This window comes from Bacillus sp. RC240 (genome assembly GCF_044907945.1).
GTDB classification, from domain to species: Bacteria; Bacillota; Bacilli; order Bacillales; family Bacillaceae_G; genus Bacillus_A; species Bacillus_A mycoides.
In genome coordinates, this window is record NZ_JBIYCT010000002.1 from 57,672 (window position 1) to 288,357 (window position 230,686).

The following is a 230,686-nucleotide window of genomic DNA, read 5'->3' on the forward strand; positions in this document are numbered from 1 at the left end:
CTTGTATATTAACTTCATTACTAAAATCGCTGTCACCTTTGTAAATGCCCACTAGCTTTTCAGAAATAACAGCCTGTACTTCTTTCGGATCTTGAATGTTACGACGTTGCACTTCTTCTTTCAACTGATCAATTAATTCCATCACTGTCGAAACTCCGACATCCGCACTAATTAAAATTTCTTCTAATTCTTCAAAGAAATCTTCGTCTATTTTGCGGTAACGGTACACTAAGTCATTTACTTTATCAGCAAATGAATTTCTCGTTTTTTCTAATCCTTGTTTAAACTTCTCTGTTACCGTATCCGTTTGTTTTGAAATTTTTTCTTTTAATTTTTTTAAAAAGCTCATACTTCCCATCCTTCCTATCTACTTGCAACAAGTTCTTCGCCATCATCTAAACGAACAGAAACAAGCTTCGACACCCCTGATTCTTGCATTGTTACACCGTACAATACATCAGACTCTTCCATTGTACCTTTTCGGTGTGTAATTACAATAAACTGCGTTTCATCACTAAATTTCTTTAAATACTGCGCAAAACGAGCAACGTTTGCCTCATCAAGAGCTGCTTCCACTTCATCTAGAACACAGAATGGAACTGGGCGTACTTTTAAAATACCAAATAAGAGCGCAATTGCAGTTAAAGCACGCTCTCCCCCTGAAAGTAAACCTAAATTTTGTAGTTTCTTCCCTGGTGGTTGCGCTACAATATCAATACCCGTATTTAGTAAATCTTCTGGGTTTGTCATTACTAAATCCGCTCTTCCACCTCCGAATAATTCAGAGAATACAGATTGAAACTCTGTTCGAATCCCTTCGAACGTAGTAGAAAAGCGTTTTTTCATCTCTTCATCCATTTCCGTAATAAGTTGATGCAATGTCGATTTCGCTTCTTCTAGGTCATCTCTTTGCTCTAATAAGAATGTATGGCGCTCTGCTACACGTTCATACTCATCAATTGCCCCTAAATTTACTGCGCCTAACTCTTCAATGGATAGTTTAATTAGTTTCACCTTTTTACGTGCATCTTCTGCAGGCATCATCATTGTATACTTAAGTTTTGCTGCTTCAAATGAAATAGTATATGTTTCACGTAAATGTTGCAATCTATTTTCCAGCTCTACATCAAGTCGGTTAATTTTCACTTCTTGATCTTTCAGCATCTCAAGAATATATTTATGTTTACCTATTGTTTCTTTCACACCGCGCTCTAAATGCTCGACTCTTTCTTGCAATGATACGCGTTGTTCACGACGAGAACGAATTAACTCCGAAGTTTGATTACGATCATACGCTTTCTTCTCAATCATATTCGTAATTTGTTCTTCGCCACTTGAATTAGATGTCATCTCTTGCTTTAAGAACGCTAAATCTTCTTTCGTTTTTACAAGCGTCGCATCAGTCTCTTCTTTTTCCTTCGTCAATCGTTCGACTTTTTCTTTTTGATTAGACAATCGTTGTTGTTGTTCAGCAGCTTGTACTTTTAGCTCCGTCATTTCCTTCTGAACTTTTTCTTTTGAAGAATATTGTTCACTTTTTTGTTTCGTTAAAACGACGATTTTACTATCTAATTCCCCAATCTCAGCTTGAAGAGTCGCTAAAATCTTTTCTAACTCTTCTTTGCGCCCTTGCATTTTTACTTGATCTTGTAAAAATCCTTCAATCTCTAAATCGTAAATCGATAAACGATCATTAATACGATGTTCATCTAATTCTAAACGATTAATTTCTTCTCTTAGCTTCTGTTCATCTACACGTTCGGTCTCTACACCTTGGCGTAGCTCTCGTATTTGTACTTCTTTTTCTTGAATCTCTTGCTTTACTGCTTTAACAAAGTTTTCTAGCTTTGTTGTTTTTTCTTCCATGTCAGTTAGTTTTTTAGTCCACTCTTCAAGTTCACGTTGACGTCCCAATAAAGAGGATTTCGCCTGTTTTACAGCTCCACCCGTCATAGAACCACCCGGGTTCACTACGTCACCTTCGAGTGTTACAATACGATAGCGGTATTGCAGTTGTTTCGCTAACTCATTTGCTCCGCGTAAATCTTTCGCAACAACAACGGTACCTAATAAACTTGAAACTACATTCTCATATTTATTATTGTACTGCACAAGTTCTGCCGCTACACCGACAAACGATGGATGCTGATTCACAATGCGTAATTGATCAAATGATAGCGATCGGCTTTTAATAACAGCTTGAGGTAAAAACGTTGCACGGCCATGTTTATTTTGCTTTAAAAATGCAATTGCATTACGAGCATGCTCTTCTGTTTGTACTACGATATGTTGCATCGCTGCCCCAAGGGCGATTTCCATTGCGATTTCATATTCTTTCGGCACAGTCAGAAGTTCTGCAACAGCTCCCTCAATACCTTGTAGTCTATTTTCTCTAGCCTTTAATACTTCACGTACCCCTTGATAGAAGCCAGAGTAGTCCTCTTGCATCTCTTCTAACATTTCTTTCCGAGAGCGCGCCTGTTGCACAAATTGATACGCTTGATACAGTTTCGTTTCATTTTCACTATACTGTGACTTACATTTCCCAAGTGCCGTTTCTGTCTTCTGTATGTTAGAAATAATGTCAGCTATTTTCTCCCTCGCTTGCTCATAACTGTCTACAAGTTTCGCCTTTTTCGCTGTAATTTCCACACGCATCTGTACATACTTTTCATTTTCTTCATCAAGTCGTTCGTTTTTAGAGTTTTGCTGTTTTGATTGTTCTTCAATCATAGATAATTCATTACGAAGACTTGCTTGTTGATTTAAAAGTTCAATATAGTCACCTTTTAAATTCTCAATTTGTTCCTCTAAATTCTCAGCAAAAGTCGCAAGTAATTGCTCGTTATCATGCAATTTCTTCTCCAATTCTTTTACTTGATTCACAAATTGCATTAAAGCTTCTGTACTTGTTTCAATTTCGCCATCATAACTTGTAGTTTTCTCTGTTAACTCAACAATTAGCTTTTCAAGCTGCGCACAATGTGTCGTTGCATTTTGCTTTCTTTCCTTTAACAGCTCGCGTTGCCCTTCTAGTTTTTCTAGTTCTTTACTAGACAGAAGTAGAACTTCTTGTAAGGAATTTACAGATTCATCAACGGCTTGTAATTGCCCGCGTAATTCCTCAAGCTCTTCTTCACTTTTTTGTAAGTTCGCCGACATTTTAGCTTCTTCATCTTTATTATGCCCAAATTGATTTCGAAGCGCTTCCCACTTTTCATGTAATTCTTCAATTTCATGTACAATAAGCGCAGCTTCTACTTTCTCTAATTCTTCTTTTTTCTCAAGATAATCTTTCGCAATAGAAGCTTGTCTTTCTAGTGGTTCTACTTGACTACTTAATTCGTGAATAATATCTTGTACACGATTTAAGTTTTCTTGTGTTTCCGCCAATTTCCCTTCAGCTTTCTTTTTACGAAGTTTGTATTTCAGCACACCCGCAGCTTCTTCAAATACACCTCGACGTTCTTCTGATTTACTACTCAAAATCTCTTCGACTTTCCCCTGGCTAATAATCGAAAAAGCTTCCCTTCCCATACCAGAGTCCATAAATAAATCAATAATATCTTTTAATCTACAAGACTGTTTATTAATATAAAAATCACTATCACCCGAACGAGATACACGACGCGTTACACACACCTCGTTATACTCAATCGGTAAGCGTTGGTCTTCATTATTTAAAGTTAATGTAACTTCAGCAACATTAACCGCTCTTCTCGTATCACTGCCGGCAAAAATAATATCCTCCATCTTTGCACCGCGTAATGACTTTGCAGATTGTTCACCAAGTACCCAGCGAATTGCATCAGTAATATTACTTTTCCCGCTCCCGTTAGGTCCTACTACAGAAGTTACACCTGGAACAAAATCGACAGATACCCGCTCAGCAAAAGACTTAAATCCTGCTATTTCTAATCTTTTTAAAAACACGAAAGGCCTTCCTCCTATTCTCCGTTGTTGTAAACGTTGTCTGTACGAAAACAACCTACTATACGGATTTCCCACTCCTTTTATTTATAAATAAAAGGAAAGTTTCATTCTATGCATAAGGAATCCCCCTCATTCAAAGGGGGATTCCTCATGATTGTTCTTTTAATTTTTTCAATGCTTCTGCAGCAGCTTGTTGCTCTGCCTCTTTTTTTGACTTACCACTACCAAGACCTAATGCCTCATTATTTAAAGTTACACGGGACACAAATTCTCGGTTGTGGGCCGGTCCTTTTTCTTGCAAAATTTGATACTCAATATTGCCACTACCATCACGCTGAATCAATTCTTGCAATTGACTCTTATAATCCATCACATGAGAAAAAGCACCTTCATTAATTTTTGGATATACAACTTCTTTTAAGTATCCCCAAACTGTTTCTAGCCCTTGATCAAGATAAAGGGCACCAATAAACGCTTCAAAGACATCCGCTAATAAAGCTGGTCGTTCACGTCCACCCGTCATTTCCTCACCTTTCCCTAATAAAACAAGGCTACCAAATGACATTTCGTTTGCAAAACGAACAAGAGATGGCTCACATACAATAGCTGCACGTAGTTTTGTTAACTCTCCTTCGCTCATTGTCGGATATTTTTGAAACAGATACTGTGATACAGTGAGTTCCAATACAGCATCGCCAAGAAACTCCAGACGCTCATTGTCCTCATGCGGTTTTTTTCGATGCTCATTCACATACGATGAATGCGTAAATGCTTGAATCAATAATTTTTCATCTGTAAACGTAATACCTATCTTTTCTTGAAATACTTTAAAAGCTTCACGATATTTTGCTTCGTATTTTTTTTCTTTATGTTTTCGGTACGGCATAGGTCCCTCCAGATATAAGCCGAGAAGCCCCGTTAAAAAACGGGACTTCACTTAAGCATTATAGATGACTCTCTATGTAAGTCACAGCATCGCCAACAGTAGCAATCTTTTCAGCATCTTCATCAGAAATTTCCATTTCAAATTCATCTTCTAATTGCATTACAAGTTCTACTACATCTAGGGAGTCTGCGCCTAAATCTTCTTTGAAGCTTGCAGCTGGTACTACTTCAGTTTCTTCTACTCCTAAACGATCAACGACAATTTTGGTTACACGCTCTAAAACATCTGCCATTCTATTCACCTCCCCTCAAATATTATATAAAATATTGTCCAAAAAAACTAGGTGAAATCGATTCTTTTATTACATTACCATACCGCCATCAACATTTAACGTTTGACCTGTAACATATTTACTTTGATCAGAAGCAAAAAACGTTACAGTATTTGCGATATCTTGTGCTTCTCCAAACTGAGCTGCAGGAATTAATTTTAACATTTCGGCCTTTATATTTTCATCTAATACATCCGTCATATCAGTCGCAATAAACCCTGGAGCAATTGCATTTACAGTAATATTTCGGCTCGCTAATTCTTTTGCTGATGTTTTTGTTAATCCAATTACACCAGCTTTAGCAGCAACATAATTTGCTTGTCCTGGGTTTCCTGTTACACCAACAACAGAAGCGATATTAATAATACGTCCATGACGTTGACGCATCATATAGCGCGATACTGCTTTCGTACATAAGAAAACACCTTTTAAGTTTGTATTAATAACTGTATCCCATTCTTCTTCTTTCATACGCATTAATAAATTATCTTTTGTTACACCAGCGTTATTTACAAGAATATCAACTTGTCCAAACGTATCTACAGTTTGTTTCACCATTGCAGTAACATCATCAGCATTTGCAACATCTGCTCTTACTGCAATGGCATCTGAACCTAATTTCTTTATTTCATCAACTACTTCATTCGCCTTTTGCTCATTACCAGCATAATTTACTACAACATTTGCCCCTTGTTTCGCTAAATCAATAGCAATCGCACGACCAATCCCACGTGAAGCACCAGTTACTAATGCTACTTTCCCTTTTAACATCAGCTTTCTCCTCTCAAATTTGAAATGGTATCTTTTAATGTCTCTTCATCATATACCGCATATGCTTTCACTGAAGAATCAATCGACTTCATAAGACCAGCAAGTACTTTTCCAGGTCCGATTTCAATAAATGTATCTACCCCTTGATTCACCATATACTCAATAGATGGGTACCATAATACAGGCGAATAGAGCTGTTCAATTAGCTTTTCTTGAATATCTGTACCACGCGTAATAACATCTGCCGTAACATTTGCAATAACAGGAATATTCGTGTCTTGAATTGTAATTTCATTTAAAACACTTTGGAATTTCTCAGCAGCTGGTTTCATAAGCGAGGAATGAAACGGTCCACTTACTTTGAGCGGAATTGCTCTTTTAGCACCATTTTCTTTCGCTCTTTGAGAAGCAAGTTCTACTCCTTGCTTTGTTCCAGAAATAACAATTTGCTTCGTACTATTCATATTAGCAATTTGTACTGCGTATCCTTCACTTGTTACTTCTTCTGTAACTCGTTTCAGCATATCCGGATCCGCACCTAAAATAGCTGCCATTGCACCTTCCCCGCCTGGAACAGCTTCTTCCATATATTCCCCGCGTTTCCTTACAGCATATACAGCGTCTTCGAATGTTAATGCACCAGCAGCTACAAGAGCGCTATATTCACCTAAACTATGTCCTGCGACAAAATCAGGTGTAATATCATACTCCTTCAAAGCTGTTAAAATTGCAAAGCTCGTTGTTAATAGTGCCGGCTGCGCATTTGTCGTTAATGTTAAATTTTCTTGCGGTCCTTCAAAAATCACTTCTGAAAGAGAATCATGCAAAACCTCATCCGCTTTTGCAAACACTTTCGCAACCTCTTTATTATTCTCCGCTAACTGTCTACCCATTCCAACTGCCTGTGAACCTTGGCCCGGAAAAAGAAATGCTATTTTTCCCATTTCAAATCCTCCTCTTATTGAAGCGGCTCCTTCTCCATTACACTTGAAATTGTAGGAATTACTTCTTTCGCTACCATTTCTCTCGTTTGACGGATCGCACTAAATATCGATTGGTCATTAGAAGAACCGTGAGCCTTAATGACAGGAGCTTTCAATCCAAACAACGCCGCTCCTCCATACTCCGAATAATCCATTTTATCTTTCAATACCATAAGTTTTGGTTTTAATACCGCTGCTGCTAATTTGCTCGTAAACGAACTCATTAATTGTTCTTTTAACATAGAAAATAACGCAAGTGCTGTTCCTTCTAATGATTTTAGCGCTACATTACCCGTAAAACCATCACATACAACAACGTCTGCTACACCTTGCAATAAATCTCTTGATTCAACGTTTCCAACGAAATTAATTGGTGCATCCTTGAGCATAGCAAAGACTTGTTTTGAAAGCTCGTTTCCTTTACCATCCTCTGTTCCAACGTTTAAAAGTCCAACGCGTGGATTTTTAATTCCTCTTACCTTCTCTGCGTAAACAGAGCCCATTACTGCATATTGATATAAATGAATTGGTTTTGCATCAACGTTGGCTCCAACATCTAACATAACAAAACCTTCTCCATCAACAGTTGGCATTGTAGGCGATAAAGCTGGTCGTTCAATTCCTTCCATACGGCCAACAACAAACAATCCAGCTGCCATCAAAGCTCCTGTACTACCTGCTGATATACAAGCATCCGCTACGCCGTCTTTTACTTGCTGCGCCGCTAGTACCATTGAAGCTTGTTTTTTTCGACGAACCGCTCTTACTGGTTCGTCTGTCGATTCGATTTTTTCGTCCGTATGAAGTATAGTAATTCGCTCTTCACTCGTTAAATATTGACGAATCCCCTCTTCTTTCCCTACTAACGTAATATGTAAATCTGAGTATTCCTTAATAGCTTTCATTGCTCCTAATACTACAGCCTTTGGTGCATGATCGCCGCCCATTGCATCTATTGCGATTTTCATAAGTTGTTACCTTCCTCACTATAATTACTAGATCGATACATTTCAAAAGTGCCTGTAAAGACAAGTTCTTCTCCAACAAAGCTACGCACTTTGACAACCGTCCGTCCTTTATCATTCTCTACATCTTCAACACGTACTTTTGCAACAACACGCTCTCCTAATTTTACAGGACGAATATATCGAATGGTGGACTTTGCAGTTAAAGCTAATTCTTCATCAATAACCGCAACAGCTAGTGAGTTTGCTTGTGCAAACAAATGATGCCCACGAGCAATTTGATTTCTTTTAAATACATGTTCCACCTTTACTTCAAAGATAGAAATCGCATGTCTATCTAATTCTATATCAATAATTTCTCCGACAACCTCTTCTAACGGTAAAGATTTCACATCTTCTTCATGTTGTTTTGTAGCCACATGCTTAATTCGTTCTCTTAATTCAGGAATAGATAATTCCATACGATCAAGACGAACAGTTTGTATGCTCACTTGAAATTTTTCCGCTAAATCTTCATCCGTTATAAAAGGATTCGTTTCTATTGTTTGTTGTAATAATTCTTGTCTTTCTTTTTTACTTCTTCTTTTTTTCATACCGCACCATCCATTTTTATGACTAGGTACTAAAAGTAGTATATAATCATTAAAAGTAGAATGCAACAAAAACTTTTGCAGACTACTTTTAATCGAGCTTCTCTCCCTGGAACACACCTGTCCCATCAAGATAAGTACGCAGCGAAGCATACTGATCATTATGCCAAAACGCTTCTGAATCAACTAGTATCGCTGCATCTTGTCTTGCTGTTTCTAACGCCCGATAATCATGTACCATATCAGCAACCTTAAATTCTGGTAGACCACTTTGCTTACTTCCAAAGAAATCCCCAGGACCTCGTAACTCTAAATCTTTTTCTGACAATACAAATCCATCATTTGTTTCAGTCATAATGCGCATTCTTTCTTTTCCCGTTTCTGATTTCGGGTCCGCAATTAATAAACAATATGATTGTTCACTACCACGCCCAACACGCCCCCTCAGCTGATGGAGCTGCGATAAACCGAAACGTTCCGCGTCATAAATAACCATAACAGTCGCATTTGGTACATTCACGCCTACTTCAACAACTGTTGTCGACACAAGAATTTGCACTTTATTTTCACTAAACTGTCCCATTATCTCTTCTTTTTCTTGAGATGATAGTCTCCCATGCATTAATCCAACTTGGCATTTCCCTTGATAACGATGAGTCAGCATACTATGTAAGTCGATAGCATTTTGTACATCAAGCTTCTCAGACTCTTCAATAAGAGGGCAAATAACATATGCCTGTCTTCCTTTTTTTATCTCTTTCTCCACAAAGCCGAGGACACGATCTAACATATCATGTTTTGCCCAGTACGTTTCGATTACCTTTCTACCAGCTGGCATTTCGTCAATAATAGAAACGTCCATCTCTCCAAATGCAGTGATAGCTAACGTACGCGGGATTGGGGTCGCCGTCATAAACAATACATCTGGACTTTCACCTTTCTCACGTAAAACCCGGCGCTGCCCCACACCAAATCGATGCTGTTCATCGGTAATAACGAGACCTAACCTATGAAATATAACTTCGTCTTGAATTAAAGCGTGCGTTCCAACAAGGATGTCTACTTCTCCCTGTTCTAATCTCGACAAAATTTCTCGACGTCTCGCACCTTTAACAGAACTTGTTAGCAATTCAACCTTCATACCGAAATGTGAAAACGTCTCCGCGAGCGACTGATAATGTTGCTCGGCTAAAATTTCTGTAGGAACCATCAAAGCACCTTGATAATGAGCCAATTTCGCCGCATAAAGAGCAATCGCAGCCACAACTGTTTTCCCAGAACCTACATCCCCTTGCAATAATCGATTCATTCGGTACGGAGATATCATATCTTTCATTATTTCATCTACAACCCGGCGTTGTGCGCCAGTTAATGGAAACGGAAGCGCATCAGTAAAATCTTGCAATTCTACTAATGAAATTTCCTTTTTCGTCCCTTTCGAGTTTTCCCTTTCCATTTTCCGTAATGTTTGCATTTTCAACTGAAACAAGAAAAACTCCTCATATACAAAACGGCGACGCGCTTGCTTTAAGTCTTCCTGTCCCACTGGAAAATGTAACCCTCTGAGCGCTTCATAGCGTGATAATAATTTATATCGATTTAACAAACCATCTGGTAACACTTCGACTATAGAATCTCCATACTCCTTAAATGCTTGTGCAACAAACCGGCGCATCTGTTTTACTGTCAGTTTTCCTTTCACTGAATATACAGGTTCTACTTCTTGTTGTCGTACAACCGGTCCGAAATTCAGTTCTGATACAGCAATTGTTTGGCGATGCTGATCCCATTTACCAGTAATCGTTACCGTTTCATCTAAATTTAACTTTTGTTTATAGTATGGTCTATTAAAACATACAGCTGTAATTAAATAACGACCGACGAGAACACGAACTGTAAGACGTGACTTCTTCTTCCCATAATATTGCAGTAAAGGAGCACTATGAACTTTCCCCTCAACCGTTACACGCTCGTCATGCTTTACTTCAGCAAGATCTTTCATCGCATAGTCTTCATAGCGGTACGGAAAATGTTCTAATAGATGAGAAACTGTATAAATTCCCATCTCGTGTAACAACTCAGATGTTTCTCCTCCGATTCCCTTTACATCCGTAACAGGAACTTGTACAACTTCATTCAAGATTCTCACGCTCCGTCACATTATTTTCTTTGATTCATTCTATTGATTATCCATTAATATCATTGACATCTGTAATCGCTCTCTTTCACCTTATATATTCTATCATAGGCATTCTAAGAGAAACTACTCTAATCCCTCTATATAAAGTGAAACTATAATCATTGGGGGGTTACGGGCAGTTATTCTCCCACTTAACTTCTTTGCTCCAGCCGAATATAGGAGGTGGAAGTTTTACCACCCACAAATAGCGGGATAAAACAAAGTTGTACAATACGTAAGAAAAGAGCCTCACTATTAGCAGCAAGGCTCTTTTCTATCATCAATATGCTAGCCTTTTGAATAAAAACTAGTAATAAACTTCATATCACTATTTCTTATCCATTAGCAAGTAAGTAACCCATTTATTTTCAAATCGAATCTTTTCTTATTCTACAGAGAAGATGAAAGAATACACCGGTTGGTTCCCTGCATGTACTTCTACTTCTGCATCTTCAAAGTTCTCTTCTACAAACGCAACTAATTTAGCCACTTCTTCATCTGTTGCATCTTCACCTTGTAGAATCGTTACGATTTCAGAATCCTCATCAATTAGCGCTTCTAGTAATTGCTTTGCAGCTCCTACTTTCTCAGCATTTGTAGATACAATTTTTCCATCTGCAATACACATGAAATCATCTTTTTGAATCGCTACACCGTCAATTTCCGTATCACGAACAGCATACGTAATCTGACCTGTTTTCACATGAGCTAAAGCTTCTTTCATGTTTTCTTCATTCTCTTCTAGCGTTCCAACTGGATTAAATGCTAACATTGCAGCCATACCTTGAGGAACTGTTTTTGAACGAATAACAATAACTTCTTGTTCTACAACTGACGCTGCTTGTTCTGCTGCCATCACGATATTCCCGTTATTTGGTAAGATGATGATTTTTTCAGCATTCGCCTCTTCAATCGCCTTCACAATATCCTCCGTACTCGGATTCATCGTTTGGCCACCTTCGATAACTTTCGTTGCACCAATGCTCTCAAATAGAGTTTTAATACCCGATCCCATAGCTACAGTTACAATACCATACGGTTGTTTCTCTATTGGCTGATTCGTTTGTTCAGGTACCATGGTAGGTTCATCTAATAAAGCAGTATGCTGTTCACGCATATTTTCTACTTTGATCTTAATTAGACTACCGTAACGTTGTCCATAGTTCATAGGATCTCCAGGATGTTCCGCATGAATATGAACCTTTACAACCTCATCATCCGATACAACAAGTAGTGAATCTCCGTACACACTAATATCTTCACGGAATTTTTGTTCAGAGAAATTATGTTCCTTCATTTTTTCAGGCTCTAATTTCACCATGAATTCCGTACAATATCCATACTTAATATCTTCTGTACTCAATTGGCTTTGTACACTACGGTGATGTTCTGCACGTACCATGTCATTCATAGATGATTGGGCAGGCATATTAGAAGAAATCGTTTCTCCTTTTAAGTCAGCTAAAAACCCTTCATATACAACAACAAGACCTTTACCACCGCTATCTACAACGCCAACTTGTTTTAATACAGGTAATAAATCTGGCGTACGATTTAACGATGCGTTCGCTTCTTTTACAACGTCTTCCATAAACAAAACAAAGTCGCGCTGTTTTTTCGCAACTGTCACTGCATATTTACCCGTTTCTCTTGCAACCGTTAAAATCGTTCCTTCAATTGGTTTCATAACCGCTTTGTAAGCTGCCTCTACTCCAGCTTCTAAAGCTGCAGCAAAATCAACTGTCGTTAATTCTTCTTTTTGTTCAATGGATTTAGAGAAACCACGGAATAACTGAGATAAAATAACCCCAGAGTTACCACGAGCTCCCATTAATAATCCTTTGGCTAAACTTACACCAACTTTACCAGCATGCTGTGAAGGATTTGCTTTCACTTCACGCGCGCCTGAAGTCATTGATAAGTTCATGTTTGTACCGGTATCGCCATCTGGAACTGGGAATACGTTTAATGCATCAACAAGCTGAACATTATTTGTTAAATTATTGGCTCCTTGAATGATCATTTGTGATAAACGTTTTCCATCAATTTTTTGAATTGACACAGATTTTCCTCCTTAATGCACATTACAAGTTTATTACTTTAACTCCTTGTACGTAGATGTTTACAGAATCTACTGCTAGTCCTACAGTTTGATCTAATGTATATTTCACTTTAGTCTGCACGTTATGTGCTACTTCTGAAATTTTCGTACCATAGCTCACAATAATATACATATCAATATGTACTTCATCTTCATTTTTACGAACAATAACGCCTCTAGTGAAGTTTTCTTTTCGTAAAATTTCTGTTAATCCATCTTTTAACTGATTTTTTGATGCCATACCTACGATACCGTAGCAATCTACTGCGGCACCTCCAGCAATTGTTGCAATTACATCTGTACTAATATCAATTTGACCGTACTTCGTTTTAATTTCAATTGACATCTCGTTTCCCCCTTCATAAATGGTGAAAGTGAGCTAGACTACTTTAGTTACTATCATATAATCTTTTTAAAGAAAATTCCATCGTTCTTTCTTTTTCACTCTCATATTTTATGTTTTAAATTACATTTTTTTATGATGAGCAAAATAGTCCATTGTTATTATACAACATGTACCACTATAATATGTCAAGCAATTTTTCTTGATTTCACCTTTTCTTCATTGACATATAGTGTCAAGTATTTTTTCTTGATTTCTTTTTCCTACGGTGTTGCATTCTCTTTTTAGTTGTGTTAAATTATAGTAGTGTTTTTAGCATCGCATAAAAGGCTAACATTGAAAAATTACGTATGTTACGGTAGTTAAGGGAGGGAAATATAAATGGCTCGTGTTTGTGCTATCACTGGAAGAAAAGCTCGTTCTGGTAACTCTCGTTCTCACGCAATGAACGCTACAAAACGTAAATGGGGCGCTAACCTTCAAAAAGTTCGCGTACGCATCGACGGAAAAGTTCAACGTGTTTACGTTTCTGCTAGAGCATTAAAATCTGGCAAAATCGAACGTGTTTAATAATAAAAAAAAGAGCCGCTAGGCTCTTTTTTTATTATACCATTGGAAAAAGCACCGGTAATAGGTGCTTTTTTTAGTCTTTTTTGAAGGTATTTAACATCGCACGAACAATTCCACCAAGAAATTTAGGTAACTTAATTGTATAAAATCTCATGGTTTCCCTCCTAATCCCCATTACTCCACTTGTTCACTATATGATGCAAGGAGCAAAATTGTTTCTTCAATCAGTGCTTCTTATCATCATTAATATGCCAGAAGTAAATGAAAAATTACCTTTTTCCTCAATGAGTTCATTACTAATACAAAGTGTCGATCCCCACTCTATTGTTTTATTAGTAAGAGGGTACTTAAAACCGTGAAGTGTAATACCTTCTACCCTTTCAGTAACTGGTACAAATGATACGTATGGAAAATGTTCGTTTCCTTCAATTATATACATACCAAACTTTTTCACCATTATTTCATTTTTATTGTCCACAATACACATTTCTATGTTTACTTCTAATCCCTTTAAAAGCATCTGAATATTTGCTAAACCATGATCAAGTCTTCCACCAGTAGCACCAAAAATACGAATTAACTTTGGTTTCTGTTCTAAAGCCCAGCTAATTGCAATTTCTAAATCTGTTTGATCTTTTTCTCGCGGGACAATATGTAATTCATTTGTTTGCTGCCTCATCCATGCTAATTCCTCATCAGTAACTGAATCATAATCTCCAAACGCAACAGCCGGAGTGATCCCTCTTTTCAACAAACGGTACACTCCTCTATCAACGGCCGCCCAAACTACTTCTTCATTTTCATACCGAGAAAAATCTGCGCAGTATTCTGCAGGTCCTCCCGCTAAAATATGAATAATCATTTTTCCTTCCCCTTCTATTGTAAAAAGGCAATCTGCCATTCGGTAGATTGCCTTTCTCCTTATTTGTCACTCTAACATGTATAAATAGTGAAGTCTTAATGAACTAGAAGCTTCACTAGGATAAAGGTTCGTTCTTTATCCGCGAATTACACGAATTGCTTCACCGCGGTCTTTTTGATTGTATACTGCTGATCCCGCTACAAGAACATTCGCTCCTGCTTCAATACAAAGTCTTGCCGTTTCAGCGTTGACACCACCATCAACCTCAATTTCCACTTCTAGATTTCGCTCTTTAACCATTTCTGCAACTTGTTTGATTTTCGGTAATACAGAATGAATAAACTTCTGTCCGCCAAATCCAGGGTTTACTGTCATAAGTAATACCATGTCTATATCTTCTAATACATGCTCAATCGTTGAAACTGGAGTATGCGGATTTAATACAACCCCTGCTTTAATGTCATGAGATTTAATTAACTGAATTGTACGATGTAAATGAGGACACGCTTCTACGTGAACAGTAATAATATCCGCTCCCGCTTTTGCGAAAGTTGGGATATAGTTATCAGGATTTTCAATCATTAAATGTACATCTAACGGTAATGATGTAATCGGACGGATTGCTTCTACAATTAATGGTCCAATCGTAATATTTGGTACGAAATGCCCATCCATTACATCGACGTGAATGTAGTCAGCTCCGCCTTTTTCTACATCTTTAATCTCTTCCCCTAATCTTGAAAAATCTGCTGATAAAATCGATGGTGCAATTTTAATCATGACTAATACCTCGGCTTTCTCTCTCTAATTTCTTCTACGAATTGTTTGTAATTCTTATAACGATATTCGGTAATCTTTCCTTCTTCAACCGCAGCTTTCACCGCACATTTCGGTTCAGCAAGGTGTGTACACCCTCTAAATTTACAGTATTGGCTCGCTTCTTTCAACTCTGGAAAACAATATGTAAGATCTTCTACCTCTATATCTATGAAATCAAGCGAACTAAAACCAGGTGTATCCGCAACAAGTCCGCTTCCAACTGTAATTAATTCTACGTGTCTTGTCGTATGCTTTCCACGTCCTAAATGTGAAGAAATATCATTAGTTTTCAATTCTAAATCTGGACGTAATACATTTAGCATTGAAGATTTCCCAACACCAGATTGGCCTGCAACGACGGAAATACAACCTTCTAAGAATGGTTTCAGAATATCAATACTTTTCGATGTATTTATAGAAGTAAACAACACATCATAACCCATTTCACGATAATCATTTGCATAAGATTCAACAGTTTCTCTCATTTTTTCATCTACTAAATCCATCTTACTAATACAAATAATTGGTTTGATGTTATGATATTCAATTAATACTAAAAATCGATCTAACAGTCCTGGATTAAAATCTGGTTCTACCGCTGAGAAAACAAGAATAGCTTGATCAACATTAGCAATAGGAGGTCTAACAAGTTCATTTTTCCGATCAAATACTTCTAACACATAACCCTCACTCGGATTATCCGCTTGAAAAACAACTTGGTCTCCTACAAGTGGCGTAATTTTATTCTTTCTAAATACACCACGCCCACGACATTGTGTAATCCCTTCCTCATTCTGCACATAATAAAACCCACTTAGAGCTTTTACAATTTTTCCTTCTGGCATATAATTCTCCTTTATTTTGTATAAAATGAAACTGCAATTAAATATGAATAGACTAGCGTTCTTTAAACAATTATTTCAAAGCCCACCAAATATATATCCAGATTCATATATTTAATCTACCATCAAATTTGAAATATTATTTACAACAGTATCACTTTTACAGCTTTTTGAATCATATATTTTTGCCTGTTATACAGTCCACGATGTAGACAGCATAACAGGCAAGAGTAATAAATTCCATCTTCTATATAAGGACGATGGAATTCACTATTATTGAGCTGGATATGGTACTTCCTTGTCCATAATCGTTACTCCATCTCGGACAATTTTATAGTGTCCCTTTGCACCTTCTTGAATTACAAATTCTAAAGAAATAATCGCTGACTCAGTAATTGTTCTCGTTTCAACTGGTTTATCCATTTTTTGCTGCATATCTTCTTTATAAATTTCTATTGTTTGCGGCTTTTTTTCACCTGTTGCAGAAGCTTCATATGGGATAGAAATGTTATCCACTTTTATCGTTTTCGTCACTTTAGGCTTCGGACCATCGGAGATAACAATCGATACTTTATCTCCTTCTTTTAAAGGTGTCCCAGGCTTTGGTAACTGTGAAATAACAAGACCTTTATCAACCGTATCTGAATACTCTCTTTTTATATCAGAAACAAGCTTTCTTTCATTTAAATAACCTTTTACACTATTTTCAGTCCATCCTGAAAAATCACCTGGTCTTATTTGATAAGGTCCTTTACTTACCCAAATTTTCAGTTCTTGTTCTGCCTCTATAACCATTTGATCAGGCGTTGGTATTTGCTCTACAATTTCACCTTTCGGCTTATCATTTTCAATATAATTTATTGTAACTTGTTTATATTTTTCTTCTAACTCAGCTCTTATACTCTCGAAATCTTTTCCTGTCAAATCACGCATCTTATTTTTCTTTTTCCCACCTGATTGATAGATAGTAATTTTAGAGTTTTCTTTCACTACTCTTCCTGCTATAGGATCTGTTTTTATCACTTTTCCGGCTTCAACATCATCTGTATATACAAGATTAGGTTCAGTAACTTCAAAACCTTTTTCAACTAATGTATTTACAGCTGTCGTATATTTCATACCAGCCACATCAGGAACCTTCACATCTTTCGGAATAAAGAAGCCTGGAATAACAGTAAGTGCTAAGGTTATCCCTATCACTAAAAGTAAAAATGTTGTAATTAAAACTTTCAGCCATTTATTATTTCGCTTTTTCTTCTTACCTGATTTGGTCTCTTCTTTTCTTACTTGTTCATCCACTTTACTTCCTTTTAATACAATCGTTTCATCACTTACATTTTGAAATAGTTGTTCTTGTTGAATAATTGGAATCGCTTTCGTTGCTTCCATATCTTCTGGTATGTAAAATGGTTGTTCATTTATTCGTTCTGGGTATAGTGCTGTTTCAATATCTCGTTTCATCGCGTTAGCAGATTGATATCGATGGAACGGATCTTTCGCAGTTGCCTTTAATATAATATTTTCAACACTTTGTGGAATATTTTCATTCCATCTTTTTGGAGATGGCATTTCATTTTGTAAATGTTTTAACGCAATTGCAACAGCAGATTCACCAGAAAACGGTTGTCTTCCTGTTAACAATTCAAACATAACAATCCCAAGTGAATAAATATCTGATTGTTTATTCGCTATACCACCGCGCGCTTGTTCTGGTGATAAATAATGCACCGAACCGAGCACCGAATTTGTATGTGTAATCGTTGCTGCACTTGTAGCTGTCGCAATTCCAAAGTCTGTTACTTTGACCACTCCGTCATCTCGAATCAAAATATTGTGCGGTTTAATATCACGATGTACAATCTCAAAATGATGGGCGTGTGCCATAGCGGACGTTAACTGCTCCATTATATCAAGAGCCTCTCCTATCGGTAACATCCCTCGATCAATTATGTATTGCTTCAATGTTCGCCCAGGTACATATTCCATTACAAGATAATATATATCATCCTCTTCCCCAACATCATACATATTCACAATATTTGGATGCGACAACGTTGTAACAGATTGCGCTTCTCGATGGAAACGTTTAATAAACTCTTCATTATTTGAATAGTCGAGTCTTAATATTTTTACCGCTACATCTCGACCAAGTATATCATCATGAGCTAAATATACATTGGCCATTCCTCCACCGCCAATCATTTTCAGCAGCTTATAACGGTCATTTAAGCGTTTTCCAATCAGCACGTTGCACTTCACCTACTTTCGTTTGTCGAATCCGTATAATCAATAATAACGAGGGTAATATTATCTTCTCCACCACGATCATTTGCTAATTGAATGAGATGCTCTCCCTTCGCCTCGAGCTGTTCATTCAATTGTAAAATTTGTTGCATATCAGCCATAGGGACTTTGTTAGACAATCCATCAGAGCAAAGAAGCAATTGATCGTCTTCTTCGAGCACCAATGTTTTAACATCTAGTCCGACTTTTTCTTCTGTTCCTAACGCTCTTAACAGAACATTCTTTTTCGGGTGATATTCTGCATCTTCTTTTGAAATTTCACCGTGCCTAACAAGTTCATTTACAAGTGAGTGGTCTTCCGTTACAAGCGATATTTCTCCCTCTGATACCATATAACAACGACTATCTCCTATATGACCTATTGTTACAAAACTAGGTGTACAAATCGCCACGATAACCGTTGTTCCCATGCCATTACATTCTACATGTTGCTGAGAGTAAGCATATATGCGCTCATTAATAATTCCAACGTTAGTATGTAACCACTTTTCTACCTTTTTAGGCTCATTCATATTATGCGTTTGCTTCCAATAATCATGGAATAATTGAATAGCCATCGAGCTAGCTACATCGCCAGCTCGATGACCTCCCATTCCATCTGCTACTACCGCTAAAATATTTCCATCTAAATTGCGAAAAACTCCTGCACTATCTTCATTATGTTGACGAACTTTTCCTTTATCCGATAGAAACACGGCTTTCATCTAGTCACCTCGTCTCTTCTTTGCGCTCCTTTGCACGCAACTGACCGCAGGCTGCATCAATATCATGACCTTGTTCACGGCGAATGGTTACATTCACTCCACGATCTTTTAGCGTCTTTTCAAATAAGAAAATTTGCTCTCGTGGCGTACGTACATAATCACGTTCTGGCACGTAGTTTACCGGAATTAAGTTTACATGACATTTTACACCTTTTAAGAGCGCAGCAAGTTCTTCCGCGTGCTCAACTTGGTCATTTTCTCCTCCAAATAAGCCATATTCAAATGTAATACGACGCCCTGTTCTATTTACATAGTATTTAACAGCTTCCATTAAATCAGGTAGCTTATAAGCACGGTTGATCGGCATTAATTTTGAACGTATCTCTGTATTTGCAGCATGCAATGAAATCGCAAAATTAATTTGCATATCTTCTTCAGCGAACTTATAAATTTTTGGAACAATTCCACTTGTTGAAACTGTCATATGTCTTGCACCAATATGAATTCCTTTTTCATGATTTACAATGCGTAAGAATGACATTAAGTTATCATAATTATCAAATGGTTCTCCAATTCCCATAACAACAAGAGAACTTACACGTTCTTCTGTTTCATCAAGCGCACGCTGAACTTCTACTACTTGCGCTACAATTTCTCCAGCCTCTAAGTTTCGTTTTAACCCACCAAGTGTAGAAGCACAGAACGTACAGCCAATGCGGCAACCCACCTGTGTTGTTACACAAATGGAATTTCCATATTCATGTCGCATTAGTACAGTTTCAATAGAGTATCCATCGTATAACTGGAATAGGAATTTAATCGTTCCATCCGAAGACGTTTGTTTTACTAAAGTGTTTAAAGTAGTAATATCAAAGGAATTCGACAATTTATCGCGCAATCCTTTAGCAAGGTTTGACATATCCTCATAATTTTTTACACGTTTTTTATATAGCCAATCAAAAATTTGTCCTGCACGGAACTTAGGTTCTCCTTGTTCCTTTAACCAATCTTGCATTTCATGAAGTTGTAAAGAATAAATTGATGGTTTCTTTGTTTCTAGATTTTTCTTTTGTTTTTTTACAGTCGTTTCCATGATGCTACACCTTCTTTCTTAAACAAGCAATATAAAAGCCATCTGTTGCAAAATAATGCGGTAAAATTCGTACTTGACCTTCATCAATATACGGATTTAACTTTTCTGGCATGCGATCTTTTATCGTAGTATCCCATTCAAATTCAGGATGCTCTTGTAAAAATTGCTTTATTACTTGTTCATTTTCTATTTTTTCAATTGTGCACGTACTATAAACAAGGCGACCACCTTGTTTTAACAATGGTGCTATTTTTTCTAGTATCGCAAGTTGAATCGTTGATAACCTTTCACTATCGCCCTTATCTTTACCTAACTTAATATCAGGTTTACGTCTAATAACACCAAATCCAGAACATGGTGCATCTACTAATATTTTGTCAAAAGATTCATTTGCAAAATGCTCTTGAACTTTTCTAGCATCTAAAGCCATCGTTTCTATATTTTCTAAACCGAGTCTCTTCGCCTGTTGTTCAATTAAACGTACTTTATGTGCGTGTAAATCAAGCGACATTACCTTACCAGTTCCGTCCAAACGCTCTGCAATATGAGTTGTTTTTCCGCCAGGAGCAGCACAACTATCTAGAACTGTATCTCCTTTTTTCGGTTCTAAAGCACGTGCTACAAGCATTGAGCTTTCATCTTGAATAGAAAGGAAACCTTTTTTGAACGCTTCTGTATGTGCGACATTTCCTCTTTCAATTTGAATTGCATCCTCTGACAATTCGCCACGTTTTGCTTCTATACCCTCATCAGCTAATAACGCAACCGCTTCTTCTACCGTTACTTTATCAACATTTACACGTGCTGTTGGTACAGGTGGCAACATATTTACTTCACACATTTTCTCTGCTGTCTCTAAACCATATTCGGATGCCCATTCTTGTACAAGCCACATTGGATGGCTCGTTGCAATCGCAAGTCGTTCTACTGGATTTTCAATTTCTTCTAACGAAGGTACACCTTCTCGCTGAATTGAACGCAATACTCCATTCACCATGCCTGAAATCCCTTTATGCCCACGACGCTTTGCAATCTCAACTGCTTCATGAATAGCCGCTCTTTCTGGAACTCGGTCTAAATATAGCATTTGATATAGAGATAGGCGAAGCAACACTCTTACCCACGCTTCAACCTTTTTTCTTAAAAATGGTTGTAAATAATAATCTAGTGTGTCACGACGTTGAATTGTTCCATATACCATTTCAGTTAATAAACCAATATCTTTTCTGTCAATTGTATTTTTTTCAATCAAATTATTTAAAAGTAAGTTGCTATATGCACCACTTTTTTCTACTTGAATTAAGCCATCCAGAGCTAACTCACGAACATTTTGTCTCATGCATTTTCTCCTAACTTCGTACCAATTTCAGGTTTTGTTCCACGTAAAAATTGTGAACAACTCATACGCTTTTTACCAGATGGTTGCAATTCAGTGATTTTAACGCCTGCCTCGTTCCCTGTTGCAACAACAAATCCATCTTCTTCAAGAGCTACTATTGTACCTGGTTCAGCTTTCTCTGTAATAGAGACCTTCTCTCCCCACCATACTTTAATAACTTGTCCTGCCAAAGTCGTATAAGCAACTGGCCATGGATTCAATCCGCGAATGTGATTGTATACTTCTTCACCTGTTTTTGTCCAATCAATTATCTCTTGCTCACGTTTTATATTATATGCAAACGTCACTTCAGCTTCACTTTGTTTAATTGGTTCTAGTTTACCCTGAATTAGTAAAGGAACCGTTTTAGATAAAAGGTGTGCTCCTGCTTCGCTTAACTTATCAAATAATGAACCTGTTGTTTCACGCTCTTCAATTTCTACTTCTACTTGCGTTAATATATCGCCAGCATCTAATTTTTCTACCATATACATAATTGTAATACCTGTTTTCTCTTTACCTTCCATGATCGCATAATGAATTGGTGCACCACCGCGAAGTTCTGGAAGTAATGATGCGTGGACATTAATACATCCATACTTTGGCGCTTCTAAAATTTCATTCGGTACGATTTGTCCAAATGCTGCTGTTACAATTAAGTCTGGCTCTAGTGCTAATACTTTTTCATATTCGTCTTTTTCACGAATTTTTAACGGCTGTACTACTGGAATACCATGTTTCTCCGCTTCTACTTTAACAGGAGTAGGTGTTAAAACCTTTTTTCTACCAACTGGACGATCAGGTTGCGTTACAACACCAACTACGTCATATCCGTCCTCGATAAGACGACGAAGCACCGGCACAGAAAAGTCCGGTGTCCCCATAAATACTACTTTCATCATTCAAAAACCGCTCCTTTTAAACCTATTCTAATTCGCCTGCTTCATAATATCTTTTCACTTTAGATGTAAATAAAACACCGTGTAAATGATCGATTTCATGCTGAATTGCACGCGCTAAGAAGTCATCCGCTTCTAATAAAAATATTTTACCGCGACGATTTTGTGCACGTACTTTAATGTAATCTGCGCGCTCCACTTCACCATAAAGTCCCGGAAAGCTTAAGCAGCCTTCGGGACCTACTTGTTCACCACGTTTTTCTAAAATAACAGGATTAATTAATTCAATTTTACCCGTATCATCACCTATATCAACAACAGCAACTTGTAAGCTTACACCCACTTGTGGCGCAGCTAGACCAACTCCGTCTGCAATTAACATTGTTTCATGCATATCTTTTAACAATTTCACTAACTTTTTATCAAAGTTAATTACTCTTTCGCATGGTGTTTCTAACACTTCATTTGGATGCTTTACAATTTCTAAAACTGCCATATTTCCCTCCGCTACATTAACATTGTTGGATTAAAATCAATTGAGATTTGTAGCTCTTTTTGCATTTCTGCTTGATAATGTTCATTTACCATTTTGAGCACGTTCTTTAAGTTTGGTTCCCGTTTGTATTTTATCATGCATTGGTAACGATATCTATCTTTTATCCTTGGAATTGCTGAAGCAACCGGCCCTAACACCATCGTTTGCCTTGAACAATGCGTTCGTAAATGACCGACAATTTTTTCCGTCACTTGGACTGCCTTTAATAATTCCGGATGAGATACAGTTACAAGTACAACGTAGTAATATGGCGGATATTGTCTCATTTGCCTCATTTGCATTTCGTGCTCATAAAATACATCATATTGTTGATTCTTTGCTAATTCTACACTGTAATGTTCCGGCGTATACGTTTGAATTACAACTTCCCCTGGCAATTCATGTCTTCCTGCACGTCCACTCACTTGTGTCAATAGCTGATACGTCTTTTCACTCGCCCGAAAATCAGGTAGATGAAGCATCGTATCCGCCGTTAAAACGCCAACAAGCGTCACCTTCGGAAAATCAAGCCCTTTTGCAATCATTTGTGTTCCAAGTAATATATCTGCTTTCTCTTCACCAAACGCCTTTAATAATTTTTCATGCATTCCTTTACGGCTTGTTGTATCCACATCCATTCGAATGACCCGCGCCTCAGGGAATAGTTTTGTGATTTCTTCTTCAACCTTTTGCGTCCCTGTACCAAAGAAACGAATATACGTACTATTACAAGCAGGACACTCCGTTGGCATATTTTCCTCATGACTACAATAATGACATTTTAAACGATGGTTCATTTTGTGATATGTCAACGAAATATCACAATGCGGACATTGTACGACATACCCACAATCACGGCACATCACAAACGTAGAATGACCCCTTCTATTTAAAAAGAGAACCATTTGTTCTTTCTTTTCTAATCGATCTGCTATTTTTTCATGCAGTGCCTTTGAAAACATTGAGCGATTTCCATCACGAAGCTCTTCACGCATATCAACAATTTCTACAGTCGGCAAAGCTTGTTTGTTCATACGTTTTTCCATTGTAAGCAACCCATAGACACCTTTTTTCGCTCTAGCAAACGATTCAAGTGTCGGCGTTGCACTTCCGAGAACGATTGGACACTTATGGTATTGTCCTCTCCACACTGCTACATCTCTTGCATGATACTTTGGGTTATCCTCTTGCTTATAACTTGATTCATGCTCTTCATCAATAATAATGATTCCTAAATTTTCGAATGGAGCAAAAATAGCTGAACGCGCACCAACTACAACTTTCACTTCTTTTCTTAATATCTTTCGCCATTCATCATATTTCTCGCCAACAGAAAGCGCACTGTGAAGAACTGCAACTTGCGAACCGAACCTACCTTTAAAGCGATCTACCATCTGGGGCGTTAGCGCAATTTCAGGAACAAGCACAATTGCTTCTTTTCCTTTCTCGAGCACCGCTGCTATAGATTGTAAATACACTTCAGTCTTACCACTTCCTGTAACACCATATAGTAAAAATGGATTGTAAGTTTCATTTGTAATTGATGACAAAATCGGTGTAATTACTTGTTTTTGTTCCTCAGTAAGCGGAAATGGTTTCGTTTGTTCAAAATCATCATCGTCATACGGACTCCGGTATACTTCTACATACTTTTCTGAGATTAGACCCTTTTTAACAAGTGCTTTTATTGGAGCATCTGTTATTTGTAATTCTTCTGTTAAATTTTTTAACGGTACACTTTTGTAGTTTTCTACAAAATAATAGAGTACATCTTGTTGTTTTTTACTTTTCAGTTCAAATGCTGCTAATTCCAATTTATCTGCCGGCAACTCCGGTTGAACTACTCTTTGTTTCTTCTTCTGCACTTTATCCTTTACTTGATAAACCACTTCAGTCGTACCATTTTTAATTTCTTGTTGAATAGTGCGATATAGGTGTGGCTGTGCTTCGATAGCTTCCCAATCTATCGTTTCCTTCCCTTGAAATAAAGAAAGAATTTCTGGTGCTACTTCTTCTCGGTTACGAAGTTGCAGACGCTTTTTATATGTTGCTTTGATCGCCGTCGGAAGCATCACCTGAAAAGCTGAAATCATATAACATAACGTTTCACTTGTAAGCCAATACCCAAGTTTTAATAATTCATCATTTAAAACCGGAGTGACATCTAATATTTCATACAACGCTTTTAACTTTTTACTTTCTAGTTCAACCGAATCCTTTATGCCAATAATAAAACCTTGCAATTTCCTCGGACCGAATGGGACTACTACACGCATTCCTGTTTGCACGATATCTTCCCATTTTTTAGGGATAATATAATCAAACGGTCGATCTGTTTGACGTGCAGGTACATCAACAATTACACTTGCAAACTTCATACATAATCATCTTCTAACATCATTTCTATTTGCTTTAATATTTCACGAGCCACTTCTTTCTTCGTTAAAAGTGGCAGCTCAATGATTTCTCCATCTTTTCTATACATTGTCACAATATTTGTATCCGTACCAAACCCAGCTCCTTGCGCTTTCACGTCATTCGCAACAATCATATTTGCATTTTTCTCACGTAATTTTCTCGTTGCGTATTCCTCTATGTTTGTCGTTTCAGCTGCAAAACCGATAAGTAACTGTCGGTCCTTCTTCTCACCTAACGTTTTTAAAATATCCACTGTTCTTTCTAATTCAATTACAGCATCGCCATTTTTCTTTTTCATTTTATTATCATGAACATATTTCGGACGGTAATCTGCAACGGCTGCTGTTTTGATGACAACATCCACACTCTGATAATGCTGAAGGACTGCCTCTAACATATCTTGTGCAGATTCTACTTGTATTGTTGTGACATGTAATGGTGACTCTAATGCTGTCGGTCCTGAAACAAGTATGACATCAGCACCTAAGCTTGCTGCAACTTCTGCGATCGCATACCCCATCTTTCCAGAAGAAAAATTCGTCATAAAACGGACTGGGTCAATCTTTTCACGTGTCGGGCCAGCCGTTATTAATATTCGCTTTCCTTGCAATGGTTTTTGTTCTGAGAAAACCTCTTCTAACCTTCTAATAATCACTTCAGGTTCTTCCAGTCTTCCCTTAGCTACATAACCACATGCTAAAAAGCCTTCGCCAGGCTCAATAAATGTATATCCTAACGCTTTTAACGTCATCATATTTTTTTGAACAATTTTATTTTCATACATATGCACATTCATAGCAGGCGCAATCCAAACTGGAGCTGTAGTAGCCAACAAAGTAGTTGTAATCATATCATCAGCAATACCGCCAGCTAACTTTCCAATGCAATTCGCTGTAGCAGGTGCCACAAGTACAACATCTGCCCAATCCGCTAAATCAATGTGAGCGATAACTGCTGAGTCTTTTTCATCAAACGTATCCGTATATACATCGTGGCGAGAAAGCGCTTGAAATGTAAGAGGTGTAACAAACTTCATTGCCGATTCACTCATCATTACTTTTACAGTAGCACCCGCTTGTGTCAATTTACTCGTTAACGCAGCTGCTTTAAAAACTGCAATGCCTCCTGTTACACATAGAAGTATCTTTTTCCCTTTTAGCATATGACTCGTCCTCTTTCTTTTTCAAACTTATTCTACTGAAATAGAATTTTCAGCTCGTCAGTACCAATATGTTGTTCCACCTTTTTACGATTATTTCTTCCCTATCATAAAAAAATAACAACCTACTTGTAAATAGGTTGTTACCGTTACATAGAAAATTATAAAGTCTATGTTTTAATTTGTCGAAAAGAATGTCTTAATCAATTATTGTGTCATCGCTTGGTACATATTTTAATACTTCTAAATCGATTTCTTCTAATGCTTTACCTACACATTTATAAGAAACAGGCTTTTCAATAACACAATTGTCAGCAATTTGCATTTCACGTGCACGCTTTGCAGCTACTGTTACAAGTGTATATTTAGAATCGATTTTTGTTAATAATGAGTCAATTGATGGATTTAACATAATTATAGACCCTCCGTCATTTCTTTATAGTATTTTGCCACTCTTTCGCGGCGGCAATGTTCACCAACCACAATTGCTTTAATTCGGTCGCAAGCTAATTCAACTTGATCGTTTTCTACAACATAGTCATAAGCGTCCATCATTTCGATTTCTTCTTTCGCTACAGTTAAACGATTTTCAATAACATCTTCAGTTTCTGTACCACGGCCGACAATTCGGTTCTTTAGTTCAGATAAACTTGGAGGTGCTAAGAAAATAAATACACCTGCTGGGAAGGCTTTCTTAACTTGAATTGCTCCTTGCACTTCAATTTCTAAGAACACATCTTTTCCTTCTTGTAACGTTTTTTCAACATAATCAATCGGTGTTCCGTAATAATTACCAACGAACTCAGCCCATTCAAGTAACTTTTCATTACGGATCATTTCTTCAAATTCTTCTCTCTCTTTAAAGAAATAATCCACACCATCTACTTCACCTTCACGCGGTTTACGTGTCGTTACTGAAATAGAGTACTGAAAACGTGTGTCTTCATGGCTAAACAGCTCTTTTCGAACCGTTCCTTTCCCGACACCAGAAGGTCCCGAAAGAACGATGAGCAATCCTCTTCTACTTCTCATAAATATGTAAAACCTACCCTTCCTCACTTAAATCTTCTTTATTATTCAAACGATGTGCAATCGTCTCTGGCTGAATTGGACTTAATACTACATGCCCATCATCCATAACAATAACCGCCCTTGTTTTTCTCCCATACGTAGCATCAAGCAAAGCATTATGTTCACGCGCTTCCTGTACTGTCCGTTTAATAGGAGCTGACTCCGGACTTACAATAGCAATAATTCGATGAGCAGATACAATATTTCCGTATCCAATATTTAAAAACCGCATGGCCATAGTTTGCGCCTCCTAGTAAGTCTATCCGATTTCTCCACCACGTATAACTTTATATATTTTTTGAAAGCTACTCAATATTTTGTACTTGTTCACGAATTTTTTCAAGGTTATTTTTCATTTCTACGACATATTTTGAAATTGTTAAGTCATTTGCCTTAGAACCTATCGTATTAACTTCCCTATGCATCTCTTGCACGATGAAGTCCATTTTCCTTCCAACAGGCTCTGTAATTTGCAGTGCTTCACGAAATTGATCTAAATGACTTTGTAATCGAACTAATTCTTCGTGAATATCTGAACGCTCTGCAAATATTGCTACTTCTGTCAACAATCGTTGTTCATCTAAATCTTGATTATGTAATTCTTTTAAGCGATTTTCTAATCGTTCACGATATTTTTGTGTAACAATTGGTGCATGTGGAATAATTGCATTTACACAATTATGAATCTCTTGCAAACGATATGCTATATCTTTATGTAATCGTTCTCCTTCGCCATCTCTCATCGTTTTCAACATATGAGCAGCTTGGCGAACAGCCTCATATAAACCGGTTTCAAATTGTTCATTTACATTTTCTATTTCTTCAACTGCCGTTACTTCTGGCATTCCCATTAGTTGCCCGAGTGTAATAGAATCTTGTAATTGAAATTTCCCTTTTATATCTTCCATAATGGATTGGTACTGCTTGAGAAGTTCCCAATTCACAGTTAATTTTCTTTCAACAAGCCCTTCACCTGTTATACTAATAGACACTTCAATACGTCCACGGCGAACTTGCTTTGCAATTATTTTACGAATCTTGTCTTCAAACGCCATCATTTGCTTCGGAAGCCGAATACTCATTTCTAAAAAACGATGGTTCACCGACTTCATTTCTACTGTTATTTGAAAAGTATCGTTTTCTACCTTCGATCTTCCAAATCCTGTCATACTACAAATCATCTTTATCACATCCAAGCCATGAAATAACTCAATGAAAAAGGTAATAGAGATGCAACTCTACTACCTTCTGTAAATTATATCATATTTTCATATCATTGACTATTTCAAGTTTAATCCCTTCTTATATAACAGCGGCTTTTTCTTTTTCTCCTTTTTTCTTGTTAATAAGGACCCTACTAATAAGAAGGTCGGAATAGATGATAATCCGCCAATTAACAACCAATCTCGTGCTTGTATCGGCATTGTGCTAAAAATCGGCTGTAATGGTGGATAATATATAACTACAAGCATTAACAGTAAAGAAATAATAACCGCCCCTACTAGATATATATTTCCAAACGGGTTGCGGTGAAATATAGAATGTTCACTACGACAATCAAATACATGAATAAGCTGAGCCAGTACTAATGTTGCGAAGGCTACCGTTTGTGCATACTTCAATTCATTCGGATGCTGGTTAAATGCAATGATAAACGCTACTAATGTCACTGCTCCGATTAGAAAACCACGACTTATAATTTTCCACGCAAGCCCTCTAGCGAACACCCCTTCTTTCGGATGGCGTGGTGTTCTCTTCATCACATCTCCTTCAGCCTTATCCAAACCTAATGCCATCGCTGGTAAACCGTCAGTAACTAAGTTCACCCATAAAATTTGAATTGGAACCATCGGCAATGGCAGTGCAAGTAACATCGCAAATAACATAACTAAAATTTCACCAACGTTAGATGCTAACAAATACCGAATAAACTTCCGAATATTTTCATATATGTTTCTACCTTCTTTAATCGCCGATTTAATCGTAGCAAAGTTATCATCTAACAACACAAGTGACGAAGCTTCTTTTGCAACATCTGTCCCTGTAATTCCCATTGCAATCCCTATATCAGCTGTTTTAATAGCTGGAGCATCGTTCACTCCATCACCTGTCATAGCTACTATATGTCCCTTATTTTGCAGCGCCTTAACGATTTTTAATTTATGCTCAGGAGACACACGAGCGAATACATACGTATCTTCTACAATATCTTCTAATGCCTCTACATCCATATTCGCAAGTTCTACACCTTCAACAACGCGTCCACCCGCCGGTAAAACCCCTAACTGTTCCGCAATTGCCATTGCCGTCACTTTATGATCTCCCGTAATCATTACCGTTCTAATACCAGCTTCCTTACACTCTTTCACCGCTTGCGCCACTTCTAGTCTTGGTGGATCTATCATTCCTTGTATTCCAACAAGCATAAAATCCTGCTCGACTTCTCTTTCATGTTCAATTGAATCTGTAGCTTTTAACGGTTTAAATGCCACCGCAATCGTTCGTAAAGCTTGACTTCCTAAACTATGAATCGCTGCCTGCACTTCTTTTCGATACATTTCACTTAAAGGCTGCTGCTTATTTCCCCACAAAATTGTTTGACTCATTTGCAAAAGAACATCTGGTGCTCCTTTTGTAATAACAAATTTTTTGCCTTCACGATCCCGAACGATAACGCTCATCATTTTTCTAGTTGAATCAAAAGGAAATTCACGAATGACTTCAAACTTTCCTTTAAGAGCTTCACGTGATATTCCCGCCTTCATTGCAGCAGCAACGAGAGCTCCCTCTGTTGGATCTCCATCTAACACATACGTCTTTTTCTTTTGAATAACATTCGCATTATTACATAAACAGCCAAATGTAAGTAGTTGATACAGTGATTTCGTCTTAGTAGGGTCAATTACTGCTTCACCTTTCATAAACGAACCTGTTGGCTCATAGCCTTGACCTGTTACTTTCCACAATTCTCCGCCTGACCACATATGTGTTACCATCATTTTATTTTGTGTCATTGTTCCTGTTTTATCTGAGCAAATAACAGAAGCACAGCCTAACGTTTCTACAGCTGGCAACTTTCGCACAATTGCCCTCTTTTTAATCATACGCTGTACGCCAAGTGATAGCGCAACCGTAACGATAGCTGGCAATCCTTCTGGAATAGCTGCAACAGCAAGCGAAACCCCAGCCAAAAACATGTGATACACTTCATTCCCTTGATATACACCAGCTAGTACAACAAGAGCCGTCAAAATAAGAGCAACAATAATTAAAATTTTTCCAAGCTGTTCTAATCTTCTTTGTAATGGCGTTTCCATTTGCTCAGCATTTTGCAACATATTTGCAATTTGCCCCATAGCTGTATTCATTCCAGTTGCTACGACTACCCCTGTTCCAGCACCTCTCGTTATCATCGTCCCCATAAATGCCATGTTTTTTTGATCACCAATTGAAACATCTTGGCCTTGTAACGCCTCTACCTTCTTTTGTACAGGCAATGACTCTCCTGTAAGAGCCGATTCTTCAATATATAAACTTGAAGATTCCACAAGGCGAACATCCGCGCCAATACGGTCACCACTAGAAAATTTAATAATATCACCTAGTACAAGCGCCTTTGACGGCGCTTTTATCCACTTCCCATTTCTTAGTACAGTAACTTGAGGAGCTGCCAATTCTTTTAAAGCTTCCAACGATTTTTCAGCTTTCCTCTCTTGAAAGAAACCGAGGACACCATTAATAATAACAATTGCAACAATTGCAATCGAATCAATATACTCTCCTAAAAAAGCTGAAATAATTGTAGCACCAAATAAAACAAGTACCATAAAATCTTTAAATTGCGCTAAAAACACCATAAGCGCAGAAGGCCGCTTTGCTTCTTGCAATTCATTTGTACCAAATTTCTTTAATCGGCCCTCTGCTTCTTGCTCTGTAAGACCTACCTCCACATTCGTATTCGTTCTTTCCTCCACTTCATGTGCTCGCATTTCATACCAGTTCATCCTGCCATCGACCTCCTGATTCCAGACATACTCTAATGAAAGCTTATTCAGCCTCGTCCAAAAAAATGCTATAATTAACTTTTAGTTAGAAAGGAGTGTTCATTCATGGCATTCGATGGATTATTTACAAGAGCAATTACACATGAAATTGCAAATTCTCTTCAAACAGGAAGAATTTCAAAAATATATCAACCCTCAAAATATGAAGTTTTATTACATATTCGAGCAAACGGAAAAAACCAAAAGCTAATTCTTTCATCTCACCCTACATATGCGCGTATGCACTTAACAAATCAAAACTACAATTCACCAGCGCTACCGCCGATGTTTTGTATGCTTCTTCGCAAACATTTAGAAGGTGGATTTATTGAAAAAATTGAACAAATTGACTTAGAACGTATTATTCAAATTACAGTCCGCAGTCGCAATGAAATCGGTGACGAATCAGTAAAAACATTAGTAATCGAAATAATGGGACGACACAGTAATATTATCTTAGTAGATACGAAAACAAATGTTATTTTAGATAGCTTAAAACACGTTTCTTTAGCGGTAAACCGACATCGTACTGTATATGCTGGAGCTGAATATGTTGCCCCACCGGCACAACATAAAATTAATCCGCTTCTTATCGAAACAGAAAATGATTTTATTAAACCGCTAGACTTTTTATCTGGCAACATGGACAAACAACTTGTCGGAGCATTCATGGGAATTTCCCCATTATTTGCAAAAGAAGTTGTAAAAAAAGCAGGTATGGCAAATGAAAAAGCATTATCTGAAGCTTTCTTCAGCTTGCAAAAACCTTTGCTAACACATCAGTACGTGCCAGCAATGATAACAGCAAATGGAAAAGAGTTCTTTTACCTATTCCCTCTTTCTCACTTACAAGGAAACGAAAAAACATTTTCATCTGTTAGTGAATTATTAGATCGTTTCTTCTTTGGTAAAGCAGAGCGCGATCGTGTAAAACAACAAGCTCACGATTTAGAACGCTTTATGCAAAATGAAAAAACAAAAAACGAAAAGAAGCTAATTAAACTAGAAAAAACATTACAAGATGCCGGAAAAGCAGATAAATACCAACTATTTGGAGAGCTACTTACAGCCAATATGTACGCTTTGAAAAAAGGTGATAAAGAGATAGAAGTCGTTAACTATTACGACGAAAATGGTGGGACTGTAAAAATCACATTAGATCCTTTAAGAACACCATCCGACAATGCACAACGCTATTTCCAAAAATATCAAAAAGCAAAAAATTCAGTTGTTGTTGTAGAAGAACAAATCGAAAAAACAAATGAAGAAATTCTTTATTTTGATAGCTTACTTCAACAAATGGAGGTTGCTTCTTCAAAAGATATTGAAGAGATTCGTGAAGAACTGGCCGAAGAAGGTTATGTACGTAATCGTAAGAAGAACAACACAAAGAAAAAACCGACAAAACCGGTATTGGACAAATATTTAGCTAGTGATGGAACAGAAATTTTCGTCGGTAAAAACAATAAGCAAAATGATTATTTAACAACGAAATTCTCCCGTCGTGATGAAATTTGGTTACATACGAAAGACATACCTGGGTCCCACGTTGTCATTCGTTCTCTTGAACCTACGGAAGAGACTTTACACGAGGCCGCTAAAATCGCTGCTTATTACAGTAAAGCAAAAGATTCTAGTTCTGTTCCTGTAGATTTCACAAAGGTACGCCATGTCAAAAAACCGAGCGGTGCAAAACTTGGATTTGTTACATATGACAATCAACAAACATTATATGTAACACCAGATGCTGATACAGTAATGAAATTAAAAGCGTAAATATTAAAAAATGCGTTGCTTGCTAGCGACGCATTTTTTATATGGTTTCAATTCAGTTCATATATCCATTCACTCATTCATAACATCTTTCTTCCCTTCAATATTGTCAAAAAAATTGACAGTGTCATTTCACATCTGTATAAATTTTTTTACAGTATGTATATAAAGTGCACCTCCAATCAATATTTTTTCATCCCCCCACTGATTATTGAAGTAATCTTGATTTTATGAACAAACCGCCTCTCACAAATAGCGGGCTAATTTTTCATCTCCCCTAAAACATATGTAGTTCCTACTATCTTTTTTCCTCAAATATATATTTTGGCACGCTATTTGCTTTATTCAATACTGTGAAAAGGGGGAAATTAACATGACTTTAAGAATTAATAAAATCCAAAATCAACTACAAAAATATGAAATTGACGGATTACTTATTACAAAAAAAGAAAATCGCCAATATGCAACAGGCTTTACAGGCAGCGCTGGCGTCGTCTTAATCTCTGCGGATAAAGCGGTTTTTATAACTGATTTTCGCTACGTAGATCAAGCGAAATCACAAATAAAAGACGCTGAAATTGTTATGCATAAAGGAAATTTAGAGAAAGAAGTTGCAAATCAAGTATCGAAATTAAACATTCAAAAACTTGGAATTGAAGAAAATAACATGACATTACAACAATATAAAAACTTACAAAAATACGTACATGCGGAAATGGTTCAAGTGTGCGAAATCATCGAAAATATTCGTATTATTAAAGACATGCCTGAAATAGAAACAATGAAAATCGCAGCTAATATTGCTGACGAAGCATTTCACCACATCCTTACGTTTCTAAAACCAGGAATAAGTGAAAATGATGTACGAGATGAGTTAGAATTTTTCATGCGAAAAAAAGGGGCTACATCCTCTTCATTTCAAATCATTGTAGCTTCTGGTGTTCGTTCTTCACTTCCTCATGGAGTTGCATCAAATAAAATAATCGAACGAGGCGACGTCGTTACATTAGATTTCGGTGCACTTTACGATGGATATTGTTCCGATATAACACGTACTGTAGCAATTGGGGAACCATCAGAAGAATTCAAAAAGATATACAATGTTGTACGAGAAGCGTTAAAACGTGGGACGGAAGCAATTAAACCTGGGGAAACTGCGAAAAGTATCGATGATATAACGAGAGATTACATTACAGAACATGGATACGGTCAATATTTTGGACACTCTACCGGTCATGGTCTTGGGTTAGAAATACATGAACCTCTTCGCCTATCCCAAGAAAGTAAGGCTACTTTAGAAGAAGGTATGGTTGTTACCGTTGAACCTGGTATTTACATACCGAACTGGGGCGGTTGTAGAATTGAAGATGATATCGTCATTACAAAAGACGGATATGAAGTTATTACAAAATCAAATCGGGAACTAATTGTTATCCCTTGTTAAAATCATAGAAAAAAATGCCACCGAATAAGGTGGCATTTTCTTTTATTCATCAGCGAATAGCTTTTCGTTTACTTTTTTAGCGATTACCGCTACCGACATTAATATACATATTAAATATAGCAATTTCGCAATAAATAACCACCCTTGAAACATTACAATTCCATCTATTATCTCATTTCCTTTCAATAACAAAAACGGAATTGTGCTAATTATAATGACAAACTCGATGCTGAAAACAATTTTCTTTTTTCGGCTATATGCTTTCCATTCCTTCCAGCGATACATAGGTGCAAAAATCAATACTCCTATACATAATATAACTGGCACCCATTCACTTTTAAGAAATTGCCCTGAAATAACTGATAATAGTAAACAAACGAGCACACCATAATACCGATACGATAAACTTAACTAAATCTATGCAATTCAATCAAATTTACACAAGTTAGTGCTTCATCGTGTTCTCGCAACCCCGAAGGGACGAGGGGTATAACACTCCACACGAGGCAGTATCGTTACCTCCTATTATCAAGCTTTTATTTTACCCATCTTGATAAATTTATCGAAGCATTTAAATCTCTATCATGATGGCTATTGCACCCAACACAACGCCACTCACGTATTTTTAAACTCCACTGTCCTTCTGGTTGAACTGAATGGTCGTATTTTACTCCGCAACATGAGCAAATCTTGCTTGAGGCGAACCATTTATCAGCTTTTACATACTCAATGCCATACTTCTCGCACTTGTATGACAAACATTGAAAGAAGAAGTTTAATTTTTGAAATAAAAATGCTTTCGATAGTTTTTTGTTTTTTAACAGGTTTGAGATAGGTAAGTCTTCCACAACAATTCTCATTGGTTTGGTTTTCACCAATTTAGCTGTTGCTTGATGGATATGGTTATTTCGGATATTCGTAATTTTCCTAGATAACCGCAGGTGCTCAGTTTTAGCTTTTTCATATCCGGCAGATTGAATTTTTACACCTTTTTTAAATCTCCTAGACATATCTCTTTGCGCTGACTTTTTCCTTTTCAAAAGTTTTTTAACCTTAGCATCTTTGTTTATATTTCGTTCTTTCGTACCATTAGAAGCTACAAACAACTCTTTTAAACCAACGTCCACACCAATCGACTCATTGGTTAGTTCTTGTGGTTCGAATTCTTCTTTGAACCCTACACTAATCCACCAGTGACGACCATCAAATGTAACTCTTGGATTTGATGTTTTTTTGTTTCTTGGTAGTTGTTGGCTTGTTTTCACTTCTCCAATAGACTGAATATGAACTACTTTCTTTCCTATAATCAGTCTTTCATAATTGGCATAAAATCCTTGGATTAAATCTTTTTTGGTTTTATAAGAAGTGTGATAGACATTTTTGTACTTTTTGAACGAATTTTTTCGCGCCTTGTCAAAATCTTTTGAAGCCTGTTTGGGAACTTGTGCGTTGATGTCATTTAACCACTCATATCGCTTTCGCTTCTTGATCTTTGTAAATCGTTTCTGTAAAGCTAACTGTGAAACAGATTTTCCGAATAGCTTATAGTATCTATCACTCATTCTTTTACAATAGTTATAAGCAAACCTTGAAGCTCCAGCATGGTTTCTAAGCACTTTTTCTTGTTCAGGCGTTGGAATCAGTCTGACTTTCTTCGCCAATATCATCAGAATTTAACTCCTTTACTGTGCGATTATTCGGGCACTCACCTTTCGGATAATGAAAGATTTATTCTTCTGAATAGTAGCGTGTTCCACCAGCATTCTCCTGAGACTACTCGGATGCAAACCTGTTAATTCCGATACTTGACTAACTCGTGAAAATTTCATTATTATTCTCACCTCATTGAACCTAACGTGGCACATACGTTCGATAAATTCAATGAAGTTTGATAGATTCAATAAAATTTATCTTGTTCAACTAAGGGCGCAATTCCTTAGCCAGTTCTCTTATGAACTTCTCATGTTTTCACATGAGCGCAGACTATATGTTTATCTACTTAAAGATAGAGGATTTTTCCACCACCATAGGCTTGTGATGTACTCTCGTCAGTTATACGAGATAGTCGTTGAACGTTCATCTTATCAATTTTGACTTAGATGATTCGAGGCGGAAGACCCATTGTTCTAGTGTTTAGGATTTAACCTTGCACGATCTGATTGATTTTTTCTGCTTTCGCGACATTCACGCTCGCCATTTCTAGCCACGTTGTAGTTCAATCAGCTTTAGGGATTGCCCGCAGTTAACCCTCACTACTAGCCAATCACTTGACTAGCAGGGCTTACTGATATATTTAATTAACTTTGGTTATAATTGGTTAAATAAATCGTAACAGTTAGTTACCCTATTTTCTCTCTCATTCGTACTCCCCCATTCTACTTCTCCTTTAATATGTAACTTGCTATTCTTATCATGACTCTTAGAAAAATAACGACTACAATTACAAGATAAAGACCTTTCGCAGAAGACATCCAATCTTGAAAAATAGACATTTTCTCCATTTGCTTTTGGCCCTCTATTAAAATAACCCCTACGACAAATGAACAAACAACAATGATACCTATCATAATTCCAATACTTTTCTTACCATGTTGTTTCATGTCATCCCAACGATATAACAGTATAAAAACAAACCCGAGAACAGGTATGATACTTATCCATTCATTGTTTGTAAGCAGATTTAAAATGATTAATAGACTACAAGATATGATAAATCCCCAAAATCCAATTTCTTTGCGCATAAGACCTCCTTTAATTCCATTTTTAGGATTAATTGTATTTTAACATCCATTTCTACTCCTTACCATTACGATACATGAAATTTCACTTTTTTCTTTTTCCTATACTCACATACCTTCACCGCTTTCATACAATGAACTACACGAACGCCTAAAGGATGTGAATGTTATGGGAGTTGAATTAACGCTTTTACATGCTCTCTATGTTCTTTGTTTACTCACTATTATTACCTTTTTTATTTTTAGAAAAGATACGACGATCATTTGTATCGTTTTTATCTTTTTATTAGCATTAACCGCTACAAGTTCTATCCCTCTTGCCATTAGTGGTATCTTTCAAAGTTTCATTTACGCCATTACCGAACTATTACCAACTATATTAATCATCTCCATTATCGTATCAATGAGCAATCTACTCGTTCATACCGGCATAAATGATACGATGATTTCACCATTTACAAAGATGATTCGTACACCTGCACATGCCTACTGGATTATCGGTCTTTTAATGATGACAATTTCCTTTTTCTTTTGGCCTTCTCCAGCTGTCGCCTTAATGGGGGCCATTTTATTACCAGTCGCTGTACGCGTCGGCCTTCCGCCAATTGGAGTCGCAATCGCTATGAACTTATTCGGACACGGCATCGCCTTATCTGGTGACTTCGTAATTCAAGGTGCACCGAAATTAACTGCAGACGCTGCTGGTCTTCCTGTTTCCAGCGTTGTTTCAGCCAGTGTTCCCCTCGTTATTGTTATGGGTATTGTGACAACTTCCGTCGCATTTTTCTTCTTACGAAAAGAATTTCATACAGGCTTATCTATACAAGAATCTATTCCATCAACTGAGTCTTCTAAAACGCTCACTTCATTATCTTCTCGGACAAAAAAATGGCTCGCTATTGGTATTCCGATCGTATATGCCATAGATATTCTTTGCATGATTCAATTTAAACTACAAGGAAGCGACGCCACTGCACTTATCGGCGGGACGACTGTTATTATGATTATCATCATTTCTCTCATCGCCTACAAAGGTAATGGACTGAATAAAACGACCGATTATTTTATAGAAGGGCTCCAATTTGGATTTAAAATCTTTGGTCCAGTTATCCCAATTGCTGCACTCTTTTATTTAGGAGATAGCGGCTTTGTGAAAATTATCGGGGACTATTTACCGAAAGGTTCACATGGAATCATTAACGACTTAGGAATCGCCTTATCTCAAACTGTTCCTTTAAACCAATATGTATCGGCGGGAACATTAACTATCGTTGGTGTCATAACAGGCTTAGATGGATCTGGATTTTCCGGTATATCACTTGCTGGTTCGATTGCAAACCTTTTCGGAACAGCACTTGGGCATGGAACAGCTACATTAACAGCACTCGGGCAAATTGCAGCAATCTGGACCGGCGGTGGCACTTTAATTCCTTGGGCGCTTATTCCTGCCGCTGCCATATGCAAAGTAGATCCGTTTGAACTTGCACGCCGAAACTTTTTACCAGTTGTGATTGGCTTAATCGTCACCACGATCGTTGCGATGTTTATCCTGTAACGTAAGCAAGATAATACTTGCTTACGCCTTTTTAGGTTAAATATTGAAACATACTAACCTTCAAAAGGGTTTATGTATTACGTAGCGAAATTATATTAAGAGAGTAATTATTTCAAAACGTTTACGAGAAACAGATTACTTCAATTAGAAAAGGGGACATAACTATGAATGAATTGATTTTCGTCTTATTAATTTGTCCATTACTTATCTTTATCGTTTCTGTTATTGGAACACGTAGAACAAAAACGTATTACGTAATGCCGATTGTAACGTTTGCTAGTTTTTTAATAATAGGTGTTATCGCCTTTACTCCAAAATTTTTCTTTTGGGTTGGCATGTATAGCATCTTCTCATTTATTGTTTCTTATATGACTCTATTGTTTGTAAGAGGATATGAAGTTGTAGAAAACGCTAAATAGTTATTAGCGAGGAGATTGTAATATGATTTTCTTTGATGTCGATGGAACTTTACTTGATTATGAGACTGCTGAAAGAAATGGTATTATAGATTTCTTTCAAATATATAATACTATTTTTTCAGGTAATGAATTAGAGGCCACGAAACTATGGCATGAATTATCCGAACAATATTTCAACAAATTTTTATCCAAAGAATTATCTTTTCAAGAACAACAAGGGATGCGAATGTATCATTTATTTAAAACATATGGAGTAAACTTATCACCCGGGGAATCTCAGCACAAATTCAATCAATATATAGAACTATATAAGAACAACTGGGCCGCGTTTGAAGATGTACACTATACATTACAGACCTTGCAGCAAGGAGGGCACTCATTAGGTATCATTAGCAATGGTGACTATGAGCAACAAGTCGAAAAATTAACTGCTCTAAACATTCTACAATATTTCAAATATATATTTACTTCTAGTGAAATTGGTATATCGAAACCAGACCCTGAAACTTTTCAAAGAACTGTATTACAATCGAATCTTGAAATGAAAAATTGCTATTATATTGGCGATCGATTAGAAACAGATGCAATTAGTAGTACAGCAGCTGGAATGCAAGGGATATGGTTAAATCGGGATAACTTGCAACTCAAGTGTGATGTTCCTACTATCTATTCTTTACATGAAATTTTAACAATTATATAAAAAAGACGACCGCGTTCCCCCGCGGTCGTCTTTTTTCGTGTTACGCTGTGATCCAAGCTTCATTAGCTGGATTTTTCCGCCACTCTTGTAATTTTTTCGTTTCAGCTTGTCCGATCATACCTTTTTCTGCTGCAACTTCAGTTAATGCACTGTAATCACTTAAAGAATATGATGCTACGTTTGCTGCTTCTAGTTTCTCTTTTCCTGACTCAAGCTCGTATGTGAAGATTGATGCGATTCCTAATACTTCACAGCCAGCTTCGCGAAGTGCTTCTACACATGTAATTGCACTACCGCCAGTTGAAATTAAGTCTTCTACTACTACTACTTTTTGACCTTTTTCAGCTTTTCCTTCGATTTGGTTCCCTTTACCGTGACCTTTTGCTTTACTACGCACGTAGCACATTGGTAAATCCATACGATCGCTTACCCATGCAGCGTGCGCAATACCAGCAGTTGCTGTTCCTGCAATAACTTCTACAGTTGGGAAGTGCTCTTTAATTAACTCTTCTAATCCAGCTGCAATCGCTTGGCGTACTTTTGGATAAGATAAAGTTAAGCGATTATCACAATAAATTGGTGATTTTATACCAGAAGACCAAGTAAATGGGTCATTCGGTTGTAAAAATACTGCTCCAATTTCTAATAAATGCGATGCGATTTCTTTTTTCATACTGTTACACCTTCCCACTGTTGTTTTACTGTTTTATACGCTTCAAGCGGATTTTCTGCTTTTGTAATACTACGTCCAACTACGATGTAACTTGAACCAAGTTCCCTCGCACGTTTCGGTGTTGCTACGCGCACTTGGTCATTTACATCATCGCTTGCAAGACGAATCCCCGGTGTTACTGTTACAAATTCATTTCCGCATACTTCACGTAATTTTGGTACTTCAAGTGTTGAACAAACAACTCCATCAAGTCCACTTTCTTTCGTTAATTTTGCATAATGAGCAACCGCTTCTTCTAACGTTTTCTCAATGCCAATCTCTTTTTTCATCATAGCTTCCGAAGTGCTTGTTAATTGTGTAACGGCAATACAAATCGGTCTCTCTTTTCCTTCTTGCTTACCTTCCTCTAATCCCTCAATCGCAGCTTTCATCATACTGCTTCCCCCTGCAGCATGAACATTTACCATATCTACATCTAGACTAGCTAGGCTACGCATAGCGCTTTTTACCGTATTCGGAATATCATGAAGTTTTAAATCTAGGAAGATTTTATGTCCTTTTTCTTTTAAGTACGTAATAATTGCAGGACCTTCTTTGTAAAACAACTCCATACCAACTTTGACAAATAACTCTTCCCCTTCAAAGTGGTGTAAGAATTGTTCTACCTCTTGTTTCCCTGGAAAATCTAGTGCAACGATTAACGACTGTGACATGTTTGCTTCCAGCTCCTTCCTTGACATTCCGAAATATGATCAAATCCTAATTCATCTAGTAATGCTGGTAATTCTTCAATAATTGTCGGACATACGAACGGATTGATAAAGTTCGCCGTTCCAACTGCAACCGCGCTTGCGCCAGCATAGAAGAATTCAATTACATCTTCCGCTGTTTCAATACCACCCATTCCGATGATCGGAATGTTAACCGCTTGACTTACTTCATGTACCATACGAATTGCTACTGGCTTAATCGCAGGCCCTGATAGTCCGCCCGTACGGTTTGCTAAAATTGGTTTTGCAGTTTTTAAATCTAGACGCATACCAAGCAATGTATTAATCATCGTTAAACCGTCCGCACCCGCATTTTCAATTGCTTTTGCAATTTCCACAATGTTTGCCACGTTCGGTGACAATTTCACATATACCGGTACTTCAGAAACCTCTTTTACTCGCTTCGTTAAATCAGCAGCAATTTCAGGATTTGTACCAAAAGCGATACCACCCGTTTTTACGTTTGGACAAGAAATATTTAATTCTAGCGCATGAACATTAGGTGCCTTTGAAATCGCCTTCGCAACCGCTACGTAATCCTCAGCTTGTGAACCCGCAACGTTTGCAATAATCGGAAGATCAAATTGCTCGAGAAAAGGTAATTCAGAATTCATTACCTTTTCTAATCCAGGATTTTGAAGCCCGATTGCATTTAGCATTCCGCCTGGTGTTTCAGCAACACGAGGCGTTGGGTTTCCATAACGAGGTTGTTCTGTTGTCGCTTTAATCATAATTGATCCAAGTACACTTAAATCATAGAACTGTGCATACTCACGACCAAATCCGAAGCAACCAGATGCTGGGATGATTGGATTTTTTAATGATAACCCTGGTAATTCAACTTGCAATCTGTTCATAGTACAACCTCCCCGATTGGAAATACTGGTCCGTCGCTACACACCTTCTTGTAAGAATGTCCACTCGGATCTGCTTGCAAATGGCATACACATGCGAAACATGCTCCGATACCACAGCCCATACGTTCTTCTAATGAAATGTAGGCTTTTCTCTCCTTATAGCGTCCTTCTAATGCACGAAGCATCGCTAAAGGTCCACATGAGTAGAGAATGTCAAAGTCAATTCCATAGCTATCGATTACATCTGTTACAAACCCTTTTGTACCATGTGTACCATCAACAGTTGCAACATACGTATCACCAAGTTCTGCGAATTTCTCTTCATAGAAGACAACATCTTTCGTTTGGAAACCTAAGATGTGAATAACGCGTACTCCTTTTGCTACAAGACGCTGTGACAATTCATATAGTGGTGGTACACCAATTCCTCCACCAACTAATAGAGCCGTTTGTCCAGATTCCGCTTCTTCTACAGGAAATCCATGACCAAGTGGTCCTAACACATCTACAAGTTCACCTTGTTTTCTTTTCGCTAATGTTTTTGTCCCTTGTCCTTCCGCACGATATAGCATTGTAAATTCGTTCTTGTCTTGATCGACATTACAAATACTAATTGGGCGGCGCAGAAGGGGCGTAATGCCCTCTGCTACCTTAATGTGTACAAACTGCCCTGGATCGTTCATTTGCTGCACTAAATCCCCTTGAAGCACTAATTCGTAAATGTTTTTTGCGATTTCTTTTTGGTTAACGACGATCATATTTTGCTTTTGCATCATGCATGTACCACCTCGTGACGCTTCGTTTGCGTAATTTCTTTCATTGAATGAGCTGAGAATGTCATAGATTCTAATACTCCCAAGATTGCTCTCGTTGTATCAAGTGATGTTAAGCAGGCCACACCATTTTCTACTGATTCACGGCGAATGCGGAAACCATCACGCGCTGGTTGTTTGCCTTTTGTTAATGTATTGATTACAAACTGTGCTTTCCCTTGACGAATAATATCAAGTAAGTTGTAGTCTTCAGAATCAATTTTGTTTACAACTTGCACCGGAATGTTTTGTTCTGTTAGCGATTGTGCTGTTCCTGCTGTTGCTAATAAGTTATAGCCGATTTCATGGAAGCGTTTTGCGATTTCCAGCGCTTCTTCTTTATCTTTATCCGCTACAGTGATGATTACTGATCCGTGCGTTGGAATGTTAATTCCTGAAGCAACAAGTCCTTTATATAATGCTTTTTCAAGCGTTAAATCTTTACCCATTACTTCCCCTGTTGATTTCATTTCAGGCCCTAATGTTGTATCAACTGAGCGTAGTTTCGCAAATGAGAATACCGGTGCTTTTACATACACTTCCTTCTCTTCTGGGTGATAGCCAGTTCCATATCCTTGTTCTACAAGGTTTTGACCTAAAATAACTTTCGTTGCGATATTTGCCATCGGTACGCCTGTAATTTTACTTAAGAATGGTACTGTACGGCTCGCACGTGGATTTACTTCAATTACATACACTTCATCTTTGAATACTACAAACTGAATGTTTAGTAATCCAACAATGTTTAAACCTTTTCCAAGCCCAATTGTATGCTCAATAATTTGTTCTTTTAGTTTTTCAGATAAGCTCTGTGGTGGATATACTCCAATTGAATCCCCAGAGTGAACTCCAGCGCGTTCGATATGTTCCATAATACCTGGAATGAATACATTCTCACCGTCTGAAATTGCATCTACTTCAATTTCTTTACCAACCATATAACGGTCGATTAATACTGGGTGATCTGCGTGAACTTTAACCGCATTTTTCATGTAGTGCAGTAATTCTTCTTGACGATATACGATTTCCATCGCACGTCCACCTAGTACGTAAGATGGTCTTACTAATACTGGGTAACCAATTTTGTCAGCGATCGCTACTGCTTGCTCTACAGTCGTTGCTGTTTTACCAACTGGTTGCGGGATACCAAGCTTTGTTAAAGCTGCTTCAAACTTATCACGATCTTCTGCACGGTCTAAATCTTCAAGTGATGTTCCTAAAATTTTCACACCGTGTGCTTCTAATTTAGCCGCTAAGTTAATTGCCGTTTGTCCACCGAATTGGACGATAACACCTTCTGGCTTTTCTAAATCGATAATGTGCATTACATCTTCGATTGTTAATGGTTCAAAGTATAATTTGTCAGAAATACTGAAGTCTGTTGAAACTGTTTCTGGGTTGTTATTAACAATGATTGCCTCATACCCAGCTTCTTTTATTGCCCATACAGAGTGAACTGTTGCATAATCAAACTCAACACCTTGACCAATACGGATTGGACCAGATCCTAGTACAACTACACTCTTACGATCTGTTACAATCGATTCATTCTCGTCACCATATGTGCTGTAGTAGTATGGTGTTGCAGATTCAAACTCTGCCGCACAAGTATCTACCATCTTATAAACAGGAGTCATATTGCTTTCTTTACGCATATCGTAAATTTCACGCTCTGTTTTGTTCCAAGCATTGGCGATGTAATGGTCACTGAAGCCCATTTCTTTCGCAGATTGTAACACTTCCATATTTCCTACATTCGCTTTTACTTCGCGTTCCATGTTTACGATATTTTCAACTTTTTGTAAGAAGAAGAAGTCCATTTCACACCATTCGTTGATTTCTTCTTTCGTTACACCTTGACGGATCGCTTCTGCTACAACGAACAGACGCTCGTCATCAGCTTTTATAATACGCTTTTTCATAGTTTCTTTATCAAGCTCTTTTAAGTGGTCTAACTCTAGGTGATAAACGCCAAGCTCTAAAGAACGGATCGCTTTTAATAATGATTGTTCTAAGTTACGTCCAATTGACATAACTTCACCAGTTGCCTTCATTTGTGTACCAAGTGTTCTGTTTGCTGATTCAAACTTATCAAATGGCCAACGTGGAATTTTTGAAACAACATAGTCTAATGCTGGCTCGAAGCAAGCGTATGTTTTTTGTGTTACTGGGTTTATAATTTCATCTAATGTTAAACCAACTGCAATTTTCGCCGCTAGCTTCGCAATTGGATATCCAGTTGCTTTAGATGCTAGTGCAGACGAACGACTCACACGCGGGTTTACTTCGATTACATAGTATTGGAAGCTATGTGGATCAAGTGCAAGCTGAACGTTACATCCACCTTCAATTCCTAATGCACGAATAATTCTTAATGAAGTGTTTCGTAACATTTGATACTCACGGTCACTTAATGTTTGGCTCGGTGCTACAACGATAGAATCACCTGTGTGAACCCCAACCGGATCGATATTTTCCATGTTACATACTACAATCGCGTTATCATTCGAATCACGCATTACTTCATATTCAATTTCCTTACAACCGGCAATACTCTTTTCTAATAAACATTGTGTTACTGGACTATGTTTTAATCCACCTGATACGATTTCAATTAGTTCTTCTTCATTATTACAGATTCCGCCACCTGTTCCCCCCATTGTAAATGCTGGGCGAACAATAACTGGATAACCAATTTCTTTTACAAATTCATGTGCTTCTTCCAGCGTATGAATAATCGTGCTAGATGGAATTGGTTCATTTAATTCCTGCATTAATGTACGGAATAAATCACGATCCTCGGCTTGCTCGATTGCTGATAATTTTGTTCCTAAAATTTCAACTCCGCACTCTTCAAGTATGCCTGATTTCGCAAGTTCAACAGCCATGTTTAGGCCTGTTTGACCACCTAATGTTGGTAAGAGTGCATCTGGACGTTCTTTACGAATGATACGGCTTACGAATTCTAATGTTAATGGTTCTATATATACTTTATCTGCTGTTGCAGTATCTGTCATAATTGTTGCTGGGTTAGAGTTAACAAGGATTACTTTGTAACCTTCTTCTCTAAGAGATTGACAAGCTTGTGTACCAGAGTAATCAAACTCTGCTGCTTGCCCAATTACAATTGGTCCTGATCCGATTACTAAAATTGTGTTAATGTCTAGGCGTTTTGGCATAACTCTTCCCCTTCTTTCTTGAAGTTTTCAATCATTGCTAAGAAATCTTCGAATAAATCATTTGCATCTTCTGGTCCTGCAGAAGCTTCTGGATGGTATTGCACTGTAAATGCTGGGAACTTCGTATGACGAAGACCTTCTACTGTTCCATCATTTAAAGCAACATGTGTAATTTCCAGTTCTGTATTTCCAACTGATTCTTCTTCTACTGCGTAACCATGGTTTTGAGATGTAATTGCCACTTTTCCAGTTGCAAGATTTTTTACTGGATGATTTAAACCACGGTGACCGAATTTTAACTTACTTGTATTCGCACCAGATGCCAGGGCGAACAATTGATGTCCTAGGCAAATCCCGAATAAAGGAACTTTACCAATAATTTCTTTTAACATTTCAATTGCTTCTGGTACATCTTTCGGGTCCCCAGGTCCATTACTTAACATAATTCCATCTGGGCTAAGGCGTAGAATTTCTTCTGCTGTTGTATTGTAAGGTACAACAATTACATCACAATCACGCTTATTTAATTCTCGTAAAATACCATGTTTCATTCCGAAGTCTACAAGTACAACTCGGTGTCCACGGCCTGGACTTGGATATGGATCTTTTGTTGATACGCGTTTCACATGATCTGTAAAGACAGTTGCTTTCAATTGGCTAACGATGTCCTCTACATCCACATCCATATTGCAAAGACGTCCGCGTAAAGTTCCATATTGACGAATTTTTCTTGTTAATTTTCTCGTATCAATTCCTGCTAATCCTGGGATATTTCTTTCTTTCAAGTAATCATTTAGCGAAATTTCATTACGGAAGTTTGATGGGTGATCACAAATTTCGTTTACGATTAAACCATTTACAGATGGGTGAATTGATTCAAAATCATCACGGTTAATGCCGTAGTTTCCGATTAATGGATACGTAAATGTTACGATTTGACCACAGTATGATGGATCAGATAAAGTTTCTTGATATCCAGTCATCCCAGTTGTAAATACAACCTCACCTGACTTTTCGATTTCTCCTCCGAAACCTTTTCCAATTAATACTGTTCCATCTTCTAAGATAAGTTGTCTTTTCATACTAATGCACTCTCCTTTTGCCATGCGATCTTACCACCAACGATTGTCATAACCGGCCAACCTTGGCATTTCCAACCTGCGAATGGTGTATTTTTTCCTTTTGATAAGAATGTTGTTGGATCAATTTCTTCTTCTTGTTCTAAATCGATAATTGTAATATCAGCTGTTCTACCTTCTGTTAGGCGCCCTGCTTCTAAACCGAATGTGTCAGCCGGTTTTTCTGTTAAGAATTGAATCAGTTGCTCTAATGTAATGATTCCTTTTTTCACAAGGTTCGTATATAAAAGCGGGAATGCTGTTTCAAAACCAGTAATTCCGAACGGTGCTCTTTCAATCCCTTGTGCTTTCTCTTCTGCAGTATGCGGTGCATGGTCAGTTGCGATCATATCAATTGTTCCATCTAATAGTCCTTCAATTAACGCTGCATGATCTTCTTTTCCTCGAAGCGGTGGATTCATTTTAAAGTTAGGATCAGCCGATGGGATATCATCTTCACATAATACTAAGTGATGCGGTGTTACTTCTGCTGTCACCTTAATTCCAGCACGTTTCGCGTCACGGATTACACGTACAGATCCTTTTGTACTTACGTGACATACGTGGTAGTGACAATTTGCAGCTTCCGCAAGTAAGATGTCCCGGGCAATATGTACGGATTCACATACTGATGGGATACCGTTTAATCCATGTTTCTCAGAAAACTTCCCTTCATGTACACAACCTTTATTAATAAGTGTGTTCTCTTCACAGTGTGCAACAACTGCCATATTTAATTTCGATGCACGCTTCATTGCAGCTAACATCATGCTTGCATCTTGCACGCCTACGCCATCATCAGTGAAAGCAAACGCTCCAAGTTCTTTTAACGTTTCAAAATCGGTCATTTCAGAACCTGCTTGACGTACTGTAATTGCTCCATATGGTAATACATTTACATGTGCTTTTTCTTTAATACGCTTTTGCAGGTCTTCCATATGTTCTTTACAATCTGGTACTGGGCGTGTGTTTGGCATTGCGCAAATTGTAGTAAATCCACCTTTTGCTGCTGCAAGTGTTCCTGTTTCAATTGTTTCTTTATGTTCACCACCTGGTTCACGAAGATGAACGTGCACATCTACTAATCCAGGTGCGATTAACTTTCCATTTACATCGATTACTTCAGCATTATCTGCCGTAATATTTTCTGCTACCTTCGCAATTTTACCGTCTTGTACGAGAAGATCTGTTGCTACAATTGTTCCTTCTTCATTCATATAACGACCATTTTTAAACAAATAATTCATGTTTCATTCCTCCTAATACATTTGGTAATGCGCGTTTTAGTACAGCCATTCTTACGTAGACCCCGTTTTCCATTTGCTTGAATATGCGTGAGCGTTCACACTCGACAAGTTCACTTGCAATTTCAACATCACGGTTTACAGGGGCTGGATGCATAATAATGCTTCCTTCTTTCATACGTTTTTCTCTTTCAACTGTTAACCCATGTTGCTCGTGATACTCTTTCATAATGTCTGTTTCATAATGGTCATGACGCTCATGTTGTACACGAAGTAACATCATCACATCCACTTCTGGAACAAGTTCATCTAAACTCTTGTACGTTCCAAATGTGTTCTCTTCATCTTTCCACTCTTCTGGGCTTGCAAAGTAAATTGTCGCGCCCAGTTTCGTTAATGCTTCTGCATTAGAACGTGCTACTCGGCTATGACGAACATCCCCAACTATTGCAATCTTCAAACCTTCAAATCTTCCAAACTCTTGTTTAATTGTTAGAAGATCGAGTAGACATTGCGTTGGATGATTTCCACATCCATCTCCAGCGTTCAAGATTGGGATATTCACCTGATCTTTTAATTCATCGAAGTAACGATCTTGCTCATGGCGGATGACTACCGCTTTTGTTCCGATTGATTCTAGTGTTCTTATCGTATCGTATAAAGTTTCTCCTTTTTGTACGCTAGATGCATCTGCGGAAAAGTCTAATACTTCAAGTCCTAATCTCTTCTCAGCAACTTCAAAGCTAAATCTCGTCCTCGTACTATTCTCAAAGAACAAGTTCGCAACAAATGTTTGCTCTGTCGTTTTTCTCTCTTTTCCATTCGCGAAATCTTCTGCGTCTTTTAGGATTTCTGAAATTTCTTGTTCCGATAATTCACTCATCGTTAACAAATGGCTCATCGTCATCCCTCATCTTTCTGTTTTTTATGATAACACCATTGAATTTATATAACAATAACTGTATAAAAATACCCTAGTCTTTGAGACTAGGGTGCGTTAAAGTAGCCACCCTTTTCTATCTCACAGGACTGAATTAAAAGGTTATTTTTATGAAGCAATCTGCTTAGATTGTTTTGTTTTATTTGTTTGTTTTGTCTCTGGTAGTAGTAGATTTAATAGTACACCTACAATTGCTGCTAACGCCATTCCTTCCACTTGGAACGATTCACCTACGTGCAGTACCGCTCCGCCAATACCGATTACTAGTATAACTGATGCAATCATTAAGTTTCGTTTGTCACCTAAGTCTGTTTTATCGTCTACCATCATACGTAAACCACTTGATGCGATTACACCGAAGAGTAAGATTGATACACCACCCATAACTGGTGTTGGAATCGAATGAATCAGTGCTGAAATCTTCCCGATAAATCCAAACATGATTGCGAACACTGCTGAACCGATGAATAAGTATACACTGTATGCTCTCGTAATTGCTAGCACACCGATGTTTTCACCGTACGTTGTATTCGGTGGTCCTCCTATTAGTGATGCGATCAATGTTGCTATCCCATCACCGAAGATTGAACGATGTAAACCTGGTTTTTCAATTAAATCTCTTTTAATAATATTTCCAAGTACAATTTGATGTCCGATATGTTCTGAAATTGTTACAAGTGCAACTGGCACCATTAAGAGTACAATTTTCCATGAAAACTCCGGAGTATATGTTACAAACGGTACTGTGAAGTCTGGTATGACAAACCATTTTGCCTCAGCTACTGGCTTTAAATCTACTAGCCCTTGGAAGTAAGCGAATATATACCCGCCGATGATTCCAAGTAGCACTGGTATGATACTGAAAAATCCTCTCCCGAATATGGAGCAAATGATTGTAATTGCTAATGTTACTAATGCTACTGAAAAGTGTGTAATGCTATACTTACCATCCGCACCGTTCATCGCCATGTTCACTGCTGTATGTGCTAAAGATAAACCGATTACCATTACGACTGGCCCAACTACGATTGGCGGAAGTAATTTCATAATCCATTCTGACCCAGATTTCTTAATTCCGAGTGAGATTAAGATGTAAACAAGTCCCGCAAGCATTCCTCCAAGCATCGCTGCTCCAGGTCCACCTGCTGTTTTTGCTGTAATAATTGGTGCAATAAAGGCGAATGATGATCCTAAATATGCTGGTACTTGACCTTTCGTTATTAGAAGAAACGCTAGCGTTCCTAATCCACTTGATATTAAAGCTACTGATGGATTCAGTCCTGTTAAAAACGGAACAAGCACTGTTGATCCAAACATCGCGAACAAATGTTGTATACTTAATAATAACCATTTTCCCGGTTTCGGTACTTCATGAATGTCTAACACTGGCTTTTGCTCCATTGTTACATCCTCCTTCAGTTTTAATTTTTGCAATAAAAAAACTCTTTGTGCCTGTGCACAAAGAGTCCTACACTTTCGTATGCCAAATTTGACATATGAAAGCCAAGACCCTTTGGCAGCCTCACAGGACTACATTTAAAAGGGCTTTACTTATCGTATATGCTTACTCGATCTTGTTGATCTGTCTCTTGCAGATCAACTTCGATACGCTCTTCACTAGATGTTGGAATGTTCTTTCCTACATAATCAGCGCGAATTGGTAATTCACGATGACCTCTATCAACAAGAACAGCCAATTGGATTTGTGATGGTCTACCTAAATCCATAAGAGCATCCATTGCTGCTCGAACTGTTCTACCTGTATATAACACATCATCCACAAGGATAACTTTTTTCTTCGTAATATCTACAGGAATATCAGAACCTTTTACAAGTGGTTCTTTATGTTTCGATTGTAGTGTTAAATCATCACGATATAACGTAATATCTAACTCTCCTACTTCCATCTCTTTTCCTTCAATTTGACCAATTCGTTCTGCCAAACGTTGTGCAATAAAAATTCCACGTGTTTTTATTCCGACAAGAACACAATTATCGACACCTTTATTTCGTTCCACGATTTCATGACTAATTCGTGTTAAAGCGCGGCGAATCATTTGGTCATCTAAAACGACAGCTTTCTCTTGCATGCTCTACACCTCCAAGCTTTTTTTCTTGCGTGAGAGTAATGGTATAAAAAAAGTCCTCTCAGCGTGTGCGAGAGGACTTTTGAAAAAAGGGTACAACATACCCTAAGTATTTCAAACCGTTACCTTCTCAACCTCACGGGGCTGTGTTAAAGGATCATTATTTAACTGTTGTCAGTATCTCAGTTTTCTTATGATTTGTCAATACTATTTCCGTAAAACATTTAGCGCTTCTTCAAACACTTCTGGAATCGGTGCCTCAAACTCAATATATTCACCAGTACGAGGGTGATCGAAACCTAAAATCCCTGCATGAAGTGCTTGTCCATTCATATCTAATGTTTTCTTCGGACCATACTTTGGATCTCCTGCAAGTGGATAACCAATATATTTCATATGAACACGAATTTGGTGTGTACGTCCCGTTTCTAAGCGGCATTCTACAAGTGTGAAATCCTTAAATCGCTCTAACACTTGGAAATGTGTAACTGCATTCTTACCATTTTCATCAACAGTCATACTTTGACGTTCTTTTTTATCACGACCAATTGGAGCGTCAATTATTCCTTTATCATGTGGAATTACACCATGTACAATCGCTTTATAACGTCTTGTTACCGTTTTTGCTACAAGTTGATTTACAAGTGATTCATGCGCCATATCATTTTTAGCAACCATTAATAATCCAGATGTATCCTTATCAATACGGTGTACTATACCAGGACGCATTACACCGTTAATACCTGATAGGTCTGTACAATGATGCATAAGTCCGTTTACAAGCGTACCCTTCGTATGCCCTGGTGCTGGATGTACTACCATGCCACGCGGCTTATTTACAACTAGTACATCGGCATCTTCATAATAAACTTCTAAATTCATATCTTCCGGTTGAATATCTAACTCTTCTGGCTCGGGAATTGTTACTGTAATTTCATCATTTCCTTTTACTTTATAATTCCCTTTAACTGATTTCCCATTTACTGTCACAACAGCATCTTTAATCCATTGCTGCACTTGTGAACGTGACCATTCACTGTTTATTTCTGCAACGAATTTATCAATTCGCTCGCTTTTTTGTTCTTCTGCAACTGTTACTTGTACTACTTCACTCATTCAATTACTCCTTCGCTTTCTTTCCTTCTAATACTGTTTGAATAATAATTAATACAACTCCAATACATAATGCTGAGTCAGCTATATTGAATACCGGATAATTGTACGAGAAAATATACACGTGAATGAAATCCACTACTTCTTGTCTAAATACACGATCAATAAAATTGCCAATTGCTCCGCCTAAAATTAGACCTAATGAAATACCTAGAAGCTTGTCCGTTTTCGCATATTTTTTCATATAAAATACGATAAATGCTACGAAAATGACTGTAATAATGTAGAAAAACCACATTTTATTTTCTAAAATACCCCAGGCAGCTCCTCTATTTCGATGAGATGTTATGTATAATACATTATCGATAATCGGAATGCTCGTACCCAATTCCATGTTCTTTACAATTAGCCACTTCGATATTTGATCGATGGCAATGACAAATAACGCTATTACATAATATATCATTTTCATTTCCCCCACAAAGACAGTGTACCTCAAAATTTTAGCATAGCTGCTACCTTTTCACAATGAACCTTTGTAGAAGAATAAAATAAATTAAAAAAAGGTAACATAATATCGTTGTGCGTATTCATACATTTACCTTTTCATAGAAAAATTCACGAATAGTACGAGCAGTCGGCATTGTTTTCATTTGCTTTGTAGAAATCGCTCTTCCAGTTTCTTCACAAATACCGTACATATCTATTTCCATTTTAAACAATGCACGTTCTACATCTTTTAAATCCTCTTTTATATCATGTAATAGCAATTTTTTCTTTGTCTCTTCCTTTATTTCGTATCCAAGTTCTTGCCCAAATTCCATATAGTATGTGTGCATTACTTCTTTAGCCAGTCTATCTTGCAACTCTTTTCTCATCAATTGCAATTCTTCTTTTATTTCCATATAAATTTCATTCACGTGTACATTCCTCCCAGCTGCAATGTACAATTAGTGTGTCCGAAATTTCCACGCTTACCTCACACACATTTTTCCTTCATAGGAAAGAGAGTGAAAGTTATTTCGATATATCATCAACAAAAAACTGACTGCTATTATGAGCAGTCAGCTTTTTTTCATTATTTTACATAATTTTCTTTAACAACCGTTGCACAACGCTCACATAATGTTTCATGTTCTGCATCTTTACCAATTGTTTCTGAAACAACCCAACAACGTTCACACGTCTCACCTGTCGCCTGTGCTACAACTACAGCTGTATGCTCATACTTTGGTGCTTCTGTTGGCGCTTCTTCAATTGTACCACCAAGTTTATACTCAGAGACGATGAATAATTGCTTTAAGTCTTCGCTAATAGACTCTAACATAGCCTTCATTTCTGCAGTCGGATATAGCGTAATGCTCGCATTTAATGACTTACCAATTACCTTCTCATTACGAGCTACTTCTAACGCTTTTAAAACGTCATCACGTAATGTCATAAATGCATCCCATTTTGCTCTTAACGCTTCTGAACCCTCTACTTCTGTAGCTTCTGGCATATTAGTTAACTGTACGCTTTCTTCTTCTGCACCAGGAACATATGGCCATACTTCATCAGCTGTATGAGGTAAGATTGGCGTTACAAGTTTCGTTAATGCAACAAGAACATCATATAATACAGTTTGAATTGCACGACGATCCGCGTGATCTGCACCTTCAATGTATAAAATGTCTTTTGCAAAGTCTAAGTAGAATGAACTTAGATCAATTGTACAGAAGTTGTGAATTGCATGATATACAGCAGCAAAGTCATATGTTTCATATGCATCTTTTACTTTTGTAATTAGGTCATTTAACTTCACTAACATGTAACGATCTACTTCACGAAGTTCAGCTACCGCTACTGTATTTTCACTTGGATTAAAATCATCTAAGTTTCCTAATAAGAAACGGAATGTATTACGAATTTTACGATACACTTCTGCTACTTGTTTTAAAATATCATCTGAAATACGTACATCAGATTGATAGTCAACAGAAGATACCCATAAGCGTAAAATGTCTCCGCCTAATTGATCCATAATTTTCTTCGGTACGACGATGTTTCCAATCGACTTACTCATTTTACGTCCGTCACCATCTAGTACGAAACCATGGCTTAGTACGCCTTTATATGGAGCTTTACCAGTTACAGCAACTGCTGTTGATAATGAAGAGTTAAACCAACCACGATACTGGTCAGATCCTTCTAAATATAAATCAGCTGGACGTTGTAAGTCTTCGCGCTCTTCTAATACCGCTTGGTGAGAAGAACCTGAATCGAACCATACATCCATGATGTCTGTTTCTTTACGGAATTCACCATTTGGGCTACCTGTATGTGTAAATCCTTCTGGTAATAAATCTTTCGCTTCACGCTCGAACCATACGTTAGAACCGTGCTCACGGAATAAATCTGCTACATGATTAATTGTTTCATCTGTAATAATTGGATCACCATTTTCTGCATAGAATACAGGAATTGGCACACCCCATGCACGCTGACGAGAAATACACCAGTCACCACGGTCACGAACCATATTATGAAGACGAGTTTCTCCCCATGCTGGTACCCATTTTGTTTCCGCAACAGCTTCTAATAATTCTTTACGGAACGCTTCAATAGATGCAAACCACTGCGCTGTCGCACGGAAAATAATTGGTTTTTTCGTTCTCCAATCATGTGGGTATGAATGCGTAATGAATGTTAGTTTCAGTAACGCGCCTACTTCTTCTAATTTTTCCGTAATTGGCTTGTTAGCTTTATCATAGAATAAGCCTTCAAATCCAGGTGCTTCATTTGTTAATACACCTTTATCATCAACTGGGCAAAGTACTTCTAAGCCATACTTTTTACCAACAACGAAGTCATCTTCCCCGTGCCCTGGTGCTGTATGAACACAACCTGTACCTGCATCTGTTGTTACGTGCTCTCCTAGCATAACTAATGAGTCACGATCGTAGAATGGATGTTTTGCAACTGTATACTCAAGTTCGCTACCTTTTACCGTTTTCACAACTTCAGCATTTTCCCACTCTAACGTTTTTGCAACTGTCTCAAATAGTTCAGAAGCGATGATATATTTCTCATCATTTACTTTCACAATAGCATATTCAAGTTCTGGGTGAACAGAAATACCTAAGTTTGCAGGTAACGTCCAAGGCGTTGTTGTCCAAATAATGTATTTCTCATCACCTTCTAATACGTTCTTTCCATCTTTTACAGGGAATGCTACGTAAATAGATGCTGATTTTTTATCTTGGTATTCAATTTCAGCTTCTGCTAAAGCTGATTCACTCGTTGGAGACCAGTAAACTGGTTTCTGTCCTTTATAGATATAACCTTTTTTCGCCATGTCACCAAACACTTTAATTTGTTGTGCTTCATAAGCTGGCTCTAAAGTAATATATGGATTATCCCAATCTGCACGTACACCTAAACGCTTAAATTGTTCACGTTGACGTTCTACTTGCTCATATGCATACTCTGCGCATAACTTACGGAACTCAGCAACTGTCATTTCTTTACGTTTTACACCTTTATTCGTTAAAGCTTGTTCAATCGGTAAACCGTGTGTATCCCAACCTGGTACATATGGTGCACAGTATCCAGTCATTGATTTATAACGAACAATAAAGTCTTTTAACACTTTATTTAATGCATGTCCCATATGAATGTCACCATTCGCATATGGAGGTCCATCATGCAGTACAAATAAAGGACGACCTTTCGTATGTTCTTGTACCTTTTCATAAATATTCATTTCAGCCCACTGTTCTTGCATTGCAGGCTCACGTTTTGGTAAATTCCCACGCATTGGGAACTCTGTTTTTGGCATTAGTAATGTATTTTTGTACTCCATGCTCAATTCCTCCTTAAATATATAAACGACAGACCTTAAAAAAGGGAATAAAAAAGAGACCTCTCATCCCCAAAAAGGGACGAGAAAGTCTCCCGCGGTACCACCCTAGTAGACCATATACAAATGCATAAGGTCCTCTTTATATTCTTAACGCGAATATACGCCTACGCTTACTAAATTTGTTCAGCGCGGAACTCCAGGGTGATATTCCCATCATCTCCTTATCCTGAGCTTACACCATCCTCAGTTCGCTATATAAGGTATGAAAAAGGTACTTATCCCTATCTTCGTTTTTCTTAATAAATATGTTGTTTAAAATTATATGTAATAATGAGAAAAACGTCAAGCTTACACTGTTTCTTCTTTTTTCAACAGTTCGTCCACTTCGTCTTCTAATTCAATTAGTTTATCCCAATCATCGTTGTTTAACATTTCAAGTTGTGTTTCTAATAACATACGGAAACGAGTTCGGAATACTTTCGCTTGTTTCTTCAACTCTTCAATATCAAAAGCAACTTTTCTTGATTTCACTAACGCTTCATTAATGATACGATCTGCATTTTTTTCTGCTTCACGTACAATTAATTTTGCTTCTTTTTGTGCATTACGCTTCACTTCTTCAGCAGCTTCTTGTGCGACAATGATAGATTTGTTCAGCGTATCTTCAATATTAGAAAAATGATCTAACTTTCCTTCTAATTGTGCAACCTTTTCTTCTAAAGCTTTTTTCTCACGAATGACTAATTCATAATCTTTGATGATTTGATCAAGAAACTCATTTACTTGATCTTCATCGTAGCCACGAAACCCGCGACCAAATTCTTTGTTATGAATATCTAATGGTGTTAACGGCACAACGCCACCTCCAAGTAGTTATCTAAATTTCCTCTTTCAATTATATCTTTTCTTCGACAAAATAAGAGAATTTCCTTCTAAAAAACCAATCATTTTAGTATACCATACAAAACTCTCCATTTGTCGCGCTTCGTTTTACCTTCTACAGAAAATAATTTACTTCGTCCATACCCTCTAACCGAGAAAACATCCCCAGGAAAACATTCATACGAAGTTTGCTCTACTGTTTTCCAATTGACTTTTACTAAGCCACCTTTTATAAGAGGCTGTACCTTCTGCCTAGATATATGTAGCATTTCAGCTAATAAAACATCTAGACGAAGTGACGAAACAGTCCCAGATTTTTCTCCCCATTTTTCACCTACACGCAAAATTTTCTCTACTTGTATAGGAGAGAGTGTGACTTTCATTTTCCCTATTGATTGTAAGTTCATTTCAATATACGATACAACTTCTTTGGCAACTGCAATTTGGGCACGGTCTTCTTGAAGCAAAATATCACCACATTTTTCCCTTGTTAAACCAAGCGACATGAATGCACCTAATATTTGCCTATGTTCTAGCGTAAAAAACTTGGAAGGATAGTCAATTTCTAATACTTCTACTTGAAATTCCTCTTCATTTAATTCTAGATAATCTGGATAAATTAGTGCTCTTTTCCGTTCGGCTTCAGGCATCGCACCATCAAACCGTACAGCTACATCTCCTTGCCCTATTACCATAGAAACAATTTGTTGCTGTCTTGGATCAAGAAAATCTGTTAACTTGACTTGATGGTACTCAGCAGCCTGTTTCCACTCTAATACTTTATCCACAAAGACCTCTTCATCAGGTCTAAAATGCTCATAGATGCTCATGTATTTAACCTCACACTATAAAAAATAGTTGAATAAACTCACTAAACCACCTCTAGCAAGTTTCAAGGCAACAATAGCAACAAGTGGAGAAATATCAATCATACCAAATGGTGGAATAAACCTCCTAAACGGCTCTAAATACGGTTCGCAAATACGCGCAAGAAAATCTCCAAAAGCTGATTCCTTTGCGCCAGGAAACCATGATAGGAGAATGTAAATAATTAGTGCCCACGAGTAAATCTCGATAGCAGTAAGTAACACTGTTAAAACTGTTGTCATGGCGTATTACCACCTCTTTATATTTGTCTCTTCTTCTTCACCGAATAACTCTGAAATCGCACCAACGATATCAACATTTTCAGGTGTACACATAAATGTTTTCGGGCCTATTTTTTGAATATCCCCGCCTATAGCGTATACAGTACCACTTAAAAAGTCAACGATACGTACAGCTTGATCTGTAGACATTCTTTGCAAATTAATTACAACAGCTCGTCTACCTTTTAAGTGATCCGAAATGCCTTGCGCTTCCGAATATGTACGTGGTTCTAGTAAAACAACTTTTGAAGATTGCTTCGCTGTTTCAATACTCACTACATTTTGCTTCGGTTGCACTTTCGCAAACGGAACATCTTGTTGTTCTGGGGGATCTTGTTGCTTTTTCATGTCTGTTTGCTCCTTTTCATAACTATATTGAGCTGCTTCTTTTTCTTCCGGTGTGTCAAAAAAGAAGTATTTTACTTTTGACCAACTCATAATAACTTTCTCCTTCCTCCTACGCTTTTCCTACTAAAACCGTTCCCAAACGAATATATGTAGCGCCTTCCTCAATTGCAATCGTGTAATCATTTGACATTCCCATTGATAATTCTTTACATGGTGCATGTAATAATTCTAGCTCCTGCACCTCTGTCTGTAGCATGCGCAATTCCTTAAAGCAGCGACGAATCTCTTCCTCTTCTCCTGTAAACGGAGCCATTGTCATTAATCCTACCACTTCAATCTTATCCAATTCTTGCAAACTTTGAATAAAAGAAATTGTTTCTTCTATCGCCAATCCTTGCTTTGATTCTTCAGATGATGTTTTCACTTGAATAAAGCATTTAACTTTCTTATCAGCACGTTTTTGAATTTCTTTTGCAAGCGAAAGACGATCTAATGAATGTAAATAATCAATCTCATTAATGATTTCTTTTACTTTTCTCGTTTGCAATGATCCAATAAAATGCCAATTCACTTTTGAACCGAAATGCTCGTATTTTTGTAAGAAACCTTCATTTCTATTTTCACCTAAATCAATAATTCCTGTTTCAATTACTTCGCTTGTTTTTTCAATCCCTACAGTTTTTGTAACTGCAACGAGCTTAATATCTTTCATCGAACGTCCAGCTCGTACACAAGATTCTTTAATTACTTCGTTTACATCTGCTAAATTTCCTTGCACTGTCACTTACTTCACTCCTCCTTAAAACCTATGAAACTCAACATTCTCCCCGTCTTACCTTGATCACGACGATGAGAGAAAAATAATTGTTCTTCACAGCTTGTACAAAGAGATGACATTACAATATGTTCTTCTTTTATGCCTGCTTGTACACATAATATACGATTAACTTCTTTTAAATTAATTGCATACTGACCATCAGAAATTAATTTATAGGGAACAGATCCGTTTACTACTTGCTTTGCTGCTGTTAATACACGATCATCAACAACATAACAACATGATCCGATTGCAGGACCAATTGCGACATGAATTTCATCACTTGAAACACCTTCTGCATTCCACTTTTGAATCATTTCTTTCGCAATCTCTGTTACAGTCCCTTTCCACCCAGCATGCGCAAGTCCTATCATATCATGTGATGGTGCATAAAAATAGAGCGGAACACAATCAGCGTAACAAGATGTTAAGAGAACATCTTTGTTAGTCGTATAAATGCCATCCGTTTTCGGAATACCGTCTTCATATGAATAAACGCCTTTCCCTTTTTCTTGCAGTCCTACTTTCTCAACATGATGGTCATGAACTTGTTCAGAGCAAATCCATTTTTCTAATGGTTTTTGTAACTTATTCGCTAAAATGCGTCTGTTTTCATGAACATTCTCCACGATATCATTCACATGTAATCCTAAATTCATCGCATGAAAGGAGCCTGTACTTACTCCACCATCTTTTGTCGTAAATCCAACAGTAATGTTTCCAAGTTCTTTCCACGCTTGTAAATACAGTATACCGTCCGCATATTTAAATGGTTCTCTCATAAAGCGACTCCTTTTAATTAAAATAACAGAAAAAAGCATGGTACTTCCTGTCTATTTTACCATACTTTTATTTTTTCATAATGACAACTGAAAAAAAAGAGGAATTTGTAATATTCTTTATGAAATTGTCGGTGTTTGTATTGATTCTGTTACAGAATTAATATTATCTACTCTGACAAGTATGACATCTTCCCCAATTTTCATAATTCGCTCCCAAGGAATCACAAATTCTACTTCCTTTCCAAAGAGTCCAAGCATACGTGTCTGCTTGGAAATAATAACTGCCCTAATCTTTCCTGTGTCTATATCAAAATCAATATCTCCAATATTTCCAAGTCTTTTTCCATCTGAAATATTTACAACATCCTTCATTTGAAAATCCGAAATTCGTATCATGTTCCATCCTCTCCCTTATATCATAAATCGTAAGTACGCTCTCAAATAAAGTGAAACCTTAATCAGTGGGATTTTCCCCATCCCTACTGATTATTAGTCCATGCTAATCGGATTTTTACGGGTAGCTCCGGCTCTTCTTACTTCAGCCGAATTTTGAAGTGGATAAACAGTATATAACCGCTACTAATAGAACATCCATTTTATTTTCATTATATGAACCTCCCCACTCTACTATGAGCGCAAAATATTATCTATAAAAAAGGCCTCACCATAGCTGGTGAGGACCTTATCCTTGAATCGTCTTATTCATTTGCTTAATAGCAGACTTCTCCAAACGTGATACTTGTGCTTGAGAAATCCCAATTTCTTCGGCAACTTCCATCTGTGTCTTTCCTTGGAAGAACCGTTTTCGAATAATCATTTTCTCACGATCATTTAAACGCTTCATCCCTTCTTTCAACGCTAGTTCTTCAACCCACTGCTCGTCCTTTTGTTTTTCATCCTTTAATTGATCCATAACAAAGATAGGATCTCCTCCATCATTATAAATCGGTTCAAATAATGAAACTGGGTCTTGAATAGCATCTAACGCAAAAACAATTTCTTCATGTGTCACTTCAAGAACTTTCGCAATATCCATTGCTGTTGGTTCTTTTGAATTTTCAGCAATCAATTTTTCTCTTACTTGCAACGCTTTATACGCAATATCTCGTAATGAGCGAGATACACGAATTGGATTGTTATCACGCAAATATCTGCGTATTTCTCCAATAATCATCGGCACAGCATACGTTGAAAACTTTACATTTTGGCCTAAATCAAAGTTATCAATGGATTTCATAAGTCCAATGCAACCAACTTGAAATAAATCATCAACATATTCTCCTCTGTTATTAAATCTTTGGATGACGCTCAGTACAAGACGTAAGTTTCCATTCACTAATTTCTCTCTGGCGCTTATCTCTCCACTTTGCATTTCACGAAATAATTTACGCATCTCTTCATTTTTTAGTACTGGAAGTTTAGCTGTATCAACACCGCAAATTTCTACTTTGTTTCTCGTCAAAGTGTTCCCTCCTATCGGGAGTTGCTGTACAGTGTAAAGTATTTCCTTTGAAGGAGATTTTATGCATATGGTTTTTCCATCATTTTTCACAAATATCATATTTCCTAATGCACAAAAAAGAATAAGACCAGTCTAGATACCGACTGGTCTTATTCTTCACACCATTTTATTAAATTCTTTTCGTAATCTTTTTATAATTCTTTTTTCCAAACGAGAAATATAAGACTGTGAAATCCCAAGCATATCAGCCACATCTTTTTGTGTCTTCTCTTCGCCACCAGCGAGTCCAAACCGAAGCTCCATAATTTGTTTTTCACGATCATTTAATTGATGCAATGCTTTCATTAAAAGATGACGATCTACAGTAGCTTCTAAATCTTTTGTAATAATGTCATCATCTGTACCTAAAACATCTGATAATAACAGTTCATTTCCGTCCCAATCAATGTTAAGCGGTTCATCAAAAGAAACTTCCGAACGATTTTTATTATTTCGACGCAAATGCATTAAAATTTCATTTTCTATACAACGAGATGCATATGTTGCTAATTTAATTTTCTTTTCTGGATTAAATGTATTCACTGCCTTAATAAGACCAATTGTTCCTATACTAATCAAATCCTCAATATTGATCCCTGTATTTTCAAATTTTCTTGCTATATATACAACAAGCCTTAGGTTACGTTCAATAAGCATCGACCTCGCAGCTTGATCTCCATTTGGTAATTTATTCAAAAGAACTGCCTCTTCTTCTTTCGTTAACGGCGGTGGCAACGCTTCACTTCCACCAATATAATAAATTTCATCGGTCTTAATTCCTAATTTCAGCAATACTTTATACCAAAGGTATACCAAATAAAATTTAAATTTCACCATATTATCCCGCCTCTCATAATTAAGCAATTACCATCTTTTGCGAAATCAACATTTTCGGATGTACAATGCATTGATACTCTCCATTGGTAGATAATTGTTGTGTATTTAATCCAATCAGTACTTTGTTTACAACAACCAAACCTTCATGATGAACTTGCACACAATCTGGCTTAATTGCCCATAAAAATTGATTCTCTACTCCTACTGCTCGGAAAGGAATTAAACGTAGTTTCGTCGCCCACCCAGAATCATTTTCTGGTATTTGAGGAATTTCTGTTTTGGAATAAATTTGTTCTGTTAACCAAGCTGGCAAACAATGTTCTAATGATGAAATATGCATAATCATAACGGGTGTTTTCGTTAACGGGTCATAAAGTTGGTTCCCACTATCAATTAGACCTGCTAGTTCTAGTTCCTCTCCAGCTAATTGAATTTTCACTTTCACGATTTGATCATAGTGTATCTTTGTGACCTCTACGCTTTCTATACGCTTTTTAGAAAAATAATAAATTACTGGAAAACCAAAAATAACAAACAACCAACTAATTGGATCACCGTAAGAAACTGATTTAGATTGAACTAACCCATTTACCATTTCGTTCGTTTGCAAAAAGTAATGCGTTCCAATTAATCCTCCACCAACCATAAAGGTTACAAAATAGAAAGTAAAAACAGTTTGTGTATAATTTCTAAATGTCGAAAACCCAAATGCTGTATACACAATAAGTAACGAGTACAATAGTTTCATAATTGGATGTGTCATCATAGAAGCAAAAGGCGTAAAGGCGAAAATAACAATAGTTGAACCTATAAATGCCCCTAACACAAGCCTCCATCTTTTGATTCTCTTTTTTAACACGGTGGCTGTTAATAAAAGTAAAAGAAAATCAATGCAGGCGTTTAACAACCAAACAATGTCGGCGTAAACAACCAAACAATTCACCTCTTTTTTTGAGTTGAGACTAGTATAATGCATATCCAATAGGAAAGTGTGTCAATTGGTGGAGGGGTTTTTTTGTTATTTTGTGATTTCTAGACATAATCTGTCGGTAAAAAATAAAAATGTATTTTTCATAGAATAATATAAATTTCTTACTTGTATACATAATAATTGAATTATATATATACAAAGTTTATCTTGCTATTTGCGGGCAGTAAGACCCTGCCTCAAAATTCAACTATAAAAAAGTACAGAAGTTAAGTGAGAGTCGGGCTAACAATCATTTTCGGATGAACACCCCCGATTAATTAAAGTTTCAATTTATTTATCACAGCTTATGGCTTAAAAATAGGACTGGGCTCTCCATATGCAAAATAATAAAAAAAGATCTGCTTAGCAGATCTTTTCCATTTAGACAACAAAAAAAAGGAGCATGAAAGCTCCTTTTCTTTTATCGTCTACGACGGTTACGTAAGAATGCTGGAATATCGATGTCATCTGAATCTGTATGACGATCATGCATAACCGGCTCTTCACGTTTCATTTCACGCTTAACTTCACGTTGTTTTGAAGGTTGAGCTACTGGTTGTTGTTGCTGTTGCGTGTGATTCGCAGTCGGACGGATAATTGGTTTTGGTGGTTGTGTCGAAGCACTATCATCAAAACCAGTTGCAATTACAGTGACAACGATATCATCTTTTAATCCTTCATTAATAACAGAACCGAAGATCATATTTACTTCTGGATCCGAAGCTGAAGCTACAATGTCTGCTGCTTCTTGTACTTCATATAAACTTAAGTTTGCGCCGCCCGTAATGTTCATAATAACACCTTGAGCTCCATCAATAGATGTTTCTAGTAATGGACTAGAAATCGCTTTTTTCGCAGCTTCAGCAGCACGATTTTCACCATTACCAGAACCGATACCCATTAAAGCAGAACCTCTATTAGACATAATTGTTTTTACGTCTGCAAAGTCTAAGTTAATTAGACCTGGTGTAGCAATTAAATCAGAAATACCTTGAACACCTTGACGTAATACGTTATCTGCTTCACGGAACGCTTCTAACATTGGCGTATTTTTATCAACAATCTCTAATAAGCGATCATTTGGAATTACGATAAGTGTATCTACATTTTCTTTAAATGACGCAATACCAGATGCAGCTTGAGTTGCACGTTTACGCCCTTCAAATGTAAATGGACGTGTTACAACACCAACTGTTAACGCGCCTAGTTCTTTTGCAACTTGAGCAACAACTGGAGCTGCACCAGTTCCAGTTCCGCCGCCCATACCAGCAGTTACGAAGACCATATCCGCGCCACGAAGCGCTTCTTGAATCTGTTCTTTACTTTCTTCTGCAGCTTTTTTCCCTACTTCAGGGTTTGCGCCTGCACCAAGTCCACGCGTTAATTTTCCACCAATTTGCATTTTCGTTTCAGCTTTTGATAGATTTAATGCTTGTGCATCAGTATTCACAGCGATAAAGTCTACACCTTGTACACCGTGTTCAATCATACGGTTTACAGCATTGTTTCCGCCACCGCCGACACCGATAACTTTTATATTCGCTAATTGATCTTGAGTAGTATCAAACTCTAACATGTCGAAATCCCCCTAGAACCTCATTTTTCGTGTCCAATTTTAATCCCATAAATAACGGAATGCACGTTTTACTTTTGACATCATGCGGTCATCATTTTGATTAGTATTGTTTTGATTACGAGTTTTTTGTTTCGCAGGTTGCTGTTGTACCGGCATTGGTGCTGGTACTGGTTCAAAATGTTCTTGCTTTTCCTGCACATTTTTCCCACGTAATTTAGCTTTTTGATAAGAATGTTTAATTAATCCAACTCCACTTGTATATTGAGGCTCACGAACACCAATATAATCAGGAGTTGCTATACGAACATTTTCATGTAAAATATCGTATGCAAGATCAAGAACACCTGGCATAGAAGCTATCCCACCAGTTAGTACATATCCAGAAGCAGCTTGCTTTACTCCTAACTTATGCACTTCATCTTGAACAAACATTAAAATTTCCTCTACACGAGCCTCTATTATATCCGATAATTCCAACTGAGAATATTGTTCTGTTTGATCGCTTCCCATAATAGGAACCGTAAACATCTCTTCTTCAGATGCTGTATCATAAAAAGCATGTCCATATTTCAGCTTAATTTGATCTGCATTTTCTGTTGAAGTTTTCAGCCCAATCGCTATATCCTTCGTTATATGATCTCCACCTAATGGCAATACGCTCGTTGCTTGCAACTCTCCATCTTTAAAAATAGATAAGGTTGTAGATCCTCCACCCATATCAACAAGTGCTACCCCTCTATTTCTTTCATCCGAAGATAACGCAACTGTCGCTGCCGCTAAAGGTTGCAGACAAATATCAACAATTTCAAGACCTGCTTTTTCTACACAACGAAGTAGGTTATGTAGTAAAGTTCTCGAGCCTGTAATAAGTGTACCTTCCATTTCTAATCTTACACCGATCATCCCGCGTGGATCGTTAATCTCGTCAAGACCGTCTACAATGAACTGTCGAGGTACCACATCAATAAATTCACGTTCAGGAGCAATTGACACAACTTGCGCTGCATCTAGAACGCGTAAGACATCTTCATTCCCGATTTCACGATCTTCATTTGAAACAGCGACTACTCCGTGACACGGGAGCAACTGTACCTGGTTTGCATTGACACCTACTACAACTTGCTCAATGTGGATACCCACCATGCGCTCAGCTTGTTCAATTGCTTTTTTAATTGATCGAACAGTTTCATCTATATCAACTATCGATCCCTTTTTCAAACCATTTGATTTTACGTTTCCAACACCAATAATGTTTAAGCTATCATTAACCATTTCACCAATGATGACTTTAACATTGGATGTACCGATGTCAAGACTAACATATATTTCATTGCTGTTCATTCTTTGGCACCTCCTTCTTTATTTATACCATACAACTCAATATATGGAACAACAATCGCAACTTTACTATTTATAAGAAAAATATTCAACGTCTTTATACGTTTCCCTTTTTTAACCCTATATTTTTCTTATTTTTATTTAACATTCATTTAAGAATATCGCAGTAACCTGTAAATAACTGCTCTATCTTGAAATAATTATATTTCAAGTGTAAAGATTACCGCCAAGTATAAGTCTACACTAAGATGTACTTGTAGAAAAGTGAAACTTGTACCAATCCTAGTATGAATCTAAGAAAATTTACATTTTTTTCATCAAATTAAGCATTCTTGCAAATTAGCATCCATATAAAAGAACGTTTGTTTCATTTCATACGTAATAACGCAGTAAAAACTATCATTCTATTCTTTCTTTTCTTCAGCACCTAGTTCCTTCGTATATGCACCCACTTCTAAGTCAATTAAAACCTTCTTACCAGGTTCAATTGTTTTTAAAATAAGTGGATAAGCTTCCATTCGCTTTGCGAAATTTTGAATAGTGGTGCTCACTTCATATCCTTCATTCATATATAAAGTAAGATGATCTTCATTTGCGTTCGTTGGTGTATAACGAATTTCAGAAATAGACCTTAAAATAGTTGGCGTTAATTTTTCTAGTTCTGCAATTAATTCCTTCATTTTTTCCTCTTTAAATGGTTCAAAAATTGGTGCTGCAACTGGAAGCTTTCCGTTCGGAAGTACATCGAGTGTTTTCCCATTTTCTAATAACGGTTGTAATTTTCCATCTTTGTTTATATAGCCAATTGTTAAATATTCTTCGATATGAACAGCAATTTTGTTTGGGAAACGTTTTTTTACATTTACCTCTTTAATTTCTTTTCGTTTCGTTAAGTTTTCTTCTGCTTTATGTGCTGTTACTCGGAAATAACTCGTATCATATGTCACACCTGATTCCTTCATAACTTGTTCATCTGTCATATAATGATTTCCAAAGACACTTATCTTTTTTATATTACTAAGCGGAGACCGAAAATAAATTAAAAAGAGTACTAATAAAAATAAAATCGATATGTATAAAATTAACCGATGATTAACAGGTTTCTTATTTTTTTTATTTTGATTCTTTAATTTTGGTACACGATCTTGTAGTTTAATCACTTTACTATTTTTCATGTACGATCCCCCTATGTAACATAAAGAACGGCATGTTCCTCATGCCGTTCTTATCTTCTTATTATAACATAAATGATAATGAGCGGAACGAACAACCGTTATCTTCCAATTATTTCTACTTCTGTATGCATATCAACACCAAATTTATCTTTAATTGTACGCTTTACCAATTCGATTAAGTCTAATACATCTTGCGCTGATGCCACACCAGTATTAACAATAAAATTCCCATGCATTTCAGAAATTTGAGCTCCACCTATTGTATAACCACGAAGCCCTGATTTTTCTATTAAATCTCCTGCAAAATAGGGGACTGGATTTCGAAATATACTTCCTGCACAAGGGTGATTCCAAGGCTGCGTTTCACGGCGATACTCTTTATTCTTTTGCATGCTTCTTACAATTCCCTCGCGTTCGCCTACCTCCAATTGGAATTCAGCTTCCAAAACAATACCAGGGCGTTTCATTTGCAATACAGATGTGCGATAAGAAAAGCCCATTTCGGTATTCGTCAACCAATTAATTGTTCCATTGTCAAACAAAATACGAGCTTTCGTTAATACACTCGATATGTCGGACTTATGAGCGCCTGCATTCATATACACTGCACCGCCAACACTTCCTGGAATACCACTTGCAAATTCCAGGCCCGCTAATCCCTGTCGACTAAGTAAAGTTGACAATTTAATAAGGGGATATCCAGCACCGACTCTTACTCTATGTTTTTCGACTTCTAAATGGTCTAATCCTTCTCCTAAACGAATAACCACACCTTCTATACCTTGATCAGATACGAGAAGATTTGAACCACGACCAATTGCAGTCCACCCTGTCTTGTACTTCTTTACTAACTCTAGAGTCTTCTCAATACCAGCAACATGCTTTGGTACAATTAAAATATCAGCTGGTCCGCCTATTTTCATAGTCGTGTAACGCGCTAACGGTTCATTAACTAACACGCGACCAACATTTGCTTCTAAAAGCTCTTTTACTAATTGTTCCATAGACAATCTCCCCCATATCAAGTCTCCTTATTACAGTAATATGCAGGGCGTTCACCTAATGTTATTTTTTAATAAGCTTGTTCATTACTTCATATAGCTTATTTGCTGCATCTGGAATACCAAGTTGCTTAGTAGCCAGTTTCATATTTTGTAATGTTTGTGTATCCAATAAAATCTCATCAATGTCACGAATAAGCGTTTCAGATGTTAAATCTTGTTCAAGTAGCATTTTAGCTGCTCCTTTATCAACAACTGATCGTGCATTTTTTTCTTGATGGTTATTTGTTACGTACGGACTTGGAATTAATACACTCGGTTTTCCTAACGCTGTTAATTCTGCAAGCGTTGTAGCCCCTGCCCTTGAAACAACAAGATCTACACCCGTCAGTACCTCTGGCATATTATGAATAAAAGGTTTAATAATAACATTATTCGGATTCCCTTTTTGTTTCACGGCTTCCATAACTTTATCATAATGTACTTCGCCTGTTACATATAATACTTCATAACTTTTATTCCCAAATTGTTCAATCGCTTCTACAAAAGCATCGTTAATCGGTCTAGCCCCGCGGCTCCCACCAAAAATAAGCACGGATTTTTTAGAAAGGGATAGTCCTACCGAACGTTTTCCTTTCATTCCATTTTGGTCCATTACTTCTGATGCACGTGGATTACCTGTCATAACCACTTTTGACTGTGGAAAATGTTCTGCAGCTGCTTCAAAACAAACTGCAACTTTATCGACATAACGACTTAAAAATTTATTCGTTACACCAGGTACACTATTTTGTTCATGGACAATAGTCGGAATACCTAATTTAGCCGCAGCATATACAACTGGCCCACATACGTATCCACCCGTACCAATCACAATATCAGGGTTAAAACGACGAATATATCGTTTACTATCTTGAACACCTTTTAGGAAACGCATCACTGTTTTTACATTATCAAGAGATATTTTTCGTTTAAATCCACTTATAACAATAGATTGGAACGGAATACCCGCTTTCGGTACGATGGTACTCTCTAATCCATTCTCTGTACCAATGTATAAAAATCTTGCTTCAGGATTTAGTTTTTTTATTTCTCTAATTAAAGCAAGAGCTGGATAAATATGTCCTCCAGTACCCCCACCACTTACTAATACTCGCACTACTGATTCCTCCACTTCCCTGTTCTTATTCAATCGTATTTATTTCTATATACATATTGCATTTTCACACACACACGAAAAACCCTGTCTTTTAAACAGGGTTTAATAGCGAGAATGGCGACTTATATTCAATAATACACCTACTGCCATTAACATTAAGGTCAAACTTGATCCACCATAACTTAAAAATGGCAAAGTAATACCCGTAACAGGCATCAGTCCTGTTACAACACCAACATTAATCATTACTTGAATCGCAATCATCGCCACAATACCTACTGCTAAAAACGTACCATATAAATCTGGCGCTCCTAATGCTATACGAATCCCGCGCCATAATAATAGACTAAATAATAATAACACAAATGAACCACCAATAAAACCTAATTCCTCGGATAAGATCGCAAATATAAAGTCTGTTTGTGGTTCAGGTAAATAAAGAAATTTTTGTCTACTTTGTCCAAGCCCAAGCCCAAATAAACCACCAGGTCCAATTGCGAGTAACGATTGGATAATTTGAAATCCACTTCCGAGCGGATCCGACCACGGATCTAAATATGATGTAATGCGTTTCATTCGATATGGTGCTGATGCGATTAACCCTACAAATCCCGCTGCACCAAGCAAACCAAACATTGCAAAGTGAAAGACCCTTGCTCCCGAAATGAATATCATAATAATACATGTCCCAACCATTACCGTTCCCGTACCAAGATCTGGCTGTAACATAATTATCCCAAAAGCAAGAAATACAAAACTAAGAGCCGGTAGTAAACCTCGTTTAAAAGATGTAATTAATTTTTGTCGTTCCGCTAAAAATTTTGCTAAGAAAATAATCATCGCGAATTTCATAAACTCTGACGGTTGGATAGAAAATGCCCCGATTCCAATCCAACTTCGCGCCCCTCCACGAACGAGACCTACTCCAGGAATAAGAACGAGAATAAGAAGAACGAAACAAACTAGTAAAATTACTTTTGAATACGTACGCCACACCCAATAATCAATTTTCATGAGAGAAAACATAGCTACTACCCCAAGACTTGCAAATAACAATTGTCTTTTTGCAAAAAAGAATGAATCCCCCATTTTATAAGAGGCCCAAACCGCACTCGCACTATAAACCATAATCATTCCAATTGTTAACAATGCAAGTGTAACGATGATGAGAATAAAATCAGGCGTTTTCTTCATTACCCATGAACACCACCTCTTTGGGCAGAACCTTTGCCCTATGTAACAAAACATCAGTAGGTGTTAGCCTACTGATGTTTTGATTTACTTTATATAAGTTTATGCACAGCTTGTATAAAAATGTCTCCTCTTTCTTCAAATGTTTTAAATTGATCCCAGCTTGCACATGCTGGTGAAAGAAGAATAACATCACCATCGGTAGAATGAGCATACGCCTTCACTACTGCATCATCTAAAGTATCGACACTTTCAATTACATCTAATCCTGCTTTTTCTGCCGCTCTTACTAATTTTGGTGCAGTTTGTCCAAATGTCACAATCGCTTTGACATGTTTAAAGTATGGAATTAAATCATCAAATTCATTACCACGATCAAGTCCACCAGCCAATAATACAATCGGTTGTGTAAATGCAGATAATGCTTTTTCTGTCGCTAGCATATTCGTCGCTTTTGAATCATTATAAAATTTACGATTATTAATCGTTGTTACATATTCTAAGCGATGTTTTACACCTGTAAAACTTTTTAACACAGCAGTAATTGCTTCATTAGAAACACCTAATAATTTAGCAATACTCATTGCTGCTAAAATATTTTCTAAATTGTGCTTACCAGGTAAAACAATATCACTTACTTTAACTACTTTTTCGCCTTTAAAATAAAGAACGTTATCTTTTATATACGCACCATCTTCAATTTCTTTCGTCGTCGAAAATAATACTTTCTTTCCTTTACTATATGCCGATAACGCCATGACATCTGCATCATCTGCGTTAATTATACTATAATCTGTTTCAGTTTGGTTTTTGAAAATATTCGCTTTCGCCAAACCATACTCTTTCTTCGTCCCGTGATAATCTAAATGCGCTTCAAATAAATTTAAAAAGGCTGCAATTTTTGGTTGGAACGATTCCACTCCCATCAATTGAAACGATGAAAGTTCCGTAACGACAACTTCATTTTCCTTCGCCAATTGTGCAACTTCACAAGCTACAGTACCTATATTCCCCGCAATAACTGGGTACTTTTGTCCTTCTTTTAACATTTCAAACGTTAACATTGTCGTTGTTGTTTTACCGTTAGATCCCGTAATCCCAACAAACGGTGCTGCTGAAATGGAATATGCTAATTCAACCTCAGTTACAATTGGAATTTGTTTTTCTTTCGCCGCCACTAAGAGTGGATTAGAATATGGAATTCCTGGATTTTTTACGACAAGTGAAATGTTTCTCTCCAGCAATTCTAATGGATGCCCACCACATACAACATCCATTCCTTCCGCTTGTAACTCAGCTGCAAGCACATTACCCGCTAATGGTTTCCCGTCATTTACAATGACGTTTGCCCCTAATTTTTTTAATAAAGTAGCTGCTGCATAACCACTTTTAGCAATACCTAATACAAGAACATTTTTATTTTGATATTCAGTTACAGTTTTCAATTACATCCACACCCCGATATAAATTCCTAGCACAGCTAATAAAAATCCTACAGACCAAAACGTTACAACAACGCGCCACTCTGACCAACCACATAATTCATAATGATGATGTAATGGACTCATTTTAAAGACACGCTTTCCTGTTGTTTTGAACGAAATAACTTGGATAATAACAGATAAAGTTTCCGCTACGAATACACCGCCAATAATAACGAGTAACAATTCTTGTTTTAACAAAATCGCTACAGCTGCGATAGCACCACCTAAAGCTAGAGAACCTGTATCCCCCATAAATACTTTCGCTGGATTCGCATTGAATACTAAAAATCCAAGTACAGCTCCTACAACTGCCATACAGAAAATCGCTACCCCAAATTGTTCTTGAGCTACAGCAATAATACTAAATGCTCCGAATGCAATAGCAGCTGTTCCTGATAATAAACCATCTAAACCATCTGTTAAATTAACCGCATTTGATCCACCAATAAGCATAAATAATACGAGAACAAAATACGCCCAGCCTAATTCAAATTTAACATCAGTTCCCGGAATCATGATATAAGTGTGAAATGCTTGCCCTTTTCCAATTAAAAAGAACGCAATAGCAATTACAAGCTGACCAATCAATTTTTGTTTTGATGTTAAACCAAGATTTCTTTTCTTTACTACTTTTATGTAGTCATCTAAAAATCCGATTAATCCGTACCCAAATGTAACTAATAATAACAATGATACTTCTGCACCTAAATTGCTAAATTTAATCGCCATAATAAGCGTAGTCACCATCATAGATACATATATGACAATACCACCCATCGTTGGTGTCCCTGATTTCTTTTGGTGTGACTTCGGTCCTTCGTCACGAATACTCTGTCCGAACTTTAATTTTCTTAAAAATGGAATAAATAATGGCGAAAGGGCAACAGAAATTAAGAATGCTACCCCAGCCGTTACTAATAAACCTTGTTCAAGCACATGTAGTCCTCCTCTCATGCTGTTACACTTCGTTGTTTAAACGCTCCGTGATTGCTTCTTTAGCAACTTCACGATCGTCAAAATGATGAACTTCTTTACCAATAATTTGATACGTTTCATGCCCTTTACCAGCAATAATAATAATATCTTCTGCTTTTACTTTCGAGATAGCGGAACGTATCGCTTCTTTTCGATCGACAATTACTTCATAATTATTCCTATTTACATCATTTACCATATCATCTAAAATAGCCTTCGGATCTTCACTTCTTGGATTATCTGATGTATAAATTGCGTGAGTTGCATATTCGGTTGCGACACTTGCCATTATTGGTCTTTTCGTTCTATCTCTATCACCACCGCAACCAACGATACAATATACATCGCCTTTTGCAAATTGTTTTGCTGTTTTTAGTACGTTCTCTAAGCTATCAGGTGTATGCGCATAGTCAACAATAACTGTGTAATTTTGTCCACCATCAACAACTTCAAAACGTCCAGGAACGCCAGCAAGCTCTTTAATTACATCAATAATTGTTTGTAAGCTCACTCCTGAAACAAGACCTGCTGCTGTAGCAGCTAACACGTTGTATACATTAAACTTACCAATTAATTTCATCGTAACATTTACAGTTTCATACGGTGTTACAAGTGTAAATGTTGTACCGCCACTCGTCATTACGATATCTCGTGCCATAATGTCGCTTGCAACATCTATACCGTATGTTACAACAGTAGCTGCTGTACTTCTCATATACTCTTCTGCTACTGGATCATCACTGTTTAATATAGCGTATTTTTCACGATTATGATGATAACTATTGCCAAGCTGTGCGAAAAGCAACCCTTTCGCATGTTTATATTCTTCCATCGTTTTATGATAGTCTAAATGATCTTGTGTTAAATTCGTAAATACTGCAACATCATAATCGCACCCGTGTACACGGCCAAGATCTAAAGCATGAGACGAAACTTCCATTACTGTGCTATCCACACCTTGTTCAACCATTTTTGAAAATGTCTGTTGAAGTGTTAGTGCATCTGGTGTTGTATTTTTCACCTCAAATGTTTCATCACCGATTTTCATATTAATCGTTCCAATTAGCCCTGTTTTATGACCATGTGCGCGCATAATTTCATCCATAATATGCGATGTTGTTGTCTTTCCATTTGTACCTGTAATACCGATTAAATGTAACTTGTGTGTTGGTTGGCCATAAAAATAATCAGCTAAAACCGCTAGCGAACGAAAAGTATTTTTCACAAGTACAACTGGAACGTCAACATCAATTGGTCTTTCCGCAACAATAGCAGCCGCTCCTTGTGCGGCTGCTTGCTTAGCAAAGTCATGGCTATCAACCGTATATCCTTTCATACATATAAATAAGCTTCCCTCTTTCACTTTACGTGAATCCGCTTCAATAGATGTTATTTCTGGATTTTCTGTTGGAACAACTGGAAAATCATGCAAACATGATACAAGTGTATGCAACTTCATTTCACTAAACCCTCTCTACATTGTTTATTTATCTCTTATTTTAGCAAGTAACACGTTACCTCCTAGTTATATAAAAATAGGAGGTAAGTGCTACTATAGTCTAATCAATAGATTTATTTATTAATGAGACACTTATCGTCTCAAATAAAGCAATTTTTCTATAAAGAACTCACTTCCACCAATTGTACCATAAAACACAATCAGTTACCTTTAATTCCCGAAGTAAATTCTAACTTTTGAACCCTCTTTTACTTTAGCTCCTGCTTCTGGTGATTGTTTAATTACTTTCCCACCATCACCACTTATATCAAGCTTCAAGTCTACAAGTTGCGTTTGTAAATCTTTCTTTTTCATACCAATTAAATTCGGAACTTCCACAGTTGGTGTATCGCCCCATTTATATTCTTTCTCAACTTGCTCTTTTCTCGGTTCCACTCCCATTACAGGAAGTGCGTCACGAAGAATATTCCCAACAATAGGTGCTGCTACAACTCCACCAAATTGAGTGACTCCTTTTGGATTATCCACTGCTACATAAACAACAATTTGCGGATCGTCAGCTGGAGCAAAACCGATAAATGATACAATATAGTTATTATCTAAATATTTTCCATCTTTCACCTTTTGAGCAGTTCCAGTTTTTCCACCTACACGATATCCATCAATATAAGCCCCTTTACCCGAACCTTTCGCTACAACATTCTCTAATGCGTAACGAACTTTCTCAGAAGTTTCCTTGGAAATAACTTCCCTTTTCGCAACAGGTGTCTTTTTGCTGACAACTTGATTATTCTTCGGATCAATAAATTCCTTCGCTATATATGGCTGATACAAAGTTCCACCATTTACAGCGGCCGCTACAGCTGCTACTTGTTGAATCGGTGTAACAGAAACACCTTGCCCAAATGAAGTCGTCGCTTGCTCGACTGGACCAACTTTATCTAAATTAAATAAAATCCCGCTACCTTCACCTTGTAAATCAATTCCGGTCTTCTGTCCAAACCCGAAATTGCGAATATATTTAAACAATCGATCTTTACCAAGACGATCACCGAGTTCAATAAATCCTGGGTTACAAGAGTTTTGAACTACTTCTAAAAACGTTTGGCTACCATGGCCTCCAGCTTTCCAACACCGCAATCTAGCTCCACCAACTTCAGCTGCCCCATCATCATAAAATGTATCTTTCTCTAAGTCTACTAAATTTTCATTCAAGGCTGCAGCTAATGTAATAATCTTAAATGTTGACCCCGGCTCATACGTACTCCATACAGGTAAGTTTCTGTTATATACTTCCGGAGAAACACTTTGGAAATCTGCTGGATCAAAACTTGGTCGACTTGACATACCTAAAATTTCACCATTTTTCGGATTCATTGCAATTGCTATCATACCGTCAGGATTATACGTTGATTCCGCAATATTCATTTCTCTTTCCATAATCCTCGTAATGCGTGAATCAATTGTTAATCCTAAATTCAAACCGGCTTCTGGTTTTTTGAAATCATCTCCAACGTTAGGCATTCTCTGTCCTTTCGCGTCTGCAAAAAATCGCACATGACCTTTATCACCATTTAGCTCTTTATCATAATATTTCTCTAGTCCCATAAGCCCTTGATTATCACTGCCCGCAAATCCTAATACGTGTGATAAAAAATTACCGAATGGATAGTACCGGATAGAATCCTCTGCAATGTACACACCCTTTAAACTTAATCCGCGTACTTCTTTCGCTTTGTCATGCGATATTTTCCTTCCGCCTTTATCAAGCCTTACAATCGATTCTTTTTTTGTAATCCGCTTATAAACATCATCTTTTTCCACACCTAATACTGCAGCTAACTTCTCTGCAGTCTCTGCTGGTTTTTCAATTTGCCTCGGCACAACAAAGACGGTCGGTGCACTTTTATTCGTAGCAAGCTCCACACCATTTCGATCTAAAATTTTCCCTCGCTCTGGTTCAAAAGTAATATTACGACTCCATGAATCCTTCGCACGATCCGTTAACATATTTCCAAGAAAAAATTGCACATATCCAAGACGAATATCGATAATGGTGAAAATGAGTATACCCGATATAAGTATAAAAATAAGTCGTTTTCTAACTGTTACATTTGATACACGCATATTGGAACAAGCCTCCCTTACGCCTAGCTTGTTCCAATATATGCTTGTACTTATTTAATTAGAACTTCTTCCCTATTACCATTATGGCTTTTCTGCTTCTTGTTGCGGTTCAAGTGGTGGTACGAGTGTTACACCTAATTCTGTACCAGGTTGCAACAATGTCCCTTCCGCCACACTTTGTTCCGTTACATATCCTGTACCAGAAGGTTTTAAGTTAAGCTTTAATGTTTTTGCTAAATTCATAACATCACGCAGTGCCCATCCCTGTATATTTGGCATTATAGGCTTATCTCCTACTAAGAAGACTCGATCACCCTTTAATGTTTGTTCAGTTGCTTTTGGCACTTGCTGCTGCACTTTACCTTCACCTAATACGATTGGACGAAGTTTTGCTTTATCAATTGTTTTTTTCGCTTCTTCCATCGTTTTTCCGGTTACATCTGGAACGACAGTTTGTTGTTCTTTCACATATTTTTTCGGGTCTTTTACTTCATTCGGCTTAATCTTTAAGTACTCTAAGCTATTTTTCGTTACATATTTAAAGATATCAGCTAAAGGTTTAGCCCCGTTTTCATCATCTTTTAATTTTGGTTGTTTAACGGCCACATACACAACAAGTTGCGGATCGTCCATCGGTGCCATACCTAAGAATGAGAATATATAATTCTCTCTTCCCGTCATATAGCCACCTTTCCCGTCAGGAATTTGTGCTGTACCTGTTTTCCCCCCGACTGAATACCCATCAACTTTATATGCAGTTCCTGTTCCTTTCGGTGATGTAACAACACGTTCTAGTAATTGCCTTACTTGTGCGGCTGTCTCTTTGGTAACAGGTTTTCCTACTTCTTCTGGTTTATGCTCTAGCTGTACTTTACCTGTTATTGGATCCACAATTTTATCAATTGTATAAGGTTTCATCATTTTACCATCATTTGCAATTGCTGTTGCAGCTTGTACAAGTTGAATTGGTGTAACTGTAGAACCTTGTCCAAATGCCGTTGTTACTTGTTGTATTTGTTGATCAAATAAAATTGTATTTGACCCTTCACCAGATAAATCAATGTTTGTTTTTTCATCTAATCCAAAACCGTGAATATATTTTCGAAAACGCTCTGGACCAAGTTTTTGATCCCCTAAAATTGCGAACGCTACGTTTGAAGATCGCTCTACCCCTTCATCAAAAGTAATAGAACCCCATCCGGCGCCGCCGTTATGATCTTTTATTTTGCGATTACCAACTTGATATGTACCAGACTGATAAAAGTCTTGCCCATTGTATACACCTTCATTAATGGCCGCCGCTAATGTGAAAATCTTCATTGTTGATCCCGGTTCAAACGCATTTGCAATGGCGTCGTTGAAGAAATATTTAATTTGACGATCATTAGGGTCATAACTAGGTTTACTAGACATCGCTAATATTTTCCCTGTCTTCGGATCCGCAACAATCCCTATTAAATTTTCTGGTTCATAATGTTTACTCGCTTCTTTCATTGCGTCTTCTAAATAACTTTGAATACGTTGGTCAAGCGTTAAATACACATTATCTCCATTTTTAGGTGCCTTTACATTCACTTTCCCACCGTCAAGAGATACTCCTTTACGGTCACCTGTATAAGCTACCTCACCATTAGAAGCACCTAAATATTTATCCAAACTCTTTTCTAAGCCAAATTGACCGACTGAGATTCCATTTTCATCAGGTTTCGCATGACCTATGACATAAGATGCAAAATCACCGTTTGGATAAACTCTCGCATTTTCGGTAATAAAAGATATTCCCGGCAATTTCAATGCTTCTATTTGTTCTTTCTTTTCTTTCGTCAAGTCTTTACCCAATGTTCCAAATTCCACTTGACTTTTGCCTTCTTTATTTAAAGTAGCTAAAATTTTATCTTCATCTTTTCCGAGTACTCCTGCGATTTTCTTTGCAGTATCCTCTTTATCCTTAACGGCGTTAGCTCCTTTTAACTCGGCTACAAGTTTATAAGAATTTGCGTCTTGCGCTAGTACATGACCATTTTGATCATAAATTGTTCCTCGATTCGCTTCGAGAACTCCTTTTTTACTATGTTTCTGCTCAGCAAGTTTTTTCAAATCATGATTGTCCACTGTTCCTGTTACTTGTATGTAAAAAAATCGGGCTAATAACAGCAAAAAGAGCAGGAGGAAAAATATCATAAAATAACCTGCTCCCTTATTGGTATGAAATTTGGTCATATTTCTCTTCATCTTTTCTTCACACCTATTTGCCTTACTTTAGGCCTTTCACGTTATTCGCATTAATTTCTAGCCCGTGTTTTTTTGCAACTTCAGCGATACGTTCATAACGACTTAACTTCTCTACTTCAGCCTGCAATTCTTGATTTTCCTTTTGTTTTTTTACAATTTGTTCTTCTATCGTCGCTGCTTCTACATTAACTTGATATAGGCCCGCTTTATTCCCAATAAAAGCTACACAGGCATATAATAAAAATCCAATAAACGTTACGTACAATAGCTTTTCAATTCTTGTAATTTTCGTTTTAACTTTTGGCTTAACCATCTGCTGTGGCGGCGCTTGAATTTGTACCTCTTCTTGCGCCTGTTGTTTATACTTTACAGCTAAATTAGTCATACCTCTCTCTCCTTTTTATCGTTTTTCAGCGATTCTCAACTTCGCAGAACGCGCTCGATTATTTTCTTCTAATTCAATGTCAGAAGGTAAAATCGGTTTCCTTGTAATAAGCTTTAATTTCGGCTTAAATTCATCCGGAATAATCGGTAGTCCCTGTGGTAATTGCGGCGTTGTGCTATTTCGCTTAAACGTCGTTTTACAAATACGATCTTCTAAAGAATGGAATGTTATAACACTAACTCTTCCACCAGGCTTGACCATATCAATTGCAGATTCCAACGCTTCTTCAAATACTTTTAATTCATCATTTACAGCAATACGAATCGCTTGAAATACTCGCTTCGCAGGATGTCCACCTGTTCTACGTGCCGGAGCTGGAATACCTTCTTTAATTAATTCCACTAATTCTCCTGTCGTTTCAATAGCCTTATTCTCGCGATAAGCTTCAATTTTCCTTGTTATTTGCTTTGAAAATTTTTCTTCTCCGTATTGGAAGAAAATTCTTACGAGTTGTTCATATGACCAGCTGTTCACAACATCATATGCTGTTAATGGGGCATCTTGATCCATCCGCATATCTAACGGTGCATCATGATGATAACTAAAGCCACGCTCTGGTGTATCTAATTGTGGGGATGAAACACCTAAATCGAATAAAATCCCGTCTACTTCTGTAATACCTAATTCATGTAGTTTTTCAGATAAATAACGGAAGTTGCTCTTCACTGTTACAAATTGTTCACCATAAGAAGAAAATTTTTCCTTCGCATTTTGAATCGCTATTTCATCTTGATCAAATGCTATTAACTTTCCACCATCTGTTAGCTGAGATAGTAAATAAGAACTATGTCCTCCTCCACCCAGTGTACAATCTACATATGTACCACTCGGTTTTATATCTAAGCCATCTACTGTTTCTTTCAAAAGTACTGTTACGTGTTTGAACATTGCTGCACCTACTCTTTTTCCAATTAATTATGTTAAATACATTTCTCACTCTACAAACACAATTTACTACTAGAGGATGAAATGCTACTAAAGAACGACTCATTTAACTTCCAACAAGGTAGTACGCTATACAAATCGCTATTTTATTTTATTATATACTAAATTTTATCATTTTTTGCGGGAATTTAAACAAAAACCTGTCGAAAAAGATAATAATCCGTTTACATTTTGTGCTATTTTGTCATATATATATACCTGATACATAGCGATTCATTACATTAACATAAGATGGATAATTCAGAAATATTTCACTTCACAGTTAATTCAACAGAATAAAAATAAAATCCTGCTCAAAAGAGCAAGATTCTATAGTTTTATTACATGATGTTTTCCATCCCACGAAAAAGATTGTTCCATTACCCGGTCAACAAAATCAAGGCCGAACTGATTTAAATAATAACAAACATTCCACACACGTTCTTGCGGTGCTCCTAATGGACGAAGCGCAAATTGTAAACGGCGGAATTTATTCAGTTGAACCTCATGTTTCTTCTCAACATTTCTTTTCAACATTTTTTCTAACAGTTCAATTTGCTCATTAATTTTCAGTTCATTTTTCCCAGCAAACTCATTTAACCCTGGATCTATTTTTTTCACGAATTGTTGTAATGATGTATGAATATCCATTATTTCTTTTTTCGCTTCTATAAATCGCTCGTCTATCGGTTCCTCTATTTGATTAGAAAGCCAATTGTCACGCAGATTATCTATATTATTTAGAAATGGATCAATTTCTTGCAAATCTAAATCATATAAATCTGTCGCTATATCTCGCTCCATATAAGTAATTGTAAGGCGCGGAACAACAGGTGGCATTTGGAAACCTGCCGTATGAAACACTTGTTGCAATTCACTCCAATAAGCTAACTCCCCTGGACCGCCAATAAACGCTAACGTAGGAAACACATATTCTTGCATAAGAGGGCGCGTTACAACATTATTACTAAAACGTTCTGGACTTCTTTCCATCTCTTCCATCAATTCTTCATACGAAAATGAATGCACTCCATCTTTTCCAATAAACTTCCCTTGATTCTCTTCAAGCAATACTCGCTCATTATCAATTTCCATAAATATATGCACTGCATTTGTCTTCGTTTCAATAATCGGTTTAAATCCTAATTCCTTAAGTACTTCCTGTTGATTACGAAGCCCTACTTGAATTTCTTTATATTTACTTATAATTTGTTGTAAAAACGGCACTTCTAATTTTCTTAATGCAGGATGATGTGAATCTACAAGAATTAAACCAGAATTTGCGAACATTTTCGTAATAAGGTGCGCAAAGAAATCTACATATGTATGCGATTTACCTAAAGCATCATCAACAAATTGTAATACATCCTTTGTAAAATTCGTTTCCGGATATGTTTTAAAAATCTCTTCGACCCATTTTCTACAGTCTTCAATAGAAAACTCAGACTCAGAAGCACTCGCCTTTTTCGGATAACGATCATGAAAAATGGTCTTTTTTATTTTTTTATTTTTCGTTACAAATGTATGATTAATTTCATCCATATCATGGTCTTCACCAGCAATCCAAAAGACAGGAACAACCCGAACCCCTAAGCTCTCTTCTTTTTCTTTTGCAAGCTGTAAAATTGAAATGATCTTATGAACTGTATAAAGCGGACCAGTTAATAACCCAGCTTGTTGTCCAGCTATAACTACATATGTATTTTCATCTTCAAGCGCTTTTATATTTTGAATTGTAAATTCTCCCGCTTGCAATTGTGTATTATATTCTAATAAATGCGTTACTAAATCTTGACGGAAAAACTCTCTCTCACGTAAATCATGTAAACGCTGTTTAAAAGCATCCTCTGTTAACAGATAATCAAAACATGACTGTATCTCTTTTTTACCGTTCATATAGTCCGCTACAACACCTTGTAGTGGAACAGAGATTTCTTTTATCTCCATATAATTCTTCCTTTCGTATCCTGTTCTCTCACCAACCCACATTGTATTCAATGTTTCACGTAAAAGCAAAGAAAAACACTTATAATTCCATTCCTTTTATTGCATTGAACAAAAATCGAAGTGTCGGAACAGATTGTTGTTGTTCCTTAGCTTCTTCTAATACATATCCAACAATCGCGTTAACTTCCGTTTGTCTATTCGCTCTTACGTCCGCTAACATAGATGAAGTATTATGGGATGTTTTTTCACATACTTGGCATACCATTTTCCATAGCATTTCCTTATCTTCTTCTTTAACAAGAAATGCAACTTCCTGAAATACTTGCTCCATCATTTGATAAAAAAGCGGGTTTGAAATTAACTCCCCGTTCTCAACCCGCAATAATGCCGTCAACGGATTAATACATACATTGACTACTAATTTATTACGCATAATCCCCTTCCAATCATCTTCTATCTGAATCGGAAAATAATCAAAAGGAAAACAATTAAATACCTTTTTAAAACAACTAGATTGACCACGCACTACACCAAACTTTGTAACACCTATTCCAGTATGACGAACTGTATGTCCATCCTCTTTTTTTGCACCATGCTCCACAATCCCGACTGCTATACGTTCATTTCCTATTTTTTGCATAACGTGAAGATGTGACATTCCATTTTGCAAAAAGATTAATGAAGATTCTCCCTGCACAAAAGGTAATATATCAGTTACATGATATTGCTTTACAGCAATAAATGTATAATCTAACTGTTTATCCAGCATACTTTCTATCGGTAAAATAGATGGAAATACCGTTTCACGTTCTCCATTCCTAATACAAGTTACACCCGTTAAGTTTAATTCTTCTGCTTGCTTATCGTTTCTTGTAAACAACGTAACATCTTGATTACTTTTTTGTAAATAAAATGTATATAGGAGACCAATAGCTCCCGGTCCAACAATTCCAATTTTCATCTTCACACAAAGAACTCATATTAACAAGTGATATAAGTTCCCTTGCCTTTCCCCCTTTATATCTTATTAAATTACAATTACATAGTTGAGGATTCAATTATCTTTTAACAAATGCAACCTCTTCTTTCACTACGTATATACTACCTATATACATAGTTCTATTCTTAGTTTAGCAAATCCTCAAAAAAATAATGAAAGAAATATTCTATCTTCTTCATAAAAATTTAAAAATGAGTTATAATATTATTATAAATATTTTAACTTTTCTGCATTCAACAAGATAAGAAAAGGACGTGATGTAATGGGATTCCCAAAAGTTGAACGCTTGCTCATCAATTATAAAACATTAGATGAATTTAAAAAATTTAAAGGGTGCGGAGCTCAAGAACTATCCATGTTGGAAGAATTACAAGCAAACATTATTGAAAATGATAGTGAGTCTCCATTTTACGGTATCTATTATGGAGGATCGCTAATCGCACGTATGAGTCTATATATGAAAAGGAACGGCGGGGAACCATTTGAAATTACAGGTACTTACCTAGAACTTTATAAACTTGAAGTATTGCCGACTTTTCAAAAACAAGGATTCGGACAAATGCTTGTTAATTATGCGAAACAACTACAATTCCCAATTAAAACGATAGCACGTATCCAATCATCTGGTTTTTGGGATAAATTAAGTTTCCAGCCAGTATCAGTAACTGATGGTGATTTTTATATTTGGCATCCAGAAACAAATTCGAATGCGATTACAAACGAAGAATCTGCATAAGAAACAAAAAAAACAGCTGTTACGCAGCTGTTTTTATTTCTTTAATTTTTCTAATTCTCCATTCGAGCGAGCGCCATTTCTTTCCGCTACCATTACACTTCTTTTTTGATCGATATAATCAAGTAATGTTCTATATTCTTCCTCATATACTGATAATCGCTCCAGAAGACGTTCTTTCTCTGTTTGTAACGATTCAATTTGTTGTTGCAACACCATTAAAGAGCTTTCATCTTTATAATTTCGCAAGAATTCAATAACATCATTCAATGTAATTGATGTAGGCTCTAATACCTTTGTCTCTTTCACTTCATAATTTTCTACTTTACGAAGTTGCTTTGCTTCTTCAATACGTTCTTTGTATTGCTTTCTAACATAAGAATTCCACCTAAATCCACATGCTGCTGGTGTGCGAGACAAATGTCTCCCCACTTCTTTAAAGGCAGAAAGTTGCGTTCCACCTTCTTGAATATGCCGGAGTACTACTTCTGCCAGAAGCAAATCTTCATCATCAGTCCAAGCATCTTGTCTTGTTGTCGCCATCTCTCTAGTCCTCCCTATGCATTTTTTATTAAGCATATGCAGTTACTAGAAAAGATAGAATACAACAAATAAAGAATAAGACAAAAAAAAAATAAACGTAGAAGATATCTTCTACGTTTATTTTCCCGCAATTACTTGCTGATTACTTCTTTACCTTTGTAAGTACCGCATGCTTTACATACACGGTGAGCTAATTTCGCTTCACCACAGCTTGGGCACTCTACCATACCAGGTACTGATAATTTGAAATGCGTACGACGCTTTCTTTTTACTGTTTTAGAAGTTCTTCTAAAAGGTACAGCCATTCTTCCCACCTCCTTAAAAGAAATAGTTATTTTCATATGAAGGCCTAAACCAGTCTTCCGATTATTTGTCAAAAAACTTTGCAAGTCCTGCTAATCGTGGATCAACAGTCTTTTCTTTGTTTTCTTCCGAAATCACTTGCCAGTCTTGACCTTGCATCGGTGCTCCACCAGAAACATCATCACTGAAAATTTGCATTGGAATCTCCAAAAGTATATTTTCCTTGATTACGGGCAGTAAGTCAAGTACTTCTCCTTCTAAACAATGAATTTCAGCTTCTGTTTCAAATTCTTCTTCCGAAGTTTGGAACACCTCAGTTGTTTTAATGTCAAATGGTAATGTCACATCTACTAAAGAGCGAGAACATGGTAAAACCATGCTTCCAGTTATATGTAGATGAAACGTAAACTTACCGGAGCCAAAATCAACTCTTCCTGTTACATGAGCAGGATTAATTTCACGAATATCTTTCTCGACCTCTTTTAGCTCACTTACATCTACCATTTCATTTAATGTCAATCCTTTATTTCTCAATTTATTCAATTGATGGATGGACCATTTCATATCATATCACCTCAAGGCAACAAACAAAATTATAGCTAGCCATTTTATATTTGTCAATGTTTTTTCTTTACACTATAATGAAGTCATCATAGGAAATAATATATAGACTATCACGTTTTCCAAAAAGATGCTACATCGAAAGGAGAGATTACCATAAAATCCAGTGGTATTGTTGTTGAATATAACCCTTTTCATAACGGTCATGCTTATCATGTGCAACAAACAAAAAAGTTAACACAGTCTGATATTATTATCGCCGTTATGAGTGGTCCTTTTTTGCAGCGTGGTGAGCCCGCACTCATCTCCAAATGGTATCGTACTAAAATGGCCTTAACAAACGGCGTAGACCTTGTTGTAGAGCTTCCATATGCATTCGCAACACAAAAGGCCGAAACTTTCGCAAATGGCGCAATTTCGATTTTAAACGCCCTTGGTGTTTCTGAAATTTGTTTCGGTAGTGAAGATGGACAAGCTGAAAATTTCTACAATACCATCGCTATACAAAAAAATGAAGAAGAGACTTTTAATCGTCTTGTGAAGCAATTTATGAATGCAGGTAATAGTTATGCAAAAGCTACATCTGAAGCCTTTCTACACATCTTACCATCCGAAAAAAACGTAGATATGTCACAACCAAATAACATTTTAGGCTTACAGTACATTAAAGCAATTCTCTTACAAAACAGTTCGATGCAAGCACAAACTATAAAAAGATTCGCCTCTCATTATCATGATGAAACATTTCACGATCAACATATTGCAAGTGCAACAAGTATTCGCAAACAGCTATTTAATGAAAACAGTTCCTCTACAACTATTGAGCCTTTTATCCCGAAAATGACTGCTTCTCTTTTAGAAAACTACAAGCAAAACTACGGGACGTTACATAACTGGGAAAAATACTTTTCATTTTTTAAATACAAACTTATGACGATGTCTTCAGAGGACTTACAGCATATATATGAAATGGAAGAAGGTTTAGAGCATCGTATTTTATCAAAAATACAAAACAGTTCATCTTTCTATTCATTCATGGAAGCATTAAAAACAAAACGTTATACATGGACTAGATTGCAAAGAGCTTGTACACATATTTTAACAAATACAACGAAGGAAGAAATACACAAAGCAAATATAGAGCAACATGCGCCGTATATCCGTCTTCTCGGAATGTCACAAAAAGGACAAACTTATCTTTCTAGAAATAAGAAAAAAATAGAACTCCCAATCCTTACTCATACAAAAACATTCGAACATCCAACTTTAGACATAGAACGAAAATCAAATGCTGTATATTTCTCCATAATGCAAGAACCTTTGCGGACACAACTGCTAAAACAAGACGCAACGCATCACCCAATTCGTTATGATGAAATAATGAAAAAATTCCTATAAGAAAAACCTCTCTTCTTCAGAGAGGTTTACTTTGTTTTACCCATTTTTTCTAAATACGTTAATGCATCATCCAGTGTGTCCACCGGTACAATTTTCATCTTTGTTTTAATATCTTTCGCAGCTTCAAGAGCATCTTTATAATTCGATTTCTCTACACCTTTTTCATTTGGCGCAAAAAACACTTCAGCTCCCGCATCACTAGCAGCTACTACTTTTTGCTGAATACCACCAATTGGACCAATTTCTCCTTTATCATTGATTGTACCTGTTCCAGCTATTTCATGTCCGTTTGTTAAATCTTCTTCAACGAGCTGATTATAAATTTCTAGTGTAAACATTAACCCTGCTGACGGGCCTCCTATTTCATGGGAATCAATTTTCACTTTCGGATCTACTACTAACTCTCTTTCCGTAACGATAGAGACCCCTATACCGACGCGTCCATTCCCATTAGGGATCGTCTTTACATTTAAATTTTCTTTAAACTGTTTTCCGCCCCGCTTGTATTCAATATTTACTGTGTCCCCTTCTTTTTTCCCTGTCATATACTCAATAAATTGTTCCGTCTTGTCGAATGTTTTTCCATCGACAGCTATAATAACATCTCCAAGCTTAAGCTTTCCTTCTGACGGCATACCCTTTGCTACACCAGCAACTAGTACACCTTTATTTTCAAAAGAAACAGAGCGATTTGCACGTTTATAAGCATTATAGATCGCTGCATTTTGCGAATCTTTCATTGCATAATTTTGGCGAAATTGATATTCTTCATCACTCTCGCCTTTTTGCAATATTTCTTCCGCCTTTGAAACGTGTGTATATTTATTAAATTGCGCGGCTATTAAGTTCACCACATTGGCAGGTCCCATTGAGACAGTGACAAGCATGAAATCACCAGACTCTTTCGTTCCACCATCTACTTGAACGTATGGCGCTAATTTCGCCGCCATACCTGGTTTTGTCACATAATACGGCAAACGCACATAAACAAGTAGCATCGCCAATATAACCCCTATTAAAATTGCATATATAAACCGAAAACGCTTAAACATTATGTTTCTCCTTCCACTGCTCAATTAGTAAATAAATGTTTGAAATGTGTTTTTCTGCTTCCACTTCTCCGACCCGAATGATATCTTCAATATGTGTAAAAGCACGCGAACTAAATTGTTCTACTGCTGGCCGCATCATTAAATCTGATGCTATTTGCCGATTCATCACGAGTTCATGTTGCATAATTTCAATACTTTGCATAATCACATCATAAATCGATGTAACCTCTCCATTCACCTTAATTGGAGATACATCAACAGCAATAACAATATCAGCCCCTAAATCTTTTACAACCGATACGGGAATACGGTCAATTACCCCTCCATCCACTAATAAGCGCCCATCTATTTTCTCTGGAACAAACACCCCCGGCACAGATATACTAGCTCGAACCGCCTCCGCAATCGGACCGCTTGTAAAAACAACTTTTTCCCCCTTCAAAATGTCAGTAGCCACAACAGCCGTCGGGATATCTAACTCTTCTAAATTTTTATTATATGTAAACATTTTAATCATATCTTTGATACGTTTTCCAGCAATAAATCCCATTTTAGGAACTGTAAAATCCAAATAATATTTCCTTTTAAAAACAGCGGCCAATCTATACAGTCTTTCAACGTTACAACTCGCTGCATAAAATGTACCAATTAATGCCCCTATACTACTACCTGCTATCATGTGAATAGGGATGCCAGCTTCCCTCAACACTTTTATTACCCCTATGTGAGCAAAACCTTTTGCACCTCCGGATCCAAGCGCTAAACCGATTTTTGGTTCCTTCATTTTTCTCACCCTTTAATTTTTTTCATTCCTTTTTCATACTTATGGTCTAAATTCACCACATATCCACGTATACTGAAATGAACGTTTTTGGGACAAAGGGGGATTTTCTTACATGTACGAAAAATGGAAAACTGCTTTTCTTACCATATCAATGTTGTTTTTAACCTTTTCTCTTGTACTTCACCCCCAAGATGCTTTGCAAGCTTCAATTCGCGGGTTAAATATATGGTGGGAAGTTGTATTCCCTTCACTACTACCGTTTTTCATCATTGCGGAACTTCTAATCAGTATTGGTATTGTAAAATTTATCGGTGTTATATTAGAACCACTAATGCGTCCACTGTTTCGTGTTCCAGGGGTAGGCGGATTTGTTTGGGCAATGGGAATGGCTTCAGGATTCCCCGCTGGCGCCAAATTAAGCGCTAGACTACGCAAGAGCAATCAACTAACACAAATTGAAGCGGAACGACTCGTATCTTTCACAAATTCTTCTAATCCACTTTTTATTTTCGGAGCGGTTTCTATTGGTTTTTTCAATAATCCGAAATTAGGACTCGTATTAGCAGCAGCACATTATATAAGTAACTTTATCGTCGGATTACTTATGCGCTTTTATGGTAATAACGATACTTACATAAAAGACAAACATACGAATCAAAAGCGTGCCTTTCAAAACCCTTTTTCCATCCTCCACCAAACACGTATGCAAGAAAAAAGACCAATCGGAAAACTACTCGGTGACGCTATCGTTTCTTCTATTCAAACATTGCTCATGATTGGTGGGTTTATTATTTTATTCTCTGTTTTAAATAAAATGATTACTGTTTTCAAAATTACAGAAGCGCTTTCTTTTATTATGCAACATATTTTATCATTCTTCCAACTTACATCCCAATTTAGTATTCCGATATTATCCGGTATTTTTGAAATGACGCTTGGAAGCCAAATGATTAGTCAAATTAATGAATCAACACTTCTTCAACAAGCGATGGTAACAAGCTTCATTTTAGCATTTAGCGGTCTTTCTATTCAGGCACAAGTAGCAAGCATATTAGCGGAGACAGATATCCGCTTTAAACCATATTTTTTAGCTCGAATTATCCAAAGTATTCTCGCTCCTATTTTCACTTTTATATTTTGGGGACCATTTTATGAAAAAGTTCATTCTTTCTCGCCTACGCAAGAAGATCTTCCCGTATTTTTATTGAATCATTCTTATACACTAACTGATATTTGGACATCATTTATACACTACGGACCAATCTTCACCTTATTTTGTTTATATTTGTATGTCATCTTATTGTTTTTACGCATTCATAAAGAAAAACCCCGTTCACTTTAACGGGGTTTTAAACTTTTCTTTTAAAGCACGCTCTACAATCGGAGGAACAAGGTCTACTACACTCCCACCATATCTCGCAACTTCTTTCACAATACTTGAACTTAAAAATGAATATTGATTATTTGTCATAATGAAGAAAGTTTCGATATTTTCGTCTAATTTTCGATTCATTGAAGTAATTTGCATCTCATATTCAAAATCAGAAACTGCTCGCAAACCACGTAATATTGCATTTGCATTACGCATTTTTGCATATTCCACCAATAATCCACTATGTGAATCAACTTTTACATTCGGAATATCCTTTGTCGCCTCTCGAATTAACTCTAGGCGTTCTTCTACCGAAAAGAATGGTTTTTTTGATGAATTGTTTAAAACAACTACATATACTTCATCAAATACTTTTGCTCCCCTTTTAATAATATCCAAATGTCCAAGGGTAATTGGATCAAAACTCCCTGAAGAAATAGCTATACTTGTCATTCTGTCCCCTCACCTTCATACTTATAAATCGAAATTGCTGTAATCCCGTAGTTTTCTGCCCGTACTTTTACAAGCTCTCCTATAGAATCAGGTAAAACCACGTCATCCCCATGCTCTGCCATAATGATGCCATCTTTATTTAACAATCCATGTTGATCCATTACACTAACTAAAGACACAATTTTTTGAGCTTTATATGGAGGGTCTATTAGTATAAGATCGAATGATATTTCACGCTTTATAAGCGCCTTTACCGCACGCTCTGCATCATTTCGGTACACTTCAGCTTGTTCTTGTAGTCTACAGCTTTCTAAATTTTGATGAATGACTTTTATCGCTTTACTATCTCGGTCAACAAAAATCGCTTTATCAATCCCTCTACTTATGGCCTCAATTCCAAGACCACCGCTACCACCAAATAAATCAAGAGCGATACCACCATCATAATAAGGACCTATCATATTAAAAATAGATTCTTTCACTTTATCTGTCGTTGGACGCGTTGTATTACCAGGTACCGCTTTAAGTGGGTGCCCTTTACATTTTCCTGAAACTACTCTCATCTGTTGTCACTACCTTTATTTCAATCTATAGAGCGATTACAGCAAATTCATTTCAATTCGGTAACCGCTACCGATTCATACTATTTCATACATTTTTTCATTAATCTGTTATTTAACTAATTGAAAACCTCAGTTAAAATAATCGCTCGCTATTTCTTTCATATCCATTTCACTATTTGCAAGCAACAACCCTCTATGTACATCAGTTCCACTTTACCTTTTTTATCCTATCATAAAATAAAAAAAAGAAAAATAAAAAGCCTAACATAAATTTTAATTTCATTATGTATATCTTCATTTTAGATTGGACATAAATAAATATAACAACATCATTTTCGATGTTGTTGCCAACCGCGGAGAAGACTTACGTTTCCCCATAAGTTCTTCCTCCGGTTTCTCCTCTCCCTTTGCCTTCTTACTAGTAGTACATACTAGTATTAGAAGGGCCCTGCTTTGCAGGGTTTTTTTATTTGTCTACTTTTCATTTAAAAAGTCAGGTGGTACAGTAAAAGAAAGAGGAGGAAAAAATATGATTCAACGCTTTATAGAACTCGGAGAAGGCTACTCTGACTTATATGAATTACTTGAAATTGCCAAAACAAACCAAGAACGTGTAACACATATGTTACAATTCGAAACTGTAAAAAACGAAAAAAAAGTGTGTTCACTTGTTGTAATACTAAAACCGACAACTACTGGTGATTTCCAACCATTATACATATGTCGTGAAGGCATTCCTGTACTTGAAAATAAAAAAAGTAAACGTGTCGTTTTATTTGAAGAAATGGCGGAACAAATAGGGAAAAAAGTTACTCCCTTTACTGTAAAACCATCAACAACTTTCCCTGAAAAAGAACTATTTTTTAATCATCTAATTGGTATTTTACGAATGAACAATTTCATTCCTCCAATGAAATAACACGTTATTTCAAGTAAAAAAATCCCCTGCTAAATTTAGCAGGGGATTTTTTTACTTAGCTATAATCGTATTCTTTTGCCCGATCAGGACGCGAATTTTCGAATTCCGTTTTTAAAAATGGGCGATACGACTGTTCTACTTTTTTTACAAAAGGAAGTTTATTCAATTTTTGCATCATATGCTCAATTTGTTCCATATCACAATATACAACGGCATATTTCAAACGTTTTGATATGTAATGAATGTTACCATATTTCCTTAAAATCTTGGCATGTTTCAATGAATGTAAATAAACAATCATACTTTGTCGTTGCCCGAACATAATCTTCTCCATCTTCTCCTTTTAAAAACTTATATTCTTATATTTTATGAAAACCAATCAAAAATTTATGACATTAAAGGACAAACTCTGTATACGTTTTCTTCTATATTCTAAAAAACAGGGTAAATTACCCTGTTTTTTTACAACCACAACCGCCTCCGGTACCACACCCACCGCCACAGCCACCCGCATCAAAAAACGGATTTCCTGTTGGAACTTTAACGGAAGAAGACACCTCAGAACCAATTGCTACACTAACTTCATCTAATAACTTTTGTAAAGCAGTTTCTGCTCTTTTAAAGGTTGCAACCTTATCATGCATATCTACAGAACGCTTTAATTCCCTCATTTTCGTCGAAACGAAAGTATAATCAGGATGATATTTACCAAAACGTTGCACTTCTTCGTATCGCTCTTTCATCGTTGTAAATTGCTGAATTAGCGTCTGGACTTCTATATCTTCTTGTAAATCCTTATAATACTTACGGTAATCTTCTGCTATATCTGAACAGATGATCGCTTTTGCAAGCTGCTCTGCCTTATCTAAAATCAATACGCTTTCCAGCGTCGCTACAATCATGAGAGACACCTCCGAGTATTCATCATAACACATTTGGAACAGAACTACTAATTGAAGTGTCTCACCTAAAAGAAAGATATAATTCTAACTACTTTTCATACAATCCCCTTGCACTCTTATACAATAATATGCTCCGCAATATTATATTTAAGAACATCCCATTTCCCGCTATTCTCTTTCACGTAGCTAATACATGCGTTTTTTAACGGCGTTTTAAATGTAATTTCATCTGGTGCAATTGCGTGTAAAATAGCTTTTATTGCATGTGAATGCGCAACAATGATAATACGTTTATCTCCATGTGCTGCTGCAACCTCTTGTAAAGCCGTAAAACAGCGCTCTACAATTTCTTCATCCTGCTCCATTCCTTCTATATTACCTTCTGCAATTAACTCTCTAACGGCCGCAACTGGTTTCCCAGAAGCTTCCCCAAAATTACGTTCCATAAATCGCTCATCTAATAAAATAGATGGTAATCCAATAGCCCCAGCAATTTCCTTAGCTGTTTCTTGCGCTCTAATTAACGGACTACTTATAATTATATCCCACGATTCCGCTTGCAGGGTAGCTGCACTTTGACTCGCTTGCTTCTTCCCAACTTCGTTAAGTGGAATATCTTCGCGCCCTTGAATAATCTCTTGAAAGTTCCAATCAGTTTGTCCATGTCGTACTAAACAAATTTCCGTCATGCTGCAACTCCTTTTTTAAATAATCCGATTCTATTGTAACAAAAGTTTTGCATAACGGACATAGTTTTTCCCTTCCAATTACGTCGTATTTTGCTGCTTCATATACTGGAACATATCAATCATAATTGAAGCAACGGCCAATTGATTTTGAAATTTTTCCACTTTATCTGGTATCGTTTTTTTGAAATGCTGCATGGCAGCTAACTCAAAAGCTTCTTTTTCTTCTGGGTTACGCGTCAATTTCCGATACCAGTATGGCTGTTCACGAATATAGCGAGCTAAATCCTCATCAGCTTTTATAAACTCCATAAGCTCTGCTCTCATCCTCTTTCCCCCTAATCCTTTTGAAAGAAAAAAGGATTATTTTCAGAAGTACTTTGTTCTTGCTGCGCACGGTTTCCTTGAAATTGTTGGATAACTTGTTGCACGCTACCAATCGCACTCGTTACATTTGCTAAATGATGTTGCATTTGTTCTACGTCTAGCTTTTTAAAGAAAGAAAGCATTTGCCCCATCACATCAGCAGTTTTTTCCTCTTCTGTTCGATTTTCTTTTTCTTCTTTATTTTCTTTTACCGAAGAAAAAGCAGGTGCTCCATCAGGTCTATACGCTATCCATATTTGATCTTCTTCACCAAGTAAGTACCATTCTTCATAAAATTGCTGCCAAGTTTTTTGACCACTTCTAACCTCATGAACCATTTTAGGGTGATGGTTTACAAACTCTTTAAACTGTTGAACCGATGGATGTAACGGCCCTTTTGTTGTTGGCATAATCCTCACCTCTTCATGTATATCTACTATATTGTAAGAAAAAAAAGGCACATGGTTCGCCTATTTTTAGACGATTCATGCACCTTTTTATCTTCCTATTTGTGGACAGTAAGACTCCCACCTTAAACTTCTACGAATACGCAGAAGTTAGGCGGGAGTCTTACTGCCCGTTAAAGCCCGATTGGTGAAGACTAATAATCAGTGAAGGATGCCCCCACTGATTAGAGTTTCATTTTATTTTCGGATAAAGTTTTGAGTATAAAATTTATCATATACCCCAACACCTAATCCAGTAAATTGTTCATTTAATAAATTCTTTCTATGACCCTCACTATTTAACCACCCCTGTACCGCCGCAATTCCATCACTATGTTGCGCCGCTATATTCTCACCAGCAAGTTGAAAAGCCACTTGCCCACTTTGCAAGCGATCTCCTAACGTACCAAAAGTAGGTGAATCGTGTGAAAAATAATTATTATCCTTCATATCTTTACTATGGCCTAATGCAACATCTGCAGTTTGTTGGTCAAATGTTAACAACGGTAATTGATGACGACTTCGAATAATATTTGTTAAATCGAGAATTTGTTGCATATTTCCATTTTCTACTTGCTTCATTTTTTCTGGTGTCAGCGGCTGTTCCGCTATTAATTCACCTGAATAAACAAGTTGATATGGTCTTTGTCGTAATAACGTTTCATCATCCATATAACGAAGACCAACAAGCTCATGTGTAAAGTGATCAAAGTATAATTGTGCCCATCCATCTTCTACAGGTACTAGCGGTTGTTCCATTACTTCCGTATCAGATAACTCAAATTGATAACTATTCTTTCCTCTTTTTAATGAAATCTCATGTGAAAGTGGATTCTTTTTATATACCTCTTCATACTTTTCATTTATATGATAGGGAGCCACCTTAACTTGCTCACCAGCAACATACGCCGTTACAACTTTACGTTCAGCAACTCCAAATTGAACATACTGAGCTAAATCTTGATTATACACCCACCATTCATATCCATAAGCAGAAGGCTCTATTCGAGATGGTTCGCCCCACTTCGCTAATAAATTCTCAGAGTCCCCACCAATCATATTTAAAACAGTGTCTGTGGATTCTTCATTTACTTGCTTCTTCTTTTTCACAATTTTATTTTCTTGCTTAGAGTGAGATGGAGTTAATATATATTGTGACACGAGTAACTTCCCGTATAAATCAACAGCTAAAATTAAAAATGTAATCATTACGATACGCAATAATTTCTTCAAACGATATACCTCCTGAACAAATCATAAAATCGAGATATACACAAATCCTTTTTTTTCCTTTTTTGTGTGTACCGTACTCTTTTCACTATATCATATTTTCACGAAAAAAGTCTGGATTATCCCTTTTCTCGCAATACGAATTGCACTTTCTTATTATTCGTACTATTATAAAAATAGTGTACTAACATTAAAATAAGGAGGTATTCTATGCAATTTACAAATACAAACTTTAATGATGCAGTCGTTGATCTAACTCTTTTAACTGAGATTATGGAAAACAATCATTTTGTACTTGCTGGACAATGGGATTACGAACGCGTTACATATGATTATAAATTTGAAATATTAAAGGATATTTATTATTTACGTGTACAAGGATTTGCTGTTGAAGGTGACATCGGCGGCAGACACGCTCAAGTAAAACTATTGCCACCCTTATTAGGAAAACATTATTATCCTCATGGCGTTGAATATGGAGATGATGAGATTTTCCCAACGAATGTACTTCAAAAAAGCGAACAACTCCTACAAAATATTGAAAAAGAGTTGAAAGAATTTCAAATTATTGAGTAAATAGAACAAGCGCATCATATCGATGCGCTTGTTCTATTTCTCTTACCTAAGAATGAATCGTCTTTTTGACTGGATACCCATAAATGGATCCATCTTTTACTTTAATCTCATCTTCCCAAGGAACCTTATATTTACCTTCAGCTAAATCTTTTACAAACGTATACGGGTTTTCTTTCACCCCACCAGGAGTCGCTACATATCCCCTTGAACCTAAATTATATATATTATTTTCGAGACCCCATCCTAATCTAGCCTGATCTGCTAGCTCTGGATATACTTCGGCAGTAACAATCTCCCAAGGGTTTCGGTGTCCCTGCACTAAAGTAGTCCCATCAAAATTACATACTTGTCCTTCACCAAAGTAATAAAATACACCATCATAACCCGCTAAGTTCACTGACAATGTATACATTAAATTTTGCCATGCATTTGAACGATTAGTTAACATCCATTGTTCACTAACTTGTGTGCTATATCCGGAAATACGAATCAAGACATTTGCACCTTTATAGGCCGCTTCACGGGCTACTTCAGGGAACATGCCATCATGACAAATACAAACAGCTAATTTACTTCCTCCAGGTCCATCACAAACAGGTAAGCCTAAATCTCCAGCTTTCCAAGGCTCGACTGGCACCCAAGGATTTAACTTACGATACTTCAAAATCATTTCACCCTGTGGATCAATAATAATTGCTGTATTATACGGTTCTCCACCATCAGGATTTCTTTCCATTATAGAAAAAACACCATATACTTCAGATTCTTTACATGCCTCAGCAAATAAGTCTGTTTCTGGTCCAGGAACTGTACATAAAAACTCTTCTGTAGTCCATTTTTTTGTATTGAGCCCCTGTGTACTATATTCGGGAAATACTATCAATTCTAATCCAGGATAACCTGATTTCGTTGAATGAATTGTTTTTATGATCTGTTTAATTTGTTTATCAATGTCTGCACGCGACTCTACTACCGGTACTGGATATTGAATTAACGCTGTTAAAAAACCACTAATCGGCTTTACCATGCTTCCACTACTACCCATCTAAATTCCCCCTTAAAATAGTTCATGTTTATTAAAGATAACAATATAAAGTGAAACTTTAATCAGTGGGGGTTTTGTCCATCCCCCACTGATTATTAGCCTACACCAATCGGGCTTTTACGGGCAGTTGATCTCCCGCCTAACTCCCTCGCAGTCGCCAAATTTCGAGGTGGGAGTCTTACTGCCCCTTAATGCGGGATAAATTTGTAATTCTCTAAAAAATTTGCACTACATATGGAATTATTACGCATTAAAGCTAGTAGTAAGTTTTATATCCACTTTAGTACATGCCTACACTAACTTAACATAAAAAGTTCGAAAATTCAATCTTTTACAATTAGCTAAAACCAAAGAAGAAAAAAGTGTATGGAATCCCATACACTTTTTTACTTAGTCTGTAAATACGGCGGCAATTGTTGCAACTGCTCTTTATCCTTTTCACGCTCTCTACGTGCCCATTTAAAGAACACATAACCGATAATCGTACCGTACACTATTTCCTGGACAATTTTCATAATGATACCGCCTGTTTGTTGGTCTTCTACTACCGGCATCCAATGTAAAAATTCTGGTCCAGTTATATTTAAATCTGATAAAGTCCCCGCCGGTACACAGAGCTCCATTGCCTTCATCCAAGCGGCCGGATCTGTATATGTTGCAAATAATGGTGCAGTCGCAAAAATTATTAACGCACAAGCTGGCGTTAATAAAATACCATTAGCAAACATATAACCAAGCTTCTTAATATCACTTAAAGTTTGATATTCTGGTAGCGGATTTAACATCGGCCACCACATCATCATTGCTGCAAAAAACAATATAGCAAGGCAAATAGGATGCGCTATTTGACTTTGTTTTACTGTATCAAAAACAACTGGCAAATGATAAAAGGAAAACAGACCGTTAAATACCAACAACGCAATAAGCGGCTTTCCAAAAACCTTTAGCACAATTTGAACGAACTTAAAAGAAGTAATATATTGATATAACCATACGGGTATACCAAGCAGTAATAACGGAGGCACCGCAATATACATTACTGCCATCTCAAGCATATGTGCACTAAATATAATATGACCAATTAAATCAATAGGTCCTCCCTTTACAAAATACAAAAGAACAATCCCGGTCGTAAAATAAAAAATTTGCTTCTTACTTACCTTCGTCGCATTTTCAAATCGCGTTCTATATGGTCCAATAACTAAAAAATAACTAATAAGAATCGAGATCATAAATAATAAAAAAATCGGACTCCATAAAGCTTGAAAACCAAATACCCATAAGTTTTCCATTTCCACACCTACCTTTTCAAAATCCTTATATTTCATATACAAAGAGGGCTATGATAAATCAGAGCCCCCTACTATCACTGTTTAAATCCACACAATTGTCATAAAGGCTAATATTGTTAATAAACCAATTAACAATCCAGAGTATAAGAAGAAACTCGCCGCTTCATGCCCTTTATGACTCATATGCATGAAATAATATAACTGAAATATAACTTGAATGACTGCTAACAATAATATAAATGGAACCGAAAAAATCGGGCTAAATGTTTTCGGATATGCCACCGCTGCAAATGCAACTAATGTTAAAAAAATCATTAGTGAAAATGTAACAACTTGGTGCTTCATTTCCTCTGCACTTTTTCTCTTCCGATAAACAAGATCCACCTTAGGATTATTCGTTTGCTTAACCGCCATTGTTTATCCCACCATTCCCATCAAATATACTACAGTGAAAATAAACACCCAAACTACGTCAATAAAGTGCCAATAAATTGATGCAACATAAAACTTTGGTGCGTTGTATAAATTCAAGCCTCTCTTCGCGTTTCTAAAGATTAATGTTAAAATCCAACATAATCCAAACAACACGTGGAGCCCGTGTGTACCAACAAGAGCATAAAATGCAGAACCAAACGCACTACTTCTCATAGTATGCTTAAATTCATGCGTATAATGATAAAACTCATATATTTCAAACCCCAAAAATCCTAAGCCAAGCAACACTGTTATAAGTAACCAAAGTTGCATTTTCTTAAAGTTAAAATTTTTCATATGATACATTGCGTATACACTCGTTAAACTACTTGTTAACAAAAGCATCGTCATAATGAAAACGAGTGGCATTTGAAACATCTCTTGAGATGTTGGTCCACCATTTGTAGAGTTCTTTAACGCTAAATATGTGCCAAATAAGGAAGCGAACAACACTGTTTCGCCTCCAAGAAATAACCAAAAACCAACAAACTTATTTTTCCCCTCAAGGGTTGCTTTTTCAGGCTCTGCTGGAAATGTTTCATTCGTTAATTTCTCATCTACATGCATTACGCCTTGCCCCCCTTATCATCTAAATCTTCCTTATGAATATGATATCCATGATCATCAATTACTGAACGAAGGAACATTGTACCAAACGTAATGATTAAACCGATAATCGCTACTAATAACCAAAATTTATCTTTGCCACCCTGCATATACATCGCACCAAAAGCAGCTATAAATAGACCTAGAGAAATAATAAACGGTGAAAATGAAGAATTTGGCATATGAATATCACCGACCGGTTCCGCTGCTGTCATCTCTTTATTACCCTCACGCTTTTCAATCCAAAACGGATCTAATCCACGAACAAATGGTAACTGTTTGAAATTATATTCCGGTGTAGGTGCTGGCATTGTCCACTCTAATGTACGTCCATCCCACGGATCACGACCAGCCTTCTCTTTTGATACCGTTGTTTTTATTACATTGAATAAAAGAACAATCGTTCCAAGAGCCATAAACACTGCTCCAATAGAACTAATCATATTCCCCATTTCCAATCCTTGCCCCTCTAGATATGTGTAGTAACGACGCGGCATACCGATTAGACCTAGGAAATGCTGAATAAAGAACGTTAAATGGAAACCGATAAAGAATAACCAAAATGTTATCTTTCCTAACGTTTCATTTAATACTTTATTAAACATAAGTGGCCAATAATAATGCGCACCTGCAAGTAAACCAAATACAACACCACCAACAATTACATAATGAAAATGTGCTACTACGAAATAATTATCATGAAACTGATAATCAGCTGGTGCAGAAGCAAGCATAACACCTGTAACTCCACCCATAACGAAGGATGGAATAAAAGCTACCGCCCACATCATTGGTGTTGTAAACCTAATACTTCCACCCCACATTGTAAAGAGCCAGTTAAATATTTTAATACCCGTTGGAACTGCAATCGCCATTGTTGCAACCGAGAAGATAGCATTTGCAACAGGCCCAAGACCAACAGTAAACATATGATGCGCCCATACCATAAATCCTAAAAACCCTATCAATACTGTCGCGAACACCATAGAGGAATAACCGAATAATCGTTTTTTCGAAAATGTGGCGAAGATTTCTGAGAATATTCCGAAAGCTGGGAGTATAAGAATGTATACTTCCGGATGACCGAAGATCCAGAATAAATGCTCCCATATAATCGTGTTCCCTCCTAGTGCTGGATTAAAGAAACTTGTGCCAAATAAACGATCTAACATTAAAAGTCCTAATCCTACAGTTAATGGTGGAAATGCAAATAAAATAAGTGAAGATGTTACAAATGTTGTCCATGTAAACATCGGCATGCGCATGTACGTCATCCCTGGCGCGCGCATATTAATAATTGTAACAAGGAAGTTAATACCTCCAATTAATGTACCAATACCTGATATTTGCAAGCCGAGTACATAAAAATCAACACCATGTCCTTTAGAGGCTAAAGCTAAAGATGCATACGATGTCCACCCTGCATCAGGCGCTCCTCCTAAAAACCAACTTAAATTTAAAAATAATCCACCAAAGAAAAATAACCAAAATCCGAGCGAATTCAAAAACGGGAACGCCACATCACGTGCTCCAATTTGAAGTGGTACAGCGGCGTTCATAAATGCAAACACGAGTGGCATAGCTGCGAGGAAAATCATTGTTGTACCGTGCATCGTTAATACTTGATTATAAGCATCCCCAACAAGAAAAGCATTGTTAGGAATCGCTAACTGCAGGCGAATAAATAGTGCTTCTATTCCACCTATTACAAAAAACAATCCACCTGCAATTAAATAGAGAATGGCAATCTTTTTATGGTCTACTGTCGTTAAATAATCCCATATGACAGCACCCATCCCCTGTTTTTTTGCTACAGAACTCACGTTTTCAACCTCCCCTTCGCAAATGATCCCTCTTTATTTTTCAATCTTTAACGTTTGTAAATATGCATTTAATGCATTAATTTGATCATCCGTTAAGTTGCCATATTTACCAGTCATTTTATTACCTGGTTTCATATTTTCAGGATCTTTGAGCCATTTTTTTAAGTTCTCTTCATTATTTTCGGCAATACCAGCAACCATATCGCGATCTGCGAAGTTTGCTAAGTTCGGTGCGATACGAGCAGAAGGTGGTCTACTATCATTTGATCCAACTGCATGACAACCAATACAGCTTTTATTAAATATTTCTTGACCCTCTTGCGCCTTTGTAGAAGCTACTTCTTTTTTTCCATCAATCTTCTTCATGTCAGCAAGCCACTTTTTGTACTCGCTTTCATCCAGAGCTTTCACTTTGAACTGCATTAAAGAATGTGATGGGCCACAAAATTCTGTACAAAAACCATTATAAGTGCCCGATTTATCTGCCTTTAACCACATTTTGTTTACATTATCTGTATTTGTATCCATTTTCCCAGCTAAAGATGGAACCCAAAACGAATGTTTAATATCGGCACCCTTCAAATTCAAATACACTTTCTTACCTGTGGGGATAACTAAATCTTGAGAAGTTACTATTTTTTCTGATTTATAAGAAAATTCCCACCAATAAAGATTCGCTGTTACATCAACAACGATAGTATCTTTATCAATATTCTTTTTCTCCATCGCACTTACATCAGCAAGCTTGAATGTATATGTAACAGTCGGAACAGCCAAGATTAACAAAAGAATAATCGGAATGACTGTCCATATAATTTCTAGTTTGTGATTTCCTTCAACTTGCTCTGGAATATAATCTTCCTCACCCTTTTTTTGTCGGAAACGCACAATTACATATAAGAAAATAATAGTAACTACAAGTACTACTCCTACCATGATTGCACTCGCTAGTAAGAGCAAATCATATTGCATTTTTGCTACTTCCCCTTGCGGAATTAAAGTAGACTGAAAAGCTTTACCGCATCCCCCTAACAGTAAAGCCAGCAGTGAAACGAACGAAAGCAGTCGCCACTGTTTCTTCATACAAACAACCCCCACTTTCTTTGTGAATTAGATTGTACTTTATAGTTAAGTAAAGTAAATCTCAACGTAAAGAAATCCAATCATGTCGTTGTCTTAGAAGAATGTAACTACAATCATTGACACAAATAAGATTGTTAAGTAATTCAAGGAATAAACAAACATTTTTACGGACCATTTGATGTCATCTTGCTTACGGAAGCCATAAAGCCCTAATGCGATCCATCCGATGTTAAGCAATGTTGCAATTACCATGAATGTTATTCCAAGCCCACTCATATAAAATGGTAGTGGTAATAAACATACTGTCCAAATCATAATCTGACGTTTCGTAATATCAAATCCCTGTACAACAGGAAGCATTGGGATTCCTGCATTTCGATATTCATCAACACGCTTCATCGCTAATGCGAGGAAATGTGGGATTTGCCAAATAAACATAATTAAAAATAACATCCAAGCAATTGGATGATTTAAAGACGGATCAATTGCCGCCCATCCAATTAAAGGTGGAACTGCTCCTGATATACTACCTACAACAGTATTTAACGTATATTTTCTCTTCGTCCATAACGTATATAAAACAACATATGTGAAGGCACCAATAAATGAGATTAACACTGCCATCGGTGTAGTAAGTAATAAAAATGCAAAGCCAAGAAGTAAAATTACAAGTCCAAATGCAAGTGCAAAGCCAGGTTTATATTTACCTGTTACCGTTGGACGGTTTTTTGTTCTTTCCATTAATGGATCGATATCTCGGTCAATGTAGTTATTTAAACAACATACCCCTGCCATAATTAATGCAGAACCAACGATTGTGAAAAATAACTTATCTAGATTGTCCATAACACTCAATCCATTAAAATGTAAAGCCAACCAAAATCCTGTAAATACAGTAAGTGTATTTGAGTTTACAATCCCCATTTTAACGAGCGCTGATAAATCTTGTAACCGAGTTGTTTCCGGTACAATTGAAACAGCTGACTCATCATGCAGCTCACTTGTTGCATGGTTCATCACTTTAACCCCCTCTTAAACCTATCATCTTTCTAAGCATATATTTCATGTGAAATATTCCGCTTCTATATAGCAATATTATTACAGTAGAAATATTGTTAACCCATTCTACTACTAATCTACGCCCATACTCCAATATATTAAATCACATTTCCCGAACATTTTGTGAAGAAAACATGAACTTTTTGTGTCGAACATTAAAAAACTTTATTCTAATTTATCCTTATCATAACATGATGTTATCTTCTATAATAAACTATTTTGTCATATTTAGCATGTATTCTCCCCATTTCTTTTCAAAATAGCCCGAATTCCTCCTAAAATATGTATTTTAAATCCCATTTTTTCCTTTATAATACGTACGTTGTCCTCGCCCTCCATTTCTTTGCTATTTTATTATTTTTTATATATCATAGGACTGTAGCACGTTTTATTCTATACATAATGGAATGAAAATATTTCGCAATAACTTCATAGCAGAAAGATGGTGAAAGAGATTGCAACGCTTTATTAAATGGTTAGCAGTCATTACAAGTCTCGATTTATTAGTAGTTTTACTAGGAGGCGCTTTAGTTACAAAAACGGGTTCAGGCCAAGGATGCGGCAAATCATGGCCTCTTTGTAACGGTGAATTTGTTCCATCTAATTTATCAATGGAGACTATTATTGAGCTAAGTCACCGCTTAACATCTGGATCAGCAGGAATCCTTGTTACTCTTCTTTGTATCTTGTCCTGGAAATATTATAAACATGTGCGCGAAACAAAGACGTTAGCAATTTTATCCTTCGTATTTTTAGTTGCACAAGCATTAATGGGGGCGGCGGCGGTTGTTTGGGGTCAAATGCCTGCTGTATTAGCTATTCATTTCGGTATTTCCTTAATTTCATTTGCTTCTGTCATCTTGTTAACGTGTCTTATTTTTGAAATTGATCAGAAATTTGATGCACGTTCACTTATTATGGACAAAAAAATGAAATTTCATATTTATGGTGTAACAATTTACAGTTATATCGTTGTCTACACAGGAGCTTTAGTACGTCACGAACGAGCTACCTTAGCCTGTCCAGACTTCCCTTTATGTAGCAAAAATAGACCTATGCCAACTCAACTACATGAGTGGGTTCAAATGGGGCATAGAGTTGCAGCGATGTTAATTTTCGCTTGGATACTATATGCGATGATTATCGCTATTCGCCATTACAAGCAGCAGCGTGTAGTATACTGGGGATGGATTATTTCATTTATCCTTGTTACACTTCAAGCTATAGTAGGGATTTTAGTCGTATTTACAAATGCTAGTTTAGCAATGGCATTATTACATTCGCTCTTCATTTCTTGCCTGTTTGCTGTACTATGCTATTTAGTTATGATAGGTACAAGAAGTACAGTCAATGCAAAAGAAACTGAATCAACTTCTAAGCAAACAAAATAAAGTAAAACTTTAATACCTTGCCAATTCGGCAAGGTATTATTTACACACAAAAAAGAGCTGCTTTCGCACAGCTCTTTTTCTTTATTTTAATGATCTAATTCAATGAGTAAATCTCCCGTTTGAATTGCATCCCCATCATTTACATATACTTTTTTCACTTTACCACTAAATGGCGCTTGAACCGTCGTTTCCATTTTCATAGCTTCTGTAATTGCCATGGAATCACCTTTTTTCACTTCATCGCCTTCTTTTACAACTACTTTAATAACAGTTCCCGGCATCGTTGCGCTAATATGATTTGGATTTTCACGATTCCCCTTCACACGCTGTGCAACAGTTGATTTCACGCTTTCATCTTTCACTACGATTTCACGCGGTTGTCCATTAAACTCCAGGTAAAGCACACGATTTCCATCTGGCTGTGGCTCCCCAATGGAAACTAGTTTAACCATCAATGTTTTACCTTGCTCGATTTCCACATCAATTTCTTCACCAAGTCTCATACCATAGAAGAATGTCGGTGTATCAAGCACAGATACATTTCCATAAATCCCAGCAACTTTTTCGTAGTCCATAAATACTTTTGGATACAATGCATATGCGACTACATCAAAAATTGTTACTTCGCGTCCAAGTTTGTGGAATAACTCTTCTTTTAAAGCATCGAAATCTACTGGTTCTAATAATTCACCCGGTCTTACTGTTAATGGCTCTTTCCCTTTTAAAATAATTTTTTGTAATTCTTTCGGGAAACCACCATATGGTTGTCCTAAATCTCCAGAGAACATTTCAACAACAGATCCTGGGAAGTCCATAGCATGTCCACGTTCTAAAATATCTTGTTCTGTTAGGTGATTTTGAACCATAAATAATGCCATATCACCGACAACTTTAGATGATGGTGTTACTTTTACAATATCGCCAAACATATCATTAACACGGCGATACATCACTTTAACTTCATCAAAGCGATCTCCTAAGCCAACTGCTTTTGCTTGTTGTTGAAGATTACTATACTGTCCACCCGGCATTTCATGCATATATACCTCTGTGTGAGGAGCATTCATACCACTTTCAAATGGAGCATAGTATTTACGTACATCTTCCCAATAATGAGATAGTTTTTCTAATGAGTCTATATTAACATCTGGCTGTCTTTCGTTTCCACCCAACGCATAGTATAGTGTATTCGCACTTGGTTGTGACGTTTGACCAGCCATTGAACTCACCGCTACATCGACAATATCAACACCTGCTTCAATTGCCTTTGTATACGTTAAAATACCATTTCCGCTCGTATCGTGTGTGTGCAGGTGAATTGGAATCGACACCGTCTCTTTTAATGCTGAAACTAAATCATATGCTGCGTTTGGCTTTAGTAAGCCCGCCATATCTTTAATTCCTAAAATGTGAGCTCCTGATGCTTCCAACTCTTTTGCTAAGTTTTTATAATAATTTAAATCGTATTTACTACGTAACGGGTCATGAATATCTCCTGTGTAACACATTGTCGCTTCTGCAATTTTACCAGTATCTCGTACAGCATCAATTGCAACTCTCATGCCTTCTACCCAGTTTAAGCTATCAAAAATACGGAACACATCAATTCCAGCTTGAGCAGAACATTCCACAAATTTTTGAATTAAATTATCTGGATAGTTTTTGTAACCTACTGCGTTTGAAGAGCGAAGTAACATTTGGAATAAAACGTTTGGCATTTTTTCACGAAGATCTAGTAATCGTTCCCATGGATCTTCTTTCAAGAAACGATATGCAACATCAAACGTTGCACCGCCCCACATTTCCGCTGAGAATAAGTTTGGTAACATTCTCGCTGTCGGCTCTGCAATGTGATGTAAATCTTTTGTACGAACACGAGTTGCAAGTAATGACTGATGTGCATCACGGAATGTTGTATCAGTTAAAAGTACACGCTTTTGATCTTGTACCCACTTTACTAATCCATCCGCTCCACGCTCATCCAAAATTTGTTTCGTTCCATTTTGCATTGGCTCTGAGTGTATCACATTTGGTATACGAGCATCTGGGAAAATTGGTTTCTCTTTTTTCCCTACTCCTGGGAAGCCATTTACTGTTACTGTACCAATATAATTTAACATTTTTGTTCCGCGGTCTTTACGTTTCGGGAACAAGAATAGTTCAGGTGACGCGTCAATAAATGAAGTATCATACTCTCCCGATAAGAAGTTTCTATGTTTTACTACATTCTCTAAGAATGGAATATTTGTTTTAATACCACGAATACGGAATTCTTTTAAGTTACGTTCCATTTTTGCAGCGGCTTGTTCAAAAGTAAGTGCCCAAGTAGTAACTTTTACAAGTAAAGAATCGTAGTACGGTGTAATAACTGCACCTTGGAAACTATTACCTGTATCAAGACGAACACCAAAACCACCGCCTGATCGGTACGCCATAATTTTCCCTGTATCCGGCATGAAATTATTTAGTGGGTCTTCAGTCGTTACACGAGATTGGATTGCAAATCCATGCACAACCACTTCCTCTTGCTTAGGAACACCTACCATTTTGCTATGTAATGCATGTCCATCAGCTATTAAAATTTGCGATTGAACGATATCCACTCCTGTAATCATCTCTGTAATCGTATGTTCAACTTGAACACGTGGGTTTACTTCAATGAAGTAAAACTCATCACCTTTTACAAGGAATTCTACCGTTCCAGCATTTAAATAATTTACATTTTTCGTTAACTTTACTGCAGCATCACAAATACGCTGACGCAAATCATCTGAAAGCGACACGCTCGGTGCAATTTCAACTACTTTTTGATGGCGTCGTTGTACAGAGCAATCACGCTCATACAAATGAACAACATTACCTTCTTCATCTGCTAAAATTTGTACTTCTATATGTTTAGGTTTTTCAACGAATTTTTCAACGTACACTTCATCATTACCAAAGGCTGCTTTTGCTTCTGATTTCGCGCGATTATACGATTCTCTTAATTCTTCACTAGCACGTACAATACGCATACCGCGACCGCCGCCACCAAGGGATGCTTTAATAATAATCGGGTAATCATACTTTTCAGCAAACTCTTCAACCTCTTCTATTGAATTTACTGGACCATCACTACCAGGAATAATTGGAATTTGTGCTAGCTGCGCTTGTGTTCTTGCTTTAACTTTATCTCCAAACATGTCTAAATGCTTACTTTTTGGACCGATAAAGATAATCTCTTCTTCTTCACAACGTTTTGCAAATTGAATATTTTCTGACAAGAAACCATATCCAGGGTGGATTGCATCTACATGATTACTTTTCGCAATCTCAATAATGCCTTCAATATCTAGATAAGCATCAATTGGCTTTTTCCCTTCCCCAACTAAATAGGACTCATCGGCTTTATAGCGATGATAAGAACCGCTATCCTCTTTAGAATAGATCGCAACTGTGTTTAGTCCAAGTTCTGAACATGCTCGGAACACACGAATTGCTATCTCTCCACGGTTAGCTACCAATACTTTTTGAATACGTTGCAGCTTTGTCATGATTTTCCCCCTCTATTTTCCTACCACTCTAGAGATAAAATACATACACACTCTACAGAGCGTGAAGTTCTTCACTTTCTACATTATATTATACTTAGAAAGCTTCACTTTATTTTTATCCATCATACCTTATTTTTCAACAAATGATAAGTTTTCTGTTCAATTTGTTTCACAAAAATAGTATAGCATACCTCTTCCTTTTCTAACAACAATATTGTATATCACATTCACTTAAATGTAATATACTTTTTGTTTCAAGAGAATTAATGTTGTATCACATTTAAAACCTAAAAAAATAAAAAACACATTGAACTCTAGAGCTCAATGCGTTTTTTATTTTACAACAACAAGATGCGGTCCACCTTGTTCTATTTCATTAGTCAATTCGTTTTGTTGTTTCTCTTGTCGTTTTACATAACTAGCAATATTTAACAGTATACCCATTGCAAGTAAATTAGCCAATAAAGAACTACCACCATAACTTACAAACGGTAATGGTACCCCTGTAAGCGGTATTAACCCAGACATACCACCAACATTTATAAAAGTTTGAACTCCAAACAAACTTGCAATTCCAATTGCTATTAAACTTCCAAACGGATCTTTGCACTTTTGTGCAATCCTAAATGCTCGAACAATAATAAGTAACAAACAGATTAAAATGACAGCTACACCTATAAAACCAAGCTCCTCAGATATAATTGCCATAATAAAATCTGTTTGCGGTTCTGGTAAGTATCCATATTTTTGCACACTGTTCCCTAACCCTCGACCATTTAGCCCTCCTGAAGCAATTCCAATAAAAGAATTTATTAATTGGAACCCATCATTTTGAGGATCGTTAAATGGATCAAGAAAAACTGAAAACCGTGCCTTTTGATATGGATTTAATGCATAATTACCGAGAATATATAGTGCCGGAACCCATACTATAGAAGTTAAAACAATTCGTTTAATCCATAAATTAATCCGCACTCCCGAACAAAGAAACATAATTCCTACTGTTCCTGCAATTAACAAATCGGTACCTAAATCATTTTGCTTTAAAATTAAAACCATGATTAAACCAACACCAAAAAGTACCGGTCCCGATCCTTTCAAAACAGGCGTATTCGTTTCTTGCCTTTTCGCAAAAAAATGAGCCAATACGAGGATAACAGTTATCTTCACAAATTCTGCAGGCTGTATTCCAAATATCCATCCATTTGCGCCGTTTACTGTCTTAGTGAAAAATGCAGCTGCCGCTAATAATGCAATGCTAATACCATAACTCCCCAATAAAAAAATTCGTTTCCTCCACACTTTATATGGGATAGTAGCGATAATTATTAATATGATTGTCCCAGCAGCCAAAGTCATTAATTGTCTTTTAAAAAAGAAATTTGCTGGTTTATCAAACCTCGAAATCGCAACAATGGAACTAGAACTATATACCATTATAACTCCCAGCACACATAAGATAACAAGAGGAAGTAATAAGGAATAATCCATCGATTTCCATACTTTTTTCATTTCATTTCCTCTTTCTGTTTCAATTTAATTATTGTTGTATTCCATATGTATATAGGTTCTTCCTTCTTTATTATACAAATAAAAAGCCCAAACTATTTCAGTTTGAGCCCCCTTATTTGAACCCGTTATTGTTGTTTGTTTGTAAATGCTTCATGAAGTGCAGACAACTCACGTTCGAGCTCTCCTAACATTGCTTTCCCTTGTTCTTCTCCAATAAGACCAAGGCGAACCGCAAAATCGACCTCGCGGGATAGTCCAAACATTTGTGTGTCTAAAACTTCTTCATATAATGGACATTGCGGCATTGTAAGATTGTCCATTTGTACCTTAATAAGTCTTAAAATCTTCTCTGCATCCGCTTGTAGAAGGGCTAGTGCCTTTTCCTGATGATTTGATACTGTCTCAGACGCCAAATTGATTCCCTCCGTTTCCGTCCTACTCTCTCATATCTATTAATATTAGCGATAGTTTTAATAAATTGCAATAGAAACATTTTTTGTGACAACAGTGCCTAATACTATTATACTGAAAAGTGGGAGTATAACACAAATGGGGGAACAACAATGAGCGAAATTTTATTTATTAATGGAAAAGTTCGTTTTCCAATCACTATCGATCCAACTGTATGGATTTTCGATGATCGAAAAATAGATTTGACAACTTACTTTGATGAAACTAGAGAAGACTCATCCGAATTAGAAACATACTTAAAACATACTTCAGAGCATTGGGATCGCGAAATCCGTGATGGTGCTGCCTTCCCGCCAATACAACAAAGTGTAAAGAAATATAAAAAAGAACAGCTTATTAACGGGACATTTGGCATACCACTTCATCCATTTCTAAAAAATGCTGAAATTTTAGAAGATGCTACTCATGTCGAAATTGAAACCACAGACAATACAATTACACTTCCGTTAGAAACAGCCCATAAAGCTATTCTCGGTTTTTCAAAAGAAGGTAAACCATTACGAGAAGACGGGCCTGTTCATCTATATTTCCATGATGGATCTAATAGACAAAATCCGATTCGTAACATCCGTAAATTTACAATCATTTAAATTGTATAATTAAAAGGCAAAAAAGGAGTGAGCTTAAGCTCACTCCTTTTTATAATAAATCCGCTGCTAGTTGTGCTAAATTAGAACGCTCTCCTTTAACAAACTTTACATGACCACTAATACGTTGTTCTTTAAACTTCTCTACGACATATGTTAAACCGTTATTATATTCATCTAAATACGGATGATCAATTTGCTGAGGATCCCCCATTAATACAATCTTACTTTTTTCGCCTACCCTTGTTAATATCGTCTTCACTTCATGCTTCGTTAAATTTTGTGCCTCGTCAATTATAATGAACTGGTCTGGAATACTTCTCCCGCGTATATAGGTAAGCGCTTCTACTTCAATCGAACCCATCCCAGCTAAAATAGCATCTAGCTCCCCAGGCTTTTTCGTGTTGAATAAATACTCTAGATTATCAAAAATCGGCTGCATCCACGGTCTTAATTTTTCCTCTTTCTCTCCTGGTAAATAACCTATATCTTTTCCTACCGGTACAATTGGTCTCGCTACAAGTAGTTTTTTATATAAACCTAAATCTTCCGTTTGCATTAGTCCCGAAGCTAATGCAAGTAACGTTTTTCCTGTACCTGCTTTTCCTGTTAACGTTACAAGTGGAATATCTTCCCGAAGTAGCAATTCTAATCCCATAATTTGCTGCACGTTTCGTGGGCGTATCCCCCACACTTGTTCATTGTGAAAAATAAGTTTTTTTACCTTCTTACCTAAATGATCCACAATCCCAAGTGCAGAACTAGAACCCCCTAGTGCATCTTTCATTACAACAAACTGATTTGGATAAAAAGGATGATTTGCGATTTCAGATAAAGGTAGTTCACCTTTTTCATAAAAATAATCTAACTGTTCTTTTGATATATACCCTTCTAAAAATCCTGAATATATATTTTCCACTTCGATTACTCGGTCACTTAAATAATCTTCGGCCTGTAATCCGATTGCATCAGCTTTTACCCTTACGAGTACATCTTTACTTACTAAAATAACTGATTTCCCGTCCTCTTTTTCTTGTTCTTCTAAAGAGAGGTTTTTCGCTACCGCTAAAATTCGATTATCATTTGTTTTTTCTACAAAAATATCTTGCAGTTGAACAAATGAGCGATGATTTAATTCAATACGAAATGTACCGCCGTTTTCTAACGGAATACTTTCATGCAGCTTTCCTATTTCGCGAAATTTGTCGATTAACTTAGATACATAGCGAGCATTTCGTCCTACTTCATCCATATAACGTTTTTTCGAATCAACCTCTTCTAATACAACTGCTGGAATCACTACTTCATTTGTTGCAAATGAAAAAATAGATAAAGGATCCTGCAAAAGTACATTCGTATCTAACACATAAATTTTATCCAACCTGTTACCCCCTGACTCCACTTTTAAATTTGTAGAACAAGGGTTTCATCCATAAAATATGGACGAACCATTGTTATAATTATATGTACCGTAAAAACGAGGTAGAATCGAAATTCATAGAAATTAAACCTTTTCTTTATTTTTTATTCATTTCTATTCAATATATTACTTTTTATTATAATTTTTCACATTAAATCACAATACTCACTTGTAAAAGTTTATGAACGATGTTCCTATTCATCTTCTTTATAATTCTTTCATTCCTACTAATACTTGGTTATCAAGCTTTTTAGCAGCTCGAAGATCATATGTTTTTTCATATGTTGGTTCAGTAGCAAGTTTCGCACCATAAAACATAACATCACGAACTTCTTGTACATTCACTTCTACTACCGTTAATTTTAGAGGAATCCCTTCCATTCTATCTGTTAAAATTTCACTTTCACCACTTATGGAAAATACGGATTCATTCGCCATTATAGTCAATACAACCCCTGCACTATGCCGTATATTCCCCACAATACGTGAGCGTTGATCTACCGCAAATCGAATACTAGTTTCACTCACTGCATATACCCAAGAAATAGCACTTACGTTAGGAATTTGTTTTTCGAAATCTGTTGTTGCTATCATAACGATACACTCTTTACGCAAAGATTGTACTAAATCACCTGTCAATGTAGGCTCAACTACATTCGCCATATTTCCACCTCCAAATATTATTTATATATCCTTATCATAACCTATTTTTCGAATTGCGAAAATATTATTTTTTCCCGCTATTATTCAAAAACATTATACTTCCATGATATACTTATACTGATAGAATTCGTATTGAGGTGACGAAATGAGAGTCAAATGTATGATTTGTGATAAAAAAGATATGTTAGATGACGAAAATCCTATGGCAAAAAAACTGCGTAATCGCCCTATTCATACATATATGTGCATGGAATGTACGGAACGAATTGCAGAGCGTACTACGGAACGCCATGCGAGTGGTAATTTCCGATTATATCGTGATAAAAAAGTAGAAGACGATTGGTAAACCGGAAATAAGTCCTTAATCATATAGATAAGGACTTATTTGTATTTTTCTGGTTCACGATTCATCTGATCCAAAAAACAATCAATGGCTTCTACCGGAAATCTTGCACACCTTATTTCTCCATCAATTTCATATGTAATCAAATACATTTCCTCGTTCTTTTCAACTTCTACATTTCGTAATTTATGCTCTTCATATATCATATTTTGAAATAATACATACGTTTCTTGTGCAGCTCTATCATCTGGACGTGCTTCCGCAACCGTTTTAATTGTTAACCAATTATATAATGCATCTTGTACTGAGCGCATGAAAGCCCCTCCTTTTTTCACCCTGTTTTTTGTTGTTTAGCTTGACGTAAACGCAGTCTATAAATTCCAAGTACAATTGCCGCTACAACGAGCCCCTCTCCAACGGGTAAAAAAACTGCAAAAAAAGTTAATACCGTGCATCCAATTGCTAAAGAAATATATATCACTATATTTTTTAGTACCGATAGCTTCCTTGCAAATCCTAAATTATATACAAGTGCACTTAATAAAATTATTGTTCCATAAAGCAACCACATCCCTAACTCTGGATTTTCATCAACTTTACAAAGTTTCGCGAAAAATGACATTCTTTCTAACACTATCTTTCACCCCTTCTCATGAAACAAATTCTCTTTATGTACTTAATACAAGAGTAACTCGCAAAAAAAATACTGTCCACAAAAAAGAGTAAATATTCTAAAAAAATAAACAAAAAACAAAAAAACAGCTACCTTTATAAAAGGTAGCTGTTCTATTATTTTATGCTTCAACAGATTTCTTTTTCTTAGCAGCTCTTTCGCGCTCACTCTTATCAAGAATCTTTTTACGTAGACGAATTGATTCTGGAGTTACTTCACAGAACTCATCATCGTTTAAGTACTCTAATGACTCTTCTAAAGTCATTAAGCGTGGTTTTTTCATTGATGAAGTTTGATCTTTCGTCGCAGAACGAATGTTAGTTTGTTGTTTCATTTTTACAACGTTAACTGTTAAATCATTCTCACGTGTATGTTCTCCAACGATCATACCAGCATATACTTCTGTACCTGGTTCAACGAAGATTACACCGCGATCTTCAACTTGCATAATACCATATTGTGATGCTTTTCCTGTGTCAAGTGAAACTAGAACACCTTGGCGACGTCCACCCACTTGTCCAGCATGTACTGGTTGGTAGCAATCAAATGTATGGTTTAAAATACCGTAACCACGAGTTAATGTTAGGAATTCTGTTGTGTAACCAATTAAACCACGTGCCGGAACCATGAAAGTAAGGCGAACTTGACCATTTCCGTTATTCACCATATCTAACATTTCACCTTTACGTGCGCCCATTGATTCCATAATAGAACCAGTGTATTCTTCAGGCACATCGATTTGTACGCGCTCTACAGGCTCGCTTCTTACGCCATCAACATCTTTAATAATTACTTCTGGCTTAGATACTTGTAGTTCATAACCTTCACGACGCATGTTTTCAATTAAGATAGATAAATGTAACTCTCCGCGTCCAGATACGATCCATGCATCAGGAGAATCTGTATTATCTACACGTAAACTTACATCTGTCTCTAATTGTGAACGAAGACGCTCTTCAATTTTACGAGAAGTAATGAATTTACCTTCACGACCTGCAAACGGGCTATTATTTACAAGGAATGTCATTTGTAGTGTTGGCTCATCAATACGTAATAATGGTAAAGCCTCTTCATGCTCAACCGGACATACCGTTTCACCTACGTTAATGTCTTCCATACCTGAAACAGCTACTAAATCTCCAGCTTTTGCTTCTTCAATTTCTTGACGTTTTAATCCAATGTAACCAAATAATTTAGTTACACGGAATTGTTTTACACTTCCGTCAACTTTCATTAATGCAACTTGTTGTCCTACTTTCATTGTACCACGGAATATGCGTCCAACCCCGATACGACCAACATAGTCATTGTAATCAAGAAGTGCTACTTGGAATTGAAGTGGCTCTTCGCTGTTATCAATTGGTGCTGGAATATGTTCAATAATTGTGTCAAACAATGATTTCATATTCTCTTCTTGATTTGCTGGATTTGAATCTAAGCTTGCTGTTCCGTTCATTGCTGATGCAAATACAACTGGGAACTCTAATTGATCTTCGTTTGCACCAAGTTCGATGAATAAGTCGACTACTTCATCAACTACTTCATCAGGGCGAGCGAAGTCACGGTCAATTTTGTTTACAACAACGATTGGAGTTAAGTTTTGCTCAAGAGCTTTCTTTAAAACAAATCGTGTTTGTGGCATACAGCCTTCATATGCATCAACAACAAGTAGAACACCATCAACCATTTTCATGATACGTTCTACTTCTCCACCAAAGTCAGCGTGACCAGGTGTATCTAAAATGTTAATTCTTTTATCTTCATAGTGAATCGCAGTATTCTTCGCTAAAATTGTAATACCACGTTCTCTTTCTAGATCATTTGAGTCCATTGCGCGTTCTTCAATATGTTCATTCGCACGGAACGTCCCCGCTTGACGTAATAACTGGTCAACAAGTGTTGTTTTACCATGGTCAACGTGGGCAATAATTGCTATATTTCGTAAATCTTGTCGTTTTTTCAACATGTCCAACTCCTAATGTCTTTTTAATCCTTCTCTATTATAAGAGCGAAGGGGATACAATGGCAATCAAAATAAAATCAAGAATGAAAATATAGTTGTATTCTTACTTTTGTGAAAGTAAAATAAGATTGGAGGGTGAAGAAATGGAACACATTCAATATCGCTTTTTATTAACAGCAATTATCGGTGTTATCTTCTTAATTGGTATCGGAATTATGGTTGCTGAAAATAGTCCCATCGGCATTATTATTTGCATTATCGGCACATTTGTTACAGTTGGATACGGTTTTGTAACAAAAAGAAAAATGCGTAAATCGCAATAACATTAAAAAGTAAGAAGCTTCTTTATGCCTCTTACTTTTTTTCATTATTGCGATACAAATGGTAATAATTCTTCGTATACTCCTGGTTTTGCAACTAACACACTGCTTTTCTCTACAATAGAAAGAGGCGTTCCCAAGAACGTTGTCACTTTACCGCCAACTTCTTCTACAATAATCTGTCCCCCGCCAAAGTCCCATGGTGATAAGCGCGGTGTCACATATGCATCTAATCTTCCGGTTGCAACATATACCATTTCTAACGCTGCACAACCATATGACCTCGTACCTCTCGCCTTCTTAACGAGCATCATCATTTTTTCCATATTAAGCAATGGATTATCAGTAAGCCATATCGCATTCAAAGCTATAACTCCATGCTCTACCGTTCCTTTTTCCAACATGGGAATAGCTAAATCATTGCAAAAAGCCCCTTCTCCCTTTACCGCATGATATAGTTCGTCATGAACTGGATCATAAATAAGACCAATCTTTCCGATACCGTTCTCATAAATCCCGATTGAGATTGCGAAATTTCTTTTTTGATGAACAAAGTTCATCGTGCCGTCAATTGGATCAATTAACCAAACAACCCCATTAGAAGAGGTAATCTCATCTCCGTAGCCTTCTTCTCCTAAAATATTATGATGTGGGAATGTTTCTTTAATTTTCCCAATTAAAAACTGCTCCGTTTCTCGATCCATATTTGTTACTAGATCAGCTGCATTTGACTTTGTTTCTATAATAAGTGTTTTTTTCAGTGACGCCATTAAATGTTCTCCAGCTTCTCGAATCCACTGTTTCGCGTGTGTATCGATGTCTTTCCATACTTCTTGCATGTTTAAACACTCCGATCTATACTGTTCACAGAAAAAACGAACCCTTTATAAGGTTCGCACCAACTAATTATTTATACATATACTATTATTACGCTTCTAAACGGATCATTTCAAGTCTTAACACTTCTAATTTTTGTACGCACTCTTCTTTTTTCTGTTTGTCGTTATCCATCATCGCATCATATAAAGTTGCTAATTCATAATCTAGCTCCAAACGTAGCACCGGAATTCTCTTTTCAGCATCTGTTCTCTTTAACGCATTAATCACCTGTCTCATTTTTTTGCCTCCTCCCAATATTCGTCTGCCCTCGGACTAGAATTGATTCAATTTTCTGATTTTTTGTTTTATACTATACTATGTTGGATAAATCATCTATGCAACAAAATTATATTTTTTTATTTAAATTTTTTTGTGATGTTTTTTTTATGAATAGTACAAGCTATGCTAAAATTAAAACAAAATAGGAGTTGGAGGAACAATCATGACACTACAAACATTCACATCAACTGATTTTGAAGTCTTTACTGTTGATGGTCTTGAAGAACGAATGAGCGCAATTAAAACGAATATTCATCCTAAGCTAGAAGCTTTAGGGGAACAATTTGCAGAATATTTATCACAACAAACTGATGAAAACTTTTTCTACCATGTAGCAAAACATGCACGCCGCAAAGTCAATCCACCAAACGATACTTGGGTTGCTTTTTCAACAAATAAACGTGGATATAAAATGTTACCACACTTTCAAATTGGTTTATGGGGTACTCACGCCTTCATATACTTTGGTTTAATCTATGAGTGTCCACAAAAAGTGGAGACGGCTCACGCCTTCTTAGAACATTTAAATGATTTAAAAACAAATATTCCAAATGACTTCGTTTGGTCCATTGACCATACTAAACCAGGTGTAAAACTACATAAAACGCTTGAAACGGAAGACTTACAAAAGATGATTGAACGTTTAGCTACTGTGAAAAAAGCAGAGTTATTAGTCGGTATTCATATATCACCAGAGGAGTTTTCAGCAATGACCAACGAACAATTCCTTGCTAAGATTGAATCTACGATGCAACCACTCCTTCCTTTATATGCACTTTGTAATCGATAGTAGAAAACGGACAATTTATATTGTCCGTTTTTAGTTGTTATCACATTATAGCACTTCATATTTTATTTTTCAAAATATTTTTACATTTTAACAATCTTTTTTTCTGCTACTTCCTTTGCTTTTTGAATCGTACGATATATAGAATATCCACTTACTTCTTGAAATTCTTTATCAATTTTTTTCTCCGCTGCCTTCGATGGCACAATCTCTTTAAAACGACGATATAATTCCATCAAATCTTCTCTCAAAACTCCTTTTTCATATACCTTTTCAATCGCTTCATAAAACTTTACAACTGCTACCATTTCTTCATTTGACCAATTGTAATCAAGTGGATATTGATATTCCATTTTTGCACCTCATTCAGTATTCTTTCTTTTTCCATTATGCTACCTTTAAGACAACCTTTTATTCTTCACTATAGCCACTCTGCATTATACACCATTTATCCATTTCAATGGAATTGTCTTCCTCTTTGCAGTATTTAAAATATAACTATTAAACATACTCACCTTGAAAATGCGATTTTTCTATACATCTATAATTATTGGTGATATAATGCTTTTGTTTTATAGAGAATAAAGTGAGACTACCATCCCAAAAAAGGCTTTTGCGAATGGCAGAAAAACAAGTCAAGTTCTAAAAGTTTGTCATCTTAATTTCCTTTTAGAATGAGATGAAATCATATAAAACAAACTCTAATAAATATTACGAAGAAGAAGGGGTGTATAGATTGTCCCAATACGAAACACCATTGTTTACCGCTTTAGTTGAGCACAGTAAGCGAAATCCAGTTCAATTCCATATTCCTGGTCATAAAAAAGGACAGGGCATGGATCCTACATTTCGCGAATTTATTGGGCATAATGCATTAGCAATTGATTTAATTAATATTGCGCCGCTCGATGATTTACATCATCCAAAAGGTATGATTAAAGAAGCACAGGATTTAGCAGCCGCTGCTTTCGGTGCAGATCATACGTTCTTTTCTATTCAAGGTACAAGTGGTGCAATTATGACAATGGTGATGAGCGTGTGCGGTCCTGGGGATAAAATCCTCGTGCCACGGAATGTGCATAAATCTGTAATGTCAGCTATTATTTTCTCAGGTGCAAAACCAATTTTCATGCATCCTGAGATTGATCCGAAGCTCGGTATTTCACATGGGATCACAATTCAATCTGTCAAAAAGGCTCTTGAAGAGCACTCAGATGCGAAAGGCTTACTTGTTATAAATCCAACATATTTTGGGTTTGCTGCAGATTTAGAGCAGATTGTAGAATTAGCTCATTCTTACGATATTCCTGTACTTGTTGATGAGGCTCACGGTGTTCATATCCATTTTCATGATGAACTACCAATATCAGCTATGCAAGCAGGTGCAGATATGGCAGCAACAAGTGTTCACAAATTAGGTGGGTCTTTAACCCAAAGCTCTATTCTTAATGTAAAAGAAGGTCTTGTGAACGTAAAGCATGTCCAATCCATTATTAGCATGCTTACGACTACATCAACTTCTTACATTTTGTTAGCATCCCTTGATGTTGCTAGAAAACGTCTTGCTACAGAAGGAACAGCTCTCATAGAACAAACAATACAATTAGCTGAGCATGTTCGTGATGCTATTAATGCTATTGAGCATCTTTATTGTCCCGGAAAAGAAATGCTAGGAACAGATGCTACTTTTAACTATGATCCTACAAAGATAATTGTATCTGTAAAAGATTTAGGTATTACAGGCCATCAGGCTGAAGTATGGCTTAGAGAACATTACAACATTGAAGTAGAACTCTCTGATTTATATAACATACTTTGTCTTATCACATTTGGAGATACAGAAAGTGAAACAGATACACTTATTACAGCCTTACAAGATTTAGCAGCAACATATAGAAATAGAGCAGACAAAGGTGTTCAAGTACAAGTAGAAATACCTGAAATACCTGTGCTAGCACTTTCTCCTAGAGATGCTTTTTATTCAGAAACAGAAGTCATTCCATTTGAAAACGCAGCAGGTCGTATTATAGCTGATTTTGTTATGGTTTATCCGCCAGGGATTCCAATCTTTACTCCGGGGGAAATTATTACACAAGATAACTTAGAGTATATTCTTAAAAATTTAGAAGCTGGGTTACCTGTACAAGGTCCTGAAGATATGACATTACAAACATTACGTGTTATTAAAGAGTACAAGCCTATCAGTTGATAGGCTTTTCTTTCACCTTTTTTCTCTTTTTTTCATACGATACTAAAGAATTTGACATTCCCACCCTAATGGGGCAAGCTGACTAACATCAGTGGGATTCTTGCTACCTAAGGCGAAATCCATTTCTGGTATTGCTGACGTGCAAGATTGCGGTGTGCCATCACCACTCTCACAACAGATCGTATAGGTTCGTGAGCTACGGTACTATACCATACCGTACAGATTCGTGTTCAGGTGTTTTAGCGTCTTGTTCTTGACGACACATATCATTTTACCGATAGCTTGAATTCGGTTATCGAACTCCCTATGCTATCTTTATTCAAAGAACACATTGGCGTTTTAAAGACTTGTACTTGTCTGTAGTTAAAGTCTACCAAAATATAAAGTGAAACTTTAATCAGTGGGGTTTTGTTCATCCCCACTGATTATTAGCCTTCACCAATCGGGCGTTTACGGGCAGCAGGGCTCCAGCCGAATTTTGAGGTGGAATTCTTACTGCCCGCAAATAGCGGGATAAATGTTTTTCTATGAAAAAGCGATACTTTCATCCTATGTCTAAAGTCCAATATAGGCTTTCCCGTATCGCGAAATCTGTAACGTATAGGTGGGGATACCATTATGATTGTGATAGGCCGTTCTATTGTACACCCTTATATCACAAATGAATATGAGCCATTTGCAGCTGAAAAACAACAGATTTTATCCATAATGGCGGGAAATCAAGAAGTTTATTCCTTCCGAACAGCCGATGAACTCAGCTTTGATCTTAATTTACGAGTTAATATTATTACTTCCGCGCTAGAACTTTTTCAAAGTGGATTTCAGTTTCGTACGTTTCAACAATCTTTTTGCAACCCTCAGTTTTGGGAAAGAACATCACTTGGCGGATTTCAACTACTCCCAAACATAGCCCCTTCTATTGCCATCCAAGATATTTTTAAAAACGGAAAACTATATGGAACTGAATGTGCCACCGCAATGATTATCATTTTTTACAAAGCATTACTATCATTATATGAGGAAAAAACTTTCAACCGTCTATTCGCAAACCTCTTACTTTATACATGGGACTACGATCGCGACTTAAAGCTCATAACAAAAACGAGTGGCGATATCGTTCCAGGTGACCTCGTTTACTTTAAAAACCCACAAGTTAATCCAGCTACGATTGAGTGGCAAGGAGAAAATACAATCTATCTAGGAAACTTCTTTTTTTACGGACATGGCGTAGGCGTAAAAACGAAAGAGGAAATTATTTATTCATTAAATGAACGAAGGATTCCTTATGCTTTTATTTCAGCTTATTTAACCGATTTTATTACTCGTATTGATAGCCGTATGATGAGCCAATATGCCCCTCCTAACACGCCACAAACATCAATAGGATTTATTCCTATTAGAGATGATGCAATTGTTGCAACAGTCGGACATACAACTACAATCTATTAAAAAAACGCCTACATGTGTAGGCGTTTTTTCTTAATTATTAAGCTTTTGTATGTTCTTTATGGTCACATTCGCAATGAGATCCACATTTCCCATAAAGTACTGTTGATTTTTCATCTTCAAAATGTGCGATTGTTCCTTCACAAACTTGGCATACGATTGTTCCCATCTTCATTTCCCCCTGATTTTTAAGAATAATCTACTTATATATGATTAAGCTTTCGCATTGTCTCTACTAGCACAGTCACAATTGGAACCACATTTTCCATAAAGTACTGTCGTTTTCTCATCCTCAAAATGTCCGATTGTTCCTTCGCAAACTTGACATACGATTGTTTCCATTTTTCATTTCCCCCTAAGTTTATGGTCCTAAAAACTTTTAGCTGTCAATTTCCTATTAATTATTGGGCTTTTGTATGTTCTGTGTGATCACATCCGCAAGATCCACATTTCCCGTAAAGTACCGTTACTTTCTCATCCTCGAAGTGTGCAATTGTACCTTCACAATCTTGACATACGATTGTTCCCATTTTTCATTTCCCCCTAAGTTTATAATCCCAAAAACTTTTGTAACCGCTTAACTTTCTGTCTTTATTTTAATATGTTATACTTTTTACGTCAATAGGTTTTTAGTATAACACATTAAATATTTTAAAATTAAATTAGTATGCGATATTAACACAAAAAAAACAGCCATATCTCATACGTACGACTGTTTCTTGTTAATTATTCTTCATACTCCGCATGCAAAGAAGTAGACGGAACAAGAAATTTAAAAAACTGAGCTAACTCCTCCGCCTCCTCTTCCGATCCTAACTTAAAAGTTTCCTGTATATATGGAACATTTTCTACATCATCTCTCCCAAGCAAAGTAGATCTCCCTGTTTGCATACAAACAATAAGTGGCTTTCCAAAAAACATATTTGTATAAATAACTCCAAAATCATAACGTGTATCATGCGTCATAAATCCTAAAAATCGTACCTTCACACTTTCATGCTCATCATACAATTTTTCAAACATGAGTTTCCACCTTTCTAAATAACACTTCCTACTCATTAATATATTAAACAAAAAAAGTAATACTCCTTTTAATTGTCAAAAAATTCAGTAGGATGTAGAATGATATTATTCTACTAAGTTAAGGGGGAATTTGTATGCAACACGCCTTTATCACACTTGTACCTAAATCCAATCAACAATCTGTTTCAATAGAAGATGTTAAACACCTTTTTCATAACTATAAAACCGTTACTTCCAAGACTGGTGATCAAATTAATTATGCTTATACAAATACAGCTTTTCCTTATGAAATATTAGATACATCAGCAACAACATTAAAACTCCAATCGAGTCACGATCGATATGATTCTATTTATGTTGGGATTGGAATAGAAAAGGAACAATCTTTTATTCAGGTTTCTTTGCCTACTACAGCAACATTTGGTGATAAAGGAAAAGCAAATGAATTTAGCCGTTTTCTAGCGAAGAAATTAGAAGGAGAGTTACAACTATTTAATGGAAGAACAATGTATTTCTATAAACGTTAATTTAAAAAATAGAGAATATGATTAAAAAAAGTATGCAATTTGAACACGTAAGGAATAACGCCTGCTTTCTTACGTGTAATACAAAACATGCAATCACATATGCCAAATAAAGAAATACGAAAAAGAGAATTACTTTATAATGAAACTTATCACCATTCGATAATGTTAATACAATGGAAAAACCACTCCATAATAGAAAATGATAAAATATAACATGTAATATTCTCATGGAACCTTCTCCTTTGACATGCTCTATTTTATTAATATATGGGATTAAGTTTGAATCAATTACATATTATATAACGGCATATATGCTAACGGTTCATTTAAAGTATTATATATTCATTCGACAAGTACATATAAAGACCTTGCAAGTCATTTCATGAAAATAAAAATACCCCATCTCTTTAAATAAGAGATGGGGTATTTACATTACTTAAATTATTTTACAATGTGAATTGGCATTCCAAGAGCAACTTCAGCTGCTTCCATTGTGATCTCACCTAATGTTGGATGAGCATGGATTGTTTGAGCGATATCTTCAGCTGTCATTCCAGCTTCGATAGCTAAACCAATCTCAGAGATAATATCAGAAGCACCTGCACCTGCAACTTGTGCACCTACAAGAAGACCATCTTCTTTACGCGTTACAAGTTGTAAGAAACCCTCAGTGCTGTTTAATGATAACGCACGACCATTTGCAGCGAATGGGAACTTAGATACAGCTACTGTCATTCCTGCTTCTTCAGCTTGTTTCTTAGTGTAACCAACAGATGCTAATTCTGGATCAGTGAAGCATACTGCAGGAATTCCGATGTAATCGATTGCTGATGCATGGCCACTAATTACTTCAACAGCTACTTTACCTTCGTAAGAAGCTTTGTGAGCTAATGGTGGTCCAGGAACGATATCACCGATTGCATAGATGTTTGAAATATTTGTACGGCATTGCTCATCAATTTCGATAATGCCACGGTCAGTCATTTTAATTCCAACTTGCTCAAGACCGATTTCTTGAGTGTTTGGACGACGACCTACAGTTACTAATACGTAATCTGCTTCTACAGTTTGGATTTCACCGTTAACTTCAAAGCTAACTTTTACGCCAGTTTCTGTTTCTTCAACGCCTTTAGCCATAGCTTTTGTATGGATATTTACGTTACCTTTTTTCTGTAGAGCACGTTTAACAACAGAGCTCATAGCTTTTTCGAAACCAGCTAAGATTTCGTCGCCAGCTTCTACTACAGTAACTTCTGTACCGAAGTTAGCATATGCAGTACCTAATTCCATACCGATGTAACCGCCGCCGATTACAACAAGTTTTTTAGGAATTTCAGGTAAGCTTAAAGCGCCTGTAGAGTTGATAACACGTTTAGAGTATTTGAATCCTGGAATTTCGATTGGTGTAGAACCAGTTGCAAGAACAGCATTTTTAAACGTATAAGTTTGTGCTGCATCTTCAGTCATTACGCGTAATGTGTTAGCATCTACGAAGTAAGCTTCACCGCGAATGATTTCAACTTTGTTACCTTTAAGAAGGCCTTCAACACCGCCAGTTAATTTCTTAACTACGCCGTTTTTCCATTCTTGAACTTTTGTAAAGTCAACTTTTACGTTCTCTGCAGTGATACCCATGTCATCAGAATGCATTGCATTCTCATAACGATGACCTGCATTGATTAACGCTTTTGAAGGAATACATCCAACGTTTAAGCATACGCCACCAAGGTTAGATTTTTCAATAATCGCTACCTTTTGACCTAATTGTGCTGCACGAATTGCCGCAACGTATCCACCAGGACCTGCACCAACAACGACTGTATCTAATTCAATTGGGAAATCTCCTACTACCATTGTTATTACGCCTCCATTACTAATAATTGTGGGTCATTCAATAGACGTTTAATTTGGTTTAATGCTTTTTGAGCAGTTGCGCCGTCAATTAAACGATGGTCAAAGCTTAGAGATAATGCTAATACTGGAGCTGCAACGATTTCACCGTTTTTCACAACTGGTTTCTCAGCGATACGGCCGATACCAAGGATTGCTACTTCTGGGTGATTGATAACTGGAGTGAACCATTGTCCACCTGCAGAACCAATGTTTGTAATTGTGCAAGAAGCACCTTTCATTTCAGTTGGAGCTAAACGACCATCACGTGCTTTACCAGCAAGTTCATTGATCTCGTTAGAGATAGTAAAGATAGATTTACGATCTGTATCTTTAACAACTGGTACTAATAGACCTTTGTCTGTATCAGCTGCGATACCGATGTTGAAGTAATGTTTATGAACGATTTCTTGAGAAGCATCGTCTAAAGCAGTATTCAACATTGGGAATTCACGTAATGCAGATGTTAAAGCTTTTACAACGTACGGAAGGTAAGTTAATTTAATACCTTTGTCAGCTGCAACAGCTTTGAACTTCTTACGGTGAGCAACAAGTTCTGTTACATCTACTTCATCCATTAATGTTACGTGAGGAGCTGTATGCTTAGAGTTAACCATTGCTTTCGCAATCGCTTTACGGATACCACTCATTTTCTCACGAGTTTCTGGATATTCACCAGCTGGGATTGGTTGTGCTTTTGGTGCTTCTTCTTTCGCTGCTGCTGGAGTAGCTTCTACTGCTGCTGGAGCCTCAGTTGCTGCTACAGTTTGTCCACCATTTGCAAATGCCTCGATGTCAGTTTTCACAACACGGCCGTTCTTACCAGAACCAGCTACTTTATGAATATCTACACCTTTTTCACGAGCATATTTACGAACAGATGGCATAGCGATTACACGCTCATTTACTACTTCTGCAGTTGCTGCTGGAGTAGTTTCCGCTGCTGGAGCTTCTACTGCTGCTTCTTCAGCTTTTGGAGCTTCATCATGATCGTCACCTTTAAATTTAAGGTTTTCGTATCCAGGAGCATCAAATTTAATTAATGTATCTCCTACAATTGCAACTGTTCCTTCTTCTACAAGTACTTCAAGTACTTTACCTTTAACAGGAGAAGGGATTTCTACTACTGCTTTATCATTTTGTACTTCAAGAAGTACATCGTCTTCATTTACTTCATCGCCTGGTTTAATAAACCATTTTACGATTTCACCTTCGTGGATACCTTCACCGATATCTGGTAGTTTAAATTCAAATGCCACGGAATTCAGCCCCCTGATTCATTTCATTATTATGGAATATGTACAAAAGAAACCAGCATGTGCTGATTTCTTTTGCACATGAAAAACTAAAAATTAGAAGTTCATTACTTTGTTAACAGCTTCAACAATATCTTTATGGTTTGGTAACCATACGCTCTCAGCTTGAGAGAATGGGAATACTGTATCAGCAGCTGCAACACGTACAACTGGAGCTTCTAAGTTTAAGATTGCACGGTCGTTAATTTCCGCTACAACGTTAGCTGCAATACCAGCTTGTTTTTGAGCTTCTTGAACTACAACTACGCGGCCTGTTTTTTCAACAGAAGCGATGATTGTTTCGATATCTAATGGTTGAACTGTACGTAAGTCCACAACCTCTAAAGAGATACCTTCTTTTTCAAGTTCTTCAGCAGCTTTTAATGCAGCATGAACCATAGCACCATAAGCGATAACAGATACATCTGTACCTTCACGTTTGATGTCAGCTTTGCCTAAATCAATTGTGTAATCACCTTCTGGTACATCTTGACGGAATGAACGGTACAATTTCATATGCTCTAAGTAGATAACTGGATCGTTGTCACGAATCGCAGAGATTAAAAGACCTTTTGCATCGTATGGAGTAGATGGAATAACAACTTTTAGACCAGGTTGTTGTGCCACTAATCCTTCTAAGCTATCAGCATGTAGTTCAGGAGTATGAACACCACCACCGAATGGAGAACGAATTGTTACTGGAGCAGTCCAACGTCCACCAGAACGGTAACGCATACGAGCTAATTGACCAGAAACTGAATCCATTACTTCATAAATGAAACCGAAGAATTGGATTTCTGGAACTGGACGGAAGCCTTCAAGTGCAAGTCCAACTGCAAGTCCACCAATACCAGACTCTGCAAGTGGAGTATCCATTACACGATCTTCACCGAATTCAGCTTGTAAACCTTCAGTAGCACGGAATACTCCGCCGTTTACACCAACGTCTTCACCAAACACAAGTACGTTAGGATCATTTTTCATTTCAACGCGTAAAGCATCAGTGATTGCTTGAATCATTGTCATTTGAGCCATGGCTTACTTCGACTCCTTTTCTTTGTAAATTTCATATTGTTCAGCTAAGTTGTAAGGCATTTTTTCGTACATGATTTCCATTAAATCAGTAACTTTTTGTTTTGGAGCTTGGTCAGCCTTAGCAATTGCTTGTTTGATATCTTCTTTTGCTTCTTCGATAACTTTCTCTTCAACTTCTTGAGACCATAGGCCTTTGTTTTCTAAGAATGCACGGAAGCGTACGATTGGATCTTTTTGTTCCCATTCGTTTTCGATATCTTTTGTACGGTAACGAGTTGGGTCATCACCAGCCATTGTATGTGGACCATAACGGAATGTTAAAGTCTCGATTAAAGTAGGACCTTCGCCATTTACTGCGCGCTCACGAGCGAAAGCAGTTGCTGCGTATACAGCTAATGGATCCATACCGTCTACTTGAATTCCGTAAATACCTGCTGCTACTGCTTTTTGTGCTACAGTTTTAGCTGCAGATTGCTTTTCTACTGGAGTAGAGATTGCATAACGGTTGTTTTGTACAACGAAGATTGCTGGAGCTTTGAATGCACCCGCAAAGTTCATACCTTCGTAGAAGTCACCTTGTGAAGCACCACCGTCACCAGTGTAAGTAATTGCAACAGATTTTTTACCACGTAATTTCATACCTAACGCAACACCAGCAGTTTGGATGATTTGCGCACCGATAATGATTTGTGGAGCAAGTGCATTTACATTCTCAGGCATTTGGTTACCCATGAAATGTCCACGAGAGAATAAGAATGCTTGGTATAATGGTAGACCGTGCCACACTAATTGTGGAACGTCACGATATCCTGGTAAGATGAAATCTTCTGCTTCAAGTGCGAAATGACTTGCTAATTGAGAAGCCTCTTGTCCAGCAGTTGGTGCGTAGAAACCTAAACGTCCTTGACGGTTTAAAGAAATAGAACGTTGATCTAGTACGCGAGTATACACCATACGGCGCATTAATTCTTTTAATTGATCATCAGATAATTCAGGCATAGCTGCTTCATTCACAACTTCGCCTTTTTCATTTAAAATTTGTAATGTTTCAAATTGAGCTGCGATAGCTTTCATTTGCTCATCAACATTAAATAGGGTCTTTTTTGTTTTAGTACCCATTCCGTTCACCTCTTCCTCTCTTGAACCATATTCTGAAACGCTTTCACTATCTATTAGCTAGACTGAAAGCGCAACAATGTAAACCAACAAATTTGTTTGTCGGTTGAGAATAATTTTGTGTACCTAACAATCTGTACTAATGTTTTTTCAAAAACATATTAATACAATCTTGATCACGTTTTTTAGTTTACAACTATTCTAATTACGATGTCAATTACTTTGAATACGTTTTTTTATAAATAATATGCCGGTTTCCTCTACACAAACGTGTTTTTATTTTTCACATCTGTATTAGTAAGCAATAACCTGCTGTTATATTATTCCCTTTTTAACTTATTTTTTCTCTTAGAATAATATGTAAACGATTTAATTCTCCTTAGTTTTTCTCTCTTCTCAAGAAAATTATACAAACACTTCTTCCTTTTATAGGTAAATACCTATACATTTCTGATCATTCCTCCATACATTATAGTAACCGCAGTATTAGCGGGAAATGATAAAGGAGGTCATCTCATGTACGGATACTCATATTGCTATCCAACAACTTGTTCATATCCTTCCTACGGTTATGGCGGTTCTTGTGGCGGATCTGGAAGCGGCTTCGCCTTAATCGTTGTGTTGTTTATCCTTTTAATTATCGTTGGTGCTGCTTGCATTCGCTAATTAATGTAAAATGAAACAACTATGGAAAGAAACAGACGGCTTTGCCGTCTTTTCTTTTTATTACATAACTTATCTGTAGAAGATTTGTTTCCAAGTAGCTCTTCCTTACTTGCCGATGACTTTTTTTATCTCCTTTGGTAGACTAAAGGAGAAAGGAGAGATTACATATGCTTACAATGAATGAGGTAATTCGTGAAGGAAATCCTATTTTGCGCGACGTCGCAGAAGAGGTCTTCTTACCTGCTAGCGAGGAAGATACAAATACTCTTAAAGAAATGATTGAATTTGTAATAAATAGCCAGGACCCTGAAATGGCTGAAAAATATAATTTACGCCCCGGAATCGGATTAGCGGCTCCGCAAATCGGTATTTCAAAGAAAATGATTGCGGTTCATGTAACTGATACGAACGATACGTTATATAGCTACGCATTATTTAACCCAAAAATCATTAGTCATTCTGTTGAACGTACATATTTACAAAATGGTGAAGGCTGTCTATCTGTAGACCGTGAAGTACCTGGTTATGTCCCTCGTTACACGAGAATTACAGTAAAGGCAACAACGATTAACGGTGAAGACGTAAAACTGCGATTAAAAGGTTTACCAGCAATTGTATTCCAACATGAAATCGACCATTTAAACGGTGTTATGTTCTATGACCATATTAATAAAGACAATCCATTTGTGGCTCCCGATGATTCAAAACCTCTCGAGCGATAATAGTAAAAAGGCGGAAGTTAACCTTCCGCCTTTTTATTATATGAAATGGGTTCCACACTTACTTATAACAAGCCAGCCCACTTTAATCCGTGATAAATACCGTCTTCATTAACATCTTTTGTCACATAATTAGCAAGTTTTTTCAAATCCTCATGACCATTCCCCATCACAATGCCCGTTCCTACTGCTTCAATCATTTCTAAATCATTTAATCCGTCCCCAAATGCATATACTTGTTCACGATTAAATCCTATTTTCTCAATAAACTTCTCAATCCCTTTTGCCTTAGAACCACCATTAGGAATAATATCCATTGAATATGCATGCCAGCGTATAAAATGAAAATCTGGATAATGATGAATAAACTTTTCTTCTTCGTTTACTTCACAAAAAAGAAGTGTTTGATAAATATCGCGTTTCTCATAAAAATCAGGTTCATATGCCGGATGCTCGAATTGTAAGCTTCCAAAACCTTCTTTTACATAATCATGATATTCCACTGACGCTCTCATTTCTTGATGGTCAAGATATACAAGTGGATATCCTTCTTGTTTTGCAAACTGAGTAAACTTATGTAGAGCATCCGGATGTAATGGATTATTAAATAATACCTCATCCTCAAATACAACATACTGCCCGTTAAAACTAACATAATTATGTATATTGAGTTCCTCACGAATATCTTCAAACATAAATGGCGCACGCCCTGTCGCAATCGCTACATGCACACCTTTTTCTTGTAAATCTCTTACTGCATCTCTTGTAGATTGCGGAATTTTCTTATCATGATCTAATAATGTTCCATCAATATCAAAAAAGACAATTTTATCATTCATTTGTCAAAATCCTTTCTGGCACTCTATATTCCTATTTTGATTATCACTTTTCAAATTTCAAAAAAAAGTATAACATATTAAACATCTGTGAAGAAAGCGTTCACTTTCTGACCTTATTTATGAAATGTGCATATACTATTAGTGAAAAAATGTGGATACTTGTTCGGATGAATTTTCTTTTCTATTCTTCCTCATACTATATCTATAACTAACGGCTACTAATCGTTACTACAAGATAACTTACACTATACTAAAAAGAACAAGATTCACTATTCACTTCTAATCTTCTTTCTTGTATGAGAGACGGAGTTATCATTAGTAATATGCATGTTTAAAATAAGGAAAGGAAGGAGTAATCATGCTGAAGAAGCTGAAGAAAAAGCTCAAGCGTTATTTAAACGATTTAGTCCGTAAGAAGACAATCGCTTAAATTGTGCCCATTTGGGGCTTTTTCTTCATTCTCATTCGAAAAAACATGAAAATCATGACTGTTTGCTTTATAATAAGTAACAGATAATGCAAAACATAGACAAGGAGAGGTTTTCCCAATGATTTTTAAAGTATTTTATCAAGAAAAATTAACTGAGGTCCCAGTACGTGAAAATACAAAAGTTTTATATTTAGAGGCTACGTCTCAAAAGGATGTTCGTAAAAAATTAAATAAGTTCGCATATAATATCGAGTTCGTTCAGTCTGTTACTGGTGCTCATCTTGAATATGAAAAACAAAACGCTGATTTAATATTAGCGGAGATCGTATAGTCATATGAAATTCCTAAAAAATGATCAAGCTGCCGTTTTTGCCCTCGGTGGTCTTGGTGAAATCGGTAAAAATACATATGCTGTTCAATTTCAAGATGAAATTATTATAATTGATGCTGGAATTAAATTTCCAGAAGACGAACTCCTAGGGATCGATTATGTAATACCAGATTACACTTATTTTGTGCGAAACGAAGATAAAATTAAAGGGTTATTCATTACACATGGTCACGAAGATCATATCGGTGGAATTCCCTATCTATTACGTCAAGTAAACATTCCAATTTACGGCGGAAAATTAGCAATTGCCCTAATAAAAAACAAATTAGAAGAGCACGGATTACTTCGTAAAGCAAAACTTTATGAAATTCAAGAAGATGATGTTATTAAATTTAAAAAGACATCTGTTTCCTTCTTCCGTACAACTCACAGTATTCCGGATTCATACGGAGTTGTTGTGAAAACACCTCAAGGACAAGTCGTTCATACAGGTGATTTCAAATTTGATTTCACACCAGTAGGTGAGCCAGCAGATTTAACAAAAATGGCCGAAATCGGAAAAGACGGTGTACTTTGTCTCTTATCTGATAGTACAAACAGTGAAGTGCCAAACTTTACGATGTCTGAGCGCCGCGTTGGTGATAGTATTCAAGATATATTCCGCAAAGTAGACGGTCGTATTATATTCGCAACCTTTGCATCGAATATCCATCGCTTACAACAAGTTGTTGAGGCTGCTGTTGAAAACAATCGTAAAGTAGCTGTATTCGGTCGAAGTATGGAAGCGGCTATTGAAATCGGACAAAACCTTGGTTATATCCGGTGTCCAAAGGATACATTCATAGACACAGCTCAGCTAAACCGCCTACCAGCTAATAAAGTTGTTATGTTATGTACAGGTAGTCAAGGGGAGCCGATGGCAGCACTTTCACGTATTGCCAATGGTACACATCGTCAAATTCAAATTATCCCTGGCGATACAGTTGTTTTCTCTTCTTCACCAATCCCAGGCAATACAATTAGTGTAAGTCGTACAATTAACATGTTGTACCGCGCTGGTGCTGATGTAATCCATGGTAAACTCTCAAATATTCATACAAGTGGACACGGTGGACAAGAAGAACAAAAGTTAATGCTACGTCTTATTAAGCCGAAATATTTCATGCCAATTCATGGTGAATATCGTATGCAACGTATGCATATGAAATTAGCGAATGATTGTGGTATTCCAGAAGAAAATTGTTTCATTATGGATAATGGAGATGTTCTTGCTTTACGTTCTGATGAAGCAAGTGTAGCTGGGAAAATCCCATCTGGCTCTGTCTATATCGATGGAAATGGTATTGGAGATATCGGTAATATCGTATTACGTGATCGTCGCATTCTTTCTGAAGAAGGACTTGTTATTGTAGTTGTAAGCATTGATATGAAAGAATTTAAAGTTGCAGCAGGACCTGATATCATCTCGCGTGGTTTCGTTTATATGCGTGAAAGCAGCGATTTAATCAACGATGCTCAAACATTAATTACAACACATTTAGAAAAAGTAATGGAGCGAAAAACAACACAATGGTCTGAAATTAAAAATGAGATTACAGACACATTAGCACCATTCCTATACGAAAAAACGAAACGTCGTCCAATGATTTTACCAATCATTATGGAAATATAAGAAAAAGGACAATGCCTCCTCGGCATTGTCCTTTTCTCTTATCTTAAAAAATGCTTAAAACGATCTACTTCATCGTCATGACCAATTACAATTAATATATCTCCCGCCTGAACGTTTTCTGTAGCTCGAGGAGATACGATAACTTCTTTTCCACGTTTAATTGCTACAATGTTCAAACCAAACTTCGCACGAATATCTAATTCAATTAAAGAGTGCCCATCAATTTTTTTATTTGCGATAATCTCTACAATACTATGCTCATCTGAAAGCTCTAGGTAATCTAACACATTACTTGATGCGATATTATTAGCAATCCTTTTTCCCATATCTCGTTCTGGATGCACAATATGATCTGCCCCTATTTTACTTAACACTTTTTCATGATAGTCATTTTGAGCTTTTACAGTAATATTTTTCACACCTAATTCTTTCAAAATTAACGTTGTTAAAATACTTGAATTCAAATTATCTCCAATAGCAACGACTACATGATCAAAATTACGAATACCAAGACTTTTTAATACCATCTCATCTGTTGAATCTGCAATTACAGCATGCGAAGCTATATTTGCAAACTCATTAATTTTATCCTCATCTGAGTCAATTGCCATTACTTCCATACCTAATTGAGCTAATTCACGGCAAATACTTCCACCAAAACGGCCAAGCCCAATAACAGCAAATTCTTTCTCTTTTTCGCCCACAGGAATTCCTCCAATAACATCAAATACTATGTACTTTTATTGTAACATACTTTAAATTCGCTACAAAAACCTGTATATACTTCTTATTTTTGTTTTTGCATATAAAAATACTGTTGTAAATAAAACGCGATACCGAAAATTAACATACCAAATACAAATATATTTCCAAATGAACTAAATGTTTCAAAAACGAACAATAGCGTTTCTTGTCCGAAAAAAGCAAATAAAAGTTGTGTAAATGCGAATAACAGTGCCAATATGTAATGATGTTGATGGAATAAATAATGTGTTGCGCCTAAAAAAGCTACAAGCGAAACAATGAAGATCCACCAAGTTTCTAAAAACAATTGCCAATTAGTAAATTGATATCCATTTACTAATATCGCAATAATTCCTATAACTGCCATCGTCGGCACACTCCATAATAATGCACGCCCTCTAAAGAAGTGCGCACCTTTTGCATCTCCTTTTTCATTTGCGATGTATGTTAGCACGACAGTACTTATATACAAAACAGAGAGGATTGTTAAAACAATGATAAGCCAAAAATGTAATTGATAATATTCATGTTCTATATTCGTCACAATTGCAGCTAACATACATGGAATAAACATCCCTGTCCAACCATCTATTTTTCTTTCGTTCCAAAACACCGTATTACCAATCCGAATTCCTAATAGCATAAAAATAATGATACCTAGTACAAATAACGTAGTCTTATTCCCTACTAAACTCGTTGAGAAAGCAATTAATCCAATAAATAAAAAAAGAACAAATCCATTCATAATTTCTAGTACAGGTGACAAATATCTTTTCACCCATTTGTATGTTTCTTCATATTCACTATTATTTGCTAAACGATAGGCGTAAAAACTTATCCCAAAATAAACCGCCGCAATAATAACATATGCATATAAGACGAAACATAAAATCGCACTGCTAATTTGCACGTAATTCCCCACCCTTTTTTCTATGTATCACATTGATTTTACACACTTTTCATACTAAAAGTAAACATATATAGGGTAGTTAAATAATTATCTTCCCTATTAGCAATAATTAATAATGAGCAGTGGCTAAAAACCCCCTGCTCATTATTAAGACGTCAAATTTAACTTTACTCATTTGTATGAAGATGTCTAACACTAACGAATACGAAAGATGTTTTCGTCTCTGAACTAAGAAGTCCCCACTCTAAACTATTGCACAATTAGCGAGTAAGTTCACTTTCTATTTCCCTTCCACTTCACATATTGATTTAAAAATACAATTGCTTTCTCAATAACCTCTTCGTCTGGTTTTAATTTCGCATGATGTAAACCATATTCTGAATTTACTCCAAGCCAAAACATAAATCCAGGTATCTCTCGAAGCATATAACCAAAGTCTTCACCTGTCATTGCCTCCGTACACGTAATTACGTCCATAGTCGTTTGTTCACGTGTAAATTGCATAAACTCTCTCGTTAGCTCCTCATGGTTATACACTTGATGATACATCGCTCCGTAGTCAATAACAGCTTCACATTGAAAAGAAGCTTCTATTCCCGCAACAATTGCCTCAATTCGGCTTTTAACACGTTTCATTGATTCCACTGATAGCGTTCGAATTGTTCCTTCTAAACGAGACTTTTCTGCGATAATGTTTTGAACTGTACCACCTGTAATTTTCCCAATTGTAATTACCGCACTGTCAAGAGGGTTCACATTACGACTAATAACTGATTGAAGTTGTGTAACGAGATGACTCGCTGCAACAATCATATCATTTGCTGTATGCGGATATGCAGCATGTCCACCTTTTCCTTTTAAATCAACGTATAGCTCTGATGTATTCGCAAATAATAAACCTTCTTTTGTCGCAATTGTTCCCACAGAGTATTCAGGCGCAATATGAAGTCCAAGAATCATATTCGGCTTCCATTCTTTTAACTCATCGCTTTCTAACATAGGAAGTGCACCACCTGGACCTTCTTCAGCTGGTTGGAATATAAACACAAGATCATCATCTATTCTTTCGCTTACAGCCGCTGTTAGAAGTCCTAAACCGATTGTTGCATGCAAATCATGTCCACATGCATGCATCATTCCTTCATGGACAGAAGAGAATTCATATCCAGTTTCCTCTGTAATTGGTAGACCGTCTATATCTGCACGATAACCTATTATTTTTTCTGGATTTTTTCCATTTACTTTAACAATTACACCTGTTTTCCATGTTTTCACTTCCAAATATTCATTAGGAAGCGTTCCTATATAATCTAAAATATACTGTTGTGTTTTCCACTCTTTAAATCCGATCTCCGGAATTTTATGTAAATCTCTACGAACTTGGACAAATTTGCTTACTGTCATTTTTGCACCTCTATCTATAAAAAGCGTAAGAGCACATTCATGCTCTTACGCTTTTTATTTTTTATTTCTCTGGGTTTAATTGACGAAGCTCTTGTTTAATTTCAGTTTTTGCTTTTGTCTTCTCATCAATTTCTTTAATTACACGTGCCGGAGTCCCCGCAACAACTGTATATGGAGGTACATCTTCTGTTACAACAGCTCCTGCTGCTACAACTGCACCTTTACCTACTGTAACGCCTTCTAGAACAACTACATTTGCACCAATTACAACATCATCTTCAACGATAACTGGTTTTGCAGAAGGTGGCTCAATAACACCGGCAAGTACAGCACCTGCACCTACGTGACAGTTCTTACCAACTGTTGCACGTCCACCAAGCACTGCATTCATGTCGATCATAGTACCTTCACCAATTACAGCACCGATGTTAATTGTTGCATTCATCATGATAACAGCGTTGTCACCAATTTCTACATGGTCACGAATAATCGCGCCTGGCTCAATACGAGCTTTAATACCTTTTAAATCAAGCATTGGAATTGCAGAATTACGACGGTCATTCTCAACTACATAGTCAACAATGTGCTTGTTATTTTCATCAAGAATTGTCTTAATTTCAGACCATTCTCCGAATAATACACCAGATTTTTTATTTACAAATGCTTGTACTGTTTCAGGGAATGTTACCTCTTTTAAATCCCCTTTTATGTATACCTTTACAGGAGTTTTCTTTTCACTGTTTTGAATAAACGAAATAATTTCGTTAGCGTCCATCATTTTCATTCTTGTTGCCTCCTAAATCCATTTATAATGTTACTCTACCAAACGATAGAGCCAGTAGCAAGACAATAATCTTATTTTTCCATTTGAATTTCTTCTATAATTTCTAAAAATGCTTGTACTTGCTTCAACTGCCTTGCCGAGTCACTCGTCAATAACCATGTTTCTCTCGTTAATTGAACAGGTGTTTTATACATATTTTCCTGCACTTCTTTTAAAACAGTCGAAGGTAAAAGAGCATAACCTATTCCATTTAAAACAAGCTGTTTGCACGTTTCAATTTGGTCAACTACAATCGTTCGCTTAGGTGGATTTGAAAATAATCCATACCACCAATTTTGTATTTGTCCATAGTAGGTCGAATCACTTTTAAATTGAATAAATGGTCTATTTGTCTCTTTTAACATCGAAATATCTTTTATTTCTTTATCGACTAAATATAATTCATCTTCAAATAATTGTTGTTTCTGCCCTTTGTATTCTTGTGATCCTCTCAGTATAGCAACATGAACGTCTCCTTCATAAAATTGCTTTTGCACTTCACTACTCCAGCCAGTAAACAGAGATATCTTCACAGAAGGATACTTATGCACAAATTTTTTCAAAACAGGTGGAAGCCAATATTGCCCAATGACTGATGCAACAGCTATTTTTAACGTACCGTATGTTTCGGTTCTAAAAAGAGCCAGTTCACTTTTAATACCCTCTTCCCGTTGTAACATTTCTTTTGCATAATTTGCAACTTTTTCCCCTTCAGGTGTAATTGTTAATCCTTTTTGTGAACGAATAAAAAATTTCATTCCCCATTGTTTCTCCATAGATTGTAATCGTTGACTAAGCGCAGGTTGGGAAACAAATAAACGTTCCGCCGCTTTTCTCATATTTGATTCCTGAGCTAACACAACCATCATTTGAAAATCATCAATTTGCAACTTTCTCCCTCTTTCCTTAGCTTCCATACACCTAATTTTAATAAGCATTTCATCCTTAATTTAATTGCATACTTTTATACATTAGAACGGTTTGTTAGTTCAAACTTTTCTTATGCTTTATGTCTTTTTAAATATAATACATACACAACTGATATGCACGAAAAAAAGTGACTTCGCCTTTTCTGTGAAGTCACTTTCCCTACGTTATCGATTATGCTGTCTCACTTTTTTATTCAACAATTTTAAAATAGCCCGCCGTGTTAAAATACCCTCGAAGTAACCTTCTTCATTGACAGCGCAAATAAAAGGATGATCAATTGTCATTTCTAAAGCTTTTGCAAAAGAATCTTCTAACATAAGAACTGGAATCTCTTCCTTCATCACTTGTTCCACTTTCATATTCTCAAGTCTTTCAAACTCAATGCGCTCTAATCCTAAAATACCATCTAAAATCATAGCAGTACTAATTAACCCATGTAGTTTATACATAGGGTCTAAAACAGGAATCGCCGAATATCCAGATTTCACAAGAACGAGTAAAGCATGTTCTAGACCATTCCCTATTTGTACATGTGCTACTTTATCTGATGAAATCATTAAATCCTTCACAAGAATTTGTTGAAACTCGTCTTTCGGAATACTAATCATGTTACATCCCCCATTTTTCCTTTTTCCTGCTAATATTCTCCGATCCTATTCACATTTTATGATAGCGTTTTCATATTATTATTTTGTCCTGACATTCTTCTAATAAAAATAAAAATACATAACTATTTTAGCATATAACATAAAAAAAAGACTACCATTCCGGTAGTGCTTAATACCCTTTATTTTTTAATCGGTAAAACAATCTTGTAATTTTTTTATATTGCGTCACATCTGTCTGTTTTAAACCATTCTCAATGTCTGTAAGCTCCACCGCTAAAATTTCGCTCGCGTAATTTTGCTGAAACAGAATATCCAACAATAAATTTTCTTCTTCTCTTGTTAAAACAAATTCCTTTTCCATATGCTCCTCTCCTTGCACTCGCATCATCACTCTCATTATATAAATTTTTCAGTCTATTTAACAGATGTAATATTCAGTTTTTGTTAGAAATACTTAACGACTGCGAATATATAGACATCATTTCACATTATTTTGTATATCTGTTTGCGTAACTAAATGCCGCATAAGCATCTGGTTTAATTTTTGCTGTTAATCCCATTGCTTGAATTTTCATCGTCATATCTAAAATAAATTCTTTTGTTAAACCATCATTCCCGATATCTAAATGAATTTCCATTATGAATCCTGCTCCATCTTGAGCGTATGGGTGCAATAAATCCCATATCGCTTGTATATGATTGGGAGTAAATAGATAGGCGATTTCTTGACTAAACTGTGTTTCTAAATATATTTTCTCTCGCAACGTTGCTGGCTTATTTTTCACTGATTTATGATGCAAACATCCCCATGCTCCTTTTCCAACACGATGAATATGTATCGCCGTAATAAACCTCGTATCCTTTTGATGCGCTTGTGAGTCTGTCCCAATAGATAATCGATATAAATTTCGCGGATCCTTTTCAATGAAACTACAAATACGGTTAAATACCATATCAAAATTCAAATGTCTCTCTGAAACATTATAAAATGTATACTCACCGTCCACATAGTCACGTCCTTTCAATTAGACAGACTTTTCGTATTCTCATTGTATGGGACAAAAACAAAAATTATAACTTACTACCCTTTATTCGTTTCAATATTTCGAATTACATAATTACAAAACCTACATGTATAAATTACATTTTGATTAGACTGGGCGGTTAATACGTGATTAATTTCAGCATGACTGTGACAATTAGGACAAATAACAATCGGTAAGCGTTCCATCCTTTGCACCTCCTATTAATATTTACTATCATTGTAGGAAAAATAAAAAATTCCTATACATATACATTTGTAAAAACTCTTTTATTTAATCGCGACTTAAATTACAACTTCTACTACCTATATAGCCCATTAATTAATATAACTAAAAAAGGTACCGCCATTTGGCAGTACCTTTTTTATATGTATCAAGAAATGATATCGTAAATCTCAATTGCAACCATATCGATGTTATCGAATTGATACACTTGAGGTTTTTCACCTTGTTGATACACTTCTAACTCATACATTTCACTTTTATCGAAAAATTTCACGCTACATTTGCGCTCACCGTTCACTTCAAAATAGCGTTGTGCTACTTCACCGCTTTCAGCTTGTTCTTGTAGACTAACAAGTCGAGTTAAAATTCCTTGGAGTAGAGACATGAAATCTCTCCTTTCTCTGATCTTCCTACCAATAGGTTTTACAGCTATACTCATTCTATCCGTCATAACAGAAAAAACGTTCCACAATCTAGGATAAAGGTTCTTGGCAAGAAACTCAACTAAAATTTGTCGAAATAAGAAGTAAAAAGATGAAAGAGCATCTTTTTACTTCTTTATTGCGCTTTTTATACTGGCAGAATATAATAAACAACAGAAAAAGGGAGGAATTACAATGAAAAAAATTGAGGTTTATACACAACCTGATTGTCCGCCTTGTACCATTGTAAAAGAATTTTTAAAACATAATAACGTTGTATATGAAGAATTTGACATAAAAAAAGACGCTGCTGCACGCAATCGTCTTTTATATGACTATGAATCCTATTCAACTCCAACAGTTGTAATTGACGAAGAAGTTGTGGCAGGTTTTCAAATTGAAAAATTACAACAGCTACTCGGTATAGAATAGGAATAGGCGACACCTATTCCTATTCTCATAATTGTTGTAACCTTTTTATTTCAGTCAACAGTTCCTGACTTTCATGATACCCTGCTAATTTCCATTTTCCATTATCCTTTTGCAATGTCACAATTTGATATTGTCCACTCTTTGTCCGCTCATAGACATATAAATTTTTATGTTCTTCATCATAAGACATTTTTGTTTCTGAATTAAAAGAAAACGGAGCTTCTTTTGCTGGAAGTAAATATTCACCACTTTGTTTTTCATTTCTACTGTTTTCATCTGTAAAAACTTGAAGGAAATTATTTGTAAAATATGGTGATAACGTCTCTATCATCTTATTCATAGGTATTTGCTTCCCGCGGATTGAAAATTGCGTCTCATAACCTTTTTGTATCGTTGTAAACACTTCTTTCCGATCCACTTTCACTTCTTCTTTTCCTAAAACAGTTGTGACACTATAGCCAACTAGAAAGGCAACACATATAAATAGAACAAACCATATTCCATATTTCTTCATTTTTTCACCTTCCTTTTAAAAGAGCTTGTCTTTGTAGTATTCATTGTAACAATGATTATGCAAAGAAAGGGATGATTTCGTTCGTAAAATCTTTACAACGATAGACAGCATTTTCATCATCATTTTCACTATTACCAATTTATGATAAAAACAAACAAAAAAATACACGAATCTCTTCGTGCATTAAAATAAAACATCTTCTTCATATAAATATTCGTACGATAAATCTATAAATAAAAAGTTTTCATCATCAATAGGGAATGAAAATGTTCGTACCATTTCACCAGTTTCGATATCAGCATATAAATCTGAAAGTCTTGCCTTATTCTCAAAACGCATTTTCATTATATTTTCTAGAAAATACGGGCGCCAGCTCCAGTTCTTCATATAATACTCTGGCATAATGATCCATCCACCATCTTTTTTCATAACATTACCCGATTGTTGAAAACCATCTTCATTACAAATAAATATCCGAAAACTATATTGTGATATGCTTTGGCTAAATTGTAATAACCAATCATTTATATCTTCATTCTTTTTTTGTTTTGACAGAACATCACCAATTCGATCACGTAACATCTCTGTTAAATTATAAATTTTTTGCAACTTCTTCTTCTCATGCAGAATAAATTGATGACATTCATTACCAAGTCGCTCTTTTAAAACATTCGTTTCAATAAAATCAGGTAAACATTCTTTCAAATAATTACCTTGATAATATCTACCACCGTTTTTCCAAGCATATTGTAGTTGATAAAAAGCATCAATTTCTTCATATAACAATGTCGCACCAATTCTTCTAGCAAGTAAAGATAAGGAATATAAAATATCTTGATAAGATTGTAAAAGTGCAGTTTGCCTTAAATTTGTTAAATCTACTTTTAAAATATCCGGTGCTAATACGCTAATACGCTCTAAATTACTTGTACCCGTTCCGACTTTATTAATCGAAATTTGAATACCATATGTACGATAATACATGAGTAAATGATTAAATTGTTCTATATCTTCTTTACATTCATGTTCTGTTATTTCCAGAACAATGCGTTGTAAGTTCAAACCTTGTTCTTCATACATCAGCAAAAGTTGAAGTAAACTTTCATCTTCATCATTCATTAATACATTAGCATTCCGATGTATAAATAATAATAATTTTTGATCCGTTTCTAAATACCTATTTAACGCTTTTTCTACGATGATGTTATCCGCTTCAAGTTGGAACTCACTCGGAATAGAATCATCATGGAAGAAAGATGCTAAACTTTGTATGCCCTCTTCTGTTTGAATACGTCCTACAACTTCATATCCAATTACTGTATGCTCATCAGCACTAAAAATAGCTTGATAATAAGGAAGGACTTTATCCAAGTTACTCATTACATCTAATGCATCTATCAACGTGCTTCCCTCCCTTTACTTTTCAAAAATTATAACACGATATTTACGGAAAAATAATAAAAAATCCCTTCAGTTTTCCTGAAGGGATTAGAGGGGTAAAATGCTAAGGGGAATTAGCAATTCTACTATGAAGAAAAAAGAGGTCTTAAATATAACGTATATATCCCCTCTTGTAAACACATTTCTTTTAAGTGTCACAATTTCGTCATATTTTACCACAAAGAAATGAATAAATCATTCGTTTGTTCATCCCTTTTAAAATGGATATTGATGCAAATGCTGGCCACCATCCATTGTCATACAAGTTCCATTTATGTATGCAGCTTCATCTGAACATAAATAATAAGCTAGACCCGCAATTTCTTCTGGTGTACCCATTCTACCAAGTGGAACACTTTGCAATGTACGCTTAGCCATTTCTTCTGAAATCCATAATTTATCGGCACCACCTGTACGTTCAATTGGTCCTGGTGCGATAGCGTTAACTCGTATTCCATATTTACGTCCCCACTCAACAGCAAGAGTTTTTGTCATCGCTAATACACCAGCTTTAGCTGCTGCCGAATGGATAACCCCTGGGCCTGCATCCCATGCATATGTTGCCACCATGTTAATAATATTTCCTTTTATACCTTTTTCAATCCAATATTTCCCAATAGCCTGACTACAATAAAATGTGCCATTTAATACAATATTAATTACCGAATTCCAGCCATTCACAGATAAGTCCTCTGCTGGACAAATAAAGTTTCCAGCTGCATTATTTATTAAAATATCAATCCGTCCAAACTTCTCATCAATATGTTCAATCATTTTTTGAATATCATCAGTATTTCGTACATCCATTTGTACAGATAATACTTGCCCTGGAAACTGTTCAATTTCTAACTTTGCTTCTTCTAGCTTTTCTTTTGTACGCCCTGTAATAACAACACGTGCCCCTTCTTTCGCAAAACGTATCGCCATCCCTTTTCCCATTCCACTTGATCCACCTGTTATAATAACTACCTTCTCTTTCACATACATCCCCTCCAAAAAAAATGAATACACATTCATTTTATCACTTTATTTGATAGAAATCTTTATATTTTTCAATTTTTCTGATATTTTAACGTAAAGAGGTTTCTTTTCGTTCATTTTTTTCGTAATCTATACTACTTTTTTAGTATTTAAAATATATTTTTAAAAAAACTGAAGGGAGGTTCGAGTAACCTGTATATGAAGAAAATTACAAGAAGAAATTTTTTAAAATCTGGAATACGCACTTGTCTATATTCATTTATAACCGCAAGTATCGGCTATTATTATGCTAAATATATAGAGCCCTATTTGCTTTCTTTTACGCAACACACACTTAAATCACCGCTCATACCAAAAGGTTTTCATGGTATGAAGATCCTTCAATTTAGCGATTTACATCTAGGATACTATTTCTCTCTCCAACATTTATCTCAAATCGTTTCCAAGATTAATGCTGAAAAGCCAGATATTGTCCTTTTTACTGGTGATCTCATTGATGATTACCAAACATATACCGAGGCTTCTTTTGTTGCATCCATTTTAAAGAATATACAGGCACCCTTCGGTAAATTTTCTATTTATGGTAACCACGACCATGGCGGATATGGAACTGAATACTATGATCACATCATGCGCGAATCTGGATTTGAACTTTTGCAAAATAGCGAAAAGCGAATTCGTTTACTGGATAATAGTGAAATTTCTATTTTCGGACTCGATGATATGCTACTGGGTAAACCAAAAATAGCGGAAACTTTACAACATGCAAAACAAAATATTTATACAATTGTTCTCGTTCACGAACCAGATATCGCGCCACAAATCGCTACATATCCAATCAATCTTCAACTTTCTGGTCATAGCCATGGCGGACAAGTACAAATTCCTTTTTTAGGTGCTATTATTACCCCGTCGCTTGCAAAAGAATATATTGAAGGTTTCTATAACATTCAAGGTTTGACTCTCTATGTCAATCGAGGTATTGGAAGAACACGTGTCCCATTCCGCTTTATGTCAAAACCTGAAATTACACTCTTCATCCTACAACATTCGTAACAATTCGCCTATTTCCTTACATATCCTTCCTTGTACGCGCTCATCCACGCTTGGTCCACCATATGATAAAAATGAGTCCAGTAAAGGAGGTTTGTTCATGTATCCATATTATCAACCGATCCCAGTTCGTTCAGCACCTTTTGGCCCAGCAGGCGACTCACGCTTCTTTCCATTTTTCGGTGTTCCATTTCTAGCTGGAATTGCTGGCGGACTGCTAGGCGGAGCATTAGCTTTCGGGCCTAGACCGTTTTATCCGCCTTATCCACCGCCTTTCCCACCACCAGCACCTTTTCCTTGTTACGGAGGGCCTTGTCAACAACCATACTATTATTAATTTAAACCAACCATTCTTCTAATGTTTTTCTCTCAACGAACCGACTCATCACACGCCTATAATAAAAACTATTCTCTCTACTCATCCTTCCATTTTGAGAATATATGAGTAGAGAAAAAAAGTAAAAACCTCTTAAATTCAATAAGAGGTTTTTACTTTTTTCACACTATTCAGCGTCTGTATTTTGATACGCCATCTTAAATAAATTCACTTGGCTATCAATTTCTTCTATACTACTATTAATTATATAATAATAGTCACCATCTTTATTTTGTTCACGTGTTTTCACATTATCAGCTAAAACCAGCTGTAAAATTGCCTTTATTCTCGCTTTCATTTCAATATCTAAAATTGGGAAGGATATTTCTACTCGTTTTTCCATATTTCGCGTCATCAAATCAGCTGAAGATAAATATATTTTTTCATCTCCATTATGATGGAAATAATAAATACGACTATGTTCTAAATATCTTCCAACAACACTAACTACACGAATATTTTCACTTACATTTGGAATCCCAGGTCTTAAACAACATGTCCCTCTAACGACGAGCTCTACCCTTACCCCAGCTTGTGATGCTTCATACATTTTTTTTATTAACGGTTTATCTGTTAACGAATTCATTTTAGCGATAATATATCCATTTCCATATTGTCTATGATAACGGATTTCCTCATCTATTAACTCCATAAACTGCTCTCTTATATCAAACGGGGCAACAGATAAATGATGAAAATGCGGTTTTTTTGTATAACCACTCAAATAATTAAAGAAATTTGTTGCATCTACACCAAAGTCTTTTCGCGATGTAATATATCCAAAATCGGTATACAACTTCGCTGTTGCATCATTATAATTTCCGGTTCCAAGATGTACAAACCTTTCAATTTTTCCGTTTCTTCTTCTTACAACTAACGTAATTTTACTATGCGTTTTCAAGTGACTTACTCCGTAAATAACGTGACATCCGGCCTGTTCCAATTCTTTAGCCCAATGAACATTATTCTCTTCATCAAACCTTGCCTTTAACTCAACCAATACCGTCACTTGTTTTCCTTTTTCAGCTGCTACCTTCAGCGCCTGAATTATTGGAGAATCTCCACTTACACGATATAATGTTTGTTTGATCGCAAGTACATTCGAGTCATCTGCCGCATCACGGACAAAATCAACGACTGGCTGAAACGACTCAAAGGGATGGTGTAATAAAATATCATGTTCTATCGCTTTTTCAAATACATCTTCCTCATCACCTAAATCTTGAGGAGGTTGAGGAATAAGAGCCGGATATACTAGATGTTCATATAAAGGCGCTAATTTTTTATATAAGGAGAATAAACATGTTAAATCTAACGGTCCATCCATCATGTACACATCTTCATCTTTTACTTCTAACACATCATACAATAACGCTAACACTCTTTCATCAATGTGTTCTTTACCAACTTCTAAACGAACGGCAGCTCCCCACTTACGCTTTTTCAATTCTTTTTCAATTACTTTTAATAAATCGCGTGCACCTTCTTCATGGATCGTTAAATCCGCATTACGTGTAATACGGAAACGAGTAACAGGTGATACGTTATATCCTGTGAATAGTTTATGAGTAAAACCACTAATTACATCTTCTAATAAAATAAATTTATGTTTTTGCCCTTCACTTGGTAAAAATATGAAACGCTCCAGTAATGAAGGCACTTGTACAATTCCTAACTTCGTACGATTTTCTTCCTCAGCCTGTTGCTCATCATATAAAATAGTAGCTAAATTCAAACTTTTATTTAATAACATTGGAAATGGACGATACGCATCAATAGATACAGGGGTTAAAACCGGAAATATTTGTTCATCAAAATATTCCTCGATAAATTCCCTTTGCTCTTTCGTCAAATCATGGAATGTTAAACGCTCAATCCCCTCTAGTTTAAGCGCTGGCAATACATAATTTTTAAACGTTTCATACTGCACAGTCATCAACTCATGCGATTTTATCGCAATCTTATTTAACTGTTTCTTTGGTGTTAAACCTGCTTTATTTTCTGGCTGATTAAATCCCGCACTTACTTGATCTTTCAAACCTGCTACGCGCACCATAAAAAATTCATCTAAATTCGAACTAAAAATACTAATAAACTTTAGTCTTTCTAATAGTGGATTATTTTCATCTTGCGCTTCTTGTAGTACACGTTCATTAAATGCTAGCCAGCTTAATTCACGATTATTATAATACGCTGTATCATTTAAATTTACTAAATTCCCCTTTAGTAATTCCATTCGCTTCACACTTCCCTTTGAAACTTTTTTAATATAATTTAATTACTTTTATTTTATCAAATTACAATATTCCAAAGTGTTAATTTTTTGTAAAGACATCCGTACAACCTAACATTTCAATTCGAATACTAAGTTAATATTCGTTTTTAATACTCTTTCAAGTTGTTTTTTTTGTTTTTCCGCTTGAACTTTTTCCGCCAATGCCGATTCTTCACATAAAATCCTGAATGTTAAACCTTCTTTACTTTCCGTTATATATATTGTTTCAACAAGCGATCTTTGTCGTATATTTAAAGCAGCCGAAAATTGTAATACAGCCCCTAATAATCGAATTTTCTTTTGTTCACTTTTATCAAACCATCCTTCAAACAGTGCCAAATGTTGTTTAAATAACATTTTTGATTTATAAGAAGCTATAAGCGCTAATCTAACTCGATCTTTATGCATCATACCATCAATTGTTTTGTTCGCTAGTAAGTAAAATGTATGTAAGCGGCTCGCTTCTTCATCTATATATTTTCCAATATTAAATACTTTCGCTGCTTGATGGAATATTCTCCAGTCTTTCGCTGACATAGAAATGAGTCCAGCTCCTTCAAGTTGTTTGCAGATTAATGTTCCTTGTTTAATAAGTTGAATGACAAATCCCATGTCTAATTCGTATTCATATGACAATAAATGTAAACTCTCTTCTACTACGTTCGGATAATATGAGATCCCCAAATCTTTCGTTAATTCTTCATAGAAAACACCTTCTCTTAATCCTTTTTTACTCAATACAAAAGCCGATGCCTCTATAACGTTAACAAGCATATGAAATACTTCGACCGCTGGGATAATTGTGTCTGCTCGATCTTTTGCTAACCCTTCTAATTTTTGAAGGTCTATGAATGATAATTGTTTTAATTCATCTTTTACATTTTTAATATCGTCTTCTTTCATTTTGTATAAGTGTAATCCAGCTATAGGATAACAAATTAAATTTTGGTGGATTTTCGCCATGTTCCTCGCACTACCCCCAATTGCGATAAGAGGCAATTTTTTATCAATTAACCATGGTAGCGTTCGGAATTGATACCATAAATACCTTCTAATCTCATCTAACTCCTCTGTAGTAGGAATATCATCTTGAATAAATTGTTGCTTTAAAGAAAGTGCTCCAAAAGGAAAGCTATAGTATTCTAAAATTTCTCTATTTCGAAAGTATGTAACTTCTGTACTCCCCCCACCAATATCAACTGTAATTCCTTCTGAAAATGAAGTGGAATTCATAACTGCTAAATAACCGTAACGTGCTTCTTCATATTCTGATAAAACTCTAAGAGTAAAATCTGTTTGCCCTTCAACAAGTTTTTTAATTTCCTCTTGATTCTCAGCCTGTCTAATTGTTGCCGTTGCAACACAAAGTACATGATGCAGCTTATGGAATCGTGTACTTTCTTGAAATTGAAATAATGTTTGTAATAATACTTCTATTCCTTCTTCACTTAATACACCATTTACTAAATAATTTCTTAACCTAGCGACCACTTTCGTATTTTCAATCTCTTTATAAAAACCCCCGCTTTGTTTTTCATAAATAACTAAGCGCATTGTATTAGAACCAATGTCTATAATGGCATATTGTAGTTTTAATATTTCTTTCAAACTTCTCACTCTTTCATTATCAAATTTCTGAAACATATTCTATCACTATTATACAAAATAGTTGTTTTTTATAACAATATTGCTTTAATATTGAAAATATATACAATTACTTTTTGCATATAATAAAAACCCATTTTATTTATGCTATAATAAGGAAAAATTGAAAGGAGATTCAATATGAAACCTTCACAACCCCAATCTCAATTACATAATCAACATTCTATTAATAGACTAGCTCAATCTATTTTCGTTGTGAATCGTCATGCTAAAGCTGCAACTAACCCTAAGTACTTATATTGGTTAAAAAAGACTGCTTTAGAACGCTTAATTACTGAAAAAAAGGCTATCAAAGAAGGATTACATTTTTCTAGAAATCCACGTTTTAGTCAACAACAATCCGATGTTCTTATACGTTTAGGTGATTATTTTTTCCATATCCCTCCTACGAAAGATGATTTTCGCACCCTACCGCATCTTGGTCACCTTGAATCCTCCTATCGAAATCCGAAAACAACCTTATCTTTAACAATAGCAAAAAAAACACTTCAAGATTATATTGGTCCTGAAGCATTAAAACAAGAAAAAAAATTAAGCGAAGCAGTTCCATGGTATAGCCGTACCTATACAAAAAAATAAAACAGTTTGGCCCATATTAGGCCAAACTGTTTTATTTTTTATCTTCCTTAATTTTAATATTCGCTTGTTTATAGAATGCAACTTTTTCTGTATTATATGATTTCGTATATTCATTAAACTTATCTTTTTCTGTCTCAATATCTTTATATGCTTGGTTTACTAACTTTACTTTCTCGCTAATATCTTTTAATTTTGTACCTTTATCTTGTAGCATTGTATATAATTCTTTTTCTTGCTTTAAAGATTTATTATAGCTATCGTACATCTTTTGGAATGAATCATGTCGTTTCTCATAAGTACTCTTTACTTTATCCGCCTGGTCTTTTAATTTATTATCTTCAATTTTCTTCACATACTTATCAGCTGACTTCACTTCTTCTTGCGCTTTATTTAACGCCTCTTTTTCTTTAATAAGAACTTTTTCTCGCTCAGCTGTATTTTTCACCGCTTGATCAAGCTTATCCTTAACAGCCTGATTATTATCTTTTCCTTCTTGGACAATTTGATTATATAATATTTGCCCCTCTTTCTCTAATGACTCTAATTTTTTCGCATCTTCAAACATTGTTTTTTCTTGCTTGGCAGCATTTTCAAATGCAACATATAGCTCCTCTTCTGGTTTTGGGCCGAAACAACCAGCTAGTAAAGTCATTGATAATGCAGTTACAATTGCTAATTTATTATATTTCAACATCTTTTCCTCCTATTAATAAACGACCATCGTGCCAAAAATCCCATGAAAAACATATAACTTCTTTATCTATTTCACGCTCGCATCTTTTTTACGAAGATCATCAATAATTATTTATACTGCTTGTACAATTTTCGCACTTGAAATTATGTAATGTCTTAAAACATAAAGGTATTTACCTTAATCTTACCTACTGCAAGAAACACTATAATGTTTCACCTGATAAAAGATGATCGTTGACCTCTCACGTCTATCATTCCCTTTCTCACTTTCTATCAAATAACCTCTTTGTCCATTTTACATAGTGCAAAGGGGACCTCGCAACTCTTACAAAGATTCTTTTAATTTCTTAAAAAGGAAAAGTGTAGAGCATGTTTTCCTCTACACTTTTAAACTGAAAACATTGTGCAAAATGCATTGACACATCCACACACAATTATATGCTGATTTCATATATTTTTAAAGACTTTTGTTACAAAAAAAAGTTTTCTTGTAACAAAAGACAAAAAAATGTTACAAAAAAATCTTTATATCATACTTCTTCAAATCAAAGTTTCATTCATGACTTTGCAAGTTTCTATAATTATACAATTGATTTTGTGCCTTTCTAAACAAATCTTCAAAAGTTTTCCCTTCTATAGGATAACTTGCAGCCCCAAATAATAGTGTGACACTTAATAAATCATTCGCTATTTCATTTTGAATATTTTTGATTAATCTACTTGTTATTGTTGACTTTTCATAGCCATTATCAACAGCTACGATAACATATTTATTTTCATCCCACCTCGTAACTACATCGCCTTTTCGAACTGTCTTTACAATTGTACGTTCTACTCTTTGGACTAGCTCATCTAACTTTTTTTCTTGCACTGTGTCTTTTAATACATCCCATTCTTTTACGGAAAGAATATACACTGTAATATTACGAGAATCTCTTTCTGATAAAGCAGCTACTTTTCCAAAAAAATCAACGACAAAATCGTTATTCGTCATTCCTCCTACTTCAATATTTACACGCGTATTCGTTCTTTTATCGTACCAATGTCCAAAATAATAGCTTAGTATCATTTGCAATATATAAATAATAAAGACGGTTAAAAATGATCTCGAATCTAGCTTAGCAATTACATCCTGAAGTGCAATCCATTCTGTAACCGCAACTGTGTTCCCAAGTAATAATCCACTAATTTTCCCCTTATGTTTCATACTCTCCCCCTTTTATACCAATATATGTTTCTATAACAATAATGTTTTTCTATAAAATAAAAAATGTACATATTTAATGTACATTTCTACTTAAGCTTGTATACCTTTTCTATTTTATTTCATATATATACTATATATCGTTTTTAGGAAGGAGTGACCTATATGCCTCAAAAAGAAAATCTATTAGATATTATGCGCTTACTAGCTGGCTTTTTGTTATCATTAAAATTACTATTTAACTCTTTCGGAATAAACTTCATTACAAACGATCAAATTGACGCTATAGTAAATGTTATTTCATTTCTATTCATTCTATATTTTGGATACAAAAATAACTATATTGGAAAAAAGGGAGTGGAACAAAAGAAATTACTCAAGAAGCACAATCTTCATTAAAGAAGGAACCTTTCGCACAGGTTCCTTCTTATCATTTTCTGACAACCACTTCATTTGTTTGTAGCGGTCCATATGATACACCTTTATATTGAAATGTATATGTAGCCTGAAATAATGAATTGGGAGGAGCTTTATCTTTATTTGCTTTTATTTGACAAATTAATTCTACCTTTTCATTCGGTGATAAATTATCGATTCGCCACCTTACAAGCTGAAATAAAAACTCACTTATTCCCTTATCTGCTTTTAAAGAGTTTGGGATATACGCGAAATAATCACGAATCATATGACTTACAACTACTCGCGAAATCATTTCAACGCCTTTATTTTCAACTTCAAGTCGAATAATTAGTATGTCATTAACATCATAGATCATCTCATACGAAAATTTTTCTTTATACATACTATGGATTTGCAATGTGACTGCTACATCGGATGCTTCCGTGTCCTTTTTAGAACCATCAATCCACAAAACCGGCTGTAACGGTATAGAATACCTTCCTTGATCCGAAATTCGTTTCCATATTTTCATAATATATTCACCTCATTCCAGATATATCATCTATACAACTGTATTCTGCCTCTCGATGCAATAAACTACACTTAGAAAAAATATTTAGCTTGTTACAAACCATATTAAATTTTTCTTTTCCTTTTATCCTATTCGACAATATAAAGAAAAAACCATTTTTAATAGGTTGACACAGGTTATACTTTATTAAATATTTTTTTACAATTTCCTTCCTTGACTACATAACAAAATAAAGTCTTACCTCTCTCTTTCGGTCAATATAATAAAGTGAAAGCTAATAATCAGTGGGGGTTTAACGGGCAGTTAAAGCGGGATAAAATAATTTGGCGGTAGAAAACATTTGCCTTTTAGTCAAATTTGACTATAATATAATTTATGATTTCCATCCTTTATATCATGTCAGTGCAATTTTTTATAAAATGAAGAGGAACGATACAAACTGTACATAAAGTTTTTTTATGCATTGCACTAAAAAACTTAAGTTAGTTTAATTTTTATTAAAGGAGGGCTACTTTTGGAAGCACAACTATCAAAAAACGATTCAAGTAAAACAAAATTTGTTGTTGCTGGTTTACTACTTGGTATTCTAATGGCAGCAATGGATAACACAATCGTCGCAACTGCGATGGCAACGATTGTCGGAGACTTAGGAGGGTTCGACAAATTCGTTTGGGTCACATCCGCCTACATGGTAGCAACAATGGCCGGAATGCCTATTTTCGGTAAGCTGTCTGATATGTACGGACGGAAACGCTTTTTTATTGGCGGATTAATTCTCTTCTTATTTGGTTCTGCACTTTGCGGGACAGCATCCAGTATTGAACAACTAAGTATTTATAGAGCCATTCAAGGAATTGGTGGCGGCGCTCTTATGCCTATCGCATTTACAATTATGTATGATATATTCCCGCCTGAAAAACGAGGAAAAATGACCGGACTATTTGGTGCTGTTTTCGGAACATCTAGTGTTTTCGGACCTTTATTAGGTGCTTACATTACAGATTATATAAGTTGGCACTGGGTCTTCTATATTAATATTCCGTTAGGACTTATTTCCTTCTTCTTCATTACTAAATACTATAGCGAGTCTCTAGAATATCGAAAACAAAAAATTGACTGGGCTGGTGCTATTACGCTTGTCATTAGTATCGTTTGCTTAATGTTTGCTTTAGAACTTGGTGGTAAAGAATATGCATGGGACTCTAATGTGATTATTGGTTTATTTTCAACTGTTGTTATTCTGCTTATTATTTTCTTCTTCGTAGAAAGAAACGCAACCGAGCCTATTATTTCTTTCCATTTATTTAAAAAACCTTTATTTGCAGCTAGCCAAGGTGTTGCCTTTTTCTATGGCGCAGCTTTTATCATCTGTACAGTTTATATTCCAATCTTCGTTCAAGGTGTTCTCGGTGGTTCAGCCTCAAATGCTGGATTAATTTTGACACCTATGATGGTAGGATCTGTAATCGGAAGTCAAACTGGTGGACAATTAGCTTCACGAACAAGTTATCGTAACATCATGACAGTATCTGGAGTTTTCTTCGTTCTTGGTATTTATTTACTAAGTACTTTAACTATGGAAACACCTCGTACACTCGTAACAATGTTTATGGTGCTTGCTGGACTTGGAGTTGGATTCTCCTTCTCAGTTTTAAGTATGGCATCTATCCACAAACTAGAAATGAGAGATCGCGGTTCTGCTACATCCACGAACTCATTCTTCCGTTCACTTGGAATGACCCTTGGCGTCACGATTTTCGGTACGATTCAAAATCATGTTTTCACTGATAAATTAAAAGCAGTCTTCCCTCCTGAACTAGAAAAAATGGCTCCTAAAGGTGGAGACACAAGCTTTTTATTATCACCAAATGCTACTGAAAAGCTACCTCCTGAAGTACTGAGCGGAATTAAAGAGGCTCTTGCAACATCTATTGCTAATACATTTTTCTGGGCACTTATCCCAGCTACGCTAAGTATAATTTGTATTTTATTTATGGGAAATGAACGTCTTTTAACAGGACCAAAAACAAAGCAAAAACAAAAACAAGTAAGCTAATATAGAAAAACGAAACGGTATATCCCTTTATGAAAGAGGATATACCGTTTATAATATATATAAAGTTTCTATATACAGGAGTTGAGACAGCATGAGCATGAAGTTAGTCATTCTCGGCTTGTTACTCGAAGGAGATAAACATCCCTATGAAGTGCAGCACATAATGAAAGAAAGACAAATGGATTGTTATATTAAATATGCCAAGGGATCGCTATACTACGCCTTCGAGCAATTAGAAAAACAAGGTGCCATTAGCGTTACCAATATTGTTAGAGATACGAATAGACCAGATAAAACAATCTTCCATATAACAGGGGAAGGAAAAGCCCTTTTCCACACCTTATTATTAAAACAATTTGAAGCGAAAAACCAAATATATAAACCTATTTATTCAGCACTCTCTTTCGCTCACTTTAGCGACGAACAAGCTCTAGTTCCTATTTTGAAAAAAAAGAGAGATGATACAATGCTATATTTACATACAATGCAAACGATATACGATCATAATAAACAACTAGTTCCTCGTGCTCAACTATATATTCTACAAAGCGTCATTGAGCATATTAATGTTGAATTACGTTGGCTAAACACGCTCTTACAAGATGCAACTGCAGGTCGTCTTTCAGAAATAGGTGTAGATAATGATTAAGTTTTTCTAAAAGAGGTGCCTCCTCTTTTAGAAAAACTTAACACTATAATTATTCCTCGCAACTCAAAACACCCTCATTTTAATAATAAATAAACATCAAAAAACTTAATTTTCCGAATAAAAAGAAATAAAAAACTTTAGAATTTTCTTATTTTAAAACAGTGGACAAAATTCCGAAAATTGTGTTAGAATTTGTTTCAATATCATATCGCTTGTTAAATTCCTTTCAAAAGGAAAATAGGTACACGAATATTTCACTTCGTGTTTAAAAGGGAAGTTTGGTGAAACTCCAACACGGTCCCGCCACTGTAAATGCTGAGATTTCTTTTTTGTGCCACTGTGAAAACGGGAAGGTGAAAGAAATTATATGAAGCATAAGTCAGGATACCTGCCTATTTTAACAACACTGATAGACTCACGGATGATGATGAGGTGTTAAGAACAAAAAGGAAGGCTTATTTTTCTATGCCTTTATGCTTTTTGTTATAGGTATTTCCGAGTAAACGGAAATGCTTACTTTCAATTAGGGAGGAATTTAAAATGGCAATTCAAACAAGTAACTTAGGTTATCCACGTATCGGACTACAACGAGAGTGGAAAAAAACATTGGAAGCTTTTTGGTCCAATAAAATTGATGAAGAACAATTTTTAACGACAATGAAAGAAATTCGCCTTCAACACGTCAAAGTACAGCAAGAAAAGGGAATTGAATTAATTCCAGTTGGCGATTTTACATATTATGACCACGTTCTGGATACGGCCTACATGTTAGGATTCATCCCGTCACGTTTTTCAGAGTTTACCTCTTACCTTGATGTATATTTTGCAATGGCACGCGGCTCTAAAGATCACGTTGCTTCTGAAATGACAAAATGGTTTAACACAAACTATCATTACATTGTTCCTGAATATGAAGAAGGATTACAAATCTCTTTAAAAGACAATCGTCCTCTTCGTTTATATGAAGAAGCGAAAAAAGAGTTAGGCGTTGATGGAAAACCAGTTATTTTAGGCCCTTATACATTCCTAAAACTAGCAAAAGGTTATAACGAAGAGCAATTTGCCACTATTTTAAAAGAGCTAGTTGCACCTTATGTACAATTATTCTCTGAATTACACGCAGCTGGAGCACAAATTATTCAAGTTGACGAACCAATCTTCGCATCTTTAACAAAAGATGAAATTAATCAAGCGAAAGAACTTTACGAAGCTATTCATAAAGAGGTTCCAAATGCTAATCTTCTTCTACAAACATATTTTGATAGTGTAGAAGAGAACTATGAAGAAATTATTACATTCCCTGTTTCCGGTATTGGATTAGACTTTGTTCATGGCAAAGAAGGTAATGTAAATGCTATTTCAAAATACGGATTCCCAGCTGATAAAATTTTAGCTATCGGTTGTATAGATGGCCGTAACATTTGGAGAGCTGATCTTGATGATGTACTTTCTTTATTTACAACATTACAAAATCAAATCACAGCAAAAAGTTTAATTGTTCAACCTTCTTGTAGCTTATTGCATACTCCAATTGATAAAACGGAAGAAACGCACTTAACAAGTGAATTATTTGATGCACTTGCATTTGCTAATCAAAAATTAGAAGAACTAGTCCTTATCCATTCTGCTCTTACTAAAGGTGTAGAAAGCATCAGTAGCGATTTAACAACATATCGTAATGCACATCATGCAATCCGCTCATCAGCTGCACGTAATCGTGAAGATGTAAAAGTGGCACGTACATCACTTAAAGAAGATGATTTCTCACGTCCTCTTCCATTTGAAAAACGATATGAACTACAGCAAGTAGCTTTAAAATTACCGTTGTTACCAACAACAACTATTGGTAGCTTCCCGCAAACATCTGAAGTTCGTCAAACACGTAAACAGTGGCGTAACGGCGATATTACAAATGAACAATATAATCAATTCATTGAAAAAGAAACTGCAAAGTGGATTCGTTACCAAGAAGATATTGGTCTTGATGTACTAGTACATGGTGAATTCGAAAGAACTGACATGGTGGAATATTTTGGAGAAAGACTTGCTGGTTTCTCCTTTACTAAAAACGGATGGGTACAATCATACGGTTCTCGTTGCGTAAAACCACCTGTTATTTATGGTGATGTTGCCTTTATAAGTGGAATGACTATTAAAGAAACTGTATATGCACAAGGCTTAACAGAGAAAGTAGTAAAAGGTATGCTAACTGGACCTGTCACTATTTTAAATTGGTCATTCGTTCGAAATGATATTTCAAGAAAAGAAGTTTCATATCAAATTGCATTAGCACTTCGTCATGAAATTGAATTACTTGAATCTTCCGGAATTAGAGTAATCCAAGTCGATGAACCTGCACTTCGTGAAGGTATGCCGTTAAAAGAAAAAGATTGGGATGCATACATTACATGGGCAGTTCAATCATTCCTTTTAGCAACATCTTCTGTAGAAAATGAAACACAAATTCATACTCATATGTGTTATAGTAACTTCGAAGATATTGTAGATGCAATTCGAGCGTTAGACGCAGATGTTATTTCTATCGAAACATCAAGAAGTCATGGAGAATTTATTAATACATTAAAGCATACAACATATGAAAAAGGAATTGGTCTAGGGGTATATGATATTCATAGCCCACGTGTCCCAAGTAAAGATGAAATGTTCACAATCGTAGAACAATCTTTACAAGTATGTGACCCTAAATATTTCTGGATTAATCCAGACTGTGGTTTAAAAACACGAAGAACTGAGGAAGTTATACCTGCTTTAGAGCACATGGTTCAGGCAGCAAAAGACGCTCGTTCTCTCCTAAAAACAAACGCATAATAAAAAACGTGTTATCCTTCAAAAAGGATAACACGTTTTTTTATTCTACACTCTCAAAATAGAAGTCGTATTGTACTTTATACAATTCATCGTCTGATGGCTCTTCAAGAGGAGTTGCCTGTAAGACTATCATATATTCCCCGTTCGGAATAGGAATATGATATTTATTAGAAAGAATACTTGTTATATATACTTCTTCATTCTTCACTGTGAAAGGAACTGATATCGTTCTAACCACTTCTTCTTTCTCAATATGATTTCCACAAGTAACTTCCACTTCACAAGTATAGTCAGAGATTGCTTCAAAAATAATAGCTCCATCCACCTCAGCATAGCCTCTTTCAAAATCTTCAGGAGTCCAATCTACATAAGGCTGCTGACCATCATAGTTCATTATCATTAATTGCGAATATGAAATTGTTAATTCCATAACTATCCCTCTCCTCCACTATGAAATGTATGCCAATTACTATTTCACTTCAAATTTCACACGCGTACCATCTGGATATTTGTCTAGCTTATTCCCTACCCAAGAACCTGCACCGCGGTTATCTGCTGGACTTATATATTCAATATGAGCTCCTTTTCCGCCTTCCTTACACATCGCCATCGGCCATTCATCACGATCATAACCTTTCTTCGTCGGATATGGCGCTAACGATAATTTCCTTCTATCCGCTGCACCATTACGATCAATTGTGCACATTTCCGAATGTCCTTCTTTTATAGCATCCGTTATATGTTTCCCGGTCTCTGGATATCGTTCTTTCGGGAACTCTAGAATTTGATCATACGTAGTTGTTTTTTTAGTACTTGTCTCCTCTGGCACAAGTACTTCATATACCGCTACCAAAAGAGAAAGAATTGCAATAATTGAAATGATAATACCTTTAAATTGCTTCATGTGTACCTCCGTGTTCCTACCAATTTCTTTTCCTCAGTTATTATAACAAACTTCTTCTATGTATGTTTTCAGACATTATTTTAGCTCTTCCTCTCCATTCCGCCAAAAACATTCATTTTTCTTCATCTTTTCACTAATGCTGTAGAAAACTAATAACCTTCCGACATTCTTTTTCAAAGGAAGTCCTCATAAAAGGTTGAAATGATATATACGATACTTTTTGGGGAGGAACTATCATGGAAGCTATTTATAAAACGAAAGATGTTACAAATAAAACAGGTATCCCAAAACATATAGTCCGAAAATATAGCCAACTCTTAGAGGAACACGGTTATATCATTTCAAAAACAGCTGATGCTCGTATTTATAAATTGGATGATTTAAAACTATTGAAATCTATACATGAAAGAGCTGCTACATTACAAGAGGACATTTCAGAAACAATACCTATTATTTTAAAAGAAAAAGAAGCCCCACCTGTACCTGTTATTCAAGATAAACAAGAAGTGCAACCAAAAGAAGATGGGCGTAACTTTGAGGAGTTCATGCTAAAACTTGAAATGCTTGCTCAATTAAATGAAGCAATTATTCATCAAAACTCTACTCTCATTACACAAAATCGTTTAAAAGACGAGAAATTAGATGAACTAATGCAACAAGTTTATGTAAAAGAAGGCTCACAAGAAAAAATGTTACAAGATCTAGTTGTTCACGCCGCTCAAACAGATGCACTCCAAAAAGAAAAGATGGACTTATTAATGAATCATATGTATAAGCGAGAATCCAAACAAGAAGAAAAAATGAATAAACTTGTCAATCAAATTTACAATAAAGACAGCAACCGTGATACACAACTTATGCAAGTTATTCGTGAAATTCAAGAAACAAAAAGATTAGTCGCCGCCTCAAAAGAGCAAAGCTTCTTTCAATCATTTAAAAGTTTATTCGTTCGAACAAAACAAGAAAAAATAAATGAATGAAATTTTGTAACTTTTTCTAATGCACGAAAAATAAAAAGTTACCTTCTATCGGTAACTTTTATTCCTTATATCGTACAGCTGGCAATATAATAATAGCTTCAGTTCCTTTTCCGCTTTCACTTTTATATTCCAATGTGCCATTATGCGCTTGTAAAATACTAAATGTTACCATAAGGCCTAATCCTGTTCCTTTTTCTTTTAAAGAATAATACGGTTGTCCAAGCCTTACTAACTGTTCTTTTGTCATTCCAACACCACTATCTTTAACTCTTATTATTATCAATTCATCTTTTTGAATAGCTGTTACTTTTAAATACCCTTTGTTTCCTTGAATTGCTTCAATACCGTTTTTAACAACATTCATAATAGCTTGCTTCAATTTCGTCTTATCGCCGATAGTATAAAGACTCTCAGAAATCTCAACTTGCAAATAAACGCCCTGCATCGCTGCAAATGATGACATAAGAGTTGTCATTTCAATTAATTGTGCTGATAAACAAATATGTTCTTTTTTTTCAATTTGAGGCCTTGCTAAATTTAAATAATCTGAAATAATCTGTTCAGCACGATCTAGTTCAGCTAATACGAGACGCATATAATCTTTGTTTTTTACGTCTTCCGTACTCTCTAGCAATTGAATAAACCCTCGTACAACAGTGAGAGGGTTTCGAACTTCATGTGCAACACTTGCAGCTAACTCACTTACAATATTAAGTTTTTCTGATTTTTGCATTTCTGTACGCAATAATGCATTTTCGTTTAAATACTCAGTCAAATAAACTTGAAATACCATTGTCATAACCATAATAAGTGATGCAAATATATACCCACTATATAGATTAGATATGTACGGTGTAAAACCTGTTTCTAAAAGGACATTCAACATCCCGACTACTAATGAAACAAGAACATAAAATGATGCAATCATAAAAGCTAATATTAGCTTCTTATCTCTTGAAAAAAGAGACCATTTCTTTGACAAAAATAATGGAATTATCGAAAGAAATATAACTTCTACCATAGGCAACCAACTAAGCCCCTTAAAAATCCATTCATATGCAACATAAATAATGGCAGGGATGAGCCCAACAATCCCACCATATAAAAAACCACTAACAATTGGGACTGGATGAAAATTGTATCCGCAAACGGAACCAAAACAAATAGAGTATGTCATGGAGAGAACGAGTGTAACGCTAGATAAAAACATAATAAAGTAGCGATTAGGTTTCGGAAGCATTCCTTGATAACGATTTAAACGAATCGCTTCATATAAAAATAGTGGTAAAATAATGATGGCAATTTGGATCATTAAATCACGAATCAGCTCCATAGCCTCTCATCCCCTATATGTATTTTGATATGATTATATCATTTTATAAGTCTATTTGTTTTAAAATTTTGATTTTTCTTAACATATTTGTTAATTATTTGTTAACAACTAATAATAAATGTTACAAATTTCCGAAATGATTGTAAACCCTGTACCAAATTTCCTTCGTGCAGTATACAATGAATACGGATTACAAAGAAAATAAAAAACACTTCACTAGACGGACAACTATCGCAAAATACAGCATATAATCCATACTATCTATGTTTACAAATAAGTGATCATTACTTTAGTAGGAGGAAGATAAATATGGCGGGTACTACGCTTGTTTTAAAAGAAGAAAATTTGGTTGTGCTAGAAAACGTTGAAAAATCCGTATACGAAGAATTGCAACATAAAGCAGGGGACGAAGACTGTACATGTGCTGTAAATGAATCCGTTGTCCATCTTGGCAAAGTATCTTCCGTACTTTGGAACGAAGATGAAATAGATTGGGAATACGGTTATTAAAAAGTCGCTTGCAGCGGCTTTTTTTGTGTTTATGCTTAAGTGAAACTTTAATTAACTCACACAGCTTATACTCTTATAGACATTTGAATCCTCACATAATTTCTTACTTCCACTGAATTTTATGATACGATTCTTATCTTTCACAAATAGCGGGGGAAATTTTATAAACAAAGCGTAATAGTTGAAAATATGATAAAATGAACTTAATTTTCAAACGGAAGAAAGGGAGATACAATGGAACAATTCATTAATCCTAGAGTGAAGGACATCCAAATTTCTGGAATCCGTCAGTTCTCTAATATGATTCAAAACTATGATAATCTTATCTCTTTAACAATTGGGCAACCCGATTTCCCTACACCTTCTCTAGTAAAAGAAGCAGCTAAACGGGCCATTACAGAAAATTATACAAGCTATACACATAACGCTGGTTTACTAGAATTACGCGAAGCAGCTTGTAACTTTGTAAAGGATCGCTATGATTTACATTATTCACCTGAAAACGAAACCATTGTTACAATCGGTGCTAGTGAAGCGATTGATGTTACATTCCGAACTATTTTAGAACCAGGAACGGAAGTAATTTTGCCTGCTCCTATTTATCCTGGTTACGAGCCGATTATTCGACTATGCGGTGCAACTCCTATTTTTATAGATGTTCGTGAAACTGGATTTCGTTTAACAGCTGAAGCTCTGCGAAATGCAATTACAGAACGAACAAGATGCGTCGTTTTACCGTATCCTTCTAATCCAACTGGTGTTACCTTATCAAAAGAAGAATTAGAAGATATTGTATCTATCTTAAAAGATAAAAATATTTTCGTTCTTTCCGATGAAATTTATAGCGAACTTGTATATGAAGACAAACACACATCTATCGCTCATTTCCCAGAAATGCGTGATAAGACTATTGTCATTAACGGCTTATCAAAATCACATTCTATGACTGGTTGGCGTATCGGACTTTTATTTGCCCCAAGTTATTTAGCAAAACACATTTTAAAAGTGCATCAATACAATGTTACATGCGCTACTTCAATTGCTCAATATGCTGCAATCGAAGCTTTAACAGCTGCTAAAGATGCACCGAAGATGATGCGCTATCAATACAAAAAACGCCGTGATTACGTGTATAATAGACTCATTCAAATGGGTTTAACGGTTGAGAAGCCAACAGGTGCATTTTATTTATTCCCATATGTTGGACATTTAACATCTTCATCATTTGATTTTGCACTTGATCTTGTAAAAGAAGCTGGGCTAGCCGTTGTTCCTGGAACCGCATTTTCCGAATACGGTGAAGGCTACCTTCGCCTTTCCTATGCTTACAGTATCGAAACTTTAAAAGAAGGCTGTGACCGTTTAGAAGCCTTTCTAAAGAAAAAAGCTAAGAGTTAAACTCTTAGCTTTTTGTTGCATAATGATCACAAGTTTGACGCTTCAATAATTTATGCGGAATAATAATGCATTTTGAAGTAGATTCAGAATGCTCCACCTTATCAACTAAAGCTTTTGCCGCTTCATACCCTAATTGATAAATATTCACATCAACTGTCGAAAGTGGTGGACTAGCAATTTCTGATAATAAAGCATTGTTAAAGCTTACAATCGAAACATCTTTCGGTACAACAAATCCTTTTTTAGAAAGCGCACTTAACACGCCAAGTCCAATTAAATCATCCGTTGCCATAATTGCCGTCGGTGGTTGCTTTAGTCCCATTAATTCCTCAACAGCCTGTTGACCACTCTCTCTTGAAAAATCAAAGTGTAAAATATACTCTTTCGGCAATAGAATATCTGCAAGTTTCAAAGCATCACTCATCCCCGCCAAACGATCTCTCGTTACAAGTAAATCTGAGCCACCGCCAATGAACGCGATTTGCTTATGCCCTAATGAAATCAAATATTCCGCTACTTCTCTTGCAGCCGTATAATTGTCATTATCTACATATGTAATTTCATCTTTTCGATCATATGGCTTTCCTATTAAAACAAACGGGAAATTTTGTTCATGCAAATATTGAATAATCCGATCGTTCTCTCTTGAATATAAAAGAATAATGCCACCAATTTGACGCCCTTGTACCATCTTTATAACACCATTAAAAATTTCTTCTTCCGTTTCACCTGTCGACATATAGAGCGCATACCCTTCCATATGTGCAAATGAGCTTATTCCTCTTATAACTTCTGGGAAAAACGGATTTTGAAAAGCTTTACTTGCAGAGCTCGGCATAACGAGTCCAAGCGTTTTTGTTGTCTGGTTCGCAAGGTTTCTTGCATTTAAATTTGGATGATAGCCTAGTTCACTCATTACTTTTCGAACACGGCGCTTTGTCTTTTCACTTATACTTGGATTATCAGCAATTACACGGGAAACCGTCGATGGTGCAACATTTGCTTTCTTCGCCACATCTTTAATTGTAACTGTCATAAAAATCCCCTCCTCTCACTTCTCTGCCATTTTTCATATATTGTTATCTTGCAATCGTTGCAAGTAATAGGAGAAACCGCAAACTTTCATCACTTCGTTCTATCTTGCAAAAATTATTATCTTCTCCCTCTCCATGTATTGTAAGGGATATAGCTTTATTTTCCTATACTATAATATACTATTTATTTCACATCTTTTCGCATGTGATGTCAAATCTCTTTTCATCTCCCTACAAATTTTTTATAGGGAGATGAAAAGAGAAATGGGACGTAATGTCCCATTTTCATCCTTTCGTACCTCCAGCTGTTAAACCGGAAACAAAATATTTTTGCAGCGATAAGAATAAAATAGAAATCGGAATTGCAATTAATACTGAGCCAGCTGCAAATGTCGTAAATTCATTACCAAATTTTTTCGCTACCATTTCATATAGTCCAACTGCTAAAGTATAATTTTCCGGTGTGCGCAAAATAATACTCGCTAAAATGAAATCTGTAAATGGACCGATGAAAGTGAATAAAGCTACAACCGCTACGATTGGTTTTGCAAGCGGCATAATGATTTGCCAGAAAATACGGAAATGCCCTGCTCCATCCATTCGAGCTGATTCATCCAACTCTTTCGGAATCGTATCAAAATACCCTTTCATTAGCCATGTATTCATCGGAATTGCTCCGCCCACATAAATTAAAATTAATGCAAGATGTGTATCAAGTAATCCTGTTAACTGAGCTAATATATATAGTGCGATTAACGCTGCAAAATTCGGGATCATTTGCAGAATTAAAAATGTTAATAAACCATTTTTTCTTCCGACAAAACGATATCTCGAAAATGCATAAGCAGTAAAGCTAATTGCTAACACCGAAAAAATCATCGTCATTACACTAACTTTTAAAGTATTTTTATACCAAAGTAAGTAATTACTTGAATCGAGATCAAGTAGCTTGCGATAATGATCTAACGTGGCATTTTTCGGAATAATACTTGACCCAGATAAACTATCCCCTGGATTAAACGATGAGCCAATTATCCATAATAATGGATAGAAAATAATCGCACACATTATGAAGATAACTAAATAACTTAATGAAAGACGTAACATCTTTTGTCGTTTAATATTCATTTACATCATATCCTCTTCTTGGAATGATTTTGTTCTCTTAAATTGCCATAACGCAACTGTAATAACAATTAACGATAAAATCATTGTAAGAGCTGCTGCTTTTCCGTACTGAGCCGAAGTCATCGTTAACTTATAGATCCATGAAATTAAAATATCCGTTCCACCCGCATTTTGTCCAGACACAGCAGGTCCCCCGCTATTAAATAGATAAATAATACTAAAATTATTAAAGTTAAACGTATACTGTGTAATCAAAATTGGTGCTGTTGCGTATAAAACAAGTGGCAATGTAATTTTACGGAACTGTTGCCAAGCAGTTGCCCCATCTACTGTAGCAGCTTCATATAATTCTCCTGGAATCGATTGCAATATACCTGTTGTCATTGCAAATACGAATGGGAAACCGAGCCACGTTTGGATCATAATTAAAGCAATCTTCGCCCAAAACGGATCTGTCATCCAAGCAATCTTTTCAATCCCGAATAAAGCTAATACTTGATTATTAATTGCTCCAAATGTTTCATTAAACATACCCGAGAAGACAAGAATAGATACGAATGCTGGAACAGCCCACGGTAAAATGAAGATTGTTCGAATAATTGCCTTACCTTTAATACCAGGCTGATTTACGATAATCGCTAAGAAAATACCAAGTGCAACTTGTAATGTTGTTGCAACAAATGTCCAAATGACAGTCCAAGAGAATACACTTAAAAATGTATCTCTCCACATTGGTAATGTGAAAATATCAATAAAGTTTTTAAAGCCCACCCAATCTACTAATTTAGCTGGAGGAGAGTGATATAAATCATAATTCGTAAATCCAATTAAAATTACGAAAATGATTGGGAAAACAACAACAAAGATAAGCAATAGAAAACCTGGTGAAACCATTAAATATGGAAAACCTTGATCTAATAAGTTACGATATTGCTCTTTTACAGAGTTTAATGGCGTTCCTATATCACGTTTTTTCCCATTTTGATATGCATCATATAAGTTAAATGCATATATCCCTAGACCAAACACAACGACGATTAGTGCCAAAATCCCTTCTACTAATAGAAAGACCGAATGGTCACGTGGAACTTCTGTACCAAGCGTTACAATTCCCCATAATCCTATATTTAACAAATCAGCAAATGCTACAATAAATGAACCTGTTAATACTAGAAAAATAAGACCTTTTACAAATTGTTTATTATATAGTTGACCAATACCTGGAATGATTGATAACATGGTCGCCATTTTCCTATGCTTTGAACCGTTTAACTCTTTCTCTGGTTCCATAGATGTTTGCATGTTCCTTCCCCCTTTTTTCTTCCTACTTGGAAGGGAGAGAATTCGTGCCTCTCCTATTAGAGGCACGAATTTCACCTTATTTTTTATTGCTGTGGTTTGCCTCAATATTACCTTTAATTTGTTTCACTGCATTATCAAGTGCTGCTTTTGGCTCTTGTTTATTTGATACAACTAATTGAAGCGCATCTCCAGCTGGTTTCCAAACTTCTTGCATTTCTGGAATATTCGGCATCGGGATTCCATTTTCTGATTGAGTCGCAACTGCTTTTGCAGCCTCATTATCTTTAATAATTGGATCTTCCATCACTGATTTTACTGGAGGAATTTCTTTTGTTTTCTCAAATCGAATTTTCGCGTTTTCTTCATTTGTTACCCACTCAGTGAATTTTGTAGCTAAATCATTTTGTTTAGAGAAACTTGTTACATGCCATCCTTTTACCCCAACAAATGTTTTCATCGGTTGACCATTTGGTAATTTCGGCATTGGAGCAACACCATAATCAATTCCAGCCTTTTCCATCGCTTGGAATGCCCATGGACCATTCATAATAGATGCTGCTTTTCCTTCATTAAATAATCCATCTGCAGCTGAACCGCCAGATTCACCAATAATTCCTTTTGGTAATAATTTTTCTTTATACCATTTTTGAATATATTCAGCACCTTGTACTGCACCACTATTATTTAATCCAATATCTGTCGGAGTCAGTTTTCCATCTTTTTCACCAAATACATAACCGCCCATACCCTCCATAAATGCGTTAGCAAAATAGAAGTTATCTCCTAATGTTAAAAATCCGTACTTGTCATCTTTCGTAAAGTCTTTTGAGAAGTTATACAGCTCATCCATCGTTTCTGGTGCTTTTGACATTAATTTTTTATTATAAATAAAGATTGGTGTTTCAATTGCTTTTGGTAAACCGTATAGTTTTCCGTCGTATGTTTGTGCCTTTATTGATAAATCTGTAAATTTATTTTTTACCGTATCATCCACTTTCACCTCTGAAAGTAGCCCTTCTGTTACCGCATTACCAATATGATCATGTGGCAATGTTACAACATCTGGCCCTGTACCAGCTGGACCGTCGAGACGAAGTTTTTCTATTTGTTTCGTCATCTGAACCTCTTCAACTTTTACTTTCACATTATATTTCTTTTCAAAACTTTTCACTGCCGGCTCTAAACCCACACCTTTTTTCTCATCTTCCCAAACGAGAAGATCATAATCTTTCTTCTCTTTACTTGCTTCTTTTTTCCCTGAATCTTTCGGTCCACATGCAGATAACATACCGATTGACAATGCTGAAATCGTTAATAGTGATAATGCTTTCTTCATCCCAAAAACCTCCCTAAATTGTCTATGTACCTCTTTAATTGAAAACGTTTGCATTTAATTGTTTAATAGAAGCGCAAACAATATCTAAATCTATGAAAACGTTTGCGCTATTTGTCTATCATTATACATCCTTTTATTCATTTTGCAAATATTAATTTTCAAAATAATCTTATCATACTCTTTATTCATTGACTTTACATAAAATGAATACTACTCTTATAAGCAATATTAAAGTTATGTGGAAGGCAATCGTTTGCAACATAATCTTTATTATTTCGTTTAAGGGAACTATATGTATAGAGATATTAAAGGGGGATTTTCTATATGCTTAAAGAAGCGATCTATCATAGGCCAAAAGATAATTATGCATACGCTTACGACGAAAAAACAATTCACATCCGAATACACACAAAAAGAGATGATGTTCACAACGCCGCTCTCATCTACGGTGACCCGTACGAATGGCAGGACGGGAAATGGATTACAGCGAGTACACCGATGAAAAAAACTGGATCTACTGAGTTATTTGATTATTGGTCCGTTTCAATCAAACCAAAATTTAAACGCTTACGTTATGGATTCGAATTAAAAAACGACGTAGAAACTTTTATTTATACAGAACGAGGATTTTTTTCTAATATCCCAAATGACGATGTCGGTAACTTTTTCTGCTTTCCATTTGTTCATGCAAAAGACGTTTTCAGGGCACCATCCTGGATTAAAGACACAGTATGGTATCAAATTTTCCCGGAACGATTCGCTAACGGGGATAACACATTAAATCCAGCAAACACCCTCCCTTGGGGAAGTACCGAACCAACTCCAACTAATTTTTTCGGCGGAGATTTTGCTGGTATTATTCAAAACCTTGATTACCTTGTGAAGCTTGGAATTTCCGGAATATATTTCACTCCTATTTTCAAAGCTCATTCGAATCATAAATATGACACAATTGATTACATGGAAATCGATCCACAATTTGGGACGAAAGAAACTTTCAAAGAACTCGTTCAGGCGTGTCATAAACATGGTATAAAAGTAATGCTCGACGCTGTTTTTAATCATAGCGGATACTTCTTTGATAAATTTCAAAACGTGCTGAACCACGGTGAGAATTCCGCCTATAAAGATTGGTTCCACATTCATGAATTCCCAATTATAACCGAGCCACTTCCTAATTATGATACTTTCGCATTTACACCGTATATGCCTAAATTAAATACAGCACACCCAGATGTAAAAGAATATTTACTTGAAGTAGGGCGTTATTGGGTAAGAGAATTCAATATAGACGGTTGGCGCCTTGATGTAGCAAATGAAGTCGATCACAGTTTTTGGAGAGAATTCCGAAGTGAAATAAAAGCATTGAATCCTGAAGTATATATTTTAGGTGAAATTTGGCACGATGCACTCCCATGGCTACAAGGTGACCAATTTGATGCTGTAATGAGCTATCCTGTTACAAACGCTCTACTTTCTTACTTTGCTAACGAATCCATTCATGCAAGTGAATTTATGAAACAAATTACCGATTCTCTACATTCCTACTCTATGAATGTAAATGAAGCGGCATTTCATTTATTAGACAGTCATGACACACCTAGAATTTTAGCAACATGTAACGGGGATAAAAATAAGTTAAAGTTACTCTATGTATTTCACCTTTCTTTCATCGGTTCTCCTTGTATTTATTACGGCGATGAAATCGGTATGGATGGTGGAATGGACCCTGACTGCCGCAAATGTATGATATGGGATGAAAAAGAACAAGATACTCTTTTATTTACACATATACAAACATTAATTTCATTACGGAAACAACATAAAGCATTTGGAGGAAATGGTACTTTTCAATTCATTGAGGCAAATGATGAACATAATTATATTTCTTATACAAAAACATATGAAGATGAAACTATCTTTTTCGTTTTAAATCCTACTAACAGTGAAGTTACAACTTCACTCCCTCTTCATATTACCAGGAAGAAAATAATTAACATTTATACAAACGAAGAATTTTCAGCGGAAGCAAGTGTATTACAAGTTACACTTCCACCGTATGGATTCTCTATTTTAAAATGGTAATAGTAAAAGCCTTATGCCAAGGTGGCATAAGGCTTTTCTTATTTCAATTTAAATACCATTGCTTCATATGGTCGTAATGTAATGTTTTCTATCAATACATTTTCTACATCATAATTGTGTATTAATAACTCTGCTTCACTATAAACAATATCCTCTGGCAATTCAAATACACATTCATCCGCAGTGAAGTTTGCAATCACCAGCAGCTTTTCTTCTCCATATGTTCTTACATAAGCAAAAATAGAGGGGTTATTTTCTAATATTAAATCATATGTTCCATACACAACTATTTCATTGTTTTTACGTAATTCAATCAATTTTTTATAGTAATAAAAAATTGATTCTTCATCTTGAATTGCTTGTTTCACGTTAATCTCTTTGTAGTTAGGATTTACCGCGATCCAAGGCTCACCCGTTGTGAATCCAGCATGTTCTCTATCATCCCACTGCATCGGAGTTCTAGCATTATCTCGGCCCTTTATATATATAGACTGCATCACTTTATCGATATCTTCGCCGCGCTCTATAACTTTTTCTTTATACATATTTAGTGTTTCAATATCTCGGTATTCATCAATTGATTCAAATCGAACATTTGTCATTCCGATTTCTTCTCCTTGATAAATATATGGTGTCCCTTTCATCATATGAAGTACTGTCGCTAACATTTTTGCTGATTCAGTATGATAAGCTCCATCATTACCAAAACGAGATACAACGCGAGGCTGATCATGGTTATTCCAATAAAGGCTATTCCATCCTGTTTGTTCTAATGCTTTTTGCCACTTTGTTAAATTTTGTTTCAAAGTAAGGAGTGAGCATGGTTTTACATCCCATTTCCCGCCTTCTCCGGAATCTAAATCCATATGTTCAAATTGGAATACCATTTGCAGTTCTTTTCTAGCTTCCCCTGTATACAATTTAGCCTCTTCTGTCGTTACACCAGGCATTTCCCCAACCGTCATAATGTCATACTGAGACAATACGTCTTCATTCATTTCATGCAAATACTTATGAATATTCGGACCGTTCATAAAATGTTTATGCCCTGAAACATATCCTTCTTCATCCGTTTCAACAGATGGTAAGCCATCTTCTTTAGAAATAAAATTGATAACATCCATACGGAATCCATCAATTCCTTTTTCTAACCAAAACTTCATCATGTCATAAACATCTTGTCTTACCTTTTCATTATCCCAGTTTAAATCTGGCTGTTTTTTAGAAAACAGATGCAAATAATATTCATCTGTCATTTCATCATATTGCCATGCAGAGCCACTAAATGCCGCTCCCCAGTTATTCGGCTCTTTCCCTTCATTTCCAGGACGCCATATATAATAGTCTCTATATTTATTTTCTTTTGCTTTACGTGATTCAATAAACCAATTATGTTCATCTGAAGTATGATTAACAACTAAGTCCATCATAAGTTTCATATTACGTTTATGCATTTCATGTAATAGTTCATCCCAATCTTCCATTGTTCCGAACTCGTTCATAATTTTACAATAATCACTTATATCGTAACCATTATCATCGTTTGGAGATTCATAGACTGGTGATAACCAAATTACATCAATACCTAATTCTTTTAAGTAATCTAGCTTCGTAAGAATACCACGAAGATCCCCTATACCATCACCGTTACTATCCATAAAACTACGAGGATAAATTTGATATACTACACTTTCTTTCCACCATTGTTTTCCCATTATGCTACCCCATTTCATCTATACTATTGATTCGTTTTTCTTTTTTAAGGCGCAAACGTTTTCATTACTGAATAATAACAGATTCTATCCAAATTTAAAATAGCGCTTACAATATTTATTTTCTTTTTCTAATAAAACATGTGGAACTTATTATATATTCATAGGGATAATGAAAACGTTTTATTTTTTTACAGTGTTTTTATTTCTTTTTTGAATCTATTCGTTTATAATAAATTCAAAGAAAACGTTTGCATAAACTTTCTAGGGGGAAATATCATGGCAGAACTTAAATTAGAAAATATTTATAAAATATATGATAATAACGTAACAGCCGTAACAGATTTTAACTTACACATTCAAGATAAAGAATTTATCGTATTCGTTGGTCCTTCTGGATGCGGAAAATCTACAACACTACGAATGGTAGCTGGGCTTGAAGATATTTCAAAAGGAGAATTTTCAATTGATGGTAAGCTAATGAACGATGTTCCTCCAAAAGATCGAGATATCGCAATGGTCTTCCAAAACTACGCTCTTTATCCACATATGAGTGTGTATGATAATATGGCATTTGGATTAAAACTTCGAAAAATACCAAAAGATGAAATCGACCGTCGAGTGAAACATGCAGCTCAAATTTTAGGGCTTGAACAATATTTAGATAGAAAACCGAAAGCTTTATCAGGTGGACAACGTCAACGTGTTGCATTAGGTAGAGCAATTGTTCGAGACGCAAAAGTCTTCTTAATGGATGAACCATTATCAAACTTAGACGCTAAACTACGTGTTGCAATGCGATCAGAAATTTCTAAATTACACCACCGCCTGGGCACAACGACAATTTATGTAACACATGATCAAACTGAGGCAATGACAATGGCTTCACGCCTTGTTGTTATGAAAGACGGCAAAATCCAACAAATTGGAACTCCAAAAGAAGTATATGAAACACCTGAAAATATTTTCGTTGGTGGTTTTATCGGTTCACCCGCAATGAATTTCTTCCGTGGAAAATTAACTGAAACCGATTTCGTTATAGACAGTTCACTAAAGTTTAAAGTATCTGAAGGAAAAATGAAGTTATTACGCGAACAAGGCTATGTAAATAAAGAAATTGTTTTAGGTATTCGTCCAGAAGATATTCATGATGAACTATTATTTTTAGAAGCTTCACAATCTACTACTTTCACAACGAAAATTGAAGTTGCAGAGTTGTTAGGGGCTGAATCCATTTTATATATGAAACTTGGAGATCAAGATTTTGCAGCACGTGTTGATGCAAGACATGCATTTTCACCTGGAGATCAAATTAAACTAGCATTTGATATGAATAAAGCGCATTTCTTTGATAGTCAAACTGAACAACGTATTCGCTAAGTATACATGCAAATACAACACTTTCTTTTTTAGGTAGAAAAGAGAACCTAGCCATGCATAGAAACGGTCAGATCCTCTTCCTACCCCGTGCCAAATTAAAACAAAAAAATAGTGGGTACGAAATCACTTGTATTCTGTATAGTTGCTACTTATACGATAAGAAATTAGAATGGCTGAAAATACACACAAAAAAACCGTCCACATATTTTGAGGGCGGTTTTCATTATTATACGAGGGCTTCTACTGTATGAAATGATTGTCCTTTCGTGCCAATAATACCGAAAATCGGTAAGTCACTCAGCACCACTTCTTCTTGCTGTTTCATAAAAGATGACGTTAATTGTTTTATCTCTATCCAAACGTCATTAATACAAAGTACATTGGAATCGTTCTCTTGTTGGCGAGAAAAAATAGAATCTATTTTATATAAACCAGCATTTTGAAAAAGCATATCAATGCGACTAAATGCATTCAAAGTAATACTGATAACGCGTTGCCAATCTCCTTGCTTTCCCATATCATAGGATACAAAAAGTGCTTCTCCGCCTAGATTCGTAATTTCCTCCACTGTTGCTTGTCCACTTTCTTGATCAATGTCCGTCACAATTACTTTTGCGCCTTGTTTAGCCAACAAAAGAGCTGTATTACGTCCAATACCGATGCCACCGCCAGTTACGATAGCAACTTTCCCTGCAAGCTTCATTTTCATTACCCCTTCTATAAGTCTTACCGTCATTCAGTATACTCTTTTATTATATTAGTCCGCAAGCAGGAAAAGTTTACTCCACAACTTGTAAGCGATTACTTTTCTGTTTCTTTTTTTTTCTTACTATTATATTGATCGAAGGTTAAACCAATAAAAATAAGAATCCCCCAAAATATTAAGCTACCTCCAGTCATTCTAAATCCCCCTTTGTTATATAATGATATTATTTATATCCATAATACCATTATCTTAATTTTCAATCTATTTAAAACGAAAATAGGATGTTTGAATTAGCTACAGCTTCTTTAAACATCCATCAATAATATGGAGGGTATTATATAGGAAATATCCGCCCTATATCAATTCCATTTATCTAATTTTCCAAAAAAAAAGATAATGATGAAATTTTTCACGAAATTAAAAATAAGACTTTTTATATACAAACGATAAAAAGTCTTATTTCATTAGTAGCACGTATAATCTAAATATTAATTATACAAGACTCATCACTTTCGTCTTTGCAATTAAATCATGGAAGCCACAATTATCTTTGCGGAATAACATCATATATACATTGCATATTAATGGAACTCCAAGTAATAATATGCTTGGTAATAATAATACCAAAAATCGTATTATTAATGTTTGTAACGTTAGTTTTTCACTTGTTAACGAGATTATTTTTGTTCTTGTTACCTTTTTACCAAGTGTAGAACCGTTCCAAAGAAAAGGTAACACAATAAAATTTATAGCCATTAATACGAAAACAAGTGTAAGGTCATATCTATAGTCACCTAAACTTATATTAAAACGATTGAAAATAGCACTATAGTTTCCGGTAATAATAGCTACTACTGCACCGTACGTAACCGAGATTAAAAACATGTCAATAAGGGAAGCACCTATGCGATTCATTACAAGCGCTGGACGATGCATCTTTAACTTCATTTTGTGTCGACTCCTTCATATCCTTCTTTACCCGTCTCATCGTACCACTTCTAAAAAACATTGTAAACTGGCGTTTCGCTTACTTTTCTTGTACAATGTGTTACAACAGCACTGTAAAGGAGGTTCCCATATTGAAAAGATGGATAATCCTATTTGCCGCACTCTTATTAACAGGTTGTACAGGCAATACAAACCATTTGACCTATACAATTAACGATGAATATGAACTCATACATACTTCTGGAGATGCATTTGAACTTTTCCCATCGCAGGATGCTGTATATGCTACACAATACATCCCTGCAAAAATTACAGAAATTGCTTGGGACGATAAATACATTATCACAAAGCAAATTGAGGAAAAATCAGATCCAAATAATCCTGACGCAGCAATTACAAATAAAAAAAGTGAACATTATTGGATCATCGATGTAAAGCATAATAAACGATTTGGTCCTTATAATGAAAAACAATTTAACGAGCAAAAAGATGCTTTTAAAATTACAGTTCCTTTTCAAAGTGTAGATTCATATGTGAAAGAGCTAAAAAAACAGTCAGCATAACTTTTTATGCTGACTGTTTTTGCTTAAATTATTATAAAGACACTTTATTTAGAGAGTGAAATATTAAAAGTTTGCGGTTCTTTAACAGCTTCATTTGTGTCTCCTGCTGCTAAATCATCTGTCGTAAACTTAATATCCTTTACTTTTTCTTTTCCATCATCAAGTATTAAACCGATAATTCCTTCTCGTGTCTCACCAGGCCTATAATCTTCCCTTGAAACACTCTTTGTACCAACGAGCGTATCTTCATCATATAAAAAGTTTTGAGTCGCTACATTAAAATGTTGTTTGTCATTTATAGCAACATCATTCATAGAGAAAAATTGCATGTTCTTATCTCCACTATTCTCTACCTTATATGTAATTTCAACATACCGAATCGTATCGCTAATCTCTGTTCCACTTAACGATGCATATAATTCAGCATCTTCTTGACTCACTTTATCTCCCAATCTACGCTTTACTTCTTCAGGAGTTAATGCAGTATACACTTTCAATGTATTTTTTGCCTCTTTGCTCATTTGTGATAATGAGATAACTTTAACGTCTTGTACGTGAATTTTCATTGGGGCTACTTCAAATGTCTGATTCACAGAATGAATCTGTTCTAATTCAAATGTCCCCCACCCTTTTTCTTTCACTTTTTGTCCTACTTTTTTAAGCTCACGCCCACCATACTCTTTTGTTTCTGGAATAGATTCTTTCTTTTTAGGTTCTGCCTTCTTTTCTTCTTGCTGGAAGCAACCACTTAACATAAGAAGAAAACTGCATAAAACAAAAATACTTTTCCATGCTTTCATCATTTAATTTCTCCTAACACTATCATTCATTAATATAAATTAGTCCCTTGATTTGTAAACTATAGAAACAATAAGAAGTCCACAAAACGAACTTGTCAGTCCAGATACTATTATACCTCCTATTTGGAAAATATGAAAATAGGGGTCTAATAACGCGTGAACGATAAATATAATAATCGCCACAACGATAGATGAAGCCCAATATTTCTTTTTTTCCGAAGTTAAACTAGTATCTTGATCAGTTTCCCTCCTATATTTCCATAGTACATATATTAGTAATAGTAGACCAAAACACGTACTCCCATGCTGTAAAAATTTATAAATCGGAATACTATATACTTCTTGCTGTAACAGCGGTATTTTCATAACAAAATAGCCTGTCTTATGAGTAAAAGCATCCCAGACGACATGCGTCACCATACCGAATAAAGCAGAATAGCAAAATACAAAAAAGTCCTTCCAAGTATATAGCCCCCACTTCGCATCTACTACATATTTATAGTAATTAGCAAAAGGCTTAGGTAAATGTGTTATAAACGGTCCTTTTAAAATACGATGATATCCATATGCTAATAAAAAAACGAGTGGTAAATTCAAATAGAAGAAACCAGCCCATGTATGGCCAATAATACCGTATGGCCTAAAATATAAAAAATATTCAAAATCAGGTGCCATACTACCCAATATAAGAGCCGTCACCGAAATATAACTAGAATGTTTCTTAGCAAAAGGGAGAACAGCTGCTGGATGTGCAAATGTAAACGGCATATTTTAACTCCTTTTCATATTTCCAATAGAATACATATTATCATAACGACATGAATAATCTCCATGCAATATTTATTTTCACATTGGAATATGATAGTTTAAATGTTATAATTCACATAAAATATTCAGAAAATAAAGGGGGTCACGTGTCGTTAACACTTGTATTTTTTCTTGTTCTGTCTACCTTGTTTTTAAGTACATACATTGGCTTCTTTCTATGGAAGCACTTGAAAATTATAAAATATATGCCTGCCCTCTTTGGCTTTATGAGCGTTCTTTTCATTTTCATATGGAAGAGAATGACTTTCAGCTGGGAAGGGCTTGGTTTTGGCGCACTTCAATATACAATATTACTAGCAAGTTGTATTACACTTGTATTCGCTGCTTTTTTAGAAACAAAATCCGTTATGAATTGAGGTTTATATATTGATTGAAACACCCTTTTTAAAAAGCGTCTCATTACAAAAAGAAAATATCCCTAGCTTTTCCGCATATCCATACTGCTTACCGGCTATACGAACATTACAATCACTCCTTTTCCATCCGAATGTAACATTCATTATTGGAGAAAACGGAACGGGTAAATCAACATTACTCGAAGCGATTGCAGTTGCTTTAGGTTTTAATGCAGAAGGTGGAACGAAGAACTTCCGTTTTAACACGTACGATTCACATTCGTCTTTACATGAATACATTCGAATTTCAAAAAGTTTCAATACACCAAAAGACGGTTTCTTTCTTCGCGCTGAATCATTTTATAACGTTGCTTCTTATATTGATGAAATGGATGCTGATTTAGACGCACCCGGAAATCCAATTATTGACTCCTATGGTGGTACCTCACTACACAAACAATCACATGGTGAATCATTTTTCTCATTATTTATGAATCGTTTTTCAGGACAAGGTTTATACATTTTAGATGAGCCTGAGGCCGCTCTATCACCAATGAGGCAACTTTCTATGCTTATTCGAATGCACGAACTAGCGGAACAAGGTTCACAATTTGTTATCGCGACGCACTCTCCTATTTTAATGGCTTATCCTGAATCTACTATATACTCTTTAACTCAAGAAGGGATTCACGAATCGACATTAGAAGAAACGGAGCATTACCAAACGACGAAACTTTTCTTTGAAAATCGCGATCGATTATTTCATCACTTATTTGAGTCATAAAAAAAGAGGCAGCAATCGCTGCCTCTTTTTTATAATGCTTCTATAAATAAAGCTACTCCAATACCGCCTCCAACGCATAGAGAGGCAATACCTTTTTCTAATCCACGTCGTTTTAATTCGTGAATTAAACTTACCGTAATACGAGCTCCTGTACAACCGATTGGATGTCCAAGTCCTACACCACTACCGTTTACATTCACTTTCTCACGGTCTAACCCTAACTCTTTCTCTACAGCTAGGTATTGTGCAGCGAAAGCTTCATTAATTTCAAGTAAATCTGCATCTTCTAATGACCAATCTACTTTTTCTAACCCTTTGCGAATTGCTGGTGCTGGTCCAATACCCATAATTTTCGGATCTACACCTGCTACTGAATATCCAACAATTCGAGCTAACGGTTGTAAGCCTTTTTCTTTCGCCTTTTCTTCACTCATTAATACTAAAACGGCACTTCCGTCATTAAGACCAGATGAATTCCCTGCAGTTACTGATCCATCTTTACGGAAAGCTGGTTTTAATCCTGCTAATTTTTCAGCTGTAATATCTGCACGTGGATGTTCATCCTTTGCAAATACAACTTCTTTTCTACGTTCTTTTATTGTAATAGGAACAATTTGGTCGTCAAAGTATCCAGACTCCATCGCTTGCAGCGCTAATGTATGACTACGAAGCGCAACTTCATCTTGTTCCTCTCTTGTAATTTCATATTGTTCAACTAAATTTTCCGCTGTTTCACCCATCATAATATGGTGAATCGGATCTTCTAAAACTTCCCACACCGTATCACGAATTTCTCCGTGCTGTAGACGTTGTCCCCAGCGGTGTTGTTTTAATGCATAAGGGCTCGAGCTCATTGCTTCTACTCCACCTGCAACAACAATATCACTTACACCTAATTGGATTTGCATTGCAGCAGACATAATTGCTTGCATACCTGAAGAACATTGACGTTGAATTGTATAACCAGTAACTGTGTCAGGAAATCCTGCCGCTAATGCAGCTGTTCTTGCTGTATTTGCTTCATCAGTTCTTTGAATACAATGACCTAAAATTACTTCATCAACTTCATGTGGCTCTACTCCGCCTCTTTTTACAGCTTCCTGAAGTACAGGAACAGCTAATTCTACTGGTGTTATATTTTTTAGTGCTCCTCCGAAAGTTCCAATAGGTGAACGAACTGCAGCTGTAATGACAACATTATGCATTTTGTACTTGCCCCTCTCTTATGTACCCTAGTAAGTTTTTAGGTGAAATCCCATAAGTTGTATGTCTAAAATTATCATACTATAAACATACCAAAAAATCAAAATATTTAATATAATAAAAATAGAAGGAATTAACCTTCTATTCTGTCAATGCGTATAAGAATTTTTGTAATATCTTCTCTGTCGTTTCATTCAATTTTGGTAACTTATCTACTGGAAAATATTGAAGTTGTAACCCTTCATGATCGAGCTTTAATTCTCCGCTTACATGATGTGCCTGATACAGATGAATCACATTAAAAATTTCATCTCCATTTGGATAACGGAAATAAACTTCCTTTCCTGAAAGAACGCCAAGAAATTGCATAATTTTCGCGTTTAGTCCCGTCTCCTCGAATAATTCTCTACGAGCAGTTTCTTCTGTCGTTTCTCCCAGTTCCATTGCCCCACCAGGTACGCCCCAATCATATGTATCTGAACGATATTGAAGCAATACTTCTTGATTATCATTTAATATAATAATTGCCGATCCTACTAAAATAAGTGGTCTCGTACCAACTACTTTGCGTAACTCTTCAATATACCCCAATATGTAAACTCCCCTTTCCTCACCCTTCCTTATCATAACAAAATTCTCTTTCTTTTGTTGCTGTAATTTTCAATAAAAAAGGAAGCTTCCACTTCCTTTTTTTACCGTTATCCTGCTATTTGCGGGCGGTAAGACCCCTACCTCAAAATTCAGCGAAAGTAAAGAAGTTAGGTGGGGATCGGGCTGCCCATAAAAGCCCGATTGGTGAGGGCTGATAATCAGTGGGCGATGAACAAAACCCCCACTGATTAAAGTTTCACTTTATTTCTTAAAGCTTTCGTATTTTACAACTTCAAAAGCTTCTTCAATTTCCTCACTATGATAATGGACATATGTAAAACGCCCTAATTCTACTAACCTAGCTATTTCTTGCAATGCTTTATGCTGATCATATGTTTCTTCAATTGTAATATGTACATAAAACTTCATTAATGGATGTTCATATAAAGGTTCTCCCACCTCTACATATACATCTTCAACCCCTTGCACAACTCTTACATAGCTCGCAAATTGATAAAGAGCTTCTCTGTCTGAAACGATTTTTAATGTATACATATATTCTCCCCCTTTTCTTTACTATATCAAAAAGCAGACCATACTACGTTATAGAACTATGAAATTTTTTCGACTTGTATTATATATATTCGTGCGATAAACAAGGCGTTTATCCATACATAGAATCTTTTCCCACATATATTATAGGAAGAATTTGTTCATTTGAGGTGTTCCTTATGGATTCATACGTTAATATATGTGTTTGCATTACTCCAGGCGCCGATATTTCTGACGACCGTATTGCAAAAGATTTAGCAGTTGCAGAATCAATTTGGCATCCCATTACATTTCAAATTAAAGAAGTAATTGTACTAAACGAACTTTTCCGTTTTTCTAATCGGGAAATTAGTTATAAAAACTCCATTCAAAGTCAGGAAAAATTATCATCCTTTTTTCAAACTTGTGTTAACGAAGCTCCTGAATGTGACCTTTATATTTGTTATATTGGTAGTGATTATTTCAAAGAAACCGCAGTAATCGCTTGCGCTTACTCTCTAGCGAAACAACAACAACTTACTGGTTACATCGTTTTAACAAACTCAGCTGCTCCAATGAAAAATATATACACCCTCGCTCACGAAATTGGTCATATTTTATTTACAAGACGAATTCATGGAAAACTTACTCATGCAGATCCTCATTCTCCAACTGGATCGGAGCACCACCCTTCTCCAACAAATCTTATGTATCCTATCGTCCCTCGCCCTGAAAACGTCCATATTCATTCCTTATTAACAAACGAACAAAAGGAACTCTCCTTACAAAGTTCTTTATTACAAAGAAAAAAACAGTAACGATCTTGTTACTGTTTAAAACAACATATTCCAATCAACAAACCAAATACCGGCTGCGAGGAATAAAAATAGGCAACTAAACGTAAACGTAATTCCTCTGAAAATCCCAATATAATATTTCTTTGGAAATACTTTTTTGCATATCCAGAGCAGCCCTTTTCCTATTAAACCGAAGAACAAAACATAACCTGATGTGTCATCTAATAAAGTATCGAAATAGTCATCATGCATCTTTTTTGTGAAAACGGTATAGATCCCTAATATTGCTAATCCTAGAAACAGAATAGTTAATATACATATAATCATTATTTGCATATGAATGCCCTTTTTTCTAATTTTGTGTGAATTTTTAAAAGCATATAAATAACGACTAAAAAAACTATTTGATGTATATACATTCCTATAATGCCTGATAAATCTAACATTACAAATATATATTCTAATGCAATTGGAACAAGCAAATAGAGCAAAGTAAACCAACCACCAAATTTAATATTTATAACGGCCGCGCTCAGAAATACAATACCTACAAGACCAAAGCTTTCTATAGCAGTAAATTGAATAAACGTTGTGCCATAAAAGTTATTTAGTAATGCAATACTGAAAATTGATAAAAACCATAGCACACTAGTTATATACATAATAATAAGTTCAGTTCTTTTCCGCTTAAACGCCGCTGTTCTCATCCCCCATATTAATACAATAATTCCTACAAAAATCATAATCGGATAGCCAATTAACTCAATTAAAGAATAAGACAAACGACGGTCGGCTGCACTAAAGAATACGCTCTTCATCATCGTGAAAGCCAATAAATTTACAATAAAGTAAAGTAATAATTTATAATTACCTTTTCTATCTATATCCATCTCTTCCGCAAGTTGATTAGCATATTCTTTTGGAGCATGACCAAATATATCACTTACCGTCTTTCCCTTCTTCTCACCTTCTATTAAATGTAGTTCTGCATCTTCTAAAAAGAATTTAATATCCTTCTCACTTATTCCTTTTACTCTTAAATAGGCTCCTGTGTTTTCCAAAAAAGTTCGTGACTCATGAGAAAGCATCGCATTCCCTCCTTCCAAACTACTAGTTTACACTTTTTCTCTCTTCAATTTTTAAAGACCATCTCATTAACCCATATATACTTCCATACATAAGTAATATCTTTGCAATTCCCCAAAATACATTTTTTTCTTCTAATCCTTTAAATATAAACATAATCGCTAAAGGAACAATTAGCACCAAAACACCCATCCAACCAAGGACATACACTTCTCCAACGAAAAGTAATAAAAAGATACTTGCTGCTAATATATATGTTTGCATTGTCGACAATTGCAAAATAGGTGTACCGTACCATTTATCAACAAACATCAATAATACTAATAGTAAAATGGGAACCATTACTATTATGTAAATAATCCCGAACTCTACAAATTTATTTTTAAAAGAAGACATTCTAAACGCAACAATGGTTCCAATAATCGTAATGATTAAGACGATAGGATAGCCAATTAACTGTATATTCGTTAGTGTAAATTGCTGATTTGGATTATTAAATAAAATATGAGTTAATATCCAATACCCGCCAATACCAATTATCATCGCAAGAATACTCTTTATACTCCCGCCTTTATCCTTCTCCATCTCTTTCGCTAATTCTTCTGCATATTCTTTTGGCGAATCACCAAATATATCACTTACCGTCTTTCCTTTTTTCTCACCTTCTATTAAATGTAGCTCTGCATCCTCTAGAAAAGCATCTACATCTTCTTCTTTAATTCCCTTCGTAATTAAATACACTTTCGTATCGATTAAAAACTTTTCCCCTTCTTTAGAAACTTGCATTAGAATCCCTCCCTTATTTAACCGTTTCTCTTCTATTCGTCTTCATCATAATTTCAACGAAAATTAAAATAAATAAACTTCCGTATAAACATATAATCTGAAATAACATCGGTATGAGATCTTCTGATGTAAATGTTTGAAACACTAACATAATAGAAAGAGGAATAATTAAATATAAATTTTTAAACCATCCTTCAAAATATATATTTATAGCTACCGTGAGGATAAAGATCCCTCCAGCTAATATATAACTTTGGACTAGAGTCAACGTAAACATCGTTGTAGGATATATCACATCTAATATCGTAACTGCTCCTAATAAAAACATTGGCGCAATCATGACTAAAAACCATGTTTTTGTAAAGCTTGTTACAAAGGTCATTTTACGAAGCAGAAAATTAGGACCCATTACAGCTAAAATCAATGTAAAACTATAGCCAATACACTGAATAAGTGAAATCTGTAGAATTCCGTTATTCACTATTAAGATAGAAGCAATAATCCAAAACGATACGACATTCATTACCGTAAAACCAATTTGCTTCCACGTTTCCTGTCTATCCCTTTCCATTACTTTTACAAGTTCATTTGCATATTCTTTCGGTGAGCTTCCGAAAATATCTTCTACACTTTTTCCTTCACCCTCACCTTCTATTAAATGCAACTCTGCATCTTCTAAAAAGCTTTCAATATCGCTTTCTTTCACACTCTTTGCAGTTAAAAATAATCTCATATCTAATAAAAAATTTCGCGCTTCATTTGATAACATTATTTTTTTCTCCCCTTCCCTTCAAGTAGACGCTCTACACTACTTTGCATCGCTTCCCAGCGATCCATAAATTCATCCAGTGCTTCCTCGCCTTTTTCTGTTAATGTATAATATTTTCGCTTTGGGCCAGATGGAGATTCCTTCATTACACTTGTTATTAATCCTTCCTTTTGCATTCGTATTAATAACGGATAAATACTTCCCTCACTCGCCATTGTGAAACCATACTTCGCTAATCTTTCACTCATTTCATAACCGTATATTTCACCTTCAGAAATAATAGCAAGTAAGCATCCTTCTAAAATCCCTTTCAGCATTTGACTTGTCGACATATTTCAAATCCTCCCACTATCTTGTTTTACAAGATAGATAAGCGTAAGTATCTTGCTTTACAAAATAGTATAGCAAACGCTACTTTGCAAAACAAGATAGCTAGCAATATTTTTCCAAATGTTTGCAGGGATTTTATTATCACCTCTCTAAATAGAGCAATAAGAGAACTTTTATTATGAAGGAGTGTTTTTCATCATGGTTACAAATCGAGTTGTCTTTTTAACAGGTGCTGCGAGCGGTATTGGTTATGAAATGGGAAGTGCTTTTGCCAAAGAGGGTGCTAAAGTTGTAATTAGTGATCGTCTTGAAGAACGTGCGAAAGAAGCTGCTGAACAATTGCAAAAAGAAGGCTATCAAGCCATTGGTTTAAAATGTGACGTTACATCTGAAGAAGAAATTACAGCAGCAATTTCTCAAACAGTTACTCACTTCGGCTCATTAGATGTATTAATTAACAACGCAGGAATGCAACATGTTTCACCGATTGAAGATTTTCCAACTGATAAATTCGAGCTTCTTATTAAAATTATGCAAATCGCTCCATTTATCGCCATCAAACATGCTTTTCCGGTTATGAAAAAGCAAAAATATGGTCGTATTATTAATGTTGCTTCGATTAACGGACTTGTTGGATTCGCTGGAAAAGCTGCCTATAATAGCGCGAAACATGGCGTAATTGGATTAACAAAAGTTGCTGCTTTAGAAGGCGCTACTCACGGAATTACTGTTAATGCGCTTTGTCCTGGTTATGTCGATACTCCCCTTGTACGTAATCAATTACAAGATTTAGCCACTACAAGAAATGTACCACTTGAAAATGTTTTAGAAGATGTCATTTATCCTCTTGTACCACAGAAACGTTTGCTACAAGTACAAGAAATTGCTGATTATGCTATGTTTTTAGCAAGTGAAAAAGCAAAAGGCATAACTGGCCAAGCTGTTGTTATCGATGGTGGATATACTGCTCAATAAAAAAATAAAGTTTGCTCTTCGCGAGCAAACTTTATTTTACTTTTTATCGCGAGGATCTTTCTACTTTAGTAATTGTTTAGGGAGTTTCTCAATTGCAACAATCACTCCGTCTAATTTACTTTCAATGCGATGTAGTAAATATAGCGTTACAACAATTGGAAACCCCACATTACCTATCATCCTGATCCACTCTTCCATCTTTCTCTCCTCCCTTCATTACATAAATAAGAGGAAAGGAAGACTTAAGGCATAAAAACAAGCTATTTTTTATTAACTTGTTTTTTAACTACTCGGCCATACATTTCATTTTTCAGCATATAGATTGCTACCATGAAGATACAAATGGTCCTACACCTTGCTACCTTTCTTTGTTTTAAAACGTTGCGCGTGGTAGGAACAGGCGCTGACCGCTCCTATACATAGCCAGTCCCTCTCGACCATTTAAAAACATGCTTTTCCACCATTTTTTTATATAGCGACTGAGCAGTTAGCTTATTTTTTCAAATAATGATGTAATTTCTTGCTTATAATCTCCACGTAAAATACCTTTCTCAGTAATAATCCCCGTAATTAATTCATGCGGTGTTACATCAAATGCAGGGTTAAATACAGGCGTTCCAAGTGGCGCCACTTGTTTCCCAAAAATTTTCGTAACTTCTGTTTCATCTCTTTCTTCAATGACAATTTCAGCACCTGTTTGTTTCGTAGTATCAAATGTAGATAACGGTGCTGCAACGTAAAATGGGATACCGAAATACTTTGCTAATATAGCTAAATTTAATGTTCCTATTTTATTAGCAGTATCACCGTTTTCAACGATTCGATCTGCCCCTACGATAATCGCATTAATTTCTTTCGTTCGAATTGCATGTGCTGCAGTATTATCCGTAATAAGCGTTACATCAATGTCTGCTTGTTTCAATTCCCATGTCGTTAAACGACCACCTTGTAAAACCGGCCTCGTTTCACACGCATACGCATGTAAACGCACACCCTTCTCTTTCCCAATATAAAATGGGGCTAACGCTGTTCCATATCTAGCAGTTGCAATACTTCCAGCGTTACAAATTGTTAAAATTTTATCACCGTCTTTAAAACATGTTAAAGCATGTTCTCCAATACTTCGGCACACCATTTCATCCTCTTGCTGAATATGAAGCGCTTCTTCTTCTAATATTTTTTGAGCTTCTTTTATTGTAGTAATCTCTCGAATAGATTCTCTCATACGATCGATTGCCCAAAATAAATTGACTGCTGTCGGGCGTGATGTTCCTAAATAGTTACAATCTCTATTAAACTTCTTTTGAAACTCATCGATATTTATAGCATCGTATTTCTTTGCCGCAAGCGCCAAACCAAACGCAGCTACAATTCCAATTGCAGGCGCTCCTCGTACTTCTAACATAATGATACTTTTCCATACATCTTCAATATTCGTTAATGTTTTGTATTCAGTGACATGCGGCAACTTTGTTTGATTTAATACTGCAATTGCATCGCCTTTCCAACTTACAGATCTCGGAATAGTAATAATTGTACTCATGCTTTTACGCCTCCAACTGTCTGTTGAAATAATGTTCGAAACAGTTGAATATCAGCACACTTGGCTTCATATTTTATTAGTTCTCTACCTAAGGATAACGCTTGTTTTTTAGCTTGAATTCTTTTTTCTTTATTTGCTATCCCATCTAAATCCGCTACATGAGCTAAACCAATTGTTCTACGAATCAGTTCACATCCCGCAAATCCGACGGCATCAGTAAAGATATTTTGCAAAATAATTGGTAACCATTGTTTTTCTTTCGTATATGCTTCTACACCTTCTCCAATCCATAACTTCGTAAAGTTTTCTACAAAATAACTCCATGTCTTTTCTATATGGAAAAATAGTACACTTCTCTTTTCTTCTTCTCTAGATAAAGCATTTAATAATAGATTTGCAATAAATTGACCGATATCAAATCCAAATGGACCGTACGTTGCAAATTCTGGATCAATCACTTTCGTTTCAGAAGGTGATGAAAAAATACTACCAGTATGTAAATCACCATGAATAAGCGCTTCTTTTCTCGTTAAAAACTTATATTTATATTGTGCTACTTTTAGTTTTAAAGTTTTGTCACTCCAAAGTTCATCAATCACTGACTGTAAATCTGACTCATAATCATTTGTATCGTAATGTCCAAACGGATCCGTAAAAACTAAATCTTCTGTAATTTTACTAAGGTCTGGATTTATAAATGTACCTTCTAGTACCCTTTTCTCTTCTGACTGTAAACCGAAATCTGAAGTATAAAACAAAACATGTGCTAGAAAACGACCGATATGCTGGGATAAAAGTGGATATCCTTCTCCATCTATTAATCCCTTTCTTGTAATTGTTAATCTTGATAAGTCTTCTATGACTGTAACTGCTAACTCTTCATCATGACTGTACACTACCGGAACATAATCTGGCACATACTTCGCGAAAATTTGTAATGCTTTACTTTCAATCGTCGCTCTTTTTATAGACAGTGGCCAGCTCTCACCAACGACTTTCGCATATGGCAGTGCTTGTTTTATTATAATAGACTTCTCTCCATCATCTAATTTGAACACGTAATTTAAATTTCCATCTCCAATTTCATGACAAACTACATTTGCTTTCTTTTCAAAATAACCGTGTTCTTTCGCATATTGTATAGCTGTTGTTTCAGTTAATGAATAATATCCCATCTTCTTCTCCTCCTTTTCATTCAGAGGTTTTTCTAAAATAGAAAAACCCCTTTCCACAAAGAAAGAGGTTTGAAGTTTATCTTCTCCCCTCTTATCTGCCAGAAAGTTTACTTTCTGCTGGAATTAGCACCGTGCCTTTTGGCGTCATAAACGCCCCATTTCACAATGGTATTACGGTCGGTTGCTGGGCTTCATCGGGCCAAATCCCTCCACCTGCTCTTGATAAGAGTTGCATATTTTTTGAATTTTTAACTTTATGATGAAGACTATACCAAGAATAAAAATCACTTGTCAACATTTTATTTATATAATTCTGGACGGCGATCTGCAAAAACTGGGATTCCTTTACGTACCTCTTTAATCTTCTCGAATTTAAGCTCTCCAAATAAAATAGATTCCTCTTCATTTGCCTCTACCACAACCTCACCCCACGGATCGACAATTAAAGAATGACCCGCAAACTCATTATTCGGATCCTTTCCCGCCCTATTACATGCTACAACATAACACTGATTTTCAACTGCTCTTGCTTGTAATAGCAAGCGCCAATGTGCTAAACGAACTAATGGCCATTCTGCTACAACAAATAAAACTTTTGCACCTTTAGCAGTATGAACGCGCATCCACTCTGGAAAACGAATATCATAACAAATTGTGCCAGCACACTCTATATCATCTAACTTAAATTCGCCTGTACTATTTCCAGCGATTAAATATTTATGTTCATCCATAAGCTGAAATAAATGTACTTTACTATATTCATTGACTAGCTGACCTTTATTAGTTACAACATACATTGTATTTGTGACACCTTGCTCTGTTTGCTTTGCTATGGAACCACCAACAATATGTACACCGTATTGCTTCGACCATTCTTTTAGCATTTCTTTCGTTTCTAATCCATCCGTATCTGCAATTTCAGAAAGCCTTGTTAAATCATATCCCGTTGTCCATAGTTCTGGTAAGACGACAACGTCTGGTTTCTCCTTCATCGCTTCGCTTATTTTATTTTTAGCGCTCTCAATATTTTTTTCTACATCTCCAAAAGCAATATCCATTTGAATACATGCGACTTTCATTTTGTCATCCCCATTCTTAATTTTTTTCTTTACAAAATACTGGAAAGATTATATCATTTGTCACTAGAATTGTAACAACTTTCAAAAGAGGTGGAAAGTATGAAATTATTTCAACCTTCTGAGATAGTAACATCATTGCCAACACAATTTTTCGCTTCACTTGTTGCAAAAGTTAACAAAGTCGTTGCAGCTGGTCACGATGTTATTAATCTAGGACAAGGTAATCCAGATCAACCAACACCGCAGCATATCGTAAAAGCTTTACAAGATGCTGCCGAAAAGACCATTCATCATAAATATCCGCCATTTCGCGGACATGAAAGCTTAAAAGAGGCCGTGGCAACATTCTATAAACGTGAATACGGCGTAGAATTAAATCCAAAAACTGAAGTTGCTATTTTGTTTGGCGGAAAAGCTGGATTAGTAGAATTACCACTTTGTTTTACAAACCCTGGCGATACCATTCTCGTTCCAGATCCAGGTTATCCAGATTATTTATCCGGAGTTGCTTTAGCAAAAGCGCACTTTGAAACAATGCCGCTTATTGCAGAAAATAATTTTTTACCAGATTATACAAAAATTGATGACTCTATTGCCAAGAAAGCAAAGTTAATGTTTTTAAACTATCCTAATAATCCTACCGGTGCTACAGCATCAAAAGATTTCTTTGATGCAACAATTCATTTTGCTAATAAACATAATATATTAGTTGTTCATGATTTTGCTTACGGTGCTATCGGATTTGATGGTCAAAAGCCCGTTAGTTTCTTGCAAGCAGATGGCGCCAAAGATGCAGGAATTGAAATTTATACATTATCAAAAACTTTCAATATGGCTGGATGGCGTATTGCTTTTGCAGTAGGGAATGAAAGTGTCATCGAAACAATTAACTTATTGCAAGATCATATGTATGTTAGTATTTTTGGTGCAGTTCAAGATGCTGCCCGCGAAGCACTATTAGGCTCGCAGTCTTGTGTGGTAGAACTTGTTAATAGTTATGAATCTCGAAGAAATGCTCTTATTAAAGCTTGTCACTCGATTGGTTGGAATGTAAATATTCCAACCGGATCATTCTTTGCATGGCTTCCTGTACCAGAAGGCTATACATCTGAGCAATTTTCTGATATTTTGCTAGAAAAAGCACATGTCGCTGTTGCCCCTGGTATTGGATTTGGTGAGCACGGCGAAGGGTATGTTCGTGTTGGTCTCTTACATACAGAAGATCGATTACGAGAAGCAATTAATCGAATTGATAAATTAAATTTTTTCAAAAAGTCATTGACAACATAAAAAAAATCTGACAAAATTCAGTTATCTTAAAAATTTAAACATTTCTAAATACTTCTTATCAAGAGCAGGTGGAGGGACGAGCCCGACGAAACCCGGCAACCGATCTACAATTGTAGACACGGTGCTAATTCTCGCAGCGTTACGCTGACAGATAAGGAGCTGGTTGTAAAAAAACCTCTCCTTAGCTGAGAGGTTTTTTTATTTAACTAGGAGGGTATAACAATGAGCGGAATTATAGCGACGTATTTAATCCATGATGATTCACATAACTTAGAAAAAAGGGCCGAGCAAATTGCACTCGGTTTAACAATTGGCTCTTGGACTCATTTGCCACACTTATTGCAAGAGCAACTAAAACAGCATAAAGGTAACGTCATCCATGTTGAGGAATTAGCTGAACAAGAACATACCAATTTGTATTTACGTAAAAAAGTAAAGCGCGGGATTATTAAAATCGAATATCCGTTATTAAACTTCAGTCCAGATTTACCAGCGATTTTAACAACTACATTCGGAAAGCTATCACTTGATGGCGAAGTGAAATTAATTGACTTAACATTTTCAGACTACTTAAAACAGTATTTCCCTGGTCCAAAATTCGGGATAGATGGTATTCGAAATCTTTTACAAGTGCATGATCGTCCCCTTTTAATGAGTATTTTTAAAGGCATGATTGGACGAAATATTGGGTATTTGAAAACGCAATTACGCGATCAAGCAAGTGGTGGTGTAGATATAGTAAAAGATGATGAAATATTATTTGAGAATACATTAACACCACTTACGAAACGCATTGTATCTGGAAAAGAAGTTTTACAATCAGTATATGAAACATACGGACATAAAACGTTATATGCCGTAAATTTAACAGGACGAACTTTTGATTTAAAAGAAAATGCGAAACGCGCAGTGCAAGCTGGGGCTGATATTCTATTATTTAACGTATTTGCTTACGGACTAGATGTACTACAATCACTTGCAGAAGATGATGAAATCCCAGTTCCCATTATGGCACACCCTGCTGTAAGTGGTGCTTATTCCGCATCGAAGTTATATGGAATCTCGTCTCCATTATTACTTGGAAAGCTACTTCGCTATGCTGGGGCTGACTTTTCATTATTCCCATCTCCATACGGAAGTGTTGCGTTAGAAAAAGAAGAAGCTCTCAACATTTCAAAACATTTAACTGAAGACGATGCATTTTTCAAGAAAAGTTTTGCTGTTCCATCTGCTGGTATTCACCCTGGTTTCGTTCCCTTTATTCTACGAGATTTTGGCAAAGGTGTTGTTATTAATGCTGGCGGTGGGATACACGGACATCCGAATGGGGCGCAGGGCGGTGGTAAAGCTTTCCGTACTGCAATTGATGCTACTTTACAAAATAAACCACTCCATGAGGTAGATGAAGTGAATTTACATAGCGCATTACAAATATGGGGAAATCCCTCACATGAGGTGAAATTATGAGTATTCAAGTGTTTTGTGATTTCGATGGCACGATTACGAATAATGATAACATTATGTCCATTATGGAAAAGTTCGCACCACCAGAAGCAGAGGAAATAAAGCAAAAAATTTTATCTCAAGAACTTTCTATTCAAGAAGGTGTTTCTCAATTATTCCGATTAATACCTATTAATCTACACGATGATATTATTCAGTATTTACAAGAAACTGCTGAAATCCGTACAGGTTTTCATGAATTCATACAATTTATTAATGAAAATAACATTTCCTTTTACGTTATATCAGGTGGAATGGATTTCTTCGTCTATCCACTCTTACAAGGAATCATTCCAAAAGAGCAAATTTACTGTAATGCAACTGACTTTTCAGGAGAATTTGTTGAAGTTAAATGGCCGCACCCTTGTGACGAGCAATGTCAGCATAGTTGCGGTCTCTGTAAATCATCATTAATTCGTAAACTAAGCTCTAAAGATGATTTTCATATTGTGATAGGAGATTCCATTACTGATTTACAAGCAGCAAAACAAGCAGATAAAGTATTCGCCCGTGACTTCCTTATTACAAAATGTGAAGAAAATCATATTGCTTATACATCCTTTAACACATTTCACGATATTCAAGTCGAATTACAACATTTGTTGGAGGTGAAATCATGAAACAACTTTTTCGTCAATGGTATGACTTAAGTGAAATAAAAAAAGAATTAACAACTCGGAATTGGTTTCCAGCAACGAGTGGAAATATTTCTATAAAAGTCAGTCATGATCCACTTACTTTTCTTATTACAGCAAGTGGTAAAGATAAAACAAAAACTACTCCAGATGATTTTCTATTAGTAGATCATCTAGGGGTTCCCGTATTAGAGACTGAATTACGCCCTTCAGCAGAAACAATATTGCATACACATATTTATAACAATACGAATGCCGGGTGCGTACTTCATGTTCATACAACTGATAATAATGTCATCACAAATTTATATAGTGATGCAGTCACCCTTCAAAATCAAGAAATTATTAAAGCTCTCGATATTTGGGAAGAAGGTGCAACGATTAACATTCCTATTATCGAAAACCATGCCCATATCCCAACGCTTGGAGAAAACTTCCGAAAGCATATACAAGGAGATTCGGGAGCAGTATTAATCCGTAACCATGGTATTACCGTATGGGGCCGAGATAGCTTTGATGCAAAGAAAAGATTAGAAGCTTATGAGTTTTTATTCCAATTTCATATAAAACTATTATCAATTCAAGGAGGCGTTTCTAATGGCGCAAATTCGTATTCATGAAGTAAATACTCGTATCGAAAATGAAGTGGAAGTATCTAAATTTCTACAAGAGGAAGGCGTTTTATATGAGAAATGGAACATCTCTAAGCTTCCTACTCATTTAAATGAAAATTATTCGTTAGCAGATGAAAACAAGGCTGAAATATTAGCTGTGTTTTCAAAAGAAATCGCTGATGTTTCAGCGCGCCGAGGTTATAAAGCTCATGATGTAATTTCACTTTCAAATGGCACACCTAACCTTGACGAATTATTAATTAATTTCCAAAAAGAACACCATCATACTGACGATGAAGTTCGCTTTATTGTCAGCGGTCATGGCATCTTCGCTATTGAAGGAAAAGATGGTCGATTCTTTGACGTTGAACTTGAGCCTGGTGATCTTATATCTGTACCTGAAAATGCAAGACATTATTTTACCTTACAAGATGATCGCCAAGTTGTAGCTATTCGTATTTTTGTTACAACAGAAGGTTGGGTTCCAATTTATTAAGGTAGCTAGTTGAATAAAAGATTGGAACCCCTTTTCCAATCTTTTATTCACTCTACATATATACATCCTCCTATGGAACAGGCTTATTTCATAACATTGAAGTAAGCCTGATTTTTTATTTATTAAAATAATTTGTCCCTTTCGTTTATTCAAATCAAATATCTCAAATCACGCTTCCATTTTATCAAGTATATTTCGGAACACTTTTTGAACATTTATTGAACTTTTTTTGAATTTTTTCTGAAAATTCTGTTTTGTGTATGATATACTACAACTAATAAGAAGGAAAAGAATATTGCAAGCAGAGGGGGATAATCATGAGTTTACTTATCGCACTTATACTAGGGGTTTCATGCGGAGCTATTCCTGTCATTTTAGGAGCTATTATGGAAGAATTAGAAGTTGGTGTTTTAGGTTTTGTCGCATCTTGTGTAAGCGCTTTATTTTTCGGTTTGTACGGTGCTATTCCTATTTCTATCCTGTGCGCATTTTATATAGTACGCCATGCTCGTGCGAAACAGTTTGGTCCTAATCACATTGCACAAGTTATTCCATTCCCAATTGAACGATGCCGCCGAGCTTCCAGCCTATAAATTATCCAACTTAAATATTATGCCTGCCTAAATAAATAAAAAGTCCTCAAATGAGGACTTTTTATTTATTTTCTTCTAGAAATTGAAACAATTCTTGCAAATGAAGTGCATCTTCACTGTAGCTAACGGATACATGACATGTCCCTTCAATCTCAGCATGCATATAAAGGACAATTCCATCCCGATCATATTTCAATGCCAAATAAAACTCCATTTCCTCTAACATCTTTTTCGAGCTTCGGATAACATAATGCCCTTTCTCATCTCTTCCATATTCAAAATCTGGTCCAAAATCGTATTTTTGTTTAAAAGCTTCTTTTTGCTTATCATTAATCTGTACACAAGTTGCTCGCTGCACAGCATCAATCATCTCGTCAAACTTTTGGAGATCCATTCCATTTACCCCCTTATATACTTTTTGTATAATACTTGTGTTCCGCTATTCTCTTTTCCATCTGCGATTAGCTCTTCATACAATTCCTTCGCTAGGGTTAAACCCGGTACTGGTAATTGTAATTTTTCAGCTTCATCTAAAGCAATCTTCATATCTTTCATAAAATGCTTTACATAAAAGCCAGGTTCAAAATCTCCTTTTAACATTCGAGGAGCTAAATTACTTAATGACCAGCTACCTGCTGCTCCTGTCGAAATACTCTCTAATACTTTATCTGCATTAAGTCCAGCCTTTTTCGCATATGCTACCGCTTCACATACTCCTATCATGTTAGAAGCAATTGCTATTTGATTGCACATTTTTGTATGTTGTCCACTCCCAGCAGGGCCTTGCAACTGAATATTTGTTCCTAGTTTTTCAAATAGAGGTAAGCAAATATCATATATTCTGTTCTCTCCACCGACCATAATTGCTAGTCTTGCTTCTTTAGCCCCAATGTCCCCGCCAGATACTGGTGCATCTAATGTATATATATTCTTGCTTTTCGCAACTTCATTAATACGTTTTGCCAATGTTGGTGTAGATGTTGTAAAGTCAATTGCTATCGTACCTTCATTTGCATGTTCTAAAATTCCATCTACCCCAAAGTACACTTCTTCTACATCATGAGGATAACCAACCATCGTCATAACAACATCAACTTGCTTTACTAACGCTTTCGGTGTATCACACCAAGTCGCACCCTCTTGCACTAAAGAATCCGCTTTTTCTTTCGTTCTATTATATACATATACTTTATAACCACTTTGCATTAAATGGTTAACCATACTTTTTCCCATTACACCAATACCAATGAAACCTATTGATAAATTTTTATTTTCCATCTTCTCATCCCCTTTGTTCTAATAAATCATTTACCATCTTTCGGAACTCTTTATTAAAATCATCATCCATACTATTTTTCACATTTGAAAATAAAATAACAAAAGTTCCTTTTTCTTTATTAAAATTATTGAAAGTGTTCCAACCAGACAGTACACCATGGTTATGGAAATAATCTGGATATATGTAAAAGCTAAATGCATATTTTCTTTCTTGTGAAGGTGTAAACATCGCTTGTATACTTTGTTCAGAAAGAAGCTTTCCATTTATAATCGCTTCATCTAATTTTTTCATATCCCCTACTGTCGTATACATCTCACCCGATCCATATAACCAGTCCATTCCTAATTTTTGTGCTGGTACAAGATCTTGGTCTTTCTTCACATAACCCTTCGTGAAGTTTTTATCTCCAGGCACCATATTTCCCATACCTGATTCATGCATCTCGGCCTTTGTAAATATATTTTCTTTTACATAGTCTCCTAAAGGCTTTTTCGTTATATTTTCTATAATATAAGCGAGCACCATATAATTATAATCCGTATACTTCCAACCTGTTCCTGGTGGAAACTCTAATTTTTGACTTCCAATCCAAGTTACTAAATTTATACGTGAAGCTACATTAACCTTCCCTTTCCCATTTTCCGGTAAACCAGATGTATGCGTTAATAAGTGATATAACGTGATGTGTTTATCTGCTGGAAATGAAGGAATGTATTTATTTACATTATCTTGGATATTTAACTTCCCTTGTTCTTGTAACTGTAGAATGGATGTAGCAACAACTGTTTTCGTAATAGAACCGATACGATATTTTGTTTGAGGCGTATTTTCTATTTTATTTTGAACATCAGCATATCCATATCCTTTATTCAATATAACATGCTCTTTATCTGTCACCAAAACTGTCCCATTAAATTGCTTTCCTACTAAATACTGATCTAACTTTTGAGATATACTAGCATAATCAATTTTTTGTACTTCTTCTATATTATCCTGTACCTCTGACTCAATAGCAGGAGTTACCTTTGTTGTTAATACTGCTTGTTCCTTTGAATCGGGACTATAGAGAAAATAGTATACTCCGCCGCAAACTACAGCAGACAGTGAAGCCATAACCATTATTTTTTTTATCATATTGTTCCTCCGTAATTACTTCATGTGAACTACCCACCACTTAGTCTCTCTTGCGAGCTTACTTGAAGTGGGAGCTTATCGGTTAAGATGGTCCCCCATATTCTATTATCAAGTAATAAAAAAAAATCGCAACAATTTGTTGCGAAAAATCACATTTTTTCTTTTCTATATATACATACTTGATTTTTCCCATTTTTTTTCGCTTCATATAACGCAATATCCGCTCTTTGCATTAACTCTTCTCTTGTAATCCCTTGCTCATATAACGCAACTCCAAAACTCGCTGTTAATTTCGAAATTCCAGAGAAATGCTTTGTTTCAATGAAAAATCGCAATGATTCCGCAACTTGAAACGCTTCTTTTTCTACCGTATTTGTCACTAATATTATAAATTCCTCTCCTCCCCATCTTGCAAATACATGTTGATCTTCAACTTTAGATTTCATAAGATCTGCAAGTTGTACTAATGCTAAATCGCCAAAATCATGACCATATGTGTCATTTACTGATTTAAAATTATCTATATCAAACAAAATAAGTGCTAATTTTTCATCGTTACGTATTGCATTGTCCCACTCTACCTCTAGTATTTGTTGGAACTTCAAACGATTATAAACCTCTGTCAATGAATCTATCATAGCAAGTCTTTCTTGCTCTTGATAGATTTCGTCTAATTCTGTAATCTCTGTGCATTTTACTATAAATCGCGATAAATCTTCTGGTAATGGTGTCGCACGTAATAGAAAAGTAAATGCTTCTCCTTCATAATTGTACATTTTAATTCTTCTTCCATTTGATAAAGTATCATCCAGCCATGTTATATCGTGAGTCGTCGAATAATATCCGTTCTCTCTAATAAGATGTTCTGCAAACACTAAATGTTGTTCACGATACGTAAATAAATTATCATGTCCGAAGAATTGTAAAAAATTCGTATTACAATCAACAATCTCATCATCTTCTACTATAAATAATAAATCATTTTGAAAATCAAACATCGTTTGAAGCAATTCTTGTTGTAAACCTACTTGCCGCACTAAAGTAAGTTGATATAAACTCTTATTCACTTCCTCTAGTACCACTTGTGGAGTTACTGGTGCTATAACAATATTACGTATTCCTAACAGTAGTAAATCTGCAAACTCATTGTTTATCTGTTGATCCCAAATGATAATGAATGTACTCCGTGAATCATATATATTCTTTATATATTTTATTTGAGCAAAATCTGTTACATACATAATTACAATATGTGGTCTAGTTCTATGAAACAATATTTCTCCTTCTTCAAAACTATTTGCTATAAACATACATTTTGGATGGACGTTTTCTATCGTTTGTTGATGTGTACATCCATCTTCTATATAAAGGACATTCAACTGAAGATCTTGTAATACATTTTGGAAAACAGTATTCTCTAATAAAAAATGTAGTATGTTCATCACTGGTCTTCACTCACTTCATATATCTTGTTTTACTGAATTCCTCACAATCATTTTATAAAGAATTGTGAGGAACTCATATTAACAAGCTAATTGAGAATGTTATCTTCGCTTATCTGCTCTGGAAATTCCTTTTTTAGTGTATGATTATATGAATTGTATCGTTTGTATGAATGCCCTGCCTTACTATTTAAAACTTGACAATTAAAATAAAGGTATTATATTCTTAAATTCAATAACTTACAAAATGTAAGTAGAGTATATTACATTTATTTTATATTAAGTTGATATGTAATTTGGAGGATATATAATGACAAACAATGACTTTTTTAACGTTTTATATGAACGCACATCTACACGTGCATTCAACCCTGAAAAAGAAATTTCATCTACAGAGTTACATGAAATTTTAAAAGCAGCTGCGCAAGCACCTTCTGCTTGGAACTTGCAACACTGGAAATTCCTTGTTTTCCAAGGCGAAGATGTACAAAAACGATTACACCCAATTGCTTATAACCAACAACAAATTCTTGACGCTTCTGCCGTAGTCGCTATTTTAGGTGATTTAGAAGCATATAAAAATGTTGAACCTGTTTACGGTCCAATTGTAGAACAAGGATTTATGAAAGCAGACGCAAAAGAGCGCTTAGCTAAAAATATTGAATCTGCATATACTCGTGAGCAATACCCACGAGATGCTGCCTTTTCAAATGCTGCTTTAGCAGCAATGCAACTTATGCTTGCTGCTAAAGCAACTGGCTGGGATACTTGCGCAATTGGTGGTTTCAACCCACAAGCACTAATGGAAGAATTTAATGTTTCATCTCGTTACGTACCAATTATGCTTATTACAATTGGTGAATCAACTTTAAAAGGTCACCCTGCACCGCGCATGAGCGTAGAACAAGTAAGTGAATGGGCGAAATAATAAAAACGAAGGTAATTTCATTACCTTCGTTTTTTTATATTCTGTCACACATCCGTAATATTACAATGTATTATTCGACATCTACACATAGAGAAATTGTAATTTTTACGCTATCACCATAAACAAATATGGCGTTTTGTGTCGAAATTTGTTAAAGCATTGAAATATAACCGTGTATTTTTGTTACAATTGTGATACAATGATAACAAATAGATAACAAGAGAGGGATTTTCATTGAGTTCATACGGAAGCTTTATCGCACTTTTGAGTTACATAGTAACTGTACTACTGCTATATTTTATTGGCGATGCTGCAAACATATCAGTGTTACAATTCCCTAAAGAAGAAGCGTTACAATTAGAAGCAGAAAAACACACTGCACGATCCATTGCACCACTACTCCTAGCTCTTCCTGTATATATCATCGTTTTATATAAAAGTAAAAAAGTGTAAAGGCTACCTATTTCATTCATTTCGGTGGTCTTTACATTTTTTTGTGACATTTCCCCTATTTTAAACATCATTCCATACTAAATACCCATCTAGTCATTTAAAATGAGAAAATCCCCTAGAAAAATTTCCATTATCTGTCCAGTCACGAACTACCGAACTTACATAGATTATAAGTGTGAAGGGGGTGATGAGGATTATGTTTGGATCATTTGGATGCTGTGATAACTTTAGAGACTGTCATCATCATGAAAGAGAGCACAACCATCGTGAGAAAGAGAGAGAAGAAATTAGACCACAACGACATGCTGTATGTAACGTACTTGCAAATCTTTCTATAGGCACTGAAATTTCACTTCTTAAACTAAAAGGAAATGGAACATTCCGCAATTTAGTTTTTGAGGGGTTCTGTAACGGTATTGCTCTATTCTCTGCATTAAGAAGAGATAACGACGACAAAGACAACAACAAAGATGATAAGAATGGAAACAATCGTAATGACGATAGATTTGAAGGGATTTTACGTGTTTGCCCAGAAGATGTTATCGCAATTGCTCTTTAAGAGAAGTTTAATTAATAAAATCACCTAAGGTATATGTAACAAAAAAACCTGAGATCGATTTCGAATCGACTCAGGTTTTTTTACTATTATATGCTTTTAACTAATTCAACAACTTCTTCAGCAGTTGACATTGTTAATGCTTTTTCTGCTAATGTTTCCATTTCTGCTTTTGACAACTTACTTAGTTGTGTTCTTGCAGGAAGAATAGATGTTGCACTCATACTGAACTCATCTAAACCTAAGCCTAATAATAATGGGATAGCAAGTGAATCTCCCGCCATCTCACCACACATACCAGCCCATTTGCCTTCTTTATGAGCAGCATCGATAACCATTTTTACAAGACGTAAAATAGATGGGTTATATGGTTGGTATAAGTAAGCTACACGTTCGTTCATACGGTCTGCAGCCATTGTGTATTGGATTAAGTCATTTGTTCCGATAGAGAAGAAATCAACTTCTTTTGCGAACTGATCTGCTAATACCGCTGAAGCTGGAATTTCAACCATCATACCAACTTCAATAGAATCAGAAACAGTTGTACCCGCTTGAACAAGTCTTTCTTTCTCTTCTAATAAGATTGCTTTCGCTTGACGGAACTCATCAAGAGTTGCAATCATTGGGAACATAATTTTCAAGTTACCGTATACGCTAGCACGAAGTAATGCACGAAGTTGTGTACGGAACACATCTTGCTCATCAAGACATAAGCGAATTGCACGGTATCCTAAGAATGGGTTCATTTCTTTTGGTAAATGTAAGTATGGAAGCTCTTTATCTCCACCGATGTCAAGTGTACGAACAACGACCGGTTGATCTTCTTTTACACCTTCAAGAACTGCTTTATACGCTTCGAACTGCTCTTCTTCTGTTGGAAGATTGTCACGGCCCATGTATAAGAATTCTGTACGGTATAAACCAACGCCTTCTCCGCCATTATCGATAATACCTTGTACATCATTTGGTGTTCCGATATTAGCAACAAGCTCAACGTGATGTCCATCACTTGTTACAGTTGCTTGGTCTTTTAATTTTGCCCATACGACTTTTTGCTCTTCAAATTTCGCTTTCTTTTCTTCAAAAGAACGAAGAGTTTCTTCAGATGGGTTTACAATTACTTCTCCATCTAAACCGTCAATGATTACGATATCGCCGTTTTGGATTTTCTCCATAACAACTTTCGTACCAACAACAGCTGGAATTTCCATAGAACGAGCCATAATTGCAGAGTGAGATGTACGTCCACCGATATCAGTTGTGAAACCTTTTGCATACTTACGGTTTAACTGAGCTGTATCAGATGGTGTTAAATCTTCAGCAATGATGATTACTTCTTCAGAAATTGTACCAGGGTTTGAGAAGTTAATTCCTAGTAAATGTGCAAGAACACGTTTTGTTACGTCGCGAATATCCGCAGCACGTTCTTTCATATATTCGTTATCCATGTTTTCAAACATAGAAATAAACATTGATGCAACTTCATCCATTGCAAATTCAGCATTTACTTTTTCGCCATTTACTTTATCTTTTACTGGATTCACTAATTCTGGATCATTTAATACTAATAAATGTGCTTCAAAGATAGCAGCTTTATCAGCACCTAGCTCAGCAAAAGCATGGTCCTTAATAGCTTCTAGTTCAGATTTTGCTTTCTCAAGCGCAGCGTCTAAGCGTGCAATTTCAGCAGCTTCGTCTGTAATTGATTTCTTTTCAATGTTAAATTCAGGATTCTCAAGTCTGAAAGCCTTTGCAATAGCAATCCCACTTGATGCAGCGATCCCTTGAATGTTAAGAGTCATTATTCTCCTAATCCTTCGTTTTTCATAGTTTCTTCGATAGCTGCTAGTGCTTGAGCTGCATCATCACCATTTGCAGTGACCTTAATTTCCGCGCCTTGTTGAATTCCTAAAGACATAACACCCATGATTGATTTTAAGTTAACGTTTTTTCCGTTATACTCTAAGTTAATGTCAGAACCAAATTTGCTTGCAGTGTTTACAAGTAGAGTTGCTGGACGAGCATGAATTCCTGAGTCGCTAGTTACTTTAAAGATTTTTTCCATGATAATTTATCTCCTTCAAATACAGTATTTTTTTAGTTGTATAGACGTGAGTACTACATCATCTATTGTATATAATAGGCGATGTTCGGTCAACCACATCGCCTATTATAATTATAAACATTTTGCGTCAAATTCCTACTGAATGTCAATAATAGCGTTTTCGCCCTTCTTAACATTTCCATCTTTTTTCAATTCGACTTGTTGCCCTTGTTGTAAATTCGTAAAGACGATTGGTGTAATAATAGATGGTGCATTTTCTTTTACAAATGCAAGATCTACTTTTAATAATGGTTGTCCTTGTTTCACTTTATCACCTTGTGCTACAAGCGCTTCAAAGCCTTCACCATTTAATTTTACAGTATCAATACCGAAGTGGATTAAAATTTCTTTTCCGCCTTCAGACTGAATACCAATCGCATGTTTTGTAGGGAATACATTTACAATCTCACCATTAACCGGAGAAACTACTGTTCCTTCTGTTGGCTCAATCGCAAATCCATCTCCCATCATTTTCCCTGAGAATACTTGGTCAGGTACTTCTGTAATCGGTAAGATTTTCCCTTCAATTGGTGAAACGATTGTTTCATTTTCATCAACCTGTTGAGGAGCTTCTTCCACTTTTACAGGCGCTTCTTTTTCAACATGAGGTGTACGACCTGACATAATATCATGAATTTGTGATTTTAATGTGTCAGATTTCGGTCCGAAAATAGCTTGAATGTTATTTCCAACTTCAAGTACACCGGCTGCTCCAAGCTCTTTTAAGCGGTCTTTATTTACATTTTTTTGTTCGTTAACTTGAACGCGTAAACGAGTAATACAAGCATCTAACGAAGCAATGTTTTCTTTACCACCAAGTGCTACTAATACTTCACGTGGAAGTTCTCCTGCTTCTGTTTTCCCTGCGCCTTCATTAGCATTCGCTACTTCACGACCAGGTGTTTTTAAGTTCCATTTACGGATTGCGAAACGGAATCCGAAGTAGTAAATCACTGCTAGTACAAGACCAACAATAATTACCCACCACCATGCCGTACGACCTGGTAGTACACCGAATAATATGAAGTCAATTAAACCACCAGAGAATGTCATACCAATTTTAACACCTAAAATTTGCATTGTCATAAATGATAGACCAGCGAATACTGCATGAATTCCGAATAATACTGGTGCTACGAATAAGAATGAAAATTCAAGTGGTTCTGTAATACCTGTTAAGAAAGATGTTAATGCAGCAGATCCTAAAATACCAGCTGCTAATTTTTTATTTTCCGGACGTGCTTCATGGTACATTGCTAAAGCTGCTGCTGGAAGACCGAACATCATGAACGGATACTTACCAGTTGTAAATGTACCTGCTGTTAATTCTACGCCGTCTTTTAACTGTGCCATAAAGATTTTTTGGTCACCACGGATTAATTCGCCAGCTGCATTTGTATACTGACCGAATTCGAACCAGAACGGTGAATAGAAAATATGATGTAATCCAAATGGAATTAATGAACGTTCGATTAAACCGAATATAAATGCTGCTATCGTTCTATTTGCATCAATCATTTGATGTGAGAACGTATTTAAGCCACCCTGAATGTATGGCCAAATGAAGCACATGATAATACCTACCACTAAAGAGAATGTTGCAGTTGCGATTGGTACGAAACGCTTACCTGCAAAGAAACCTAAGTATGATGGTAATTCAATGTTGAAGTATTTATTATAACAATATGCCGCTACTATCCCGACGATAATACCACCAAACACTCCTGTTTGCAGCGTTGGAATTCCTAATACGTTTGCATATGCTGGATCTGAAAATCCAATTTTTACTGGGTCTGTTCCAGTGCTTGTTACTTTCACTAGTTTATCTACTTCTAAGAACACACTCATCGTTTTGTTCATAATTAAGTATCCGACGAACGCTGCTAAACCAGCTACTCCGTCTCCACCAGCTAAACCGATCGCTACCCCAACTGCGAATAATAGCGCAAGGTTAGCGAAAATAATATCGCCAGATTGTTCCATAATTTTTGCAACCATTACGAACCAATCTGCTTTTAAAGCAGGGATAACATTTGTTAGTTGTGGATTTTGAAATGCATTACCAAATCCAAGTAAAATACCTGCTGCCGGTAAAATCGCTACTGGAAGCATAAGCGCTTTTCCGACTTTTTGAAGAACACCAAAGATCTTCTTAAACATGGAAACCCTTCCTCTCTTATCTATATTGATACTTTTCGACAAACGCCAAAAAGGCATGAGGAAAAAAAAGATAGAACGATAGCTATACAAAGGGTAGTATGTCCCTTTCTTTAGCTTACATTCCCAACTTTTCTCCACTCATGCCTGATCGAATCAGTAACACGTGTCAAAAATAGGATTACGTATAAGTTCACTATAATTAAAGCAAACGTTTTCGTTATTTACCTTAATGTGTTTGTCGAATTTTGTATAACTTTGCAATAGTTATTATACATAACTATTGTAAGCGATTCAATCATTTTTTTTAACGTTTTCATTTTAGACAAAAATATATGTCTTTTTACACATGTTCTACTTTCACTAATCGTTGTAAATGCATCGTTAAATAAATACTCTCCGCTTCATATACAGGAAGTTGTAATTCTTTCTGCATTACTTTGACTAGTTTCCACGCCAAATTATAACAAACTGGATATTCCAACTTTAATAAATCAGCAAAACTCTGTGCTTCTTCTACTTTTTCTCCTTTTTTCACCCGCTCAATAGCATATTGTAAATGGCGAATAAGGCGTAAATAATGAATGCTTTCTTGGTCTAATGTAATTTGTAGGCTTGTCTCAATTAAAGACACAAGTTGTGCAATAAGACGAGAATTTTGATTAACAGAAGATAAATCAGAGTTTGTAAGCGAGCTATAAATATGGAGTGCGATAAAGCCAACTTCTCCTTCTGGCAATGTAATTTGCAAACGAGAATTTAAAAGTTTCACAACTCCTTCAGCAATTTTATATTCCTCTGGATATAGCATTTTCGTTTCAACTAAAAAAGGATTATCTATTGTAAGTCCTTGTTTCAGCCTTTTAATTGCAAAAGAAATATGATCTGTTAAAGCGATATGAATATGTTCATTTAATGGAGACTCCGCTTTTTCTTGAATGTATAACATAATATCATTCATCAATTCAATTAGCTTTTCACTCACATGTGGTACTAAAAGTTTGTATTGTTCTCGATCACGTTCATTTTTTAAAACAAACATTTTCTCAATTTGTTCTTGCTCCAACACATCTTCAGCCTTTTTCCCAAATCCGATTCCTTTACCGATCACTACTACTTCCTCGTGTTCAGGATGGCTAGCAATGATGACATTATTATTTAAAACTTTTTTAATTTCTAGATAATTACTCATATAACACCACCCTCGTACTTAAATAGCCTACTTTTATGTTACAGAACATTCTTCTTTTTCGTCAATATAAAACATCTACCATTTAATAAAAATTCATTTTTTAGACATGTTTGTATATGATGCGTATAATGTAAGGGCAACTGTACATAGAAAGGAGATAGCAACATGATTAAAATGTTTGTAAGTGATATTGACGGTACAATGATGCAGCATGGAGGTCTGATTGATGAACAGGATGTTGCGGCACTTCGCAGTCTTGCTGAGCAAAATGTTATTCTTTGCTTCGCTTCTGGACGACTTGATAATGAAATCGCAGACTTAATGAAAGCTGTAAATACAAATTTCCATCGTATTAGTGTAAACGGTGTGTTTGTATACACTAATGAAAATAAGCAACTATTATCCGCAAATTTTGATTCCAGCATTCTTCCTGATTTACTAGCTATGACAAATCAAGACCCTTATTTCCGTTATGTAAGTGATGAGCATAATTACTATATTGAAGAAAAGACACCTTTTATTCATGAACTCGAAAAACAAGTAGCAATGACTTCTGTTGAAGAACCAAATTTATTACAGAAAATCGATGATACAATTTTTCCAAATAAAATTTCTATCGGTGGAACAAAGGAAAACTTACAACTCCTTCAAAAAAAGATTGATGAAAAATTCCATGGAAAAGTTAGTACTTTCATTTCAGCTGAACAATGTTTAGATGTAATGCCACCAAATATTAGTAAAGGTTCTGCTATTTCTATTTTATTAAAAGAATTTCAAATACAACCAGAGGAAATTGCTTGCATAGGGGATTCTTATAATGATATTCCAATGTTCTCTTTAACTCCTCACAGTTTTGCTATGTCTCAAGCAGATGACGCAGTAAAAGAGCACGCTCACTATGTAGTAAATACGGTTAAAGATGCTGTTAACCACGTAATTGCTCATAATAAAAATACGACTCACTCCTTATAAGGATGAGTCGTATTTTTATTTCTTTACATGTTAAACACTTTAAAATTCACTGTACTTTACAAACTGAAATATATTATTTGTTACGTGCGATGTTTGTAATAAATTTATAACGATCCCCACGATAAATACATTTCACATACTCTAACGGTATCTCACCTTCTGAATATGACCATTGGCGCATTACAAGTACAGGCGCCTTTTTAGGAATATGCAGATGTTCAGCTTCATTATCCGTTGCAATTGAAGCTTCAATTGATTGAGTAGCGCGAACAAGCTTAAAGCCCAGTTTTTTCTCTAAATGTTCATATAAAGATTGTTGCAATATTTCTTCGTTAATATCTTTCACAAGAGTTGGCGACAAATATGTCGTCTCAAATGCAATCGGTTCGTCATCAGCTAAGCGCGTACGCCTCACTTCATAAACCGATTCTCCCTCTTGTATTCTCAGCCGGTCTGCTATTTTAGCAGTAGCTGGAACTAGGCGGAAACTTAATAACTGGCTGCTCGGTTTCATACCACGAGAAATCATATCTTCTGTGAATCCCGTCATTCCTTGCAACTTTTGCTCCACTTTCGGAAGTTGGACGAACGTTCCAATCCCACGTTTCCGGTATAAATAACCTTGTTCCACTAAGTTATTAATCGCCTGTCTGATTGTCATACGACTCACTTCGAACTTATCACAAAGTTCATTCTCAGATGGAATTTTATCTCCCGGCTTCCATTCGCCTTCCTCAATTAGCTGTTTCACCCACTCTTGAATCTGATAATAGATCGGAAATGGTGAATACTTGTCGATGTTCATCAGCAATCGCCTCACTGCATAAAGATAGAGCTTCTGGATCTGCGATTACGGTTACATTCGGATGACGTTGTAAAACTGTAGCAGGACACGCCTCACTATATTCACCTTGCAATAATTCTTTAATAGCTTCTGCCTTTTTAGATCCCATAGCAACAAGTAGAATTTGTTTCGCTTTCATAATACTTCCAATTCCCATTGTAATCGCATGAGTCGGCACATCTTCTTCATTTTCAAAGAAGCGAAGGTTTGCTTGGCGTGTAGATTCTGTTAATTCTACAATGTTAGTTGGAGAATTAAATGGTGTTCCTGGCTCATTAAATCCGATGTGACCGTTTTCACCGATTCCAAGAATCTGTAAGTCAACTGGGTTAGCTACTAGAATGCCTTCATAACGCTTGCACTCTTCCTCTAAATCACTTGCCATCCCATTCGGTACATAAGTTTGTTTAAATGGAAGATGATCAAACAACTGTTCTTGCATGAAATAATGATAGCTGTTTTTATCTTCGTGTGGTAAATTTACGTACTCATCTAAGTTTACAGTGGTTGCATGACTTGTATCAAGTTTATTTTTTCGCATTTCTGCATAAATACCTAATGGAGAGCTTCCTGTAGCCATTCCTAAAGTTGGATTTTCTTTTGATTTTACAACCTCTTTAATTAACTTATAACCTGCTTCTGCTAATTCTTCTGGAGTTTTTACAACAAGAATATTCATCTAATTACTTCCCTTCCTTCATATGAATTCCTAAACGAACCGTATCATATACATGTAATTCTTCAGTCATAACAACAAAGTCTGCATCTTTACCTACCGCTAACGCGCCTTTATTATTTAATCCAAATTCTTCTGCTTGGTTAACTGATGTCATTAACACTGCCTCCTCGATTGAACATCCTGTAAATTCAATTACATTTCGGAAAGCTTGATCCATTTTTAAAATACTACCAGCTAACGTTCCATCTTCTAATCGGGCACTGCCATCTTTTACATGTACTGGCTGTCCGCCAAGCTCATATAATCCTTCTTCAAGACCTTTTGCACGCATTGCATCTGTAATGACACTTACTTTTTTCGGTCCTTTTAATTTATATGCTAATTTCACCATATCAGGGTGAATGTGAATACCATCTGTAATTACTTCAACCATTACATCTGGATTTAATAACACATGACCAACAACTCCTGGTTCACGATGATGTAATCCACGCATTTGATTGTATAAATGTGTTGCATGTGTAATTTTTCTATTTTTCAGTTGTGCATCAATTGCATCTGTATGCCCCATTGTGCCAACAACACCTGTTTCAGCAAGATACTGTTCAAACTCTAACGCACCTTCTTCTTCCGGTGCATATGTTACTAATTTAATTAGATTACCGCTTGCTTCCTGCCATTGTTTAAATTGCTCGATACTCGCAGGAACAATATGTTCAAGTGGTTGTGCACCCGCACGTTTTTTTGAAACATATGGTCCTTCTAAGTGAATATATTCGAAATGTGCTCCTTTGTCTTTCGCTTCCTTCGCAGCACTTAGCGCCGCTTCAATCGCTTCTGGAGCTTGTGTCATTGTTGTTGGGAAGTAAGTTGTAACTCCTTCTTTTAACATTTCTTTACCAAGAGTTACTAATCCATCGCTATTTGCATCCATCGCATCAATATCGTATCCACCATGAATATGAACATCAATCATACCTGGAATCACAATCTTTCCTGCCACATCTAACACAGTTTCATTTTCTTGTGATACATATTGAGCCATCAAACCAATTTCTTTAACTGTTTCTGTGTAACGAATAAATCCGTTTTCCACTACTTCTTTACCTGTATAAATTTTGGCATTGATGACAACTTGCGTTTTCATTTTCATCGATCCTTTCCCATGAAATACCTACTTGTTATTATTACCTTATTCGCCTAATTCCATCTTAATATACACACGAGTAGTTGTCTATACATTCCAATGAAATTTCCTCTTCATTCAGCAGAAAAAAGGAAATTTATTTCTTTTTCATTATAATATATGTTATTCATTTTTTCCAAAATGGAAAATACCCTCTTATATAATTAATTACTTAAGTAGTGGCATAAGACCACTCGACCCCATAGTAATATGTTCACCGTCTGTTTCTATTTCTACTGTACGCTTGTTTGTTCCGTATATCATTATACCACGCTGTTTTAATCGTCTTACAACACTTTGATGAGGATGTCCATATGGATTTCTACTCCCGTACGAAAGAATAGCGAATTGTGGGTCTACTTTTTTTAAGAATGTTTCACTCGTTGAAGTATACGAGCCATGATGCCCAACTTTTAATACATCTGCATGTACATCAAACTGCTTTAATATTTCATTTTCCGTCCGTATATCAGCATCACCCATTAATAAAAAGTCCGCTTTACCATATCGAATCTTTAACACAATTGAGGACTCGTTATTCTCGTCTTTCGATTTACCATTGTTTAATACTTGTATAGAAACATGTGGATCTAACGGTATATATTGTCCTTCCTTCACTGAAATGAAAGGTATGCCCCTTTTTTTAATATTATTCCGATACGTATGATAAGTAAATGAACTATATGTTTTTCCACTATCTAATACGAGTGAAACCGGCATTTGTTCTACAATTGGAATAAGCCCCCCTATATGGTCCATATCAGGATGAGTACTTACAATCACATCTAAATGATTAATTCCTTTTTCAATTAGTTTTTGAATAATAACCTCTCCCGCTTCATAAGGGCCCCCATCTATTAACATCGTTTGACCATTTGGCAATGTAATAAGTGTCGCATCACCTTGTCCAACTTTTAAAAAACTTACTTTCATTTTACCAAAATGTTGCCGATGCATATGTATAGAAGACGCAGTATGAATAGACATCATATATCTTTTAGCCGATGCGCTGTTTAACGAAAAACATAATAAAACAGAAACCAACAATAGAATACTCCGTACACCTTTCATAACTCGTCTCCTTTTTTCATTTAGTATGGCACGCTCTGTAATTGATATACAAAAAAAGCTTAGCAAAATGCTAAGCTTTTATTTTGATAATTCCTGTAAAGAACCAAAGAATAAATCTGCTTCATTCATTTGTTCATTTTCTTCCGAAAGAGGTGGTAAATCATCTAATGTTTTCAATCCAAACGTATCTAAAAATTCTTTCGTCGTTCCGTATAAAATAGGGCGCCCTGGTCCTTCCGCTCTTCCCGTTTCTTTTATAAGTAAGTGTGAAACTAACGTTTGTAATGCCTTATCTGTTTTCACTCCTCGAATCTCTTCCATTTCTGTTCTTGTAATCGGTTGACGGTACGCAACGATTGCCAACGTTTCAAGAGCTGCTTGAGACAGTGAAGCCGTTGTTGGGGTATTTATTAATTTTTGATAGTATGCAGCATGTTCTTTCTTTGTTGCAAAACGATACACTTTTGCATATTGTACAATTTGCAGCCCTCGATTCGATCCTTCACATTCTTTTTGCATTTCCTCTATACTGTTTATTACTTCTTCCACTTCAACTTCCAGAACTTTAGCTATCTGTTCCGGATAAATCCCTTCGTCACCTGCAACAAATAAAAGTCCTTCAATAATCGCTTTTTGTTCTTTTCTATCCATTTTACGAACTCCTTCCTCCTATTTTCCATAAAAATACACATAAAAAAACCGAATCACAGTAAATGCGTTCGGTTCAATATTTCTTCTCTCGTTCCAAACGATACATTAAAACCTAACATAAGATAAAATATTTCTATCCCATTTTCACATACCAACTCTATACGGATTTATTAGAGCTTAACACGAAAATTTCATCAAAATTATGTTCTTGCTCAATTATGATTTGTTGATTTTTCATTAGCTCAAGAACCGCTAAAAATGTTACAACCATTATTTCGCGTTCTTCATCAGCAAACAAATCATAAAAGCTTTGACGACCGCCTTTTACTTCTAACTGTTGTAGAATATCAGTCATTCGCTGTGCAATTGGTATTTCTTGGCGAGTAATTCGCGTTGTTACGGGGGTCTTTGCTTTTTTACGACGCATTAGCTTTTGAAATGCCGCTAACATATCATATAACGTAACATCAAGAGGTAAGCTTGTCTCCTCTTCTTGTTGAAATGATGTAAAATCAATTGGCGGACGTGTATATAGCTGTGCTCTTTCTTGTTCTCTTTCTTTTAACTCAGTAGCAACTTGCTTATATTTCTTATATTCAATTAACCTCTCCATCAATTCTTGACGAGGATCATCTATAAAGTCTTCACCGTTATCAGGTACATCTTCTTCTTGTTTCGGTAACAACATTTTACTTTTAATTTGTAATAACGTTGCAGCCATTACTAAATACTCACTGGCAACATCTAATTGTAATTCTTTCATCGTATGGACATAAGATAGATATTGCTCTGTAATTTTCGCTACAGGAATATTATATATATCAATTTCGTAACGATTTATTAAGTGTAACAATAGATCTAAAGGCCCTTCAAAAGCCTCTACTTTAAAATTATACTGCACAAAGCATCCCACCACATTTTTTCTATAACACCATAAGTATAGAGCATACTCATGTTCTATCCAACCTTTTTAAGAAATTTAATTAAAAATAGACCTATGCCCATGTCATAATGCCCACCGCTTCATATGATAACAATGTAGTAAGAACAATGTAGGAGGTCAAAAAACTATGGGTCACGTTGATTGCGGTTTTAGCGGTGGGTTCGCATTACTTGTTGTACTGTTCATTTTACTAATCATTGTAGGAGCAGCTTGCTTCTGCTAATAGGACGCAATAAAGCGACTAGGGATATTTCCCTAGTCGCTTATTGTTAATATTTCTGTGATAAACTGTACATATAACCGTTAGACAGGAGCGAATAAAATGTATCCTACCGAGTACATACAATTTTTAATTCATTTTCACGGAGACTATGATTATTTTGAATGTCATGAAATATTAGAAGAGTATTGGAAATTAAAACCTAGAGGAGAACGCGACAATTACTTAGTCGGTCTCATTCAAATTGCTGTTTCCTTATACCATCACAGACGATCCAACTGGAATGGTGCAGAGAAGATGATAAAAAGCGCAATAGCACTTTTAGAAAAGAACAGTACATCTTTACATCAATTAGGAATAGATCATAAACAACTTATGTTCTTATTAAATGAAAGATTACACTCTATCCACAAAAAGGAAATTTTCGCGCCGTTATTTTTACCCTTATTAGACGTATCGTTAGAAAAACAATGCATACAGTTATGTAAGAAACAAAACCTCTCTTGGAAAGATGTGAACATCATTCCTGGTGAATACATCATAAGTAAGCACACATTGCGTGATCGAACAGAAGTCATTTCTGAACGACACGAGCAACTACAAAAAAGAAAGCAGAGATAATAAACACTTATCCCTGCTTTCATGAATGTATATTTTGTTCAAGCTCTTTACACTTTTTGCAAAAACTTGCTGTTTGCTCATTTCCGCAAATTGTAAACTCAAGAAATTTACTCTTAAGCTCTTGAACCATCTTCGTCCCAATCCCCATATGACGGTGAGACGGATTCACGCTCAAATGCTGAATTTCCAATACCTGATCTTCTTTTTTTATAATCCCCATTATCCCAACAAAATCTTCATTTTGTTTCCACAAATACAATTGCCAATCCTCTTTCGCTTCATATTCTTTCATTGTCAATTGTAATGTTTTTACATCTTTTTCAGTTGGCATAAATGAAAGAAGCCCCATTGCAATTTTTTCATAACTTTTTTTAAAACGAATTAACATAACCCTTATCCCTTCTTACAAAAGTTACAAACTATTTATCCCCTCAATCACTCTTTTCATATCACATTCATTCTACAATATTTTTACCAGAGTGAGAAGGGGCTGAAACAACTTGATAATCATACAAAGCGTTAAGAAGAAAGTCAAATATATGTTTCCACGCTATTTCTTTCTATTACACCGCTCAAAAAAGAGACAATACTATATAGGAACTATAAGGAAAATCCCTTTCTCATCACATTTCACTTATTAACCACTTTTGAACAAAGTAGTTCTACTAAAAGCAATATGTTAAGAGAAATACATTTATTGAAGCATATAATTCGTACTCCATTCTATGTATTTTGTTAAAAGTGTGTTCTCATGAACAATATAATTTAACGTTAGTAGCCGTCCTATTTGTGTCATATACTTTAAAATATATACCAATCCCTGTTTATAGGAAATAAAAAAAGAGAGCAAAATCGCTCTCCTTTTCTCGTAACTTATTCTTCCCAAACTTTAACTTCTTTCATTACATCGCCTTGACGCATGTTTAATACTGTTTCAATACCGCTTGTTGCTTTACCGAATACAGTATGTACGCCATCTAAATGCGGTTGTGGCTCATGAACAACAAAGAATTGGCTACCACCTGTGTTACGGCCAGCATGTGCCATAGAAAGTGAGCCAACAAGATGTCTATGAGGATTTCCATCAGTTTCACATGGGATAGAGTAACCTGGGCCACCTGCTCCTGTGCCTGTTGGGTCTCCACCTTGGCTTACGAAGCCAGGAATAACGCGGTGGAATGTCACACCATCATAAAATCCTTGCTCTGCTAATTTTTTAAAGTTTTCTACTGTTTTTGGTGCCTCTTCTGGGAAAAATTCTAAATCGATTTTTTCGCCATTTTCCATTAATATGTATCCTAAAGTTTTCATATGTATATGTCTCCTTTCAACTATCTCAGCACTATATTACCATATTCATGACGAGAAACAAAAAGAATCCGACAATCTGCATACTTCTTTTTTGAAATGTGGAAGAAGCTAGGTGACAAATAAGAAAAATATACTATAATAACTGTGTTGCCCGAAAATTTAAGAAAGAGAAAGGGAGCGATTTTTCGTGAAAACGAAATTACTAGCTCTGCTATTAGCTGTAGCCGTATTTATTATGCCAACAGCTTCATTTGCAGACATCATTGAGGGAGAATCAATTGTTACACTAGGAGAAAACTTATCTGAACAACAGAAACAAGATCTTTTGAAAGAAATGAAAGCACCAAAAGATGCACAAATTATTACTGTATCTAATGCGGAAGAACATAAATTTCTAGAGGGCATCGTTCCAAAAGCGCAAATTGGTACGAGAGCTATTTCCTCTTCTATGATTACATACACAAAACCAGGGTCAGGTCTCATTGTACGCTCAAAAAACATTAATTCGATAACAGATGCAATGTACACAAATGCACTTATTACAGCAGGTGTGAAAGATGCAGAGATTCAAATTACTGCACCATTTAAAGTTTCAGGAACTGCTGCTTTAACAGGTTTAATGAAGGCCTATGAAACAACATCAAACAAAGCCATTCCTGAAGAAGTAAAAAAAGTAGCCAATGAAGAAATGGTACAAACAGCCCAGCTTGGTGATAAAATCGGCGAAGAAAAAGCAGTTCAACTTGTTGCAAAAATTAAAGAAGAAATTGCAAAAGAACAGCCAAAAACAACTGAAGATTTACGTACATTAATTAAAAAAATTGCTGATCAACTCGGTATTACATTAACAGATGAACAGTTGGATAGCCTAGTAGCGTTATTTGATAAAATGAAAAATCTTAATATCGATTGGAACCAAGTTGGTAGCCAATTAGAGAAAGCAAAAGACCATGTGTCTGCCTTCTTAGGATCTGAAGAAGGGCAAAGTTTCCTAGATAAAGTAAAAGATTTCTTCTCTAGTATCATTGATTTCGTTAAATCTTTATTCAAGTAAAAAAGAAGCTCGCCAGTGACGAGCTTCTTTTTTATACAAGTAACGGTAATTTCATAATAGCTTCTTCAACCGAACGGACAACATAATTTGATTTCTCCTTCACATACGGATGAGCATGATGGAGGGTGAAGGAGTGCGGGGTTACTTCAAACATAGAAATATCATTGAAAGAATCTCCAATACATGCAACTTCATTTGCTTCAATTTGTAAATGTTCCATTAATCGCTTCAGAGCGCTTCCTTTACTTACACCTCTTGGCATAATGTCAACATATCGCTTACCCGATATAAAGACTTCCGCTTCGCTATGAAATGTATCTCTCAACTCTTGATCTAATGCTACAATTTTTTCTTCTTCGCCAAAAACAAATAATTTCGCAGGGTGTACAGTCTTCCCAAATTCCTCTTCTAACTCTTCGATTTCAGCAATATGCACTCCCATATACTCTTCAAAAGTATGGTGATGTTCATTCTTCCTTTTTGTATATCGCTGCTCATTTGCACAAACAATATCTGCTAGTCCCTTTTTATGTATATATCGATATATTTCCTGGGCAACCCCATCTTCAAAACTCGATTCATGAAATACTTTTCCATCCGGTAGTATCATTGTCGCTCCATTTAAACTAGTTGTGTAATACGGGAACGAAAACCTTTTTACCGCCTCATCAATTCGGTGAGTAAAACGGCCAGAGGCAAAACAAATATTTGTCCCGTTTTCAGCTAGCCAACAAAGCGCTCGTTCATCTTCCTTTTGCATATCATTCATATTGTAAACGAGTGTATCATCTAAATCACTTACAAATAGTTTAATCATGTCCTCTTCCCCTTCCATACACAATATCTACTCTAATTGTACAAAAAAAATGTTTGATTTTTGTTAAAAAAACAATAAATTTTCAATAAAAAATAAGCGGAGCATAATCCCGCTTATTTTTGTCTTCGCACATTTTGAGGTCTTACAATACTTGGACGAACCTTTAAACTAGACATAGTTGGACGAAGTAAAATTTTCGTTAACGCGCCCCAATCAAACGGTAAAAACGGCCATAAATACGGTGTTTGCAAACTTCTTATAGATGTTAAAAACAGAATCAACATCGTCATTCCAATGACAAATCCCATTTCATGAAATATGCCTGTTAAAATAATGACAAACAATTTTCCGACCTTATTTCCAAGTCCAAGTTCATAACTCGGCGTTGCAAATGATCCAATCATAGAAACCGCTACATACAAAATAACTTCTGGTACAAATAAACCTACATCAATTGCAATTTGACCAATTAATATGGCAGAAATTAATCCTGCTGCAGACGACAATGATGTCGGTGTATGGATGGCAGCCATTCTTAAAAATTCGAGTCCGACTTCCGCCATCAAAATTTGTAATAAAATTGGTAAGTGCGTCATTTTGTTTGGTCCAATGAAAGCAAGACTATCTGGTAAAAGAGTTGGATTAAAAACAAAAACTAACCAAAATGGCAGTAAGAACAGCGAAAATATAACACCTAAAAAACGTACCCAACGTAAAAATGTACCTACAGCTGGATTTTGTCTAAACTCTTCTGCATGCTGTAAATGGTGGAAATATGTTGTTGGAGTGATCATAACACTTGGTGATGTGTCAACAAGTACTAACACATGTCCTTCTAATAGATGATTTGCTGCTACATCTGGTCTTTCTGTGTATCGAATAAGCGGGAATGGATTATAACCTTGTTTCACTACAAATTCTTCTACTGTTTTATCCGCCATCGTAATCCCGTCTACATCAATGTTATTTAATTCTTGTTTTATAATCTTTACTAAATCTGGATTTGCAACATCTTGAACGTATGTAATACAAATATCCGTTTGCGATCTATCCCCGACTCGAATCATTTCATTTCGAAGACGTGGATCGCGTATCCTTCTACGAATTAATGCTGTATTTACAACGATATTTTCAACAAAACCATCCCTTGCACCGCGCACTACCTTTTCTGTATCTGGTTCTGTCGGTGTCCTGCCCGGATAACTACGAACATCTATTGCGAACGCTTCCGTTTCGCCTTCCACAAATATAATAATGAGTCCTGATAATACTTGGAGCATTACCTCATCCATCGTTTTCACTTTACTTACTTGTTGATGAATTAAACGATTCTCTAAAAGCTTCACTGTATCTTCTTCTACATCCCTTATTTCATTTGTATCCACCGCTTCTTCTAAAATAGGGATAATATAATTCGTATCACAAAGTCCATTTACAAATAACACACCAATTTCTTTATTTAAAATTTGAAATTTACGAATACCAACATCGTATGTAACACCGAGTCCGACTGTTTGCTTTAAATAATTTTCATTATCACTTAAAAAAGATGAAATCGGGATATTCACTTTTTTAGGCTTCGTCATAAAACCCACTCCTTTCCAAAATTAATTGAATCGCTTTTCTAGTAATAGGTGATCCTCTCTCCCATTCATCATTTCCGCACATCTTGCCAATATCACCTACCCCCACTATGACAGGAACATTCAGACCATCTAAACAATAAATCGTATCCCCACTAATCCTGCCAATTTCACCATCTGGGAGTCCAAATTTATCAACGCCATATTCTGTCAAATTCCCATTCCGATCTACACTTACATCTACACGTGCCCATTCCCAATGATGTGTATTAGATGCTACTGCTAAAATACCCAGTACATCGACTTGTTTATGTGTTGCGACATACTTTAACGCCTTTTCACCAGATCCTTCTCCTATAAATCCGCTGTCATCAAACATGACAAATACAGGGTCATATGGCGTTTGCATAATAAGCTCAACAACTTTCTTCCCTGTCAATTTGGTCGGATTACTTTGCGATGCTGAAATACACCTTCCCCCAAATTCCTTTGTTAACAGCTCAATTGTCCGCTTTGCATATTCATCTCCATCTGTGACCAAAACAACCCTTCGTCTCATTTGATTTATCCTTTCGGTTTACATATAAGTGCAACAAAAAATGAAAATAATATCGCTGCTGAAATCCCCGCAGACGTTAAGCTAAACATACCGATTCCAATTCCTAAATATCCATGTTTTTCTGCCGCATGCATTGCCCCGTGCAATAGTGAGTGTCCAAAACTTGTAATAGGGACTGTTGCCCCAGCACCTGCAAATTTTATAAGCTTATCGTACAATCCGAATCCGTCTAAAATAGCTCCGGCGACTACAAAAGTTGCCATTAAATGTGCCGGTGTTAACTTTGCGAAATCTAGCAACACTTGTCCAATTACACAAATAGCTCCTCCTACAAGAAATGCATATATAAAATCCACAATTCACTCTCCTTTAACGCTTTCAAACACAACACCATGCGCAATCGTTGGAATCGTTTCCTTCTGTTGCATCATCATGGGGCTTAATAGAGCTCCAGTTGCAACGACAAAAATTCTTTGTAAATTCCCTTTTTGCATTTCACGCAATAAATGGCCGTATGTTACAACAGCTGAACAAGCACAACCACTGCCCCCTGCAAACACTTCTTCTTGATTTGAATTGTAAATCATTAATCCACAATCATTGTATACATTCCCCAAATCATACCCTTCCTCAAGTAAAAGTTGTTTCGCAATTGGTGTCCCAACAGCCGATAAATCACCAGTAACAATAAGATCATAATCAGCTGCACTTCTTCTCAAATCTTCAAAATGTTGTTGAATTGTATGAGCAGCAGCTGGTGCCATCGCTGATCCCATATCTAAAGGATTAGCAATTCCTAAATCTTGCACTTTACCAATTGTTGCTGCTGTTATTTTAATTGCACTCTCCTCATTGCTAATTAATATTGACCCTGCTCCGGTAACAGTTGAGTTTGCTGTCCCTGGCTTTTGTCCTCCGTATTCTGTTGGGGAACGAAATTGTCTTTCAGCCGTCGCATTATGACTACTTACTGTAGCTAAAATACGATTCGCAAATCCACCATCTATAAAAGCTGATCCAATCGCCAACGTTTCCATTGACGTCGCACAAGCGCTGAACATCCCTAAAAAAGGAATACCATACTCACGAGCAACATAATTTGCTGTCACTGTTTGGTTTAATAAATCTCCCGCTAAAAAGAAATCAATTTGCGATTTTTTTATATTCCCTTTTTGCATCGCTTGTTGAATTGAGTCTGACATTAACCTTCGTTCAGCAAGTTCCCAGTTTTCCTCTCCGCAATGTAAGTCAGAATATGAAATATCAAAATCCTTTCCAAGAGGGCCTTCAGCTTCTTTCGGACCGACAGCAGTACCAGTTGCATTCACGAAGATATCATTTTGAAATACCCACGTTTGTTTTCCTGTCAATCTCATACCCACCCCTCCTTTAAGACATTAAAATTTGAAATGTATATCTTATTAACCCGATAATGTATGCACCGACGACTCCAAATACAATGACACTTCCTGCAAGCTTAAACATGTTAGTAGCGATTCCTAGAACAATCCCTTCACTCCTATGCTCTAGTGCGGCACTCGCCATAGAATTCGCAAATCCAGTAACTGGTACTGCTGATCCCGCTCCAGAAAACTGCCCGATTTTATCATATACACCACACCCTGTTAAAATCGCCGACAATAAAACAAGCGTTGCAACTGTCGGATTTCCTGCCTCTTGTTCACTAAAGTGAAAATAATGTATATAAAATTTCATCAATATTTCTCCGACTGTACAAATGAGTCCACCAACAAGAAATGCCTTCACACAATTTATGAAATAGTTCGGTTTTGGATGGTACTCCTTCACTTTATTTATGTAATCATCCTTCAATTTTCGCCCTGCCATATATATTGCCTCCTACTTTACGAAATAAATCCAGTGAAACAACGAGCCTATTACTTTCCCAAGTACAAGAGCAACGAGTAAAACAATAATTTTCTCCTCTACCCTTACTCGTTTCGCTAAAATAGGTAAAACGTTTAACACTTCCGTTAACGCCGCAGCGAGCATTCCAATGAATGTGCCACAAAATATCCCTAATATAACAAGCCAATATTGTGACGTTTGAAATGTAATATTTTTCAAACTACACCAAGCCCCTGTTAAAGTACCTGCAATGACCGCCCACTCAAAGTATTGAATATGCTTTCCACTTCTCGTTAATTGAGCTAAACGAGGGATTATACCCAGTACAGCTAAAAACGCGACATATCCGCTACCTACTGCAATCCCTCCAGCTAAGCCAATTAATACAACAAAGGCACACTCAATCATCAGCAATCTGTTTCATATTATCCTTGTTTTCATGAACAATTACATATTGATCAAGCGACTGCTGATATTGAAACATCTCAACTTCTAACGGGCTCGGCTCTTCATTAATTCTCTTTTGAAATACATGATTAAAAAATAAGACCATACCTAATCCAAGACCTAATGAATAAGGAATTTGAAATAAAAGTGGTTGCGCCTTAAATTCTCCAGTAATCATGTAATATAACCGTTGGTGTACTTGTTGCATACTTACATCTTCATGGAAATAAATGATCGCAAGGGCCGCTCCAATGAAAAGTAACAACCATACAAGTCCGAAGAAAACCGGATGCACTTTCTTTTTTTCATATATAATTTCAACAAGAGTTTGTCCAGAACCAAGTAAATTAATTTGTATGTGAGCCGCTTTTTGTTGAATAATCTCAATCACTTTCATAACATCAATTACAACATGTGTTTTATCATGCGCTGTTATTTTGTAGACTATTTCATTTTGTAACAACTCAACTACAAAAGAATCTCCGGCAAGTTGAGCAACATCGCTCAGCTTTACTTCATACGTAGGAGACACTTTTAAGCGATTGCGCATTTTAATATAAATCGTTTGTTCCAATTTTCATTCACCCCTTCACTCTTCCTCGTAGTTGTAGTATGGTTATTGGAATTTTTTCTAATACAATTTTTTCATAAAAAAAACATCTGTACCATTTCGGTACAGATGTTTTTAGCTTATGCCTTTTTCTTAAATAAATTTGCAATACTTAATGCAAGTCCTCCCCAAATGACTACCATACCTATAACCATCATCATAATCGCTGATCCACTCATCATGAAACACCTCGGTCCTTCCATTCTTTTTCAAGCTGGACAGAGTCTGAATGTATTTGTGCATTCCATTTCTTCAGACTAATGACTAGTGCAACTATAAGAAACGCTGCCGCTATCGACCAGCCATACGTTACAACAAACTCTGTTGGATAACCTCCGTAGTTCTTTTTAATGTTTTGGATTGTACCATCAATTAACATATACCCTAACATGAGCGGGGTAATAACGAGTAAACTCACTCTCCAAAACGTTCCTAACTTTATATCAGATACAAAGTTTGCATGATTTTGATAAACTGGTAAACGGCGCAATATTAGTCCTATTGTAACTACTTCAACGAGTGCAATTGTAATCAATCCAAAATTGTTAGCGAAGTAATCAACAACATCTAGGAACATAAGTCCACCACGTGTTGCAAAAACAAGAGAAACTAATACTAATAGCGTTCCCATAATTCCAATCGTCTTTTGACGACTCAAGCTGAATTTTTCAGATACAGCGGCAAAGCATACTTCTGCAAGTGAAATGAGTGATGTAATTCCAGCAACAGTTAGAGATAAGAAGAATAATACACCAAATAACGGCGACATCGGTAACTCATTAATAATTTGCGGGAATACTACAAATGCAAGTCCTACACCAGCACTAGCTACTTTATCAACCGGTACCCCCATGTTATTCGCCATAAATCCAAGAGCTGCAAAGACACCAATACCTGCCAATAATTCAAATCCTGAATTTGCAAATCCTGTAATAAAAGCATTATTTGTTGTATCTGAGTTTTTCGGTAAATAACTAGAATACGTAATCATAATTCCGAATGCTAAAGATAAACTAAAGAAAATTTGACCGTAAGCAGCAAGCCATACTTTCCCATCAAAAATACGACTCCAATCTGGTTTAAAGAATGCATCTAGCCCCTGCATCGCACCTTCCATCGTCACTGCACGAACAACGATAATAAGGAACATAACAACTAGTAACGGAATAAAAATGCGGTTAACAACTTCGATTCCTTTTTTAACTCCTTTAAACGCAACACCAAGCACAATAATCCAAACGAGAGCTAACGGAATTAATACTTCTGGTACGAGCCCCCCGAATTGTCCTGGCTTATCTGCAACATGTAAATATTCTTTAAATAAAAATGATTGCGTGTCTTTCCCCCATGCTCCAGTAATTGCAAAGTACGTATACGAAATAGACCAAGCAATGATTACAGCGTAATATGTTGAAACAATAAATGTCACACACATTTGCCACCATCCAATAAATTCAGCACGTCGATGAATACGGAAGAATGTAAGTGGCGCCGAACCACGATGACGATGCCCAAGAGCAAACTCGAAAGCTAACAATGAAATACCAGTCGTTAATAATGCAAATAAGTACGGTAAAAAGAATGCGCCTCCCCCGTTTTCATACGCTGTATAAGGAAAACGCCATATATTCCCTAGTCCAACAGCGGAACCGATTGCTGCAAAAATAAATCCAGCCCTCGTTCCCCATTGTTGCCTCGTTTCCATGTTTCCTTCCCCCTTTGTGACAAGTTCATACTTGGATTATAGTTTAAATTAACTAAATTATCAATAAATTCTGTAAATTTAAGCGATAGTTGGAATCTTCTCCTTTTCGTGACAATAAAAAAAATCGAATAGATAGCTATTCATCTATTCGATCTTTCATCTGTTTTAATATTTTCTTTTCAAGTCTTGAAACTTGTACTTGCGAAATGCCTATGCGCTCCGCTACTTCTGATTGGGTTTGGTCTTTATAATAGCGCAAATACACAATTAGCCTTTCTCGTTCATCCAATTCTCTAATTGCTTCTTTTAAAGCAATTTTATCAAACCATTTCGTTTCCGATTGATCTGCAATTTGATCTAAAATAGTAATTGGATCTCCATCGTTTTCATACACGGTTTCATGTATCGACGAAGGAGCACGACTCGCTTCTTGCGCCAGAACAACTTCTTCCGGCGTTAGTTCAAGAGCCTGTGCTACCTCATTAATCGTTGGAGCCCTTCCAAATTCTTTCGAAAGCTCGTCTCTCATCTTTCGGACTTTGTTTCCTGTTTCTTTTAAAGATCTACTTACTTTCACTGATCCATCGTCACGTAAAAATCGTTGTATTTCACCGATAATCATTGGAACTGCATATGTTGAAAATTTCACGTCGAAAGATAAATCAAATTTATCTACCGATTTTAAGAGCCCAATACATCCAATTTGAAATAAATCGTCTGGTTCGTATCCTCGATTAAGAAATCGCTGTACAACCGACCATACGAGACGCATATTACTTTGAACGATTGTATCTCTCGCTTGTTGATCTCCATCTTGACTTTTTTGAATTAACGCTTTTAGCTCGTGGTCCTTTAACTGAGGTTTCTTCTTCTCATTTCTGACCTCTATGTCCATTGGCTATTCTCCTTAATTGCATAGAGCGTTACTATTTGATAAGTATTTTGTCAAATGGATTGTTGTCCCGAAAGATTCGTTTGAAATAACTTCTACTTCATCCATAAAATTTTCCATGATAGTAAATCCCATTCCGGAACGCTCTAATTCAGGTTTAGTTGTAAAAAGGGGTTGTCTTGCTTCATCTAAGTTAAAGATACCAATCCCTTCATCTCGAATCGTGAGTTTCACCATCGCTTCTTCCAAAATCACTGAAATATAAACAACACCTTCTGCATTTCCTTCATACCCATGAATAATTGCATTTGTAACCGCTTCTGACACAACTGTTTTAATCTCTGTTAGTTCTTCCATCGTCGGGTCTAATTGCGCAATAAAAGCAGCTACCGTAACACGAGCGAATGATTCATTCTGACTTAACGCTGAAAATTGAAGGTTCATTTCATTTCTCATCTACGCCACCCCCAACGTCGCGAGCGCATGCGCTTCACTTTCTTCTAAACGAACAATTTTGAATAGACCTGACATTTCAAATAAACGTTTAACGGGCGGTGAAATTGCACAGACAACCATCTCTCCACCTAATCCCTTTACATGTTTATATCGGCCTAATATAACGCCTAAACCAGAACTATCCATAAACGTTAAGTTCTCTAGGCTCAAAACAATATGATGAACACCATGTGTCTCAATCATATCTGTGACTTTCGTTCGCAACTCTTCAGCAGTATGATGATCTAACTCGCCCTCTAGCCTCACACATAAGACGTCACGTTTTACTTCTAAATGCATGGAAAGACTCACACGATTTCCTCCTTATGCTCAAACTTTACTCATTAACATAAGATTTTCGTGATATAAAATCAGAATCCTTCCTACTGACAAAAGAAGAACTATTTCGTCATAAAGTGAAACCTTTCAGCAATTATTTCAGTAAATACGAACAGAAAAACATCAAAATTTCCGCCGCTATTTTGATGTTGAAAACATCCCAAAACTTCTTTTAAATAACTCCCACCAGCTCGCTGCCTCAACATCTTCTTTCGCTACAATTGTTTGTTTTAATAAAACATCTTTATCTCTTTTAATAACAAGTGTGCCAAGTGCATCACCTTTTTTAATCGGTGCCTTCACTTTCTTTTCAGCAATCACTTCTTGTTTAACTTTGTCCATATTTTCGCCCTTCTTCATAAGAAGAGACACATTGTCTGACGCAACTAAATCTACTTTTTCTTCCTTACCTTTTCCTACTTGTACAGTCTTAATTTTCTCACCACGTGTATATAATTTCTTTGTCATGTATTGTCCAAATGCATAATCAAGAAGCTTCGTTACTTGATTGTTCCGCTCTTTTGATGTAGGTGCTCCCATTACAACTGAAATAACACGCATACCATTTTTCTCAGCCGATGCCGTTAAACAATATTTCGCTTCTGTCGTAAAGCCTGTTTTCACTCCATCTACTCCAGGATAAAAACGTACTAGCTTATTCGTATTAACAAGCCAAAACTTCTTATCCGTATTTTCACGTAAATAGTCTTCATATTTACCTGTGTATTTTCGAATAAGTGGATACTTCATCAACTCTTTCGCCATAATAGCCATATCATTCGCTGTAGAATAATGATCTTTCGCCGGGAGACCTGTCGGATTTTGAAAATGTGTATTTTTCAATCCTAGATCTTTCGCTTTTTTGTTCATCATATTTACGAAACCTTCTTCTGAACCAGCGATATGCTCAGCTACTGCAACAGATGCATCATTTCCAGATGCAATTGCAATGCCCTTTAACATTTCATTTACAGTCATCTCTTCCCCAGGTTCTAGAAAAATTTGTGATCCGCCCATTGAAGCTGCGTGTTCACTCGCTCTAACTTTATCGTTTAGTTTTAGTTTTCCTTTTTCAACTTGTTCCATAATTAATAGCATTGTCATAATCTTTGTCATACTAGCAGGTGGTAACTTTTCATTCGGATTTTTATCAAACAAAACTTTACCTGTATCTTGTTCAATTACGATCGCTGACGACGCTTGTTCCGCTAACTTCGGCGTGGTTTCTTCTGTTTTTTCCTGCTTCGTTTTCTCAGATTGTGCGAAACTAACTGAAGTACCAGAAAGCAATAACATGAAACAAACAAGTATTCCAAAAACTCGCTTCATGACTAACCCTCCATTCTATATCAAACTTATTTTTTCCAATTTATACATTTTTAATACCATATTTTTCTATTATTTTCAGTTGACAAATAAATCCATTGCCTATATTGTATTAAGTGTATTATACGTAGTAGTACACTTAATACTCATCAGGAAGGAGACATTGCTCTTGCATATTCAACTTGATCCAAGAAGCAACACTCCGATATGGGAACAAATTGTTCAAAATATAAAAGAGCTCGTACTAAAAAATATGTTAGCTCCAAGTGATAAGCTTCCTTCTGTACGCGAGCTTGCTTCTTTGCTCGTTATAAATCCAAATACAGTAAGTAAAGCCTATCAAGAATTAGAGCGACAAGGGATTATTGAAACATTACGAGGAAAAGGAACATTTGTAGCCCAATCGATTACCCCAACATTAGACGAAAGGAAAATCGCTATGGTTGAAAAGCAATTTCATCAATTATTACTAGAAGCCTCTTATCTTGGGATTACGAAAGATAAAATTCACGATTGGATAGATTCATACTATAAAGAGATTGGAGGAAATACAGATGTTGAAAGTGACAAACTTGAAGAAAACAATTGATAACCAAACGATTTTAGACGATGTTTCTTTCACATTACAAAAGGGTAGTATCGTCGGATTACTCGGAAGAAACGGTGCGGGGAAAACAACTTTATTACGAACGATGGTCGGCATTTTAGACCCCGATGAAGGAACTGTTACATATGAGGATACAGATGTTCATAAGCATCCTGAAATTAAACAAAAAGTTGTATACGTTCCAGATTCTACCAACACACTGAACGGATATACTGTAAAAGAAATCGTAAAGTTTTATAAAGCAGTTTATACAGCATTTGATGAACAATATTTTTATGAAATATTAGAACGTTTTAATTTACCAAACAAACGCATTCGTAGTTACTCAAAAGGAATGAAAGCACTGCTTGCGATCATTTTAGCTTTCGCTGCAAAAGCAGAATATGTCATTTTAGATGAACCGACAAACGGACTTGATCCTATCGTTAAAAGACAGATTCTACAATTTCTCGTTGAAGAAGTAGCAGAAAAAGAAATTACAATTTTCATCTCCACTCACCATTTAGATGAAGTTGAAAAAATTGCCGATACAATCATTATTTTAAAAGGACATACAGTAGATTCTATTACATCACTAGATGATGCAAAATCACAATTTGCTAAAGTCCAAGTTGCTTACGAACGATCACTACCTCAAAAACTAGAAAACTTAAGCAATATAAAAATATTAAACCAAACAGGAAAAGTATATACGATTTTAATCGAAGGAAATGTTGCTACAACGCTTGAAAAGTTTTATAAAGAGCAACCAATACTCATTGAAGAATTAACAATGTCACTTGAAGATGTCTTCGTTACGACACTTGAGGAGGATGGGTATGTTTCATAAGGCGTTGTGGATGTGGAATTGGAAGCGCGGGAAATATGCTGTACTAATAATGTTTTTAGTATCTATGTATGTTTTCCCTTATAAATACTATAAGGCATCCCAAACCCAGATGGATTTTTTCTATAAATATAACCCAACAGGAGAGTTTTATTACGACTATTACTTCTCAGATTACAATTCCATCATTATTCTCTCTATCATTGCACTAGCTTGCTTAATGATTGGATGGGAACGTAGCAATTTGAAGTTGAGTGATTCTTTAATGGTAATGCCTTTTAAACGTAGCACCATCTTTTTTTCAAAATGGTTATTTGGCATTATTCACATTGTTACATGTCTTTTACTATGCTGGGCTCTAATGTACCTTGTATATAGAACGACAATTCACTTTGAATTTCAATCATTCAACTTTTTCCATAGATATTTTTCCTATGCAATAATTACTTATATCGCTCTCTATACTACAGCTTTGTGTATCGGAACTTTTACAGGAAGTATCATTTCTCAAGGTACCTTCTGTGTTCTATATTTAATTAAAGGGTTTGGAATTTTTTCTTTGCTCTTCTCTTTTTATAATGCACATTTAAATATGGATACAGAACATTCTTCAAATAAATATGAAGCAATCTATCATTTAAACCAGCAAACCGAAATTCTTGCTCCCATAAAAAATTTTCATATTCGATATAATTATGATATGAGGAACCAACTAACTAAAAAGGAAGGACCTGTATTCTATGACTATAGTTCTCCTAAAATATTACTAGTACCCATTCTATATACAATATGTTTCTTATTACTGGGGGTTATTTTATATAAGCATTCACCTAATGAAAATAATAAGAAAGTATTTTCATTTCAAAAGAAACAAAAACTATGGATTGTCGGGACAACTTTCTATTTTGCTTTAATCGGTGGGAGCATGTTACACTATTTTGATTTGATATTTAGCTATTATTTTGGGCTAATTTTATTTGGAACCCTCAGCTATTTTGCACTATCACGCCTTACAAATTATAAAGTTTTATAAAGGAGAGATCCTATGTTTCAAAAAGCATTATGGTTACAAAGCTATAAACAGGGAAAATATTTCATTTGGCTTTTTTGGATTACTAGCTTCTATACACTATCTTATAAATATTATTTAGATGCTGCAAAATCCTTTCATTTTTCACAAACTATCACGAAAAAAGTTAATTATCATTATCAATATTTCCTTAGTCCTGAAGACCATTTATTTATACAGGGAATTGTAATTATTGCATTAGCATGTGTTCAAATTGGTTGGGAGCGCCATAACCAAACCATGGATGCTTTATGGTCAATGCCTTTTAAACGAAGATATATATATCTTACAAAATGGTTATTAGGGGTATTCAATATTATTGCTGTCTATGCAATAAATTGGGGACTTTTCGCAATTTTAAAAAAGACGACCTTTCATAATAAATACCAGTTATTCTCACCATTTCATTCTTATTTTCTTTATACAGTCATTGTATTAATTGCTATTTATACTTTGACATTATTCATGGGAACAATAACTGCTAATATACTTTCTCAAAGTATATTCACTGGTATTATGCTTATTTTACCATACGGATTGGCCTTACTTTTGGCTGGTTTTATTTCAGTTCACTTGTACGAAACTCATGAGAAAACTTATAAAATTGAAAATCAATACGTATCAATTTCATCACATATAAGTATACTTTCACCTATTGAGGACTTAGAGATTAGATTTGATTACGATCCACAATCAGCTTATACAGATAAAAACGGAAAACGCATAAACGAACCTAATTTTTCGAAAATACCTTCTGCTTGGAAATTATTAACTCCAATTGTGTATATACTTATCTTATTACCTTTAGGTACCTATTTATATACACAATCGCCTAATGAACAAAACGGTAAGTTGCTTTTATTCTCAAAGCTCTACAAGCCTTTTATAGCATGTACTGCATCTTGTTTCGCCCTATTTGGAGGTCGCATAATAGGAGGTATACAATCCATTATTGGGTATTATATTGGGTTCGTTGTAATTGGTCTAATTTGCTATATCGTGTTATCACGCTTATTAAAGAAAAAGATTTCTTGGGGATTAAAATAACAAAATGTAATTTTTTAATAAATAACCTCCTTCAAAAGGAGGTTATTTCACATTCTCTCTCCTATCTCCATACCCCCTCTCTTCTTTCATCCCAAACCCATCACCATTTTGTACAATTTGCTCTGTCGGTGCGACTACACTTTCAGCAATTTTCCATTCCCCGCGCTCTTTCACAAATACTTGCAGAAAATAGTTCATA

243 protein-coding genes, 3 riboswitches and 1 other annotated feature (2 of these 247 only partly in view) are annotated in these 230,686 nt (G+C 35.9%); of the genes, 58 read left to right on the forward strand and 185 right to left on the reverse strand.

The window, feature by feature from the left end; all coding sequences use genetic code 11:
• The 11 genes from ftsY to ABH955_RS08240 form a co-directional block, all read right to left on the reverse strand.
• Positions 1–349 carry the start of a signal recognition particle-docking protein FtsY gene (gene ftsY, locus ABH955_RS08190; RefSeq protein WP_404457802.1) on the reverse strand. Its footprint begins 641 nt before the window's first position, so 349 of the gene's 990 nt are visible here — the first part of the coding sequence; its start codon is at positions 347–349; its stop codon lies beyond the left edge, outside the window.
• A 14-nt stretch (positions 350–363) separates the two neighbouring features.
• Positions 364–3,933 (reverse strand): chromosome segregation protein SMC, encoded by a 3,570-nt coding sequence (gene smc, locus ABH955_RS08195; RefSeq protein ID WP_404457799.1) that lies wholly within the window; start codon positions 3,931–3,933, stop codon positions 364–366.
• A gap of 148 nt (positions 3,934–4,081) precedes the next feature.
• Positions 4,082–4,819, reverse strand: coding sequence for a ribonuclease III (rncS, locus tag ABH955_RS08200; RefSeq protein WP_113936793.1), 738 nt, complete (start codon positions 4,817–4,819; stop codon positions 4,082–4,084).
• 58 nt (positions 4,820–4,877) lie between these two features.
• Complete coding sequence (gene acpP / locus ABH955_RS08205; protein ID WP_002014515.1) at positions 4,878–5,111, reverse strand: acyl carrier protein; 234 nt, start codon at positions 5,109–5,111, stop codon at positions 4,878–4,880.
• Between the two features lie 69 nt (positions 5,112–5,180).
• Positions 5,181–5,921: a 3-oxoacyl-[acyl-carrier-protein] reductase gene (fabG, locus tag ABH955_RS08210; RefSeq protein ID WP_002014514.1), complete on the reverse strand. Its 741-nt coding sequence runs from the start codon at positions 5,919–5,921 to the stop codon at positions 5,181–5,183.
• Positions 5,921–6,865, reverse strand: a complete 945-nt coding sequence (gene fabD / locus ABH955_RS08215) for an ACP S-malonyltransferase (protein WP_404445060.1) — start codon at positions 6,863–6,865, stop codon at positions 5,921–5,923. The genes fabG and fabD overlap by 1 nt, the downstream gene beginning before the upstream one ends.
• Positions 6,866–6,879: 14 nt before the next feature.
• Positions 6,880–7,872 (reverse strand): phosphate acyltransferase PlsX, encoded by a 993-nt coding sequence (gene plsX, locus ABH955_RS08220; RefSeq protein WP_002128828.1) that lies wholly within the window; start codon positions 7,870–7,872, stop codon positions 6,880–6,882.
• Positions 7,869–8,462 carry a transcription factor FapR gene (gene fapR, locus ABH955_RS08225; RefSeq protein WP_000747354.1) on the reverse strand — a complete coding sequence of 198 codons (594 nt, stop codon included), beginning with the start codon at positions 8,460–8,462 and terminating at the stop codon, positions 7,869–7,871. The genes plsX and fapR overlap by 4 nt, the downstream gene beginning before the upstream one ends.
• A gap of 88 nt (positions 8,463–8,550) precedes the next feature.
• Entirely contained in the window at positions 8,551–10,599 is a 2,049-nt protein-coding gene (recG, locus tag ABH955_RS08230) for an ATP-dependent DNA helicase RecG (protein WP_404491029.1), read from the reverse strand.
• A 424-nt stretch (positions 10,600–11,023) separates the two neighbouring features.
• Entirely contained in the window at positions 11,024–12,700 is a 1,677-nt protein-coding gene (locus ABH955_RS08235; protein ID WP_113936790.1) for a DAK2 domain-containing protein, read from the reverse strand.
• A 22-nt stretch (positions 12,701–12,722) separates the two neighbouring features.
• Entirely contained in the window at positions 12,723–13,085 is a 363-nt protein-coding gene (locus ABH955_RS08240) for an Asp23/Gls24 family envelope stress response protein (RefSeq protein ID WP_002014507.1), read from the reverse strand.
• A gap of 378 nt (positions 13,086–13,463) precedes the next feature.
• Here ABH955_RS08240 and rpmB point away from each other — a divergent pair, with 378 nt between their 5' ends.
• Positions 13,464–13,652, forward strand: a complete 189-nt coding sequence (rpmB, locus tag ABH955_RS08245) for a 50S ribosomal protein L28 (protein ID WP_000124776.1) — start codon at positions 13,464–13,466, stop codon at positions 13,650–13,652.
• Between the two features lie 73 nt (positions 13,653–13,725).
• Here the strand turns inward: rpmB and spoVM are convergent, their stop codons facing one another.
• The 17 genes from spoVM to ABH955_RS08330 all read right to left on the reverse strand — a co-directional run bounded on the left by spoVM (position 13,726) and on the right by ABH955_RS08330 (position 31,740).
• Positions 13,726–13,806 carry a stage V sporulation protein SpoVM gene (gene spoVM, locus ABH955_RS08250; protein ID WP_001213599.1) on the reverse strand — a complete coding sequence of 27 codons (81 nt, stop codon included), beginning with the start codon at positions 13,804–13,806 and terminating at the stop codon, positions 13,726–13,728.
• A gap of 66 nt (positions 13,807–13,872) precedes the next feature.
• Positions 13,873–14,553, reverse strand: coding sequence for a thiamine diphosphokinase (locus ABH955_RS08255; protein WP_002088210.1), 681 nt, complete (start codon positions 14,551–14,553; stop codon positions 13,873–13,875).
• A 96-nt stretch (positions 14,554–14,649) separates the two neighbouring features.
• Entirely contained in the window at positions 14,650–15,294 is a 645-nt protein-coding gene (rpe, locus tag ABH955_RS08260; RefSeq protein WP_002014505.1) for a ribulose-phosphate 3-epimerase, read from the reverse strand.
• Between the two features lie 2 nt (positions 15,295–15,296).
• The gene (gene rsgA / locus ABH955_RS08265; RefSeq protein ID WP_404445049.1) at positions 15,297–16,178 is read right to left on the reverse strand and encodes a ribosome small subunit-dependent GTPase A; all 882 of its coding nucleotides are present in this window, start codon (positions 16,176–16,178) and stop codon (positions 15,297–15,299) included.
• 270 nt (positions 16,179–16,448) lie between these two features.
• Positions 16,449–18,422 (reverse strand): Stk1 family PASTA domain-containing Ser/Thr kinase, encoded by a 1,974-nt coding sequence (pknB, locus tag ABH955_RS08270; protein ID WP_404491030.1) that lies wholly within the window; start codon positions 18,420–18,422, stop codon positions 16,449–16,451.
• A gap of 8 nt (positions 18,423–18,430) precedes the next feature.
• Positions 18,431–19,183 (reverse strand): Stp1/IreP family PP2C-type Ser/Thr phosphatase, encoded by a 753-nt coding sequence (locus ABH955_RS08275; protein ID WP_002137950.1) that lies wholly within the window; start codon positions 19,181–19,183, stop codon positions 18,431–18,433.
• Between the two features lie 4 nt (positions 19,184–19,187).
• On the reverse strand, positions 19,188–20,276 hold the full coding sequence (gene rlmN, locus ABH955_RS08280; RefSeq protein ID WP_002014500.1) for a dual-specificity RNA methyltransferase RlmN: 1,089 nt from the start codon (positions 20,274–20,276) through the stop codon (positions 19,188–19,190).
• A 4-nt stretch (positions 20,277–20,280) separates the two neighbouring features.
• On the reverse strand, positions 20,281–21,615 hold the full coding sequence (rsmB, locus tag ABH955_RS08285) for a 16S rRNA (cytosine(967)-C(5))-methyltransferase RsmB (protein WP_404445039.1): 1,335 nt from the start codon (positions 21,613–21,615) through the stop codon (positions 20,281–20,283).
• Entirely contained in the window at positions 21,612–22,556 is a 945-nt protein-coding gene (fmt, locus tag ABH955_RS08290; RefSeq protein WP_404491031.1) for a methionyl-tRNA formyltransferase, read from the reverse strand. The genes rsmB and fmt overlap by 4 nt, the downstream gene beginning before the upstream one ends.
• Positions 22,557–22,578: 22 nt before the next feature.
• Positions 22,579–23,049, reverse strand: a complete 471-nt coding sequence (def, locus tag ABH955_RS08295) for a peptide deformylase (protein WP_002014496.1) — start codon at positions 23,047–23,049, stop codon at positions 22,579–22,581.
• Positions 23,050–23,060: 11 nt separating this feature from the next.
• The gene (priA, locus tag ABH955_RS08300) at positions 23,061–25,466 is read right to left on the reverse strand and encodes a primosomal protein N' (protein ID WP_002137952.1); all 2,406 of its coding nucleotides are present in this window, start codon (positions 25,464–25,466) and stop codon (positions 23,061–23,063) included.
• Positions 25,463–26,668 carry a bifunctional phosphopantothenoylcysteine decarboxylase/phosphopantothenate--cysteine ligase CoaBC gene (gene coaBC / locus ABH955_RS08305; protein ID WP_404445033.1) on the reverse strand — a complete coding sequence of 402 codons (1,206 nt, stop codon included), beginning with the start codon at positions 26,666–26,668 and terminating at the stop codon, positions 25,463–25,465. Before coaBC ends, priA begins: the two co-directional genes overlap by 4 nt.
• Positions 26,669–26,864: 196 nt before the next feature.
• Entirely contained in the window at positions 26,865–27,077 is a 213-nt protein-coding gene (gene rpoZ / locus ABH955_RS08310; protein WP_002014493.1) for a DNA-directed RNA polymerase subunit omega, read from the reverse strand.
• Positions 27,078–27,079: 2 nt separating this feature from the next.
• Positions 27,080–27,697 (reverse strand): guanylate kinase, encoded by a 618-nt coding sequence (gmk, locus tag ABH955_RS08315; RefSeq protein WP_002014492.1) that lies wholly within the window; start codon positions 27,695–27,697, stop codon positions 27,080–27,082.
• Between the two features lie 13 nt (positions 27,698–27,710).
• Positions 27,711–27,974 carry an extracellular matrix/biofilm regulator RemA gene (gene remA / locus ABH955_RS08320; protein WP_001251456.1) on the reverse strand — a complete coding sequence of 88 codons (264 nt, stop codon included), beginning with the start codon at positions 27,972–27,974 and terminating at the stop codon, positions 27,711–27,713.
• A 67-nt stretch (positions 27,975–28,041) separates the two neighbouring features.
• Positions 28,042–28,917, reverse strand: a complete 876-nt coding sequence (locus ABH955_RS08325) for a YicC/YloC family endoribonuclease (RefSeq protein WP_002088227.1) — start codon at positions 28,915–28,917, stop codon at positions 28,042–28,044.
• Between the two features lie 99 nt (positions 28,918–29,016).
• The gene (locus ABH955_RS08330) at positions 29,017–31,740 is read right to left on the reverse strand and encodes a calcium-translocating P-type ATPase, SERCA-type (protein ID WP_002066776.1); all 2,724 of its coding nucleotides are present in this window, start codon (positions 31,738–31,740) and stop codon (positions 29,017–29,019) included.
• Positions 31,741–31,845: 105 nt separating this feature from the next.
• Here ABH955_RS08330 and ABH955_RS08335 point away from each other — a divergent pair, with 105 nt between their 5' ends.
• Complete coding sequence (locus ABH955_RS08335) at positions 31,846–33,555, forward strand: Rqc2 family fibronectin-binding protein (protein ID WP_404445025.1); 1,710 nt, start codon at positions 31,846–31,848, stop codon at positions 33,553–33,555.
• Between the two features lie 370 nt (positions 33,556–33,925).
• Positions 33,926–34,996: a M24 family metallopeptidase gene (locus tag ABH955_RS08340; RefSeq protein WP_002128840.1), complete on the forward strand. Its 1,071-nt coding sequence runs from the start codon at positions 33,926–33,928 to the stop codon at positions 34,994–34,996.
• Positions 34,997–35,038: 42 nt separating this feature from the next.
• Here ABH955_RS08340 and ABH955_RS08345 read toward each other — a convergent pair whose 3' ends face one another.
• The 3 genes from ABH955_RS08345 to ABH955_RS08355 all read right to left on the reverse strand — a co-directional run bounded on the left by ABH955_RS08345 (position 35,039) and on the right by ABH955_RS08355 (position 37,737).
• A complete protein-coding gene (locus tag ABH955_RS08345; RefSeq protein WP_404491032.1) occupies positions 35,039–35,380 on the reverse strand; it encodes a YoqO family protein in 342 nt (113 codons plus the stop codon).
• Between the two features lie 152 nt (positions 35,381–35,532).
• On the reverse strand, positions 35,533–36,663 hold the full coding sequence (locus tag ABH955_RS08350; protein ID WP_404491033.1) for an RNA-guided endonuclease InsQ/TnpB family protein: 1,131 nt from the start codon (positions 36,661–36,663) through the stop codon (positions 35,533–35,535).
• A gap of 708 nt (positions 36,664–37,371) precedes the next feature.
• Complete coding sequence (locus ABH955_RS08355; RefSeq protein ID WP_016120741.1) at positions 37,372–37,737, reverse strand: YoqO family protein; 366 nt, start codon at positions 37,735–37,737, stop codon at positions 37,372–37,374.
• A gap of 166 nt (positions 37,738–37,903) precedes the next feature.
• On the opposite strand from ABH955_RS08355, the gene ABH955_RS08360 reads away from it, so the two are divergent.
• The 3 genes from ABH955_RS08360 (at position 37,904) to ABH955_RS08370 (ending at position 40,408) form a co-directional block, all read left to right on the forward strand.
• Positions 37,904–39,289: a hypothetical protein gene (locus tag ABH955_RS08360; protein WP_242307897.1), complete on the forward strand. Its 1,386-nt coding sequence runs from the start codon at positions 37,904–37,906 to the stop codon at positions 39,287–39,289.
• Positions 39,290–39,453: 164 nt separating this feature from the next.
• Positions 39,454–39,708: a YbeF family protein gene (locus ABH955_RS08365; protein ID WP_002088235.1), complete on the forward strand. Its 255-nt coding sequence runs from the start codon at positions 39,454–39,456 to the stop codon at positions 39,706–39,708.
• A 22-nt stretch (positions 39,709–39,730) separates the two neighbouring features.
• Positions 39,731–40,408 (forward strand): HAD family hydrolase, encoded by a 678-nt coding sequence (locus tag ABH955_RS08370; protein ID WP_404491034.1) that lies wholly within the window; start codon positions 39,731–39,733, stop codon positions 40,406–40,408.
• A gap of 40 nt (positions 40,409–40,448) precedes the next feature.
• On the opposite strand, the gene pyrE is transcribed toward ABH955_RS08370, so the two are convergent.
• The 39 genes from pyrE to panE form a co-directional block, all read right to left on the reverse strand.
• Positions 40,449–41,081, reverse strand: coding sequence for an orotate phosphoribosyltransferase (pyrE, locus tag ABH955_RS08375; RefSeq protein WP_404445011.1), 633 nt, complete (start codon positions 41,079–41,081; stop codon positions 40,449–40,451).
• Positions 41,078–41,794, reverse strand: a complete 717-nt coding sequence (pyrF, locus tag ABH955_RS08380; protein ID WP_000083510.1) for an orotidine-5'-phosphate decarboxylase — start codon at positions 41,792–41,794, stop codon at positions 41,078–41,080. The genes pyrE and pyrF overlap by 4 nt, the downstream gene beginning before the upstream one ends.
• Positions 41,779–42,708, reverse strand: a complete 930-nt coding sequence (gene pyrD, locus ABH955_RS08385) for a dihydroorotate oxidase B catalytic subunit (RefSeq protein WP_404445007.1) — start codon at positions 42,706–42,708, stop codon at positions 41,779–41,781. The genes pyrF and pyrD overlap by 16 nt, the downstream gene beginning before the upstream one ends.
• Complete coding sequence (gene pyrK / locus ABH955_RS08390) at positions 42,705–43,484, reverse strand: dihydroorotate oxidase B electron transfer subunit (protein WP_002088239.1); 780 nt, start codon at positions 43,482–43,484, stop codon at positions 42,705–42,707. Before pyrK ends, pyrD begins: the two co-directional genes overlap by 4 nt.
• Positions 43,481–46,699 (reverse strand): carbamoyl-phosphate synthase large subunit, encoded by a 3,219-nt coding sequence (gene carB, locus ABH955_RS08395; protein WP_219303430.1) that lies wholly within the window; start codon positions 46,697–46,699, stop codon positions 43,481–43,483. The genes pyrK and carB overlap by 4 nt, the downstream gene beginning before the upstream one ends.
• Positions 46,684–47,781, reverse strand: a complete 1,098-nt coding sequence (locus ABH955_RS08400; RefSeq protein WP_002111416.1) for a carbamoyl phosphate synthase small subunit — start codon at positions 47,779–47,781, stop codon at positions 46,684–46,686. The genes carB and ABH955_RS08400 overlap by 16 nt, the downstream gene beginning before the upstream one ends.
• Positions 47,778–49,064 (reverse strand): dihydroorotase, encoded by a 1,287-nt coding sequence (gene pyrC / locus ABH955_RS08405; protein WP_033707133.1) that lies wholly within the window; start codon positions 49,062–49,064, stop codon positions 47,778–47,780. Before pyrC ends, ABH955_RS08400 begins: the two co-directional genes overlap by 4 nt.
• The gene (pyrB, locus tag ABH955_RS08410) at positions 49,048–49,962 is read right to left on the reverse strand and encodes an aspartate carbamoyltransferase (protein WP_002128846.1); all 915 of its coding nucleotides are present in this window, start codon (positions 49,960–49,962) and stop codon (positions 49,048–49,050) included. The genes pyrC and pyrB overlap by 17 nt, the downstream gene beginning before the upstream one ends.
• A gap of 147 nt (positions 49,963–50,109) precedes the next feature.
• Entirely contained in the window at positions 50,110–51,402 is a 1,293-nt protein-coding gene (uraA, locus tag ABH955_RS08415; RefSeq protein WP_404491035.1) for a uracil permease, read from the reverse strand.
• Between the two features lie 146 nt (positions 51,403–51,548).
• A complete protein-coding gene (gene pyrR, locus ABH955_RS08420; RefSeq protein ID WP_001156489.1) occupies positions 51,549–52,091 on the reverse strand; it encodes a bifunctional pyrimidine operon transcriptional regulator/uracil phosphoribosyltransferase in 543 nt (180 codons plus the stop codon).
• Positions 52,092–52,295: 204 nt separating this feature from the next.
• On the reverse strand, positions 52,296–53,204 hold the full coding sequence (locus ABH955_RS08425) for an RluA family pseudouridine synthase (RefSeq protein WP_002128848.1): 909 nt from the start codon (positions 53,202–53,204) through the stop codon (positions 52,296–52,298).
• Positions 53,205–53,208: 4 nt separating this feature from the next.
• Positions 53,209–53,667 (reverse strand): lipoprotein signal peptidase LspA, encoded by a 459-nt coding sequence (gene lspA / locus ABH955_RS08430; protein WP_002128849.1) that lies wholly within the window; start codon positions 53,665–53,667, stop codon positions 53,209–53,211.
• Between the two features lie 124 nt (positions 53,668–53,791).
• The gene (locus tag ABH955_RS08435) at positions 53,792–54,121 is read right to left on the reverse strand and encodes a TraR/DksA C4-type zinc finger protein (RefSeq protein WP_404491036.1); all 330 of its coding nucleotides are present in this window, start codon (positions 54,119–54,121) and stop codon (positions 53,792–53,794) included.
• A gap of 158 nt (positions 54,122–54,279) precedes the next feature.
• Positions 54,280–57,045 (reverse strand): isoleucine--tRNA ligase, encoded by a 2,766-nt coding sequence (gene ileS2 / locus ABH955_RS08440; protein WP_016096212.1) that lies wholly within the window; start codon positions 57,043–57,045, stop codon positions 54,280–54,282.
• A 72-nt stretch (positions 57,046–57,117) separates the two neighbouring features.
• Positions 57,118–57,342: a binding site (T-box leader), on the reverse strand.
• Between the two features lie 51 nt (positions 57,343–57,393).
• Positions 57,394–57,900, reverse strand: a complete 507-nt coding sequence (divIVA, locus tag ABH955_RS08445) for a septum site-determining protein DivIVA (protein WP_001131609.1) — start codon at positions 57,898–57,900, stop codon at positions 57,394–57,396.
• 89 nt (positions 57,901–57,989) lie between these two features.
• Complete coding sequence (locus ABH955_RS08450) at positions 57,990–58,757, reverse strand: YlmH family RNA-binding protein (protein WP_002033759.1); 768 nt, start codon at positions 58,755–58,757, stop codon at positions 57,990–57,992.
• 15 nt (positions 58,758–58,772) lie between these two features.
• Positions 58,773–59,036, reverse strand: a complete 264-nt coding sequence (locus ABH955_RS08455) for a YggT family protein (protein ID WP_002014720.1) — start codon at positions 59,034–59,036, stop codon at positions 58,773–58,775.
• 6 nt (positions 59,037–59,042) lie between these two features.
• On the reverse strand, positions 59,043–59,513 hold the full coding sequence (locus ABH955_RS08460; RefSeq protein WP_002014721.1) for a cell division protein SepF: 471 nt from the start codon (positions 59,511–59,513) through the stop codon (positions 59,043–59,045).
• A gap of 19 nt (positions 59,514–59,532) precedes the next feature.
• Positions 59,533–60,207, reverse strand: a complete 675-nt coding sequence (locus ABH955_RS08465; protein WP_002033757.1) for a YggS family pyridoxal phosphate-dependent enzyme — start codon at positions 60,205–60,207, stop codon at positions 59,533–59,535.
• A 5-nt stretch (positions 60,208–60,212) separates the two neighbouring features.
• Positions 60,213–61,022, reverse strand: a complete 810-nt coding sequence (pgeF, locus tag ABH955_RS08470) for a peptidoglycan editing factor PgeF (protein ID WP_033707129.1) — start codon at positions 61,020–61,022, stop codon at positions 60,213–60,215.
• A gap of 117 nt (positions 61,023–61,139) precedes the next feature.
• Positions 61,140–61,418: a YlmC/YmxH family sporulation protein gene (locus ABH955_RS08475; RefSeq protein ID WP_002066875.1), complete on the reverse strand. Its 279-nt coding sequence runs from the start codon at positions 61,416–61,418 to the stop codon at positions 61,140–61,142.
• Between the two features lie 286 nt (positions 61,419–61,704).
• A complete protein-coding gene (sigG, locus tag ABH955_RS08480; RefSeq protein ID WP_002014725.1) occupies positions 61,705–62,484 on the reverse strand; it encodes an RNA polymerase sporulation sigma factor SigG in 780 nt (259 codons plus the stop codon).
• A 156-nt stretch (positions 62,485–62,640) separates the two neighbouring features.
• Complete coding sequence (gene sigE / locus ABH955_RS08485) at positions 62,641–63,360, reverse strand: RNA polymerase sporulation sigma factor SigE (RefSeq protein ID WP_002128857.1); 720 nt, start codon at positions 63,358–63,360, stop codon at positions 62,641–62,643.
• A 19-nt stretch (positions 63,361–63,379) separates the two neighbouring features.
• Positions 63,380–64,294, reverse strand: a complete 915-nt coding sequence (gene spoIIGA, locus ABH955_RS08490) for a sigma-E processing peptidase SpoIIGA (protein WP_033707128.1) — start codon at positions 64,292–64,294, stop codon at positions 63,380–63,382.
• A gap of 457 nt (positions 64,295–64,751) precedes the next feature.
• Positions 64,752–65,906: a cell division protein FtsZ gene (gene ftsZ, locus ABH955_RS08495; RefSeq protein WP_002066873.1), complete on the reverse strand. Its 1,155-nt coding sequence runs from the start codon at positions 65,904–65,906 to the stop codon at positions 64,752–64,754.
• Between the two features lie 39 nt (positions 65,907–65,945).
• Positions 65,946–67,247, reverse strand: a complete 1,302-nt coding sequence (gene ftsA / locus ABH955_RS08500; protein WP_002014731.1) for a cell division protein FtsA — start codon at positions 67,245–67,247, stop codon at positions 65,946–65,948.
• Positions 67,248–67,648: 401 nt separating this feature from the next.
• Positions 67,649–68,419, reverse strand: a complete 771-nt coding sequence (divIB, locus tag ABH955_RS08505) for a cell division protein DivIB (protein WP_404491037.1) — start codon at positions 68,417–68,419, stop codon at positions 67,649–67,651.
• A gap of 98 nt (positions 68,420–68,517) precedes the next feature.
• Positions 68,518–69,423 carry a UDP-N-acetylmuramate dehydrogenase gene (gene murB / locus ABH955_RS08510; protein ID WP_404444982.1) on the reverse strand — a complete coding sequence of 302 codons (906 nt, stop codon included), beginning with the start codon at positions 69,421–69,423 and terminating at the stop codon, positions 68,518–68,520.
• Between the two features lie 61 nt (positions 69,424–69,484).
• On the reverse strand, positions 69,485–70,579 hold the full coding sequence (murG, locus tag ABH955_RS08515; RefSeq protein WP_404491038.1) for an undecaprenyldiphospho-muramoylpentapeptide beta-N-acetylglucosaminyltransferase: 1,095 nt from the start codon (positions 70,577–70,579) through the stop codon (positions 69,485–69,487).
• Positions 70,580–70,681: 102 nt separating this feature from the next.
• Positions 70,682–71,773, reverse strand: a complete 1,092-nt coding sequence (gene spoVE / locus ABH955_RS08520) for a stage V sporulation protein E (RefSeq protein ID WP_002066872.1) — start codon at positions 71,771–71,773, stop codon at positions 70,682–70,684.
• Positions 71,774–71,862: 89 nt separating this feature from the next.
• Positions 71,863–73,215: a UDP-N-acetylmuramoyl-L-alanine--D-glutamate ligase gene (gene murD, locus ABH955_RS08525; protein WP_404491039.1), complete on the reverse strand. Its 1,353-nt coding sequence runs from the start codon at positions 73,213–73,215 to the stop codon at positions 71,863–71,865.
• Positions 73,216–74,190: a phospho-N-acetylmuramoyl-pentapeptide-transferase gene (gene mraY / locus ABH955_RS08530; RefSeq protein ID WP_404491040.1), complete on the reverse strand. Its 975-nt coding sequence runs from the start codon at positions 74,188–74,190 to the stop codon at positions 73,216–73,218. It abuts the gene before it with no gap.
• Between the two features lie 22 nt (positions 74,191–74,212).
• Positions 74,213–75,688, reverse strand: a complete 1,476-nt coding sequence (locus ABH955_RS08535) for a UDP-N-acetylmuramoyl-L-alanyl-D-glutamate--2,6-diaminopimelate ligase (RefSeq protein ID WP_404444975.1) — start codon at positions 75,686–75,688, stop codon at positions 74,213–74,215.
• A 210-nt stretch (positions 75,689–75,898) separates the two neighbouring features.
• The gene (locus tag ABH955_RS08540) at positions 75,899–77,815 is read right to left on the reverse strand and encodes a stage V sporulation protein D (protein WP_002014741.1); all 1,917 of its coding nucleotides are present in this window, start codon (positions 77,813–77,815) and stop codon (positions 75,899–75,901) included.
• An 81-nt stretch (positions 77,816–77,896) separates the two neighbouring features.
• Positions 77,897–80,047, reverse strand: coding sequence for a penicillin-binding protein (locus ABH955_RS08545; protein WP_483862308.1), 2,151 nt, complete (start codon positions 80,045–80,047; stop codon positions 77,897–77,899).
• Between the two features lie 22 nt (positions 80,048–80,069).
• Positions 80,070–80,432, reverse strand: a complete 363-nt coding sequence (ftsL, locus tag ABH955_RS08550) for a cell division protein FtsL (RefSeq protein WP_002014745.1) — start codon at positions 80,430–80,432, stop codon at positions 80,070–80,072.
• Positions 80,433–80,447: 15 nt separating this feature from the next.
• Positions 80,448–81,380: a 16S rRNA (cytosine(1402)-N(4))-methyltransferase RsmH gene (gene rsmH / locus ABH955_RS08555; RefSeq protein WP_002014746.1), complete on the reverse strand. Its 933-nt coding sequence runs from the start codon at positions 81,378–81,380 to the stop codon at positions 80,448–80,450.
• A gap of 366 nt (positions 81,381–81,746) precedes the next feature.
• Positions 81,747–83,363 carry a bacillithiol biosynthesis cysteine-adding enzyme BshC gene (gene bshC, locus ABH955_RS08560; protein ID WP_002128861.1) on the reverse strand — a complete coding sequence of 539 codons (1,617 nt, stop codon included), beginning with the start codon at positions 83,361–83,363 and terminating at the stop codon, positions 81,747–81,749.
• Between the two features lie 79 nt (positions 83,364–83,442).
• Positions 83,443–84,330: a 2-dehydropantoate 2-reductase gene (panE, locus tag ABH955_RS08565; RefSeq protein ID WP_002128863.1), complete on the reverse strand. Its 888-nt coding sequence runs from the start codon at positions 84,328–84,330 to the stop codon at positions 83,443–83,445.
• Between the two features lie 295 nt (positions 84,331–84,625).
• Here panE and ABH955_RS08570 point away from each other — a divergent pair, with 295 nt between their 5' ends.
• Positions 84,626–85,099, forward strand: a complete 474-nt coding sequence (locus tag ABH955_RS08570) for an N-acetyltransferase (protein ID WP_002014751.1) — start codon at positions 84,626–84,628, stop codon at positions 85,097–85,099.
• 33 nt (positions 85,100–85,132) lie between these two features.
• On the opposite strand, the gene ABH955_RS08575 is transcribed toward ABH955_RS08570, so the two are convergent.
• The 3 genes from ABH955_RS08575 to ABH955_RS08585 all read right to left on the reverse strand — a co-directional run bounded on the left by ABH955_RS08575 (position 85,133) and on the right by ABH955_RS08585 (position 86,506).
• Positions 85,133–85,639, reverse strand: a complete 507-nt coding sequence (locus tag ABH955_RS08575) for an RsfA family transcriptional regulator (protein WP_002066865.1) — start codon at positions 85,637–85,639, stop codon at positions 85,133–85,135.
• Positions 85,640–85,770: 131 nt separating this feature from the next.
• Positions 85,771–85,944, reverse strand: coding sequence for a 50S ribosomal protein L32 (gene rpmF, locus ABH955_RS08580; protein ID WP_001984764.1), 174 nt, complete (start codon positions 85,942–85,944; stop codon positions 85,771–85,773).
• A gap of 61 nt (positions 85,945–86,005) precedes the next feature.
• On the reverse strand, positions 86,006–86,506 hold the full coding sequence (locus ABH955_RS08585) for a YceD family protein (protein ID WP_002014753.1): 501 nt from the start codon (positions 86,504–86,506) through the stop codon (positions 86,006–86,008).
• Positions 86,507–86,659: 153 nt separating this feature from the next.
• On the opposite strand from ABH955_RS08585, the gene ABH955_RS08590 reads away from it, so the two are divergent.
• Positions 86,660–87,901: a nucleotidyltransferase gene (locus tag ABH955_RS08590; RefSeq protein WP_204354038.1), complete on the forward strand. Its 1,242-nt coding sequence runs from the start codon at positions 86,660–86,662 to the stop codon at positions 87,899–87,901.
• Positions 87,902–87,927: 26 nt separating this feature from the next.
• Here ABH955_RS08590 and ABH955_RS08595 read toward each other — a convergent pair whose 3' ends face one another.
• Together ABH955_RS08595 and ABH955_RS08600 are read right to left on the reverse strand one after the other, a co-directional pair.
• Complete coding sequence (locus ABH955_RS08595) at positions 87,928–88,953, reverse strand: SepM family pheromone-processing serine protease (protein ID WP_113937191.1); 1,026 nt, start codon at positions 88,951–88,953, stop codon at positions 87,928–87,930.
• Complete coding sequence (locus ABH955_RS08600; protein WP_193662334.1) at positions 88,946–89,737, reverse strand: patatin-like phospholipase family protein; 792 nt, start codon at positions 89,735–89,737, stop codon at positions 88,946–88,948. The genes ABH955_RS08595 and ABH955_RS08600 overlap by 8 nt, the downstream gene beginning before the upstream one ends.
• 112 nt (positions 89,738–89,849) lie before the next feature.
• Here ABH955_RS08600 and ylbJ point away from each other — a divergent pair, with 112 nt between their 5' ends.
• On the forward strand, positions 89,850–91,079 hold the full coding sequence (gene ylbJ / locus ABH955_RS08605) for a sporulation integral membrane protein YlbJ (RefSeq protein ID WP_002033736.1): 1,230 nt from the start codon (positions 89,850–89,852) through the stop codon (positions 91,077–91,079).
• Here the strand turns inward: ylbJ and coaD are convergent.
• Positions 91,071–91,562: a pantetheine-phosphate adenylyltransferase gene (gene coaD, locus ABH955_RS08610; protein ID WP_002128865.1), complete on the reverse strand. Its 492-nt coding sequence runs from the start codon at positions 91,560–91,562 to the stop codon at positions 91,071–91,073. The two genes, ylbJ and coaD, sit on opposite strands and share 9 nt — an antisense overlap.
• Positions 91,559–92,125 carry a 16S rRNA (guanine(966)-N(2))-methyltransferase RsmD gene (gene rsmD, locus ABH955_RS08615; protein ID WP_001266992.1) on the reverse strand — a complete coding sequence of 189 codons (567 nt, stop codon included), beginning with the start codon at positions 92,123–92,125 and terminating at the stop codon, positions 91,559–91,561. Before rsmD ends, coaD begins: the two co-directional genes overlap by 4 nt.
• 529 nt (positions 92,126–92,654) lie before the next feature.
• On the opposite strand from rsmD, the gene ABH955_RS08620 reads away from it, so the two are divergent.
• Positions 92,655–93,044, forward strand: coding sequence for a DUF7147 family protein (locus tag ABH955_RS08620; protein WP_002014762.1), 390 nt, complete (start codon positions 92,655–92,657; stop codon positions 93,042–93,044).
• 55 nt (positions 93,045–93,099) lie between these two features.
• Here the strand turns inward: ABH955_RS08620 and ABH955_RS08625 are convergent, their stop codons facing one another.
• The 6 genes from ABH955_RS08625 to ABH955_RS08650 form a co-directional block, all read right to left on the reverse strand.
• Positions 93,100–93,366, reverse strand: coding sequence for a YlbG family protein (locus ABH955_RS08625; protein WP_002088292.1), 267 nt, complete (start codon positions 93,364–93,366; stop codon positions 93,100–93,102).
• Between the two features lie 127 nt (positions 93,367–93,493).
• Positions 93,494–93,946, reverse strand: a complete 453-nt coding sequence (locus ABH955_RS08630; protein ID WP_002066910.1) for a YlbF/YmcA family competence regulator — start codon at positions 93,944–93,946, stop codon at positions 93,494–93,496.
• Positions 93,947–94,062: 116 nt separating this feature from the next.
• Positions 94,063–94,635, reverse strand: a complete 573-nt coding sequence (locus ABH955_RS08635) for a histidine phosphatase family protein (RefSeq protein WP_002066909.1) — start codon at positions 94,633–94,635, stop codon at positions 94,063–94,065.
• A gap of 78 nt (positions 94,636–94,713) precedes the next feature.
• Positions 94,714–94,959, reverse strand: coding sequence for a YlbE-like family protein (locus ABH955_RS08640; RefSeq protein WP_002014770.1), 246 nt, complete (start codon positions 94,957–94,959; stop codon positions 94,714–94,716).
• A gap of 11 nt (positions 94,960–94,970) precedes the next feature.
• A complete protein-coding gene (ylbD, locus tag ABH955_RS08645; protein WP_002138106.1) occupies positions 94,971–95,408 on the reverse strand; it encodes a YlbD family protein in 438 nt (145 codons plus the stop codon).
• Positions 95,409–95,642: 234 nt separating this feature from the next.
• On the reverse strand, positions 95,643–96,677 hold the full coding sequence (locus ABH955_RS08650; RefSeq protein ID WP_033707146.1) for a CAP domain-containing protein: 1,035 nt from the start codon (positions 96,675–96,677) through the stop codon (positions 95,643–95,645).
• Positions 96,678–96,884: 207 nt separating this feature from the next.
• On the opposite strand from ABH955_RS08650, the gene ABH955_RS08655 reads away from it, so the two are divergent.
• Positions 96,885–97,250 carry a YugN family protein gene (locus ABH955_RS08655; RefSeq protein WP_002066906.1) on the forward strand — a complete coding sequence of 122 codons (366 nt, stop codon included), beginning with the start codon at positions 96,885–96,887 and terminating at the stop codon, positions 97,248–97,250.
• 46 nt (positions 97,251–97,296) lie between these two features.
• On the opposite strand, the gene ABH955_RS08660 is transcribed toward ABH955_RS08655, so the two are convergent.
• The 7 genes from ABH955_RS08660 to cyoE form a co-directional block, all read right to left on the reverse strand.
• A complete protein-coding gene (locus ABH955_RS08660) occupies positions 97,297–98,295 on the reverse strand; it encodes a formamidase (protein WP_000535796.1) in 999 nt (332 codons plus the stop codon).
• A gap of 386 nt (positions 98,296–98,681) precedes the next feature.
• Positions 98,682–99,587, reverse strand: coding sequence for a cytochrome c oxidase assembly factor CtaG (gene ctaG, locus ABH955_RS08665; RefSeq protein ID WP_002146015.1), 906 nt, complete (start codon positions 99,585–99,587; stop codon positions 98,682–98,684).
• A gap of 81 nt (positions 99,588–99,668) precedes the next feature.
• On the reverse strand, positions 99,669–100,001 hold the full coding sequence (gene ctaF / locus ABH955_RS08670; RefSeq protein ID WP_002014776.1) for a cytochrome c oxidase subunit IVB: 333 nt from the start codon (positions 99,999–100,001) through the stop codon (positions 99,669–99,671).
• A gap of 3 nt (positions 100,002–100,004) precedes the next feature.
• Positions 100,005–100,628, reverse strand: coding sequence for a cytochrome c oxidase subunit III (ctaE, locus tag ABH955_RS08675; RefSeq protein WP_002121963.1), 624 nt, complete (start codon positions 100,626–100,628; stop codon positions 100,005–100,007).
• On the reverse strand, positions 100,628–102,463 hold the full coding sequence (gene ctaD, locus ABH955_RS08680) for a cytochrome c oxidase subunit I (protein WP_181777920.1): 1,836 nt from the start codon (positions 102,461–102,463) through the stop codon (positions 100,628–100,630). The genes ctaE and ctaD overlap by 1 nt, the downstream gene beginning before the upstream one ends.
• A 60-nt stretch (positions 102,464–102,523) precedes the next feature.
• A complete protein-coding gene (coxB, locus tag ABH955_RS08685; protein ID WP_002088304.1) occupies positions 102,524–103,573 on the reverse strand; it encodes a cytochrome c oxidase subunit II in 1,050 nt (349 codons plus the stop codon).
• Positions 103,574–103,666: 93 nt separating this feature from the next.
• Positions 103,667–104,590, reverse strand: coding sequence for a heme o synthase (gene cyoE / locus ABH955_RS08690; protein ID WP_002066903.1), 924 nt, complete (start codon positions 104,588–104,590; stop codon positions 103,667–103,669).
• A 497-nt stretch (positions 104,591–105,087) separates the two neighbouring features.
• Between cyoE and ctaA the strand changes: the two genes are divergently transcribed.
• The gene (gene ctaA, locus ABH955_RS08695) at positions 105,088–106,023 is read left to right on the forward strand and encodes a heme A synthase (protein WP_002014781.1); all 936 of its coding nucleotides are present in this window, start codon (positions 105,088–105,090) and stop codon (positions 106,021–106,023) included.
• An 86-nt stretch (positions 106,024–106,109) separates the two neighbouring features.
• Here the strand turns inward: ctaA and pyc are convergent, their stop codons facing one another.
• The 3 genes from pyc to ABH955_RS08710 form a co-directional block, all read right to left on the reverse strand.
• Complete coding sequence (gene pyc, locus ABH955_RS08700) at positions 106,110–109,556, reverse strand: pyruvate carboxylase (protein ID WP_113937188.1); 3,447 nt, start codon at positions 109,554–109,556, stop codon at positions 106,110–106,112.
• A 333-nt stretch (positions 109,557–109,889) separates the two neighbouring features.
• Positions 109,890–111,068, reverse strand: coding sequence for an FtsW/RodA/SpoVE family cell cycle protein (locus ABH955_RS08705; protein WP_113937187.1), 1,179 nt, complete (start codon positions 111,066–111,068; stop codon positions 109,890–109,892).
• A 125-nt stretch (positions 111,069–111,193) separates the two neighbouring features.
• The gene (locus ABH955_RS08710; RefSeq protein ID WP_002088314.1) at positions 111,194–111,481 is read right to left on the reverse strand and encodes an Fpa/YlaN family protein; all 288 of its coding nucleotides are present in this window, start codon (positions 111,479–111,481) and stop codon (positions 111,194–111,196) included.
• Between the two features lie 150 nt (positions 111,482–111,631).
• Here ABH955_RS08710 and ABH955_RS08715 point away from each other — a divergent pair, with 150 nt between their 5' ends.
• The gene (locus ABH955_RS08715; RefSeq protein ID WP_002088315.1) at positions 111,632–112,129 is read left to right on the forward strand and encodes a molybdopterin-binding protein; all 498 of its coding nucleotides are present in this window, start codon (positions 111,632–111,634) and stop codon (positions 112,127–112,129) included.
• A gap of 49 nt (positions 112,130–112,178) precedes the next feature.
• Here ABH955_RS08715 and ABH955_RS08720 read toward each other — a convergent pair whose 3' ends face one another.
• Together ABH955_RS08720 and ABH955_RS08725 are read right to left on the reverse strand one after the other, a co-directional pair.
• Entirely contained in the window at positions 112,179–113,507 is a 1,329-nt protein-coding gene (locus ABH955_RS08720) for a PhoH family protein (protein ID WP_002088317.1), read from the reverse strand.
• 246 nt (positions 113,508–113,753) lie between these two features.
• Positions 113,754–114,209 carry a PNPOx family protein gene (locus ABH955_RS08725; RefSeq protein ID WP_002014791.1) on the reverse strand — a complete coding sequence of 152 codons (456 nt, stop codon included), beginning with the start codon at positions 114,207–114,209 and terminating at the stop codon, positions 113,754–113,756.
• Positions 114,210–114,354: 145 nt separating this feature from the next.
• On the opposite strand from ABH955_RS08725, the gene ABH955_RS08730 reads away from it, so the two are divergent.
• Positions 114,355–114,555 carry a YlaI family protein gene (locus ABH955_RS08730; protein ID WP_002088318.1) on the forward strand — a complete coding sequence of 67 codons (201 nt, stop codon included), beginning with the start codon at positions 114,355–114,357 and terminating at the stop codon, positions 114,553–114,555.
• Between the two features lie 35 nt (positions 114,556–114,590).
• Here the strand turns inward: ABH955_RS08730 and ABH955_RS08735 are convergent, their stop codons facing one another.
• From ABH955_RS08735 to typA, 3 genes are all read right to left on the reverse strand, one after another.
• The gene (locus tag ABH955_RS08735) at positions 114,591–114,866 is read right to left on the reverse strand and encodes a hypothetical protein (protein ID WP_002014793.1); all 276 of its coding nucleotides are present in this window, start codon (positions 114,864–114,866) and stop codon (positions 114,591–114,593) included.
• 17 nt (positions 114,867–114,883) lie between these two features.
• Positions 114,884–115,186: a YlaH-like family protein gene (locus ABH955_RS08740; protein WP_002014795.1), complete on the reverse strand. Its 303-nt coding sequence runs from the start codon at positions 115,184–115,186 to the stop codon at positions 114,884–114,886.
• Between the two features lie 160 nt (positions 115,187–115,346).
• Complete coding sequence (typA, locus tag ABH955_RS08745; RefSeq protein ID WP_002066916.1) at positions 115,347–117,191, reverse strand: translational GTPase TypA; 1,845 nt, start codon at positions 117,189–117,191, stop codon at positions 115,347–115,349.
• A gap of 140 nt (positions 117,192–117,331) precedes the next feature.
• On the opposite strand from typA, the gene ABH955_RS08750 reads away from it, so the two are divergent.
• Entirely contained in the window at positions 117,332–117,511 is a 180-nt protein-coding gene (locus tag ABH955_RS08750) for a DUF5325 family protein (protein WP_000400129.1), read from the forward strand.
• A gap of 44 nt (positions 117,512–117,555) precedes the next feature.
• Here ABH955_RS08750 and ABH955_RS08755 read toward each other — a convergent pair whose 3' ends face one another.
• Positions 117,556–118,347 carry an inositol monophosphatase family protein gene (locus tag ABH955_RS08755; RefSeq protein WP_002138115.1) on the reverse strand — a complete coding sequence of 264 codons (792 nt, stop codon included), beginning with the start codon at positions 118,345–118,347 and terminating at the stop codon, positions 117,556–117,558.
• Between the two features lie 88 nt (positions 118,348–118,435).
• Entirely contained in the window at positions 118,436–118,624 is a 189-nt protein-coding gene (locus ABH955_RS08760) for a hypothetical protein (RefSeq protein WP_002121995.1), read from the reverse strand.
• Positions 118,625–118,829: 205 nt separating this feature from the next.
• Here ABH955_RS08760 and ABH955_RS08765 point away from each other — a divergent pair, with 205 nt between their 5' ends.
• Positions 118,830–119,456 (forward strand): YktB family protein, encoded by a 627-nt coding sequence (locus tag ABH955_RS08765; RefSeq protein ID WP_002014864.1) that lies wholly within the window; start codon positions 118,830–118,832, stop codon positions 119,454–119,456.
• An 80-nt stretch (positions 119,457–119,536) separates the two neighbouring features.
• Here the strand turns inward: ABH955_RS08765 and ABH955_RS08770 are convergent, their stop codons facing one another.
• Complete coding sequence (locus ABH955_RS08770) at positions 119,537–119,806, reverse strand: UPF0223 family protein (protein WP_002066915.1); 270 nt, start codon at positions 119,804–119,806, stop codon at positions 119,537–119,539.
• 383 nt (positions 119,807–120,189) lie between these two features.
• On the opposite strand from ABH955_RS08770, the gene speA reads away from it, so the two are divergent.
• Both speA and ABH955_RS08780 read left to right on the forward strand, forming a co-directional pair.
• Positions 120,190–121,662 carry an arginine decarboxylase gene (speA, locus tag ABH955_RS08775; protein WP_002128878.1) on the forward strand — a complete coding sequence of 491 codons (1,473 nt, stop codon included), beginning with the start codon at positions 120,190–120,192 and terminating at the stop codon, positions 121,660–121,662.
• A 618-nt stretch (positions 121,663–122,280) separates the two neighbouring features.
• Positions 122,281–123,111 (forward strand): protein-glutamine gamma-glutamyltransferase, encoded by an 831-nt coding sequence (locus tag ABH955_RS08780; RefSeq protein WP_002066931.1) that lies wholly within the window; start codon positions 122,281–122,283, stop codon positions 123,109–123,111.
• 37 nt (positions 123,112–123,148) lie between these two features.
• Here the strand turns inward: ABH955_RS08780 and ABH955_RS08785 are convergent, their stop codons facing one another.
• The 4 genes from ABH955_RS08785 to ABH955_RS08800 form a co-directional block, all read right to left on the reverse strand.
• Positions 123,149–123,277 carry a GapA-binding peptide SR1P gene (locus tag ABH955_RS08785; RefSeq protein WP_000536785.1) on the reverse strand — a complete coding sequence of 43 codons (129 nt, stop codon included), beginning with the start codon at positions 123,275–123,277 and terminating at the stop codon, positions 123,149–123,151.
• Positions 123,278–123,321: 44 nt separating this feature from the next.
• Complete coding sequence (locus ABH955_RS08790; protein ID WP_404491041.1) at positions 123,322–123,450, reverse strand: GapA-binding peptide SR1P; 129 nt, start codon at positions 123,448–123,450, stop codon at positions 123,322–123,324.
• 59 nt (positions 123,451–123,509) lie between these two features.
• On the reverse strand, positions 123,510–123,638 hold the full coding sequence (locus ABH955_RS08795; protein ID WP_000536778.1) for a GapA-binding peptide SR1P: 129 nt from the start codon (positions 123,636–123,638) through the stop codon (positions 123,510–123,512).
• Between the two features lie 196 nt (positions 123,639–123,834).
• Positions 123,835–124,131, reverse strand: a complete 297-nt coding sequence (locus tag ABH955_RS08800; protein ID WP_000462037.1) for a DUF3055 domain-containing protein — start codon at positions 124,129–124,131, stop codon at positions 123,835–123,837.
• A gap of 134 nt (positions 124,132–124,265) precedes the next feature.
• Here ABH955_RS08800 and ABH955_RS08805 point away from each other — a divergent pair, with 134 nt between their 5' ends.
• Positions 124,266–124,658 (forward strand): DUF1885 family protein, encoded by a 393-nt coding sequence (locus ABH955_RS08805; protein ID WP_002014853.1) that lies wholly within the window; start codon positions 124,266–124,268, stop codon positions 124,656–124,658.
• Between the two features lies 1 nt (position 124,659).
• Here the strand turns inward: ABH955_RS08805 and ABH955_RS08810 are convergent, their stop codons facing one another.
• The 5 genes from ABH955_RS08810 to pdhA form a co-directional block, all read right to left on the reverse strand.
• A complete protein-coding gene (locus ABH955_RS08810) occupies positions 124,660–124,887 on the reverse strand; it encodes a hypothetical protein (RefSeq protein WP_002088334.1) in 228 nt (75 codons plus the stop codon).
• A 212-nt stretch (positions 124,888–125,099) separates the two neighbouring features.
• A complete protein-coding gene (gene lpdA / locus ABH955_RS08815; RefSeq protein ID WP_242307863.1) occupies positions 125,100–126,512 on the reverse strand; it encodes a dihydrolipoyl dehydrogenase in 1,413 nt (470 codons plus the stop codon).
• Between the two features lie 5 nt (positions 126,513–126,517).
• The gene (gene pdhC, locus ABH955_RS08820; protein ID WP_113937181.1) at positions 126,518–127,807 is read right to left on the reverse strand and encodes a pyruvate dehydrogenase complex dihydrolipoyllysine-residue acetyltransferase; all 1,290 of its coding nucleotides are present in this window, start codon (positions 127,805–127,807) and stop codon (positions 126,518–126,520) included.
• A gap of 93 nt (positions 127,808–127,900) precedes the next feature.
• On the reverse strand, positions 127,901–128,878 hold the full coding sequence (gene pdhB / locus ABH955_RS08825) for a pyruvate dehydrogenase complex E1 component subunit beta (RefSeq protein WP_000068162.1): 978 nt from the start codon (positions 128,876–128,878) through the stop codon (positions 127,901–127,903).
• Between the two features lie 3 nt (positions 128,879–128,881).
• Positions 128,882–129,997, reverse strand: coding sequence for a pyruvate dehydrogenase E1 component subunit alpha (gene pdhA, locus ABH955_RS08830; RefSeq protein ID WP_000536893.1), 1,116 nt, complete (start codon positions 129,995–129,997; stop codon positions 128,882–128,884).
• 513 nt (positions 129,998–130,510) lie between these two features.
• On the opposite strand from pdhA, the gene ABH955_RS08835 reads away from it, so the two are divergent.
• Positions 130,511–130,660 (forward strand): YjcZ family sporulation protein, encoded by a 150-nt coding sequence (locus tag ABH955_RS08835; protein ID WP_002014847.1) that lies wholly within the window; start codon positions 130,511–130,513, stop codon positions 130,658–130,660.
• A gap of 167 nt (positions 130,661–130,827) precedes the next feature.
• Positions 130,828–131,382 (forward strand): peptide deformylase, encoded by a 555-nt coding sequence (def, locus tag ABH955_RS08840; protein WP_242307860.1) that lies wholly within the window; start codon positions 130,828–130,830, stop codon positions 131,380–131,382.
• A 62-nt stretch (positions 131,383–131,444) separates the two neighbouring features.
• On the opposite strand, the gene ABH955_RS08845 is transcribed toward def (ABH955_RS08840), so the two are convergent.
• Entirely contained in the window at positions 131,445–132,218 is a 774-nt protein-coding gene (locus ABH955_RS08845; RefSeq protein WP_002014845.1) for a Cof-type HAD-IIB family hydrolase, read from the reverse strand.
• 548 nt (positions 132,219–132,766) lie between these two features.
• Here ABH955_RS08845 and ABH955_RS08850 point away from each other — a divergent pair.
• Complete coding sequence (locus ABH955_RS08850) at positions 132,767–132,979, forward strand: DNA-dependent RNA polymerase subunit epsilon (protein WP_000576436.1); 213 nt, start codon at positions 132,767–132,769, stop codon at positions 132,977–132,979.
• A gap of 4 nt (positions 132,980–132,983) precedes the next feature.
• The gene (gene rnjA / locus ABH955_RS08855) at positions 132,984–134,651 is read left to right on the forward strand and encodes a ribonuclease J1 (RefSeq protein WP_002033834.1); all 1,668 of its coding nucleotides are present in this window, start codon (positions 132,984–132,986) and stop codon (positions 134,649–134,651) included.
• A 38-nt stretch (positions 134,652–134,689) separates the two neighbouring features.
• Here the strand turns inward: rnjA and ABH955_RS08860 are convergent, their stop codons facing one another.
• The 10 genes from ABH955_RS08860 to ABH955_RS08905 form a co-directional block, all read right to left on the reverse strand.
• Positions 134,690–135,355, reverse strand: a complete 666-nt coding sequence (locus ABH955_RS08860) for a potassium channel family protein (protein WP_000504033.1) — start codon at positions 135,353–135,355, stop codon at positions 134,690–134,692.
• An 83-nt stretch (positions 135,356–135,438) separates the two neighbouring features.
• A complete protein-coding gene (locus ABH955_RS08865; RefSeq protein WP_002014843.1) occupies positions 135,439–136,305 on the reverse strand; it encodes a hypothetical protein in 867 nt (288 codons plus the stop codon).
• A gap of 273 nt (positions 136,306–136,578) precedes the next feature.
• The gene (locus ABH955_RS08870) at positions 136,579–137,709 is read right to left on the reverse strand and encodes an N-acetyldiaminopimelate deacetylase (protein WP_002033831.1); all 1,131 of its coding nucleotides are present in this window, start codon (positions 137,707–137,709) and stop codon (positions 136,579–136,581) included.
• A gap of 61 nt (positions 137,710–137,770) precedes the next feature.
• Positions 137,771–138,493 (reverse strand): 2,3,4,5-tetrahydropyridine-2,6-dicarboxylate N-acetyltransferase, encoded by a 723-nt coding sequence (gene dapD / locus ABH955_RS08875; RefSeq protein ID WP_002014841.1) that lies wholly within the window; start codon positions 138,491–138,493, stop codon positions 137,771–137,773.
• A 71-nt stretch (positions 138,494–138,564) separates the two neighbouring features.
• Positions 138,565–139,449 (reverse strand): transcriptional regulator CcpC, encoded by an 885-nt coding sequence (locus ABH955_RS08880; RefSeq protein WP_002014840.1) that lies wholly within the window; start codon positions 139,447–139,449, stop codon positions 138,565–138,567.
• A gap of 177 nt (positions 139,450–139,626) precedes the next feature.
• Positions 139,627–140,070 (reverse strand): cyclic-di-AMP-binding protein CbpB, encoded by a 444-nt coding sequence (gene cbpB / locus ABH955_RS08885; protein ID WP_002066926.1) that lies wholly within the window; start codon positions 140,068–140,070, stop codon positions 139,627–139,629.
• 169 nt (positions 140,071–140,239) lie between these two features.
• Positions 140,240–140,431: an antirepressor AbbA gene (abbA, locus tag ABH955_RS08890; protein WP_002145987.1), complete on the reverse strand. Its 192-nt coding sequence runs from the start codon at positions 140,429–140,431 to the stop codon at positions 140,240–140,242.
• Between the two features lie 127 nt (positions 140,432–140,558).
• Positions 140,559–141,077, reverse strand: coding sequence for a ribonuclease H-like YkuK family protein (locus tag ABH955_RS08895; RefSeq protein ID WP_002088343.1), 519 nt, complete (start codon positions 141,075–141,077; stop codon positions 140,559–140,561).
• Positions 141,078–141,151: 74 nt separating this feature from the next.
• On the reverse strand, positions 141,152–141,301 hold the full coding sequence (locus ABH955_RS08900) for a hypothetical protein (RefSeq protein ID WP_002033828.1): 150 nt from the start codon (positions 141,299–141,301) through the stop codon (positions 141,152–141,154).
• Positions 141,302–141,486: 185 nt separating this feature from the next.
• Positions 141,487–141,723, reverse strand: coding sequence for a YkuJ family protein (locus tag ABH955_RS08905; RefSeq protein ID WP_000055151.1), 237 nt, complete (start codon positions 141,721–141,723; stop codon positions 141,487–141,489).
• 232 nt (positions 141,724–141,955) lie between these two features.
• On the opposite strand from ABH955_RS08905, the gene ABH955_RS08910 reads away from it, so the two are divergent.
• On the forward strand, positions 141,956–142,192 hold the full coding sequence (locus ABH955_RS08910) for a glutaredoxin domain-containing protein (RefSeq protein ID WP_002014835.1): 237 nt from the start codon (positions 141,956–141,958) through the stop codon (positions 142,190–142,192).
• A gap of 25 nt (positions 142,193–142,217) precedes the next feature.
• Here the strand turns inward: ABH955_RS08910 and ABH955_RS08915 are convergent, their stop codons facing one another.
• From ABH955_RS08915 to fadH, 3 genes are all read right to left on the reverse strand, one after another.
• A complete protein-coding gene (locus tag ABH955_RS08915) occupies positions 142,218–142,706 on the reverse strand; it encodes a DUF3993 domain-containing protein (RefSeq protein ID WP_002014834.1) in 489 nt (162 codons plus the stop codon).
• 183 nt (positions 142,707–142,889) lie between these two features.
• Positions 142,890–144,107, reverse strand: a complete 1,218-nt coding sequence (locus ABH955_RS08920) for an EAL domain-containing protein (RefSeq protein WP_002066923.1) — start codon at positions 144,105–144,107, stop codon at positions 142,890–142,892.
• 255 nt (positions 144,108–144,362) lie between these two features.
• Positions 144,363–145,127, reverse strand: a complete 765-nt coding sequence (gene fadH, locus ABH955_RS08925) for a 2,4-dienoyl-CoA reductase (protein WP_002128892.1) — start codon at positions 145,125–145,127, stop codon at positions 144,363–144,365.
• Positions 145,128–145,325: 198 nt separating this feature from the next.
• Here fadH and ABH955_RS08930 point away from each other — a divergent pair, with 198 nt between their 5' ends.
• Positions 145,326–146,183, forward strand: a complete 858-nt coding sequence (locus ABH955_RS08930; RefSeq protein WP_002014831.1) for a metallophosphoesterase — start codon at positions 145,326–145,328, stop codon at positions 146,181–146,183.
• A gap of 97 nt (positions 146,184–146,280) precedes the next feature.
• Entirely contained in the window at positions 146,281–146,517 is a 237-nt protein-coding gene (locus tag ABH955_RS08935; RefSeq protein WP_002014830.1) for a hypothetical protein, read from the forward strand.
• Positions 146,518–146,683: 166 nt separating this feature from the next.
• Here ABH955_RS08935 and ABH955_RS08940 read toward each other — a convergent pair whose 3' ends face one another.
• Entirely contained in the window at positions 146,684–148,792 is a 2,109-nt protein-coding gene (locus tag ABH955_RS08940; protein ID WP_404457498.1) for a polyphosphate kinase, read from the reverse strand.
• 108 nt (positions 148,793–148,900) lie between these two features.
• On the reverse strand, positions 148,901–150,475 hold the full coding sequence (locus tag ABH955_RS08945) for a Ppx/GppA family phosphatase (protein ID WP_113937176.1): 1,575 nt from the start codon (positions 150,473–150,475) through the stop codon (positions 148,901–148,903).
• Between the two features lie 141 nt (positions 150,476–150,616).
• On the opposite strand from ABH955_RS08945, the gene ABH955_RS08950 reads away from it, so the two are divergent.
• Complete coding sequence (locus ABH955_RS08950; RefSeq protein ID WP_002066920.1) at positions 150,617–151,075, forward strand: YkyB family protein; 459 nt, start codon at positions 150,617–150,619, stop codon at positions 151,073–151,075.
• A 31-nt stretch (positions 151,076–151,106) separates the two neighbouring features.
• Here ABH955_RS08950 and ABH955_RS08955 read toward each other — a convergent pair whose 3' ends face one another.
• Positions 151,107–151,769, reverse strand: coding sequence for a YkyA family protein (locus ABH955_RS08955; RefSeq protein WP_404457502.1), 663 nt, complete (start codon positions 151,767–151,769; stop codon positions 151,107–151,109).
• 552 nt (positions 151,770–152,321) lie between these two features.
• Positions 152,322–152,975: a diguanylate cyclase domain-containing protein gene (locus ABH955_RS08960; protein ID WP_002033822.1), complete on the reverse strand. Its 654-nt coding sequence runs from the start codon at positions 152,973–152,975 to the stop codon at positions 152,322–152,324.
• Between the two features lie 162 nt (positions 152,976–153,137).
• On the opposite strand from ABH955_RS08960, the gene ABH955_RS08965 reads away from it, so the two are divergent.
• Positions 153,138–153,371 (forward strand): phage holin, encoded by a 234-nt coding sequence (locus ABH955_RS08965; protein WP_002014824.1) that lies wholly within the window; start codon positions 153,138–153,140, stop codon positions 153,369–153,371.
• Between the two features lie 31 nt (positions 153,372–153,402).
• Here the strand turns inward: ABH955_RS08965 and ABH955_RS08970 are convergent, their stop codons facing one another.
• Positions 153,403–153,903: a hypothetical protein gene (locus ABH955_RS08970; RefSeq protein ID WP_404491042.1), complete on the reverse strand. Its 501-nt coding sequence runs from the start codon at positions 153,901–153,903 to the stop codon at positions 153,403–153,405.
• Positions 153,904–154,417: 514 nt separating this feature from the next.
• Between ABH955_RS08970 and ABH955_RS08975 the strand changes: the two genes are divergently transcribed.
• The 3 genes from ABH955_RS08975 (at position 154,418) to metE (ending at position 159,437) form a co-directional block, all read left to right on the forward strand.
• Positions 154,418–155,959 (forward strand): MDR family MFS transporter, encoded by a 1,542-nt coding sequence (locus tag ABH955_RS08975; RefSeq protein WP_404457507.1) that lies wholly within the window; start codon positions 154,418–154,420, stop codon positions 155,957–155,959.
• 91 nt (positions 155,960–156,050) lie between these two features.
• Positions 156,051–156,608: a PadR family transcriptional regulator gene (locus ABH955_RS08980; protein ID WP_002088357.1), complete on the forward strand. Its 558-nt coding sequence runs from the start codon at positions 156,051–156,053 to the stop codon at positions 156,606–156,608.
• Positions 156,609–156,830: 222 nt separating this feature from the next.
• Positions 156,831–157,018, forward strand: a riboswitch (cobalamin riboswitch).
• A 130-nt stretch (positions 157,019–157,148) separates the two neighbouring features.
• Entirely contained in the window at positions 157,149–159,437 is a 2,289-nt protein-coding gene (gene metE, locus ABH955_RS08985; protein ID WP_404491043.1) for a 5-methyltetrahydropteroyltriglutamate--homocysteine S-methyltransferase, read from the forward strand.
• A gap of 40 nt (positions 159,438–159,477) precedes the next feature.
• Here metE and comJ read toward each other — a convergent pair whose 3' ends face one another.
• Both comJ and nucA read right to left on the reverse strand, forming a co-directional pair.
• A complete protein-coding gene (gene comJ, locus ABH955_RS08990; protein WP_002088359.1) occupies positions 159,478–159,867 on the reverse strand; it encodes a competence protein ComJ in 390 nt (129 codons plus the stop codon).
• A gap of 39 nt (positions 159,868–159,906) precedes the next feature.
• Entirely contained in the window at positions 159,907–160,341 is a 435-nt protein-coding gene (gene nucA / locus ABH955_RS08995) for a DNA-entry nuclease (RefSeq protein WP_002014817.1), read from the reverse strand.
• 236 nt (positions 160,342–160,577) lie between these two features.
• Between nucA and ABH955_RS09000 the strand changes: the two genes are divergently transcribed.
• On the forward strand, positions 160,578–161,321 hold the full coding sequence (locus tag ABH955_RS09000) for a DUF3967 domain-containing protein (RefSeq protein ID WP_002014816.1): 744 nt from the start codon (positions 160,578–160,580) through the stop codon (positions 161,319–161,321).
• Between the two features lie 58 nt (positions 161,322–161,379).
• Here the strand turns inward: ABH955_RS09000 and ABH955_RS09005 are convergent, their stop codons facing one another.
• Positions 161,380–162,654 carry a sensor histidine kinase gene (locus tag ABH955_RS09005; protein WP_113937169.1) on the reverse strand — a complete coding sequence of 425 codons (1,275 nt, stop codon included), beginning with the start codon at positions 162,652–162,654 and terminating at the stop codon, positions 161,380–161,382.
• Positions 162,655–162,963: 309 nt separating this feature from the next.
• On the opposite strand from ABH955_RS09005, the gene ABH955_RS09010 reads away from it, so the two are divergent.
• On the forward strand, positions 162,964–163,164 hold the full coding sequence (locus tag ABH955_RS09010) for a hypothetical protein (RefSeq protein ID WP_000929276.1): 201 nt from the start codon (positions 162,964–162,966) through the stop codon (positions 163,162–163,164).
• Positions 163,165–163,398: 234 nt separating this feature from the next.
• Positions 163,399–164,562, forward strand: coding sequence for an aminotransferase A (locus tag ABH955_RS09015; protein WP_002066944.1), 1,164 nt, complete (start codon positions 163,399–163,401; stop codon positions 164,560–164,562).
• Positions 164,563–164,566: 4 nt separating this feature from the next.
• Here ABH955_RS09015 and malR read toward each other — a convergent pair whose 3' ends face one another.
• From malR to ABH955_RS09035, 4 genes are all read right to left on the reverse strand, one after another.
• Positions 164,567–165,598, reverse strand: coding sequence for a maltose operon transcriptional repressor MalR (gene malR / locus ABH955_RS09020; protein WP_404457514.1), 1,032 nt, complete (start codon positions 165,596–165,598; stop codon positions 164,567–164,569).
• Positions 165,599–165,881: 283 nt separating this feature from the next.
• Complete coding sequence (gene malD / locus ABH955_RS09025) at positions 165,882–166,724, reverse strand: maltosaccharide ABC transporter permease MalD (RefSeq protein WP_001022600.1); 843 nt, start codon at positions 166,722–166,724, stop codon at positions 165,882–165,884.
• Positions 166,725–168,026: a maltosaccharide ABC transporter permease MalC gene (malC, locus tag ABH955_RS09030; RefSeq protein ID WP_404444881.1), complete on the reverse strand. Its 1,302-nt coding sequence runs from the start codon at positions 168,024–168,026 to the stop codon at positions 166,725–166,727. It lies immediately after the preceding gene.
• A gap of 76 nt (positions 168,027–168,102) precedes the next feature.
• The gene (locus tag ABH955_RS09035; protein WP_088034422.1) at positions 168,103–169,362 is read right to left on the reverse strand and encodes an extracellular solute-binding protein; all 1,260 of its coding nucleotides are present in this window, start codon (positions 169,360–169,362) and stop codon (positions 168,103–168,105) included.
• Positions 169,363–169,686: 324 nt separating this feature from the next.
• Between ABH955_RS09035 and ABH955_RS09040 the strand changes: the two genes are divergently transcribed.
• Entirely contained in the window at positions 169,687–171,447 is a 1,761-nt protein-coding gene (locus ABH955_RS09040) for an alpha-glycosidase (RefSeq protein WP_404457520.1), read from the forward strand.
• Positions 171,448–171,485: 38 nt separating this feature from the next.
• Here the strand turns inward: ABH955_RS09040 and ABH955_RS09045 are convergent, their stop codons facing one another.
• Entirely contained in the window at positions 171,486–173,162 is a 1,677-nt protein-coding gene (locus ABH955_RS09045; protein ID WP_404491044.1) for a glycoside hydrolase family 13 protein, read from the reverse strand.
• Between the two features lie 276 nt (positions 173,163–173,438).
• Between ABH955_RS09045 and ABH955_RS09050 the strand changes: the two genes are divergently transcribed.
• The gene (locus ABH955_RS09050; RefSeq protein WP_113937162.1) at positions 173,439–174,539 is read left to right on the forward strand and encodes an ABC transporter ATP-binding protein; all 1,101 of its coding nucleotides are present in this window, start codon (positions 173,439–173,441) and stop codon (positions 174,537–174,539) included.
• A gap of 226 nt (positions 174,540–174,765) precedes the next feature.
• Here ABH955_RS09050 and ABH955_RS09055 read toward each other — a convergent pair whose 3' ends face one another.
• From ABH955_RS09055 to ABH955_RS09065, 3 genes are all read right to left on the reverse strand, one after another.
• Positions 174,766–175,275 carry an SDR family NAD(P)-dependent oxidoreductase gene (locus tag ABH955_RS09055; protein WP_000218424.1) on the reverse strand — a complete coding sequence of 170 codons (510 nt, stop codon included), beginning with the start codon at positions 175,273–175,275 and terminating at the stop codon, positions 174,766–174,768.
• Between the two features lie 65 nt (positions 175,276–175,340).
• A complete protein-coding gene (locus ABH955_RS09060) occupies positions 175,341–175,439 on the reverse strand; it encodes a hypothetical protein (protein ID WP_002142992.1) in 99 nt (32 codons plus the stop codon).
• Between the two features lie 298 nt (positions 175,440–175,737).
• Positions 175,738–176,193: an RDD family protein gene (locus ABH955_RS09065; RefSeq protein ID WP_002014800.1), complete on the reverse strand. Its 456-nt coding sequence runs from the start codon at positions 176,191–176,193 to the stop codon at positions 175,738–175,740.
• A gap of 131 nt (positions 176,194–176,324) precedes the next feature.
• On the opposite strand from ABH955_RS09065, the gene ABH955_RS09070 reads away from it, so the two are divergent.
• On the forward strand, positions 176,325–176,756 hold the full coding sequence (locus tag ABH955_RS09070) for a DUF3997 domain-containing protein (RefSeq protein ID WP_002033805.1): 432 nt from the start codon (positions 176,325–176,327) through the stop codon (positions 176,754–176,756).
• A gap of 44 nt (positions 176,757–176,800) precedes the next feature.
• Here ABH955_RS09070 and ABH955_RS09075 read toward each other — a convergent pair whose 3' ends face one another.
• Positions 176,801–177,559 (reverse strand): hypothetical protein, encoded by a 759-nt coding sequence (locus ABH955_RS09075; protein ID WP_002066932.1) that lies wholly within the window; start codon positions 177,557–177,559, stop codon positions 176,801–176,803.
• Positions 177,560–177,595: 36 nt separating this feature from the next.
• Positions 177,596–178,324, reverse strand: coding sequence for a DUF4184 family protein (locus ABH955_RS09080; protein WP_404491045.1), 729 nt, complete (start codon positions 178,322–178,324; stop codon positions 177,596–177,598).
• A gap of 146 nt (positions 178,325–178,470) precedes the next feature.
• On the opposite strand from ABH955_RS09080, the gene ABH955_RS09085 reads away from it, so the two are divergent.
• Together ABH955_RS09085 and ABH955_RS09090 are read left to right on the forward strand one after the other, a co-directional pair.
• On the forward strand, positions 178,471–178,740 hold the full coding sequence (locus ABH955_RS09085; protein ID WP_242246960.1) for a hypothetical protein: 270 nt from the start codon (positions 178,471–178,473) through the stop codon (positions 178,738–178,740).
• Between the two features lie 10 nt (positions 178,741–178,750).
• Positions 178,751–179,503, forward strand: coding sequence for an AAA family ATPase (locus ABH955_RS09090; RefSeq protein ID WP_404453932.1), 753 nt, complete (start codon positions 178,751–178,753; stop codon positions 179,501–179,503).
• Between the two features lie 29 nt (positions 179,504–179,532).
• Here ABH955_RS09090 and ABH955_RS09095 read toward each other — a convergent pair whose 3' ends face one another.
• From ABH955_RS09095 to ABH955_RS09105, 3 genes are all read right to left on the reverse strand, one after another.
• Positions 179,533–180,708: an acetyl-CoA C-acetyltransferase gene (locus tag ABH955_RS09095; protein ID WP_002128911.1), complete on the reverse strand. Its 1,176-nt coding sequence runs from the start codon at positions 180,706–180,708 to the stop codon at positions 179,533–179,535.
• Positions 180,709–180,847: 139 nt separating this feature from the next.
• On the reverse strand, positions 180,848–181,297 hold the full coding sequence (locus ABH955_RS09100; RefSeq protein ID WP_033708394.1) for an NUDIX hydrolase: 450 nt from the start codon (positions 181,295–181,297) through the stop codon (positions 180,848–180,850).
• Between the two features lie 261 nt (positions 181,298–181,558).
• Entirely contained in the window at positions 181,559–181,852 is a 294-nt protein-coding gene (locus ABH955_RS09105) for a DUF3928 family protein (protein ID WP_404453935.1), read from the reverse strand.
• 176 nt (positions 181,853–182,028) lie between these two features.
• Here ABH955_RS09105 and ABH955_RS09110 point away from each other — a divergent pair, with 176 nt between their 5' ends.
• Positions 182,029–182,646: an ImmA/IrrE family metallo-endopeptidase gene (locus ABH955_RS09110; protein ID WP_113937160.1), complete on the forward strand. Its 618-nt coding sequence runs from the start codon at positions 182,029–182,031 to the stop codon at positions 182,644–182,646.
• Positions 182,647–182,661: 15 nt separating this feature from the next.
• Here ABH955_RS09110 and ABH955_RS09115 read toward each other — a convergent pair whose 3' ends face one another.
• Genes ABH955_RS09115 through ABH955_RS09135 form a run of 5 tightly spaced genes read right to left on the reverse strand, consistent with a single transcriptional unit; the run spans position 182,662 to position 185,598 of the window.
• On the reverse strand, positions 182,662–182,961 hold the full coding sequence (locus tag ABH955_RS09115; RefSeq protein WP_404491046.1) for a DNA-binding protein: 300 nt from the start codon (positions 182,959–182,961) through the stop codon (positions 182,662–182,664).
• The gene (locus ABH955_RS09120) at positions 182,952–183,713 is read right to left on the reverse strand and encodes a DUF1129 domain-containing protein (RefSeq protein WP_404453941.1); all 762 of its coding nucleotides are present in this window, start codon (positions 183,711–183,713) and stop codon (positions 182,952–182,954) included. The genes ABH955_RS09115 and ABH955_RS09120 overlap by 10 nt, the downstream gene beginning before the upstream one ends.
• Before the next feature lie 22 nt (positions 183,714–183,735).
• Entirely contained in the window at positions 183,736–184,497 is a 762-nt protein-coding gene (locus tag ABH955_RS09125) for a DUF1129 domain-containing protein (RefSeq protein ID WP_219303461.1), read from the reverse strand.
• A 13-nt stretch (positions 184,498–184,510) separates the two neighbouring features.
• Complete coding sequence (locus ABH955_RS09130) at positions 184,511–185,266, reverse strand: DUF1129 domain-containing protein (RefSeq protein ID WP_404444850.1); 756 nt, start codon at positions 185,264–185,266, stop codon at positions 184,511–184,513.
• A complete protein-coding gene (locus ABH955_RS09135) occupies positions 185,266–185,598 on the reverse strand; it encodes a PadR family transcriptional regulator (protein WP_002014879.1) in 333 nt (110 codons plus the stop codon). The genes ABH955_RS09130 and ABH955_RS09135 overlap by 1 nt, the downstream gene beginning before the upstream one ends.
• A 196-nt stretch (positions 185,599–185,794) precedes the next feature.
• On the opposite strand from ABH955_RS09135, the gene ABH955_RS09140 reads away from it, so the two are divergent.
• Positions 185,795–186,571: a 3-hydroxybutyrate dehydrogenase gene (locus tag ABH955_RS09140; protein WP_404444845.1), complete on the forward strand. Its 777-nt coding sequence runs from the start codon at positions 185,795–185,797 to the stop codon at positions 186,569–186,571.
• Between the two features lie 60 nt (positions 186,572–186,631).
• On the opposite strand, the gene ABH955_RS09145 is transcribed toward ABH955_RS09140, so the two are convergent.
• The 4 genes from ABH955_RS09145 to ABH955_RS09160 form a co-directional block, all read right to left on the reverse strand.
• Entirely contained in the window at positions 186,632–186,769 is a 138-nt protein-coding gene (locus ABH955_RS09145; RefSeq protein ID WP_000393342.1) for a YvrJ family protein, read from the reverse strand.
• A gap of 289 nt (positions 186,770–187,058) precedes the next feature.
• Positions 187,059–188,114, reverse strand: a complete 1,056-nt coding sequence (mtnA, locus tag ABH955_RS09150) for an S-methyl-5-thioribose-1-phosphate isomerase (protein ID WP_404444841.1) — start codon at positions 188,112–188,114, stop codon at positions 187,059–187,061.
• Entirely contained in the window at positions 188,111–189,289 is a 1,179-nt protein-coding gene (mtnK, locus tag ABH955_RS09155; protein ID WP_404491047.1) for an S-methyl-5-thioribose kinase, read from the reverse strand. Before mtnK ends, mtnA begins: the two co-directional genes overlap by 4 nt.
• 88 nt (positions 189,290–189,377) lie before the next feature.
• A riboswitch (SAM riboswitch) is annotated at positions 189,378–189,518 on the reverse strand.
• Between the two features lie 70 nt (positions 189,519–189,588).
• Positions 189,589–190,368, reverse strand: coding sequence for a carbon-nitrogen family hydrolase (locus ABH955_RS09160; RefSeq protein WP_404491048.1), 780 nt, complete (start codon positions 190,366–190,368; stop codon positions 189,589–189,591).
• Positions 190,369–190,467: 99 nt separating this feature from the next.
• Between ABH955_RS09160 and ABH955_RS09165 the strand changes: the two genes are divergently transcribed.
• From ABH955_RS09165 to ABH955_RS09190, 6 genes are all read left to right on the forward strand, one after another.
• Positions 190,468–191,658, forward strand: coding sequence for a pyridoxal phosphate-dependent aminotransferase (locus tag ABH955_RS09165; protein WP_404444832.1), 1,191 nt, complete (start codon positions 190,468–190,470; stop codon positions 191,656–191,658).
• Between the two features lie 52 nt (positions 191,659–191,710).
• A riboswitch (SAM riboswitch) is annotated at positions 191,711–191,816 on the forward strand.
• Between the two features lie 64 nt (positions 191,817–191,880).
• On the forward strand, positions 191,881–193,125 hold the full coding sequence (mtnW, locus tag ABH955_RS09170; RefSeq protein WP_404444829.1) for a 2,3-diketo-5-methylthiopentyl-1-phosphate enolase: 1,245 nt from the start codon (positions 191,881–191,883) through the stop codon (positions 193,123–193,125).
• Positions 193,122–193,781 (forward strand): 2-hydroxy-3-keto-5-methylthiopentenyl-1-phosphate phosphatase, encoded by a 660-nt coding sequence (locus ABH955_RS09175; RefSeq protein ID WP_242246988.1) that lies wholly within the window; start codon positions 193,122–193,124, stop codon positions 193,779–193,781. The genes mtnW and ABH955_RS09175 overlap by 4 nt, the downstream gene beginning before the upstream one ends.
• Entirely contained in the window at positions 193,778–194,416 is a 639-nt protein-coding gene (locus tag ABH955_RS09180) for a methylthioribulose 1-phosphate dehydratase (protein WP_044442765.1), read from the forward strand. Before ABH955_RS09175 ends, ABH955_RS09180 begins: the two co-directional genes overlap by 4 nt.
• Entirely contained in the window at positions 194,394–194,906 is a 513-nt protein-coding gene (locus tag ABH955_RS09185) for a 1,2-dihydroxy-3-keto-5-methylthiopentene dioxygenase (RefSeq protein ID WP_002165123.1), read from the forward strand. The genes ABH955_RS09180 and ABH955_RS09185 overlap by 23 nt, the downstream gene beginning before the upstream one ends.
• A 317-nt stretch (positions 194,907–195,223) precedes the next feature.
• Positions 195,224–195,499 (forward strand): hypothetical protein, encoded by a 276-nt coding sequence (locus tag ABH955_RS09190; RefSeq protein ID WP_002165122.1) that lies wholly within the window; start codon positions 195,224–195,226, stop codon positions 195,497–195,499.
• Between the two features lie 61 nt (positions 195,500–195,560).
• On the opposite strand, the gene ABH955_RS09195 is transcribed toward ABH955_RS09190, so the two are convergent.
• From ABH955_RS09195 to ABH955_RS09210, 4 genes are all read right to left on the reverse strand, one after another.
• Positions 195,561–195,893: a DUF3909 family protein gene (locus tag ABH955_RS09195; protein ID WP_002014892.1), complete on the reverse strand. Its 333-nt coding sequence runs from the start codon at positions 195,891–195,893 to the stop codon at positions 195,561–195,563.
• 5 nt (positions 195,894–195,898) lie between these two features.
• Positions 195,899–196,777 (reverse strand): NAD(P)-dependent oxidoreductase, encoded by an 879-nt coding sequence (locus ABH955_RS09200; protein WP_078184384.1) that lies wholly within the window; start codon positions 196,775–196,777, stop codon positions 195,899–195,901.
• Between the two features lie 4 nt (positions 196,778–196,781).
• Positions 196,782–197,912, reverse strand: coding sequence for a serine hydrolase domain-containing protein (locus ABH955_RS09205; protein WP_219303469.1), 1,131 nt, complete (start codon positions 197,910–197,912; stop codon positions 196,782–196,784).
• 149 nt (positions 197,913–198,061) lie between these two features.
• Complete coding sequence (locus ABH955_RS09210; protein WP_404444821.1) at positions 198,062–199,354, reverse strand: GGDEF domain-containing protein; 1,293 nt, start codon at positions 199,352–199,354, stop codon at positions 198,062–198,064.
• Positions 199,355–199,664: 310 nt separating this feature from the next.
• On the opposite strand from ABH955_RS09210, the gene ABH955_RS09215 reads away from it, so the two are divergent.
• From ABH955_RS09215 to ABH955_RS09225, 3 genes are all read left to right on the forward strand, one after another.
• The gene (locus tag ABH955_RS09215; RefSeq protein WP_002033918.1) at positions 199,665–200,282 is read left to right on the forward strand and encodes a nitroreductase family protein; all 618 of its coding nucleotides are present in this window, start codon (positions 199,665–199,667) and stop codon (positions 200,280–200,282) included.
• A 234-nt stretch (positions 200,283–200,516) separates the two neighbouring features.
• Positions 200,517–200,735 carry a hypothetical protein gene (locus ABH955_RS09220; RefSeq protein ID WP_002088422.1) on the forward strand — a complete coding sequence of 73 codons (219 nt, stop codon included), beginning with the start codon at positions 200,517–200,519 and terminating at the stop codon, positions 200,733–200,735.
• A 196-nt stretch (positions 200,736–200,931) separates the two neighbouring features.
• Entirely contained in the window at positions 200,932–201,294 is a 363-nt protein-coding gene (locus ABH955_RS09225; RefSeq protein WP_002190565.1) for a DUF3915 family protein, read from the forward strand.
• Between the two features lie 86 nt (positions 201,295–201,380).
• Here ABH955_RS09225 and ptsP read toward each other — a convergent pair whose 3' ends face one another.
• The 4 genes from ptsP to glcT all read right to left on the reverse strand — a co-directional run bounded on the left by ptsP (position 201,381) and on the right by glcT (position 206,744).
• Positions 201,381–203,093, reverse strand: coding sequence for a phosphoenolpyruvate--protein phosphotransferase (gene ptsP / locus ABH955_RS09230; protein WP_002066976.1), 1,713 nt, complete (start codon positions 203,091–203,093; stop codon positions 201,381–201,383).
• Positions 203,093–203,356, reverse strand: coding sequence for a phosphocarrier protein HPr (gene ptsH, locus ABH955_RS09235; RefSeq protein ID WP_002033915.1), 264 nt, complete (start codon positions 203,354–203,356; stop codon positions 203,093–203,095). Before ptsH ends, ptsP begins: the two co-directional genes overlap by 1 nt.
• Positions 203,357–203,491: 135 nt before the next feature.
• Positions 203,492–205,555: a PTS glucose transporter subunit IIABC gene (gene ptsG, locus ABH955_RS09240; RefSeq protein ID WP_002014901.1), complete on the reverse strand. Its 2,064-nt coding sequence runs from the start codon at positions 205,553–205,555 to the stop codon at positions 203,492–203,494.
• A 340-nt stretch (positions 205,556–205,895) separates the two neighbouring features.
• Positions 205,896–206,744 (reverse strand): glucose PTS transporter transcription antiterminator GlcT, encoded by an 849-nt coding sequence (gene glcT / locus ABH955_RS09245; protein ID WP_002088428.1) that lies wholly within the window; start codon positions 206,742–206,744, stop codon positions 205,896–205,898.
• 165 nt (positions 206,745–206,909) lie between these two features.
• Here glcT and ABH955_RS09250 point away from each other — a divergent pair, with 165 nt between their 5' ends.
• Positions 206,910–207,716 (forward strand): Cof-type HAD-IIB family hydrolase, encoded by an 807-nt coding sequence (locus ABH955_RS09250; RefSeq protein WP_002088430.1) that lies wholly within the window; start codon positions 206,910–206,912, stop codon positions 207,714–207,716.
• Positions 207,717–207,789: 73 nt separating this feature from the next.
• On the opposite strand, the gene phnF is transcribed toward ABH955_RS09250, so the two are convergent.
• The 6 genes from phnF to ABH955_RS09280 all read right to left on the reverse strand — a co-directional run bounded on the left by phnF (position 207,790) and on the right by ABH955_RS09280 (position 213,048).
• Positions 207,790–208,521 carry a phosphonate metabolism transcriptional regulator PhnF gene (phnF, locus tag ABH955_RS09255; protein ID WP_277958602.1) on the reverse strand — a complete coding sequence of 244 codons (732 nt, stop codon included), beginning with the start codon at positions 208,519–208,521 and terminating at the stop codon, positions 207,790–207,792.
• Positions 208,451–209,239, reverse strand: a complete 789-nt coding sequence (gene nagB / locus ABH955_RS09260) for a glucosamine-6-phosphate deaminase (RefSeq protein ID WP_002033913.1) — start codon at positions 209,237–209,239, stop codon at positions 208,451–208,453. Before nagB ends, phnF begins: the two co-directional genes overlap by 71 nt.
• Before the next feature lie 4 nt (positions 209,240–209,243).
• The gene (gene nagA, locus ABH955_RS09265) at positions 209,244–210,386 is read right to left on the reverse strand and encodes an N-acetylglucosamine-6-phosphate deacetylase (protein ID WP_002138178.1); all 1,143 of its coding nucleotides are present in this window, start codon (positions 210,384–210,386) and stop codon (positions 209,244–209,246) included.
• A gap of 207 nt (positions 210,387–210,593) precedes the next feature.
• Positions 210,594–211,496 carry a ComEC/Rec2 family competence protein gene (locus ABH955_RS09270; protein WP_367960899.1) on the reverse strand — a complete coding sequence of 301 codons (903 nt, stop codon included), beginning with the start codon at positions 211,494–211,496 and terminating at the stop codon, positions 210,594–210,596.
• A gap of 78 nt (positions 211,497–211,574) precedes the next feature.
• Positions 211,575–212,147, reverse strand: coding sequence for an SMC-Scp complex subunit ScpB (gene scpB / locus ABH955_RS09275; protein WP_002088435.1), 573 nt, complete (start codon positions 212,145–212,147; stop codon positions 211,575–211,577).
• A gap of 157 nt (positions 212,148–212,304) precedes the next feature.
• Positions 212,305–213,048 carry a segregation/condensation protein A gene (locus ABH955_RS09280; RefSeq protein ID WP_404453955.1) on the reverse strand — a complete coding sequence of 248 codons (744 nt, stop codon included), beginning with the start codon at positions 213,046–213,048 and terminating at the stop codon, positions 212,305–212,307.
• 169 nt (positions 213,049–213,217) lie between these two features.
• On the opposite strand from ABH955_RS09280, the gene ABH955_RS09285 reads away from it, so the two are divergent.
• Both ABH955_RS09285 and ABH955_RS09290 read left to right on the forward strand, forming a co-directional pair.
• Positions 213,218–213,313, forward strand: a complete 96-nt coding sequence (locus ABH955_RS09285) for a YjcZ family sporulation protein (protein ID WP_000510194.1) — start codon at positions 213,218–213,220, stop codon at positions 213,311–213,313.
• Positions 213,314–213,412: 99 nt separating this feature from the next.
• Positions 213,413–213,931: a DUF309 domain-containing protein gene (locus ABH955_RS09290; protein WP_078177781.1), complete on the forward strand. Its 519-nt coding sequence runs from the start codon at positions 213,413–213,415 to the stop codon at positions 213,929–213,931.
• A gap of 19 nt (positions 213,932–213,950) precedes the next feature.
• On the opposite strand, the gene ribT is transcribed toward ABH955_RS09290, so the two are convergent.
• Both ribT and ABH955_RS09300 read right to left on the reverse strand, forming a co-directional pair.
• Complete coding sequence (ribT, locus tag ABH955_RS09295) at positions 213,951–214,319, reverse strand: GNAT family N-acetyltransferase RibT (protein ID WP_000908403.1); 369 nt, start codon at positions 214,317–214,319, stop codon at positions 213,951–213,953.
• A 485-nt stretch (positions 214,320–214,804) separates the two neighbouring features.
• Positions 214,805–215,242 carry a peptidylprolyl isomerase gene (locus tag ABH955_RS09300; RefSeq protein WP_000853785.1) on the reverse strand — a complete coding sequence of 146 codons (438 nt, stop codon included), beginning with the start codon at positions 215,240–215,242 and terminating at the stop codon, positions 214,805–214,807.
• A gap of 187 nt (positions 215,243–215,429) precedes the next feature.
• Between ABH955_RS09300 and ABH955_RS09305 the strand changes: the two genes are divergently transcribed.
• Entirely contained in the window at positions 215,430–216,296 is an 867-nt protein-coding gene (locus ABH955_RS09305) for a DUF1002 domain-containing protein (protein WP_002014912.1), read from the forward strand.
• 31 nt (positions 216,297–216,327) lie between these two features.
• Here ABH955_RS09305 and ABH955_RS09310 read toward each other — a convergent pair whose 3' ends face one another.
• From ABH955_RS09310 to dacF, 14 genes are all read right to left on the reverse strand, one after another.
• Complete coding sequence (locus ABH955_RS09310) at positions 216,328–217,131, reverse strand: Cof-type HAD-IIB family hydrolase (protein ID WP_078177780.1); 804 nt, start codon at positions 217,129–217,131, stop codon at positions 216,328–216,330.
• A gap of 95 nt (positions 217,132–217,226) precedes the next feature.
• Positions 217,227–218,699: a spore germination protein SpoVAF gene (gene spoVAF / locus ABH955_RS09315; RefSeq protein ID WP_264539105.1), complete on the reverse strand. Its 1,473-nt coding sequence runs from the start codon at positions 218,697–218,699 to the stop codon at positions 217,227–217,229.
• Positions 218,686–219,255, reverse strand: a complete 570-nt coding sequence (gene spoVAEA, locus ABH955_RS09320; protein WP_002088445.1) for a stage V sporulation protein SpoVABEA — start codon at positions 219,253–219,255, stop codon at positions 218,686–218,688. The genes spoVAF and spoVAEA overlap by 14 nt, the downstream gene beginning before the upstream one ends.
• A 5-nt stretch (positions 219,256–219,260) precedes the next feature.
• Complete coding sequence (spoVAE, locus tag ABH955_RS09325; protein WP_002014916.1) at positions 219,261–219,611, reverse strand: stage V sporulation protein AE; 351 nt, start codon at positions 219,609–219,611, stop codon at positions 219,261–219,263.
• 3 nt (positions 219,612–219,614) lie between these two features.
• On the reverse strand, positions 219,615–220,631 hold the full coding sequence (gene spoVAD, locus ABH955_RS09330; protein WP_002088448.1) for a stage V sporulation protein AD: 1,017 nt from the start codon (positions 220,629–220,631) through the stop codon (positions 219,615–219,617).
• Between the two features lie 13 nt (positions 220,632–220,644).
• The gene (spoVAC, locus tag ABH955_RS09335) at positions 220,645–221,103 is read right to left on the reverse strand and encodes a stage V sporulation protein AC (RefSeq protein ID WP_002088449.1); all 459 of its coding nucleotides are present in this window, start codon (positions 221,101–221,103) and stop codon (positions 220,645–220,647) included.
• Between the two features lie 12 nt (positions 221,104–221,115).
• Complete coding sequence (spoVAB, locus tag ABH955_RS09340; RefSeq protein WP_016092269.1) at positions 221,116–221,532, reverse strand: stage V sporulation protein SpoVAB; 417 nt, start codon at positions 221,530–221,532, stop codon at positions 221,116–221,118.
• A complete protein-coding gene (locus ABH955_RS09345; protein ID WP_002067040.1) occupies positions 221,525–222,145 on the reverse strand; it encodes a stage V sporulation protein AA in 621 nt (206 codons plus the stop codon). The genes spoVAB and ABH955_RS09345 overlap by 8 nt, the downstream gene beginning before the upstream one ends.
• Before the next feature lie 116 nt (positions 222,146–222,261).
• On the reverse strand, positions 222,262–222,360 hold the full coding sequence (locus ABH955_RS09350; protein WP_000016829.1) for a methionine/alanine import family NSS transporter small subunit: 99 nt from the start codon (positions 222,358–222,360) through the stop codon (positions 222,262–222,264).
• Positions 222,360–223,886 carry a sodium-dependent transporter gene (locus tag ABH955_RS09355; protein ID WP_002014921.1) on the reverse strand — a complete coding sequence of 509 codons (1,527 nt, stop codon included), beginning with the start codon at positions 223,884–223,886 and terminating at the stop codon, positions 222,360–222,362. Before ABH955_RS09355 ends, ABH955_RS09350 begins: the two co-directional genes overlap by 1 nt.
• Positions 223,887–224,022: 136 nt before the next feature.
• The gene (sigF, locus tag ABH955_RS09360) at positions 224,023–224,781 is read right to left on the reverse strand and encodes an RNA polymerase sporulation sigma factor SigF (RefSeq protein ID WP_002014922.1); all 759 of its coding nucleotides are present in this window, start codon (positions 224,779–224,781) and stop codon (positions 224,023–224,025) included.
• 12 nt (positions 224,782–224,793) lie between these two features.
• The gene (gene spoIIAB / locus ABH955_RS09365; RefSeq protein WP_001243400.1) at positions 224,794–225,234 is read right to left on the reverse strand and encodes an anti-sigma F factor; all 441 of its coding nucleotides are present in this window, start codon (positions 225,232–225,234) and stop codon (positions 224,794–224,796) included.
• Positions 225,235–225,585, reverse strand: a complete 351-nt coding sequence (spoIIAA, locus tag ABH955_RS09370) for an anti-sigma F factor antagonist (RefSeq protein ID WP_002088460.1) — start codon at positions 225,583–225,585, stop codon at positions 225,235–225,237.
• Positions 225,586–225,750: 165 nt separating this feature from the next.
• Positions 225,751–226,941 (reverse strand): serine-type D-Ala-D-Ala carboxypeptidase DacF, encoded by a 1,191-nt coding sequence (gene dacF, locus ABH955_RS09375; RefSeq protein ID WP_002088461.1) that lies wholly within the window; start codon positions 226,939–226,941, stop codon positions 225,751–225,753.
• Positions 226,942–227,107: 166 nt separating this feature from the next.
• Here dacF and ABH955_RS09380 point away from each other — a divergent pair, with 166 nt between their 5' ends.
• Genes ABH955_RS09380 through ABH955_RS09395 form a run of 4 tightly spaced genes read left to right on the forward strand, consistent with a single transcriptional unit; the run spans position 227,108 to position 230,487 of the window.
• The gene (locus ABH955_RS09380) at positions 227,108–227,527 is read left to right on the forward strand and encodes a GntR family transcriptional regulator (protein WP_002033900.1); all 420 of its coding nucleotides are present in this window, start codon (positions 227,108–227,110) and stop codon (positions 227,525–227,527) included.
• On the forward strand, positions 227,493–228,374 hold the full coding sequence (locus ABH955_RS09385) for an ABC transporter ATP-binding protein (RefSeq protein WP_404444785.1): 882 nt from the start codon (positions 227,493–227,495) through the stop codon (positions 228,372–228,374). The genes ABH955_RS09380 and ABH955_RS09385 overlap by 35 nt, the downstream gene beginning before the upstream one ends.
• Positions 228,364–229,404, forward strand: a complete 1,041-nt coding sequence (locus ABH955_RS09390; protein WP_404491049.1) for an ABC transporter permease — start codon at positions 228,364–228,366, stop codon at positions 229,402–229,404. Before ABH955_RS09385 ends, ABH955_RS09390 begins: the two co-directional genes overlap by 11 nt.
• 12 nt (positions 229,405–229,416) lie before the next feature.
• Positions 229,417–230,487, forward strand: a complete 1,071-nt coding sequence (locus ABH955_RS09395; protein WP_078180690.1) for an ABC transporter permease subunit — start codon at positions 229,417–229,419, stop codon at positions 230,485–230,487.
• Between the two features lie 42 nt (positions 230,488–230,529).
• On the opposite strand, the gene ABH955_RS09400 is transcribed toward ABH955_RS09395, so the two are convergent.
• Positions 230,530–230,686, reverse strand: partial view of a hypothetical protein gene (locus ABH955_RS09400; protein WP_404453965.1) — the final stretch only. Its footprint extends 389 nt past the window's final position; only the last 157 of its 546 coding nucleotides appear in the window; its start codon lies off the right edge, out of view; the stop codon is at positions 230,530–230,532.

What these genes read in the sequence shown, in the direction of transcription:
- rncS (WP_113936793.1), bottom strand. Translation starts at nt 4,819, where the DNA reads ATGCCGTACCGAAAACATAAAGAAAAAAAATACGAAGCAAAATATCGT.
- acpP (WP_002014515.1), bottom strand. Translation starts at nt 5,111, where the DNA reads ATGGCAGATGTTTTAGAGCGTGTAACCAAAATTGTCGTTGATCGTTTA.
- fabG (WP_002014514.1), bottom strand. Translation starts at nt 5,921, where the DNA reads ATGTTAAAAGGGAAAGTAGCATTAGTAACTGGTGCTTCACGTGGGATT.
- fabD (WP_404445060.1), bottom strand. Translation starts at nt 6,865, where the DNA reads ATGGGAAAAATAGCATTTCTTTTTCCGGGCCAAGGTTCACAGGCAGTT.
- plsX (WP_002128828.1), bottom strand. Translation starts at nt 7,872, where the DNA reads ATGAAAATCGCAATAGATGCAATGGGCGGCGATCATGCACCAAAGGCT.
- fapR (WP_000747354.1), bottom strand. Translation starts at nt 8,462, where the DNA reads ATGAAAAAAAGAAGAAGTAAAAAAGAAAGACAAGAATTATTACAACAA.
- ABH955_RS08240 (WP_002014507.1), bottom strand. Translation starts at nt 13,085, where the DNA reads ATGTCAATTGAAATTAAAACGAAGTACGGTCAAATTGATATTAGTACA.
- rpmB (WP_000124776.1), top strand. Translation starts at nt 13,464, where the DNA reads ATGGCTCGTGTTTGTGCTATCACTGGAAGAAAAGCTCGTTCTGGTAAC.
- spoVM (WP_001213599.1), bottom strand. Translation starts at nt 13,806, where the DNA reads ATGAGATTTTATACAATTAAGTTACCTAAATTTCTTGGTGGAATTGTT.
- ABH955_RS08255 (WP_002088210.1), bottom strand. Translation starts at nt 14,553, where the DNA reads ATGGCAGATTGCCTTTTTACAATAGAAGGGGAAGGAAAAATGATTATT.
- rpe (WP_002014505.1), bottom strand. Translation starts at nt 15,294, where the DNA reads ATGATTAAAATTGCACCATCGATTTTATCAGCAGATTTTTCAAGATTA.
- rsgA (WP_404445049.1), bottom strand. Translation starts at nt 16,178, where the DNA reads ATGCCAGAAGGAAAAATTGTAAAAGCTCTAAGTGGGTTTTATTATGTG.
- ABH955_RS08275 (WP_002137950.1), bottom strand. Translation starts at nt 19,183, where the DNA reads ATGAAAGCCGTGTTTCTATCGGATAAAGGAAAAGTTCGTCAACATAAT.
- rlmN (WP_002014500.1), bottom strand. Translation starts at nt 20,276, where the DNA reads ATGGAAACGACTGTAAAAAAACAAAAGAAAAATCTAGAAACAAAGAAA.
- rsmB (WP_404445039.1), bottom strand. Translation starts at nt 21,615, where the DNA reads ATGAGACAAAATGTTCGTGAGTTAGCTCTGGATGGCTTAATTCAAGTA.
- fmt (WP_404491031.1), bottom strand. Translation starts at nt 22,556, where the DNA reads ATGATGAAAGTAGTATTTATGGGGACACCGGACTTTTCTGTGCCGGTG.
- def (WP_002014496.1), bottom strand. Translation starts at nt 23,049, where the DNA reads ATGGCAGTTTTAGAAATTGTAAAGCATCCAAATGAAGTGTTAGAAACA.
- priA (WP_002137952.1), bottom strand. Translation starts at nt 25,466, where the DNA reads ATGAAGTTTGCAAGTGTAATTGTTGATGTACCTGCACGTCAAACAGAT.
- coaBC (WP_404445033.1), bottom strand. Translation starts at nt 26,668, where the DNA reads ATGCTAAAAGGGAAAAAGATACTTCTATGTGTAACAGGAGGCATTGCA.
- rpoZ (WP_002014493.1), bottom strand. Translation starts at nt 27,077, where the DNA reads ATGTTAAATCCATCAATTGACTCATTATTAACAAAAATCGATTCTAAA.
- gmk (WP_002014492.1), bottom strand. Translation starts at nt 27,697, where the DNA reads ATGAGAAGTAGAAGAGGATTGCTCATCGTTCTTTCGGGACCTTCTGGT.
- remA (WP_001251456.1), bottom strand. Translation starts at nt 27,974, where the DNA reads ATGGCCATGCGGTTTTTAAATATTGGATACGGAAATATTGTATCTGCT.
- ABH955_RS08325 (WP_002088227.1), bottom strand. Translation starts at nt 28,917, where the DNA reads ATGATTTGTAGTATGACAGGATTTGGAAGATCGAAGGTAGAAAACGAT.
- ABH955_RS08330 (WP_002066776.1), bottom strand. Translation starts at nt 31,740, where the DNA reads ATGAACTGGTATGAAATGCGAGCACATGAAGTGGAGGAAAGAACGAAT.
- ABH955_RS08335 (WP_404445025.1), top strand. Translation starts at nt 31,846, where the DNA reads ATGGCATTCGATGGATTATTTACAAGAGCAATTACACATGAAATTGCA.
- ABH955_RS08340 (WP_002128840.1), top strand. Translation starts at nt 33,926, where the DNA reads ATGACTTTAAGAATTAATAAAATCCAAAATCAACTACAAAAATATGAA.
- ABH955_RS08350 (WP_404491033.1), bottom strand. Translation starts at nt 36,663, where the DNA reads ATGATATTGGCGAAGAAAGTCAGACTGATTCCAACGCCTGAACAAGAA.
- ABH955_RS08355 (WP_016120741.1), bottom strand. Translation starts at nt 37,737, where the DNA reads ATGCGCAAAGAAATTGGATTTTGGGGATTTATCATATCTTGTAGTCTA.
- ABH955_RS08360 (WP_242307897.1), top strand. Translation starts at nt 37,904, where the DNA reads ATGGGAGTTGAATTAACGCTTTTACATGCTCTCTATGTTCTTTGTTTA.
- ABH955_RS08365 (WP_002088235.1), top strand. Translation starts at nt 39,454, where the DNA reads ATGAATGAATTGATTTTCGTCTTATTAATTTGTCCATTACTTATCTTT.
- ABH955_RS08370 (WP_404491034.1), top strand. Translation starts at nt 39,731, where the DNA reads ATGATTTTCTTTGATGTCGATGGAACTTTACTTGATTATGAGACTGCT.
- pyrE (WP_404445011.1), bottom strand. Translation starts at nt 41,081, where the DNA reads ATGAAAAAAGAAATCGCATCGCATTTATTAGAAATTGGAGCAGTATTT.
- pyrF (WP_000083510.1), bottom strand. Translation starts at nt 41,794, where the DNA reads ATGTCACAGTCGTTAATCGTTGCACTAGATTTTCCAGGGAAACAAGAG.
- pyrD (WP_404445007.1), bottom strand. Translation starts at nt 42,708, where the DNA reads ATGAACAGATTGCAAGTTGAATTACCAGGGTTATCATTAAAAAATCCA.
- pyrK (WP_002088239.1), bottom strand. Translation starts at nt 43,484, where the DNA reads ATGATGCAAAAGCAAAATATGATCGTCGTTAACCAAAAAGAAATCGCA.
- carB (WP_219303430.1), bottom strand. Translation starts at nt 46,699, where the DNA reads ATGCCAAAACGCCTAGACATTAACACAATTTTAGTAATCGGATCAGGA.
- ABH955_RS08400 (WP_002111416.1), bottom strand. Translation starts at nt 47,781, where the DNA reads ATGAAAAGACAACTTATCTTAGAAGATGGAACAGTATTAATTGGAAAA.
- pyrC (WP_033707133.1), bottom strand. Translation starts at nt 49,064, where the DNA reads ATGAATTATTTGTTTAAAAATGGTCGTTATATGAATGAAGAAGGAACA.
- pyrB (WP_002128846.1), bottom strand. Translation starts at nt 49,962, where the DNA reads ATGAGCCATTTGTTAACGATGAGTGAATTATCGGAACAAGAAATTTCA.
- uraA (WP_404491035.1), bottom strand. Translation starts at nt 51,402, where the DNA reads ATGGAGCAAAAGCCAGTGTTAGACATTCATGAAGTACCGAAACCGGGA.
- pyrR (WP_001156489.1), bottom strand. Translation starts at nt 52,091, where the DNA reads ATGCAAGAGAAAGCTGTCGTTTTAGATGACCAAATGATTCGCCGCGCT.
- ABH955_RS08425 (WP_002128848.1), bottom strand. Translation starts at nt 53,204, where the DNA reads ATGAGTGAAGTAGTACAAGTAACAGTTGCAGAAGAACAAAAAAGCGAG.
- lspA (WP_002128849.1), bottom strand. Translation starts at nt 53,667, where the DNA reads ATGATATATTATGTAATAGCGTTATTTGTCATTGCCATCGATCAAATA.
- ileS2 (WP_016096212.1), bottom strand. Translation starts at nt 57,045, where the DNA reads ATGGAGTACAAAAATACATTACTAATGCCAAAAACAGAGTTCCCAATG.
- ABH955_RS08450 (WP_002033759.1), bottom strand. Translation starts at nt 58,757, where the DNA reads ATGAGCATCTATGAGCATTTTAGACCTGATGAAGAGGTCTTTGTGGAT.
- ABH955_RS08455 (WP_002014720.1), bottom strand. Translation starts at nt 59,036, where the DNA reads ATGACAACAGTTTTAACAGTGTTACTTACTGCTATCGAGATTTACTCG.
- ABH955_RS08460 (WP_002014721.1), bottom strand. Translation starts at nt 59,513, where the DNA reads ATGAGTTGGTCAAAAGTAAAATACTTCTTTTTTGACACACCGGAAGAA.
- pgeF (WP_033707129.1), bottom strand. Translation starts at nt 61,022, where the DNA reads ATGAGAGAACCATTTAAATATGCGGACGGTATACTGTATTTACAAGCG.
- ABH955_RS08475 (WP_002066875.1), bottom strand. Translation starts at nt 61,418, where the DNA reads ATGATACGAATTTCGGATTTTCAAATGAAGGATGTTGTAAATATTTCA.
- sigE (WP_002128857.1), bottom strand. Translation starts at nt 63,360, where the DNA reads ATGGTGAAATTTAAATTTTATTTGGTATACCTTTGGTATAAAGTATTG.
- ftsZ (WP_002066873.1), bottom strand. Translation starts at nt 65,906, where the DNA reads ATGTTAGAGTTTGATACTACTCAAGATCAATTAGCGAATATAAAAGTT.
- ftsA (WP_002014731.1), bottom strand. Translation starts at nt 67,247, where the DNA reads ATGAACAGCAATGAAATATATGTTAGTCTTGACATCGGTACATCCAAT.
- divIB (WP_404491037.1), bottom strand. Translation starts at nt 68,419, where the DNA reads ATGAAAAATAGTAAAGTGATTAAACTACAAGATCGTGTACCAAAATTA.
- murB (WP_404444982.1), bottom strand. Translation starts at nt 69,423, where the DNA reads ATGGAACAATTAGTAAAAGAGCTTTTAGAAGCAAATGTTGGTCGCGTG.
- spoVE (WP_002066872.1), bottom strand. Translation starts at nt 71,773, where the DNA reads ATGAAGAAAACGCCTGATTTTATTCTCATCATCGTTACACTTGCATTG.
- ABH955_RS08535 (WP_404444975.1), bottom strand. Translation starts at nt 75,688, where the DNA reads ATGAAGTTGCATACACTTGTATCATGTTTGCATGATTTTCCAGTTGTT.
- ABH955_RS08540 (WP_002014741.1), bottom strand. Translation starts at nt 77,815, where the DNA reads ATGCGTGTATCAAATGTAACAGTTAGAAAACGACTTATTTTTATACTT.
- ABH955_RS08545 (WP_483862308.1), bottom strand. Translation starts at nt 80,047, where the DNA reads ATGAAGAGAAATATGACCAAATTTCATACCAATAAGGGAGCAGGTTAT.
- ftsL (WP_002014745.1), bottom strand. Translation starts at nt 80,432, where the DNA reads ATGACTAATTTAGCTGTAAAGTATAAACAACAGGCGCAAGAAGAGGTA.
- rsmH (WP_002014746.1), bottom strand. Translation starts at nt 81,380, where the DNA reads ATGTTCAAACACGTAACAGTACTTTTGAAAGAAACAGTAGATGGCTTA.
- bshC (WP_002128861.1), bottom strand. Translation starts at nt 83,363, where the DNA reads ATGGAGATAAAAGAAATCTCTGTTCCACTACAAGGTGTTGTAGCGGAC.
- ABH955_RS08570 (WP_002014751.1), top strand. Translation starts at nt 84,626, where the DNA reads ATGGGATTCCCAAAAGTTGAACGCTTGCTCATCAATTATAAAACATTA.
- ABH955_RS08575 (WP_002066865.1), bottom strand. Translation starts at nt 85,639, where the DNA reads ATGGCGACAACAAGACAAGATGCTTGGACTGATGATGAAGATTTGCTT.
- rpmF (WP_001984764.1), bottom strand. Translation starts at nt 85,944, where the DNA reads ATGGCTGTACCTTTTAGAAGAACTTCTAAAACAGTAAAAAGAAAGCGT.
- ABH955_RS08585 (WP_002014753.1), bottom strand. Translation starts at nt 86,506, where the DNA reads ATGAAATGGTCCATCCATCAATTGAATAAATTGAGAAATAAAGGATTG.
- ABH955_RS08595 (WP_113937191.1), bottom strand. Translation starts at nt 88,953, where the DNA reads ATGTTTAAGCGTTTTCGGTTTATATATGCAATTTTAATAGGGGTTATA.
- ABH955_RS08600 (WP_193662334.1), bottom strand. Translation starts at nt 89,737, where the DNA reads ATGAAGGAACCAAAAATCGGTTTAGCGCTTGGATCCGGAGGTGCAAAA.
- ylbJ (WP_002033736.1), top strand. Translation starts at nt 89,850, where the DNA reads ATGTACGAAAAATGGAAAACTGCTTTTCTTACCATATCAATGTTGTTT.
- coaD (WP_002128865.1), bottom strand. Translation starts at nt 91,562, where the DNA reads ATGACAAGTATAGCTATTTCTTCAGGGAGTTTTGATCCAATTACCCTT.
- rsmD (WP_001266992.1), bottom strand. Translation starts at nt 92,125, where the DNA reads ATGAGAGTAGTTTCAGGAAAATGTAAAGGGCACCCACTTAAAGCGGTA.
- ABH955_RS08620 (WP_002014762.1), top strand. Translation starts at nt 92,655, where the DNA reads ATGATTCAACGCTTTATAGAACTCGGAGAAGGCTACTCTGACTTATAT.
- ABH955_RS08625 (WP_002088292.1), bottom strand. Translation starts at nt 93,366, where the DNA reads ATGTTCGGGCAACGACAAAGTATGATTGTTTATTTACATTCATTGAAA.
- ABH955_RS08630 (WP_002066910.1), bottom strand. Translation starts at nt 93,946, where the DNA reads ATGATTGTAGCGACGCTGGAAAGCGTATTGATTTTAGATAAGGCAGAG.
- ABH955_RS08635 (WP_002066909.1), bottom strand. Translation starts at nt 94,635, where the DNA reads ATGACGGAAATTTGTTTAGTACGACATGGACAAACTGATTGGAACTTT.
- ABH955_RS08640 (WP_002014770.1), bottom strand. Translation starts at nt 94,959, where the DNA reads ATGAGAGCAGAGCTTATGGAGTTTATAAAAGCTGATGAGGATTTAGCT.
- ylbD (WP_002138106.1), bottom strand. Translation starts at nt 95,408, where the DNA reads ATGCCAACAACAAAAGGGCCGTTACATCCATCGGTTCAACAGTTTAAA.
- ABH955_RS08655 (WP_002066906.1), top strand. Translation starts at nt 96,885, where the DNA reads ATGCAATTTACAAATACAAACTTTAATGATGCAGTCGTTGATCTAACT.
- ABH955_RS08660 (WP_000535796.1), bottom strand. Translation starts at nt 98,295, where the DNA reads ATGGGTAGTAGTGGAAGCATGGTAAAGCCGATTAGTGGTTTTTTAACA.
- ctaG (WP_002146015.1), bottom strand. Translation starts at nt 99,587, where the DNA reads ATGGAAAACTTATGGGTATTTGGTTTTCAAGCTTTATGGAGTCCGATT.
- ctaF (WP_002014776.1), bottom strand. Translation starts at nt 100,001, where the DNA reads ATGGCGGTTAAGCAAACGAATAATCCTAAGGTGGATCTTGTTTATCGG.
- ctaE (WP_002121963.1), bottom strand. Translation starts at nt 100,628, where the DNA reads ATGCATGTAGATGAGAAATTAACGAATGAAACATTTCCAGCAGAGCCT.
- ctaD (WP_181777920.1), bottom strand. Translation starts at nt 102,463, where the DNA reads ATGGGTGCTGTCATATGGGATTATTTAACGACAGTAGACCATAAAAAG.
- coxB (WP_002088304.1), bottom strand. Translation starts at nt 103,573, where the DNA reads ATGAAGAAACAGTGGCGACTGCTTTCGTTCGTTTCACTGCTGGCTTTA.
- cyoE (WP_002066903.1), bottom strand. Translation starts at nt 104,590, where the DNA reads ATGAACCATGCAACAAGTGAGCTGCATGATGAGTCAGCTGTTTCAATT.
- pyc (WP_113937188.1), bottom strand. Translation starts at nt 109,556, where the DNA reads ATGACAAAGCTGCAACGTATTCAAAAAGTATTGGTAGCTAACCGTGGA.
- ABH955_RS08705 (WP_113937187.1), bottom strand. Translation starts at nt 111,068, where the DNA reads ATGAAAAAAGTATGGAAATCGATGGATTATTCCTTATTACTTCCTCTT.
- ABH955_RS08715 (WP_002088315.1), top strand. Translation starts at nt 111,632, where the DNA reads ATGAGCGAAATTTTATTTATTAATGGAAAAGTTCGTTTTCCAATCACT.
- ABH955_RS08725 (WP_002014791.1), bottom strand. Translation starts at nt 114,209, where the DNA reads ATGGCGAATGTAGTTGAGCCTACATTGACAGGTGATTTAGTACAATCT.
- ABH955_RS08730 (WP_002088318.1), top strand. Translation starts at nt 114,355, where the DNA reads ATGAGAGTCAAATGTATGATTTGTGATAAAAAAGATATGTTAGATGAC.
- ABH955_RS08735 (WP_002014793.1), bottom strand. Translation starts at nt 114,866, where the DNA reads ATGCGCTCAGTACAAGATGCATTATATAATTGGTTAACAATTAAAACG.
- typA (WP_002066916.1), bottom strand. Translation starts at nt 117,191, where the DNA reads ATGTTGAAAAAACGACAAGATTTACGAAATATAGCAATTATTGCCCAC.
- ABH955_RS08750 (WP_000400129.1), top strand. Translation starts at nt 117,332, where the DNA reads ATGGAACACATTCAATATCGCTTTTTATTAACAGCAATTATCGGTGTT.
- ABH955_RS08755 (WP_002138115.1), bottom strand. Translation starts at nt 118,347, where the DNA reads ATGCAAGAAGTATGGAAAGACATCGATACACACGCGAAACAGTGGATT.
- ABH955_RS08760 (WP_002121995.1), bottom strand. Translation starts at nt 118,624, where the DNA reads ATGAGACAGGTGATTAATGCGTTAAAGAGAACAGATGCTGAAAAGAGA.
- ABH955_RS08765 (WP_002014864.1), top strand. Translation starts at nt 118,830, where the DNA reads ATGACACTACAAACATTCACATCAACTGATTTTGAAGTCTTTACTGTT.
- ABH955_RS08770 (WP_002066915.1), bottom strand. Translation starts at nt 119,806, where the DNA reads ATGGAATATCAATATCCACTTGATTACAATTGGTCAAATGAAGAAATG.
- ABH955_RS08780 (WP_002066931.1), top strand. Translation starts at nt 122,281, where the DNA reads ATGATTGTGATAGGCCGTTCTATTGTACACCCTTATATCACAAATGAA.
- ABH955_RS08785 (WP_000536785.1), bottom strand. Translation starts at nt 123,277, where the DNA reads ATGGGAACAATCGTATGCCAAGTTTGTGAAGGAACAATCGCACATTTT.
- ABH955_RS08790 (WP_404491041.1), bottom strand. Translation starts at nt 123,450, where the DNA reads ATGGAAACAATCGTATGTCAAGTTTGCGAAGGAACAATCGGACATTTT.
- ABH955_RS08795 (WP_000536778.1), bottom strand. Translation starts at nt 123,638, where the DNA reads ATGGGAACAATCGTATGTCAAGATTGTGAAGGTACAATTGCACACTTC.
- ABH955_RS08800 (WP_000462037.1), bottom strand. Translation starts at nt 124,131, where the DNA reads ATGTTTGAAAAATTGTATGATGAGCATGAAAGTGTGAAGGTACGATTT.
- ABH955_RS08805 (WP_002014853.1), top strand. Translation starts at nt 124,266, where the DNA reads ATGCAACACGCCTTTATCACACTTGTACCTAAATCCAATCAACAATCT.
- ABH955_RS08810 (WP_002088334.1), bottom strand. Translation starts at nt 124,887, where the DNA reads ATGAGAATATTACATGTTATATTTTATCATTTTCTATTATGGAGTGGT.
- lpdA (WP_242307863.1), bottom strand. Translation starts at nt 126,512, where the DNA reads ATGGTAGTAGGAGATTTCCCAATTGAATTAGATACAGTCGTTGTTGGT.
- pdhB (WP_000068162.1), bottom strand. Translation starts at nt 128,878, where the DNA reads ATGGCTCAAATGACAATGATTCAAGCAATCACTGATGCTTTACGCGTT.
- pdhA (WP_000536893.1), bottom strand. Translation starts at nt 129,997, where the DNA reads ATGGGTACTAAAACAAAAAAGACCCTATTTAATGTTGATGAGCAAATG.
- ABH955_RS08835 (WP_002014847.1), top strand. Translation starts at nt 130,511, where the DNA reads ATGTACGGATACTCATATTGCTATCCAACAACTTGTTCATATCCTTCC.
- def (WP_242307860.1), top strand. Translation starts at nt 130,828, where the DNA reads ATGCTTACAATGAATGAGGTAATTCGTGAAGGAAATCCTATTTTGCGC.
- ABH955_RS08845 (WP_002014845.1), bottom strand. Translation starts at nt 132,218, where the DNA reads ATGAATGATAAAATTGTCTTTTTTGATATTGATGGAACATTATTAGAT.
- ABH955_RS08850 (WP_000576436.1), top strand. Translation starts at nt 132,767, where the DNA reads ATGATTTTTAAAGTATTTTATCAAGAAAAATTAACTGAGGTCCCAGTA.
- rnjA (WP_002033834.1), top strand. Translation starts at nt 132,984, where the DNA reads ATGAAATTCCTAAAAAATGATCAAGCTGCCGTTTTTGCCCTCGGTGGT.
- ABH955_RS08870 (WP_002033831.1), bottom strand. Translation starts at nt 137,709, where the DNA reads ATGACAGTAAGCAAATTTGTCCAAGTTCGTAGAGATTTACATAAAATT.
- dapD (WP_002014841.1), bottom strand. Translation starts at nt 138,493, where the DNA reads ATGAAAATGATGGACGCTAACGAAATTATTTCGTTTATTCAAAACAGT.
- ABH955_RS08880 (WP_002014840.1), bottom strand. Translation starts at nt 139,449, where the DNA reads ATGGAAGCTAAGGAAAGAGGGAGAAAGTTGCAAATTGATGATTTTCAA.
- cbpB (WP_002066926.1), bottom strand. Translation starts at nt 140,070, where the DNA reads ATGATTAGTATTCCGAAAGACGAGTTTCAACAAATTCTTGTGAAGGAT.
- abbA (WP_002145987.1), bottom strand. Translation starts at nt 140,431, where the DNA reads ATGGAAAAGGAATTTGTTTTAACAAGAGAAGAAGAAAATTTATTGTTG.
- ABH955_RS08900 (WP_002033828.1), bottom strand. Translation starts at nt 141,301, where the DNA reads ATGGAACGCTTACCGATTGTTATTTGTCCTAATTGTCACAGTCATGCT.
- ABH955_RS08905 (WP_000055151.1), bottom strand. Translation starts at nt 141,723, where the DNA reads ATGTCTCTACTCCAAGGAATTTTAACTCGACTTGTTAGTCTACAAGAA.
- ABH955_RS08910 (WP_002014835.1), top strand. Translation starts at nt 141,956, where the DNA reads ATGAAAAAAATTGAGGTTTATACACAACCTGATTGTCCGCCTTGTACC.
- ABH955_RS08915 (WP_002014834.1), bottom strand. Translation starts at nt 142,706, where the DNA reads ATGAAGAAATATGGAATATGGTTTGTTCTATTTATATGTGTTGCCTTT.
- ABH955_RS08930 (WP_002014831.1), top strand. Translation starts at nt 145,326, where the DNA reads ATGAAGAAAATTACAAGAAGAAATTTTTTAAAATCTGGAATACGCACT.
- ABH955_RS08935 (WP_002014830.1), top strand. Translation starts at nt 146,281, where the DNA reads ATGTATCCATATTATCAACCGATCCCAGTTCGTTCAGCACCTTTTGGC.
- ABH955_RS08940 (WP_404457498.1), bottom strand. Translation starts at nt 148,792, where the DNA reads ATGGAATTACTAAAGGGGAATTTAGTAAATTTAAATGATACAGCGTAT.
- ABH955_RS08945 (WP_113937176.1), bottom strand. Translation starts at nt 150,475, where the DNA reads ATGTTTCAGAAATTTGATAATGAAAGAGTGAGAAGTTTGAAAGAAATA.
- ABH955_RS08950 (WP_002066920.1), top strand. Translation starts at nt 150,617, where the DNA reads ATGAAACCTTCACAACCCCAATCTCAATTACATAATCAACATTCTATT.
- ABH955_RS08955 (WP_404457502.1), bottom strand. Translation starts at nt 151,769, where the DNA reads ATGTTGAAATATAATAAATTAGCAATTGTAACTGCATTATCAATGACT.
- ABH955_RS08960 (WP_002033822.1), bottom strand. Translation starts at nt 152,975, where the DNA reads ATGAAACATAAGGGGAAAATTAGTGGATTATTACTTGGGAACACAGTT.
- ABH955_RS08965 (WP_002014824.1), top strand. Translation starts at nt 153,138, where the DNA reads ATGCCTCAAAAAGAAAATCTATTAGATATTATGCGCTTACTAGCTGGC.
- ABH955_RS08970 (WP_404491042.1), bottom strand. Translation starts at nt 153,903, where the DNA reads ATGAAAATATGGAAACGAATTTCGGATCAAGGAAGGTATTCTATACCG.
- ABH955_RS08980 (WP_002088357.1), top strand. Translation starts at nt 156,051, where the DNA reads ATGAGCATGAAGTTAGTCATTCTCGGCTTGTTACTCGAAGGAGATAAA.
- metE (WP_404491043.1), top strand. Translation starts at nt 157,149, where the DNA reads ATGGCAATTCAAACAAGTAACTTAGGTTATCCACGTATCGGACTACAA.
- comJ (WP_002088359.1), bottom strand. Translation starts at nt 159,867, where the DNA reads ATGGAATTAACAATTTCATATTCGCAATTAATGATAATGAACTATGAT.
- nucA (WP_002014817.1), bottom strand. Translation starts at nt 160,341, where the DNA reads ATGAAGCAATTTAAAGGTATTATCATTTCAATTATTGCAATTCTTTCT.
- ABH955_RS09000 (WP_002014816.1), top strand. Translation starts at nt 160,578, where the DNA reads ATGGAAGCTATTTATAAAACGAAAGATGTTACAAATAAAACAGGTATC.
- ABH955_RS09005 (WP_113937169.1), bottom strand. Translation starts at nt 162,654, where the DNA reads ATGGAGCTGATTCGTGATTTAATGATCCAAATTGCCATCATTATTTTA.
- ABH955_RS09010 (WP_000929276.1), top strand. Translation starts at nt 162,964, where the DNA reads ATGGCGGGTACTACGCTTGTTTTAAAAGAAGAAAATTTGGTTGTGCTA.
- ABH955_RS09015 (WP_002066944.1), top strand. Translation starts at nt 163,399, where the DNA reads ATGGAACAATTCATTAATCCTAGAGTGAAGGACATCCAAATTTCTGGA.
- malR (WP_404457514.1), bottom strand. Translation starts at nt 165,598, where the DNA reads ATGACAGTTACAATTAAAGATGTGGCGAAGAAAGCAAATGTTGCACCA.
- malD (WP_001022600.1), bottom strand. Translation starts at nt 166,724, where the DNA reads ATGAATATTAAACGACAAAAGATGTTACGTCTTTCATTAAGTTATTTA.
- malC (WP_404444881.1), bottom strand. Translation starts at nt 168,026, where the DNA reads ATGCAAACATCTATGGAACCAGAGAAAGAGTTAAACGGTTCAAAGCAT.
- ABH955_RS09035 (WP_088034422.1), bottom strand. Translation starts at nt 169,362, where the DNA reads ATGAAGAAAGCATTATCACTATTAACGATTTCAGCATTGTCAATCGGT.
- ABH955_RS09040 (WP_404457520.1), top strand. Translation starts at nt 169,687, where the DNA reads ATGCTTAAAGAAGCGATCTATCATAGGCCAAAAGATAATTATGCATAC.
- ABH955_RS09045 (WP_404491044.1), bottom strand. Translation starts at nt 173,162, where the DNA reads ATGGGAAAACAATGGTGGAAAGAAAGTGTAGTATATCAAATTTATCCT.
- ABH955_RS09050 (WP_113937162.1), top strand. Translation starts at nt 173,439, where the DNA reads ATGGCAGAACTTAAATTAGAAAATATTTATAAAATATATGATAATAAC.
- ABH955_RS09055 (WP_000218424.1), bottom strand. Translation starts at nt 175,275, where the DNA reads ATGACGGTAAGACTTATAGAAGGGGTAATGAAAATGAAGCTTGCAGGG.
- ABH955_RS09060 (WP_002142992.1), bottom strand. Translation starts at nt 175,439, where the DNA reads ATGACTGGAGGTAGCTTAATATTTTGGGGGATTCTTATTTTTATTGGT.
- ABH955_RS09065 (WP_002014800.1), bottom strand. Translation starts at nt 176,193, where the DNA reads ATGAAGTTAAAGATGCATCGTCCAGCGCTTGTAATGAATCGCATAGGT.
- ABH955_RS09075 (WP_002066932.1), bottom strand. Translation starts at nt 177,559, where the DNA reads ATGATGAAAGCATGGAAAAGTATTTTTGTTTTATGCAGTTTTCTTCTT.
- ABH955_RS09080 (WP_404491045.1), bottom strand. Translation starts at nt 178,324, where the DNA reads ATGCCGTTTACATTTGCACATCCAGCAGCTGTTCTCCCTTTTGCTAAG.
- ABH955_RS09095 (WP_002128911.1), bottom strand. Translation starts at nt 180,708, where the DNA reads ATGCATAATGTTGTCATTACAGCTGCAGTTCGTTCACCTATTGGAACT.
- ABH955_RS09105 (WP_404453935.1), bottom strand. Translation starts at nt 181,852, where the DNA reads ATGTATACATTAAAAATCGTTTCAGACAGAGAAGCTCTTTATCAATTT.
- ABH955_RS09110 (WP_113937160.1), top strand. Translation starts at nt 182,029, where the DNA reads ATGGATTCATACGTTAATATATGTGTTTGCATTACTCCAGGCGCCGAT.
- ABH955_RS09115 (WP_404491046.1), bottom strand. Translation starts at nt 182,961, where the DNA reads ATGCAAATAATGATTATATGTATATTAACTATTCTGTTTCTAGGATTA.
- ABH955_RS09120 (WP_404453941.1), bottom strand. Translation starts at nt 183,713, where the DNA reads ATGCTTTCTCATGAGTCACGAACTTTTTTGGAAAACACAGGAGCCTAT.
- ABH955_RS09125 (WP_219303461.1), bottom strand. Translation starts at nt 184,497, where the DNA reads ATGCAAGTTTCTAAAGAAGGGGAAAAGTTTTTAATCGATACGAAAGTG.
- ABH955_RS09130 (WP_404444850.1), bottom strand. Translation starts at nt 185,266, where the DNA reads ATGTTATCAAATGAAGCGCGAAATTTTTTATTAGATATGAGATTATTT.
- ABH955_RS09135 (WP_002014879.1), bottom strand. Translation starts at nt 185,598, where the DNA reads ATGTCGACAAGTCAAATGCTGAAAGGGATTTTAGAAGGATGCTTACTT.
- ABH955_RS09140 (WP_404444845.1), top strand. Translation starts at nt 185,795, where the DNA reads ATGGTTACAAATCGAGTTGTCTTTTTAACAGGTGCTGCGAGCGGTATT.
- ABH955_RS09145 (WP_000393342.1), bottom strand. Translation starts at nt 186,769, where the DNA reads ATGGAAGAGTGGATCAGGATGATAGGTAATGTGGGGTTTCCAATTGTT.
- mtnA (WP_404444841.1), bottom strand. Translation starts at nt 188,114, where the DNA reads ATGAGTACAATTATTACTATTCCGAGATCTGTAAGTTGGAAAGGCGAT.
- mtnK (WP_404491047.1), bottom strand. Translation starts at nt 189,289, where the DNA reads ATGGGATATTATTCATTAACTGAAACAACAGCTATACAATATGCGAAA.
- ABH955_RS09160 (WP_404491048.1), bottom strand. Translation starts at nt 190,368, where the DNA reads ATGAAAGTCGCATGTATTCAAATGGATATTGCTTTTGGAGATGTAGAA.
- ABH955_RS09165 (WP_404444832.1), top strand. Translation starts at nt 190,468, where the DNA reads ATGAAATTATTTCAACCTTCTGAGATAGTAACATCATTGCCAACACAA.
- mtnW (WP_404444829.1), top strand. Translation starts at nt 191,881, where the DNA reads ATGAGCGGAATTATAGCGACGTATTTAATCCATGATGATTCACATAAC.
- ABH955_RS09175 (WP_242246988.1), top strand. Translation starts at nt 193,122, where the DNA reads ATGAGTATTCAAGTGTTTTGTGATTTCGATGGCACGATTACGAATAAT.
- ABH955_RS09180 (WP_044442765.1), top strand. Translation starts at nt 193,778, where the DNA reads ATGAAACAACTTTTTCGTCAATGGTATGACTTAAGTGAAATAAAAAAA.
- ABH955_RS09185 (WP_002165123.1), top strand. Translation starts at nt 194,394, where the DNA reads ATGGCGCAAATTCGTATTCATGAAGTAAATACTCGTATCGAAAATGAA.
- ABH955_RS09190 (WP_002165122.1), top strand. Translation starts at nt 195,224, where the DNA reads ATGAGTTTACTTATCGCACTTATACTAGGGGTTTCATGCGGAGCTATT.
- ABH955_RS09195 (WP_002014892.1), bottom strand. Translation starts at nt 195,893, where the DNA reads ATGGATCTCCAAAAGTTTGACGAGATGATTGATGCTGTGCAGCGAGCA.
- ABH955_RS09200 (WP_078184384.1), bottom strand. Translation starts at nt 196,777, where the DNA reads ATGGAAAATAAAAATTTATCAATAGGTTTCATTGGTATTGGTGTAATG.
- ABH955_RS09205 (WP_219303469.1), bottom strand. Translation starts at nt 197,912, where the DNA reads ATGATAAAAAAAATAATGGTTATGGCTTCACTGTCTGCTGTAGTTTGC.
- ABH955_RS09210 (WP_404444821.1), bottom strand. Translation starts at nt 199,354, where the DNA reads ATGAACATACTACATTTTTTATTAGAGAATACTGTTTTCCAAAATGTA.
- ABH955_RS09215 (WP_002033918.1), top strand. Translation starts at nt 199,665, where the DNA reads ATGACAAACAATGACTTTTTTAACGTTTTATATGAACGCACATCTACA.
- ABH955_RS09225 (WP_002190565.1), top strand. Translation starts at nt 200,932, where the DNA reads ATGTTTGGATCATTTGGATGCTGTGATAACTTTAGAGACTGTCATCAT.
- ptsP (WP_002066976.1), bottom strand. Translation starts at nt 203,093, where the DNA reads ATGACTCTTAACATTCAAGGGATCGCTGCATCAAGTGGGATTGCTATT.
- ptsH (WP_002033915.1), bottom strand. Translation starts at nt 203,356, where the DNA reads ATGGAAAAAATCTTTAAAGTAACTAGCGACTCAGGAATTCATGCTCGT.
- ptsG (WP_002014901.1), bottom strand. Translation starts at nt 205,555, where the DNA reads ATGTTTAAGAAGATCTTTGGTGTTCTTCAAAAAGTCGGAAAAGCGCTT.
- glcT (WP_002088428.1), bottom strand. Translation starts at nt 206,744, where the DNA reads ATGAGTAATTATCTAGAAATTAAAAAAGTTTTAAATAATAATGTCATC.
- ABH955_RS09250 (WP_002088430.1), top strand. Translation starts at nt 206,910, where the DNA reads ATGATTAAAATGTTTGTAAGTGATATTGACGGTACAATGATGCAGCAT.
- phnF (WP_277958602.1), bottom strand. Translation starts at nt 208,521, where the DNA reads ATGAACATCGACAAGTATTCACCATTTCCGATCTATTATCAGATTCAA.
- nagB (WP_002033913.1), bottom strand. Translation starts at nt 209,239, where the DNA reads ATGAATATTCTTGTTGTAAAAACTCCAGAAGAATTAGCAGAAGCAGGT.
- nagA (WP_002138178.1), bottom strand. Translation starts at nt 210,386, where the DNA reads ATGAAAACGCAAGTTGTCATCAATGCCAAAATTTATACAGGTAAAGAA.
- ABH955_RS09270 (WP_367960899.1), bottom strand. Translation starts at nt 211,496, where the DNA reads ATGAAAGGTGTACGGAGTATTCTATTGTTGGTTTCTGTTTTATTATGT.
- scpB (WP_002088435.1), bottom strand. Translation starts at nt 212,147, where the DNA reads ATGGATAGAAAAGAACAAAAAGCGATTATTGAAGGACTTTTATTTGTT.
- ABH955_RS09285 (WP_000510194.1), top strand. Translation starts at nt 213,218, where the DNA reads ATGGGTCACGTTGATTGCGGTTTTAGCGGTGGGTTCGCATTACTTGTT.
- ABH955_RS09290 (WP_078177781.1), top strand. Translation starts at nt 213,413, where the DNA reads ATGTATCCTACCGAGTACATACAATTTTTAATTCATTTTCACGGAGAC.
- ribT (WP_000908403.1), bottom strand. Translation starts at nt 214,319, where the DNA reads ATGTTAATTCGTTTTAAAAAAAGTTATGAAAAAATTGCAATGGGGCTT.
- ABH955_RS09300 (WP_000853785.1), bottom strand. Translation starts at nt 215,242, where the DNA reads ATGAAAACTTTAGGATACATATTAATGGAAAATGGCGAAAAAATCGAT.
- ABH955_RS09310 (WP_078177780.1), bottom strand. Translation starts at nt 217,131, where the DNA reads ATGGAAGGGGAAGAGGACATGATTAAACTATTTGTAAGTGATTTAGAT.
- spoVAF (WP_264539105.1), bottom strand. Translation starts at nt 218,699, where the DNA reads ATGACGAAGCCTAAAAAAGTGAATATCCCGATTTCATCTTTTTTAAGT.
- spoVAEA (WP_002088445.1), bottom strand. Translation starts at nt 219,255, where the DNA reads ATGAGACGAAGGGTTGTTTTGGTCACAGATGGAGATGAATATGCAAAG.
- spoVAD (WP_002088448.1), bottom strand. Translation starts at nt 220,631, where the DNA reads ATGAGATTGACAGGAAAACAAACGTGGGTATTTCAAAATGATATCTTC.
- spoVAC (WP_002088449.1), bottom strand. Translation starts at nt 221,103, where the DNA reads ATGGCAGGGCGAAAATTGAAGGATGATTACATAAATAAAGTGAAGGAG.
- spoVAB (WP_016092269.1), bottom strand. Translation starts at nt 221,532, where the DNA reads ATGATTGAGTGTGCCTTTGTTGTATTAATTGGCTTAGCTGGAGGGATT.
- ABH955_RS09350 (WP_000016829.1), bottom strand. Translation starts at nt 222,360, where the DNA reads ATGAGTGGATCAGCGATTATGATGATGGTTATAGGTATGGTAGTCATT.
- ABH955_RS09355 (WP_002014921.1), bottom strand. Translation starts at nt 223,886, where the DNA reads ATGGAAACGAGGCAACAATGGGGAACGAGGGCTGGATTTATTTTTGCA.
- sigF (WP_002014922.1), bottom strand. Translation starts at nt 224,781, where the DNA reads ATGGACATAGAGGTCAGAAATGAGAAGAAGAAACCTCAGTTAAAGGAC.
- spoIIAB (WP_001243400.1), bottom strand. Translation starts at nt 225,234, where the DNA reads ATGAGAAATGAAATGAACCTTCAATTTTCAGCGTTAAGTCAGAATGAA.
- dacF (WP_002088461.1), bottom strand. Translation starts at nt 226,941, where the DNA reads ATGAAGCGAGTTTTTGGAATACTTGTTTGTTTCATGTTATTGCTTTCT.
- ABH955_RS09385 (WP_404444785.1), top strand. Translation starts at nt 227,493, where the DNA reads ATGTTGAAAGTGACAAACTTGAAGAAAACAATTGATAACCAAACGATT.
- ABH955_RS09390 (WP_404491049.1), top strand. Translation starts at nt 228,364, where the DNA reads ATGTTTCATAAGGCGTTGTGGATGTGGAATTGGAAGCGCGGGAAATAT.
- ABH955_RS09395 (WP_078180690.1), top strand. Translation starts at nt 229,417, where the DNA reads ATGTTTCAAAAAGCATTATGGTTACAAAGCTATAAACAGGGAAAATAT.